The organism is Achromobacter spanius, assembly GCF_003994415.1.
GTDB classification, from domain to species: Bacteria; Pseudomonadota; Gammaproteobacteria; order Burkholderiales; family Burkholderiaceae_B; genus Achromobacter; species Achromobacter spanius_C.
Window position 1 is genome coordinate 5,504,849 of the sequence record NZ_CP034689.1, and the last position, 230,686, is coordinate 5,735,534.

The 230,686-nt window shown below is 63.3% G+C and carries 198 protein-coding genes, 1 tRNA gene and 3 pseudogenes (1 of these 202 only partly in view); 96 read left to right on the forward strand and 106 right to left on the reverse strand.

What is annotated here, in order from left to right:
* The 4 genes from ELS24_RS25255 to ELS24_RS25270 form a co-directional block, all read right to left on the reverse strand.
* On the reverse strand, window positions 1–1,332 hold the 5' portion of the coding sequence (locus ELS24_RS25255; RefSeq protein ID WP_127185668.1) for a TonB-dependent receptor. Its footprint begins 1,059 nt before the window's first position; the window shows 1,332 of its 2,391 coding nt (coding positions 1–1,332); it begins with the start codon at window positions 1,330–1,332; the stop codon falls past the left edge of the window.
* Between the two features lie 140 nt (window positions 1,333–1,472).
* Window positions 1,473–2,438, reverse strand: a complete 966-nt coding sequence (locus ELS24_RS25260) for a FecR domain-containing protein (protein WP_240669380.1) — start codon at window positions 2,436–2,438, stop codon at window positions 1,473–1,475.
* On the reverse strand, window positions 2,414–2,923 hold the full coding sequence (locus ELS24_RS25265) for a sigma-70 family RNA polymerase sigma factor (protein ID WP_127185670.1): 510 nt from the start codon (window positions 2,921–2,923) through the stop codon (window positions 2,414–2,416). Before ELS24_RS25265 ends, ELS24_RS25260 begins: the two co-directional genes overlap by 25 nt.
* Before the next feature lie 80 nt (window positions 2,924–3,003).
* Window positions 3,004–4,275 carry a PepSY-associated TM helix domain-containing protein gene (locus tag ELS24_RS25270; protein ID WP_127185671.1) on the reverse strand — a complete coding sequence of 424 codons (1,272 nt, stop codon included), beginning with the start codon at window positions 4,273–4,275 and terminating at the stop codon, window positions 3,004–3,006.
* A gap of 241 nt (window positions 4,276–4,516) precedes the next feature.
* Here ELS24_RS25270 and ELS24_RS25275 point away from each other — a divergent pair, with 241 nt between their 5' ends.
* Both ELS24_RS25275 and ELS24_RS25280 read left to right on the forward strand, forming a co-directional pair.
* A complete protein-coding gene (locus ELS24_RS25275; RefSeq protein WP_127185672.1) occupies window positions 4,517–5,512 on the forward strand; it encodes a Bug family tripartite tricarboxylate transporter substrate binding protein in 996 nt (331 codons plus the stop codon).
* Between the two features lie 51 nt (window positions 5,513–5,563).
* Entirely contained in the window at window positions 5,564–6,541 is a 978-nt protein-coding gene (locus tag ELS24_RS25280) for a Bug family tripartite tricarboxylate transporter substrate binding protein (protein ID WP_127185673.1), read from the forward strand.
* Between the two features lie 14 nt (window positions 6,542–6,555).
* On the opposite strand, the gene ELS24_RS25285 is transcribed toward ELS24_RS25280, so the two are convergent.
* A complete protein-coding gene (locus ELS24_RS25285; RefSeq protein ID WP_127185674.1) occupies window positions 6,556–7,479 on the reverse strand; it encodes a LysR substrate-binding domain-containing protein in 924 nt (307 codons plus the stop codon).
* A gap of 237 nt (window positions 7,480–7,716) precedes the next feature.
* Here ELS24_RS25285 and ELS24_RS25290 point away from each other — a divergent pair, with 237 nt between their 5' ends.
* Together ELS24_RS25290 and ELS24_RS25295 are read left to right on the forward strand one after the other, a co-directional pair.
* Window positions 7,717–9,603, forward strand: a complete 1,887-nt coding sequence (locus tag ELS24_RS25290) for a CocE/NonD family hydrolase (protein ID WP_127185675.1) — start codon at window positions 7,717–7,719, stop codon at window positions 9,601–9,603.
* Window positions 9,600–10,097, forward strand: coding sequence for a GAF domain-containing protein (locus ELS24_RS25295; protein WP_127185676.1), 498 nt, complete (start codon window positions 9,600–9,602; stop codon window positions 10,095–10,097). Before ELS24_RS25290 ends, ELS24_RS25295 begins: the two co-directional genes overlap by 4 nt.
* On the opposite strand, the gene ELS24_RS25300 is transcribed toward ELS24_RS25295, so the two are convergent.
* The 3 genes from ELS24_RS25300 to ELS24_RS25310 form a co-directional block, all read right to left on the reverse strand.
* Window positions 10,098–11,696: an aldehyde dehydrogenase (NADP(+)) gene (locus ELS24_RS25300; RefSeq protein ID WP_127185677.1), complete on the reverse strand. Its 1,599-nt coding sequence runs from the start codon at window positions 11,694–11,696 to the stop codon at window positions 10,098–10,100. It lies immediately after the preceding gene.
* Window positions 11,697–11,749: 53 nt separating this feature from the next.
* Window positions 11,750–13,090, reverse strand: a complete 1,341-nt coding sequence (locus tag ELS24_RS25305; protein WP_127185678.1) for an MFS transporter — start codon at window positions 13,088–13,090, stop codon at window positions 11,750–11,752.
* A gap of 131 nt (window positions 13,091–13,221) precedes the next feature.
* A complete protein-coding gene (locus ELS24_RS25310) occupies window positions 13,222–14,358 on the reverse strand; it encodes an iron-containing alcohol dehydrogenase (protein ID WP_127185679.1) in 1,137 nt (378 codons plus the stop codon).
* Between the two features lie 107 nt (window positions 14,359–14,465).
* Between ELS24_RS25310 and ELS24_RS25315 the strand changes: the two genes are divergently transcribed.
* On the forward strand, window positions 14,466–15,464 hold the full coding sequence (locus ELS24_RS25315) for a LysR family transcriptional regulator (RefSeq protein ID WP_127185680.1): 999 nt from the start codon (window positions 14,466–14,468) through the stop codon (window positions 15,462–15,464).
* 57 nt (window positions 15,465–15,521) lie between these two features.
* On the opposite strand, the gene ELS24_RS25320 is transcribed toward ELS24_RS25315, so the two are convergent.
* Window positions 15,522–16,268: an IclR family transcriptional regulator gene (locus ELS24_RS25320; protein WP_240669574.1), complete on the reverse strand. Its 747-nt coding sequence runs from the start codon at window positions 16,266–16,268 to the stop codon at window positions 15,522–15,524.
* 181 nt (window positions 16,269–16,449) lie between these two features.
* Here ELS24_RS25320 and ELS24_RS25325 point away from each other — a divergent pair, with 181 nt between their 5' ends.
* The 19 genes and pseudogenes from ELS24_RS25325 (at window position 16,450) to ELS24_RS25415 (ending at window position 36,400) form a co-directional block, all read left to right on the forward strand.
* Window positions 16,450–17,418 carry a Bug family tripartite tricarboxylate transporter substrate binding protein gene (locus ELS24_RS25325; protein WP_127185681.1) on the forward strand — a complete coding sequence of 323 codons (969 nt, stop codon included), beginning with the start codon at window positions 16,450–16,452 and terminating at the stop codon, window positions 17,416–17,418.
* A gap of 6 nt (window positions 17,419–17,424) precedes the next feature.
* Window positions 17,425–18,294 (forward strand): amidohydrolase family protein, encoded by an 870-nt coding sequence (locus ELS24_RS25330; RefSeq protein ID WP_127185682.1) that lies wholly within the window; start codon window positions 17,425–17,427, stop codon window positions 18,292–18,294.
* 22 nt (window positions 18,295–18,316) lie between these two features.
* Window positions 18,317–19,318, forward strand: a complete 1,002-nt coding sequence (locus ELS24_RS25335; protein ID WP_127185683.1) for a Bug family tripartite tricarboxylate transporter substrate binding protein — start codon at window positions 18,317–18,319, stop codon at window positions 19,316–19,318.
* 31 nt (window positions 19,319–19,349) lie between these two features.
* Window positions 19,350–20,033 (forward strand): RraA family protein, encoded by a 684-nt coding sequence (locus ELS24_RS25340; protein ID WP_127185684.1) that lies wholly within the window; start codon window positions 19,350–19,352, stop codon window positions 20,031–20,033.
* A pseudogene (locus ELS24_RS25345) lies at window positions 20,030–20,976 on the forward strand (NAD(P)-dependent oxidoreductase). Before ELS24_RS25340 ends, ELS24_RS25345 begins: the two are co-directional and overlap by 4 nt.
* Window positions 20,977–20,987: 11 nt before the next feature.
* A complete protein-coding gene (locus ELS24_RS25350; RefSeq protein WP_127185685.1) occupies window positions 20,988–22,058 on the forward strand; it encodes a cyclase family protein in 1,071 nt (356 codons plus the stop codon).
* Between the two features lie 71 nt (window positions 22,059–22,129).
* A complete protein-coding gene (locus ELS24_RS25355) occupies window positions 22,130–23,116 on the forward strand; it encodes a Bug family tripartite tricarboxylate transporter substrate binding protein (RefSeq protein ID WP_127185686.1) in 987 nt (328 codons plus the stop codon).
* Window positions 23,117–23,175: 59 nt separating this feature from the next.
* The gene (locus tag ELS24_RS25360) at window positions 23,176–24,174 is read left to right on the forward strand and encodes a tripartite tricarboxylate transporter substrate binding protein (protein ID WP_205736935.1); all 999 of its coding nucleotides are present in this window, start codon (window positions 23,176–23,178) and stop codon (window positions 24,172–24,174) included.
* A 17-nt stretch (window positions 24,175–24,191) separates the two neighbouring features.
* Window positions 24,192–25,109, forward strand: coding sequence for an SMP-30/gluconolactonase/LRE family protein (locus ELS24_RS25365; protein WP_127185687.1), 918 nt, complete (start codon window positions 24,192–24,194; stop codon window positions 25,107–25,109).
* Window positions 25,063–25,713, forward strand: a complete 651-nt coding sequence (locus tag ELS24_RS25370; RefSeq protein ID WP_240669381.1) for a TetR/AcrR family transcriptional regulator — start codon at window positions 25,063–25,065, stop codon at window positions 25,711–25,713. The genes ELS24_RS25365 and ELS24_RS25370 overlap by 47 nt, the downstream gene beginning before the upstream one ends.
* Window positions 25,710–26,873, forward strand: coding sequence for an MFS transporter (locus ELS24_RS25375; RefSeq protein ID WP_240669382.1), 1,164 nt, complete (start codon window positions 25,710–25,712; stop codon window positions 26,871–26,873). Before ELS24_RS25370 ends, ELS24_RS25375 begins: the two co-directional genes overlap by 4 nt.
* Window positions 26,874–27,129: 256 nt before the next feature.
* Window positions 27,130–28,011 (forward strand): LysR family transcriptional regulator, encoded by an 882-nt coding sequence (locus ELS24_RS25380; RefSeq protein ID WP_050445499.1) that lies wholly within the window; start codon window positions 27,130–27,132, stop codon window positions 28,009–28,011.
* Window positions 28,012–28,166: 155 nt separating this feature from the next.
* The gene (locus tag ELS24_RS25385; RefSeq protein WP_428839666.1) at window positions 28,167–29,090 is read left to right on the forward strand and encodes a hydroxyacid dehydrogenase; all 924 of its coding nucleotides are present in this window, start codon (window positions 28,167–28,169) and stop codon (window positions 29,088–29,090) included.
* Between the two features lie 83 nt (window positions 29,091–29,173).
* Window positions 29,174–30,181: a Bug family tripartite tricarboxylate transporter substrate binding protein gene (locus ELS24_RS25390; protein ID WP_127185689.1), complete on the forward strand. Its 1,008-nt coding sequence runs from the start codon at window positions 29,174–29,176 to the stop codon at window positions 30,179–30,181.
* A 344-nt stretch (window positions 30,182–30,525) separates the two neighbouring features.
* Window positions 30,526–31,575 (forward strand): hypothetical protein, encoded by a 1,050-nt coding sequence (locus tag ELS24_RS25395; RefSeq protein ID WP_050445501.1) that lies wholly within the window; start codon window positions 30,526–30,528, stop codon window positions 31,573–31,575.
* Window positions 31,576–31,578: 3 nt separating this feature from the next.
* Window positions 31,579–32,505 carry a LysR family transcriptional regulator gene (locus ELS24_RS25400; protein ID WP_050445502.1) on the forward strand — a complete coding sequence of 309 codons (927 nt, stop codon included), beginning with the start codon at window positions 31,579–31,581 and terminating at the stop codon, window positions 32,503–32,505.
* A gap of 107 nt (window positions 32,506–32,612) precedes the next feature.
* Window positions 32,613–33,584, forward strand: a complete 972-nt coding sequence (locus ELS24_RS25405; RefSeq protein ID WP_127185690.1) for a tripartite tricarboxylate transporter substrate-binding protein — start codon at window positions 32,613–32,615, stop codon at window positions 33,582–33,584.
* 39 nt (window positions 33,585–33,623) lie between these two features.
* On the forward strand, window positions 33,624–35,072 hold the full coding sequence (locus ELS24_RS25410; RefSeq protein ID WP_127185691.1) for a sulfatase-like hydrolase/transferase: 1,449 nt from the start codon (window positions 33,624–33,626) through the stop codon (window positions 35,070–35,072).
* Complete coding sequence (locus tag ELS24_RS25415) at window positions 35,069–36,400, forward strand: FAD-binding oxidoreductase (RefSeq protein ID WP_127185692.1); 1,332 nt, start codon at window positions 35,069–35,071, stop codon at window positions 36,398–36,400. The genes ELS24_RS25410 and ELS24_RS25415 overlap by 4 nt, the downstream gene beginning before the upstream one ends.
* A gap of 62 nt (window positions 36,401–36,462) precedes the next feature.
* On the opposite strand, the gene ELS24_RS25420 is transcribed toward ELS24_RS25415, so the two are convergent.
* From ELS24_RS25420 to ELS24_RS25430, 3 genes are all read right to left on the reverse strand, one after another.
* Window positions 36,463–37,287: an alpha/beta fold hydrolase gene (locus ELS24_RS25420; protein WP_164741302.1), complete on the reverse strand. Its 825-nt coding sequence runs from the start codon at window positions 37,285–37,287 to the stop codon at window positions 36,463–36,465.
* A gap of 68 nt (window positions 37,288–37,355) precedes the next feature.
* Window positions 37,356–40,052, reverse strand: coding sequence for a hybrid sensor histidine kinase/response regulator (locus ELS24_RS25425; RefSeq protein WP_240669383.1), 2,697 nt, complete (start codon window positions 40,050–40,052; stop codon window positions 37,356–37,358).
* A 34-nt stretch (window positions 40,053–40,086) separates the two neighbouring features.
* Window positions 40,087–40,932: a response regulator transcription factor gene (locus ELS24_RS25430; RefSeq protein WP_127185694.1), complete on the reverse strand. Its 846-nt coding sequence runs from the start codon at window positions 40,930–40,932 to the stop codon at window positions 40,087–40,089.
* A 497-nt stretch (window positions 40,933–41,429) separates the two neighbouring features.
* Here ELS24_RS25430 and ELS24_RS25435 point away from each other — a divergent pair, with 497 nt between their 5' ends.
* Genes ELS24_RS25435 through ELS24_RS25445 form a run of 3 tightly spaced genes read left to right on the forward strand, consistent with a single transcriptional unit; the run spans window position 41,430 to window position 58,496 of the window.
* Entirely contained in the window at window positions 41,430–43,043 is a 1,614-nt protein-coding gene (locus tag ELS24_RS25435; protein ID WP_230694182.1) for a ShlB/FhaC/HecB family hemolysin secretion/activation protein, read from the forward strand.
* Between the two features lie 24 nt (window positions 43,044–43,067).
* Window positions 43,068–57,728, forward strand: coding sequence for a filamentous hemagglutinin N-terminal domain-containing protein (locus tag ELS24_RS25440; RefSeq protein ID WP_127185696.1), 14,661 nt, complete (start codon window positions 43,068–43,070; stop codon window positions 57,726–57,728).
* Between the two features lie 9 nt (window positions 57,729–57,737).
* Window positions 57,738–58,496: a SapC family protein gene (locus ELS24_RS25445; RefSeq protein ID WP_127185697.1), complete on the forward strand. Its 759-nt coding sequence runs from the start codon at window positions 57,738–57,740 to the stop codon at window positions 58,494–58,496.
* 80 nt (window positions 58,497–58,576) lie between these two features.
* Here ELS24_RS25445 and ELS24_RS25450 read toward each other — a convergent pair whose 3' ends face one another.
* Window positions 58,577–59,335 carry an aldolase gene (locus tag ELS24_RS25450; protein ID WP_420042474.1) on the reverse strand — a complete coding sequence of 253 codons (759 nt, stop codon included), beginning with the start codon at window positions 59,333–59,335 and terminating at the stop codon, window positions 58,577–58,579.
* 199 nt (window positions 59,336–59,534) lie between these two features.
* Here ELS24_RS25450 and ELS24_RS25455 point away from each other — a divergent pair, with 199 nt between their 5' ends.
* The gene (locus ELS24_RS25455; protein ID WP_050445512.1) at window positions 59,535–60,548 is read left to right on the forward strand and encodes a helix-turn-helix domain-containing protein; all 1,014 of its coding nucleotides are present in this window, start codon (window positions 59,535–59,537) and stop codon (window positions 60,546–60,548) included.
* 18 nt (window positions 60,549–60,566) lie between these two features.
* On the opposite strand, the gene ELS24_RS25460 is transcribed toward ELS24_RS25455, so the two are convergent.
* The 3 genes from ELS24_RS25460 to ELS24_RS25470 all read right to left on the reverse strand — a co-directional run bounded on the left by ELS24_RS25460 (window position 60,567) and on the right by ELS24_RS25470 (window position 63,517).
* Window positions 60,567–61,877 (reverse strand): MFS transporter, encoded by a 1,311-nt coding sequence (locus ELS24_RS25460; protein ID WP_050445513.1) that lies wholly within the window; start codon window positions 61,875–61,877, stop codon window positions 60,567–60,569.
* A 47-nt stretch (window positions 61,878–61,924) separates the two neighbouring features.
* Complete coding sequence (locus ELS24_RS25465; RefSeq protein WP_127185698.1) at window positions 61,925–62,551, reverse strand: glutathione S-transferase family protein; 627 nt, start codon at window positions 62,549–62,551, stop codon at window positions 61,925–61,927.
* A gap of 186 nt (window positions 62,552–62,737) precedes the next feature.
* Window positions 62,738–63,517 (reverse strand): SDR family oxidoreductase, encoded by a 780-nt coding sequence (locus ELS24_RS25470; protein ID WP_127185699.1) that lies wholly within the window; start codon window positions 63,515–63,517, stop codon window positions 62,738–62,740.
* Window positions 63,518–63,696: 179 nt separating this feature from the next.
* On the opposite strand from ELS24_RS25470, the gene ELS24_RS25475 reads away from it, so the two are divergent.
* Both ELS24_RS25475 and ELS24_RS25480 read left to right on the forward strand, forming a co-directional pair.
* Window positions 63,697–64,062, forward strand: coding sequence for a winged helix-turn-helix transcriptional regulator (locus tag ELS24_RS25475; protein ID WP_127185700.1), 366 nt, complete (start codon window positions 63,697–63,699; stop codon window positions 64,060–64,062).
* Between the two features lie 293 nt (window positions 64,063–64,355).
* The gene (locus ELS24_RS25480; protein ID WP_127185701.1) at window positions 64,356–65,405 is read left to right on the forward strand and encodes an alpha/beta fold hydrolase; all 1,050 of its coding nucleotides are present in this window, start codon (window positions 64,356–64,358) and stop codon (window positions 65,403–65,405) included.
* 331 nt (window positions 65,406–65,736) lie between these two features.
* Here the strand turns inward: ELS24_RS25480 and ELS24_RS25490 are convergent, their stop codons facing one another.
* The 12 genes from ELS24_RS25490 to ELS24_RS25545 form a co-directional block, all read right to left on the reverse strand.
* Entirely contained in the window at window positions 65,737–66,537 is an 801-nt protein-coding gene (locus ELS24_RS25490; RefSeq protein WP_205736936.1) for an alpha/beta hydrolase, read from the reverse strand.
* Complete coding sequence (locus tag ELS24_RS25495) at window positions 66,534–67,691, reverse strand: glycosyltransferase family 4 protein (RefSeq protein WP_127185702.1); 1,158 nt, start codon at window positions 67,689–67,691, stop codon at window positions 66,534–66,536. Before ELS24_RS25495 ends, ELS24_RS25490 begins: the two co-directional genes overlap by 4 nt.
* Window positions 67,666–68,622: a glycosyltransferase family 9 protein gene (locus ELS24_RS25500; protein WP_127185703.1), complete on the reverse strand. Its 957-nt coding sequence runs from the start codon at window positions 68,620–68,622 to the stop codon at window positions 67,666–67,668. The genes ELS24_RS25495 and ELS24_RS25500 overlap by 26 nt, the downstream gene beginning before the upstream one ends.
* Window positions 68,623–68,800: 178 nt before the next feature.
* Entirely contained in the window at window positions 68,801–69,916 is a 1,116-nt protein-coding gene (locus tag ELS24_RS25505; protein WP_127185704.1) for a serine hydrolase domain-containing protein, read from the reverse strand.
* Between the two features lie 147 nt (window positions 69,917–70,063).
* Complete coding sequence (locus tag ELS24_RS25510) at window positions 70,064–71,371, reverse strand: ATP-binding protein (protein WP_127185705.1); 1,308 nt, start codon at window positions 71,369–71,371, stop codon at window positions 70,064–70,066.
* Entirely contained in the window at window positions 71,364–72,065 is a 702-nt protein-coding gene (locus ELS24_RS25515) for a response regulator (protein WP_127186467.1), read from the reverse strand. The genes ELS24_RS25510 and ELS24_RS25515 overlap by 8 nt, the downstream gene beginning before the upstream one ends.
* A gap of 170 nt (window positions 72,066–72,235) precedes the next feature.
* Entirely contained in the window at window positions 72,236–73,201 is a 966-nt protein-coding gene (locus ELS24_RS25520) for a Bug family tripartite tricarboxylate transporter substrate binding protein (RefSeq protein WP_127185706.1), read from the reverse strand.
* A gap of 32 nt (window positions 73,202–73,233) precedes the next feature.
* A complete protein-coding gene (locus ELS24_RS25525; RefSeq protein ID WP_127185707.1) occupies window positions 73,234–74,094 on the reverse strand; it encodes an alpha/beta hydrolase in 861 nt (286 codons plus the stop codon).
* A 32-nt stretch (window positions 74,095–74,126) separates the two neighbouring features.
* Complete coding sequence (locus tag ELS24_RS25530; protein ID WP_050445526.1) at window positions 74,127–74,552, reverse strand: RidA family protein; 426 nt, start codon at window positions 74,550–74,552, stop codon at window positions 74,127–74,129.
* A 7-nt stretch (window positions 74,553–74,559) separates the two neighbouring features.
* On the reverse strand, window positions 74,560–76,038 hold the full coding sequence (locus ELS24_RS25535; protein WP_127185708.1) for a 2-hydroxymuconic semialdehyde dehydrogenase: 1,479 nt from the start codon (window positions 76,036–76,038) through the stop codon (window positions 74,560–74,562).
* Window positions 76,039–76,089: 51 nt separating this feature from the next.
* Window positions 76,090–76,902 (reverse strand): tRNA U-34 5-methylaminomethyl-2-thiouridine biosynthesis protein, encoded by an 813-nt coding sequence (locus ELS24_RS25540; protein ID WP_127185709.1) that lies wholly within the window; start codon window positions 76,900–76,902, stop codon window positions 76,090–76,092.
* Window positions 76,903–76,942: 40 nt separating this feature from the next.
* Window positions 76,943–77,866: a tRNA U-34 5-methylaminomethyl-2-thiouridine biosynthesis protein gene (locus ELS24_RS25545; RefSeq protein ID WP_050445529.1), complete on the reverse strand. Its 924-nt coding sequence runs from the start codon at window positions 77,864–77,866 to the stop codon at window positions 76,943–76,945.
* 255 nt (window positions 77,867–78,121) lie between these two features.
* On the opposite strand from ELS24_RS25545, the gene ELS24_RS25550 reads away from it, so the two are divergent.
* On the forward strand, window positions 78,122–78,667 hold the full coding sequence (locus ELS24_RS25550; protein WP_127185710.1) for a MarR family winged helix-turn-helix transcriptional regulator: 546 nt from the start codon (window positions 78,122–78,124) through the stop codon (window positions 78,665–78,667).
* 207 nt (window positions 78,668–78,874) lie between these two features.
* On the forward strand, window positions 78,875–80,056 hold the full coding sequence (locus tag ELS24_RS25555) for an MFS transporter (protein WP_127185711.1): 1,182 nt from the start codon (window positions 78,875–78,877) through the stop codon (window positions 80,054–80,056).
* A gap of 63 nt (window positions 80,057–80,119) precedes the next feature.
* On the opposite strand, the gene ELS24_RS25560 is transcribed toward ELS24_RS25555, so the two are convergent.
* From ELS24_RS25560 to ELS24_RS25570, 3 genes are read right to left on the reverse strand one after another with little or no spacing between them, the layout of a single operon-like run.
* Window positions 80,120–81,145 carry a Bug family tripartite tricarboxylate transporter substrate binding protein gene (locus tag ELS24_RS25560; RefSeq protein ID WP_127185712.1) on the reverse strand — a complete coding sequence of 342 codons (1,026 nt, stop codon included), beginning with the start codon at window positions 81,143–81,145 and terminating at the stop codon, window positions 80,120–80,122.
* The gene (locus ELS24_RS25565) at window positions 81,094–82,158 is read right to left on the reverse strand and encodes an NADPH:quinone oxidoreductase family protein (RefSeq protein ID WP_127185713.1); all 1,065 of its coding nucleotides are present in this window, start codon (window positions 82,156–82,158) and stop codon (window positions 81,094–81,096) included. The genes ELS24_RS25560 and ELS24_RS25565 overlap by 52 nt, the downstream gene beginning before the upstream one ends.
* Window positions 82,158–83,393: a CaiB/BaiF CoA transferase family protein gene (locus tag ELS24_RS25570; protein WP_127185714.1), complete on the reverse strand. Its 1,236-nt coding sequence runs from the start codon at window positions 83,391–83,393 to the stop codon at window positions 82,158–82,160. The genes ELS24_RS25565 and ELS24_RS25570 overlap by 1 nt, the downstream gene beginning before the upstream one ends.
* 90 nt (window positions 83,394–83,483) lie before the next feature.
* Here ELS24_RS25570 and ELS24_RS25575 point away from each other — a divergent pair, with 90 nt between their 5' ends.
* The 4 genes from ELS24_RS25575 to ELS24_RS25590 all read left to right on the forward strand — a co-directional run bounded on the left by ELS24_RS25575 (window position 83,484) and on the right by ELS24_RS25590 (window position 88,384).
* Window positions 83,484–84,470, forward strand: coding sequence for a LysR family transcriptional regulator (locus ELS24_RS25575; RefSeq protein ID WP_127186468.1), 987 nt, complete (start codon window positions 83,484–83,486; stop codon window positions 84,468–84,470).
* A gap of 127 nt (window positions 84,471–84,597) precedes the next feature.
* Window positions 84,598–85,071, forward strand: coding sequence for a (2Fe-2S)-binding protein (locus tag ELS24_RS25580; protein ID WP_127185715.1), 474 nt, complete (start codon window positions 84,598–84,600; stop codon window positions 85,069–85,071).
* Complete coding sequence (locus tag ELS24_RS25585; protein WP_127185716.1) at window positions 85,068–87,443, forward strand: xanthine dehydrogenase family protein molybdopterin-binding subunit; 2,376 nt, start codon at window positions 85,068–85,070, stop codon at window positions 87,441–87,443. The genes ELS24_RS25580 and ELS24_RS25585 overlap by 4 nt, the downstream gene beginning before the upstream one ends.
* Entirely contained in the window at window positions 87,362–88,384 is a 1,023-nt protein-coding gene (locus ELS24_RS25590; protein WP_127185717.1) for an XdhC family protein, read from the forward strand. Before ELS24_RS25585 ends, ELS24_RS25590 begins: the two co-directional genes overlap by 82 nt.
* Window positions 88,385–88,628: 244 nt before the next feature.
* On the opposite strand, the gene ribA is transcribed toward ELS24_RS25590, so the two are convergent.
* A complete protein-coding gene (ribA, locus tag ELS24_RS25595) occupies window positions 88,629–89,303 on the reverse strand; it encodes a GTP cyclohydrolase II RibA (protein WP_127185718.1) in 675 nt (224 codons plus the stop codon).
* 411 nt (window positions 89,304–89,714) lie between these two features.
* On the opposite strand from ribA, the gene ELS24_RS25600 reads away from it, so the two are divergent.
* Together ELS24_RS25600 and ELS24_RS25605 are read left to right on the forward strand one after the other, a co-directional pair.
* On the forward strand, window positions 89,715–90,953 hold the full coding sequence (locus tag ELS24_RS25600) for a sulfite oxidase (RefSeq protein WP_127185719.1): 1,239 nt from the start codon (window positions 89,715–89,717) through the stop codon (window positions 90,951–90,953).
* 28 nt (window positions 90,954–90,981) lie between these two features.
* Window positions 90,982–91,341 carry a c-type cytochrome gene (locus ELS24_RS25605; RefSeq protein ID WP_370641216.1) on the forward strand — a complete coding sequence of 120 codons (360 nt, stop codon included), beginning with the start codon at window positions 90,982–90,984 and terminating at the stop codon, window positions 91,339–91,341.
* 51 nt (window positions 91,342–91,392) lie between these two features.
* Here the strand turns inward: ELS24_RS25605 and ELS24_RS25610 are convergent, their stop codons facing one another.
* Both ELS24_RS25610 and ELS24_RS25615 read right to left on the reverse strand, forming a co-directional pair.
* The gene (locus ELS24_RS25610; protein ID WP_127185721.1) at window positions 91,393–91,878 is read right to left on the reverse strand and encodes a DUF6644 family protein; all 486 of its coding nucleotides are present in this window, start codon (window positions 91,876–91,878) and stop codon (window positions 91,393–91,395) included.
* A gap of 18 nt (window positions 91,879–91,896) precedes the next feature.
* Entirely contained in the window at window positions 91,897–92,283 is a 387-nt protein-coding gene (locus ELS24_RS25615; protein WP_127185722.1) for a DUF6152 family protein, read from the reverse strand.
* 116 nt (window positions 92,284–92,399) lie between these two features.
* Here ELS24_RS25615 and ELS24_RS31555 point away from each other — a divergent pair, with 116 nt between their 5' ends.
* The 3 genes from ELS24_RS31555 to ELS24_RS25625 all read left to right on the forward strand — a co-directional run bounded on the left by ELS24_RS31555 (window position 92,400) and on the right by ELS24_RS25625 (window position 94,351).
* Window positions 92,400–92,522, forward strand: a complete 123-nt coding sequence (locus ELS24_RS31555; protein ID WP_255695988.1) for a hypothetical protein — start codon at window positions 92,400–92,402, stop codon at window positions 92,520–92,522.
* Between the two features lie 329 nt (window positions 92,523–92,851).
* On the forward strand, window positions 92,852–93,475 hold the full coding sequence (locus tag ELS24_RS25620) for a hypothetical protein (protein WP_127185723.1): 624 nt from the start codon (window positions 92,852–92,854) through the stop codon (window positions 93,473–93,475).
* A 609-nt stretch (window positions 93,476–94,084) separates the two neighbouring features.
* Complete coding sequence (locus ELS24_RS25625) at window positions 94,085–94,351, forward strand: DUF1778 domain-containing protein (RefSeq protein WP_127185724.1); 267 nt, start codon at window positions 94,085–94,087, stop codon at window positions 94,349–94,351.
* A 622-nt stretch (window positions 94,352–94,973) separates the two neighbouring features.
* Here the strand turns inward: ELS24_RS25625 and relB are convergent.
* The 9 genes and pseudogenes from relB to ELS24_RS25665 all read right to left on the reverse strand — a co-directional run bounded on the left by relB (window position 94,974) and on the right by ELS24_RS25665 (window position 102,014).
* Window positions 94,974–95,117 (reverse strand): type II toxin-antitoxin system RelB family antitoxin, encoded by a 144-nt coding sequence (gene relB / locus ELS24_RS31785; protein ID WP_127186469.1) that lies wholly within the window; start codon window positions 95,115–95,117, stop codon window positions 94,974–94,976.
* Window positions 95,118–95,202: 85 nt separating this feature from the next.
* On the reverse strand, window positions 95,203–95,463 hold the full coding sequence (gene vapB, locus ELS24_RS25635; RefSeq protein WP_164741303.1) for a type II toxin-antitoxin system VapB family antitoxin: 261 nt from the start codon (window positions 95,461–95,463) through the stop codon (window positions 95,203–95,205).
* Between the two features lie 476 nt (window positions 95,464–95,939).
* Window positions 95,940–96,953 carry a TniQ family protein gene (locus ELS24_RS31790; protein WP_127185726.1) on the reverse strand — a complete coding sequence of 338 codons (1,014 nt, stop codon included), beginning with the start codon at window positions 96,951–96,953 and terminating at the stop codon, window positions 95,940–95,942.
* On the reverse strand, window positions 96,892–97,212 hold the full coding sequence (locus ELS24_RS31415; protein WP_240669384.1) for a hypothetical protein: 321 nt from the start codon (window positions 97,210–97,212) through the stop codon (window positions 96,892–96,894). Before ELS24_RS31415 ends, ELS24_RS31790 begins: the two co-directional genes overlap by 62 nt.
* 330 nt (window positions 97,213–97,542) lie before the next feature.
* Window positions 97,543–97,812: pseudogene (locus tag ELS24_RS31795) on the reverse strand (TniQ family protein); the annotation flags it as partial.
* A gap of 76 nt (window positions 97,813–97,888) precedes the next feature.
* Window positions 97,889–98,779, reverse strand: coding sequence for a TniB family NTP-binding protein (locus tag ELS24_RS25650; protein WP_127185728.1), 891 nt, complete (start codon window positions 98,777–98,779; stop codon window positions 97,889–97,891).
* Window positions 98,776–100,791 carry a Mu transposase C-terminal domain-containing protein gene (locus ELS24_RS25655; RefSeq protein ID WP_164741306.1) on the reverse strand — a complete coding sequence of 672 codons (2,016 nt, stop codon included), beginning with the start codon at window positions 100,789–100,791 and terminating at the stop codon, window positions 98,776–98,778. Before ELS24_RS25655 ends, ELS24_RS25650 begins: the two co-directional genes overlap by 4 nt.
* Window positions 100,754–101,413, reverse strand: a complete 660-nt coding sequence (locus ELS24_RS25660) for a TnsA endonuclease N-terminal domain-containing protein (RefSeq protein WP_127185730.1) — start codon at window positions 101,411–101,413, stop codon at window positions 100,754–100,756. Before ELS24_RS25660 ends, ELS24_RS25655 begins: the two co-directional genes overlap by 38 nt.
* Window positions 101,414–101,597: 184 nt before the next feature.
* A complete protein-coding gene (locus tag ELS24_RS25665) occupies window positions 101,598–102,014 on the reverse strand; it encodes a helix-turn-helix domain-containing protein (RefSeq protein ID WP_127185731.1) in 417 nt (138 codons plus the stop codon).
* 394 nt (window positions 102,015–102,408) lie between these two features.
* Between ELS24_RS25665 and ELS24_RS25670 the strand changes: the two genes are divergently transcribed.
* A complete protein-coding gene (locus ELS24_RS25670) occupies window positions 102,409–106,218 on the forward strand; it encodes a hypothetical protein (RefSeq protein ID WP_127185732.1) in 3,810 nt (1,269 codons plus the stop codon).
* Between the two features lie 306 nt (window positions 106,219–106,524).
* Here ELS24_RS25670 and tnpC read toward each other — a convergent pair whose 3' ends face one another.
* From tnpC to tnpA, 3 genes are all read right to left on the reverse strand, one after another.
* Entirely contained in the window at window positions 106,525–108,096 is a 1,572-nt protein-coding gene (gene tnpC / locus ELS24_RS25675) for an IS66 family transposase (protein WP_127185733.1), read from the reverse strand.
* Between the two features lie 62 nt (window positions 108,097–108,158).
* A complete protein-coding gene (gene tnpB, locus ELS24_RS25680; RefSeq protein WP_127185734.1) occupies window positions 108,159–108,524 on the reverse strand; it encodes an IS66 family insertion sequence element accessory protein TnpB in 366 nt (121 codons plus the stop codon).
* Window positions 108,491–108,829 carry an IS66-like element accessory protein TnpA gene (gene tnpA, locus ELS24_RS25685; protein ID WP_240669385.1) on the reverse strand — a complete coding sequence of 113 codons (339 nt, stop codon included), beginning with the start codon at window positions 108,827–108,829 and terminating at the stop codon, window positions 108,491–108,493. The genes tnpB and tnpA overlap by 34 nt, the downstream gene beginning before the upstream one ends.
* A gap of 195 nt (window positions 108,830–109,024) precedes the next feature.
* On the opposite strand from tnpA, the gene ELS24_RS25690 reads away from it, so the two are divergent.
* A complete protein-coding gene (locus tag ELS24_RS25690) occupies window positions 109,025–109,825 on the forward strand; it encodes a hypothetical protein (RefSeq protein ID WP_127185735.1) in 801 nt (266 codons plus the stop codon).
* A 779-nt stretch (window positions 109,826–110,604) separates the two neighbouring features.
* Here the strand turns inward: ELS24_RS25690 and ELS24_RS25695 are convergent.
* From ELS24_RS25695 to ELS24_RS25710, 4 genes are read right to left on the reverse strand one after another with little or no spacing between them, the layout of a single operon-like run.
* Complete coding sequence (locus ELS24_RS25695) at window positions 110,605–111,534, reverse strand: Fe-Mn family superoxide dismutase (protein ID WP_076468624.1); 930 nt, start codon at window positions 111,532–111,534, stop codon at window positions 110,605–110,607.
* Window positions 111,535–111,567: 33 nt separating this feature from the next.
* A complete protein-coding gene (locus ELS24_RS25700; protein WP_127185736.1) occupies window positions 111,568–112,038 on the reverse strand; it encodes a chromate resistance protein ChrB domain-containing protein in 471 nt (156 codons plus the stop codon).
* Between the two features lie 9 nt (window positions 112,039–112,047).
* Window positions 112,048–113,427, reverse strand: a complete 1,380-nt coding sequence (gene chrA / locus ELS24_RS25705) for a chromate efflux transporter (protein ID WP_076468620.1) — start codon at window positions 113,425–113,427, stop codon at window positions 112,048–112,050.
* The gene (locus ELS24_RS25710; protein WP_076468666.1) at window positions 113,420–114,361 is read right to left on the reverse strand and encodes a chromate resistance protein ChrB domain-containing protein; all 942 of its coding nucleotides are present in this window, start codon (window positions 114,359–114,361) and stop codon (window positions 113,420–113,422) included. Before ELS24_RS25710 ends, chrA begins: the two co-directional genes overlap by 8 nt.
* Window positions 114,362–114,508: 147 nt before the next feature.
* Here ELS24_RS25710 and ELS24_RS25715 point away from each other — a divergent pair, with 147 nt between their 5' ends.
* From ELS24_RS25715 to ELS24_RS25770, 13 genes are all read left to right on the forward strand, one after another.
* Window positions 114,509–114,787 (forward strand): metal-sensing transcriptional repressor, encoded by a 279-nt coding sequence (locus ELS24_RS25715; protein WP_127185737.1) that lies wholly within the window; start codon window positions 114,509–114,511, stop codon window positions 114,785–114,787.
* An 11-nt stretch (window positions 114,788–114,798) separates the two neighbouring features.
* Window positions 114,799–115,950 (forward strand): nickel/cobalt efflux transporter, encoded by a 1,152-nt coding sequence (locus ELS24_RS25720; protein ID WP_127185738.1) that lies wholly within the window; start codon window positions 114,799–114,801, stop codon window positions 115,948–115,950.
* A gap of 24 nt (window positions 115,951–115,974) precedes the next feature.
* On the forward strand, window positions 115,975–117,297 hold the full coding sequence (locus ELS24_RS25725) for an MFS transporter (protein ID WP_127185739.1): 1,323 nt from the start codon (window positions 115,975–115,977) through the stop codon (window positions 117,295–117,297).
* A gap of 106 nt (window positions 117,298–117,403) precedes the next feature.
* Entirely contained in the window at window positions 117,404–117,529 is a 126-nt protein-coding gene (locus ELS24_RS25730) for a YHYH domain-containing protein (RefSeq protein ID WP_127185740.1), read from the forward strand.
* Between the two features lie 649 nt (window positions 117,530–118,178).
* Window positions 118,179–119,306, forward strand: a complete 1,128-nt coding sequence (locus tag ELS24_RS25735; protein ID WP_081397439.1) for an efflux RND transporter periplasmic adaptor subunit — start codon at window positions 118,179–118,181, stop codon at window positions 119,304–119,306.
* Window positions 119,306–122,389 carry an efflux RND transporter permease subunit gene (locus tag ELS24_RS25740; protein WP_127185741.1) on the forward strand — a complete coding sequence of 1,028 codons (3,084 nt, stop codon included), beginning with the start codon at window positions 119,306–119,308 and terminating at the stop codon, window positions 122,387–122,389. The genes ELS24_RS25735 and ELS24_RS25740 overlap by 1 nt, the downstream gene beginning before the upstream one ends.
* Window positions 122,382–122,684, forward strand: coding sequence for a DUF3240 family protein (locus ELS24_RS25745; RefSeq protein WP_076469030.1), 303 nt, complete (start codon window positions 122,382–122,384; stop codon window positions 122,682–122,684). Before ELS24_RS25740 ends, ELS24_RS25745 begins: the two co-directional genes overlap by 8 nt.
* Window positions 122,681–123,922 (forward strand): TolC family protein, encoded by a 1,242-nt coding sequence (locus ELS24_RS25750; protein ID WP_127185742.1) that lies wholly within the window; start codon window positions 122,681–122,683, stop codon window positions 123,920–123,922. The genes ELS24_RS25745 and ELS24_RS25750 overlap by 4 nt, the downstream gene beginning before the upstream one ends.
* A gap of 59 nt (window positions 123,923–123,981) precedes the next feature.
* Window positions 123,982–124,848, forward strand: coding sequence for a glycosyltransferase (locus ELS24_RS25755; RefSeq protein ID WP_240669386.1), 867 nt, complete (start codon window positions 123,982–123,984; stop codon window positions 124,846–124,848).
* Window positions 124,746–125,138 (forward strand): glycosyltransferase, encoded by a 393-nt coding sequence (locus tag ELS24_RS31420; protein WP_240669577.1) that lies wholly within the window; start codon window positions 124,746–124,748, stop codon window positions 125,136–125,138. The genes ELS24_RS25755 and ELS24_RS31420 overlap by 103 nt, the downstream gene beginning before the upstream one ends.
* A gap of 141 nt (window positions 125,139–125,279) precedes the next feature.
* Window positions 125,280–125,609, forward strand: coding sequence for a hypothetical protein (locus tag ELS24_RS25760; protein ID WP_076469031.1), 330 nt, complete (start codon window positions 125,280–125,282; stop codon window positions 125,607–125,609).
* A gap of 98 nt (window positions 125,610–125,707) precedes the next feature.
* Entirely contained in the window at window positions 125,708–126,400 is a 693-nt protein-coding gene (locus ELS24_RS25765; RefSeq protein WP_127185743.1) for a heavy metal response regulator transcription factor, read from the forward strand.
* A complete protein-coding gene (locus ELS24_RS25770) occupies window positions 126,394–127,764 on the forward strand; it encodes a heavy metal sensor histidine kinase (RefSeq protein ID WP_127185744.1) in 1,371 nt (456 codons plus the stop codon). Before ELS24_RS25765 ends, ELS24_RS25770 begins: the two co-directional genes overlap by 7 nt.
* A gap of 361 nt (window positions 127,765–128,125) precedes the next feature.
* Here the strand turns inward: ELS24_RS25770 and ELS24_RS25780 are convergent, their stop codons facing one another.
* From ELS24_RS25780 to ELS24_RS25800, 5 genes are all read right to left on the reverse strand, one after another.
* Complete coding sequence (locus tag ELS24_RS25780; protein ID WP_127185746.1) at window positions 128,126–128,413, reverse strand: metal-sensing transcriptional repressor; 288 nt, start codon at window positions 128,411–128,413, stop codon at window positions 128,126–128,128.
* A 91-nt stretch (window positions 128,414–128,504) separates the two neighbouring features.
* The gene (locus ELS24_RS31625; protein ID WP_076469037.1) at window positions 128,505–129,185 is read right to left on the reverse strand and encodes a class I SAM-dependent methyltransferase; all 681 of its coding nucleotides are present in this window, start codon (window positions 129,183–129,185) and stop codon (window positions 128,505–128,507) included.
* 167 nt (window positions 129,186–129,352) lie between these two features.
* Window positions 129,353–130,144, reverse strand: coding sequence for a hypothetical protein (locus ELS24_RS25790; protein WP_127185747.1), 792 nt, complete (start codon window positions 130,142–130,144; stop codon window positions 129,353–129,355).
* A 19-nt stretch (window positions 130,145–130,163) separates the two neighbouring features.
* The gene (locus ELS24_RS25795; protein ID WP_081397462.1) at window positions 130,164–130,901 is read right to left on the reverse strand and encodes a HupE/UreJ family protein; all 738 of its coding nucleotides are present in this window, start codon (window positions 130,899–130,901) and stop codon (window positions 130,164–130,166) included.
* A gap of 45 nt (window positions 130,902–130,946) precedes the next feature.
* A complete protein-coding gene (locus ELS24_RS25800) occupies window positions 130,947–131,447 on the reverse strand; it encodes a hypothetical protein (RefSeq protein ID WP_127185748.1) in 501 nt (166 codons plus the stop codon).
* Between the two features lie 222 nt (window positions 131,448–131,669).
* Here ELS24_RS25800 and ELS24_RS31800 point away from each other — a divergent pair, with 222 nt between their 5' ends.
* On the forward strand, window positions 131,670–131,996 hold the full coding sequence (locus ELS24_RS31800) for an ATP-binding cassette domain-containing protein (RefSeq protein WP_428839709.1): 327 nt from the start codon (window positions 131,670–131,672) through the stop codon (window positions 131,994–131,996).
* 1,150 nt (window positions 131,997–133,146) lie between these two features.
* Here ELS24_RS31800 and ELS24_RS25815 read toward each other — a convergent pair.
* On the reverse strand, window positions 133,147–133,548 hold the full coding sequence (locus tag ELS24_RS25815; RefSeq protein ID WP_127185750.1) for a type II toxin-antitoxin system MqsA family antitoxin: 402 nt from the start codon (window positions 133,546–133,548) through the stop codon (window positions 133,147–133,149).
* Window positions 133,549–133,550: 2 nt separating this feature from the next.
* A pseudogene (locus ELS24_RS25820) lies at window positions 133,551–133,839 on the reverse strand (type II toxin-antitoxin system MqsR family toxin).
* A gap of 514 nt (window positions 133,840–134,353) precedes the next feature.
* On the opposite strand from ELS24_RS25820, the gene groES reads away from it, so the two are divergent.
* From groES to ELS24_RS25880, 11 genes are all read left to right on the forward strand, one after another.
* A complete protein-coding gene (gene groES / locus ELS24_RS25825) occupies window positions 134,354–134,641 on the forward strand; it encodes a co-chaperone GroES (RefSeq protein WP_006221616.1) in 288 nt (95 codons plus the stop codon).
* A 37-nt stretch (window positions 134,642–134,678) separates the two neighbouring features.
* Window positions 134,679–136,319: a chaperonin GroEL gene (groL, locus tag ELS24_RS25830; protein WP_104142010.1), complete on the forward strand. Its 1,641-nt coding sequence runs from the start codon at window positions 134,679–134,681 to the stop codon at window positions 136,317–136,319.
* 261 nt (window positions 136,320–136,580) lie between these two features.
* The gene (locus ELS24_RS25835; protein ID WP_127185751.1) at window positions 136,581–137,504 is read left to right on the forward strand and encodes a YihY/virulence factor BrkB family protein; all 924 of its coding nucleotides are present in this window, start codon (window positions 136,581–136,583) and stop codon (window positions 137,502–137,504) included.
* Window positions 137,505–137,633: 129 nt separating this feature from the next.
* Window positions 137,634–138,590 carry a LysR substrate-binding domain-containing protein gene (locus ELS24_RS25845; RefSeq protein WP_050449581.1) on the forward strand — a complete coding sequence of 319 codons (957 nt, stop codon included), beginning with the start codon at window positions 137,634–137,636 and terminating at the stop codon, window positions 138,588–138,590.
* Between the two features lie 215 nt (window positions 138,591–138,805).
* Window positions 138,806–139,363, forward strand: coding sequence for a 3-hydroxyanthranilate 3,4-dioxygenase (locus ELS24_RS25850; RefSeq protein WP_127185752.1), 558 nt, complete (start codon window positions 138,806–138,808; stop codon window positions 139,361–139,363).
* 68 nt (window positions 139,364–139,431) lie between these two features.
* On the forward strand, window positions 139,432–140,433 hold the full coding sequence (locus tag ELS24_RS25855; RefSeq protein ID WP_127185753.1) for an amidohydrolase family protein: 1,002 nt from the start codon (window positions 139,432–139,434) through the stop codon (window positions 140,431–140,433).
* Window positions 140,434–140,506: 73 nt separating this feature from the next.
* Window positions 140,507–141,700 (forward strand): ABC transporter substrate-binding protein, encoded by a 1,194-nt coding sequence (locus ELS24_RS25860; RefSeq protein ID WP_127185754.1) that lies wholly within the window; start codon window positions 140,507–140,509, stop codon window positions 141,698–141,700.
* A 40-nt stretch (window positions 141,701–141,740) separates the two neighbouring features.
* Window positions 141,741–142,661, forward strand: coding sequence for a branched-chain amino acid ABC transporter permease (locus ELS24_RS25865; RefSeq protein ID WP_127185755.1), 921 nt, complete (start codon window positions 141,741–141,743; stop codon window positions 142,659–142,661).
* Window positions 142,662–142,672: 11 nt separating this feature from the next.
* On the forward strand, window positions 142,673–143,725 hold the full coding sequence (locus ELS24_RS25870) for a branched-chain amino acid ABC transporter permease (protein ID WP_240669387.1): 1,053 nt from the start codon (window positions 142,673–142,675) through the stop codon (window positions 143,723–143,725).
* The gene (locus ELS24_RS25875) at window positions 143,722–144,528 is read left to right on the forward strand and encodes an ABC transporter ATP-binding protein (protein ID WP_127185756.1); all 807 of its coding nucleotides are present in this window, start codon (window positions 143,722–143,724) and stop codon (window positions 144,526–144,528) included. The genes ELS24_RS25870 and ELS24_RS25875 overlap by 4 nt, the downstream gene beginning before the upstream one ends.
* A complete protein-coding gene (locus ELS24_RS25880; RefSeq protein WP_127185757.1) occupies window positions 144,525–145,235 on the forward strand; it encodes an ABC transporter ATP-binding protein in 711 nt (236 codons plus the stop codon). The genes ELS24_RS25875 and ELS24_RS25880 overlap by 4 nt, the downstream gene beginning before the upstream one ends.
* On the opposite strand, the gene ELS24_RS25885 is transcribed toward ELS24_RS25880, so the two are convergent.
* The 9 genes from ELS24_RS25885 to ELS24_RS25925 form a co-directional block, all read right to left on the reverse strand.
* On the reverse strand, window positions 145,232–146,284 hold the full coding sequence (locus ELS24_RS25885) for an Ldh family oxidoreductase (RefSeq protein WP_127185758.1): 1,053 nt from the start codon (window positions 146,282–146,284) through the stop codon (window positions 145,232–145,234). The genes ELS24_RS25880 and ELS24_RS25885 overlap by 4 nt on opposite strands.
* Before the next feature lie 72 nt (window positions 146,285–146,356).
* Window positions 146,357–147,877: a mannitol dehydrogenase family protein gene (locus tag ELS24_RS25890; protein ID WP_127185759.1), complete on the reverse strand. Its 1,521-nt coding sequence runs from the start codon at window positions 147,875–147,877 to the stop codon at window positions 146,357–146,359.
* 162 nt (window positions 147,878–148,039) lie between these two features.
* Window positions 148,040–149,575 carry a UxaA family hydrolase gene (locus tag ELS24_RS25895; RefSeq protein WP_127185760.1) on the reverse strand — a complete coding sequence of 512 codons (1,536 nt, stop codon included), beginning with the start codon at window positions 149,573–149,575 and terminating at the stop codon, window positions 148,040–148,042.
* 50 nt (window positions 149,576–149,625) lie between these two features.
* Window positions 149,626–150,492 (reverse strand): fumarylacetoacetate hydrolase family protein, encoded by an 867-nt coding sequence (locus ELS24_RS25900; RefSeq protein ID WP_050449570.1) that lies wholly within the window; start codon window positions 150,490–150,492, stop codon window positions 149,626–149,628.
* Window positions 150,493–150,523: 31 nt separating this feature from the next.
* On the reverse strand, window positions 150,524–151,270 hold the full coding sequence (locus ELS24_RS25905; RefSeq protein ID WP_127185761.1) for an SDR family oxidoreductase: 747 nt from the start codon (window positions 151,268–151,270) through the stop codon (window positions 150,524–150,526).
* Between the two features lie 13 nt (window positions 151,271–151,283).
* Window positions 151,284–152,693: a TRAP transporter large permease gene (locus tag ELS24_RS25910; RefSeq protein WP_127185762.1), complete on the reverse strand. Its 1,410-nt coding sequence runs from the start codon at window positions 152,691–152,693 to the stop codon at window positions 151,284–151,286.
* 58 nt (window positions 152,694–152,751) lie between these two features.
* The gene (locus ELS24_RS25915; protein WP_083447543.1) at window positions 152,752–153,402 is read right to left on the reverse strand and encodes a TRAP transporter small permease; all 651 of its coding nucleotides are present in this window, start codon (window positions 153,400–153,402) and stop codon (window positions 152,752–152,754) included.
* Between the two features lie 78 nt (window positions 153,403–153,480).
* Window positions 153,481–154,455, reverse strand: coding sequence for a sialic acid TRAP transporter substrate-binding protein SiaP (locus tag ELS24_RS25920; protein WP_050449567.1), 975 nt, complete (start codon window positions 154,453–154,455; stop codon window positions 153,481–153,483).
* 127 nt (window positions 154,456–154,582) lie between these two features.
* Window positions 154,583–155,317 carry a FadR/GntR family transcriptional regulator gene (locus ELS24_RS25925; protein ID WP_050449566.1) on the reverse strand — a complete coding sequence of 245 codons (735 nt, stop codon included), beginning with the start codon at window positions 155,315–155,317 and terminating at the stop codon, window positions 154,583–154,585.
* A 211-nt stretch (window positions 155,318–155,528) separates the two neighbouring features.
* On the opposite strand from ELS24_RS25925, the gene ELS24_RS25930 reads away from it, so the two are divergent.
* From ELS24_RS25930 to pyrF, 3 genes are read left to right on the forward strand one after another with little or no spacing between them, the layout of a single operon-like run.
* The gene (locus ELS24_RS25930; protein WP_050449565.1) at window positions 155,529–155,927 is read left to right on the forward strand and encodes a diacylglycerol kinase; all 399 of its coding nucleotides are present in this window, start codon (window positions 155,529–155,531) and stop codon (window positions 155,925–155,927) included.
* A gap of 48 nt (window positions 155,928–155,975) precedes the next feature.
* Window positions 155,976–157,295, forward strand: a complete 1,320-nt coding sequence (locus tag ELS24_RS25935; protein WP_050449564.1) for an NAD(P)/FAD-dependent oxidoreductase — start codon at window positions 155,976–155,978, stop codon at window positions 157,293–157,295.
* A gap of 8 nt (window positions 157,296–157,303) precedes the next feature.
* Entirely contained in the window at window positions 157,304–158,122 is an 819-nt protein-coding gene (pyrF, locus tag ELS24_RS25940) for an orotidine-5'-phosphate decarboxylase (RefSeq protein WP_050449563.1), read from the forward strand.
* A gap of 41 nt (window positions 158,123–158,163) precedes the next feature.
* Here the strand turns inward: pyrF and ELS24_RS25945 are convergent, their stop codons facing one another.
* The 6 genes from ELS24_RS25945 to ribBA form a co-directional block, all read right to left on the reverse strand.
* On the reverse strand, window positions 158,164–158,721 hold the full coding sequence (locus tag ELS24_RS25945) for a CinA family protein (RefSeq protein WP_050449562.1): 558 nt from the start codon (window positions 158,719–158,721) through the stop codon (window positions 158,164–158,166).
* Entirely contained in the window at window positions 158,718–159,254 is a 537-nt protein-coding gene (locus ELS24_RS25950; RefSeq protein WP_240669388.1) for a phosphatidylglycerophosphatase A family protein, read from the reverse strand. The genes ELS24_RS25945 and ELS24_RS25950 overlap by 4 nt, the downstream gene beginning before the upstream one ends.
* A 63-nt stretch (window positions 159,255–159,317) precedes the next feature.
* Entirely contained in the window at window positions 159,318–160,283 is a 966-nt protein-coding gene (gene thiL / locus ELS24_RS25955) for a thiamine-phosphate kinase (RefSeq protein ID WP_127185763.1), read from the reverse strand.
* A gap of 174 nt (window positions 160,284–160,457) precedes the next feature.
* Window positions 160,458–160,967 (reverse strand): transcription antitermination factor NusB, encoded by a 510-nt coding sequence (gene nusB, locus ELS24_RS25960; protein ID WP_006227614.1) that lies wholly within the window; start codon window positions 160,965–160,967, stop codon window positions 160,458–160,460.
* The gene (gene ribH / locus ELS24_RS25965; protein WP_050449558.1) at window positions 160,936–161,466 is read right to left on the reverse strand and encodes a 6,7-dimethyl-8-ribityllumazine synthase; all 531 of its coding nucleotides are present in this window, start codon (window positions 161,464–161,466) and stop codon (window positions 160,936–160,938) included. Before ribH ends, nusB begins: the two co-directional genes overlap by 32 nt.
* A complete protein-coding gene (gene ribBA / locus ELS24_RS25970) occupies window positions 161,463–162,653 on the reverse strand; it encodes a bifunctional 3,4-dihydroxy-2-butanone-4-phosphate synthase/GTP cyclohydrolase II (RefSeq protein ID WP_127185764.1) in 1,191 nt (396 codons plus the stop codon). Before ribBA ends, ribH begins: the two co-directional genes overlap by 4 nt.
* A 148-nt stretch (window positions 162,654–162,801) precedes the next feature.
* Here ribBA and ELS24_RS25975 point away from each other — a divergent pair, with 148 nt between their 5' ends.
* The 8 genes from ELS24_RS25975 to ELS24_RS26010 all read left to right on the forward strand — a co-directional run bounded on the left by ELS24_RS25975 (window position 162,802) and on the right by ELS24_RS26010 (window position 173,249).
* Window positions 162,802–163,638: an HAD-IIB family hydrolase gene (locus ELS24_RS25975; protein WP_127185765.1), complete on the forward strand. Its 837-nt coding sequence runs from the start codon at window positions 162,802–162,804 to the stop codon at window positions 163,636–163,638.
* A 13-nt stretch (window positions 163,639–163,651) separates the two neighbouring features.
* On the forward strand, window positions 163,652–164,467 hold the full coding sequence (locus ELS24_RS25980; protein ID WP_127185766.1) for an IclR family transcriptional regulator: 816 nt from the start codon (window positions 163,652–163,654) through the stop codon (window positions 164,465–164,467).
* A gap of 158 nt (window positions 164,468–164,625) precedes the next feature.
* On the forward strand, window positions 164,626–165,624 hold the full coding sequence (gene phnD, locus ELS24_RS25985) for a phosphate/phosphite/phosphonate ABC transporter substrate-binding protein (protein WP_050449554.1): 999 nt from the start codon (window positions 164,626–164,628) through the stop codon (window positions 165,622–165,624).
* A 6-nt stretch (window positions 165,625–165,630) separates the two neighbouring features.
* Window positions 165,631–166,401 (forward strand): phosphonate ABC transporter ATP-binding protein, encoded by a 771-nt coding sequence (gene phnC / locus ELS24_RS25990; RefSeq protein ID WP_127185767.1) that lies wholly within the window; start codon window positions 165,631–165,633, stop codon window positions 166,399–166,401.
* Window positions 166,398–167,282 (forward strand): phosphonate ABC transporter, permease protein PhnE, encoded by an 885-nt coding sequence (gene phnE / locus ELS24_RS25995; RefSeq protein ID WP_050449552.1) that lies wholly within the window; start codon window positions 166,398–166,400, stop codon window positions 167,280–167,282. The genes phnC and phnE (ELS24_RS25995) overlap by 4 nt, the downstream gene beginning before the upstream one ends.
* On the forward strand, window positions 167,279–168,103 hold the full coding sequence (gene phnE, locus ELS24_RS26000; protein WP_050449551.1) for a phosphonate ABC transporter, permease protein PhnE: 825 nt from the start codon (window positions 167,279–167,281) through the stop codon (window positions 168,101–168,103). The genes phnE (ELS24_RS25995) and phnE (ELS24_RS26000) overlap by 4 nt, the downstream gene beginning before the upstream one ends.
* 240 nt (window positions 168,104–168,343) lie before the next feature.
* On the forward strand, window positions 168,344–170,002 hold the full coding sequence (locus ELS24_RS26005) for a CYTH and CHAD domain-containing protein (protein WP_127185768.1): 1,659 nt from the start codon (window positions 168,344–168,346) through the stop codon (window positions 170,000–170,002).
* 1,048 nt (window positions 170,003–171,050) lie between these two features.
* Window positions 171,051–173,249 carry a phosphocholine-specific phospholipase C gene (locus ELS24_RS26010; RefSeq protein ID WP_127185769.1) on the forward strand — a complete coding sequence of 733 codons (2,199 nt, stop codon included), beginning with the start codon at window positions 171,051–171,053 and terminating at the stop codon, window positions 173,247–173,249.
* Between the two features lie 58 nt (window positions 173,250–173,307).
* Here the strand turns inward: ELS24_RS26010 and ftsY are convergent, their stop codons facing one another.
* A complete protein-coding gene (ftsY, locus tag ELS24_RS26015) occupies window positions 173,308–174,360 on the reverse strand; it encodes a signal recognition particle-docking protein FtsY (RefSeq protein ID WP_417222327.1) in 1,053 nt (350 codons plus the stop codon).
* 67 nt (window positions 174,361–174,427) lie between these two features.
* Between ftsY and ELS24_RS31115 the strand changes: the two genes are divergently transcribed.
* The 5 genes from ELS24_RS31115 to ELS24_RS26040 all read left to right on the forward strand — a co-directional run bounded on the left by ELS24_RS31115 (window position 174,428) and on the right by ELS24_RS26040 (window position 177,508).
* Window positions 174,428–174,763 carry a hypothetical protein gene (locus ELS24_RS31115; RefSeq protein WP_205736938.1) on the forward strand — a complete coding sequence of 112 codons (336 nt, stop codon included), beginning with the start codon at window positions 174,428–174,430 and terminating at the stop codon, window positions 174,761–174,763.
* A gap of 48 nt (window positions 174,764–174,811) precedes the next feature.
* Entirely contained in the window at window positions 174,812–175,378 is a 567-nt protein-coding gene (rsmD, locus tag ELS24_RS26025; RefSeq protein WP_050448038.1) for a 16S rRNA (guanine(966)-N(2))-methyltransferase RsmD, read from the forward strand.
* Window positions 175,379–175,436: 58 nt separating this feature from the next.
* Window positions 175,437–175,940, forward strand: a complete 504-nt coding sequence (gene coaD / locus ELS24_RS26030; protein WP_046807920.1) for a pantetheine-phosphate adenylyltransferase — start codon at window positions 175,437–175,439, stop codon at window positions 175,938–175,940.
* Window positions 175,941–176,045: 105 nt separating this feature from the next.
* A complete protein-coding gene (locus ELS24_RS26035) occupies window positions 176,046–176,297 on the forward strand; it encodes a YfhL family 4Fe-4S dicluster ferredoxin (protein WP_006221659.1) in 252 nt (83 codons plus the stop codon).
* Window positions 176,294–177,508 (forward strand): benzoate/H(+) symporter BenE family transporter, encoded by a 1,215-nt coding sequence (locus ELS24_RS26040; RefSeq protein ID WP_127185770.1) that lies wholly within the window; start codon window positions 176,294–176,296, stop codon window positions 177,506–177,508. Before ELS24_RS26035 ends, ELS24_RS26040 begins: the two co-directional genes overlap by 4 nt.
* A gap of 78 nt (window positions 177,509–177,586) precedes the next feature.
* Here ELS24_RS26040 and ELS24_RS26045 read toward each other — a convergent pair whose 3' ends face one another.
* Together ELS24_RS26045 and ELS24_RS26050 are read right to left on the reverse strand one after the other, a co-directional pair.
* Complete coding sequence (locus tag ELS24_RS26045; RefSeq protein WP_050448040.1) at window positions 177,587–177,973, reverse strand: MOSC N-terminal beta barrel domain-containing protein; 387 nt, start codon at window positions 177,971–177,973, stop codon at window positions 177,587–177,589.
* Complete coding sequence (locus ELS24_RS26050; RefSeq protein WP_050448041.1) at window positions 177,970–180,468, reverse strand: AsmA family protein; 2,499 nt, start codon at window positions 180,466–180,468, stop codon at window positions 177,970–177,972. The genes ELS24_RS26045 and ELS24_RS26050 overlap by 4 nt, the downstream gene beginning before the upstream one ends.
* A gap of 405 nt (window positions 180,469–180,873) precedes the next feature.
* On the opposite strand from ELS24_RS26050, the gene ELS24_RS26055 reads away from it, so the two are divergent.
* Window positions 180,874–182,472 (forward strand): MDR family MFS transporter, encoded by a 1,599-nt coding sequence (locus ELS24_RS26055; protein ID WP_050448042.1) that lies wholly within the window; start codon window positions 180,874–180,876, stop codon window positions 182,470–182,472.
* Window positions 182,473–182,475: 3 nt separating this feature from the next.
* On the forward strand, window positions 182,476–182,922 hold the full coding sequence (locus ELS24_RS26060; protein WP_050448043.1) for a MarR family winged helix-turn-helix transcriptional regulator: 447 nt from the start codon (window positions 182,476–182,478) through the stop codon (window positions 182,920–182,922).
* A gap of 20 nt (window positions 182,923–182,942) precedes the next feature.
* Here ELS24_RS26060 and ELS24_RS26065 read toward each other — a convergent pair whose 3' ends face one another.
* The 11 genes from ELS24_RS26065 to betI form a co-directional block, all read right to left on the reverse strand.
* A complete protein-coding gene (locus tag ELS24_RS26065; protein ID WP_127185771.1) occupies window positions 182,943–184,064 on the reverse strand; it encodes a Fic family protein in 1,122 nt (373 codons plus the stop codon).
* A gap of 68 nt (window positions 184,065–184,132) precedes the next feature.
* Window positions 184,133–185,224: a redox-regulated ATPase YchF gene (gene ychF, locus ELS24_RS26070; protein ID WP_050448045.1), complete on the reverse strand. Its 1,092-nt coding sequence runs from the start codon at window positions 185,222–185,224 to the stop codon at window positions 184,133–184,135.
* Window positions 185,225–185,320: 96 nt separating this feature from the next.
* Window positions 185,321–186,109 (reverse strand): CPBP family glutamic-type intramembrane protease, encoded by a 789-nt coding sequence (locus ELS24_RS26075; protein WP_127185772.1) that lies wholly within the window; start codon window positions 186,107–186,109, stop codon window positions 185,321–185,323.
* Window positions 186,106–186,705 carry an aminoacyl-tRNA hydrolase gene (pth, locus tag ELS24_RS26080; RefSeq protein ID WP_050448047.1) on the reverse strand — a complete coding sequence of 200 codons (600 nt, stop codon included), beginning with the start codon at window positions 186,703–186,705 and terminating at the stop codon, window positions 186,106–186,108. The genes ELS24_RS26075 and pth overlap by 4 nt, the downstream gene beginning before the upstream one ends.
* 98 nt (window positions 186,706–186,803) lie before the next feature.
* Window positions 186,804–187,418, reverse strand: coding sequence for a 50S ribosomal protein L25/general stress protein Ctc (locus ELS24_RS26085; protein ID WP_050448048.1), 615 nt, complete (start codon window positions 187,416–187,418; stop codon window positions 186,804–186,806).
* Window positions 187,419–187,566: 148 nt separating this feature from the next.
* Entirely contained in the window at window positions 187,567–188,517 is a 951-nt protein-coding gene (locus ELS24_RS26090) for a ribose-phosphate pyrophosphokinase (RefSeq protein WP_006227587.1), read from the reverse strand.
* Between the two features lie 140 nt (window positions 188,518–188,657).
* Window positions 188,658–188,734: transfer RNA gene (locus ELS24_RS26095), tRNA-Gln, on the reverse strand.
* A gap of 1 nt (window position 188,735) precedes the next feature.
* Entirely contained in the window at window positions 188,736–189,635 is a 900-nt protein-coding gene (gene ispE / locus ELS24_RS26100) for a 4-(cytidine 5'-diphospho)-2-C-methyl-D-erythritol kinase (protein WP_127185773.1), read from the reverse strand.
* 36 nt (window positions 189,636–189,671) lie between these two features.
* Window positions 189,672–191,345, reverse strand: coding sequence for a choline dehydrogenase (betA, locus tag ELS24_RS26105; protein ID WP_127185774.1), 1,674 nt, complete (start codon window positions 191,343–191,345; stop codon window positions 189,672–189,674).
* A 78-nt stretch (window positions 191,346–191,423) separates the two neighbouring features.
* Window positions 191,424–192,890 carry a betaine-aldehyde dehydrogenase gene (gene betB, locus ELS24_RS26110; RefSeq protein ID WP_050448050.1) on the reverse strand — a complete coding sequence of 489 codons (1,467 nt, stop codon included), beginning with the start codon at window positions 192,888–192,890 and terminating at the stop codon, window positions 191,424–191,426.
* 17 nt (window positions 192,891–192,907) lie between these two features.
* A complete protein-coding gene (betI, locus tag ELS24_RS26115; protein ID WP_127185775.1) occupies window positions 192,908–193,531 on the reverse strand; it encodes a transcriptional regulator BetI in 624 nt (207 codons plus the stop codon).
* Between the two features lie 202 nt (window positions 193,532–193,733).
* Between betI and ELS24_RS26120 the strand changes: the two genes are divergently transcribed.
* On the forward strand, window positions 193,734–195,320 hold the full coding sequence (locus ELS24_RS26120) for a BCCT family transporter (RefSeq protein WP_127185776.1): 1,587 nt from the start codon (window positions 193,734–193,736) through the stop codon (window positions 195,318–195,320).
* Between the two features lie 45 nt (window positions 195,321–195,365).
* Here ELS24_RS26120 and lolB read toward each other — a convergent pair whose 3' ends face one another.
* Both lolB and ELS24_RS26130 read right to left on the reverse strand, forming a co-directional pair.
* Complete coding sequence (lolB, locus tag ELS24_RS26125) at window positions 195,366–195,956, reverse strand: lipoprotein insertase outer membrane protein LolB (RefSeq protein WP_127185777.1); 591 nt, start codon at window positions 195,954–195,956, stop codon at window positions 195,366–195,368.
* An 11-nt stretch (window positions 195,957–195,967) separates the two neighbouring features.
* Window positions 195,968–197,854: a tetratricopeptide repeat protein gene (locus ELS24_RS26130; protein ID WP_127185778.1), complete on the reverse strand. Its 1,887-nt coding sequence runs from the start codon at window positions 197,852–197,854 to the stop codon at window positions 195,968–195,970.
* Between ELS24_RS26130 and mutM the strand changes: the two genes are divergently transcribed.
* From mutM to ELS24_RS26150, 4 genes are all read left to right on the forward strand, one after another.
* The gene (gene mutM, locus ELS24_RS26135) at window positions 197,853–198,680 is read left to right on the forward strand and encodes a bifunctional DNA-formamidopyrimidine glycosylase/DNA-(apurinic or apyrimidinic site) lyase (protein ID WP_127185779.1); all 828 of its coding nucleotides are present in this window, start codon (window positions 197,853–197,855) and stop codon (window positions 198,678–198,680) included. The two genes, ELS24_RS26130 and mutM, sit on opposite strands and share 2 nt — an antisense overlap.
* A 138-nt stretch (window positions 198,681–198,818) precedes the next feature.
* Entirely contained in the window at window positions 198,819–199,772 is a 954-nt protein-coding gene (locus ELS24_RS26140) for an MBL fold metallo-hydrolase (RefSeq protein WP_050448054.1), read from the forward strand.
* Between the two features lie 126 nt (window positions 199,773–199,898).
* Window positions 199,899–201,578, forward strand: coding sequence for an FAD-dependent oxidoreductase (locus ELS24_RS26145; protein ID WP_127185780.1), 1,680 nt, complete (start codon window positions 199,899–199,901; stop codon window positions 201,576–201,578).
* A gap of 19 nt (window positions 201,579–201,597) precedes the next feature.
* The gene (locus ELS24_RS26150; RefSeq protein ID WP_050448056.1) at window positions 201,598–201,795 is read left to right on the forward strand and encodes a DUF2783 domain-containing protein; all 198 of its coding nucleotides are present in this window, start codon (window positions 201,598–201,600) and stop codon (window positions 201,793–201,795) included.
* 181 nt (window positions 201,796–201,976) lie between these two features.
* On the opposite strand, the gene ELS24_RS26155 is transcribed toward ELS24_RS26150, so the two are convergent.
* Window positions 201,977–202,882 carry a LysR family transcriptional regulator gene (locus tag ELS24_RS26155; RefSeq protein ID WP_127185781.1) on the reverse strand — a complete coding sequence of 302 codons (906 nt, stop codon included), beginning with the start codon at window positions 202,880–202,882 and terminating at the stop codon, window positions 201,977–201,979.
* Between the two features lie 159 nt (window positions 202,883–203,041).
* Between ELS24_RS26155 and hmgA the strand changes: the two genes are divergently transcribed.
* The 3 genes from hmgA to ELS24_RS26170 all read left to right on the forward strand — a co-directional run bounded on the left by hmgA (window position 203,042) and on the right by ELS24_RS26170 (window position 207,256).
* Window positions 203,042–204,340 carry a homogentisate 1,2-dioxygenase gene (gene hmgA / locus ELS24_RS26160; protein WP_127185782.1) on the forward strand — a complete coding sequence of 433 codons (1,299 nt, stop codon included), beginning with the start codon at window positions 203,042–203,044 and terminating at the stop codon, window positions 204,338–204,340.
* Window positions 204,341–204,493: 153 nt separating this feature from the next.
* Window positions 204,494–205,813: a fumarylacetoacetase gene (gene fahA, locus ELS24_RS26165; RefSeq protein ID WP_127185783.1), complete on the forward strand. Its 1,320-nt coding sequence runs from the start codon at window positions 204,494–204,496 to the stop codon at window positions 205,811–205,813.
* Between the two features lie 309 nt (window positions 205,814–206,122).
* Window positions 206,123–207,256 (forward strand): IS481 family transposase, encoded by a 1,134-nt coding sequence (locus ELS24_RS26170; RefSeq protein ID WP_127183689.1) that lies wholly within the window; start codon window positions 206,123–206,125, stop codon window positions 207,254–207,256.
* 78 nt (window positions 207,257–207,334) lie between these two features.
* On the opposite strand, the gene ELS24_RS26175 is transcribed toward ELS24_RS26170, so the two are convergent.
* The 8 genes from ELS24_RS26175 to ELS24_RS26205 form a co-directional block, all read right to left on the reverse strand.
* Entirely contained in the window at window positions 207,335–209,230 is a 1,896-nt protein-coding gene (locus ELS24_RS26175) for an LTA synthase family protein (protein WP_050448060.1), read from the reverse strand.
* A gap of 217 nt (window positions 209,231–209,447) precedes the next feature.
* Window positions 209,448–210,176 carry a FadR/GntR family transcriptional regulator gene (locus ELS24_RS26180; protein ID WP_127185784.1) on the reverse strand — a complete coding sequence of 243 codons (729 nt, stop codon included), beginning with the start codon at window positions 210,174–210,176 and terminating at the stop codon, window positions 209,448–209,450.
* 154 nt (window positions 210,177–210,330) lie between these two features.
* Window positions 210,331–210,561 (reverse strand): hypothetical protein, encoded by a 231-nt coding sequence (locus tag ELS24_RS31430; protein ID WP_240669389.1) that lies wholly within the window; start codon window positions 210,559–210,561, stop codon window positions 210,331–210,333.
* On the reverse strand, window positions 210,555–211,061 hold the full coding sequence (locus ELS24_RS26185; RefSeq protein ID WP_240669390.1) for a hypothetical protein: 507 nt from the start codon (window positions 211,059–211,061) through the stop codon (window positions 210,555–210,557). Before ELS24_RS26185 ends, ELS24_RS31430 begins: the two co-directional genes overlap by 7 nt.
* A gap of 75 nt (window positions 211,062–211,136) precedes the next feature.
* Window positions 211,137–212,480, reverse strand: a complete 1,344-nt coding sequence (locus ELS24_RS26190; protein WP_127185785.1) for a sensor histidine kinase — start codon at window positions 212,478–212,480, stop codon at window positions 211,137–211,139.
* Window positions 212,477–213,190: a response regulator transcription factor gene (locus ELS24_RS26195; protein WP_127185786.1), complete on the reverse strand. Its 714-nt coding sequence runs from the start codon at window positions 213,188–213,190 to the stop codon at window positions 212,477–212,479. The genes ELS24_RS26190 and ELS24_RS26195 overlap by 4 nt, the downstream gene beginning before the upstream one ends.
* 47 nt (window positions 213,191–213,237) lie before the next feature.
* Window positions 213,238–214,653 carry an FAD-binding oxidoreductase gene (locus ELS24_RS26200; protein ID WP_127185787.1) on the reverse strand — a complete coding sequence of 472 codons (1,416 nt, stop codon included), beginning with the start codon at window positions 214,651–214,653 and terminating at the stop codon, window positions 213,238–213,240.
* A gap of 99 nt (window positions 214,654–214,752) precedes the next feature.
* Window positions 214,753–215,382, reverse strand: coding sequence for a BPTD_3102 family carboxylase-like protein (locus tag ELS24_RS26205; RefSeq protein ID WP_050448066.1), 630 nt, complete (start codon window positions 215,380–215,382; stop codon window positions 214,753–214,755).
* 319 nt (window positions 215,383–215,701) lie between these two features.
* On the opposite strand from ELS24_RS26205, the gene ELS24_RS26210 reads away from it, so the two are divergent.
* Window positions 215,702–217,096 (forward strand): phosphomannomutase/phosphoglucomutase, encoded by a 1,395-nt coding sequence (locus ELS24_RS26210; protein WP_127185788.1) that lies wholly within the window; start codon window positions 215,702–215,704, stop codon window positions 217,094–217,096.
* A gap of 7 nt (window positions 217,097–217,103) precedes the next feature.
* Window positions 217,104–218,657, forward strand: coding sequence for a glucose-6-phosphate isomerase (gene pgi, locus ELS24_RS26215; protein ID WP_127185789.1), 1,554 nt, complete (start codon window positions 217,104–217,106; stop codon window positions 218,655–218,657).
* A gap of 26 nt (window positions 218,658–218,683) precedes the next feature.
* Here the strand turns inward: pgi and ELS24_RS26220 are convergent, their stop codons facing one another.
* From ELS24_RS26220 to ELS24_RS26260, 9 genes are all read right to left on the reverse strand, one after another.
* A complete protein-coding gene (locus tag ELS24_RS26220) occupies window positions 218,684–219,811 on the reverse strand; it encodes a glycosyltransferase family 4 protein (protein ID WP_050448069.1) in 1,128 nt (375 codons plus the stop codon).
* On the reverse strand, window positions 219,808–220,965 hold the full coding sequence (locus ELS24_RS26225; RefSeq protein WP_164741307.1) for a glycosyltransferase family 4 protein: 1,158 nt from the start codon (window positions 220,963–220,965) through the stop codon (window positions 219,808–219,810). Before ELS24_RS26225 ends, ELS24_RS26220 begins: the two co-directional genes overlap by 4 nt.
* A complete protein-coding gene (locus ELS24_RS26230) occupies window positions 220,962–222,077 on the reverse strand; it encodes a glycosyltransferase family 4 protein (RefSeq protein ID WP_127185790.1) in 1,116 nt (371 codons plus the stop codon). The genes ELS24_RS26225 and ELS24_RS26230 overlap by 4 nt, the downstream gene beginning before the upstream one ends.
* Window positions 222,078–222,080: 3 nt before the next feature.
* Window positions 222,081–224,012, reverse strand: a complete 1,932-nt coding sequence (asnB, locus tag ELS24_RS26235) for an asparagine synthase (glutamine-hydrolyzing) (protein WP_127185791.1) — start codon at window positions 224,010–224,012, stop codon at window positions 222,081–222,083.
* A gap of 48 nt (window positions 224,013–224,060) precedes the next feature.
* The gene (locus tag ELS24_RS26240; RefSeq protein WP_127185792.1) at window positions 224,061–225,203 is read right to left on the reverse strand and encodes a glycosyltransferase family 4 protein; all 1,143 of its coding nucleotides are present in this window, start codon (window positions 225,201–225,203) and stop codon (window positions 224,061–224,063) included.
* On the reverse strand, window positions 225,204–226,553 hold the full coding sequence (murJ, locus tag ELS24_RS26245) for a murein biosynthesis integral membrane protein MurJ (RefSeq protein WP_050448074.1): 1,350 nt from the start codon (window positions 226,551–226,553) through the stop codon (window positions 225,204–225,206).
* A 1-nt stretch (window position 226,554) separates the two neighbouring features.
* Window positions 226,555–227,580 (reverse strand): SDR family oxidoreductase, encoded by a 1,026-nt coding sequence (locus tag ELS24_RS26250; RefSeq protein ID WP_127185793.1) that lies wholly within the window; start codon window positions 227,578–227,580, stop codon window positions 226,555–226,557.
* 10 nt (window positions 227,581–227,590) lie between these two features.
* The gene (gene tviB / locus ELS24_RS26255; protein WP_127185794.1) at window positions 227,591–228,868 is read right to left on the reverse strand and encodes a Vi polysaccharide biosynthesis UDP-N-acetylglucosamine C-6 dehydrogenase TviB; all 1,278 of its coding nucleotides are present in this window, start codon (window positions 228,866–228,868) and stop codon (window positions 227,591–227,593) included.
* Between the two features lie 99 nt (window positions 228,869–228,967).
* The gene (locus ELS24_RS26260) at window positions 228,968–230,074 is read right to left on the reverse strand and encodes an MraY family glycosyltransferase (protein ID WP_050448076.1); all 1,107 of its coding nucleotides are present in this window, start codon (window positions 230,072–230,074) and stop codon (window positions 228,968–228,970) included.
* Between the last annotated feature and the right edge of the window lie 612 nt (window positions 230,075–230,686).

The window sequence follows — 230,686 nt, forward strand, 5'->3', positions numbered from 1 at the left end:
GGTATGCACGCTTTCGTCGCGCAGGAAATACGTGGGGCTGGCCGAGAAATTGCCGGCCGCATCGCGCGTGGTGACGTTCATGCGCAGGAATTTGTAGTCGCCGTCGCGCGCGCCAAACGCGCCATAGACCATCGTGCGGTCGGTGATGTCGTGTTCGGCGCGCAAGGCGATGTAGGTGTCGCGGGAATTGGCGTAGGTCCAGTCGGGCGCGTAGCCACGGTCGACGCGCTTGGCGTCCGGCACGGGCACGCCCGCCGCCACGCCCACGCGCTCCTGTGGGGCGTCGACCTTGCGGTCTTGATGGCCGACGTCCGCCGACCAGCGCGTGCGTTCGCCCCGGTAGTCCAGGCCCAGCGTCATCAGGCCGCGCGTGGTGTGTTGCGAGCCCACGCCCGTGTCGCCACCCTTGTAGGCGCCGTTGACGCGAATGCCCAGTTCGCCCTTGTCGCCAAAGCGTTGGCCCAGGTCCACATGGCCGCCCGCCACGTTGTGCGTGCCGTAGCTGGCGGTGACTTGCCGGGTGGGCGTGTCTTCCGCCCGCTTGGGCACCACGTTGATCGCGCCGCCCACGCCGCCCGACGGCGCCATGCCGTTGAGCAAGGCGTTGGGGCCTTTCAACACTTCAACGCGTTCAAGGCTTTCCACGGCCAGCGCGTAGGTGGGCAAGACGCTGTAAAGGCCGTTAAAGGCAATGTCGCTGTTCAGGACCGGAAAGCCCCGAATGGAAAACTGGTCGAAGCGGCTGGTCCGGGGGTTGGTGTTCTGCACCGAGGCATCGTTGGACACCACGTCGGCCACGCTCTGCGCTTGTTGTTGCTGCATCAGGGTGCTGGTGTACGCCGTTACCGAAAAAGGCGTGTCCATGATGCTTCGTTCGCCCAGCATGCCGACGCTGGCGCCGCTGGCCACCTGGCCGCCGGCAAACGCGGGCATCAAGCCGCCGGTGTAGGCGCCCGTCACCGTTACCGCTTCCAACTGGGTCACCGCATTGGAGGGCACGGCGGACAAGGTGTATTCATTGGTTCCGGCCGGAACGGCGCGCAGGCCCGAACCCGACAACAGCGCGGCAAAGCCATCCGCCACCGAGTAGTTGCCGTTCAGCCCCGATGACTGCATGCCTTGCACCAGCGTGCCCGGGAAAGACAAGCGCACGTTGGCCTGGGTGGCGAATTGCGACAAGGCCAAGCCTAGCGGGCCGGCGCCAATGCGGTAGTCGCGGGTGACGGACTGGGTGGCGGGTGCCTGGGTTTGCGCCATCGCACCGACGGGCAGCAATACCGAAAAGCACAGCAGCACGGCCGCGCGGACCGGGGAAGAACGGAATTGGGACATGAAGAAAGCACCGCGGGTAGAGTTTCGGGAAACGGACAGGGGTCACGTCGCGGCCCGATCCCGCCAGGGTTTCAGGGCCTCTATCCTGTACACCGAACGACGCGGAAAAAGATGCCAACGAGAATGCGGGGGAATGGCGGCTATGCGTCGCGCGCCTGGATCTGCACCCAGTACCGAGTGCGCGAGGCCACGCGCACCGGCAGCGTGCGGGCCAGTAACGCCAGGCTGGCGTCCGTGTCCCGCAGGGAAAACGAGCCGTACACGCGCAAGTTCGCGACCTCGCTCGTGCAGTGCAAAAAGCCCGGGCGGTAGCGGGCCAGGGCGCGCGTCCAGTCGGCCAGGCGCATGTTGTCCGCCGTCAGAATGCCGCTGGTCCATGCGGGTGAGATTTCTGGCAGCGCCGTATCGGGCTGCGTCATGGCGGTATTGAACCTGGCCTGCCGACCCGCGCGCACGATCTGGCCGCCGCCCTCTTTGGGGCGTACGTCCACCGCGCCTTCGTAGACGTCAACCAGCGCGTCGTCTTGTTCCAGGCTGACCGTGAACTGCGTACCGATAGCCTGCACGATGCCCATCGGCGTCTGGACAAAAAACGGACGCGCGGGCACGTGGGCATCCCGCGCCGTCGCCACGAAGATCCGGCCCGCCCGAAGCGACAGCAAGCGTTGCGAGGCCGAGTAGCGGACGTCTACCCGCGTACCGGTATCCAGCGTCATGCGCGTGCCATCCGCCAACGTTGCCTGCCGGATCTGGCCAGTGCCGCTTTCCAGGTCCGCTTGCATGGCTCGCCACGCCGTGTAAGCCACCGGACCCGCGACCGCCAGCCCCAGCAGGCGAGCCGCCAGACGCCGGCGGTCCGGCTTGGCCAGCCCCTTCAGCGCATGCGCGCGCAGGGGGTGCGGCACTTGCCCAAAGGTACCCAGCACGCGTTCGGCCCGAGCCCATGCCTGCGCATGCGCGGGGCTGCGGGCAATCCAGCGGGACAGGGCCTGCAAGCTGGCGGGGTCATCCGGGGCATCGTGCAATCGGGCCATCCAGCCCGCCGCTTCGGCCAACAGCGCATCCGGAATGTGCGGCGCGTTCATGGATCGATGGCGGTCAGGCACGCCAGGTACGCCTGCTGCATATGGCGGTTGACCGTGCGCACCGACAGGCCCGTGGCGGCGGAAATCTGCGCATACGTCAGGCCGTCCAGTTGCGACATGAGGAACACGCCACGCACCCGCGCCGGCATGGCGTCCAGCATGCGGTCGATGCAGTACAGCGCTTCCAGAATCAAGGCCCGGCTTTCCGGAGACGGCGCGGTGTCGGCGGGCAATGCGGCCACCGATTCCGCGTAGGCCTGTTCCACGCTGCGATGCCGCCAGAAGTCAACGACCAGGCCTTTTGCAACGTGGGTCAGGAAGGCGCGCGGCTCGGGCATTTCCAGCGGGCGGTTGCTGGAATAGACGCGCAGGAACGTGTCGTGGGCCAGGTCCGCCGCATCCCAGGCGTTGCCCAGCCGCTTGCGCAGCCAACTGTAGAGCCATTGATGGTGGTCGGCGTAAAGGCCGCTAAGGGCCAGCCGACGAGGCGCGATGGATTGGGACATGGGAGCGGGAGGCGGCGCGGAATGTCGTATTGATAATGAGTAACGTTAATAATAACGGAAACCCATGCCGCTACCCCGGTTCATCCGAACAGATTGATCCAGCCCATGGCCTCGCCGATGAACAGCATCTGGGACATCAACAGCAACGCCACCCACCCCCAGCGCCACGGGCGCATGCCTGTCCAGGCTTCACGCGAGGGCGCGACCGGTGCACCGGCATGCCCGGCCTTTGCCCTGAGCGCGGCGCTGCCGCCCGCGATGCGCAGGCCGTAAAGATAGGCGCCAGTCAGGCACAGCGTGGTCAGCGCCGCGCCGAAGATGAACCACACCGCGCGCACGGGCCACGGCCCGAACGAGCCGAAATGCAGCGGGTCCGCCATTTCCGACAGGCGCTGATGCGGGCCGAGATCGGCCGCGCTGCGGCGGGCGACGGCCTCATCGGACAAGGGCAGCCGGATGGCGTTGGCCCGGTCGCGAACCAGCCACGCCTGCGTCTGCCCTTCCACCTGCCCGGCCCGGCCATCGGCATCCAGCCGCAAGACACGGATGTCCAGATCGGGCCAGGCTTGACGCACGCGCGCCACGGCCACGTCCAGCGTCTTGGCCGTAAACGGCGCGGCGGCGCGTGGCGCGTCCGGGGTGGTGATGGCGGGCAGCGGCGGCGCATGCCCGCCCAGCGATTCCACCAAATACCACAGCCCGGTCAACGCAATCAGGGTGCTGAACCACAGGCTCCACACCGCCAGCAGCCGATGCGTATCGCCCCAGGTCAAGCGACGTTTTCCCCGCCGTGGCCACGCCAGAAAACCCCGCCACCAACGCTTGTAGACAACCAGCCCCGTCGTGATCAGCACCAGCAGCGGTATCGACAAGGCCGACACCAAGGGCACGCCATAGCGCGTGGGCAGAAACAGATGTCGGTGCGTGTTGCGCAGCCAACGCTGCAGGCTGAACCAGGACGTATCGCCGGTGACAATGGCGCGGTACGGGTCGATCCATACCAAGCGTTGTTCCCCTTGTGACGTGCGCATCAAGGCCCGGGCGGCGAAGTGGGAAGCGTGGGCGGCAGTGACGGATTGCAGCGTCCAGCCCGGGCGCGCCGCTTGCGCGGCCTGGACCATGTCACCCCAACTTGCGCGCTGCGCGGCCGGATCAACCCGCATCGCGGGCTGCGCCAGCCAGTCCAGCTCGGTGGAAATGACGGCCAGCGTGCCGGTCAGGCAGATGAACGCCATGAAGAGGCTGAGCTTCAAGCCCGCCCAGCTATGCAGCGCGAACCACCATTTGCGGTGGGAGGGGCCGGTGGATAGCTGGCGTGAAGTCGGGCTGGGCGGAGTCGAAGGGGATTTCATGCGGGCACGAGTGACTGAGGGCACCGGCGAAAAGCGGGGGCTCATATCAAGGTCACCGTCCAACGGCGAAAAAGATGCCAACACGATCCCAACGTAATGGCGAACCCATCGCGCCAAAGGAAAAACCTATAGGCGCATAGGAAAGCAGTATTTGAATTGATCTGACCGCCTGCCTAGCATGGGTCCGCACGCATCACACACAAAAAAGTTCGCGCCAAGCGCGTCAATTCAGGGGAATTCGATGTTTGACCACAGTACAGCCCGTTCAGCCCGTTGCCTGCGCGCGGTCCTTGTCGGCGCACTGGCCTTTATCGGCCAGGCAGCCCATGCTCAGCCCGCCTATCCCGACCATCCCGTACGCTTGATCGTCCCGCAATCCGCGGGGTCCGGGGCGGACGTGGTCGCGCGCTTGTTGAGCGAAAAGATGGCAAGCGCCTTGGGCGCTTCTGTCGTCGTCGAAAACAAGCCTGGCGCGAACGGCATTGTGGCCACGTCTTATGTGGCCAAGGCGCCCGCCGACGGCTACACCCTGCTGTTGGCGGGTGTGTCCCAGATGAGCTTCAACCCCAAGCTGTACAAGAGCCTGCCCTACGACGCAAACAAGGATTTCACCTATATCGCGCCGGTGGTCGACACGCCCTTCGTCCTGGTCGCGGGAAAGAGCAGCCCCTACAAGAATCTGCCGCAACTGCTGGCCGCCGCCAAGGCCGCGCCGGACAGCATCACGTTCGCCAGCGCCGGGGCCGGCAATTCCACCCACTTGTCGACCGAGATGATCGCGGCAGGCGCCGGCATCAAGCTGCGCCACGTTCCCTACAAGGGCTCTGGCCCGGCGCTGAATGCCGTGATTGGCGGACAGGTCGACGTCATGACCAGCGTGCTGGGTTCCGCGTTGCCGCAGATCGAAGCGGGCAATGTGATTCCGTTGGCGATCCTGGCGGAGCAGCGCGCCAGCGACCTGCCCAATGTGCCCACCTTGAAGGAAGCAGGCATACAAGCCCCCGCCATGCCGGGCTGGTTCGCCTTGATGGGTCCGGCGGGAACCGACAGCGCCATCGTGAGCAAGCTGAACGGGGCGATACAGGCCGCCATTGCCGACCCGGCCGTCAACAAGCGACTCAAAGACCTGTACTTCGTTCCGATGCAAGGAAGCGCCGACGCCATGCGCGCCCGGGCAGAGGACGACGCCAAGGTATGGGGCGAGTTCATTGCCAGCACCGGCGTCCAGGTCGATTGACGCTGACGTACCGCGGCCCCGGCCCTTGCCCACGACACCTGGAGATTTCCAATGAAGACGCTACCTCTGCTCGCCGCCCTCGCCAGCGCCCTGACGATGCTCTCGCCGGCGCACGCGCAACAAGCCGCGGCTTGGCCAGACAAGCCCGTCCGGATCATCGTGCCGTTCGCGGCGGGCGGCTCGACCGACATCGTGGCACGCAAGGTGGCCCAACGATTGGGCCAACTGACGAACCAGCCGTTTGTCGTCGAAAACAAACCCGGCGCGGGAGGGACGCTGGGAGCCGCCTACGCGCGGGGGCAGCCGGCCGATGGCTATTCCCTGTTCCTGGGCACGGTCAGCACACAGTCCGTTGCGCCGTTCCTGTACAAGACCCTGCCCTATGACCCGCTGAAGGACTTTCGAGGGCTGGCGATGATCGCGTCCGTTCCCAACGTCGTCGTCGTCAACAAGGACCTGAAGCTGCACGATCTGAAAGGGCTGATCGCCACGGCCAGAAGCAAGCCGGGCGGCCTGACGTATGGGTCCAGTGGCCTGGGCTCGTCCAACCATTTGGCGACCGAGGCCTTGCGCGCCAGCCTGGACATTCCCGTGACCCATGTTCCCTATCGAGGCTCCGGCCCCGCCTTGACCGACACGATGGCGGGGCACGTTGACTTCATGCTGGACGTGGCAATGACGTCGTTGCCTTACATCAAGCGTGGCGACCTCAACGCTGTTGCCGTCACGTCCAGGCAACGCCTGGATGTCTTGCCCGACGTGCCTACCGTTGCCGAACAAGGTTTTCCGGACTTTGAAGCGCTGGGATGGTTCGGGCTGTTCGCCCCCGCGCAAACCCCCGAAGACGTTGCCGCCAAAATCGCGGGCTTAGTGCGTCAAGTCGTCACCGAGAAGGAAATGACCGCCTACTTCGAAGTGCAAGGCGCCACCGCCAGCGGCGTCACGCTGAAGGACTTCGATGACATCGTCGCCGCCGACCGCGCCCATTGGGGCAAGGTCGCGGAACTGGCGAAGATCAAGCCTGAATAGCAAGCGGCGCGTCGTCAGTTTTTCCAGCTTACGCCCGCCCATCGCCCCGTCTCCACCAGGTCGCGCGCGACGTCTATCAAGGTCTGGTGGATGTGCGTGCAGACCACGCTTTTTTCGGTAGACAAGGACATGCAGACCGACACCCTGCGGCTGAACGCCTTGTCTGCAATTGGCGTGGACACGATCCGGTCGGACTCGGCCTCCGGCCCCACCAGCGCGGACGAAGGCAGCACGGTCCAACCTTTGCCCGCGCGTACCAAGCCAAGCAACACCGACACCGCGCTGGTTTCCGCAACCAACGTCAAGGGCAAGGCGTCGTCCGCGAACGCGCGCGCGGCCAGCACACGGATCGAATTGGGAAAGCTGGGAAGCACCAGGGGCAACTCCGCCATGCGTTGCAGCGATATCGCATCCACGCCCAGCGCGGGTCCGACCAGATACAGGTTTTCGACCAGCAGCGGCGTCGTGGTCATGCGAGCCGGCTGCGGCTGGACGTCCATCGCCACCGCGATATCCATGCGGTGCAGGGAAACCGCCACGGCCAGGTCGGCGCTGCTTCCCTCGATCACTTCAAGCAACACCTCCGGATACCGCTGCGCCACCGCTTCAATCAGCGGCACCGCCAGCACGCGAGACGTACTGGTTGGCAGCCCGACCGTGACATGGCCCGCCGGTGTGTCACGCCCGTGCTTCAACGCGGATTTGGCCTCTTCCACTTGGCGCAACACCATCTTGGCGTGCCGGTACAAGAGCTTGCCCGCGTCGGTGGCGCGTACCCCGCCCGGGCCTCGGAGCAGCAAGGGGGTCTCAAACTCGCGTTCAAGGTTGGCCACGTGCTGGCTCAAGGACGGCTGTGCAATATGCAAGGTTTCGGCGGCGGCCGTAATGCTTTCCAGCTCGACGATGCGGGTGAAGTACTTGAGTTGTCGGAAATCCATCGGTAATTCCTATATCACGCTCGGATCATATTCAACGATGCGCTTGAATAGATGCCCCCTGCGCGTAATCCCTAGGAAATTTCAGCCTGGCACGCGCTGCGAGCCACATCGCTTTTTCCTATACCGATATCCACATTGCATATTGGTGCGGTCGATTGCACGTCAATAACATGGCTTGTGCAGTCGCTGCGGCCCCGTGTCCAGCGCATTTTTTTCACCAAGATTCCAAGGAAGTCCATGCCGTCGTACCCGAAAAACGAAGATGTGGCCTGGGTGGTCCCGCCGCAGGCCTACGCGGACACCCGACCCGGGATTTACGCGATCCCGACGCCGCGTTCCCGCTACCTGACGATGCGCGATGGCTGCCGCCTGGCAGTTGATATCTATGTTCCAGAAGGCACACCCGAACGCGGTGATGATCCGGCGCCCGCGCAGTTTCCCGCCATCGTGCTGTTCACGCCTTACTACCGCCGCTTCAAGCTGCACCCGGACGGAGTCGGCGAATGCGCGCCCAATACCGCGAAGTTCCGGGATTACTTCGTGCCGCGTGGATACGCCGTCGTCGTGATCGACGTGCGCGGCACGGGCGCAAGTTTCGGCACGCGCGACAGCTTCCGCTCGCCGCGCGAACGCGACGACAGCCGCGAAGTGGTGGAGTGGATCATCACGCAACCGTGGTCCAGCGGCGTTGTGGGCGCCACCGGCATCTCTTACCTTGGGGCCGCCTCTGATTTTCTGGCCAGCACCGGCCACCCGGCGGTGAAGGCCATCGCCCCATTGTTTTCGGTATGGGACACCTACACCGACAATTACTTTCCGGGCGGCATGCAGCTCAAGGCGCTGACGCAAAGCTACGACGACCTGATGGTCGCCCTGGACCATGACCGACGCGAGATGCTGCATCGGTTCGTCTACTACGCAAACCCGCACTTTGAAGGACCGCAGCCGGTAGACGAAGATCCGGAAGGCGAACTGCTGAAAACCGCCATCCAGGAACACCTGGCCAACTTCCGCCAGACGGAGTTCATGCCCGAGTTCCGCTTTCGCGAAGACCCCCTGCCCTACGATGCGCAGTTCAGCTCGGCAACGTTCAGCCCCTACAGCCTGGCCGAACAGATTCCCCCAGACGTGGCCGTGCTCTCGGTATCGGGCTGGATGGACGGTGGCGGCTACATGAACGGCGCTATTTCGCGCTATCTGACCTTGTCGAAAAACCCCAGCCACCTCTTGCTTGGCCCCTGGGACCATGGCGCGCGCATTGATGTGTCACCGTGGCGCACGACGCAGATGGCGGACTTTCCCTGGCTTGCCGAAATTCTGCGGTTCTTCGATCACTATCTGCTGGGCAAGCCAACGGGCCTGGATGCCGAGGCGCCGATCCACTACTACGCGCTGCACTCGGAACAATGGCGTAGCGCCGCGCAATGGCCGCCCTACGACCAGGGCAAAGACAGTTCTCTGTACCTGGCACCCGCCTTGGCGCTTGAGACCGCCCCGCCGCCCAGCCCATCGCATCAAGCCTATCAAGTGGACTTTGCCATCGGTACCGGCGCTGGCACCCGCTACGAGCGCATTGCCGCCATCAACAGCACCGAGTATTACCCTGACTGGCAAGGACGCGGCGACCGCATGTGCAGCTTTACGTCCGCGCCGCTGGAGGCGGCGGCGGAATTGGCGGGCCACGCCGTGGCGGACCTATGGGTCAGCAGCAGCGAGCCCGACGCTGCCCTGTTTGTCTACTTGACCGAAATCGAGGCCGACGGCACCGAACGCTATGTGACCGAAGGCCTGTTGCGCCTGCTGCATCGCAAGACTTCACCCTGCCCGCCGCAATACAAGACCACATGGCCCTTTCGCACATTCAGCCGGCAAGATGCGCGGCCGCTGACGCCGGGGAAATTCGAGCGTGTCGAGGTTCCCCTCTTGCCCACCGCCTGGCAATTCCAGCAGGGCAGCCGCATCCGGGTATCGATAGCCGGCGCGGACAAAGACCACTGCGGGCAGGTTCCTCACGGCCGCCCCCCGCTGTTGAAGATCGGCACGGGCGGCGATCATGCTTCACGCATCGACCTGCCGCTTGCGCCGGTTCCACCAGGCATGGCCAGCAATGAGGCGAAGCCATGACCGCGCCGTTCAGCTTGTCTCAATCGGAAATCGACATCCTTCGCGCCGCGCTCTCTCACACCAAATCCGCGGAAGAGCCCGACCCCTTGCTTGCCGCGTTGGACGGCATTGCGCAGCGCGCGGTCGGCCACCGTTTGTTCACCGCCTTGCGTTATGACCTGACGGCCGGCACCGCGCATCGCCTGTACAGCAGCGCCCCCGACCGTTATCCAGCCAGCGGCACCAAGTTGATAAGCGCGGCGCCGGCCATGCAGAACATGCTGGCCACGGGCAAGCCCTTGCTCACGCCCGACGCGAATGCGGTTCGCATCAACTTCCCCGACGCCGACGCCATCTTTGCCTTGAATTGCCAGAGCGTACTGAACATCCCGGTATACGGCCGAGGCCGCCTGCTTGGGCAGATCAATCTATTGCACGCGGCGAATCACTACACGCCCGCGCACACCGACTTCTGCGCCGGCTTGGCGGTCATCGCTGCTACGGCATTCCTCTGATCAACGGCCCCCGTCAGGCGGCACCGGCGCCCCATCCACCAAACGCCAGATGCCCAACGGGTTGTCTTGTTGCACGGCCTCCGGCCGCAACGCATCCGGCAGATCCTGATAGCACACCGGTCGCAAGAACCGGGCGATGGCCGTTGCCCCAACAGACGTGTGCATGGCATTCGACGTGGCCGGGTACGGGCCGCCGTGCACCATGGCGTGGCTGACTTCCACGCCCGTGGGAAAGCCATTGGCCAGGATGCGGCCGCACTTGCGTTCCAGCACGCTTAGCAAGGCGCGGGCGGGGGCATGGTCGGGCGCGTCCAGTTGCAGCGTGGCCGTCAACTGGCCTTCCAGGTGCTCGGCCACGTCCAGCACTTCTTGCCAGCCTTGCGCACGAACGATGACGGAGGCGGGGCCGAACATCTCGGCCTGCAAGGCCTCGTTGTTCAACAGATTGCGCGCGCTGGTCACGTAGAGCGCGGCCTGCGCCGCATTGGCTTGTTCGCGCGCGGCACTGCCGTTTGCCACGGCTTCAACGCCCGGCACGGCCTGGACCTGCTGGCGGCTGCGGTTGTACGCGGCGCAGATGCCGGGAGTAAGCATCACCTGCGCGGCCTTGGAGGCCAGCGCGTCGCTGGCGGCGGCAATGAATCGATCCAGCTCTGGCCCATCGATGGCGATGACCAGGCCGGGGTTGGTGCAGAACTGGCCCGCGCCCAGCGCGAGTGAATCCACGAAGCCTTGCGCGATGGCCTGCCCGCGCGCCGCCAGCGCGGCGGGCAGCACGAACACGGGGTTGATGCTGCTCATTTCCGCATACACGGGGATGGGTTCGCGCCGCTGGTTGGCAATGTTGACCAGCGCCAAGCCGCCTTGCCGGGAGCCCGTGAACCCCACGGCCTTGATGGCCGGATGCGCGACCAGCGCTTCGCCGATGGTTCGGCCCGCGCCGATCAGCAAGGAGAACACGCCTTCAGGCATGCCCGTGCGTTGCGCGGCTTTTTGCACGGCGCGGCCCACCAGTTCAGACGTACCCAGATGCGCGCTGTGCGCCTTGACGATGACCGGGGCGCCGGCCGCCAGAGCGGATGCCGTGTCGCCGCCCGCCACGGAAAACGCAAGCGGGAAGTTGCTGGCGCCGAACACGGCCACCGGCCCAAGCGGAACTTTTGCCTGGCGCAAATCCGCGCGCGGCAGCGGCTGACGCTCGGGTTGGGCAGTGTCAACAATGGCGCCCAGAAAGTGGCCGTCGCGCACCACTTGGGCAAACAGACGCAGTTGGCCGATGGTGCGGCCACGTTCACCCGTCAGCCGCGCCACGGGCAAGCCGCTTTCCTGGTGAGCGCGCTGAATCAGCGCGTCGCCCAGCGCCAGGATTTCATCGGCGATCGCCTCCAGGAATTCCGCGCGGCGAGCCAGCGGAAGATGGCGATACGGGTCGAAGGCGGCGGCGGCCAACGTGGCGGCGCGCTCCACGTCAGCATGCGTACCCAGGCCGAAGCTTGGTTCCGCGATGTCGGCATTCAAGGTGGGGTTGAAGGCGCATTGCGAACCGGCGGTGCCGCGCACGGCGGCGTGACCGATGAGCATTTCTCCAGTGATCTGCATGATTGAATTCCTTGGATAAAAGTCAGATGGGATGAGGGGTCGACACGCAGGGATCAATCATCCAGCGGCTGTCCGCTGCGATCACGCGCCACCGCCACCGCAATGATGGACACCGCCGCGCACGCCGCCAGGAACAGCACCACGGGCACATAGCTGCCGCTGTAGTAGGCGACGAGCGCCGTGGCGATCAGCGGCATGGGGCCGCCCACCAGCGCCGCGCCAATCTGATAACCCAGCGACATGCCGGTGTAGCGGATGGCGGGCGGAAAGGCTTCGGCCAACAAGGTGCCGATCATGGAGCCGTAGCTGGCCCAAATGACGCCGAAGCCCACGGCGATGGCCAGGCCCGCCGCCCACACCGACTTCTGATCCAGCAGCCAGAAGTACGGAAAGATCCACAACAGAAAGGCCACGCTGCCGCCGATGAACACCTTCTTGCGGCCGATGCGGTCAGACAGATGACCGAAGAACAGCATGCACGGAAACGCGATCAGGGCGCAGACCAGCACGATGTTCAGAATGGTCGAACGCGCGAAGCCGTGATCCATCATGTACGAGATGGTGAAGGTGGCGTACAGAAAAAAGGTGGACGTTTCCACGACCTTCGCGCCAATGGCGATCAGCACTTCGCGCCAGTGGTGCTGCAAGGTTTCCTTGAGCGGAATGCGGGCGCTGCTGCGCGTGGCCTGAATCTTCTTGAACGACGGCGTCTCGCCCACGGCGTTGCGAATCCACATGCCCACCATCACCAACACGATGGAACCCACGAACGGAATGCGCCAGCCCCAGGACTGGAATGCCTCTTCGCTCATGCTGGCGCTAAGCAGCGACGTGATGACGTTGCCCAGCGCCAGGCCCAACACCGCGCCAGTCTGCGGCACGGCGCCATAGAAGCCGCGCTTTTTGCGTGGCGAATATTCAACGGCCAGCAACACGCCGCCGCCCCATTCGCCGCCCAACGCCAGGCCCTGCATCAGGCGCAGCAGCGTCAGCAGAATAGGCGCAGCCAGGCCAATTTGCGCGTAGTTGGGCAACATGCCCATCAGCACGGTGGACAAGCCCATCATCGACAGCGTCATCGCCAGCGTCTTCTTGCGACCGATGCGGTCGCCGATGTGCGAGAAGATCACGCCCCCCAGCGGGCGCACCAGAAAGGCCAGCGCGAAAGTGGCCAGCGCCAGCATCTGACTGACCAGCGCGTTGTCACTAGGGAAAAACTGCTTGGCGAAAATAATGGACGACATGGTTCCGTACAGGAAATAGTCGTACCACTCGATGGTGCTGCCCACCGCGCTGCCCATGAGCGCGCGGCGACGCTCGGCATCAGGGACCAGGGGTTCTTTGTCGGCAGCGCTCAGGCTGGGGTTGGAACCACCAACGGACAGGGTGCTCATGTCTCCACCTATTTGGATTGTTTGGTTGTTTGTTTGTTTGAATGCATGTCGCCATCCCATGCGGATGCGGGATGGCGGTTAACGGCAACGCAGGGGTAGCCAAACGCGCATGCGCGCCAGGCGCGCACGTCTTACGTCGATGCGCGCAGCATCGCCACGTAGTCGTCGGCGCTGGCGTCACGCGGGTTGGTGCGGTGGCTGTGGTCGGCCAGGGCGCCCTTGACGATGCGTTCGTAAAGGTCTTCCGTGACACCCAGTTCGCCCAAGCCCGTCGGCAGATTCAACGCGCGGCTCTTGTTGGCCAGGGCCTCTTCCACCGACAGCGTTGCCGGCAAGCCCATGGCCTGCGCAAGCCGCGCGATCTTGTCTTCATGCGCCACGGTTTCCGCGCCACGGTTAAAGCGCACCACCGCCGGCAACAGAATGGCGTTGAGCGTGCCGTGATGCAGCTTGGGGTTGATGCCGCCCAGCGAATGGCTCAGGCTGTGCACGCAACCCAAGCCCTTCTGAAACGCCAGCGCCCCTTGCAAGGACGCGCTCATCATGTTGGCGCGCGCCTGCACATTGCCCGGCTCGTTGACCGCCACTTCAATGTGGCGCCACGCACGCCACAGGCCGTCCAGCGCAATGCCATCGGCCGGCGGGTTGAAGGCCGGCGCCAGAAAGGTTTCGATGCAGTGGGCAATGGCATCCATGCCGGTGGCGGCGGTCAGGCCCGCGGGCAAGCCCAGCGTCAATTCGGGGTCGCAGATGGCAACCTTGGGAATGACGTGGGGCGACAAGATGCCCACCTTGCGCCCATCGTCCAGGATGATGATCGCGCCCCGGCCCACTTCGCTGCCGGTGCCTGCCGTGGTGGGAATGGCGACGATGGGCGGCGTGGCCGCCGTGATGTTCTGCACCCCGCCTTCAATCAAGGCGAACTGGCGCAGCGGGCCTTCATGGCGCGCGGACACCGCCACGGCCTTGGCCAGGTCAATGGAAGAGCCACCGCCCACGGCGATGACGCCGTTGCAATCCGCCTGCTTCAAGCTGGCCACGCCCGCGCGCACCGCCGCTTCAGACGGGTTGGGCGGCGTGTCGTTGAACACGGCCAGGTTCGCATGGCCCAACGCCGACTTCACGCGGTCGACGATGCCAACCGCTTCCACGCCCCGATCGGTCACGATCAAAGGTTTGGTAATACCCAGGCGCTCACAGACCTCGCGCAGGTCCGCCAGGACGCCGGCGCCGAAGTGAATTTCGGTGACGTAATTGATCAGTGCCATGCTGCCTCTTTTCCTTGAAAACTTGGACCAGATAAGAAGGCTGAAGTCTAGGCATGGACGGCGGGTCGGTACACTGACGACTTTCTATACAGCTATAACTTTTATTCATGGCAAACGTTCCCCCCAGCCTGAATTCCGTCATGTCGCGGCTGCATGCCAAGCAGCTCCGGCTGCTGATCACCATTGAGGAATGCGGCTCGCTGCTGGCCGCCGCCGACAAGATCGGCTTGACGCAGCCCGGCGCCAGCAAGGCGCTGCGCGAGCTTGAGCAGACCTTGCAGGTGGAACTGTTCGCGCGCACCAACCGAGGGCTGATACCGACCGAGGCCGGCCTGTGCGCGCTGCGCTTCGCGCGCCTGATCCAGGCGGACATCAACAAGCTGCGCTTCGAACTGGACGCCATTGCCAGCGGCGCGGGCGGCCGCCTGGCCATCGGCACCATCATGGGCGCCGTGCCGCTGCTGACCGATGCCGTCACGCACCTGTTGCGCCAGCAGCCGCGCATGTCGGTGGAGATCGTGGAAGACACCAGCGAGACCTTGCTGGGCCTGATCGAACGCGGGCGACTGGACGCGGCCATCTGCCGGTCGTCCGTCGGGCGTAACCAGGAGCTGTACGAATCCACCGTCATCAAGCCCGAGTCGCTGGCCGTGATTGCCAACGTGCGCCATACCGCGATGGGCGCGGACGCCGTGGACCTGCGCGAATTGCAGGACAGCCGCTGGGTGGTCTATCGCGCGCACATGCCGATGCGCCGGCTGCTGGAACGTGAATTCCACGAAGCCGAATTGAATTTCCCCTTGCACCTGATCGAGACCACCTCGGCGCTGGCCACGCTGACGCTGCTAAGCCGCAACACGGATCTGGTCGCGCTGGTGTCCGAAGACGTCGCCAACTACTTCTGCCGCAACGGCTTGGTAGGCACATTGGCCTTGGCGCTGAAGTCACGCAGCGAGCCGTATGAACTGGTGTTCAGGAAAGGCGCGCCGAAAAGCCCGGCGTTGAGTCTGCTGGTAGAGGCGTTGATGCGGGATCCGCTTGAGGTACTGCGCGGGTCCGTGTTGCGGTTTGATGACCCGTTGTCGCCGGTCGGTGGCGGCGTGTGACGGCCAGCGCAATGGTCGTGCTCGATACCCCTCCAGCGGCAAGGTGATGACGCCCCGCTACACCCCCCCGCCCTGCCGCGCGCCCATCATCGAGCGCGACAGGCGGCTGGCCGTGGAAAGAATGGCCTCTTTATGGCCAAGCAGCACCGCTTCGTTCAAGCGCGAGATCGGGCCCGAGATGCAGATGGCGCCCAGCAAGGTCCAATTGATGCCATAGACCGGCGCGGAAATACTGGACACTTCGGCGTCGCGTTCGCCCAGCGAGATCATGTAGCCGGCGCGCCGCACGGCCTCGTACTCTTCGCCCGCTTCGCCCGAAAACGCCAGCAACACGCGGCCCGGACTGCCCAGGTTCAATGGCAACGCCGCGCCCACGCGCACGTGATGGCGGATGGACTTTGGCCCTTCCACACGCGCCATGCAGATGCGCTGATTGCCCTCGCGCACGTAGAACGTTGCGCTTTCCCCGGTTGCGCCCGACAGCTCTCGCAGTACGGGCTGCACCAGTTCCTGCACGTTGAAGGTGGCCTGATAGCAGGCGCCCAGCCAGCCGGCCGCCCGCGCCAGGCGCCATGTGCCATCCGCGCGCTGCGCCAGATAGTCGTCCATGGCCAAGGTGCGCGCCAGGCGCAACACCGTGGATCGGTGGCAGCCCGTGCGGCGGCTCAGTTCCGCCAGCGACAGGTGCGCATCGTCAATGCCGAAGGCTTCCAGGATGCGCATTGCCCGCCTGACCGCGACCACGCCTTCCTCGGGCGCACCGTCTTCGGGGGCAACGTCTTCGGTGATGCGCGCGTCCTCCATGGCGTCATCCATGGCGGCTTCCCGCTTGGTTTTATCCACTTTTCCGCCTTTCTTGCTGCCGCTTTTGCTGTCTCTGATATCGACCATGGTACGCAACACGTTTCGCTGCACGAACCTGGATTGTATTAGGCGGAACACGATCGCACAATGCGCGGATCAAAACAACGACTGGAGACAAACCATGAAAGTCATTGCGCGCGTGCTGTCTGGCTTGGCGCTTGTTTGCGTGGCGGGGTTGAGCGCCGCCCAGGGCTACCCCGACAAACCCATCCGCCTGATCGTCCCGTTTCCGCCCGGCGGCGGCACGGACGTGCTGGCCCGCGAAGCGGCGCTGAAGGTGGCAAAAAATACCGGCTGGAACATCGTCACGGAAAACCGCCCGGGTTCTGGCGGCAACATCGGCGTGGACGCCGTGGCCAAGTCGGCGGCCGACGGTTATTCGCTGGTGCTGGGCCAGACCAGCAACCTGGCCATCAACCCCACCCTGTACGCCAAGCTGCCCTACGACCCCGAGAAGGACCTGACCGCCATCGGCCTGGTCGCCGACGCGCCGCTGGTGTTGGTGGTGCCGGCCAATTCCCCGCTGAAATCATTCGACGACATGCTCGCGGCGGCGCGAGCCAAGCCGGAATTGCTGACCTACGCCAGCTCGGGCAACGGCACCGTGGCACACCTGGCCGCCGTGCAATTGCAGAATGCGGCGGGCATCAAGCTCACCCACATCCCGTACAAGGGCGCGGCCCAAGCTTCCAATGACTTGATCGGCGGGCAGATCGACATGTACCTGTCGTCGGTTCCCACGCTGATCGGCCACATCCGCAACGGCAAGATGCGCGCCCTGGCGGTGACCGCCGCGCAACGCGCGTCCGATCTGCCTGACGTGCCCACCATCGCCGAACGCGGCTATCCGGGTTTTGAAGCCGTGACCTGGTTCGGTCTGGCCGCGCCGGCCGGCGTGCCCAAGGAAATCGTGCAGCGCCTGAATGCGGAATTCAACAAGGCATTGCAAACCCCGGACCTGAGCCAGAAGTATCAGGAACAGGGCGCGCGCGTGCTGACAAGCACGCCTGAAGACTTCGCCAAGCTGATCCACAACGACCGCATCCGCTGGGCCAAGATCGTGAAGGATTCCGGCGCCCGCGTCGAGTAAGCCCCCATGTCCGTGCCCTATCCCTACTCTGCGGGCTTGGCGACTGCCGCCGTGGCGGTTCCCGACGGCGCTTGCGATTGCCACATCCACGCCTACGACGCGCGCTACCCCGCCGTGCCGGGCGCGCGGCTGTTGCCGCCGGACGCGACGATGCAGCAATACCGCGCCATCCAGGCCAGGCTGGGCACGCAGCGCGCCGTGTTGGTCACGCCGTCAACCTATGGCGCGGACAACCGAAGCATGCTGTCGGCCCTGGCCGAACTGGGCGAACAGGCGCGCGGCGTGGCCGTCATCGACGGCTTGGAAACCGACGCGCAACTGCAAGCGCTGCATGCGGCGGGGGTGCGCGGCATCCGGTTCAACCTGTCGCTGGGCGTGGTGAATGCCGTTGCTCAGATCGAACCATTGGCCGCGCGCGTGGCGCCGCTGGGTTGGCATGTCCAGCTACTGATGCCGCCAGACCAACTGGTGCAGATCAGCGACGTGCTGACGCGCCTGCCCACCCCGCTGGTCTTTGACCACATGGCGCGCCTTGCGCCGAAGCAGGCTGGCGCGCACCCGGCCCACGCCCTGATTCTGAAATGGCTGGGCGCGGGCCGTGCCTGGGTGAAGCTGTCGGGCGGCTACCTCGTCAGTGAACAGCGCTCGGTGCAAGACCCGGCGCTTGACGACCTGGCGCGCTCCTTCATCGACGCCAATCCCGATCGCGTGATCTGGGGCAGCGACTGGCCCCACGCCTCGGCATCGGCCGGGATGCAGCCCATGCCCGATGACGCGCACCTGCTTGAGCAGCTTGCTCATTGGACCCGAACGGACGCCACGCTGCACCGCGTTCTTGTGCATAACCCGGCGGCCCTCTACGGCTTTCCGGCATGAAAAAAATATTCAGGAGACAAGCATGACATTGACTGACACCCCCTCGTTTGCGCGCCGACGCTTCCTGGCGCTGGGCGCCACCGTGGCCGCCAGCGCCGCGTTCGGTGTGCGCGCCGCGCAAGACTGGCCCGCCGGCCAGACCATTACCTGGGTCGTGCCCTACCCGGCCGGCGGCAGCACCGACGTGCTGGGACGCGCGGTGGCCCAACAACTGGACGCGCTGCTTGCCACGCGCGTCATCGTCGACAACCGGCCCGGCGCCACCGGCACCATCGGTGCGGCCCGCGTCGCGCGCGCCGCGCCTGATGGCCTCACGCTGCTGGGCACCTCGATCGGGCCGCAGGCCATCGCCCCCCATGTGATGGGCAAGCTGACCTATGACCCGGTCGCCGACTTCGAACCCATCATCATGATCGGCACCATTACCCATCTGCTGGTGGTGGGCGCGGCCCAGCCCTACCGGACCGTGGCCGATCTGCTGGCCGCCGCCAAGGCCGCGCCGCAAAGCCTGGCCTACGCCTCGGGCGGCACCGGCACCATCCTGCACATGCAGGGCGAACTGCTGCAGCAGAAAACCGGTACGCGCTTTCTGCACGTGCCCTACAAGGGCGACACGCCCGCGCTGCAAGACACGCTTGCCGGCCAGGTGCAGTTTGCGTTCCTGCCGGCGGCCGCCGCGCTGCCGCATGTGCAATCGGGCGCGCTGCGCGCCCTGGCCGTCACGTCCGCGCAGCGCCTGCCCGTGCTGCCTGATGTTCCGACCATGCAAGAAGCCGGCATTCCCGATTTCGTGGCCGAGCAATGGCAGGCCGTCTTCGCGCCGGCCGGCACGCCCGCGCCCGTTATCCAGCGGCTTAACACCAGCATCGGCAAGGCGTTGCAAAGCCCGTCCTTGACGGAATTGGCGCAGAAGCTGGGCATCACGCTGGTCGGCGGATCGCCGCAGGTGCTGGACCAGACCCGCAAGGCCGACTTCCAGAAGTGGGGCAAGGTCATTCGCGATTCCGGCATCCAACCCACCTGACATTTCCCCCATTTTTTACACAGGAGCCGTTATGGCAAACCAGGACATCATCAAGGACTTTCCCCGCGTCGACGCCGATGTCGTGCGCCGCGCCGCGCAATTGCAACCCGCCATCCTTGCCGACGTGGCCGGCCGACGTGGCGCGCTGCATGGCCGGATCCGGCCGCTGGATCCGGCCATGAAACTGGCCGGGCCCGCGTTTACCGTTGAAGTCCGGCCGGGCGACAACCTGATGATTCACGCGGCGATCTCGCTGGCCAAGCCCGGCGACGTGCTGGTCATCGATGGCAAGGGTGACCTGAGCGCCGCGCTGATGGGCACCATCATGATGAACGCCTGCCGTCAGTTGGGGCTTGCCGGCGTGGTGATCGACGGCGCCGCGCGCGACACCACCGAGATCATCGAAATGGGCTACCCGGTGTTCGCCGCCGGCGCCAACCCCAATGGCCCAACCAAGAACGTGCCCGGCCGCATCGGCCACCCGGTATCCGTGGGCGGCGTCACCGTCCACGCCGGTGACTTCATCATCGGCGACGCCGACGGCTTGGTGGTCGTGGAACGAGAAAAAATCGAAGGCCTGCTGCCCGCCGCCGAAAAGAAGGTGCGCGACGAAGCCGCTCGTATCGCCGCCATCCAGGCCGGCGACACCGAAGCCAAATGGCTGACCGCCGCTTTGCGCAGCGCCGGCGTGTTGAAGGAAGGAGAGTCGCTGTGAATCCCCCCGCCGCCGCGAAGCCAGCGCTACTTGTCACCGCGGCTGACCTGGCCCCGAGGCCCTGGCGCTGTTGGAAGGGTTCAACATTGTCTATGCGGGCAAGACACCGACCGAAGACGACATCGTGGCGCTGTGCCGCCAGCATGATCCCGTGGCCATCATCGTGCGCTACAGCAAGGTCGGCGCCGCCGCGATGGACGCCGCGCCGTCCTTGCGCGTGATCTCCAAGCACGGCAGCGGCACCGACACCATCGACAAGGCCGCCGCCGCGCAGCGCGGCATCGACGTGGTGGCGGCGGCGGGCGCCAATGCCGCCGCCGTGGCCGAACAAGCGCTGGCGCTGCTGTTGGGTTGCGCCAAGTCCCTGGTGACGCTGGACGCGCGCATGCGCGGCGGCCATTGGGACAAGTCCACGCACAAGAGCATGGAGCTGGACGGCAAGACCATCGGCTTGATCGGGCTGGGCGCCATCGGCCGCCGCTTTGCAGCCATGGCGCACGGCATGAACATGCGAGTCGTCGGCCACGATCCCTATGCGCAAGACCTGCCTGCCTACATCGACACCGTGCCCTTGCATCAGCTCTGGCAGGAAGCCGACGCCATCTCGCTGCACTGCCCGCTAACGGATGAGAACCGTGGCCTGATCAACGCCGACACGCTGGCACAGTGCCGGCCCGGCGTGATCCTGGTGAACACCGCCCGAGGCGGTCTGGTGGACGAAGGCGCGCTGCTGGCCGCCGTGCGGTCCGGCAAGGTCGCCGCCGCCGGCCTGGACAGCTTCGCCGTCGAACCCATGACGGCCGGCCACCCCTTCCAGCATGAACCGCGCATCGTCCTCAGCCCGCACATCGGCGGCGTGACCCGCGCCGCCTACGTCAACATGGGCGTGACGGCGGCGCGCAATGTGCTGGCGGTGCTGGCCCGCAACACCAGCGCAGCCTAAGGAGCCACAACATGCCGCAACGTTGGAAGCACGCGCCCGCCAACAGCAACTGGGGTGAGTTCGGCCCGGATGACCAGCGTGGCCGCATGAACCTGGTTACGCGCGCCAAAGTTCTGCAAGGCATTGCCGAAGTTCAAGAGGGCAAGACCTTCTGCCTGTCGCTGCCGCTCGACTTGCCCGGCGGCACGGCGTTGAACCCCAAGCGGCTGCCGACGCAGCGATACGCCACCTTGCGCGACGGAAAAAGTGCAGGCGCGCAAGGCTACTGCTGGTCCTATGCATCTGAGGACCCGCTGCTTACCGATGTGGTCTGCGACGACGTACTGCTGATGAACACGCAGTACTCCACCCAGTGGGACAGCCTGGCGCATATGGGCAGCCGCTTCGATGCCGATGGCGACGGCGAGGCCGAAGCCGTGTTCTACAACGGTTTTCGGGCGGGCGTGGAGATCATGGCGGCGCGGCCCGACCCGCAAGCCAGCGCTGACTGGGCCCGCTATCCCGGCCCCAACGCCAGCGCGCTGGGTATAGAAAACCTGGCCGAGCACGGCGTGCAGGGCCGCGCGGTGCTGATCGATCTGGAAGCGCATGTCGGCCGCGAGCGTACCGCCATCGGGTATGAACGGCTCATGCGCATCATGCAGGCCGATGGCGTCGTGGTTGAAGCCGGCGACATGGTTTGCCTGCACACCGGCTTTGCCGACATGTTGATGGCCATGAACGGGCAACCGGATGTCGCGCGTCTGCATGCAAGCGGCAGCGGTCTGGACGGGAATGACCCCCGCCTGCTGCAATGGATCGTCGAGTCGCGCCTGGCCTGTTTGATCGCCGACAACCCGGCGGTGGAACTGGTGCAAGCCATCAACCTGAGCGGCGCGTCCACGCCCTTGCGCCGCCCCCGCCTACCGCTGCACGAGCACTGCCTGTTCAAGAACGGCATTCATCTAGGTGAACTGTGGTGGCTGACGCCGCTTGCGCGATGGTTGCGCGCCCACGGCCGCCATCGCTTCCTGCTTACCGCCCCCCCGCTGCGCCTGCCCGGCGCGGCAGGCTCCCCTGCAACCCCCATCGCCACCGTCTGATCCCGCGATTTTTTTAACAGGCACAGCAGCCGGCACAGGCCGCAAGCCAACCACGCACGAAGGAGACAAACGTGAAAACTTTTCGTACGCTTACCCGCCTACCTTCCCTTGCGCTGTCGGCGGCCGCGCTGACGCTATGCGCCAACGCAGCCCTTGCGCAGTACCCGGATCGCCCTGTTCGTATCGTCGTCGGCTTTTCCCCCGGCGGGCCGACCGACGTGGTCGCGCGCGCCTTCGCCGCCTATGCCGCGCAGGCACTCGGGCAGAGTTTCGTGGTGGAAAACAAGCCTGGCGCCAATACCATTCTTGCCGCCGAAGCCGTAGCCAAAGCCGCGCCTGACGGCTACACACTGCTGGTGGGCGCCACCAACCACGCCATGATCCCCGCGCTGTACAGCAGTCGCGTCAAATTCGACGCCTTGCGCTCGTTTACCCCCGTGTGCGCGGTAGCGGTCAGCCCGACAGTATTGGTGGTGGGTCCCGCCCTACCCGTGAAAACACTGGACGCATTTCTGGCAAAGGTGCGCGCGGAGCCCGGCCGCATTACCTATGCCACGCCGGGCACGGGCAGCTCGGGCCATTTCGCCACGGCGCAATTCCTGAACCTGACGAAGACGTCCATGAATCACATCCCCTACAAGGGCGCGTCGCAGGCCATTGCCGACCTGCTGGGAGGACAAGTCGATAGCTCGCTGGCCACGCTGGGTTCGGTACTGCCGCAAGTCGAACCCGGCAAACTGACCGCGCTGGCGGTGGCCGCGCCCCAACGCCTGCCGCAGCTACCGCAAGTGCCCACCTTTGACGAGGCGGGCGTCCACGGCTACACCGCCGACGCTTGGTATGGCGTGCTTGCGCCGGCAGGCCTGCCCCAAGACGTGCGCAACAAACTGGAGCAGGTGGCCCGGGATTTCGCCCGCGCGCCCGCCACCGCCAAGAGCCTGGACGCGCTGGGCATGCAGGCAAGCCAAACTTGCGGCAACGATTTCAACGCGCAACTGGCCAGCGAGATCGATGCGAACCGCAAGCTGGCCGAGAACCTGGGGCTAAAGGCCGATTGAGCCGGGCCCGGATATAAAAGCAAACAAAGAAAAAATACTCATCATCCAGAGGAAGACAAATGACGTTTCTTACCCACCCCTACGCGCGCCGCAAGACCGCCGCATTGATCCTGGCCTTCGCCGCCCCGCTGCTGGGCATGTCCGTCTCTCACGCAGCGGACATCTGGCCCGACCGTGCCGTGCGTATCGTCGTGCCCTACGGGCCGGGCGGCGCGGTCGACGTGGCCACGCGCAAGATGGCGCAAATGCTATCCAGCCAGACCGGACAGAGCTTCGTCGTGGAAAACAAACCCGGCGCCACCGGCACCATCGGCGTGAGCCAGGTGGCACGCGCAACGCCCGACGGCTACACGCTGGTGGCCAACGACACCACGTATTCCTTGCTGCCGTACATCTTCAAGAAGCTGCCCTTCGACCCCGCAGAGGACCTGCAACCCGTCTCGGCCTTCGTCTTCGCCCCCATGGCCTTGGCCGTGTCGGCCGACAGCAGCAGCCACACACTTGACGACCTGATCGCGCAAGCCCGCGCCAAACCCAACATGATTACGTACGGATCGGGCGGGCCAGGCACTACCCCGCATTTCGCGGCCGAAGCGTTGGGCCTGGCGACCGGCGTGAAGTTCATGCACGTGCCGTTCAAGGGCGCGGCCGAGGCCACTCAGGCCGTGTTGGGCAAGGTGATCGATTTTCAGTTTGCGTCCACCACCGGGGTCATGGGGCCGGTGCAAGGCGGCCAGTTGAAGCTGCTGGCCGTCAGCGGTGACAAGCGCCTGCCGGTGTTGCCCAACGTGCCCACCTTTGCCGAAGCGGGCGTGAAGGACTTTGGCGTGGTCAACTGGACCGGCCTGTGGGCGCCAAAGGGCACGCCCCCGGACGTCACCGATCGGCTGCAACGCGAGATCGCCACCGCCATGGCTTCGGAAGAGATGAAAACGTTCGCCACCAAGATGGGCGCGGAGCCACGCGCCGCCAACGCCACGGAGTTTCGCGGCATCCTGGCCGATAGTGGCCAGATGTGGGGCAAGGTGGTCCGCAGCATCGGCTTCGACGCGAAGTAAACAAAGGAGGATTCGCCATGTTCTGCTTGCACGCCCCCGAAGTCGTTGACTTTCAGGTCTGGTCGGCCATGCCCGATCACTTGCGCCGCCTCCGGCGCAGCGCCTGGGCGGACGCCAACCGGGGCGGCATGCCGGTTGACTCCTTTCTTGAAGGGCCGGTCTTTGATGCGTCCGGCAACCTGTACGTCACGGACATCCCCTGGGGCCGCGTGTTCCGGATCACGCCGGACCGCGAATGGTCATTGGTGGCCGAGTACGACGGCGAACCCAACGGCATGAAGTTTCTGGACGCCGGCCGCCTGCTCATCACTGATTACAAGAACGGGCTGATGACGCTGGATATCGCGACCGGCGCCGTCACACCGTATCTTGAACGCCGCAACAGCGAACGCTTCAAGGGCGTCAACGATCTGATCTTCGATACCCAAGGCAACCTGTACTTCACCGACCAGGGCCAAAGCGGACTGCACGATCCCAGCGGCCGCCTGTACCGACTGCGGCCCAACGGCCAGCTAGACCAGTTGCTGGGCAACGTGCCCAGCCCGAATGGCGTGGCCTTGTCGCCCGACGAGCGCGTGCTGTACCTGGCCGTCACGCGCGGCAACTGCGTGTGGCGCGTGCCCTTGCTGCCCGACGGCAGCGTCAGCAAGGTCAGCCAGTTCTTTACGTCCTACGGCCCCAGCGGCCCCGATGGCCTGGCCGTCGACACCGAGGGCAACTTGCTGGTCTGCAACCCCGGGCTGGGCTATGTGTGGCTGTTGAACCATCGCGCCGAACCCAGCATCGTCTGGCGCAGCGTCACGGGCGCGTCCACCACCAACCTTGCCTTCGGCGGCGAAGACAGGCGCACGCTGTTCTGCACGGAATCGACCAGCGGCTCGATCCTTTTTGCGTCCGCGCCGCACGCGGGCCTGCCTCTGGCGCGCAAAACCTGAATGCGCCAAGCAAGAAGCGCCGCGCGACCCTTTGCGATTTGACAGTGTAAAACGACCGTTTTACATTGGACGCATGGATACCAAGACACAGCTGATCTCCACGGCGGAACATCTTTTCAACCGACACGGTTTCACGGCCACCGGCATGGACCGCTTGACCCAGGGCGCCGGCATGTCAAGCCGAACGCTCTACAAGCACGTCGGCAGCAAAAACGCGCTGATCGCCGCCGTACTCACCGAGCGCGACAAACGTTTCTTTTCGCAAATTCAAGAAGCAAGCAGCGTCGACGCAATCTTCAAGGCGCTGGAACACTGGATGAAAACCGAGGACAACCTGGGTTGTCTGTTCTTGCGTGCCTACGCGGAAACCGGTGGCGACACACCGGAAATTGCCGATGCGGTGTCCGCGCACAAAGCCGCTTTCTGGCGAAAGATTCGGGAAGTCGTATCGGCGGAAACCGGCGGCCGCAACGACCCGGTGCTGGCCGAACAGATCTTGGTCTTGTTCGAAGGCGCAACGGCCGCCGCCATCTATCGCGGCGCAAAATCCGTGAAGGCGGCACGCTTGGCGGCCATTGCCCTGGTTGAACGGGCGCGGCCATGAGCCTTGCGCTGAGTCCCGCCGCAACCTTGGGCGCAACAGGCTTTGCGCTGATCGCCGTCTGCTACGGCTTTGCCCGTTTCGCCTTCGGCTTGTTCCTGCCGCGGATCGATGCTGACTTGTCCTTGTCTTCGACGCTAAGCGGCTTGATCTCGGGTGGGGCTTTCCTGGGCTATTGCATCGCCATCGCGCTGTCGGCCTGGTTGACCGAACGGATCGGCCCCCGCGCTGTCGCCATCGGCGCGGCCCTGGTTGCGGCGGTGGGCATGGCCGGCATCGCCGCCGCGCCTTCGGCGCCCTGGCTGGCGGGCGCGGTCATGCTGGCGGGATCCAGCACGGGACTGGCCTCGCCTCCCTTGGCCGCAGCCGTAACCGCAGCGGTCAAGCCGAACCGGCAGAACGCCACCAACACCCTCATCAACGCCGGCACCGGTGCGGGCGTGGTGTTGTCCGGCCCGGTGGCACTGATGATGGGAGATCAATGGCGCCTTGCGTACGCGGGCTTTGCGGTGGCGGCGGTCGGTCTGGCGTTTGCCGCGGCGCTCTCCCTGCCGCGAGGCTCCCAGGCAGCCACGAACAATACCCATGGCTTACCGTCCCTTAACGGCGAGCTGCGGCGCTTGATCGCCGCCGCCTTCCTGACCGGCGCGGCCAGCACCGCGATTTGGTCTTTCGGAGCGCAACTGGTCGCGCTGCGGCTCGACTGGGGCAGCACTGGCGCGGGCCTGCTGTGGATCGCCATCGGGGCGGCCGGCATTGCGGGCGCGGGCGCGGGGCATCTGATTGCGCGGTTTGGCATGGACCTGGTCCATCGCGTATTCCTGGCGGCAATAGCGGCAGGCATGCTTATGATCGGCATCACAGGCACCTCGGCTGCCCTGACCCTGGGCGGCGGCCTGCTCTTTGGCGTCGCCTACATCATGCTTACCGGCGTCTATTTGCTATGGGGCGTCTTGGCGCTACCCGACCGGCCCGCCACGGGCGTGATGATCGCCTTTCTTGCGCTTGCGATCGGTCAGACCGCCGGGGCCGCCATCTTCGGACTGTTGATGGAGCATCTGACCCCCGATTACGCGGTGGTTATTTTTGCGTGCCTTGCTATCACGGCGGGATTGGCGCGGGCTGAAGAGGCAAATCCACAACCGTGTGTGGCGGGTCGATAGCGTGCGGCGCGGGAGGGATTGCTTGCTGTTGCTTCGGGTTGCCAGTCCCGCAGGGCAGCGTCGCGCTCAGCGCTTTCAAGACGAAAGAATCTACAACATGACTTGCATGAGCCGATGCTTTTTTCATTGAATCCGCGCCTTTCAACATTTGCTGAAGGGCGCACTTTCACTGAAATTAATGTGCAGTATCCAATCAGCTCTTCACCTCGCAGCCCACGTGTTAACGTAGCCGCCACCCCACAGCCCCACCCTACTCATGCAAAGCCGCTCTCTGCGCGCTTTCCTGGCGCTACACCAATTCGGCACCGTGACCGCTGCCGCGCAGGCCGTGCATTTGTCGCCCGCGGCCGTCAGTGTTCAGCTTCGGAACCTGGAAGAGGAGCTAGGTGTCGAGCTATTCGTGCGCACCGGCCGTTCCATCCTGTTGAACGACCGCGCGCATCAGCTCCTGCCCCTTGCCCGGCGGGTCTTGGACCTGGAAAGCGAGATGGCGTCGTTGGGCAATTCCAGCCGTCTCAAGGGCAGGCTGGCGCTGGGCATCATCACCAGCACATTAAGCGGGGGGCTGCCGGATGTGCTCAAGCGTCTGGGGGCCGAACACCCTTCCCTGGAATTGCGCATTACCGCCAAGCGGTCGCCAGACCTTGCGTTGCAGGTGGAAGCGGGCTTGCTGGATGCGGCGGTGATTTCAATGCCGCCGCCGCATTTTTCCACGACGCTTTGCTTTCACGAGCTGTATACCGAGCCCCTGGCGCTGGTCATGAGCGCCAAGCGCAATTTCACCAACGTCAAAGCCGCGTTGGAGGAATATCCCTATATCGCCTTCGACAAAACCACCTGGATCGGCAAGCAGATCGACGCGTTCATTCAGGACAGCGGTGTGTCGGTGCGGCCCACGATGGAGCTGGACTCGCATGACGCCGTGCTGTCCATCGTGCGCCATGACATCGGCGTCACCGTCCTGCCCGTGCTGAAAGGCCCCGCGCGCAGCGACGGCGCGTTGAAGTTCATTGACCTGCCGGGCTTGTACCGCACCGTATGCCTGGCGGTGCGCCACGCCAATAACGACAGCCGGACCACGCAGGTGCTGGTGAACTGCTTCCGGGAATTCGGGGAATCTTCTCCGCTGGCGAAATAGCCGTCGTGCTTGTCATTCCACGAGCATCGTATTTGCCGATGCTCAGATGTAAAAAAATTAGCTTTTGATAAACCTCCTGCTTTCTTAGTATGGATCTTGGCATCGTGCATGGGCCGGATCACAGCAAGCGGCCAGTGCCGTCGGAAGGAGGAGTTTTGAACATCGTCGTGACTGAATTCATGGACGCGCCCGCGGTCGAGCGACTGCGGGAAAAAGCAGACGTCACCTACGACCCGAAGCTGGTCGACGACCTGCCACGCTTGTGTGAACTGGCAGCCACCTGCGACGCACTGATCGTGCGCAACCGCACGCAGGTGCGCGGCGAACTGCTGGCGTCGCTCAAGCGGTGCAAGGTGGTGGGACGGCTGGGAGTCGGCCTGGACAACATCGACCTGGCCGGCTGCGAACAACAAGGCATACAGGTGTTTCCCGCCACCGGCGCAAACGCCAATAGCGTTGCCGAATACGTGATCGCGACCGCGATGCTGCTGCTGCGCGGCTCATATGCATCCTCGGCGGCGGTCGCGGCGGGCGAATGGCCGCGCGATGCGCTGTCCAAAGGCCGCGAGATCTCGGGCAAGACCCTGGGCTTGCTGGGTTTTGGATCAATCGGGCAATTGACCGCACGCTTGGCCAAGGCGCTGGGCATGGCTGTCGTCGCGTTTGACCCGGCGTTGGCGCATGACGACCCGCTGTTCGCGAAGCTTGGTGTCGCGCCCGCCGCCTTGGACAGCGTGCTGGCGCAAGCAGACGTGCTCAGCTTGCACATGCCGCTGCTGGAGTCCACGCGCAATCTGCTCGATGCAACGCGCATACAAGCGATGCGGCCCGGCGCCGTCCTCATCAACACCGCGCGTGGCGGCATCGTTGACGAGGCAGCCGTGGCCAGCGCCCTGCGCAGCGGACAACTTGGCGGCGCCGCCCTGGACGTCTTCGACATCGAGCCGCTTGCCCCGGCGCCGCACTTCCAGGGCTGCCCGAACCTTATTCTTACGCCCCACACAGCAGGCTTGACCACCGAATCCAACCAACGGGTAAGCAGTCTGGTTGCCGAGAAGGTCTTGGCGGCGCTGGGCTGATTTTGCAACACCGCATTGGCAGCACCGACCTTGCAGCACCGACCTTTGCAACACCATAAAAAAATACACGGACAGGAGACAAAATGATTACCAGAAGAATGTTGCTGGCCTCGGCCCTTGCGCTTGCCGCCATCGCCCCCGCCGCCCAAACACAAGCCCAAGCACAAGCCCAAGCACAGGCACCAGCCGCCGACTACCCCGCCAAAGGCAGCGTGCTGAAATATGTCGTGCCGTTCCCGCCGGGCGGCTTGACGGACGTCATGGCGCGACTGGTGGGCCAACAACTCAGCGAGCGCCTGGGCGTTACCGTGGTGGTGGAAAACCGCCCGGGCGCGGGCGCCATGATCGGCGCCGAACAGGTGTCGCGCGCGGCGCCCGACGGCACTACGCTGCTGGCCATCACCATGACGCATTCGGTGAACGCCACCTTGCTGCGCGACAGAAGCCGGTTCGACATCACCAAAGACCTGAAGCCCGTTGCGCTGCTGGCCTCGACACCGATCCTGGTCGTGGTGCCGGCCAACAGCAAGATACGCACGCTGGACGACCTGGCCAAAGCCGCGAAGGGCAAGGAACTGAATGCCGGGTCCAGCGGCGTGGGCACGCCATCGCACCTGTCACTGGCCTTGTTCAACCAGATCAATGGCACCAACATCCTGCACATCCCCTATGCCGGCGGCGCGCCGTCATTGACGGACCTGATGGGCGGACAGCTTGATGTGATCTTCAGCAACTACGCCGAGTCCCTGCCCTACGTGCAGTCGGGCAAGCTGCGCGCCATTGCCATTGCAAGCAAGGCGCGCAATCCGCAAGTGCCGAACGTGCCGACGTCCGCCGAGGCAGGCATGCCCAAGCTGAACGTCGAACAATGGACCGCCGTCATGCTGCCCAGCGCCACCCCGGACGCGATCGTTCAACGCCTGGGCAAGGAGCTCGTCAGCATCATGGCGCGACCCGAGGTCGCGGAAAAAACGCGCTCGCTAGGCTTTAGCGTCGATGCACGCGGACCGGCGGATTTCGCGCCGTTCTGGAACAGCGAAGTGCAACGCTGGCGGGCACTGATCCAGTCGGCAGGGATCACCGCGCAATAACATCCCTGCGCGGGGGGCGATTGCGTGCTCCCCACATGCCCAGGGCAAGGGCGAAGCAAGGGTCAGGCCGAAACAATAGCAACAATAAATTTCCAAATCCGCCCTTTGGCTTGGCCCTCGTCCTGGCGGCTGCCCATGCCGCCGACATGGCCACAACCCTCGCCCTTTGTGGGGTTCCCACCCTGAACCTATCCTCAGGGGCAAGCTGCGCCCTCGCCCGGCTTCCCACCCGTCTGGCCGGCGCCATGTTTCAAGCAGCGATCCGGGTGTTGCGGCGCCCTCCCAAATCAGTAGCATGCGCGCTCACTCATCTGACTCAGCCCCCCCTAAAAAGGACCGCTCCCATGACGCTGCCGCGACCGCGCGTTACCCTTTCCGCCATGACGCTCGCCCTGGTCTTGTCAGGCTGCGTGAACGTGCCGACATACACCGGCGAAGGCACCATGGACGACCCGCGCTACGCGCAATTGGTGGACCTGATCGGCGAGGCCCTGAAGGCCGACATGGCCGTGGTGCTGGTCGCCGACGTGATGCCGCACGCGACCTTGAACGACGCGCAATCCATGACCAAATGGACCGGCAACACAATCTGGATGCACGAGCAGCAGCCGAAAATCACCTTCGGTCGCAAGTTCCAGAACAATTCGCTGCAACGAGACAAGAACACCACCTACCTGTTCAAAGCCTTCGAAGTGCATATCCTGCCCCCAGGAAAGTACCTGCTCACGGGCGGCGACGACTACAAGCTGAATGCCTTGCTGGACCAGGTGGGCGCGCGCAGCGGCCCAGTGGGATCGGGCCGTGGCGCCAACGGCACCGCCTATCTATCGCCGGAACTCTATCGCGAGTTCTACAAGGAAACCAACTGGCACGAAGGCACGACCGGCAGCCAGTTGAAGACGCGCACGGTCTGCACCGCGGTACACCGGGCCTCAGGCAACTGCGTCAGTTGGGGTGAAGAGCAATACACCGAAACTACGCAAGGCTCTCGCGCCGGCTACTACGAAGAGACGGCTACGCGCGATATCCCCGCCATCAAAGTGCAGTCGCGCGTGCCGCCCAAGCTGGCGCTGGCCAGTTTTACCCTGAAGGGCGGCCAACTGGTGCTGAGCCAGCGCATGCACATGAAAACGCCCAGCTACCAGTACAAGCAGTCGGGCTGCCGCGCAGTCGACCCCAAGATGATCGAATGCCCGCTTGAAGACTTCACCGTCTACACGCGCCCGGCGCCGATGGATTTCGCGCAGAAGCTCATCGCGCAGCGCCAAAACCTCAGCGATGCACAACGGCAGTTGTTAGCCACCCTGCAACCCATGCAGATCACGCCGCTGGGCAAGCAAGGCATGGAAGATCCGACCTGGGGCGTGCCGCTGTCGATGGGTAAGGCAAAATAACGCATGACCCCACGCCAGCTCCGCTATTTTCTGGAAATCGCCAACAGCGGCAGTTTGTCGCTGGCCTCGGCCACGCTGCGTATCGCGCAGCCCGCGCTTAGCCAGCACGTGGCGGCGCTGGAAGCGGAGTTGGGCGTGGCCTTGTTCGAACGGCATGCCAAGGGCGTCACGCCAACGGCCGAAGGCAAGCGTCTGCAGCAGCGCGCCATGTCGATTCTGGAACAGTTGGAATCGCTGAAGACCGACGTGCTGGCGCCCACGGGCAAGCCGCGCGGGCCGGTGCGGGTATGCCTGGCCCGGTCGTTGGCACAGGTGGTGGCTGCGCCACTCGTGCGGTACGTTGAACAGGCTTATCCCGACGTTCGACTGTTGTTGTCCTCGGCCTTGTCCAGCGAGGTGCGCTTGGCCCTGCAAACGCGGCAGTTGGACGTGGCGCTGATGCCCAACGCGTTCGAGTTGCCCGGGCTGTATTGCAAGCCGGTGTATGAAGAAGGCTTCTCGCTGTTCGGCCTGGAATCACTGTTCGACCGGCCAGGAAAGACGATGGCGTTCTCAGCGATCGGGTCGCGTCCGCTGGTGGCGCCCGACCGCGACCACGACCTGCGCCGCCTGATCGAACGCACAGCGCTGGAGCTGGATTGCCCGCTGAATGTGAAGTACGAGATCAACGATCCCGAATTGAATTTTGCCTTGGTGCGCGACGGCGTGGCGTTTGCGATCCTGCCCAACAGCGTCGGCCTGGAACTGGCGCGTGGCGATAAGGCCATGGGCGAACGGCGTCTGGTCCGGCCAGCCATTACGCGCATGCAATCCATTGTCCGCGTGGCCGAAGGCGCGCCGGACAGTACGATGCTGGCCATGGAACAGGCGCTGGAAACCGTGTTGCGCACGCTGGTCGCACGCAAGGTGCTGCGCGGAAAACTGGCATAAGAAAAAACTTATATAAAACGCAGATAAATAATATTTGTCTTCAGGTCTGACGCAGCCGTACGCTACTCCAAAAATGGCGCATCAAAAGCGCCGATACGGAGACAAGCATGCAAGTACGACGCAGACAGTTCCTTAGCGCCATGGGCGCCGCCGTGTGCTGTAGCGCGCTGCCGATCAGGCAGCTACAGGCCAGCCCCCCCTTACGCATGCTGGTGGGTTTTGCCCCGGGCGGCGCGGCCGATCTGGTGGCCCGCGCGCTGGCCGACGGCATGCGTGCATCGGGCTACACCCTCATCGTGGAGAACAAGGCCGGCGCAGGCGGCCGCATTGCGGTCGACTCGCTATTGGCGGCGGGCGGCAATGGCAATACCGTGCTGTTCACCCCCTCCACGAACCTGACGCTGTATCCGCATCTATACAAAGACCTGCGCTACACCCCCGCGGATTTCACGCCGCTGGGCACCGCCAGCCAGTTTGATTTTGGATTCGCGGTGGGCGCCCACAGCCCTGCAAAGACGTTGCAGGAATTCCTGGCTCTGGCGCAAAAGGACCCGCGCATGGCGGTCTACGGTACGCCCGGCGCGGGCACGGTCATGCACTTCCTGGGCGTCATGCTGGCGAACGCCAGCAAGGTCCCCTTGACGCCGATTCCATACAAAGGTGGTTCATTGGCGCTGACGGACACCGTGGGCGGCATTCTGCCCGCGCTGATCACAACGCTGCCAAACCTGATTCCCATGCACAAGGCCGGCAAGATCCGCATCCTGGCCATGACCGGTTCGGCGCCATCGTCCGCGCTGCCCGACGTGCCCACCTTTGCCACGGCGGGCTATCCGTCGCTGACGCTGGCCGAGTACTTCACGCTCATCGGCAACAAGACCTTGCCCGCCGACCAGGCGCAGGCATTGGCGCGGGCCGTGACCGACGCGGTGCGTTCGCCGGCGTTTGCAAAGATCATGCAGCAGCAATTCTTCGACCCCAAAGTCACCACACCCGACGCCTTGAAACAACAGATGGAACGCGAAGATGCGTTCTGGGGCCGGGTCGTCAAGGACAGCGGCTACACCCCCGAGGCCTGACGCGCCGCGCGCATGGCCTGGCCATATCCAGGAAGCACAATGAAAGGCAAAAACATCGTCGTCATCATGTCCGATGAACACAATCCCGCGTTCATGGGTTGTTCCGGACATCCGTTCATCAAGACACCAAACCTGGACGCGCTGGCCGCGCGCGGCGCACGCTTTCCGAACGCCTACACGCCCAGCCCGATCTGCGTGCCGGCGCGCGCGGCGTTCGCCACCGGGCATCGCGTGCACCAGACCCGCCATTGGGATAACGCCATGCCGTACGTAGGTGATCCACAAGGCTGGGGCCATGTGTTGCAGCAGCAGGGCATCAACGTTGAAAGCATCGGCAAGCTGCACTATCGCAATGAAGAAGACCCGGTCGGCTTCGATGCGGAACATATCCCCATGCACGTGGTGGGCGGGCACGGCATGGTGTGGGCGTCGATCCGGGACCCTTACTTGCCGGTGGAAGGGCGCAAGCGCATGCTGGGCGATCGCATCGGCATGGGCGAATCGCCTTATACGTCCTATGACAGATCGGTGACCGAACGCACGCTTGAGTGGCTGCGCGCGGCGGCCGATCGCGGTGAACCATTCGTGTTGTACGTGGGTCTGGTAGCGCCGCATTTTCCGTTGATCGCGCCTCGGGATTTCTTTGACCTGTACGACGCCCGGCAGATTCCCCACGCCAAGCTGCATCCGAAAGACGGCTACGCACGCCATCCCTGGGTGCAAGCCTACGCGGAATTCGAGCGCAGCGAAGACACCTTCCAAAACGAAGACGAGCGCGTCAATGCGTTCCTGGCGTACTACGGACTGTGCAGCTTCCTGGACAGCAACGTGGGCCGTATCGTGGACGCACTGGGCGCGCTCGGCCTGGCCGATTCCACGCATGTGGTCTATACGTCAGATCACGGCGACAACGTGGGTGCGCGCGGGCTCTGGGGAAAATCCACGCTCTACCAGGAAAGCGTGGGCATTCCCATGATCGTGGCCGGGCCCGACGTATCGCCTTCCGTCTGCGATACCGCGGTGGACCTGCTGGACCTGTATCCGACGATCTTGCAGGCGGTGGGTGTGGACCCGGCGCCGCACATGGGCACGCGGCCCGGGCAGTCGCTGTTCGATATTGCGCGGCAAGCTGTTGATGATGACCGCGCCATCCTCAGCGAATACCACGCGGCGGGCAGCAACACCGCGGGTTTCATGTTGCGCAAGGGGCCTTGGAAGTATCACCACTACGTGCGCTTTCAGCCTGAACTGTTCGACCTGGAGTCGGACCCCGGCGAACTGCATGATCTGGCGGGCGACCCCGCCTATGCCGCTGTGCTGGCGGGGATGAAGGCCGCGTTGTACGCGATCTGCAATCCGGAAGACGTGGACCGGCAGGCCAAGGCCGACCAGGCCGCGTTGATTGAACGCATGGGTGGGCCGGAGGCCGCCTCGACGATGGGTTCAAGCGGCGCAACGCCCGCCCCCAAGGTGGAGCAAGCGGCATGAATGGGGTTGAACAGCATGTGGATGAACGATACCTACAGGACTGGAGTGGCCTGACACGGGGCGTGCCCAGCGTCGTGCACCGGCCTGTCACCACCGACGAGGTGGCCGCCCTGGTCCGCGATGCGGATCGGCAGGGCCGCAAGATCACCATCCAGGGCGGCCTGACCGGGCTGGCGGGCGGCGCAGTGCCGGCCGATGGCGACGTGGTCATCAATATGGAGCGCATGAACCGCATCGAATCCATTGATGCGGTTGAAGGCGTCATGCAGGTGCAGGCGGGCGCAACCTTGCAACAGGTGCAGGAAGCCGCGCTTGAGGCCGGTTGGTTCTTTCCGGTGGACATGGGTGCGCGCGGCAGTTGCCAGGTTGGCGGCAACGCCGCCACGAATGCCGGCGGCACGCAGGTGGTGCGTTACGGCACCATGCGCGACTCGGTGCTGGGGCTGGAAGCGGTCATGCCCGATGGGTCTGTGGTGACGTCGTTGACCCGTCTGGTCAAGAACAGTGCTGGCCTGGACTTGCGGTTCCTGTTCATCGGGTCTGAAGGCACGCTGGGCGTGATCACCCGCTTGACCTTGCGCTTGCAGCCCGATCCCGGCGCGCCGGCCACCGCGCTGGTGCAGGTGCCGGACACGCAATCCATGGCCTTGTTGCTGCGCCATCTGAAGAAGACCTTGGGTCCGCAACTGAGCGCCTACGAATTCATGTCGGCGCCATACCTGCAACGCGCCAGCGACCTGGCGGGCGTGCCCCTGCCCTTACCGGGAGACGCCCCCTGGAGTGTGCTGATCCAGGCTAGCGGCCTGGCCGGCATGGATCCCCAGACGGCCCTGGAGAATGCGCTGGAAGGCGCGCTGGAAACGGGCTTGATCAGTGACTGCGCGGTGGCGTCCAGCCTGTCGGACGCCCAGAAGTTCTGGCGCCTGCGGGAGTGCATCCCCGAATTGCTGACTGCGTTGAAACCCACGGTGAACTTCGACTGTGGCCTGCCTTGGGCGGAGATGCCGGCTTTTGTCGCTGAAGTCGAGGCCGCGCTGAAGCAGAAATACCCCAACGCCGCGCATTTGTTCATGGGACATTTGGGCGACAACAACATCCACATCCTGACCGGTCCGCACGCGCAAGGCGAATGGCTGAGCGTGGAAGAGCTGGTCTACGGTGCGCTGCGCGGCCGGCAGGGCACGATCAGCGCCGAGCACGGCATCGGCTTTCTGAAGAAGCCCTTTTTGTCCTATACCCGCAGCGACGGCGAGATCGCGTTGCTGAAGCGGCTGAAGCGCGCGTTGGATCCCAACAATACGCTGAACCCGGGCCGCGTCATTGATTGACGCTCGCACGTCGCGACGTGGCGTAACGGCCAATTTTTCTGTGAAAGCATGACGATCGGTGCTCAAGCCCCCGCAATCTGCTTCAACACCGCCGCCACAATCGCCTCGGGCCGATCTTCCTGCACAAGATGGCCCGCGTGCGCGATCGGCATACACGGCGCGTCTGAGATCAGCGCCGCCAAGGCCTTGCCTTTCGCGTACGGAATCCAGTTGTCGTTCTCGCCCCACAGCACCTGCACCGGGCAGTCCATCCGGCGATACATACCCTGGACCTCGTCCGTGTACTGCTGATCCATCTGCGCAATCTGGCGGTAAAAGGCGGGTTGACCGACCTGGCCCAGCCACGGCTGGCTATACACGTCCAGCGCTTCGTCCGACAGCGGATGGTAGGCCGCCGTCTGTAGATAAGCGTGCAGCAGCGCGCGATGCATATAGTCGGGCATGCCGGCAAACGCGCCCTCGTGTTTGCGCACGTGCTGCACGAAAGGCGAGCCCCACGGGGCCAGGGCCACGGCGTCAAAGATCGTCAACGAGCCGTAGCGCAAGCCGTCCAGATAATAGGCCCGCAACGCGGTGGCCCCGCCAAAGTCATGCGCCAGGACATCTGGGCGGTCAAGTTCCCATTCCTTGAACAAGGCCGCCAGCACCTTGTTCTGCACGGCCAGCGACACGTCTTGCCCGTCGCGCATTTCAGATTGTCCATAGCCCACCAGGTCAAAGACATAAACCGTTCTGCGATCCGCAAACGCCGGCACGATGCGGCGCCATACCTGCGAGGAAAACGGCGTGCCGTGAATGGCCACCAGCGGCGGCCCTTCCCCGCACGTTCCCCACCTGACGGCGTTGCCCTCGATGATGGATGTGTTCGGCAAATGCAGCACAGTCATCTCCTTTTTCATATAGCCATTTAGCTGACGTGGCTGCAACGGCAATTGTCGGTGCCGGCGTCGTCGGGCTAAGAAAGCCCCCGCATGCCCTCGCACAGCTTGCGTATCGCCGCGATGTCACCCTGCCTGGCCATGCGCCGCAGTTGTTCGCTGAAGTCCTTCAACGTGGCATCACGCACCCGTAGCGCCAGCGCCCAGTCGATCAGGTCCGAGATGGCGCCGCTGTCCAGCAGCAGCCGCACTTGCGCCAGGTCGGCGTCGGACAGCCGCGGCGTCGGCTGCGTGACGGCTTCCACGTCGTTGCCGGCGTGTTTGATCGGCAGGTGCAGCAGCCGGCTCAACACATGGCGTAGCTCAACCAGGCTGATGGGCTTGAGCAAGCTGGCGTCATAGCCCGCGCCGCCCCAGGCCTGGGTGTCATGAGGCGTTGCCGACACCGCGATGACGGGCAGGTCTGGCCAGCGCGCGCGGGCCGCCGCCAGCACGGCCGGGCCGTCGACACCCTCCATGCGATGGTCCGTCAAGATCAGGTCGGGCCGCCGGGCGTCTTCGGCGCCGATGCGCGCCACCATGCCCTGGCCATCGGCCTCGCTGTCCACCTGAAAGCCCATGCTGGCCAGTTCCTCGACCAGGAATTCCCGAATCTCCGGCGTGTCCTCGGCCAACCACAGGCGCTTGCCGGATCCATCCAATGCCGGCAGGACGTGCGGCGCAGCGGCAATGTAGTGATGCGAGATGCGGGATTCGTCCATCTTCCTGACCGGTAGCGTGACGCTGACCCGCGTCCCCTGCCCCACCTCGCTCTCGATACGGATTGCGCCCTTCATGCGCTGCACCCATTGCTGGACGATGGGCAGGCCAAGCCCCACACCCGGCTGATTCTCGGCGGAAGCCAACCGCTGGAAAGGTTCGAAGATGCGCTGCCTGTCTTCCGGCGCGATACCGCATCCCGTGTCACGCACCGACAGCGCAAGCCGTCCCGATGCCCCGCTCGTGTCATCGGCGTCGGGCGCGGTGTAGTCGGCGGTCAAGGTCAGGACGCCGCCGCGCGTGAACTTGGCGGCGTTGTCGATCAGGTTGGACAGCACCTGCCGCACACGCTTGCCATCCATTTCCAACACGGCCGGCACCGAGTCCGCCACCCGAAACACGAACTGGTTGTTATGCCTGGCGGCGATCGGCGCGGACTCCTTGGCGACGGCATCCAGCAAGGCGTGCACGTATTCAGGAGACACGCGCAACGCCTGGCCGCCGGCGCCAGCGGCGTAATCGATCAGGTCGTTCACCATGCCCAGCATGTGGTCGGCGCTACGGCGAATGATTGCGCCGCGCGGCGCGTCGTCACGGCCGCCCGCCTGGATCAGGTCCGCGAAACCGATGATGGATGTCAGCGGCGTGCGCAGATCATGGCTGATGCGCGCCAGGAAATCCTGACGCACGCGGCCGGCTTCATCAGCATGGATGAGCGCCTCCTGCAACGCTTGCGTGCGCTCTCTGACGGCCAGGTCCAAGCGCTGGTGCTCGCGTTCGCGCGCCAGTGTCAATTCGCGCTCGACCGCCAGTTTTTCCTGTCGATGCTGGCGTGTGCGTCCATGCACCAGCACCGCCAGCATCAGCGACACCGACAACAGGTCCCAAGCCACCTCCGGCCCGCCTTCCCAGCGCCCGGGCAGCAGCCCGTTGATGAAAGCCAGCCGCAGGAAGAGCAAGGCGCAATACACCGCGAAGGACAAGAGGAAGATCCGCGCGTTGGCATGCCCGCGCCGCCAGCCGTCGGCCATCGAGACAGGCCAGACCAGCCCCCACAGCAAGACCAGTCCGACCACGGCCTGCGCGCTGGCGCGATACTCGCCCAGCGCCGCCCAGACCGAGCCCGCCAGGCCCAGGGCGATCAGCACGCCATACACCCAACGCCAGAGCCGCACCCGATGCAGGTCCGCGAACCGCATCACGGTAAAGCCGAACACCGTGGCCGCCAGCGTCCCCAACACACTGGGCGCGCGCAGCACCATTTCGCCGCCGCCCGTCAGCACATAGCGGTACAGCAAACCCTGAAACGACAGGCTGTAGAGAATCTCGATGATGATGGCCGCGGCCAGAAACACGAACACCTGATCGCGCTGGGCCACGCCCAGTACCCCGGTATAGAAGGCCACCATCAGCAGCGCGCCGATCAGCAGCGCCAGGACCACCGTGCCGCGCTGCGCCGCGTCCACGAATGCCGCCGGTGTCCACAAGGTGGGTTCCATGCTGATGGCCGAGCGGCTCTGCACCCGCACCAGCACCGTCACGCGTTCACCCGGAGTCAGCGGCAGCGTGGCCACCGACACGGAAGACGGCACTTCGCGCAGGGCGAGCGGCTCGCGGTTGCCTGCCAGCACGATTTTGAAGGGCTGCCGTTGACCGTCGTGATACAGGTAGAAGCGCACATCTTCCAACCTGGGTACGCCAAAGGATAGCCAACGTTCCAGGAAGCTGTCGGTGGGGTTGTGCACGTCCAGCTTCAGCCAGTACACCGTTGGCGAAAAGCCCCGGTTCAACCAGCCGGGCGTCACGGGTTGCCAGGGACCGTCCAGAACCTGGCTGACGTCCTGAGTCCCGTTTGGGTCTTCCTGCCCCACCAGTTCGTGGTTCAGCGGCAGTTTGCCGGTGACGGTGCTCAGGTCCACGGACGCCGGCGCGGCCTGTGCCAACGCAGGCAGCACAAGGCAAGCCAGGGCCAATGACAACGCGGACAACAAGGTCAATACGGGCAGCAACGACAACGGAGGCCGCCAACCTGGGCAGCCAAGACGGCGATCAAGCATAGGGATCAAATTCCTGGCGCAAGGCCGTGGGCGGCATGCCGAAGCGTTCACGAAAGGCGGTGGAAAAATTACCCCGGTTGCCATAGCCCACGGCTTGCGAAATGGCCTGGATGTCCAGGCTGGTCTCGCACAGCAGGCGGCGCGCCTCGCGCATGCGCTCTTCCCGCAGGAACTCGAAGACGGTGGTTCCCGCACAGCGTCGGAACGCCTGATTCAGCCGCCGCGCGTTGGTGTTCAGCGCCTGGGCCAGGGCCATCAGTTCGGGCGTGTGATCCAGCCGTTCGCGCAGCAGCTTGCGCGCCGCGCGAAACAGGACGCCATCCAGCGTGGCGCCCGCCGCGGCGGCGGATGTGCCGTCTTGCGCGCTCGCCTCGGCCACGGCCGGCGCGGATGCGGGCGCAGGCGCAGACGCGGACGTTGAAGCCACCCGCAGATGAATCAGCAGGCGCAGGCGCACTTCCTCGAAATCAAACGGTTTGGCCACGTAATCGACGGCGCCCGCCGACAGCCCCGCCACCCGTTCGCCGGGCAGGCAGGCCGCGGTCAGGAAGATGATCGGGATGCCGCGCGTGGCTTGGTCGGCCTTCAACAGGCGGCAGGCCGCGAGGCCGTCGCAGACCGGCATGCTTACGTCCATCAGGATGATGTCCGGCTGCACCAGTTGCGCCTTGCGATAGCCGTCGTTGCCATCCTCGGCCACATAGACCCGGCAGTCCTGGCTGGTCAGGAAATCCACAAGCAGCATGCGGTCTTCGGGACGGTCTTCGACGACCAGCACGCGCAAGCCGGCGAGCTGGCCTGGAGCCAGCGGGAAAAAGGCGTCGTTCATGCCACGCATTTTTTCATGCCAGCCGACGCTCGCGTTGGTAACAGGAGACAAAACCGAGGCCGTGGCCCGAATAATTTTCCTTGCGGCAAACCTACCTGGCATTCCAGCAAACCTCGGCAATGGAATATTTGCGTACTTACGCTAATGTTTGTTACAGCGCGAAACTGGTCAGGTTTGCCTTTTTCCCGGGCTTTTTGGCGTCGCCGCCACAGGCCTGCGAAACCTGAAATTCCCTGCATTTTCCGGTACCTGGCCAGTGACGGCGTCGCGAGCGAAGGCTTATTTCAGCGCTTGGCGGTTGCAAAAATGTTGTGTAGCCAAGCGTAAGTCATATGTCAAATAGCTTCCGTCAATTCTATATGTAACAACCCGCCGTCTGATCCTCCATGCGCCGCTTATCCCGCTTCTGCCGTCCCCTCGTCTTCTGTCTGACCCCCATTTCCTTGCATGTTGGCCTTGCCTGCACAGCCCTGGCGCTGGCCGCCGGACCGGTCCTGGCACAAAGCGTGCGTCCGCAATTGCCGTCGGCCGCCGAACCGGGCCGCGCCCTGCCGCAGCCGGCCATGCCGGAAAGCACCACCGCCTCGCCGCAGGTCACGGTGCAGCAGGGCAGCGCGTCCGAGGCGCCGGCAGGCGCCGACAAGCTGAGCTTCACGCTGACCAGCATGCGCGTGGACGGCGTCACCCACTATTCCCCCGAGACAATCAGCGCGTTCTACCAGGGGCTGGTGGGCAAGACGATCACGGTGGCCGATGCCTTCAAGGTGGCCAATGACATCGAGCTGCTCTACCGCAACGACGGCTACGTGACCACGCGCGTCATCGTGCCTGAGCAGACGGTCGACGGCGGCATGTTCCGCATCGTGGTGGTCGAAGGCTATGTGTCGGACGTGAAGTACGACGGCGATATCGGCCCCGCGCAAGCCGCGGTTGAAAAACTGGTGCAGCGCCTGCGCGGCGTGCGCCCGATCAACGTGGCCGAGGTCGAACGCCAACTGCTGTTGGCCAATGACCTGAGCGGCATGATCGTGCGCGCCTCGCTGGAAGCCTCGCCCAAGGAAGTGGGCGGCTCGGTGCTGGTGGTGCACAGCGAGCGTAAGCCCGTCGATGCGCGGCTGGGCTTTGACAACCGCGGCTCGCCCTACCTGGGCTGGAGCGAAATGACCGGCCAGGTCACGCTGAATTCGTTTGGCGCGCGCGCCGACACCTTCACGCTGAGCGGGCGCCTGGGCTTTCCGGCGTATCGCAGCCAGGCCGTGGCCGGCAATTACGACATGCTGGTTTCCGACAGCGGCATGACCTTCGGCCTGGCCGCCAGCTACGCCAAGAGCGAGCCGGGCCGCGACCTGGCCCCGCTGAACGTCGCCAGCGACGTGCAGGCCTACACCGCCACACTGACCTATCCGCTGATCCGCTCGCGCCTGGAAAACCTGCGCGCCTTCGGCATGTTCGATGTGCGCAACGTCGCCACCGACATCACCGACACCCCCTTCACGCGCGACCGTCTGCGCGTGCTGCGCGCGGGCCTGAGCTATGACCGCACCGACAGCTGGAACGGCATCACCGCCATTCGCGGCACCGTGCACCAGGGCCTGGACGTGATGGGCGCCACGCAGGAAGGCTCGGAGCTGGCTTCGCGCGCCAAGGGCCGTTCGGACTTCCTCAAGCTCACCGCCGAGCTGACCCGCCTGCAACAGCTCACCGAGCGCCTGTCGCTGGTGGCCACCTTTGCTGGCCAATACAGCGCCAGCCCGCTTTTGGCCAGCGAGGAATTCGCGCTGGGCGGCCCCAACTTCGGACGCGGTTACGACGACGGCGAAATGTCCGCCGACTCCGGCGTGGCCGGCTCGCTGGAACTGCGCTACGCGGTGTCCACCGACAACTTCCTGCCGCATGGCGCGCACGTCTATTCGTTCATCGACGGCGGCCGCATCTGGTCGCGCAGCGAAAGCGCCCCCTTGACGCGTGCCAACGTGTCCTCCTTCGGCGCGGGCATGCGCGCCAACCTCAGCAAGAACCTGTACGCCACGTTTGAAGTGGCCAAGCCCACCAGCACGGATGTCCTGACCCAGGGCAACAAGAATCCCCGTGTGTTCTTCAGCATTTCGGCGCAGTACTAAGCAGCGAACGACAAGAGACCGACCATGAATCGCAATTCCCGCAGCCTCGCCTCATCCGCTCGCCGTCCGCGCATGAAGAAAGACGCCGCCCTGCCCGCGCTCAGCACGCTGGCCGTGCTGATTGGCTCGCTGGCCTCAAGCGGCGCGCACGCCAACCCCACCGGCGGCAACGTGGTGGGGGGTGCAGCCACCATTGTGGACCGGGGCAACGGCACGCTGGACATCAACCAGTCCAGCGGCAAGGCGATCATCAACTGGAAAGACTTCAGCATCGGCGCCAACGAGACGGTCAACTTCCGTCAACCCGGCGGCAAGAGCGTCACGCTGAACCGCGTGGTCGGCAATGACCCTTCGGCGATCTTCGGTCGCTTGAACGCCAACGGCACGGTGATGCTGGTCAACCCGAACGGCGTGGTGTTCGGCAAGGGTGCGCGCATCGACGTGGGCGGCCTCGTTGCCACCACGGCAAACATCAGCGACAAGGACTTCCTGGCCGGCAACTACAAGTTCAACCAGGCCTCGTCCAAGGCCAATGCCATGATCGTGAACGAAGGCACGATCAGCATCAAGGACAGCGGCCTGGCCGCGCTGGTGGCGCCGTCGGTACGCAACTCGGGCGTCATTCAGGCCAAGCTGGGCCGCGTGGCCCTGGCGGGCGCCAAGACCGTTACGGTCGACTTCCAGGGCGACGGGCTGCTCAGCTTCGACGCCACCTCCACCGTCAATGAACTGCCGAAGGATGCCAACGGCAAGCCGGTGTCGGTGCTGGTCACCAACAGCGGCGTCATCCGCGCCGACGGCGGCACCGTGCTGCTGACGGCACGCGCCGTCAAGGGTGTGATCGACAACGTGGTCAACACCGACGGCATCATCAGCGCCCAGTCGGTGGGCATGCAGAACGGCAAGATTGTCTTGGCGGGCGGCGATGCCGGCACCGTCAAGATCGCGGGCCAGGTCGACGCCACGGGCGCCAGCGCCGGCCAGCAGGGAGGCAAGGTCGTCGTCACTGGCGAACACGTGGACGTGGCGCGTGGCGCAACCATCGACGTATCGGGCGCCGCGGGCGGCGGCGAGATTGCATTGGGCAGCCTGGGCGTGGCCCCGGACAATGGCTCGGCCGCGTTCAGCGGCAAATCGTCCACCGTCAAGGTAGCGGCGGGCGCCACGTTGAAGGCCGATGCGCTTGTCAAGGGCAACGGCGGCAACGTCACGATGTGGTCGAACGACGCCACCGCCTTTGCCGGCAACCTGTCGGCGCGTGGCGGAGAACAAGGCGGCGACGGCGGCTTTGCCGAAGTCTCCAGCAAGAAGAACATCGGCCTAACCGGTTCGGTGGACATGCGAGCGCCCAAGGGCAAAACGGGCCTGCTGCTGATTGACCCGACCGACCTGCGCATCGTCGATTCCGGTAACGGCTCTGGCGCGCTGGACGGCAGCGCGGGCGACGGCACCGTCAACGGCGGCGATGCCAACGCGGCCAACAACACCGTGTCGCGCGGCCTCTTGGAAAGCCTGGCCGGCACCACCAACATCAAGCTGGAAGCCACCGGCCAGATCACCATCGCGGACATGGCCGCGATCAATCTGCAAACCACCTCGGGCAACAGCTTCACGCTGCGTTCGACGCAAACGGGCGGCATCCGCTTCGAGAATTCCAATACCGAAATCAGCACCCAGGGCGGCGCCATCACGCTGGAAGCACTGGGCGTGGGCAGCACGCTGGACAACATCGGCAAGCTGAACAGCCGGGGCGGCGCGATCACGCTGAACGCCACCGGCGACATCAACCTGGCCAACGTTATTGACGCCGGCAGCGGCGCGGCGCTGGTCCGCACCAGCGCGGGCAGCATCCGCAATGTGGGTGGCGCCAACCAGGTGGTGGCGGGCAACACCGTCACGCTGGACGCCAGCGGCGGCAGCATCGGTGAAGCCGGCAACGCGGTCAACACCCAGACCACCCGGCTGGCGCTTGCCACCGGCGGCAACCTGGCCGTGGCCAACCGCTCGGTGCTGAGCACGCTGGACATCACCAGCCGCCATGCGCAATCGGGCGTCAACAACACGTACGCGCTGACATCCAGCGGACTGACTTTCTCGCTGACGGACAACGGCAGCTACCAACTGAACACGGTCGACCAGGCCGGCCTGAACTTCTCATTCACCGGCGACCGCACGATCAACGCGGGCAGCATCGCGCTGGGCACCGGCGCGCTGGCGCTGACGTCGACCGCGGGCGACATCCGGGCGCGCGACAGCCTCAGCAACATCACTGCCGGCAGCATCGCGCTGAAGGCCACGGGCAGCACCGGCAACAACGGCGCCATCGGCTCCTCGGGCCTGGCGCTGAACACGCAAACCGGCACGCTGACGGCCGCCAGCGGCAGCGGCGGTGTGTACGTGAACAACACCGGCAACCTGGCGCTGCGCGCCATCGACACCACCGGCGCGCTGTCCGTCTGGACGGGCGGCCAGTTGACGCTGGGCGCCATCAAGGCGGGTGCGTCGTCCTCGCTGACCTCGGGCGCCAGCAGCATCCTTGACGATGGCGATGACGCCACCTCGATCGCCACCAACGCGCTGACGTTGTCGGCACAGAACGGCGCCATCGGCGCCGCGTCGCGCGTCCTGAAGACCAACGCCAACAGCGTGTCCGCCACCTCGGGCGCGGGCGGCGTGTATCTGGACAGCACCAGCAACAGTCTGACCATCACCCAGGCGCAGGCCAACAACGCCGCGATCGTGATCAACGGCGCGGGCTCGGTGTCGGCCAACAACGTCAGTTCTTCGGGCGGCGCGGTCAACCTGACCGGCAACAGCATCTTCGCCGGCGAGATCAACGCCGGCTCTGGAAACGTCACCCTGACCGCGCGTGCGGGCAGCATCACGGGCTCGTCGGCGTCGCTGATCACCGGCAACCTCGTCACCCTGCTGGCCCCGGCTTCCAACAGCAACTACACCGTGGGCACGGCAGGCACCTACCTGCGCACGGCGGCCGGTGAACTGCGCGCCACGGGCGGCAGCATCTACCTCAACCAGGCCCAGGGCTCGGTGCTGCTGGATGACCTGAAAGCCAACAACGGCATTTCGGTCATCGGCGTGGCCGACCTGACCGCGAACAAGCTGGACGCCGGCACCGGCACCTTGTGGCTGAACGCCCAGGGCGGCAGCATCCTGCGCGCCAACGCCAACAGCGAACTGCTGGGCAACAGCATCAACCTGCAGGCTCAGCGCCACATCGGCACGGCCAGCGATCACATCAAGACCGCCACGACCAACCTGACCTTGGGTAGTGGCGGCGACATCTACATAGACAACCCCGGCAAGACGCTCACGTACCTGGCGGTCAGCAACTCCCACGCCGACCCCCTCCGAAAGAACATCCTGCTGGTGTCCGCGCCCTACCTGGCGTTTGACGTCAATGACGATCTGGGCAACGCCTACGAACTGAAGCAGGTCTACAGCTCGTTGCTGAACCAGTTCATCTTCAGCGGCGACCAGACCCTGAAACTGGGCAACATCCGCGCGGGCAGCAGCGTTGCGCTGACGTCCACGCAAGGCAGCATCCTGGACGATGGCATCGCGGATACGCGCGTTACCGCCAACTCCGTCACCCTTAGCGCCAACCAGGACATCGGCAGCGCCACCAATGCCGTCTCGGTCAACGCGCCCCACCTGTCGCTGAGCACGCGCGGCAACCTCTACGCCACCGACATCGCCGACCTTTACACACTGACGGTCACCGCACGCCACAAGGCCGAGGATGACCGCTACGTGCTGGACGTGCGCGCCCCGTCGCTGCTGTTCAACATCACCGATGACATCGGCGGCCATACGATTCACGAAGTGCGCGACAGCAACTGGGTGAACTTCAACTTCACCGGCGACCGCGACATCACGGTTGGCAGCATCGACACCGGCTACAACGGCAGCATCTCGCTGAACACAACGGGCGCCATTCTCGACGACGGCGACAAGAGCACCCAGTTGCTGGCCAACTCGGTGTACCTGTATGCCGGCCGCGCCATCGGCGCCACCGGCACGGGCTATCTGGACATCCTGACCAGCAACCTGTCCGGCACGGCCAACAATGGCGGCTTCTACGCCCAGTTGCCCAAGCCCACGGGCGCCAGCAACACCACCGGCGTCATCTCGCTGGGCAACATCACCGCGACCGACGCCGTGCAGATCGACGCGCGTCAGGGCGACCTGCTGCTGACGGGCACGGTGCGAAGCTGGAACGACGACGTCACGCTGAACGCGGCCAACGGTTCCATCCTGGGCAACGGCGCGGGCAGCGTTTATGCCGGCGGCAGCGACATCTTCCTGACGGCCACGGGCGCGATCGGTGGCCTGTATTCGGGCAACGTAAGCTATGTGGGCGTGGGCGGCGCGGGCCTGGTCAACGTGCAGGCCAACGCAGGCGGCGACCTCTACCTGAACGGCGGCAACAGCAACATCAAGCTGACGTCGCTGACGGCGGGCGGCCAGCTTGGCTACATGCAGTTCTCCGGCAACACGACGGTGGGTAGCGTGCAGGCCAACGGACCGGCCTCGCTTGCCAACAGTTCGGGTTCCATCCTGGACGACGGCGACGCCGCCACGAAGATCCAGGCCAGCAGCATCGCGCTGTCAGCCGGTGGCGTACTGGGTGCAGCCGGCGCCGCGCTGACCTTGCAAGCCCCCGACGTCAGCCTGACCAGCGGTGGCGACATCATCGCCAACAATCTGAGCGGTCTGACCCGTCTGGCCGTCACACGCAATGGTTCGGCCTACGGCTCGTACGCCATCACCGCACCCAACCTGTCGGCCTTCACGCTGACGGACGACGCCAACGGCATTCATCTGAAAGACATCGCCAGTTCGAGCGATCTGGACTTCGCATTCTCGGCCAACGGCAAGCACCTGCTGGTGGGCAACGTCGATGCCGGCGCGGCCGGCAAGGTCAGCCTGGTGTCGGCCGGCAACATCGCCAACGACGACCTGGACCACCCCGGCGCGATCCGCGCGGCCACGGTCTCGCTGACGGCGGGATCAAGCGGCTCGATCGGCTCGTCGGCCACTGGCGGCACGCTGGCCCTGAATGGCACGTCGGCGCTGAGCTTGAAGGGCAATGACTTCTATGTAGACAGCGATACCGTCCTGCAGAGCCTGGCCATCAACAGCTTGCGCGCAGCGGGCGGCGCCAGCACGATCGCCATCGGCGGCGGCGCGGGCCAGACCATCCGCATCACGGACGACGGCACCACGCAGTACCTGGAGCAGATCACCGGCGGGCTGACGGACTTCAGCTTTACCGGCCGCAAGAATATCCAGGTGGGCGCCATCACCGCCAGCGATTTTGTCAGCCTGACCACGGCCGGTGGCGGCGTCAATTCCAGCATTACCAGCGATGCCGGCACCGGCCGAATCACGGCGGGCACGGTCAAGCTGTCGGCCACCGGTAGCGACAACTACACCGCGCGCGATGCCAACACCGGCGCAATCGGCAGCAGCGGGCGCGCCCTGCGCACGGCGACCAGCACGCTGGCCATTGCGAACAACGGCGACATCTTCTTGAACAACGGTGGGCAGGCGCTTGACAGCCTGGACCTGAACCTGACGCGCCGCGACGCAGCCAGCACCACGGTTCCCGACACCAACGCTTATTCCTTCTCTGGGCTCGGAGCCCAATCGCTGTCGATCTCCGGTGGCACAACCCTGTCGATCGCGGCGAGCATGAGCAACGCCGCATTGGCCATCAGCGCCGATTCCGCCATCGCGACCAACACGATCAATATGGGCACGTCGGGTTCGGTGTCCCTGACCTCGCGCTACGCGAACAGCCTGCTCAGTCCGACCATCTCGCGCAGTTCCGGCACGATCACCGGCAACAGCGTCACCTTGAACGCGCTGGGCGCCAATGGCAGCGTGTCGGCGTCAACCAGCGCCAATCACCTGTCGATCGGGTCGGCGGGCAACGTCGCCGTCTCCAACAGCAAGCAGTTGTCGTCGCTGTCGCTCACGGCAAACCACAGCAACACCACCGGCGCGCAGACAAATTCGTACGCCATCTCGGCCACCGGTCTGACCTTCTCGATGAGCGATTCGACCGGCGTCAATGGGCTGACGATCAACTCCGTCTCAAGCGCGAACGATCTGGCGCTGTCGATTGCTTCCGATCGCACGCTGAGCGTCCACAATGTCGCAACCGGCGCGGGCGGCTCCGTCACCTTGAGCAGCAACAACATCTACGGCAACAGCAGCAGCGCCAGCAGCCCCAATATCACCACGGGCGAGCTGACGCTGAACGGCGGCTCGGTCACGGGCACCTACAACACCAACCAACCGCTGTATGTCAGCGTTGACAAGCTGTCTTCGAATCTTCGCGGCAGCCTGTGGCTATCGAATAACAAGACGCTGACGCTGGGCAACAACAGCGCCCTCGGTTGGGCACGCGTCGACGTCACCAACGGATCCATCCTGCAAGGCGCGGGCAGCAACTTCATCACCCCCTCGCTGACGCTGACCGCCACGCAGTCCATCGGCGCCGGTGGCAACGCGATTCAAACGGACACCCGCCAACTGACCACGCAGACCGGCCACGACCTGTATCTGAACAATGCCTCGAACCTGTTCAGCCTGAACGTCACCGCCAACCACGCGGACCAGGGCGTGAACAATATCGTCCAGGTAGCGGCCCAGGGCCTGACGTTCAACCTTACCGACACCGGCGCCTACAACCTGTTCGACCTGCGCGACACCACCGGCCTGAACTTCTCGTTCTCGGGTGACCGCACGCTGAACATCGGCAGCATCGACACCGGCCCCGCGCATACCGTCAGCCTGGCCGCCACTGGCGCCGGCAGCAACATCGTCAACCTGTCGCCCACGTCGCACGTCACGGGCGATTCGGTGAACTTGTTCGCCACGGGCCAGATCGGCACAGGCTCGACCGACAAGATCAGCACGACCACCAGCGACCTCTACCTGACGGCCGGCAGCCACGTCTTTGTGGGCAACGACCGCGACCTGTCCAGCTTGTCGCTGTACGCCACCGGCGTGTCGCCCGCCACCTATGACATCACGTCGGACCAACTGATATTCGACGTGGCACACAACGGCCGCCTGCAAGCCAACCTGGTCCGCGACAACACCGGACTGAACCTGACGTTGTCCAGCAACGTCGGCCAGGACATCGGTGTCCTTGATACGCAAACCACCGGCACCGTGCGCCTGTCCACCAACGGCAGCATCCTGGGCAGCGCCGACGACAGCCAGCGTATCACCGCCGCCCAGGTGTCGCTGACTGCCCAAGGCACGGGCGGCATCGGCGCCGAGGGCCGCGAAATCAACCTGTCCGCCCCGGTGCTGAACATCCAGAACACCGGCGACGTTTACATCGATTCCGACACGCACATTGATACGCTGTCGCTGTACTCGATGGGCAACGACGCGCGTTCCTACAGCATCAATTCACCGACCCGCGAAGGCGGCACCATCGCCTTCACCGCCACGGACGGCGGCAGTGGCAGCACGGCCGGCCTGGTGCTGGGCAACATCACGGATGCGGGCGGCCTGAACCTGAGCGTTACCAGCGACCGCAACATCACCGTCGGCACCATCAACGTCGGCTACGACAATGTTGCGCTGACCGCGCGCAACAGTTCACTGCTGGGCGATGGCGATGCCAACACCAAGATCGACGCCGCCGCGCTGACCCTGAACGCCAACACCGCGATCGGCGCCGACGGCGCCGGCAACGCCATCGACACCCGCGTCAGCACGCTGACCGGCCGCGCCGCTGGCGGCGGCGCGTACATCACGGTGGAAGGCAATACCAGCCTGCCCAGCCTGACGTCGGTGGGCGCCAGCGCGGTCAGCAATACCGTCGGCGACATCGAGCTGGGCTCGGTCAACACCAACGGCAACGACTTCACCGTCAACAACACCGGCGGCTCGATCCTCAGCGGCACAATCGCCAACGCCACCACGGTCAACTTGACGGCCAACGGCTCGATTGGCAACAAGAGCGCCATCCGCACCACGAATCTCAGCGGCGGCACGACGACCGTCAACCTCAGCGCCAAGCAGACGGCCACGGCGGACGGCAGCATCGCACTGACCGAAACCTACGGGCTGCGCGCCGCCTCGGTCAGCGGTGATGGCAACATCACGCTGACGGCCGATACCGCCAGCGCCGGCCGTGATCTGGTGGTGGGCACCATCAGCACCAGCGGTGGCGCGGTCGCGTTGACGACCAGCCGCGGCAACATCGTCGGCGCGGACAACAGCAACCGCATCACCGGCAAGAGCGTCACCCTGACGGCCGACTACGGCTCCGGACGCAGCATCGGCTCGAATGCGACCCGGCTCCATCTGGACACGCCGTCGCTGACGCTGAACACCCCGGGCAGCATCTATGTCGACAACCTGGCCGACCTGACCGACCTGAGCATCAACCGAAGCAACGCAACGGGCAGTCAGAATGGCAGCGCTGGCGTCCTGGCCATCAGCGCCCAGAACCTGACGTTCAACGGCGTCGACAGCGGCAACAACACCGCGCTGACCACCGTTCGCGACAGCACCGGCCTGAACTTCACGTACAAGGCGATCGGCTCGATCACGCTCGACGACATCAACGTAACGGCCAATGGCTCGGTCAACCTGTCGACCAATCCCTACTACTACACCGGCGGCTCCATCCAGGGCATGAGCGGCACGTCGAAGATCACGGCGGGCGACCTGGCGCTGTCCACCGCGTCGGGCGACACCAGCAACGCGATCGGCTCGTCCAGCCGCGCCCTGAACACCCAGGTCAACAACATCTCGGCGACCGCCTCGGGCGGCATCTGGCTGAAGCAGGCGGGTTCGATCAACCTGGGCAACCTGCGCGCGGGCGAAGACCTGTCTGTCACCACCACCACCGGCGACATCCTGGTTGGCACGGTCAGCTACGGCACCGACAAGACGCTGACCTTGAACGCCCAGAACGGCAGCATCCTGGACGGCGGCGGCGCGATCACGGGTTCGGGCAACGGCGCCATCACGCTGAGCGCGAAGAACGGCATCGGCACGAACGATGCGGCCATCAAGATCGCCGCGCCGAACAACCCCGTGTCCGCCACCGTGACCGGCGACGGTTCCTTGTACCTGGACAGCACCACCAACCTGCTGGGCGGCCTGACGACCTCGGTCGCCAACGGCGAAACGCGCGTCACCTCGTCGGGCAATCTTGTCCTGAACAGCATGACGTCCGCCACCGACGCCGCCGGCAACGGCATTTCGGTGAAGGCCTCGTCGGGCAACATCACCGTCAAGAACGTGCAGGCGGGCGCCACCCAAGGCCAGATCACGCTGGACGCCGAAAATGGCTACGTCTTGGCCGACGCGGCCGGCGCCACCATCAAGGCGTATGGCGTGGCGCTGAACGCGCGCTACGGCATTGGCGCCAACACCACAACTGGCCGCATCAACGCCACCGGCCAGCGCGTTGAAGCCACCACCACCGGCGCGATGTACCTGGCGGCGGACAACAACGCCGTCTACTCCTACCTGTCGGGCAATACCATCGACATCGCGGCGGCCGGCAACCTGCAGATCGCCAATGCCATTGCCAACAACGGCAGCGGCACGATCAGGATCGTGGGCAACGGCACGAACAGCCAACTGGTGGCCGGCAACATCGACGCGGGCACCGGCACGGTCAACATCGACTACAGCAAGGCCGGCAGCACCATCGTTGACGATCGCGAGGAATCCACGCGCATCATCGGCAATTCAGTCACGCTGAAGGCCGGTGCGGGCATCGGCGGCGCCGCAGGCTCAGCCGACAACGTGCAGACGACCGCCGCCATCATCACGGCGGAAGTCACCGGCAACGGCTCGATCTTCCTGGACGACGACCGCGCGGCCGGCACGACGCTGAATTCCATCATCACGCAGAACGGCGCCATCGGCATCACCACCGCTGGCCCCACGCTGGTGACCAGCGCCTACACCCGGACCAACTCGGCGGACAACGACATCGCCATCGCCACGTCCCAGGGCAACCTGTTGATCAACACGATCAACGCCATGGATTCGGGCGACGTCACGCTGACCGCCGCCGGATCCATCCTGGGCGCGCTGGCGGGCAACCTGGTCTACGGCAACAGCCTGACGGCCACCGCCGGCGGCAGCATCGGCGCGGCCACCAATCTGGCCAACGGCACGGGCGGCATCGCCCTGCGCACCAACCTGGCGTCGCTGGGCGACCTGACGACCGGCGCCGATGGCGCGGTGATCGTTCTGAACAACGTGGGCAGCCGTGCCCTGACGCTCAACGGCGACGTGACGCAGACGGGCGACAACAGCTCGGTGTACCTGCGTTCGTCCGGCGACCTGGACGCGCGTTCGGGCCTGTCCAATACGGCGGACAACCTGCTGCTGTCCTCGGCCGGCACGCTGACTGTTGCTGGCGCGGGCGTGCAGGCCAACAACACCATCACCCTGGCGGGCGGGCACGATGTGGTTGCCGCAAGCGCCACGCCGCGCGCCATCGTCGCCCGGGGCGATACGCTGAACTTCACGAGCGGCGCGGCAGGCGGCAATACGGTATTGACGACGGAAGTCGCCAACGCCAACGTCAGCCTCACCGGCACCACCGTGCCGGCCGACCTCACGTTGAACAACACCGGCGCGCTGACCGCCGCGCTGTCCACCGCCAACGGCAACATCACGGCCAACGCCACCGGCACGCTGGATGTGTCGGCCACGGCCAGCGGCGGCAACCGCACTATCGACCTGAGCTCGCAGCACGGCGACGTGGCCTTCGGCCTCATCGATGCGGGCGCCGCGAACGGCAGCGTCATCCTGGCCGCCGCCGAAGGGTCGCTGCTGGGGTCGGGTATCAACATCACGACCAACAGCCTGGATCTGACCAGCATGACCGGCATTGGCGACGCCGGCGCCGCCTTCAACACGTCGGCGCGCTACCTCACGGCCAACGTCCTGGGCACGGGCGACATCCTCGTGGACGGCACCGGCGCCTTGACGCTGGGCCGCATCGCCACCGCGGATGGCCACATCCAGATTGCGTCGGTCGATGACCTGATCAGCTCCGTCGGGCTCTCCGCCGGCAATCATGGCGACATCTTCCTGGGTTCGGTCTTGGGCAACGTCGGCGTCAACCACGCCATCGCCAGCAACGAGGCCAACAACCTTGCGGTGATCGGCGCGCAGATCGGCCTGACGGCCGTCAACACGGCTGGGTCCCAGAGCTACGACGGCGACGTCACGCTGAACGGCGACCTGACCGGCACGTCCATCGACATCACCGGCAACGCCACGCTGGCTGGCGGCACGCGCACGCTGACCGCCTCTGGCGCGGACGGCATCGTCGCCGTCGGGGGCCTGCTGCAAGGCGGCGGCCAGCAAGCCGTAATCGTCGCCAATGACGGCGACGTGATACTGGGCGGCAACGCCAGCAACCTGGCCAGCCTGAACATCGACGGCGCCCACATCGACCTGCAAGGCGTCAGCACCACCGGCGCCCAGCAGTACAACGGCGACACCACGCTGCGTGGTCAGTACACGACGGCCAACGGCGCCTTCGGCGTCGATGGCGCCACGGTGCTGGGCAGCGGCGTCAACGTGGCCACCGGCGACGGCGCGGTCACGTTCACGGGCGAGGTCTCGGGCGCCAACGCGCTGACCGTCACCACCACCGGCACCACCACCTACGGTGGCGCCATCAACACGGCGTCGCTGAACCAGGCTGGCACGGGCATCACCGCCCTGAATGGCGGCAGCGTCACCACGACCGGTGCGCAGCACTACGCCGGCCGCGTGGTGCTGGGCGACGATGCGGCGCTGAGCGGCAGCACCATCACCCTGGCCGACGGCGCGGATGGCGCCCACGCGCTGGAGATCGATGGCGCTGCATCGCTTGCGGGCGCCATCGGCGCCAACACCAAGCTGGCCAGCCTGACCGTGACCGGCCCCGCCACGCTGACCACCAGCAGCATCGCCACCACCGGCAATCAGCACTATCAGGACGCCGTCACGCTGGGCAGCGACCAGTCGCTGTCCACCACTACCGGCAGCGTCACGTTCGACGACGCGCTGATCGGCGCCCGCAACCTTGTCATTGACTCGACGGCAGGCGGCGACATCAGCTTTAACGCCGTGGGCAGCGCCGGGCAGCGCCTGGGCAACCTCACCGCCAACACCGCCGGCGCCACCACCTTCAATGGCGCGGTGTACGCCGCGTCGGCGCAGACGGATGCCCCGGGTACGGTAGCCATCAACGGCGGCCTGGTCGACACGACAGGCACGCAGACCTTCCGCGAACTGGTTACGCTGGGCGCGGACACCGTATTGAAGGGCAGCACCGTCAATCTCTTGGGCGGCGGCGACGGCGAACACGGCCTGACGATCGACGGCGAGACCGTGCTGAAGGGCGCGTTCGGTGCGCAAGACGCGCTGGCCAGCCTGACGATCAATGGCACGTCCAGCCTGGACGGCAGCATCGGCACCACGGGCGACCAGTCGTACCACGGCACGGTCACCCTGGACGGCGACGCCGCGCTTGCCACGCAGGGCGGCAACATCACGTTCAACGACAAGGTCGCCAGCAGCCACGGCGACGGCCACGACCTGTCGTTGGCCGCCAGCGCGGGCAACGTCACCTTCACGGACACCGTTGGCGACAACGCGGGTGGCCGCCTGGGCGACATCACCATCGCCAGCAACGGCGCCACCACGCTGACCGACGTGGTCTACGCGGCATCGATTGCGTCGGACGTCGGCGGCACGATCGCCATCAACGGCGGCCTGGTCGACACCACCGGCACGCAGTCCTACGGCGAACGGGCCATCTTCAGCGGCGACACCGTATTGAAGGGCAGCAGCGTCGGCCTCTTGGGCGGCGGTGATGGCGCACACGACCTGACGATTGACGGCGACGCCGTGTTGAAGGGCCCGCTCGGTGCGCAGAACGCGCTGGCCAGCCTGACGGTGAACGGCAAGTCCACGCTGGGCGCGGGCAGCATCGCCACCACGGGCGACCAGTCGTACAGCGGCGCGGTCACGCTGGGCGGCAAGGTCGCGGTGGCCAGCCGCGACGGCGACATCCGCTTCAATGACGCGCTTGACGGCGGCTACGACATGACCGTATCCGCGGGCAAGGGGAACGTCAACTTCACCGCCCCGATCGGGCAAGGTTCGCGTCTGGGCAACCTGACGGTGGCCGCCGCGGGCGACATCGTCCTGGACGGTCCGGTCCGCACCGCCTCGCTGCAAACCAGCGGCAATGGCGATGTGCTGATCAACGGCGGTTCGGTCAACACCACGGGCGCGCAGCAATATGGCCAGCACGTGATCCTTTCTGGCGTGGACACCACCCTGACCGGCACCAACGTGCAGCTCAAGGCTGGCGTGGACGGCACCGAGTCGGGCCAGCAAGGCCTGATCATCGCCGGCAACGCCAACATCCAGGGCGACGTCGGCGCCACCACGCCCCTGCGCGGCCTGGCCGTGCAAGGCAGCACCACGATGGGTCCGGGCAAGGTCGTCACCATCGGCGACCAGGTCTACACCGGCGCCGTCACGTTGACGGGCGACCGCGACCTGACCAGCAACACCGGTTCGGTCGTGCTGGGCAGCACGCTGGACGGCGGCAATGGCAACAACCTGGCCATCGATGCCGCCAAGAACGTGCAGGTGGCGGGCAACGCGACCGGCCTGGGGTCGCTGACCTTGCGCGCCGTGGACACCATCGTGTTCAACGGTGACGTCAGCGCCTACCGCGTGCAACAGTTGGAAGCCCAGTCCGCCAGCTACAACGGCAACGTGCGCGCCTCGGGGCCGGACGGCATCGACATCGCGGGCGGCACGGTGTCGTTCGGCAAGAACGTCACCGCCGACACGGGTTCGATCCATATCGCCAACACCGACCCGACCGGCACGACGACGTTCGGCGCCGGCTCGACGGTGAAGGCCGCCACCGGCTTCACCCAGACCGGTGGCGCCGGCCTGACGCTGCCCGCGCAACTGCTGGTGACCCAAGGCCCCATCAACCTGGGCGCACCCGCCAAGTTGCAAGGCGCGAACGCCACCATCAGCACCAACGGTGACATCACCGCTGTCGGCCTGGTTGGCCCGCAAACGGCGTTGACGCTGGCGGCCGGCCCGCTGGGCGCGCTGCGCATCGGCCTGAACGACGCCAACCCGAACCACAAGCTGAACGTGGCCTCGCTGACCGTTCCCACCGCAGGCTCGGCCGACGTCTGGGGCACGATCGGGGGCAGGTCGGACGCCGTTGCCGCCACTTCCATCAAGAGCTCGTTGGTGGGCGCACCGTACTACCTGAACGGCGTCACGTGGGGCCCGACGGGCATCATCGACCGCCTGTCCTCCATCACCTTGCCGCAGCCCATCATCCCGACCACGCCTACCGCCGATTCTTTGTTCCGTGGTACGGTCCCGTCTGATGGTTTCGGCCCGGATGCGCTGGGTGCGTACACCGATCCGCAGGTACTGAAGGTGGCCAACGCCAGCTTCAACTGGCAACTGCCGTCGGGCGACAACGCCGTGCTGACCACGCCGACCGGCAACAACTCGGCCCTGCAAATCCCGGGCGGCAACTCGCAACAACCCGTCGCCGAAGGCAATCAGCCTTCCGACGACGAGCGTCGCAACCGCGACGCGCAATCCCGCACTCTTTGATTCGACACCATGACTACGCAGACTTCGCTTCCCCTGTTCTACGAACAACCCCGCCCCCTGGCGGCCGGCGTGCACGCCAACCTGTCGCTGGCCGGCAACACGGGCTTTGCCTACGCCGCCAACACCAACGCGGTGCCGCTGGTGGCCACCGAGCTGCCCACCGCGTGCCGCCATTTCCCCATCGTCTTCACCGACGGTGAGCAGCCCACGCCCGTGGCGGTACTGGGTGTGCGCGGCCAGGAAAACCTGTTCGTCGACGCCGACGGCCAATGGCGCGCCGGCGTCTACATCCCGGCCTACATCCGCCGCTACCCCTTCATCTTCATGGAAAACGAAGACCGCAGCCAGTTCACGCTGTGCGTCGACGAGAAGGCCGCATCGGTGGTTGAAGGCCGCGACAACCCGTTCTTCGACGACGCTGGCGAACCCACCGACCTGGCCCGCAGCGCCCTGGATTTCTGCCGCGACTACCAAAACCAGCACGCCTACACGATGGAGTTCGCGCAGGCCCTGGCCGCCGCCGACCTGCTGATCGAGAACCGCGCCGACATCACCCTGCCCGACGGCCAGCGCCTGGCCATGTCCGGCTTCAAGGTGATCGACGAAGCCAAGTTCAACAAGCTGTCGGACGAAGAGTTCCTGCGCTGGCGCGCCAACGGCTGGCTGCCGCTGGTGTACTGCCACCTGCTGTCGATCAACACCTGGCCAGCCCTGATCAATCAGGTGCAGCCGGTGGCAGCGGCGGAAGAAGGCTCCGCCGAGGCGTAAGCCAAGCAGCCATACAGCAAGGCCGGCCCTTTGGGGGGCCGGCCTTTTTGTTTTTTGGCGAGGCAGCTGCGCAGTTATGTTTACGCTGAACCCTGCCGTTCAATCCGGCGCGCAAACATCGCAAAGCTCGCGCGCACGATGCTGGGCTTGAGCAAAAAATCATGCGACTCCGCCGCCAGCGCATCATCCACCGGCTTCACTTCGCCGTAAGCGGCCGCCGCCAGCAACTGATTACGCGCGGCGCGCTCGATCAGCACCGACAGATACAAGGTCTCTTCCACCGAGCTGGTCGCCGCCAGAAAACCATGGTTGGCCAACAGCACACATCGCTTGTTCCCCAAGGCAGCGGAAATGATTTCGCCTTCCTGATCGGCGATCGGCAAGCCCGGCCATTCCTTCAAATGCGCACAGTCGTTATGAAACGGCGTGGCGTCCATGTGCGACACCACCAGCGGGCGGCCGGTCATGGTCAGCGTCGACACATAAGGCGGATGCGTGTGCACGATGCAGCGCACGTCCGGCCGGTTGCGATAGACCCAGAAGTGAAAACGCACGGCGGGGTTGGGCGTGCCCGCTCCTTCCAGCACGTCCATGTTGTCGTTGATGCGAATGACCGTGTCGGGGCGGATCTCATCGAACGCCTGGGCCAGCGCCGTCGTGAAAAACGTGCCGTCGTCGTTCTTCACCGTGATCTGTCCGGCCAGGGTCTCGGAGTGCCCTTCCCGAGCCAGGATCCGGCAACTTAGCGCGATCTTCTCCTGCACGTTCCAGTTGCCGAAATCCAGCTTGTCAGCCGACCGTTTGAAGAACGCATCGGACTGCAGTTTCTTGTCATCCACACCCATCTCCTAATGCCTCGTGGCACAACACTGCCATTACATCTTGCGGCGGCTTTTACGCCATTGACCGCAACCGCACAGCGCTTGTCCAAGAGTGACACGGCCTAGGGTAAACGGCAGGTGCGTGCGCGATCCGCGTCGATACAATGATTTTGATTTTGCGGGCACTGGGCTCGCGCTGAAAGTCGGGTCCATCCATATGCACGTTGCCCAATCGCTTCCGCCTGCCGCCTCACAGCAGGAACCTGACCTGAACTTCGCCCCCCGTTTTCGTCCCTTCTACGAAGCCGAACTGTCCGGTTATCAGGCCCGCCTGGACAAGCTGGTGCTTCCTGGAGATTTCCTTCCGCTTACCCTGCAACCGCGCCTGCATTTGCAAGCGTGCCGGCTGCGCGCGGGCGGCTTGGCCGTGAACCTGGAGTCCACCCCCATGCGGGTCCAGCATCGCGCCGAACACGCGGCCGATGCGATGCGGGCGGAGTTCCTGGCCAGCTTCATCATTGAAGGGCACGGGGTCATCAGCCAGAACGGCGCAAGCCTGCCCGTGGAAACGGGCGACATCATTTTTCGTACGACGGCCCTGCCTTCTGAAGTGCGCATGCTGACGGATTCCCGGCTGGTCGTGATCAAAGGTTCGTTGCTGAATCTGCTGGGCATGCATTTGCAGGATATTTCGCAGTTCACCGCCCAACGCGCGGCGTCGACGCTGCCGATGGTGCGCACGGCGCACCACTGCCTGGGGCATGTGTTCTTTGAGCAAGCCGACACGGTCAGCCCCACGTCCAGCATGTTTGCCGAACAGGCGCTGATCTCCCTGCTTGCCGCCATCTACACCAGCCAGGCACTGGAGCAACTGCCCACCACCGAACGCGGCCCCATCGAAAGCTGGCAGGCAATCACCAGCTACGTGGACACGCATATCGTCGACAGCGACTTGTCCGTCGCGGCGGTGGCCCGCGCGTTGCGGGCGTCCAGCCGCTGGGTGCATCGCTTGTTCCAGATGCGCGGCATTCAATACGGCCAGTACGTGCGCGAACGCCGGTTGGAACTGGCCCGCACGGCGCTCGTTGATCCGTGCAAGGCCCATGTGGCGGTCAAGGACATTGCGCTGTCCTGTGGCTTTCAAGATGCCAGCCATTTCAGCCGCTGCTTCCAGCAACGCTTCGGCAGCCCGCCCAACAAATATCGCGCGTCGGTTCTGGCGCAGGATTAGCAGGCTGCCGGGCTCAGCTCAAGTAGCGCGCCGTGCCGGGGTGGGCTTCATCAAGAATGCCGACGTGCCTGCAATCACGCCCAGCACGGCCAGGTAGCCGCCCACGGGCACGATGCTGTCAAAGCGCGCCACCAGCATGGCCGACACCATGGGCGCCAAACCGCCGCCAATTGCCGCGGAGAACTGCACGCCGATCGACAAGCCCGAGTACCGCAGCTCTGGCGGAAACTGCGCGGCATACAGACTGGATTGCGGGGCAATCATCATCGCGTAGTTCAAGGCCATGGCCACAAACGCCGCCACGCTGTAAGCCAGCAGCGAGCCACTGCCCACGGCCATGAAGATAGGTATCGCCATCACGCCCAGCAGCAGCCCGCCCCAGCCGCACACGCGCCGGGCGCCATAGCGGTCGCCCAACATACCGAACACGGGAATGGTGAACGTCATCACGGCCGCGCCGTACAGCAGCGCTTGCAGCGCGTCAGACCGGTTGAAACCCAGCGTGGACACCGCGTACGACACGGAGAAGACCAGGAAGGTGTAGATCAGCGTCACTTCGGCCAGCTTGCAGCCCACGCACAGCAACAGCGCCTTGCCATGCTTGCCCAGCAATTCCGCCACCGGCAGCTTGACCTGGGTCTGCTCGGATTTGACGCGAGCAAAATCGGGCGATTCATCGATGCCTCGGCGTATCAATATCCCAACCACGATCAGCACCGCGCTGGCAAGAAATGGCAGGCGCCAGCCCCAGGACAGGAAGTCTTCTTCCGGCAGCCGCGTCACCAAGGCAAACGCGCCCACCGATAGCAAAATGCCCAGCGGCGCCCCCACCAAGGGCAGGCTGCCAAAGAAGCCCCGCCAGCGTGGCGGCGCGTGTTCCACCGCCATCAACATGGCGCCACCCAGCTCGCCGCCAAACGACAGGCCCTGCCCGATACGCAACGCCACCAGCAAGATCGGCGCCCACACGCCAATCTGCTCATAGGTGGGCAGCAGCCCGATCAGCACCGTGCAGATGCCCATCATCAGCAGGCTCAGCGTCAACATGGACTTGCGCCCAATGCGATCCCCAAAGTGCCCGAACAGGATCCCGCCCACGGGACGCGCCAGCATGCCGCTGGCGAACGCGGCAAACGCAGCCAAGGTGCCGGTCAAGGGGTCGAATTGCGGAAAGAACAGCTTGTTGAACACCAGCGCCGCGGCCGTGCCGTACGCAAGAAAATCAAACGCTTCGACGGCGGTTCCCACCACGGTCGCCACGGATATTCGAAGCAGATTCGGCTTTTTTCCAGCCCCCACATTCACGTCCGGTCGAGAGATTGCTTCCATGTTTTTTTTCCCCTGTGTGTTGTTCGTTGTGGCGTGGCGAATTTCGCTTACGTCACCTGTCCGGGCGCGACGTAGCCCGGCAGTGCTTCAATACGACGACGCCAAGCCGCTATCGCGGGATAGGCGTTCACATCAATCTCGGCCTCTTCGGCCAATGCCAGATAGCCATAGCAGGCGATATCCGCAACGCTGGGTGTGGTTGCCAGCCAAGGGCTTGCGGCAAGGCGCTTTTCAAGCAGGCTCAGCAAACGATCGGTCCGCTGTTGCAGCCCCTGCACATCAAGCATGGCCTCACTTACACCCAGGTGATGGGCGGCCTCGGCAAGACTCACCACCTTGGTCAGGCGCAGCGGCTGCAAGCTGTTGGCAATCTCGTTTGCCGACACCGAAATCCAGGAGAACATCTGCGCGCTATGAGGCTGCGACGCCAACCATTGCGGGGCGTGCTTCTGCGCCAGGTAAAGCAGAATCGCGTGGCTGTCCCAAACCGCCAGGCCGTCGTCGTCAATCGCCGGCACTTGCCGCCACGCGCTGATGCGTTCAAACGCGTCGGTCTGGTTCTTGCGCGCCAGCACATCGATGAATTCGCGCCGATAGGGCAAATTGATCAGCGACAGAAAAAGGCGCACCTTGTAGCAGTTGCCGGATCGGGGGTGGTCGTAGAGCGTGATCATGGGGAGCGGGGCGTGGCGCCTAATCAGTAACCTGCACGGGAAGAATGCGGGGAAGATGCAGGGAATGTTAGGGGCGCCCGCCCCGGCGGAATTGCCAGCACGCGCACGGGGATTGACCACAAGCGACAAAGTCTGCGGTCAGGCAAAGTGGAATCCGCGTTTGATCAGATGCCAGGGGGCCGGGCATCAAGCCGTGGGTATCGTTCCCCCGTCCACGACATACTCCGTACCCGTGATGGCGGCTGCACGGTTGGATGCCAGGAAGGCAATCAGGTCAGCGACCTCGGCGGGCTTGGCGGGCCGGCCCAAGGGGATGCCGCCCAGCGAATTCATGATGATCTGCTTGCCGCCTTCGTAATCGGTGCCCGCTTCGCTGGCCAGCCGCTGGGCCAGGGCGACGGCGGCTTCCGTCTCGATCCACCCGGGCGCCACGCGCACCACCCGCACGCCCTTGGGCGCAAGCTCCTTCGACAGGCTCTTGCTATAGGTGGAAAGCGCGGCCTTGGCGGCGGCGTATGCCGTGGTAGCTTCCGGCAGCGGCATCGCACGCTGGATCGACGTAACGTGGACCACCACGCCACCGCCCTGCGCCACCATGCCGGGCAGCAAGGCGCGATCCAGCCGCACGGCAGGAAGGAGATTGAGCGCCAGCTCGCGCTGCCACACGTCTTCGTCCAGCGCAGCGTAGCCGCCGCCGGGCGCGGACGACCCGCCCAACACATGGACGATGACGTCCACGCCGCCCAGCGTCGACGCGACGGCGCGCACTACCTCATCGCACCCTTCCACGGTTGAAAGATCCGCCAAGGCAAACAACGCGCCGCGTGCGTCCGCTGGCTCGTTCCGCGCGGTCGTCAACACCGTCGCACCCAGTTCGACAAACAACTCAACGACTGCTTTGCCCAGCCCTTGCGTGCCGGCCGTCACCAACACGCGCTTGCCCTTCAGTTGCAGGTCCATGGTCATCAGCCAAGCTCCCAAGCAAGTGGGGCGACATTGGTCCGGCCGCCTGCGTTGAAATGGGCGCCGATGGGACCAGGTAGGGGAATAGACATAGGTTCTCGCTAAGCGAAGTTGCGGTGCGATAATTGTCCGCACCCTGCGCCCCGCCGACAAGAACGCACGAAAAAGTTAGCGACTCCCCCATGAGAAAGCAATACACGCCCGAGACCGCCGCCCGAGACGTCGAGCAGGCCATACGCTTGCTCGAAGGCCGCTGGAAACTGCTTATTCTCTTTCATCTGTTCGATGGCAAGGTCCAACGCTATTCCGACCTTGAACGGCTGATTCCTGGCATCTCGCAAAAAATGCTGGCGCAACAGTTGCGGCAGATGGAAAGCGACGGGATGGTGTCGCGCATGGTCTATCCGGAAGTACCGCCCAAAGTGGAATACCGGTTGACGGAATGGGGGCAGGCGCTGTGTCCCGCATTGGATGCGATGCTGCTATGGACAGAGAAAAAGGCGGGGACGAGCACGAATGCAGAGGAAGTCCCTGCGCACACGAAGTAGGCCTTTGCACGCCTCTATGGGCGGGCCTTGGCTGGGGCACGCTTGCGTGCGCCGGTTTCCGTTGTTACCGGTCTGTCACCCGGCCTCGTGCCCGCCCACCCCGAATGACAGCGGGGCGCGGGCTTCCAAAGAGGCGCATAAATCGCTGACCTCGAACCACGTATTGCCCCTTTTTGCATCGCACTGTATCCACCCCTGGGCACCATACATTCCGACACCCAACGCCATCGCGCAGCCCCTATAAATCGTTCGCAGCAAGCCCAACCCCGCGAACTTTTCAAGGAGCATTCACGATGACGAACCCCATCGACCCGCAACGCCGCCGCCTGCTTGCCACGACATCGACGCTGGCGGCCGCCAGTCTGCTGAACCTTGCCGCCAGCGGCAGCGCTTTGGCCAAGGCAACACCCTCATCCTCGAACACGACAGGCGGTGGCGGCGCCACGCCGTTCAGTGATATCCGTCAGATCCGCGCCGGCACGCTCGACGTGGGCTATGTGGACGTGGGCCCGGCCAACGGCCCCGTCGCCGTCCTGCTGCACGGCTGGCCCTACGATATCCACGCCTTCGCCGACGTGGCGCCCCGGCTTACCGCCGCCGGTTACCGCGTGATCATTCCCCATCTGCGCGGTTACGGGTCCACCCGCTTCCTGTCGTCGGACACGCCCCGCAACGGCCAACAGGCGGCCATTGCAGTCGACATAATTGCGCTGATGGATGCATTGAAGATCGAACGCGCGGTCATCGCGGGGTTTGATTGGGGCGCGCGTACCGCCGACATCATGGCCGCGCTGTGGCCCGAACGCTGTGTAGCGCTGGTCTCGGTCAGCGGCTACCTGATCGGCAGCCAGGAGGGCAACCGCAAGCCGCTGCCCCCGCAGGCGGAATTCCAGTGGTGGTATCAGTTCTACTTCGCCACCGAGCGCGGCGCGACGGGCTACGCCGCCAACCGCGACGGCTTCAACAAGCTGATCTGGCAACTGGCATCACCCCAGTGGAAGTTCGACGACGCCACCTATCAGCGGTCGGCGCAGTCATTCGACAATCCGGATCACGTAGAGATCGTCATCCACAACTACCGCTGGCGCCTGGCGCTGGCCGAGGGCGAAGCGCAGTACGACGATCTGGAAAAGCGCCTGGCGACGATGCCGAAGATCAGCGTGCCGACGATCACGCTGGAAGGCGATGCCAACGGCGCCCCGCATCCGCCCCCCGCCGCCTACGCCAAGCAGTTCACCGGCAAGTACGAGCACCGCACCATCACGGGCGGCATCGGCCACAACCTGCCGCAAGAGGCGCCGCAGGCGTTCGCGGAGGCCGTGCTTCAGGTGGCGGGTCGCTGATGTGACGGCGCCGGGCCGCTTCTTGGCCCGGCATGGATTGCCCGCGCCGCTGTGGGCGCATTCGCTGGGGTCAGCAATTCATCCTGGCGCACCAGATCGGAAAGCGCCTTGCTGGTCCGTTCCCGTTCCATCAAGGCGGTACCGGCAACGGCATGTCGGTACCCAGACTTTTTGCCCACGCTTGTACCGCATGATGGTCTACCACGCGACCGGCCTCCACATCAGCCAGCGCTTCCTGGGTGGCACCTGTTCGGTCATCAGTACCTTGGTGGCTGGCGGGCATCTTCTTCCTCGTTGAAGTACGGTCATGCGGACATGGATCGATTTGACTTTAATCGTAGCGATTGGATTTGAATCGAATGGAGGGCGCCGTCGCTCTCGCAATGCCGTTGACGAACGCCGCCACCCGCGCGACAACTTCGCGGCGCTCGCGACCCATCGTGATCAGGTGGCGGCTGTCTGCGAGCAACTGCAAGGACACGTTCGTATTGCATGCCCGATGCACGATTTCAAAGGCGTTCGATACGGACGCGATGTCGTCGTGCCGGGCATGCATGACCAGGCAAGGCGCCCGTAATAGATTCATGCGACGCAACACCGAGGCCGTCAGCTTTCGCATCTGGGGAAGCGCCCACCAGGGAGTGCCCGGCTGCCCCATTGGGAGCGATCGTTCTGCAAACACACGGTGTTGGCCGATGCCCAGCGCCCGCAACACAGGCATCAGGAAGGCCAGCCGGGCATAGCGCGGCATGTCTCTGCCGTCATGTCGGAAAGCGGGTGACAAGGCCAGCACGCCGGCCACGTGCAGCGGGCGTTCCTGCGCCAGGGCCAGCGCCAACACGGCTCCCGTGGAGAATCCACCGACCACCAGGCGATCGACCCGGCCTGCCAGCAGATCCGCGCCGCGCCGCACGCTGGCCAACCAATCCAGCCAGCTTGTGTTCACCAGATGTTCCCGCGCGCCGCCATGGCCCGCCAGCGTCACCGTCAGCACGGTATAACCCTGAAGGTTCAGGCTGCGCGCAAGCAGGCGCATTTCCTTGGGCGTGCCGGCCAGGCTGTGAACCAGCAGGATGCCGGTGCGGCCACGCTCCCCGTTTCCGGCAAGCAAATAGTCGTTGGGCAAGTTCACGCCGACGTCCCCTCACCCTGGCAGGCTTCAGCGGGCAGGCTCGGATCCATCGCACGGCGGTACGCCTCAAGCGTGCGGAACATCTTTTCCCCCAAGCGGAAATGCGTGTCCGCAAACGCGCGCGCGTTGGCCACGATGGCTTGCGTGTGCCACGGTCGGTTTCGGATTTGCAGGATGCAATCGACATAGCCCGCGACGTCACCCGGCGCGGCCAGCCAGCCCGTATTGCCAGGCGTGACGATCTCGGGCAAGCCGCCCACATTGCTGGCCACGACAGGCCGGCCCGTGGCGTAGGCTTCGGGCACGATGCGCGACCAGGCTTCCGTTGCCGACGGCACCATCACCACGTCAGCGGCCCGGATCATGTCGGGCACATCGGTCCGGTGGCCGGCGAACACCACATGCTCCGCAATGCCCAGATCCACCGCCAGGCGGTACAGCTCGTACGCATACGCTTGGGTGGACGGGGTGGCCATGCCCACGACCAAGGCCACGGCGGGCACCCCTTGGACACGCAGGCGTTGCACCGCGCGCAGCAGGTCGGCCTGGCCTTTCTCCGGGCGCAGCATCGCGACGGTTGCGATAACGTAAGCCTCGTTGGCGGCAGGAATTTGCAGGTCGCGTCGGATGTGCAAGGACGCGTCCGGCTCGTCGGCCTGCCGGAAGAACTCTTCGCCGGCCCATTCGCCCACGACACTGATCCGATCTTCACGCACCAACCGCGCCGCCAGCAGTTCCTGCTTGCCGACGTTGCTGGTCGCGATGACGTGGTCGCAGCCAATGTGCCACTCCAGCCGGCGGCGCGGCGAGGTACGCATCGGCTTGGCGAAATGACGGGTACGAACGACCGCGCACAGGTCGCGGCAGAGTGCGGCGGTTTTGCCGTCGGCGCGGCTATGGCTGTCGATGACCTGGATGTGCAAGGCCTTGATGGCGCGGCGCAGCGCCAGGACGGTCAACGGCGAATACGCCGGCTTGAAGTCGATGTCCACGGTTGTCAGGTGGCGCTCGCGCGCCGCATGGCTGACGGCGCTGCCCGAGGGTGACGCGATGGCCACGTCGTAGCCATGGTCTTGCAGCCAGCTTGCCTGCTCCAGGGTGCGGAATTCCAATCCGCCCAGGCTGGGTTCAGCCAGCGTATGCAGTATGCGCATGATGCTCCAATACATTAAGGCAGGCGGCCAGCACGTCGTCAGGCGTGATGGCGTCGATTTTGTCGTGCGGATGACGCGGCACAACAGAGGCCGAGCCGGGCCGCTGCCAGAACCATTCCGGGTTCGGTTCGTTGAAAACGCCGACGTAGCGCACACAAGCACCTTGCGCAATATGCGAGGGGCCGCAGTCATTGGCCACCACCAGGCGGGCGCGCAGCATGATGGCGCTTAGCTCGGGAATGGACCGGCAATAGGCAATGGCGAAGTCGGGCCGCTGCATCGCTTGCAAGGTGTCGCGTTCCGCGTTCTCTTGCTGGCCCAGCACGAACAGGAAGCGGGTGTCATTGCCCAACTGCCGCTTGAGCTTGTCGGCCAACAGCAGGTAGTTCGCCAGGCTCCAACGCTTGAACGCGCCAGAACCGCCACCAGGGATCATCACCACGTCGGCGCTGTGGACGTTGCCCAGGTGCGGGCGCGCCAGCGTATGGAAGCACGTGCGCGTTGCGCGTCCAAGGTCAAACGGACGGTACGCGGCCAGCAGGCGCAGATTAGCCTGGCCGATATATTCGGTGATGTCCTTGCGGTGGCAATGCGTCCAGGCCAGGTCGCTGATTCGTGCATTGCGGAAGCCCAGGCGGATAGGCGGCCGACGCAGCAGGTTGACCACGCCGAAACGTTCGCTGCTGTGATGCAGGCTGACGCATATACGCGTGTTTTTTTTCAGGCTACGCAGGTAATCGCCGAATGTGGACGCACGCACAAACTCATCCACCCAGGGCAGCGCGCGGTAGAAGCCGCCCACATTGTCCCGGGCAACCACCTTGATGCCCAGCGACGGCCACCACGTCTTCAGCTGATACAACGTCGGCATGGCGACGATCTGGTCGCCGAGCTGCGGCTGGCTTCTGACATATACAACGATTTCCGACACCTTCGGCCTCCCTGCCCGTGACGCGGCCGGTTGACCGCTGGCGGGCAATGTATCGGGAGGCGTCCGGCAAATTTCCGGGTTCCCTTTAACGATTGTGAAAAAGCGTGCAGGGGCGCTTCATACAACTACACAATTTTCTGGTTGCTGCGCCCGATCGTCGCCAAACGTCTCAAAACGGCTACCTGCCGTACTTGGCCTGACGCATCATGCGCATTGTCATCGTCGATACCGAGGCAACCAGCGATTCGCCGGAATCCGCGTTGCTCATGACCAGCACGGCCAGCTTTTCCCGTGGGGCAAGCACCCATCGGGCATGGAAAGCTTCCGTCGCCCCGCTGTGTTCCCGTACTGACGCGGCGCTTACCAGGTCGTCGCCGCAAGGCGCGGCCAGCCACGACACGGCAAAGCGGCAATCCAGATCCAGGCCGCCACCCGCCACGGTTTCCAGGCCGAGCAGCATCCGCGCGGACCTTTCGGTCAGCACCCGCTTGCCGTTGTATCTGTCGCCGTCCTTGTCGCCGTATTTGCCACCCGCAAACAACATGCTGGAAAAGCGCGCCATCTCGGATGCGCTCATCCACAGCCCGTCCGCCGCCTGGTTGGGCTGCGCCGCTTCCTTCCAGGGCTGACCACGCCGATAGCCGGACGCGCGCTGTTCCAGCATGCGCGCGTGTGGCTGAAACCCCGCGCGCGGCATATTCAAGGGTTGAAGAATCGTGCGGCGCACGTAGGTATCGAAGGGTTCGTGCGCCACATGCGCCACCATGTCGCCCAGCAGCGCGTACGCCATATCGGCGCGGGCGCGGCCCATCGTGTCTTCCAGCGTGGCCGGATGCAGGCTCAGCAGATTACGGGCGGTATAGGGTTCCGAGCCCATCCACTGCATGGCGTTACGGCGGGGTTCCACGTGCCAGTCCGGCAAGGCGTCTCCGGCAGGCGCGTCCAGCAATAGCCGGCCATCGTCGGCGGCGCGCAGCACGGCGGCCGCCGTGACAAGCTTGCTGATGGCGCCCACGCGATACAGCGTGTCGCGGGTGGCGAGTCGATGCCGCGACGCATCCGCATAGCCAAAGCCCGTGCTCCAGACGATGCGCTGATCATCCACGATGGCGATCGACACGCCGGGCACCTTGGCCGCGTCCATGTCGTGGGGGATACGCAGGGCCAGGTATGCCAACACCGTCGCGTAATCGTCCTTGGCGATGGTTGCCGGCGCGGCGGGGGGCAGACTCTGGCAACCGCCCGCGGCTAGCAACAACGATCCGATGGCAACCAAGCGACTTAACGAGAACATGGCGGTCGGCAAACCCTGTCAATGAGGAATGCCGTGATGCTATCGATGCCTCCGCGCGGGATCTTTCCCGCTTTGTAGGGAGTTTGTGAAGATCTTTACACGGGTGTCGCCATGCCTGGCAGTGCGCGGACTGTTGCTGCCGAGCGGTCAGGCCGCGTTCCAGCTGATCACGAAGCGGGCGCCGCCCAGCGGGCTGTCGGCCACCAGCGCCGTGCCGTTGTGCCACCGCGCCACGCGGCTGACGATAGCCAGCCCCAGGCCGGTGCCGCCCGTGTCGCGCGCCCGGCTTTCATCCAGGCGGATAAAGGGCTCGAAGATGCGTTCACGATCGGCGGGCGGCACGCCTGGCCCGTCGTCGTCCACCGTCAGCACGTACTGCCGTGGCGCCGGGCGGGTTAACCCAACCTGAACCTGCCCGCCCGCGTGCCGGATTGCGTTCTGCAGCAGGTTGAGCAAGGCGCGCGTCATGTAGCGCGAGTGCAAGCGAACCTCGTCCACATCGCATTGCGTCACCGTGCACTGCACGCCCAGCAGCCCGGCCTCGAACGCCGCGTGCTGGACGACGGCATCAACCCAGCCACGCGCATCCAGCGCCTGAAGCGCAACGTTGTCGCTCTTGTGTTCCAGGCGCGCGTACATCAGCAATTCCGACGCCATGCTGTCCAGTTCGGCCACATCGCTTTTCATTTCCTCAACCAGGCGGCTGCGCGCCTCGGGGTCGGGTTCGCGGTCGATCATGTCCAGCTCGAACGACAGCCGGGAAATGGGCGTGCGCAGTTCGTGCGACACCGCATTGGTCAGGTCGCGCTGATTGCTGATCAGCGCGCTGATGCGATCGGACATCTGGTTGAACGTGTCGCCCAGCCCACGGATGCTGGAAAAACGCGACAGCCGCACGCGCGCTTGCAAGTCGCCCTGCCCCATGTGCTGCGCGGCGGTCTTCAGCGCTTCCAGGTCGCGCCAGATCGGCAGCGCCCACAGCAGCATGAAGCCGCACAACAGCAAGCCCAACGCGACGTAGATGCCAACGATTACCCAGGTGCCGACCAGCGGCTCCGGAGGCATCTTGACCAGCAACCATTGCGCGCCCGGCCCCGGAATGGCGGCAACGAAGCTCATCAGATTGTCACGCAGGAAGAAGCCGCCCGAGTCGATCGTGCGCCGCTCCTCGTCGGTCAGCGCGAAGTCCGCCGCGCGGTAGTCAGCGGGGTCCAGCACCTGCAAGACCAAGCCGTAATGCGGCGCCAGCGTGTTGCGCACATAATCGCGGCGCGCCTCGGGCGGCACGTTGGCCAATTCCTGCTTCAGGCTGTGTAACTGGCCGCGCACCGCCTCGCGCGTGTAGTTCGCGGTCTCGGGCTCGAAGAAGTAATTCGCGGCCCGATCCACCGCTTCGTTTGACAACACAAACCCAATCGCCAGGACCACGAAGATCCGCAGGACGAACTTAAGCATCGCCCAGCTCGTGCGCCTTGGGCGTGAACAAATAGCCCTTGCCCCAGATGGTCTTGATGCGGGTGGGGTCGCGTGGATCATCCTCCAGCTTGCGGCGCAGCTTGCTGACGCACACGTCCACGCTGCGATCCAGGCCGTTGAACTCAATGCCGCGCACCGCGTTAAGCAAATCGTCGCGCGTCAACACCTGGCCGGCCTGGCTGGCCAACGCCCACAACATCTCAAATTCCATGGTGGTCAGGTCCACTTCGACGCCCGCGAGTCTTACCGCGCGCGTCTGGCGGTCGATGGACAGCGGCCCGAATTCCAGGTGATCCAGCTGCGCCTCGGCCTGGTTGTGCCGGCGCATCAGCGCGCGAATCCGCGCGAGCAGCACGCGCGGCTCCACGGGCTTGATGACATAATCGTCCGCACCGGATTCCAGCCCCAGGATCTGGTCCAGATCGTCTTCGCGGGCGGTCAGCATCAGGATGGGCGCACTTGAAAAGGCGCGCAGGTCGCGGCAAACCTGCAAGCCGTCGCGGCCCGGCAGCATCAAGTCCAGAATGGTGATGGCCGGCTCGTGGCGACGAAATGCCTCCACCGCATGATCGCCGCGATAGGCCTGGGCGACAGTGAAACCGTGTTGTTCCAGAAACTGCGCAATCAAGCGCGAAAGCTTCGCATCGTCTTCGACTAACAAGGCCTTGGTCATGGTGTCCGGACTAAAGTTCACGCACCGCTACGGTGCATTTCGCGGCAAGCATACACCGAACGACCCAAGTCCAAGACAAGGTGGATGAATCGATACCCTGCATCAACCAGGGCATCTGCAACGGCGGGCGGGCGCGAACCCGTGTCGCTTGTCGGCCCGCTTGGCGTTCCCTATTCCGCCCGGGCGCCGGAAACCTTGACCGTCTCTGCCCACCGTTTGGTTTCCGAGGCAATGAATGCCGCGAATGCTTCAGGGCTTGAGGCGATCGGATTGAGCGACATCGTGGCGTTCGCCCGTTCGACTTCCGGGGTCTTGAGGGCAAGCCCGATCGCTTCGTTCATGCGCTTGATGATCGCATCCGGCGTACCCTTGGGCGCCACGATCCCGCCCCAAGCCACCGCTTCAAAGTTGGGGAAACCGGATTCGGCCATCGTGGGAACATCCGGCATGGTCGCCAGGCGCTTGGGACTGGTGACCGCAAACGCTTTCAGCGTGCCGTCGTTGATGAACTGCTGCACGCCGTTGACGTTATCGAACATCACGTCGACCCGGCCGCTGACGACATCCGATAGCGCCATGGAGCCGCTGCGATACGGCACATGGGTGATATCCAGCGCGCCAACCGCCTTCATCATTTCGCCCGTCAAATGGCTACCCGAACCTACCCCGGTTCCCGACGCGAAGTTCACCTTGCCGGGGTTCTGCTTGATATGCGCCGTCAATTCCGAGATCGAATTCGGCTTGAAGTTCTTGCCCGCGACAAGAATGTAAGGGTTGTCGAACAGCAAGCCGACGGGCCCAAAATCCTTGACCGGGTCGTAGGGCAGGCTGCTATAGAAGCTTGCGTTGACCGCCAGGGTGATGTTGTTGCCAAAGCCGAAGGTGTAGCCATCCGGCGCCGCCTTGGCAACCGTGCGGGTGCCCACGATTCCACCGGCGCTAGACAGGTTTTCCACGATGACGGGCTGTTTGAGGATCCTTCCAATCTGTTCGGCAACGGGCCGCGTCGCCACGTCTGGCCCAGACCCCGCCGCATAGGGAATGATGAGTTTTATGGGTTTGCTCGGCCAGGATTGCGCATGCACGGCCGTAGAAAGTGTGATCGCCAAGAGCGCGATCCATCGGGAAATTTTCATGGGATTCTCCAACATACCTTTTTGGCTGCACGTCATCCGCGCAAAATTTGAATCAGGCGATTCGTCCAGGGATATTCCGCGTCCCCCGCCGCAAGCGCCGGCGAAAAATGATCTCCCGGCAGCACCATGGTTTCGCAGGGCCGTTGCAACCGGCGCAGCTCGGCCTGCATGGTTTGGTTGCCCTTGATGATGCGTGGCAAGTCTTCCTTGGCATAGGCCAGCAACATCAAGGGCGCGTCTTCATTCAACAGACAAACCGGACTTGCCAACGCCGCTTCCGACGCGTCGTGTAGAAGAATTTGATGCGTACGTTCTTCCCCACTATCGGCAAGCCGATCGGGATACCGAATATCAAGCGGCGCACACAGCGGAAAGCACGCGACTATCGACGATGCCGGGATGCCGTGGCGCGTCAGACCGTCGGCGCTTAACGCGGCAAGCGTCATCAAGTGGCCGCCCGCCGAATGCCCGCCAAGCGCAATGCGGCTGGGGTCGCCGCCGTACTCGTGAATGTTCCGATACACCCACGAGATTGCTGACAGGCAATCATCCAGAAGCGCCTGCCATTTGTAGCCAGGCGCAAGCCGATACGAGACCGAGACAAACGTAATGCCGGCGGCGACCAATGCCGGGGCCATCAACGCCACCCACTCCTTGTAGCCATTCGTCCACGCGCCGCCATGCGCGAAGACCAGCACTGGGCCGGGTTGTCCGTGCGCGTTTCTGCTGGGGTACACGTCGAGTCGGTGCGCGTCCGTATCGCCGTATTGAATGTCGGCGACACGTTCACAGCGCAGGACGGCGGCAGCTGACAGCGCCAGGGCCGACCGCGCGTAGTCTTCGGCCTCTGGGGGATACAAGGGAGGTTGGGGAGATAGATCGGTGAAGCTCATGTCTGGACCGCGCTGAAGTGATTTCGCTTGCTCTACAGTGGCTTGTAGGCCACTGCCTTGATTTCGATGCGCAGCATCGGATGCGGCAGTTGGTGCACCGCCACGGTGGTTCGGGCGGGGCCGTCGTAGTCGAAATACTCGGCATAGACCTCGTTGTAGCCCTTGAAGTCGCCCATATCGACCAGATACGTGGAAAGCTCGACCAGGTCTTTCAGGCCGGCGCCCGCGCTTTCAAGAATCGCCTTGATGTTCTCGATGACCGCCCGCGTCTGCGCGCGGATATCGGCATCCAGCACGCCCATGGCGTCGGTTTCGGCGCCCACGAAGCTGTTGTCGGCGCGCCGGGAGCTGGTGCCCGAAATGAACAGAAAATCACCCGCACGCTTGACGTGGGGGAACTTGCCGCGCGGCTGCGCTCGTCCTTCGACGACGGCCGATGACACATTGCTTTTTTCCATGATTTTCTCAGTCAGTGACGGCGTCCGGCGCATCCACGTGGATGCAAACGTTGGTGAGTTCGGAGTAGAAGTTCAGCGAGTGCAGCCCGCCCTCGCGGCCGATACCAGACAGGCCGCTACCGCCAAACGGCGTGCGCAGATCGCGTAGAAACCAGGCGTTGACCCAGGCAATGCCAACGTTCATGGACTGCGCAACACGGTGCGCCTTGTTCACGTTGCTGGTCCAGATCGTCGCCGCCAGGCCATACGGCGTGGCATTGGCGCGGCGGATGACTTCCGCTTCAGAGTCAAAGGGCGTGATGTGGCCGATGGGGCCGAATATTTCTTCCGACACGCAGCGCGCGTCATCGGCCAAGCCGGCGATCAAGGTGGGTTCAACCCAAAAGCCGCCATCCAGCGCATTGCCAAAGCTGGGCGTGCCGCCGCCCACGATGAACTGCGCCCCCTCTTCTCGCGCCAGCGCGTAGTAGCTAAGCACCTTGTCGCGATGCGCCGCCGAAATCACGGGCCCCATGTCTGTAGCCGCATCGGTGGGATCGCCTAGCTTGATGCGCTTTGCGCGTTCAGCCAGCGCGGCCACGAAGCGGTCGTAGATGGGGCGCTCAACAAAAATGCGTTCCGAGCACAAGCACACCTGGCCGCTGTTCAGGAACGCCGCGCGCGTCATTCCTTCCACGGTTTTCTCGAAATCGCAGTCGGCAAAGATGATGGCCGCGTTCTTTCCGCCCAGCTCGAACGACACCGGCTTCACGCCGTCGGCGGCGGCGTGCATGATGGCCGTGCCCGTCTTTGATTCGCCGGTAAAGGTGATGGCGCTGATGTCCGGATGCTTGGTAATGAATTCCCCAGCCGAATTCGGGCCAAAGCCGTGCACCAGATTGAACACGCCGTCCGGCAACCCCACGGACTGCATCACCTCGGCAAGCAGCGTGGCGGTGCCTGGCGTTTCTTCCGATGGTTTGGCCACCACCGCGTTGCCGCACGCAAGCGCGGGCGCGACTTTCCAACTGAACAGAAGCAGCGGCAGGTTCCATGGCGAAATGATGCCGACCACGCCCAAGGGCTTTCTGACGGCGTAGTTGATGGCGTGGGCGCCGTCAGCCAGCTCGGTGCGAAACGTTTCCAGCGGGGCCGTCTTCAGAATGTCCGCAAAGATGCGAAAGTTTGCCGCGCCGCGCGGGATATCCAGCTTGGACGCCAGGGATACCGGTTTGCCCGTATCGCTGACCTCTGCTTCCAGGAAGTCATCCGCACGCCGATCGATTTCGTCGGCGATGCGGTAGAGCATGTCGGCCCGGTCGGCAACCGACGTGGCGCCCCAGCCGCGCACCGCTCGGTGGCCCGCGGTGATCGCCGCGTCGACCATTTCCTTGCTGGCCTCGTGCACGTCGGCAAAGCGAACGCCCGTTGCCGGGTTGATGCCGGCAAACCGCTTTTCGCTGTCGACGAACCGACCATTGATGAAATTTCTGTACTGCTTGAACACGACTGCTCCTTGGCAAGGTCGGGCCCGTCAGGCAGGCCCTTTTGATAGGCGCTACTGGAGCTTGAACTCCACGACAGCACCGCCGCTGCCGTACAGCGGTGCATACTCATGCACGATTGCCTGCTTGAAATTCCCACCCATCGCGCCAAGCAGCCAATGGAATTGCTTCAGCCCCATGTCCGGATGCGCTTGCCTGGCATAGTCGGGCAGGCTTGCGCGCAACGCTTCGACATCGCCGCTTTCCATCAGGGCCAGCAAGCGCCGGTTCCACGTGTCGTCGGCTTCCGAAAGAATGTGATCTTCCTGAAGATCAATGTTGTCGCGGAACATGCTGTTGGACAGGCCGCCGATTCCGACCACCGCAACGCGCTTGTCTTGCAAGGCGGATGCGGCGATGGCGCCCAACTGCTCGGTCTGCTCGGCGCTGTGATAAAGATTGTTTGCCGCGATGACGACCGGCAGCGACGCGGAGCCGAAGTTCATCAAGGTGGTCGCCGTAATCGTGCCCGTGTCGATCGGGAACTGGTCGTAATCGACGCCTCGCGTCTTGATGCCCGCTTCGTTGCAAGCTTGAACGCAGCGATGCGCCAGGGCCGAATCCGAATAAATGTCGAATGGCTGCTCGCCAAACTCATGCCAGTTTTCATCCACATGCAGTCCGGTGCTGCGCGCCCGCGTGATCCACAACTGGTCCAGCACGGCGAACCATTGCGTGGAATAGACCAGCACGCAATCAGGCTTGGACTCGGCCAGCGATTTGCCGGCATGCGCCAAGGCGTCTCGCAGGCGGCCCCACGGCGCCACGTCGGGACGCAACTGCGGCAGCGGGCTGCCGGGAACAAGAAACGCGGACACGATGCTCATGGTTTTTCCCCTTTTCCTTTTTGCTTTCCAGGCCGCGCGATCAGGCTGGCTGGGTTGCCGGCTTCAGGCTTGAAAGCCCCGCTTCCTGAAGGTTCCATTCGATCACCGCGTTGCCGGTGCCGATGACGGTGCCGTAGCCATGCAAGCGGCCGGCAAGTTCGGGATAGCCCATCGCGGCGTGCATCCAGGTGAAGGCGCCGGACTTCACTTCGGCGAAGGCTTCATCAATGAACTGGGGCAGAAGCTGGAAGGTTTCTTGCATGCGGCCTTGCCGCATCAGGTTGATCATGCGCACGTCCCACTTGTAGCCGTCGTAACGCTCGGGATGCTCCTTGGTCATGTCCTCGGGCAGCTCAGGTTCTTCATGAAAATGCCAGTGGGACAAGGTGTTGCTGGCCAGCAGCACGGCGCGGCGTCCGGTCTTGCGGATGGCTTCCCGCGTGGCGCGGCCCAGGAGATCCATCTCGCCCTGGCCTTCCTTGGTGTTAAGGAAGTACGGCGTGTTGTTGGCGGAGATGCCCACCACAGGAATGTCCCATTGCGGCCGAATCATGTGCAGCGTGGTGATCGTTCCGTAGTCTGGCCGGAACTTCGGATTGCGCATCATCTTGCTGACCAGGCCAAGGTTGGCGGCCTCTGCGCAGCAGGCCTCGGCCAGCTCAACATCCACGTCCATGCCGAAGTCATAGCGGAATATGTTGGGGAAGATGGGGTCGACCGATCGCCCGGCAAGCCGTGGCACGCCCAGAAAGTGGTGGCCCACCTGCGTAATCCAATGCGGGGAATGCACCAGCAGCACGTCAGGCTTCATGCGTTCAATGCTCTCGCGTGCCTGCTCATACGCCCAGCGCAGCGGTTCCCAGCCGCCTTCCGACCGAGGTTCGTTCTGAGGCGGGTTTTCGCCGTAGACCAGGTGCGGGGGATGCGGCGCCAGGAAGCCGGAAAGAATCATTCCTTCGCTCATGGTGAAGCTCCTTCATTGACAGTTGAAACGCAATCCCCACCGCAGTACCCAGCGGAACGGGCTCTATGGGACGTATGCGTACTATATTAGGGCGGAGCAACAAGCCAAGAAACGAGTAATTACCCTATCAAATATCCGTTCAACGTGGTAAATGCGCTTTATGAGGAACTTCTTATCTTGTACGTATACATGCTATTGTAACTACGCAGGGTCCCATCTTAATATCTCCATCTACCGTAGAACCCTCTAATCACAATGGCCCGTTCACCGTCCTCCAAGCCCACCCCATCCAAGTCCGCCCCCTCCCCGGTTTCGTCCTCACCCGCCGCGGCGGAAGTCGACGCCCTGCTGCGGAATTTCCGGCTTGAAGATGTGCCGTCGCATCTCTTGCGGCGCGCGCACTTCAAGGCCGAGGAGATCTTCGCCACCACCTTTTCGGGCGAAGGGGTAACGCCCAGGCAGAAAGCCGCCTTGGTCCTGCTTTATCAAGAGCCGGGGCTTAGCCAGAACTCCTTGTCGGAACGCCTGGCGATGGACCGCAACACGGTCGCCGAGATGGTAAGACGCATGCATGGCGGCGGGCTGATAGAACGCCGACCGTCTCCAACGGATGCCCGCGCCTACCAGCTTTACGTGGCGCCGGCCGGGCTGGACCTGCTATGCAGAGTGATGCCGCGTGATGTGGTGGTGGAAGACCAGCTGCTGGCTCGCCTGCCCGAGGAATACCGAGGCCTGTTCGTCAAATGCCTGCGCCTGATCGCCGAGTACGACAATGAGGCGGACGCGCCCAAACCTGATTGACGGTTGAACACCGGGCGTGCGCCCGCCCACATCGCATGACGCGGCGCACTTAAGAGCGGGCAATGGACGCTTTGCTTTCAGCCGGCCGACAGCCGGGCGCGGGGCGGTCCCGCTACACTCTCGGGATCCCGCGCCGATGGCCGCCGGACCGGCCTCGCGCGCATGGGCGTGGCGGTCGGCAGGCGGCCTTGCTCTCATCGCTCCGTCATGTCGCAACCTAATTCGTTCAATCTCAGGCAGATCGCCGTGCCGGCGTTCGGCCCGTCGCTGCTCTATGGCATCAGCAACGGCGCCATCCTCCCCGTCATCGCGCTCACCGCGCGTGACCAAGGCGCCTCGGTAGCCGCCGCCGGACTGATCGCCGCCCTGATCGGGATCGGGTCGCTGCTCTGCAATATTCCGTCCGCGCTGATCACCGAGCGCTTTGGCGAAAAACGCGCCATGGCCGGCGCCGCCCTGTTAAGCGTGGTCGGCCTGGCTCTCGTCATCACCGTCCCCACGCTCTGGGTGCTGGCGCTGGCCATGCTGATGCAGGGCTGCGCGCAGTCGGTCTTCCAACTGGCGCGCCAAAGCTACATGATCGAGGTCGTGCCGCTGGCGTACCGGGCGCGCGCCCTGTCCACGCTGGGCGGCACCACGCGCATCGGCACCTTCATCGGCCCCTTCGCGGGTGCGGCGCTCATCCATTTCGTGGGGCTTGAAGGCGCTTACTGGATTGCCATCTGCGCCATGTTCGGCGCGGGGTTCATCGCCATCAAGGCGCCCGACATCGAACCCGTGGGTAACACAGGCCCGGGTGCCCCACGCGCCCGCATAGGCGAAGTCGCGCGCGACCATCGCGGCGTGTACGCCACGCTGGGCGTGGGCGTGATGCTGATCAGCGCGCTGCGCGCATCACGCCAGGTGGTGATTCCGCTGTGGGCGGACCATCTAGGCCTGGACGCCGCCACCACGTCACTCGTCTACGGGCTCGTCGCCGCGGTCGATATGTCGGTGTTCTATCCGGCGGGCAAGGTCATGGACCAGCGCGGCCGCCTGTGGGTGGCGCTGCCGTGCACGCTGCTGATGGGGCTGAGCCTGATGGCCATCCCGCTGACCAGCGGCGTAACGAGCTTCATCCTGGTGTCGGCGCTGCTGGGCTTTGGCAACGGCATCGGCTCCGGCATCGTGATGACGCTGGGCGCCGACGCCGCGCCCCCAGGCGCACGCACGCAGTTCCTGGGCATCTGGCGCTTCATGGCCGACCTGGGCACAAGCGGCGGGCCGGTGGCGCTATCGGTACTGACCGCCCTGGTGTCGCTAGGCGGCGCATCGTTTGGGGTTGGTACCTTGGGCCTGGTCGCGGCGGGCGTGTTCTGGCGCTGGCTGCCTCGGCGCGGGCGGGCTTGAGGGCGCCGGCTCGCGCCGACGTCGCCCCTCAAGCCATCCCTCTTGATGCCTTGAGGGGGCCAACTATTGCGGTGTTATCTGCGCCGCCTTCACGATATCGCCCCACTTCTGTCCCTCGGACACATTGAAGCGCGCGAACGTGGCCGGGTCCGAACCCACCGGCTTGGCGCCCAGCGCCGTGTACTGCGTCACGACGTTGGGCTGCTTGAGTGCTCGCGCGGCATGGTCGGCCAGCTTGGCCACGATCTCGGGTGGCGTGCCCTTGGGTGCCCACAGGCCATACCAGGTGCTGATATCGAATCCCGGAAAGCCGGATTCCGCCATGGTCGGCACGTCGGGAAGTTCATCCACCCGCCGCGCGGTCGTGACCGCCACCGCGCGCAGCTTTCCCGACTTGATGAACGGCATGGCCGAAGGCATGGAGTCGAACATCAGCTGGATCTGTCCGCCCACCAGATCCGTCAATGCCGGCGCGCTGCCCTTGTAGGGCACATGCTGCATCTGCAATCCGGAGCGCACCTTGAAGGACTCTCCCGCAAGCTGCTGCGCCGATGCGGACCCGGCCGATCCGAAATTGAGCGGCTGCTTCTTGCCCTGCGCAATCAGCTCCTGAACGGTACGAGCCTTGCCGGTTTGTGGCACCACCAGCACCAAGGGCACGTCCGCCAACTGGGTGATGGGCGCGAAATCCTTGAAGGCGTCGTAGCGCATCGACTTGTAGATATACGGATTGATCACGTGCAGGGATGCGTTGGCCAGGAAGGTGTAGCCATCCGGCGCGGCGCGCGCCACGAGATCAGCGCCGATCATGCCGCTTGCGCCCGGCTTGTTGTCAACGACGATGTTCTGGCCAATGGTCTTGGACATTTCCGCCGCCACCAAGCGCGCCACGATATCCGTCGGGCCGCCCGGCGGATAGGGGACGACCATGGTGATGGGTTTGGAGGGAAACGCAGCGTCGTCGGCCAGCGCGGTCAATGGACCGGTGGCAAGGCCCAAGGCCAGTGCGGCGGCGGCCAGTTGCCTGGCGCGTGGGGCTATGCGGGAGCAGTTCGCCCCAAGGGCGAGTCGGGCGGTGATGGCATGCATGGGTTTGTCTCCGTCGTTATTGTGATCGCCACCTTGCCGACGACTTGTCGGCTTTCCAGGGCGGCGAGTGCTGCGGCAAGACCGGTGATCGGATAGACCGCCGTTACAGCTGGCCGGATCCGCTTGCTGCGGGCCCAGTCAAACAAAGTGGACATCGTCCGCTGCATGGCGGGCGCGTGGACGATGCGTTCGTCAGCAGGCGTCCAGCCGATGTAGCGGCCAAAGAAAAACCCATGCAGGGCAATGTTCTTCACCAGCAACAGGTTCAGTGGCACATCGGGAACGCGGCCGCTGGCGAAGCCCACCGAGACCATCCGCGCATTGGCCGCCGCCGCGCGCACGCTGCGCTCAAACGCGTCGCCGCCCACGGCATCCAGCACCACGTCGGCGCCGCGCCCGCCACTTGCCGCCTTGACCGCCTGCACCATGTTTTCGTCAGCGGCGAACGCATGCGCGGCGCCCGCGGCCAGCGCGGCCTGGCGCTTGGCATCCGTGCTGGCGCAGGCCAGCACCGTGGCGCCCAGCGACGAGGCAATCTCCACCGCCGCCAAGCCGACGCCAGACCCGGCCCCCAACACCAGCACGGTGTCGCCAGGCTGCATGGCGGCGCGCCACAGCAAGGCGCACCAGGCAGTTCCATAGGAAATGGGTATGGGCAGGGCAGACAGCAGCGGCAAGTCGTCGGGCACGGGATAGACCGTGTACTCGGGCAAGGTCAGGCGTTCGGCGTAGCAGCCCCAGCGCGACAGCGCCACCACCTTGTCGCCCGGCTTCAGGCGCGTGACTTCCGCCCCGCAAGCAATGACGCGCCCGGCCGCTTCGGTGCCAGGCGCGAATGGCAGAGGTGGCCGGCTTTGATAGCGCCCTTCGATCAGCAGCTTGGTCGCGTGGCTGACGCTTGCGAATTCCACGGCAACCGTGACTTCGTGGGGGCCAGGGGCCGGAGCGTCCGGCATGTCGCCCGGCAAGACGTCCTCAACCGGACCATGTCGTTGGCAGATCAGCGCGCGCATCAGTGCCCCCCTTGAGCAGACGGCGCTTGGCGCAGTACACCCATGTCCAGCATGGACTGAATGTCTGCAGGCGCTACCCCCCACTCCGTCAGCACGGCAACCGTATGCTGACCGATCTCGGGCGCGGCTTGCAACGGCCGGCGCGCAGCCGCGCCCGGCACGCGCGCGAATGGCAAGGGTTCGCCGCCGGGCTGCGACAGCGGCTCCAGCAGACCGATATGCGCGGCCTGCGGGTGAGCGGCCAAGCTGTCGTAGTCTCTGACCCTTGCATGCAACACGTCTTCGCGCGTGAAGCGCTCCACCCAGTGCGCGGCAGGCTGCGTCGCAAGTTGAGCGGCCAATTCGCGATGAAGTCGTTCGCGTTGCGCCATGCGCCCCTCGTTGCTGGATAGCGCCGGGTCGGCCAGCCAGTCGGTGCGTTCCAGCGCACGGCAAAGCCGCGCGAACTGGTCGTTGTTCAGCGCCAGGACCGACAGGCTTGCGTCTGCCGTCCCGAACACGCCGTTGGGCGCGCTCACCGCGCCCGCGGCGCGTGCGCCCGCCATGCCGAACGCCAGGATGTCGTTGACCTGCAATGCGGCGCAGGCCTGGAACAGGCTCAACTGCACATGCTGGCCGCGGCCCTCGCGCGCCTGCTGATACAGCGCGGCGCTGGTGGCCTGCGCGGCATACAGCGCCGTGGCGATGTCGGCCATCAGCAGACCGATTCGGCGCGGCTCGCCCTCGGGCGTCTGGTTCGCGAACATCAACCCGCTGTCGGCCTGCATCACCGAGTCCGACGCGGGTGCGTTCGAGCTGGGGCCATCCGGCCCGTAGCCGCTGATGGACACGTACACAAGGCCCGGGCAGCGCTGGGCCAGACTGTCGTAGCCCACGCCCATGCGTTCGGCCACGCCGGGGCGGAAATTCTGGATCAGGACGTCGGCCTGTTGTGCCATCTGCGCCAGCAGGGCCTTGCCCCGTGGCTGGCGGGCATCCACGCATACACCGCGCTTGCCCACGTTGTAGGCGATCGACAGCGCGCTCTGCCCTTCCCGCACGACGCCGACATGGCGGCCCCAATCGCCGTCCGGGGGCTCCACCTTCACAACGTCCGCGCCTTGCTGCCAGAGTATCTGGGCGCAATAGGGGCCCGCGATTCCCTGGCTGAGGTCCAGCACGCGCAGGCCTGCGTAGGGGGATGAACGCGGGGCTGAATGCGGGCCGGAAGAAGGGTCGATCGGCGTGGTCGGCATAGGTGCAAGAAAGGCAAGGACAATGCGGTCGATGCTAGACTCGCCGGCATCATTGGACAATCCATCAACTTGTTCCTTGAATGGTGAATGATGATTGACAATATGCCGGACCTGAACCTGGTCAGACTCTTCGTGGCAATGGTGGAATCACGCAATCTGAGCGCCGCCGCCGTGCGCTGCGGCATGACGCGATCAAACATGTCGCATCGGCTCAAGCGGCTTGAGCTGGACCTGGGCGCGCAGCTTTTCCGGCGCACCACCCGGCACGTCGAGCTGACACAGGCCGGCCAGTTGCTCTATCAGCACGGCATCCGTCTGTTGGACGAGATGCGCGCCGTGCAAGCCGCCATCGACAGCCTGGACGGAACCGTCAGGGGCGACGTGCGCATCCGGCTGCCGACGGGCCTGGGTCATCTGTACCTGGCGCCCGTGCTGCTTGAATTCGCGCGCGCGCATCCCGATATTTCGCTGCGCGTGCATATCAACGATGGCATCGGAGACCTGATCTCCGCCGAAGTCGACATGGCGCTGAAGATCACCTCATCGCCGCCCGAGGACCATGTGGCGCGCCGCGTATGCGGCATCCAATGGTGCCTGTGCGCCTCGCCGGCATTCCTGGCGCAAACCGAGCCGGTGCAGAAGGTAGAGCACTTGGGGCGATGCGATCTGATTGCCCCGCAGTCCCTGGGCCGCCGCTTTGACCTGCGCTTGAAACAGGAGCACGGCGACCCGCTGATCCTGCGCGTGACGCCCAGGCTGCAATCGGGCGACTATCCGTTCCTGCGGGACGCGGTCCTGGCGGGGCTGGGCGTGGCCTTGCTGCCCCGCTACGCGGTATGGAAACAGTTGCGCGACCAGGAACTGCTTGAAGTGCTGCCCGAGTTCGAGCCCGAAGGCGTTGGCAACGCCATCTACCTGCTCACCGCGCCCAACCGCTTTCCGTCGATGGCGACGCGCGTGCTTGCCGACTTCATTCGCGAGCATATTGAGCGGCATGTGCAGGACTGGGCCGTCACGAGTCCCGCCGCCCGACCGTCGCGTGCGTCCATGCCCGACTCTCCGGGCAAGCGCACATGAATAGGTCTATAAGCGCAGCTAATGAATTTTCTTAGAATTTTTTTAGGCAAAATTCGAAGCGTAGAGATTGTGCCTCCCGCTTAAGGCAAGGCATCATGTGCCACGCTTGTCTTCCAAGGATTCCGCTATGACCCCCATTCAAATCAACGGCCAGGCGAAGGACATCGACGCGCCAAGCGAAACGCCCTTGCTCTGGGCCCTGCGGGACGAGCTTGGCATGACGGGCACCAAGTTCGGATGTGGCATGGCATTGTGCGGGGCCTGTACCGTGCACATGGACGGAGCACCTATCCGTTCCTGCGTTACGCCCCTTTCGGCCACGGCGGGCCACAGCATCACCACGATCGAAGGGATAGAGGCAGACGCGGTGGGTCAAGCCGTGCAACAAGCCTGGATAGAACAGAACGTTGCTCAATGCGGCTACTGCCAGGCAGGCCAGATCATGACGGCGGTAAGCCTGCTGAAATCCACCCCCCGGCCCACCGATCAAGATATCGAAGACGCGATGAGCGGCAACATCTGTCGTTGCGGCACCTACCCCCGCATCCGCGCCGCCATCCAGCTGGCTGCCGAGCGCCTGGCCCATGGGAGCAAACAATGACACGTAGCGCTCAATTTTCCCGGCGCAGCTTTTTGCAAGGCAGCCTGGGCGCCCTCACCTTGGCCGTTACCTCCAAGGGATTGATCACCACAGCCTGGGCGGAAGACACCAATGCGAAGCAGTATGGCGCTGACAGCATGCCCGGAGGCACCGTCGACGACCCGCTGGTTTTCGTCAGCATCGCCGCCGACGGCACCGTCACCATCGTCGCGCACCGCGCCGAAATGGGCACGGGAGTGCGCACCAGCCTGCCCATGGTGGTGGCCGACGAGATGGAAGCGCGCTGGGACCGCGTAAAGGTCGTGCAGGCGGAAGCCAACGAAGCCCGCTACGGAAACCAGAACGTGGACGGCTCACGTAGCGTCCGCCACTTCCTGATGCCCATGCGGCGCGTGGGTGCAGCCGCCCGCCAGATGCTCGAGGCCGCCGCGGCCGCGCGGTGGTCCGTGCCCGTCTCTCAGGTCAAAGCCGTACAGCATGAGGTGCTGCATCAGCCTACCGGACGCCGTTTGACCTACGGCGACTTGGCGGCCGACGCCGCCAAGCAGCCCGTGCCCATGGGCGATGCGCTCAAACTCAAGGTCCGGGCCGAGTTCCGGTACATCGGAAAAGACCAGGTCCGCCTAGTTGACCTGGAGGCTATCGGAAAAGGCCAGGCGACCTACGGCATGGATATGCGTCTGCCCGGCATGGTCTATGCCGTGGTGGCGCGCCCGCCTGTCGTCGGCGGCAAACTGCGCCGCTTCAACAGCGCCAAGGCGCTAAGCGTGCCTGGCGTGCTGAAGCTTGTCGAAATTCCCGCGATGAAGGGCGCACCGGCCTTCCAGCCACTGGGTGGTGTCGCGGTCGTTGCGCGCAACACCTGGGCCGCCCACCAGGGCCGCGATGCGTTGGAGATCGAATGGGACGACGGTCCCAATGGCAACTACGATTCGACGAGCTACCGCCAAACTTTAGAGGCGGCGGCGCGCCAGCCCGGCAAGCCGATACGTAACGAAGGCGACGCCGCGCAAGCCTGGGCTCAAGCGCCCGAAGACGCGCGTCTGGCTGCCGAATACTACGTACCGCATCTGGCCCATGCCTCGATGGAACCGCCGGTGGCAACGGTGCGGATCAACGGCAAGACAGCCGAAGTCTGGACTTCGATCCAGAACCCGGTTGCCGCACGCGATGCCGTGGCCGCCCGCCTGCGCCTTGAGCCCGCCAACGTCAAAGTGAACGTTTTGCTATTGGGCGGAGGGTTCGGCCGCAAGTCCAAGCCCGACTTCGTGGATGAAGCCGCCATCGTCGCCCAAGCCATGCCCGAAGGCACACCCGTCAAACTGGTGTGGACGCGCGAGGACGACATCCATCACGACTACCTGCATACCGTCTCCATCGAACGGCTGGAGGCCGTCCTGGACAAGACAGGGCAGGTCCAGTCCTGGTTGCACCGCAGCGCCGCCCCCACCATTGCGTCGCTCTTCTCAGAAGGCGCCAAAGGCCAGCAGATGTTCGAGTCCGCCATGTCTGCGATCAACATGCCGTACCGCATTTCGAACGTAAGGGTAGAGACGGCCGAAGTGGAAGCGCATGCCCGCATCGGATGGTTTCGCTCGGTCGCCAACATCCCGCATGCCTTTGCGGCCCAGTGCTTCATTGCCGAACTCGCCCAGCGCGCGGGCAGGGACCACAAGGAATTCGCGCTTGACCTTATCGGCCCGGCCCGCCAGCTCGACCCTGGAACAATGGCCGACACGTGGAATTATTCCGAATCGCCCGAGCGCTATCCCTACGACACGGGCCGCCTTCGCGGTGTCATTGAAGCGGCATGCGCGGGTGCCGGGTGGGGCAGAACACTGCCCAAGGGACACGGCCTTGGCCTGGCATTCTGCTACAGCTTCATGAGCTACACGGCCACCGTGGTCGAGGTTGCCGTAGACGACAAAGGCCAAGTGCGCATCGTTGCCGTGGACATGGCGATGGACTGCGGCCCACAGGTCAACCCTGAACGCATCCGCGCACAAATGGAAGGTGGCGCCATCATGGGCTTGAGCCTGGCGCTAACCAGCGAGATCACCTTCGAGAATGGCCGCGTGAAGCAAAGCAACTTCCACGACTACGAAGTGCTGCGCCACAATGCGTCACCGCGCGTGATCCGGACGCATCTGGTCAATGACGACCACGCCTTGCCGCCCGGCGGCGTGGGCGAACCGCCGGTACCTCCCGTGGCGCCCGCGCTGTGCAACGCCATATCCGCCGCAACCGGCAAGCGGATTCGCAGCCTGCCCGTGCGCACCGTGGTTGATAAATGGAAACCGTTGACGTCCGGGTCCTTCGAGAAGCCTGCTCTTGGCACGCAGAAGGACACCATCTGCTGCTGGCGACAGTAGTGAAAACCTGGGGTTCGTCTCCGCGTCCGGTTGGCTCCATGATGGCGCTGCGTGCAGACGGGCGATGTGTCGGTTCCGTTTCTGGCGGCTGCATTGAAGATGACTTGATACACCGATACACCCGTGCCTACAAAGCCCGCTCGATACCGCAAGGCGCTCCTGAACTGGTGCGCTACGGCGTTACCGCTGACGAAGCACACCGTTTCGGACTGCCTTGTGGCGGCACGCTGGAGCTGCTACTGGAATTTCAACCGGACTTCGAAGCGCTCGACACCTTGGTTCAACAGTTGGAAAGGGGGCAACTCGTCCAACGCACCGTGCATGTGGCCACTGGTGCGGTGACATTGACCCCAACCTCAGCGCCCGAAGCCCTGCGCTTCGACGGCGCCACCCTCTCCTGCACATTAGGGCCGCAGTACCGAATGCTGCTCATCGGCGCCGGGATGCTGGCGGAATACTTGGCGACCATGGCCTTGTTCAACGATTTTTCGGTGACGGTCTGCGATCCGCGAGTCGAGCACCTGCACTCCTGGTCGGTACCCGGCGTATCTATCACCCGCGAAATGCCGGATGACGCTGTGCATGCCCTGCGTCCCGACCCACGCACATGCATTGTGGCCCTGAGCCACGATCCCAAGCTTGATGATCTTGCTCTGTTGGAGGCGATTCACAGCCCCGCCTTCTATGTCGGCGCCATTGGTTCGCGCCGTAACACGCGAAGCCGCAGGCAAAGGTTCATTGAACATTTTGGCGAAACCACAGAGTCCCTAGCCCATTTGCATGCACCCGTGGGCATTTATATCGGCAGCAAGACGCCCGCCGAAATCGCCGTGAGCATCATGGCAGAAATTCTTGCGGTAAAAAACGGCGTTGCCTTGCCTGCGAGGCTGTCTGTCGAAAACGTAAAGCACCCGCTAGCCCCTATCGTGAGCGCCGTGTAGCCGGAAGGTGAGCAAGGCCGCGAACAGCAACGCGGTGGCGCTCGCCATGAAAGTGCTTGAGTAGCCCATCGAATCGAACAGCAGTCCGCCGACGGTCGGGCCCACGGCGATAGCCAGCAGGATCAACGACAGCGTGGATACGCCTGCGTTGTCCGGCCCTTGGCAACGATGAACTCGAATGCCTCAGCCGGAAAGATTGGCGGCCACGACATCGGCGATGCGATGCTCTTGAGCTGCAACGCTCCTAGCACTCACATGAATTCGGGTGATTGATGAACGGAAGGCCCATCGGCAGGGCGTGGTTCGTCTGATCCACTTTGGCCTGAAGATATGCAAGGTTGTGAGGATTGGCGTACACGCCGGTTCGCCGGCATTCCACTTGAATGCCATGCCGTCCGAGCTGCAACGATTTGTCCGGATTATTGCTCAGTAGCTCGATGCGCGTGATTCCCATGGCGTGTAGCATCTGAGCCGCCGACGTGTAATCGCGACTGTCAATGCTGTAGTGACCAAGCTCTCGATCCGCGGCAAAGGTGTCGCGCCCATTCTCTTGCAAACGGTACGCGTCGAGCTTGGAATACAGCCCGATGCCTCGCCCCTCTTGCCGCAGGTAGAGCAAGTACCCGCCTTCACTATGCAAAAGCCCTAAAGCCTCTTGAAGTTGCGGGCCACAATCACAGCGCAACGACCCAAAGACGTCGCCTGTTAGACATTCTGAATGCAGCCTCACCAGCGGCCTGGCGCCGGGCTTGCCAAACTTCAGCGCAATATGTTCTTTCCCGTCTGCAAGACCATAAAAGGTGAACAGAACGGCGACAGCTTCATTGCCATCATTCAGCCGAACTGGCAAACGTACCTCCGCTCGCACAGTCGCTCCTGAGTGCGGCGCAGCCTTCTCAGGATGTGATGCATTGCTCATAACTGGAACTCGCCTGCTCTGATTTGGAAAATTTCCCAGCGCGCGCTCCCGCGCCAGGCATCAACAAGGCCTGGATCTTTCCGCAAAAATTCAGTCCGCGTCGCGACAATTTTCATGCTTAAGACGGCGTGATTGTATACCTGGCCGCACGCACGCTATCCATGCGGTACGGCGCAATCTCCCACACTCACCGATGTGCCCCTGGACGCTGATCTGTTCAATGAAGAGCCATTCGGTCCGATCGTCGGCATCCGCGGTTTATCCAAAAAAGTACGAAATCCATAGTCCTTTAGAACCCCTTGACATGAAAAAACGCAGTGTCGATGATGCAGAAGGCCCCGCTTCGCCGGGCCGCGATAGGTAGAACACAGCGCCGGGTTCTCAAAGGCGCGGCAACCAGAGAGGCATGCCATGGAGACACTTCCCCCGAACCTTGCCCGGCGGCGCCTGCTGGCCGGCAGCGCCGGCGCCCTTGCCGCCGTTGGCCTGGGCGCCACAGGTGCCGTCTGTGCGGCAGACGCAATCGCTAACCCCACCGCGACCAAAGCCGCCCCCGCAGCCAAGCCCTTGCCCCCCTACGCGGCATGGAAAGACGCCGACAGCGTCATCGTTCATAGTGCCAACACGATCGAAACCAAGCGCAGTGCCTTTGGTGACGGGATCATCACGCCATCACGCCAACTTTACGTACGCAACAACCTTCCGCCGCCCGCCGAGTCCATCCTGGATGACCGCGATGCATGGACCGTCGAGATTGCCGGCGTGGAGCAACCGCGCACCCTGACCGTGGGGGAACTCAAGGCATTGGGCGTGGAAACGCTGGCCATGGTGCTGCAATGCTCCGGCAACGGCCGCGGTTTTTTTCCGCACAAGCCCAGCGGCACGCCTTGGAAGGTAGGCGCGGCCGGCTGCGTCATGTGGTCAGGCATTCCGGTGCGCACCTTGGTCGAACACCTGGGTGGCCTGAAGGGCAAGCCCACTTACATGACAGGCACAGGCGGTGAAGTTTTGCCTGAAGGCCTCGACCCCATGACCTTGCTTGTTGAGCGTTCGGTGCCGCGGGAAGCCATGCAAGATGCCATGCTGGCCTGGGAAATGAACAACGAGCCTCTGTCGCTGGCCCACGGCGGCCCACTGCGGCTGATCGTTCCTGGCTATACCGGCGTCAACAACGTCAAGTACATCAAGCGCCTTGCCTTTACCGACGAACAGAGTCGCGCGAAGATCCAGCAAACCGGCTATCGGCTGACTCCGATGGGCGCCAAATCTGGCCCTGACCAGCCCTCCGTTTGGGCCATGGAGCCCAAATCCTGGATCACCGCGCCTGGTACGGATGGGCAGGCCCTGAAGGCGGGACGCACCGTCGTGCGCGGCGTGGCATTTGGGGGCATGCATGCGGTCAAGCGGGTGGAGGTCTCGATAGACGGCGGCAAGACCTGGAAAGAGGCTTCGCTTATCGGGCCGGACCTTGGCAAATACGCGTGGCGACAGTTCGCGCTACCCATCGATCTTCCCGCAGGACAGCACATGCTGGTCAGCCGCGTCGAAGACACAGCGGGCAACGTGCAGATGGAAAAGCGATTTGAAAATGTACGGGGGTATATCAACAGTAGCTGGCAGGATCACGGCTTGGCTGTCGATGTGTCATGAACATGGCGGATTGATGCCGAGCAGGGTTGTGTCCCCCCCTACACCGCGCCACCTTCCCGGGTGGCGGGTATTCCCCGTGTTGGCGGCGGCTCTGTTGTGCGTACCGGGCAGTTTGACCGTCGCCGCGGAGCCGACCAATGCCGACGCTGGCCGCGCGCTGTTCCTGAAGGGTTCAACGCCGGCCTGCGCCGTTTGCCACACAATGGCCGACGCGGGCGCCAAGGGGACCATCGGACCCAATCTGGACGAGCTCAAGCCAGACGCGCAGCGAGTCATGCAGGCCGTACGCAACGGCATCGGCGTCATGCCGGCTTTTGACGCGCTAAGCGATGGGGATGTAGAGGCGCTTGCGAACTATGTGGCCAAGGCAACCGGTGCGGCACAGTAGCGCTGGGGCGCCACCGGCCGCCTGACCGGGTCAATGCAAGCGAACGGCGGCCTACAGAAATCCGATCCATCTGCCCGCTACCAGGCAGCCCGTCCACAGCAGCAGCGAGGCGGCGGCCTGGCAACGCAGCGCGCCGGACGGGCGATCTCCCTGCAATACCTGCCCCCACGCCCCGCCCCGGCGCACGAGCCACGCGTTGATCGCACCCGCGCCAAGCAAGCCCATCTTCACCACGAATGCCGGGTTCTCAAGATATTCCTGCGGACGCACGGTAAACAGCGTGGCGCCGGTCAGTACGGCCAGCGCAAGCCCAACCGCGGCCGTGCGCGCCAACACAGGCGCCAGCAGCGCCAGGGAAGTGGGTTTGAGGACGCCGAGCAGGCGCAGGTCCAGCGGAACGATTGAACCGATCAACAGGCCGATGGCGCCGATATGGGCGGCGTTGACCAGAAGGTACAGCGTTCCGGACCGTCGCAGCCACAGCGCTGGCGGCAGGGTCGTAAGCTGTTCCAGCGCCAGCCGAAGCAGTTCAGGCATGGCTGAAGGCCGTGCGGCTCAGGGCTTCTTGATGCGGCTGGGATAGATGTCGTAGGTCTTGCCGCCCACCATAATCTGGACGGCCTTCATGCGCTTGTTGCCGGCGTCTTGGTCGCGGTTGCCAATGGCGGTGATGGCGTCGCCCGGCTTGGCGGACCCTTCGACGAATCCCGCTTCCTTCGTCTGGGTAGGATTGCCGAGTTCCACAAGCCAGACACCGTCGTCGGCTCGCACCCTCAAATTGGGATGGGGCGGCGCGACCTGCACCTGCTCGACCGTGCCTTGCAAGGTCATCTGTTCGGATTCCGCCCAAGACCAACCGTGATGCGCCATGGCCGAGGGAGCCACTGACGCCAGCGCGGATAACGCCAGCCCTGCCAATAACACGCGTTTGGATAGCTTCATGTCGATGCTCCTGAGTTGCGGTTGGGCTGCCGCCATGGCCCGGCGCTGCGGCGTGGCGACCAGTGAGGCAAAGCATAGCAGCGGGACTGCGGTTTCAACCACGGCGGATAGCGGATATGCTGACGTCGACCGAGACGCAAGACGCCATCACCTTGGCGCTAATCCACCAGTTTATCGGCGGCCTGCTGCAGGCCATTGGGGATGTTCGCCACACGGGTGCCCGCTCCTCGCTCGCGTGAAATCCCTGTTGGTTTCTAAACGCAAAAGAAAAGAAGATGAGCTCGTGAATAGACAACAATTTCAAGCAGCGTCTCATGCATTTGTCGCATGGGCAGGTAAGCTTCACTGCAATGAGGATGGTCACTTGGCGCCAGTAGGTCCCGGTTCCCTGGCAACCACCTCCATCGATTTGGCTATCTCGAAGTCGTCGAAGGTGCCCGTTGCAGTCCGCCAGAAGGTCCCATTCTTTCGGCTAACTCAGGTGTATAGCTGGCGAGCCACTGGCATGACGAGCGGGAGCTTCGCTGAGACTCGAGCGAAGCTGGAGAACCTGTCCAATGGCATCATCATGGCACGCAACGACGCGGAAGCTCTTGCGGCATGCGAGGACATCGTTCGATGGGGAGGTGACCGGAATTCAAACGTGGGCGCGCTGCCGTTCCTGCGGTCCCAAGCAAGCCTGCTTCGCTATCTGAATGCGGTTAAGTCTGATCTGGCGTTGCAAACGGCGGTCGCTCAGCCAGCAGGCGAGCTGCCAGCGATCCTGGCGATGAATTCGATGCTGACGAAAGTTCACGCGCTCAACTCAGGCGACGGGCTTCCCATTTACGACTCTCGCGTCGCCGGGGCCATCGCGACGCTCGTTGAGACTTGGCGCTGTGAGGACGGCCAAACTGCGGAACCGCTCTCGGCGGCCTTGGTCTTCCCAGCGGTCGGTGGCGGCGGCCAAAGACGCAGCGTGCATGCGCGATATCCCGGAAGTATCAAGCCACCGACTCTGCACTATTCCTCGGAAAAACAATCGAAGGAGCGCGCCATCCGTACAGCGAAGGAATGGGCCTCTGCCAAGGTTCGACTTGGATGGCTTCTGTCCGAGTTGCTGACCAACCCGTCCCCTTCAGGCATTCGCAGCCTTGAGGCTTGCCTCTTCATGGCTGGGTACGACTGCGCTGGAATCAACAGGCAGCCGTAGGCCTTCAACATGTAGGAAGCGGCCCGTCGCCAACGGCGGCTCCGGTCGAGAGGCACCGTCGTTTGCCAGCCATATCCTGCCTGCATGACCAATACCGAACCAGGTGGACGTCGTGTACCGGGCAGCCGCCTCGATTCGCCAGTAGTGGGCACAGGCTTCATTCGGCGAAGGAAGCCGAGTCACTCTGAACTTGACACTCGAAATCGGACCTCCAGAGGAAGAATCCGACTGGGGGCCACGCCAGTGCTTGCATATCGAAAATTCTCGATTTCCAAACTGGATGACGTAAATCCCAAGTTAGATGAATTTCGACATGAACTTCGACAACAATTGTCGAATAGCACTGAGTTTGGAATCGTACTTGCTTAAAAATCAATGACTTACAAAAACTCTATCATCGAGATTGGAATCGATCTGTCATTGAGTTTGGAATTTTGCGGAAAAAATGTCGTTGAGTTTGGAATTGTTCAGGGAAGGCATTGAATGCTTCGAGGAGTCCGCTGAAGACCTGCCACGTTAGCTCTGAAAGAAAGCGATAGCGGACGTACGCGTTGGATAGCCAACCGATAGAATCATGCGGTAAGTCTGGTCCCCCAGTCGGAGGCACCCATGCCAAAACGTCATCAACTCCAAGTCGAAATTTCGCCGGAGCTTCACACCCTCATGGAGCTAGCGGCCGAACTGAAGGGTCAAACGTTAGAAGAATTTGTCATCGAGTCGCTAAGACTAGCCTCGGAAGCCGAGGTGGTGCCGGAAGATGTGATTTATCTATCAAAGGCGGCTCAAGAGGCATTCGCTGAGGCAATGCTGACCCCCCCCTCTCCCAACGCAGCGATGAGGCGAGCCATCTCACGCCACAAGAAGCTTTTTGGATAGCTAGCCGGGCCTGCCCCCGTACTAAGTAGGGTCTGGACATAGAGCCCAAGGTTGTGAACCGTTGTGGCTGCTGGGCCTTAGTTCATCAAACACTTGACTCGCCATGGGATTGCTACGACCCGAACTTCAAGCGCTCGGATGATATTGATGATTCCCGAGTGACGGCCTGATATCCGCTAACGGGGCGTCGAAGTGCGTGAAGGCCTCTTCCAATCCCTGGTCGCATTACACGGACTCGCCGCCTAAGCGCCCACGGCCTCCAATTCGTAGGAAACGGGCCATGGGGAAAATTGCCTCGTGATCGAAGCGCTTCGTACATTCCGGTCGGACGCCGTTTCCGTATGGAGGGAACTTAACGCTCCAAGTCTCCATTTTCGATAAGTCGCTCCATAACGTTGACGTATCCGATCAACAGAGCAAGTACCGCTTGCACGACGACAACAACGATGAATGCGATGCTCATTAATACCTCCCAAACGTACACGCGGTTACCCTTCGATGGGCCGTGGTGGCCAAGATTAGCGGCAGTGCCCGTGCAATATTAGATAAGCGGTGCGAGACCCTATTGCCCAACTGCAGCTTCAGTCTCAATTTTGGTCCACTTCGCGGCCAACTTCTCTCGTTATTGTGCCATCGCCTCATCATGAGGAATGCTAGCGCGGGAGTCACGTCGACTTGCCTCCACTTTCGCCCGAAACCACCGGTACCTGGCGACGTGGTCGTTAGATTGGAACTCCGCAGAGATGGAAGGTAGGGGCGAACGTATCGTTAATGGTCCTCGGTTTTTGGGTCAAGTCAACTGCCACCCCTAACCGCAATACAGAGTTTGGTATGGAACATGAACTTAAGCATCAACGCACCTCGCGCTTCAGGACAACTGGCTGCTCACGCTGCGTCATATAGTCGGACGTAACATCGTTGTTATCGAACCAGCTATCCCACGATTGACCATCGGGCGTGATGATCCGTGTACGGCCGAGAGCGACAACGTCGACACGCTTTACGTCATCAGGAAGCTCGACCGCCTTAGGAAGGCCTATTGCCTGAGTGCGATTGCTTCGAAAAACGGCACCTTTAACCACGCGAACCCTCCTGAGAGATGGCAAACGCATGCCCCAAGGTTACACAAAAGAATTGCAAGCTGGGAAGACGCGTCAACCCTAGCCTAGAGATCATGCTGCAGCCAGAGTCTCCAGGTTGGAAGGTCACCGACGGCGATCATTGCAGCGGTGGTTACGAGGCGATGGGTGAGGCCAGATCATCGAAACGGCTTTCCCAACTTTCCGCTCTTGGTGAGCACTCCGGATCGCCGCAATGCAAGCAACGTTTCTTCTACTCCAATGTCATAAGGATTCCCAATCGGAACCTGAACCTCTAGAACTTTAATCCGGGCAGGCAGTGCAGGTTTGCCCTCCGACGAGGCATGCTGCCGAATGCGGGAATAGCGCACCAAAGTCCTCGTAAGCGGTTTCGCAGCAGCGTTTTTTTCCATGATTCCAGCCCGATAGTCGCTTGATTAGTACCGCTCTAATAGTACTTAACACGGAGCACGTGATCCATTTGTTCAAGAACGTGTGTTCGCGAATGCTCACACATCGTCCCATGCTTCCAGATCGGCATATCCCGCACGATAGCTTGACACTGAAAACTCCGAGAAGTGACGCTCCTGGCTCGCATCGTTGTTCAACAACGCCAACGGCCAGAGGAATCGCTGTTTGAGCGCGATCTCGCATATCTTGCCGATATCTCCCTTCCAGACCCTGCGGCCCCGAGTGTTCCCGCGGCACGCTGCGACGTCGAAGCCGGTAGATGTCGTACGTCGGTCCAACATGTGCTGAATGTTCCATCGGATATCGTCGAAGAGCCGCGGATCCACCCGTCCCATTTCCTTGAGTCGCCAAGGATCTCCGATCGCACCCGCTGCCAACAGACTAGGGAGAAGAGCGAGGGGCAGTCTCTCTGGCATCTGTCCAACCGAAAATGAACCTCGGATTATTGCTGCAGTCACGGCCCGCTGCAGATCAAGAACTGCTTGAGTGCTTTCGAGCGGCAACTCGTTTGGGGGAGCTTCGCGTAAGTCCGCTCCGCAGATGGAGCACGAAAGAAAGGGAGCCTCTGATCTCCATGGGGCAACAGTGGTCAAAGGATAAGTCGTCAAACATGCCCAGCAATGATTCAGCATTGGACAGCTGTGAGAAGGACAGATTACCCAGTACCGCATTCGCCATTCGAAGCGAAGATAAGGAATATCGTCCCCAGCGATGCACCTAGCACAATATGAGCTGTGAGCGGTTCCCGTCTCGCTTCGCAGGAGGAGGCGTCGCAGCCATCTTTCGCGACGAAACGCGTCGAACCTGGAAACAAACTCGCGCAAGGCATGTGGCGAGACATTCGTTCCATATGCAATTCGCGACGCATAGTGGCGCCCTACTCGAACATCCAAATCGCCGACCGCTCCGAGCCCGACGGCACCCAGAATCTGCGCAACGGAGGCGCCATGCAAGCACGACAGTCTGGCCAGCCAAGATGAACAAGACTCATCATCTAGCGGCGTTGGCACTTGGCATAGTGTTGGTCGAGAATCGTCCATCGACATCCTCATCTAGTAGCTCAAGCTGCTGCCAACGCTGGTGCGCGAACCACCGAACCGCACTGGGATCAGAGCATCCCAGCAAAGACCAGAGAATTCGAAGATCACCCTGCGTCGCGCCGCCGAGTAGCTCTTCAATGTTCCAGGAGGGGTTCCACACCGTATCGCCTTCAGGGCTCGCCGCTACCAAGCCCATAATTTTTTTCATCGCCCGCAACGCTACGTGGTACGCCTCTTCACTTGAGAGAAGTCTGGTCAGCTTTCCAGGCACGAGATCTTTCCCGTCCGGCGATGCGCAAATTCCTAGTGTTCTCACCAATCGCAAAAGTGTGTCGAGACTAAGTTCGCTGATCGCTCCGAACCGTCGATCCGGGACAGTTCGTGTGGGGCCGAACAAGTCATCAGCAATTAAAGTCGACAACTCAATGACGTGCTCGTCAGCGACGCATATCGGCAAGGCCCGAAGATCGGCGCCACACGAACACTGATAGAGGCTCGGTCGTCTCCAAAGGATGGGCCGTCCACAATTGCAGTGGTCAATCAAACGGCAACGATGCTTCGGGCAAGCACAATACAGGACGACTTCCCAAGCCGCTTTCGCGCGCCTTCCTTGTTCCGCAAGACATTGGACACAGACCTGCGGCCGCGTGTGCCGTAGCTGATAGCACCGGCTGAAATCGTTCCCCATGAATGCGGCACGTGTCCTTCCTTTCCGCGAGTACGTCTTTGGAATCGCTCGTTGGAGGCGGCTCAGTGAGGCCCCAAACGCATACGACAAGTAAGGCACTGCCGAAGCCGGCATGTAGGTATGGCCAATGGATGCGGCAGCCCTCGCCAAATCTGCAAACTGCAAACCATTCGCGCACAGCATTCGCAGCGCGTATCCGTTTCCCGACTCGTCATCACCTATCTCGTCCTGAAACGGTAAAGGCCGGCCCAGCTTATGGTCAAAGAGAAGCAAAAGGATTCTCCTCGTCGGAGCAAGCCCCTGTTTGGAGCGAATACGCTTGCCGCAAGAGCGCCGCAGACAGGCTCGGCACCTCTTTCTCAACCGCGAGGAGAACCGTTTGTACCAGAAGTGCCTTCAGGAGGCGCGGAGAGCCGGACGTAGCGCGGAAAATCGCGCCAGCCCATTCCTTATTCTTGTATGAGGGAGTGAGGTCCGTTGCCTTGCACGTGTCTGCCAACCCCTTCAGAAATCCCAACCACTCAGGTCCGAGTCGGAAGTGAGCCAACTTCACCGCAACGGGGACCCTCGAGGTCAACTGAGGGTCAATCGCGCCCAAGCTGTCCATCATCTCGGTGCCTAAGAGGACGACCGGCACGCCGGTTGCATTGATGAGGCGCTTCAACCAATCAATGACGGGAGTAGCGACTTTCGTTCCCGAGGAATAGTAAACGTGCTGAAACTCGTCGAGCACGATCACCTTCACGCCCTGATGCTTAATTGCGCTGACCAGAATCTGGTTCACGTCATTGTTGTTCGCCCTTCCGCGACTTCGCTGTATGGAACTAGCCATCGCGTAGGAAAATTTCGCAAGCAAGTCGCCTTGGATCTGAGAAACAGAAGGATCTTCTTTCAGGCTGGCGCTTATTAATGGCACGCTGCCTGTGTCACTCAGCCCGCGGCGCAATATGTCTCCTAGATATGACATCAACAGTGTTTTTCCGCCTCCGGCAGGCGCCGTGACCCTTACCCCAGTGAAGATACCGGCTTGGTTACCCACTTGGATCGCATTGAGCACATACTGTAAGACCGCTTCGAATGCTGGGTGAGGGACGATCACATCTGCAAGTGCGCTACCCGCGCTGATCGCTGCTGCGCCATAGTTAGTCATACGGCAGCTCCAAGGTTGAAATCGTCGGAAACGAACCCTTTAAATTCGGGAATCTCGTCCGGCAAAACCTTGATTTCACTGTCCGTGAAAACTTGTAGAGGCACCTCCTTTGCTAAACGTGCGTTAACTCGCGACACATCGTTAGCCAAGGGCTTCACTGACGAAAGACCATGAAGCAAGGCGTACTTCCGCATATCCCGAATCAACCGCTTGCCGCGCCTAACTGAGTTATCCACCATATCCTCGAACTCAGCCTGCACCCTCCGCCACTCGATGTACGCGCCTTCTCCCCTAAGCTTCTCCTTGGTGAACTGTCGGATCAACCGATGCTGACTGAGGGTGAGTCCATTCGCGTAATCAGGAATCATGCTTGGAACCCTAATCCAGGTGCCCGCAGAAGGATTTTTCACCCAGACACTACCCAAGTCATTTGGGTCAAACTTGATCTCTGTTCTGAACTTTGGCGTCGATTGGGATTGCGCCAAATCACGGAGTTCCGGACTACGGTAGCTAATGTGGAACATTTCCACCCCATGCTGGGCGACGGTCAGATGCCGAGAGAGACCTGTGAGAAGGTCTAGTTGCTCCAGTCCCCCGACGAATTGCGGCGGTGGCATAGTCTGCATCGATTCGAAGAGTGTGTCGTACGGTCTAAGCAGCGATCGCTCCGGTATTGACACCGGATAGACATCGACTGCCCATCGAACTAAACACTGGCACAGGTCAGAGAACATGACGCAGGCAGTAATTTTGGGGTCTGTCCTTTTTGCGAGGCCACGGATTTTCTCTGGCATACCTTCGATGGGCAACGTGTTCATCATCGTCCCCAACGCACGTTCGACGTTCGGCTTGAACCATGGCTTTCTGACAGCTGCGAACTCGAGGTCGCACCGCAATGCCCAAGCAATTTGCCGAAACTGTGGGGAATGAAACGCGAGAGCATTGTCGACCAAGATAGTTTCCGGCAGGCCAGGAGTGAGCCACTCACGCTCAGCCCCTACCGCGCTAACAAGATCATCTTTTGGCCTCAAAGCTAGTTTCAAGCTTTGGCACACCCGCCCGAGAGACTCCCCCTCGAAGCTGATGAACACCGACAAGATGTATTTCGAGAACGCATCGATGATCAGCGTCAAAGTCGGCCGACCTAACGGGATGCCCCGCCTATCATCAATCACGTACAGATCAAGCAGAGTGTGGTCCATCTCCACACGCTCAAGTGGGCGAGTGGCATAGATCCCCCCAATCGCATGACGCCACTTGTTGTTTGCCGCGGTAGCGCCCAGCCGCACTCTATCTGCCTCGTATCGGGGTATCGATTGAACAAGTCGATGAAAGGACGACAAACTCATTGGCTCGATCAGTGAGCCGCCCCGTCGTTTCTCAACTTGCAAGAGTCGCGCCATATATCGCGTATACGCAGCCATCACCCCCTTTCCGCGAAAGATGAAATAGCTATGGCGCAGCACCTCCCACGCGATCTCCCTCGTAACCTCGCTTAGCCGACTCGCCTTAGCTTTGCGGGCGTTGCCGGACAAAAGGCTCAGCACATTCCCCCCGGAACGGTTAAAGCATCTCAACCAACGGATCACTGTCGAGACAGAGGGAGCTTTTTCGTCGTGAAAGCGCTGTGCCACGGAGACAACTACGCGGGAGATCTCCGACCGCGCCGCAGGCTTGCTGCCACTTTTGATGACTGCTCGGATGTACCGCTCACGGCGTTCTATCTCTTTGCATTGCTTGCCCGTTAACCTACCGATAAGCGAAGCGAGCGCGTCATCTGGTCCCGATGACGCACTTGGTGACGTCAAGGCCGTACCGAATGGGACAGGACTCAATACCTCATACTTGCCGTCGAGGATGTCCCGTACCAGGCCTGCCGCGTGGAACGTAGTCACGGCCCGGGTATGAATGTCCTCGAACTGGACCGAGTTTTCCTTGAGGTCTCGGACAAACGTCCAGCACCGGTCACCCTTCTTAATTGTTAAGCCAACTTGCAGGGCAAAAATCGCCATTGCGAAGCTCCTTAAAATCGGAAGGGACATAGACCTGTTCATCCAGTGCCGGGCCCACCGCCAGTTGCCGGATCCCAATCAGATGCAAGACAAGTTCTCGAGGGCAATCAACAATTCGTGCCGCCGCGTCAACTGAGCATGGTGTGAGCTGAGCGTTCAGTTTGACCATCGCCTCGCTCACCACGTCCGGGGCGTAGTGGGACCTGGCGTATCTGATGTAGACAGATGCTTTCGCGTCGCGACCGTCCTTGTATATTTGCTCTTCGGTCGCTATCTGGAAATTGAACCCGTGGCTTCGCAGAGAATCAGCCGCAGCGTCCAATTTTTGTTTGTGCTGATGAACGAACTTCGACGGCTTCACCTCAACAATGATTGTGAGTTTGTTGGCGAAGTTCAGGCGAAAGTCGGGCGTGTACGTCGTGCCGCCCGGTAGCCTAAGTGAGAAGGGCTGGGATCGAATCGACTCCAAGTCGGGGCACAGGAGCGCAATGCGCGCAAAATTCAACTCAAGCAAGCTTTCATACCCCACCTGCTCTTCCTGGAGCCATGGGCATGAGATGTAACCCACCCTGCGATGCGGTGATCGGCTGACCACCTCCCTACCGCGTTCGTCTAGCAGCATGATTTGTCTTCCTTCAGGCAGCAGGCTTCCCCGACGAGCTGGCGCTCATCGAAAAATCACTTGACTGGGTTGCGCTGCGGAAGGAAACTGGGGGTGTCCAAGCCTTTGGTTTCCGAACCGAAGCACAACGCCGGTCACTGTCACAGTCGATCGGCGTTGTTTTTTCTACATGATGACTCTCCTCTCAACTCGCTTCGGCTAAAGCTACTAGCCGTGCATCAGCGATAGCGGCGTCCTTTTTCAAGAACAGGGAGCACATCTCCCGTAACACCCGGTATTCAGCCTCGGGCCGCAATCCATCATCGGTCTCCAGGATTTCAACGGCAAGCGCTGCCGCCTCTGTCTGAACTCCTGGCTTGTCAATCGCCCTGAGAATTCTTTCCCTTGTGAGCACACGTTTCAATTCCAACAGTTCACCTGCGTCCAAAGCCATCGCCCGCGCCAAACGCGCGAACAGATCCTCCGGCGGCTCTCGATTGCCCTTTTGTATCTGCGTGAGATACGACGGCGTCACGCCTACAAGCAGCGCCAACCGCTTTGTGGTCATCCCTCGCGCAACTCTCAGCCGGCGCAGCCGCGATCCGAAGATCTCATGAGTCATGGTGAAAAGAATCCAAGTTTTGGATACCCGAACTCTACTCCGCCCGACCACGCCGCGCAATAGTTCTTAGTTTTCAATAACTTGCGTTAATCTATCGCATATCTGCATTTGATCATTTTCGCCTCTATCGCGCACAAAACTGGGGCTAACGGATACGCTTTCCTGCGTTGCCTCTCAATCCAGCTTCGAATACGTGAAGTCCATTGGTTGTCCGGCGGAGCATTGGCGGAGCCATAAACCAAATCGCCCAATCTCGGCGACGTTAGGCGCGTTGCGACGCCTGGTCGTTCAGGGAGGACACTCAGGGATAATAGGATTTTTTCTCCATCGAGGGGCGAGGATGGCACTACCAACTGACGTAGTCGGACCGTTTGACGTCAGGACCGACGACCTGATGCAAATTGATGCTGGTCAAGCGGTTGAGCTCTTCCGCCAGTTGCTGGTGGTCGAGGCGGCAAAGATCGGTCTTCCGACCGCGGGGATAGATGTACCAGCCTCTATCAACGTTGCGGACGGCGGCATCGATGCAGACGTCACCGGCGTAGTGGGTAAGTCTCTGCCAGCTGGCCTGATCGAAGAAGGGACGACCTGCTATCAGATCAAGACAGGGGATTTCTCTGCCTCGACGCCATCGAGCATACGGTCGTTGCTGTTGCAGCCCAAGTTCGTCGCCGGAGAGCAGCCGCGTACTAAAGAGCAGCTCCAGCCTCGGGTGCTGAGCTGCTTTGAGAAGGGCGGCTCGTTCGTCGTCGTGCTCTTCGGCACGGACCTTGTGGGTAAAACTGATGATCACGGCGAGAAGCAGATCTCCGACCTCATGGCGAGCATTGATCCCGAGTTCGCCGCTGTGAAAGTGCGGATCATCCGAGCCAACCAGCTGTGCACTGCGATCAAGACGCTGGCCCCCGGAATCGCGAGACGCCTCTGTCGGGTTCAGGGATACGACAAGAGCATCTTCTATGATCTTTCGTTCATGGCGGAAGCGTGCGAGCTTGAGATCGACTCCTACCAATTGACGGACGAACTGAAGACGTTCGCCAAAGAAGTTACGCGGACCGCCGACACGACTGACGGCTTCAAGCATGTGCGTATCCTGGGAGACGCAGGGGCGGGCAAAACGCACCTGACGTACAGGGCGCTCGCGGCGTCCCAGCTCGCCGGGTGTGTTCTGTATTGCCCGGACCCTGAACGGGCGATGGACAGCGGCCCAATGGAAGCCCTGAGACAGATGGCGGCGAGCACAACCATCATCCTCGTGGCCGACGACTGCGACCTCGAGACGGCTCGCGAGCTGGGCGTGCTTTTCCGAAAGCGGGCGACAAAGATGCTGCTTGTCACCGCCAACAACCTGGCGGAGCCTTCCAGTTCACATGTCGATATCCACGTGATCGAAGTGCCTCGGCTTCAGCAGGAGATGCTGGCCGAGATTTTTAAGGGCTACGGTATTGCCTCCGATGAGGCGACTTGGTTCGCTAGCCTGTGCGAAGGATCGCCCAGGGCGGCGCACAGACTAGGCCAGTACATCAAAGCCAATCCGACCCAACACTCCGCTGAACATTTCGCACATCTGGATGACCTGTGGAATGGCATCGTGTGCGCACCGCACGGCATCGATTCCGTCGACGGGCAGGACCGACTGGCGGTGATCCGCACACTGGCCTTATTCCGTCAGATCGCATGGGAGACCACAGAAGGTCCTACAGTCCAAATGGCAGTCCTGAATGCGATGAAACTCCTCGATCCCCAATTCTCGCAGTTGCGTTTGGACCGCACGGTTCAAGCACTCCGGAACCGCCGTGTGCTGCAGGGCCCGAGGACACTAATCATCTCGCCGAAGCTTCTCCACGTCGCCATGTGGAAAAGCTGGTTCGATCGCTACTCCATAACCATTGACGTTCTGATGCTACGTGAAGGTTTGGGGGAGCGCATGCAGCAGCACTTTGATTCCATGCTGATGTTCGTCAAGGAGTCCAAAGCAGCCACGGCCTGGGCTGATCGGCTTCTCGGTGAGGGCGGCTTGTTCGAGTCCCTTGCCGGCTTTGCCAAAGGCTCAGACGCTAGCCTTTTTTTCGCGATAGCGCAGGCTAAACCTAAGGCAGCCCTGCGCCGTTTCTCCGCCGCCTTAGGACACGCAGATGTCGAAGCGCGCCGCGAGTTCTCCGGCGACGCGCGTCGCACTGCCATTCACCGGCTCGAACAGCTCGCCGTGCCCGCCGAGACCTTCTTCGAGGCCGCCAACTGCCTGTTGCTGTTGGCCGAGGCCGAGAACGAGAACTGGTCGAACAATGCCAGTAGCACCTTCGTCTCGTTGTTTAGCCTCGGTCATGGGGATCTCGCCGCGTCTGAGCTGGCGCCGCTCGACAAGCTCGACTATCTGCGCGAACTGTTACGTAGCCCTGTGACGTTCTATCGGAAGATTGCCGTGGAGGCGCTAAGCGAGAGCCTCAACCCGTTCATGAGTAGGACCGCGATCGAAGAAGTCATTGGGCTGAAACGGCTACCTGGCCGTTGGAGGCCTGAAACCTGGGAGGATGTGTACGATGCATACGCGGCACATGTATCGCTGCTCGAAAAGGCGGTTGATCACCTTCCTCATGCCGAGAGCCTCGAAGCGGCAACAGGGATCTTGGAGCACTTCCGAAGTCTGGTTCTGATTGTACCAATCGCCGAGTCGGTCCTAGCGTTCATGCGGCGGGCAGCCCGGATATCTGAGCTGCGTGACAAGTGCATCGAAACCATCGTAGCCTCGTTGTACTACGAGGGGAAGGAGTTGTCTGCGGATGTCTCATCACAGCTTGAAGCCCTGCGTGCAGAACTGACCGAATCTTCGTTCTCGACGAAGCTGCGTCGTTACGCTGGCATGAAATTGGTTGAGGACCACTTCACAGCCGACGGCGAATTCTTAGATGGCGCGAAACCCGAGTTGATCGAGCTTGCCAGGACGGCTTCCAATGATCCGGCATTGCTGCTGCCAGAGCTCTCGTGGCTTGTCACGGATGATGCCAAGAACGGCTTTGAGTTTGGCGTGTGGCTTGGTCGCGCGGATGACATGAAGCTCTGGAGCCCGATTTTGTCCGCCTGGACCCAGGCGACCGAGAAGCGATCCGACTTTTTCATGGGTGGATACCTGTCCGCCGTTCATGATAAGAACCAGCAGCTCTGGGAGGAGCTGGTGGCAACCATGCTGTCGAACGACGACATCGGCCGATTGGCGCTAAGCGTCGTCTGGCGGTCTGGGTTTAGCGATCGCATCGCCCAGCTCCTGCTAGACCTCGCCAAGCAGGGTAAGCTCGATGCGAGTGGATTCGGGCTATTCATCTATGGCGGTGTGGTCAATCATTGGCCGCTCACAGTTTTCGAAGGCGTCATCGACCTTTTGCTCGAAGGCGATGATGCGGTTGCGCTCGATACCGCACTGGACCTGCTCGATGCCAGACTACGCGGCCATCCAGACGAGGGGGTCGTGCTTTCGTACCGGATTGAGCGGACCCTTGGCGCTCCGACCTTCGTCGAGGGTCGGGAACGTCAGAATTACAACAACATGCTGCTTTATCGCTGGAACGAGGTCGCAAACCGCCTGCTCGAACTGGATGCCGACGCTGCAGCAAACCTGGCCGTGCGCTTGATCGAAAAATTTGCGAGCCACAACAGTATCACTGCGGGGTACCACCAGGACCCGCTCAAGTTTCTGTCCAACGTCGCACGGGCAAAGCCTGATGTCGTGTGGCCAGCCGTTGCACGCCGTCTGGAGTCGCCGAAGGACCCGGGCACTTGGCGCCTGTTAAGTTGGCTTCGTGGGGGCCAATCAGTCCGGGGCGCTGAGCTGGCAGGTCTCAATGCCCTGCCACCATCCATGGTGTTCGAGTGGGTAGATGCGGCGCCCCAAGACCGTGCCTGGATCCTTGCAGAGCGCTGCCCACCCATTATCAGCAAGTTCGGGGAGACTCCTAGCTTCGCCCGGCAAATACTCGAGCGGTATGGGTATATCGAGCAGGTTCGCCGCAGCCTTCATGCTAATAGCTTTTCTGAAGGATGGAGCGGCCCCGCGAGTGAGCACTATCGTGGAAAACTCGAAGGGATCGAAGAGTTGCTCGCGAGCGAGACCAATACCAATGTGCGCATGTGGTTAAAGGAACGCCGGGAACGACTCCAAGCCGCTATTGAGCACGAACTTGAACAAGAATTGCGTGAACGAGAGCTCTGAAGCGTCGATGGCGACAGTCACATTGTTCTAATCGCGGCTGGTGGCGCTGATGTCTACTCAACTGCAGCTTCTGGCTTGACTGGCCCTCGCCCAACTGAACGCTGTCGGCCACAAGCGGACAACTAGAGCTTCTACAGGAACGGCTGTGCGCCTGGGATTGGTGGCGCAAGTGGCACCAAAGTCCGCTGCCGCGGTCATCAGTCAGTTGCGCCCGCGATCGCTGTGCTGCCAAAACCCATAGCCATAACGGAAAGTCTCTGCAAGTGAAACGTAAGCGCCTGCCGAACACACCCTTGACGGTTCTGCTTATGCAGCAGGTTGCCACCGATGCGGCAGCAGCTCAGCGATCTGGCTGTTTTTCTGCGTCGGCAGCCGCGTGAGCACGTCATTCATATAGGCATACGGGTCGTGCCCATTGAGCCGTGCCGACTGGATCAGGCTCATGATGGCGGCCGCGCGCTGGCCCCCGCGCAGCGAGCCCGCGAACAGCCAGTTGGAACGCCCGATCGCCCAGGCGCGGATCTGGTTCTCCACCCAATTGTTGTCGATCGGCGCATCGCCGTCGTCAAGGTAGCGTGTCAGCGCCTCCCAGCGCTTGAGGCTGTAGTCGATGGCGCGCGCGGTGCCGGAGCCTTCCGGCACACGCTGGCGTTGCGCGATCAGCCACCGATGCAACGTTTCTGTGATCGGCTTGGCCCGCTCCAGCCGTATCTGGCGGCGCTCTTCGGCAGGCAACTCGGCTACGTCCCGCTCTACGCTGTATAGCGCGCCGAACAACTCCAACGCCTCTGCGGCGATCTGGCTCTGGTTGTTGGCATGCAAGTCATGGAACTTGCGCCGGGCGTGCGCCATGCAGCCCAGTTCCGTGATGCCAGCCGCGAACCCGGCCTTGTAGCCCGCATAATCGTCGGTCACCAGCTTGCCGCGCCAATCTTCCAGGAACGTGCGGCAGTGCTCGCCGGCCCGGCTGGGCGCGAAGTCGTAGAGCACTGCACGCAGGCTGGCGTAAGAGGTCGGTGTGTACGCCCACAAGTAGGCCCGATGCGTCTTGCCCGCGCCCGGCTTGAGCATCTGCACCGGCGTCTCGTCGGCATGCAGCACGGATTTGCCCAGCACTTCGGCCTTGAGCGCATCGACCAGCGGCTGCAATCGCAGCCCGCACACGCCGACCCACTCGCCCAGCGTCGAGCGCGGCAGCGCCAGGCCGGCGCGCGCAAAGATGCCTTCCTGGCGGTATAGCGGCAAGTGATCAGCGAACTTGGCCACCAGCACCTGCGCCAGAAGGCCCGCCGTCGGGATGCCCTTGTCGATGACCTGCGCGGGGACCGGCCCCTGCGTGAGCGTCTCGCAGTGCTCGCACACCCACTTGCCACGGATGTGACGTTCGACCGTAAAGACGCCCGGCAGATAGTCCAGCTTCTCACTGACGTCCTCGCCGATGCGTTTCAAGCCGCAGCCGCAGCGGCACGTCGTGGACGCCGGTTCGTGGTGGATGTCGGTGCGCGGCAACTCGGCCGGCAGCCGCATGCGACGCGGCGCTTGCGACGGCGCAGGCTTGGTGGCGATCGCTTCGCGCAGCGCGTTCACTTCCGCTTCGATAGCCGCCATGTCGGCATCCATCGTCTCTTCCAGAAGGCTTGCCTGCGCCGGGTTCAGTTGCTCGCTGCGCTTGCCGTAGCGCCAGCGCTTGTATAGCGCCAGCTCCTGCATGAGCTGGTCGATGTGCGTCTGTTTGAAGTGCAGTACGCGATCCCGCTCGGCAACCACCGCATCGTGCGCCGCTATCTGGGCGTCACGCGCGGCCACCTCGCCCATCAGGCGTTCGGCCAAGGCGCGCAGTTGCTGCGCGTCGAGGTGGTCCAGGGATGCGTTACTCATGGCCGCCAGTATGCCGCAGGGCTCCCCGCGGCGGTATTGGCGTCTTGCCGGATTGTCCGGCGCTACAACACCGAGATCGCGCCTGCCGCGCCCACATGCTGCCAGGGCAGGCCCAGCACCAGCGCCTGCCACTGCTCACTGTCGACCGCGACGTGGGGGCCACGCAGCGCATCGGCCCACACGAACTTGCCGCGGTTCAGCCGGCGCGCGGCCAGCCACACGCCGATTCCGTCATGCACCAGCACCTTCATGCGGTTGGCGCGCCGGTTTGCGAAGCAATAGGCGTGGTGCGGACGGGCTGAACCGAACACGGCTACCACCCGGGACAACGCCATCTCGGTGCCGGCGCGCATGTCCAGCGGCTCGGTGGCCAGCCAGATCGCATCGACACGGATCACCGCAGCCACTCGCGTAACCAAGCCACGCATGCGCCCGCTTCACTCACGGGCCATTGCACCGTCGCTTGCGCGGGACCACGCGACAAGCGGATCTCGATGTGACGGCCTGACGAGGGCACCGCGGGCAACGCGACCGGCACGAACGCCGGCGCTACTGGGTTCTGTCGTTCGGCCTGGCGAATCCACTTATGCACCAGGTTCGCGTTCACGCCGTGTGACAGCGCCACGCCAGCAATAGATGTTCCGGGCTGGCGGCACTGGGCCACGATCTGGGCCTTCAGCGCCTTCGGATAAGACCGGCGCTTCGGCACCGGTGCTAATTCTGTCTTCGACATGGTGTCCACCTAAAAGTGGTGGACACTATCGGGGACAATGGCTGCGCTCAATATGGGTTTGCCGGGCGCTTACAGTGAAACGTACCATCGCGAGCGCACTTTGACATCAAAAACCAACGGACAGCACGCTCTCCATTTGACTCCTCGGAGTACCGTGAAAGAGAAGCTTGGAGAAGGAAGGTTACCGACAAAGATTTGAACACTATCCCCTGCGTCTCCGCCTGGTTCGATATTTGCGGTTACGGTAGCTTGCTACAGAGATGTAGCTGGGACCTGCGAACATTGCGGGATAACGGTTTCTTCGAGGCATTGTTAGTCGCCTACGAACGAATGGGGAACCCTTTCATTGCCGACGTGCCGCCACGCCCAACGGAAAGAGTACTAGTCATCAACGATGGAGTCGCCAGAACGATCGACCTCGCAAGTCCGGTCGATGTAGACCCGGTGCGCCTACTGTTCTATGTGCGTGCTCTGTTCCTGGCCCATTTTCACTTGATGGGGAGCTTGGCTAGATTGGGTTTGGGACTCAGAACAGTCCTGTCAGGAGGCGAAAGATGCCAATACAGCCCTCAAGCGATCTCCGGCGAGTCCATTCCGTATCACTCCGGCAATCCGTCGGCGTTCGGTCGCGCTCTTCTCGGTCAGCAGTTCGTCTATTACCCCGCTGAGTTCCAAATGAACACTGCATTCGCTTCAGCCTACACGATCGAGGCGCTCGGATCAAAAACTGGGATTTGCCCCAACCGTCTATCTATAGCGCAAACGTGGGTCGACACAATCAGTGGCGTATTCCCCAGTCCAATCACCGTCACTGACAGCACTATCGAGATGCCTCACAGTGGCGGGGTAGGCCTGAGCCTTCACTTCGATCAGAAACTTCAGGTGAACGCCAAAGGGCTCGAAACGGACGTCTTCAAGATTGCAAAGATCTCAGTTCATGCCAATTTCGAGGGAGAGGAAACCGTGGTTTCGATGAAGGAAGACGACCGTTGGTGACGCGCGCTGGTCGACCAATTGCTTCTATGCCACCGGTCGACACCTGCCGAATTCTCGTCCCAGCGACCGAAGGATAGGAAATGCTGCACACCAGCCAATGAACCTAAAACGGCTGCAGTGGGGTCGCAAGCCGCCAGACGAAGTCGCCGTCATCCCGCGGTTGCCGTGTGGAAGCCTTCCATCGCCGGCCCTCCCCAGGATAGCGCAGCCGTGCTCACTCGACGGTGTGCCCACACTTCCTGGTCACGGTCACAGCCCCCCGCAGGAACCAGCAACCGTCTGGCCAAATTTGGCCTCTCCGGCGTCAAAGCTGCGCGACCTGTGACTACCGTGCTCCATATCTGAACCCTTTCGGCAGAGGCGAAGTACCACCTGTGAATGCGAAGCCTCCACACCCAAATGCACAGTTGTGTCGGCTCTTGAGACATACTGTCGAAGCTCATTCAAGGCAAAACCTCGGCGTCATTTAAATCAAGGACTTAGCGTATTTTGGTTCATTCACTTTGGTGTTCATGGTTCAATGAACTTGTTATTTTTTCCCAGAAAGTTCATCGAACTTAGGTGCCGCTTTGTTTCGTCACATCCAAAGCGAACCTCCCTCCCTGCTCACAGACCATTCGGACAGCAAAAGGCCAAGCGACTGCCCACCGACTGCTATCGGCCACAATCGGACATTCGCCTCAGCACTAGAGTCCAGGCTTCCTACCGGGGTTTCGGGCCCCATGCGCGTTGTTTCCGGGACTAGGCTCGACCAACTCCCGGCATTCGAGATCTTGCGGTCAGTCCGCCGGATGCTTCTTTTCAGTCGTCATAGCCAGTCCAGCCTTTCGCCATGCTTCTATCCCTCCCACGAGATACCGCGCAGGGATACCCCTTGCGTTGAGCGCCAACGCGATGCTTCGGCTGACTTCGTGGCCATGTACGCAATAGACCACGACAGGCCCGGACTTGTCGAAATTGCGCATCCATTCCGTAGGCTGCGCAGGGTCTTGCCACTCAGAGCCCGCAACCCTCTCGCAAGAAAGGGAAAATACCGCGCGCCGTCGCACGTCCAGAATTGCGATTGCGCCGACCGCCGCTGCTTCGGGTGCTTGGATTTCCATCCCTAAGCTCGCTTCGTCTATCGCCCGGGCATACCGTGAAGCGACGACACGCCATTGGATTTCGGCCATAAACGAGTCGACGTAGGCAGCTGCCTTCGCACCAAAGTCGATGTGATAGGCGTGCTCGTACATGTCTAGTGCGAGCAATGTCGAAGCACCAGCCAATAGCTGGGTGTGATCTCCGGCCCAGTGATTGACCAACTTGGCGTCACGCGAGGACCACGCGAGGATCGCCCAACCGGATCCCCCACTCATCGCTCTTGCTAGAGAGGTGAATTCAGCGCTCCACTGATCGACAGACCCAAAATCGCGCTCCAATGCGACGGAAAGCCCTCCTGCGGGGAGTACCCCATCACCTCCTAGAACTTCAAAGTAGGCCTCGTGCAGAAACACGGAGTTAGCTGCGAGCAACTCCTCTCGCTTGGCGCCCACGAGCGAAAAGGCCGGCGTTGATTCCCAACGCGACTCCTCCATTTTTTTCCTAATAGCGTTCAATCGTGCCAGCGCGCCCAGGTAGTTGTTGTCATAGTGGCTGCGCACAAGCTTTCCACTCAGCCCAGAGATCCGTTCTGAATCCACGAGGAGCGGCTTTGCCATCAGTTCCATGATGACTCTCCTTTTGCTATTGCGCCTAACACGTTAGGCCGCTCTACCACTCTCGGACGCATAGTTCCAAGTGTGTGTTTCGCCGCGCGCGTGGCGGCACCAAGCGTACAATGCGTCGTAGACCACCATGCCGTGTTCGAGCATCTGATGGTCGTCAGGGAAATTCCGAGACAGCCCGAGCGATACGGCCAGAAGACCGGCGCATTGGGGCGCAAGATCCAATCTGTCGGTATCCGCCCCGCGTACGATCACCGCCAAGTCCTTAAGACTTGCGTCGTGCAGTTCGTATTTATCCAGGAATGTGTCAAAGCTGCATCGCTCCCCGACGTGCGTCAGGGTCACTCCTGGGATGTCGTACGGCACAGCTCCCGTTGCTTCGGCCTCGCTCAGCACGCGGTCGGCCGAGACATACAGGAACTCGGGTTCTTTATCGATGTACCGGCTAATCAGCCAAGGACAGGCTATACGGTCAATCTTCGGATGCTCCCGCGTAATCCATTTCATGGCACCACCTCATAGGGTGAGTTTCAGGATAAGGCCAATGACGGCGCAAGCCGCAATGACCTCGATCACACCGCGTTTGAACTTAAACAGCGCGATGGCGGCGCCCAGCGCGATCAACGCCGAGCCCAGTTCAAAGCGTCCTGCCAAGCCCTCCGGCCACAGGACGTGATAGCCAAAAAACACCGCCAGATTGAGAATGACGCCGACAACCGCCGCGGTGATCGCAGTAAGTGGCGCGGTGAACTTCAGGTCTTCTTTTGTCGCCTCAACCAGAGGGCCGCCGGTCAGAATGAATAGGAACGACGGTAAGAAGGTGAACCAGGTGACGATCGTCGCAGCCAGCGCGCCAGCCAGGAATAGCGTCTCCGGGCCCAATAGCGCTTTGGCGTACCCGCCGACGAATCCAACAAAAGCAACCACCATGATGAGCGGGCCAGGTGTGGTCTCTCCCAGCGCCAGGCCGTCGATCATCTGGATCGGCGTGAGCCACGCATAGGTGTCCACAGCACCTTGATAGATGTACGGCAGCACTGCGTAAGCGCCGCCGAAAGTAAGGAAAGCAGCTTTCGTGAAGAACCAGCCCATCTGCGTATATGCACCATGCCAACCGTAGACAGCGGTCAGTACACCCATGGGCGCGCCCCACATCAATGCACCTATTCCTACGATGGCCGCCAACCGCGGCCAACGAAACTTGGCATGGCTGGGCGTGGGGGTGTCATCATCAATCAACGCGGGGCCGAAACCTGAGGCGCCTGAGCCATGCCGCGCGCCGGTACGAAAGTACTCGGGCCATTTCTTGCCGCCTACGAAGCCGACCAATGCCGCCACTGCGACGATCAGCGGGAATGGCACGTTCGCAGCGAAGATGGCCACGAAAGCCGCCGCAGCGATGCTCCAAAGAACGGGATTTTTCAGTGCGCGCGAGCCGATCCGGTGCGCCGCGTGCAGGACGATGGCCGTGACGGCTGGCTTGATTCCATAGAACAGTCCAGCGATGACGGGAACGTCGCCCCAAGCCACATATACCCATGACAATCCGATCAGAATGAATAGCGAGGGAAGCACGAAAAGGCCCCCTGCAACTACTCCACCCCAGGTCCGGTGCAGCAGCCATCCGATATAGGTGGCCAACTGCTGGGCTTCTGGACCGGGCAACAACATGCAGTAGTTCAGCGCGTGCAGAAACCGGCGCTCGCTGATCCAACGACGCCGCTCCACCAGTTCGGTGTGCATGATGGCGATTTGCCCAGCGGGCCCGCCAAAGCTGATGAAGCCTAATTTCAACCAGAACCAAAGGGCCTGACGAAAGCTCACGGGCTGTGGCGCTTCCAGGGGAACCGAGCTTTCCAAAGGTGGCGTCCCTGCCTCTTGCAATCGGCTACTCATTTCCTGCCCCCTTTGCAAAGCTGGCCGCCAAGCCGTCAAAAATGCCACTGGCTAAGGCAAACAACTGGTCGTCATCAGTGATCGTCTCGCGCAAGCCAGCCAAGACCTGCTCCACGCCTGCAGCTTCCGCGGGTTGCACGCCACCAACGTCCAGGTAATGAATGATCGATCCCAACCGGTCCAGCGCCGGACTTTGCAAGCCAAACGCAGCCAAGAGCGTCTCGAACGTCACCTTGACGCCGACATGGGAAAAGGTCGCGCCATCAAAGTCGAAGCTCAGTGCGTCGTCCGGACAATCCGCCGGCGATTGAAGCCATAGAAAACGGGCGTCCGGGTCGATGAACCTCCGAATCAGCCAGGCGCTAGCCAACCGATCCACCCACGGGCGCGCCCGCGTGGCCCAGTGGCGGCCCCGGTATTCAGCGGCCGACAAGCGAGGAATTGCCCCGTCCGCCGGATGGGGCTCGTCGGGCGACAGCGCACGATTCGCGCCCTCTTCCAACTCTTTCAGCGCGGCATCCGCCTGCCGCTGGGCTTCCGCAGGGAAAAAGTCGATGGCCGCAATCTGAACGAACCGTTTGCGCAGCTTGCGGGTTTGCTTGAGCGTGTCCATAGCGCTGTCGGGCGTCAACAAGCCATGCACTTGCGCGGCCTCCTTCATCAGCTCGGCATAGTCCGCCGAGCGGTCGAAAAGCGCCTGATACTCGCTTTCCTCATCAACATCCATCGTTGTTTGAAGCAGATGGGCCGTGCCCCCGTTGTCTCGCACTTCGCGCCCTATGGTGGCCAAGGTGTCGTCGCCGTCCTGCCCAGGCAGAAGGTAGACACCGTCGCGCAAAACAGCGGCGCCACATGCCTTCAAGGCGCGCCAGGCGCGCATGCGCGCCGTAGCGTTTTCGGTAGGCAAGGAGAGGACGAGAGTTAGCCAGTTCATGAGCAAAGCGTACAACTAAGAAGTTATAAACGCTACATAAATGTAGAAACATCAACACAAAAAATATTCGTGCGCCGATGCAACAGTTCCCTCGTATTAGTCATGGTTTTTGCCTTCATATCCTCCCTAGGGGGATACTATCGGTGCATGACGACATCGACTCCTCACCACCACCATGACGCCATCGCGAAGCGACTCAAGCGCGCCGATGGCCACTTGCGGAGCATCTTGCAGATGATGGAAGAGCATCGTCCCTGCCTGGACCTTGCCCAGCAGTTGCACGCGGTCGAAAAGGCGATATCCCAGGCCAAGAAAATTCTCATTCAAGACCACATTGACCATTGCCTGGAAGATGCGGTGGGCGAACTCAACGACGAACGTCGGCGCACCATCGACGAGTTCAAAAAAATCACGAAATACCTCTAGCGGAAGCAACCATGCTGTCATTCTCCGACCTCCTCGCGCAGGGCGCCTCTCACGCGTGGCTGTTCATTCCGAGCGCCATACTGCTTGGTGCGTTGCACGGCCTTGAGCCCGGGCATTCCAAAACGATGATGGCGGCGTTCATCGTCGCAATACGAGGAACGGTTGACCAAGCCGTGTTGCTTGGGGTCACAGCAACCATCTCGCACACCTTGATCGTGTGGGGAATCGGGCTTGGCGGGATGTACTTGTGGCAGGGTGTAGACGCCGAAGGCCTGGAACCCTACTTCCAGCTGGCATCGGGGTTGATCATCGTGCTGATTGCCGCCTGGATGTTCTGGCGCACTTGGCGCGAACAACACGCGAACGATCCGCACGACCACGATCATCGTCATTCGCACGAGGCGCATGCTCACGGCGAAGCGCATCGGGAAATCGACACGGGCCATGGCCGGGTAGTTTTAGAGGTCTTCGAAAACCGAGTCCCACCGCGTTGGCGTTTGCGGACACTCAATGGGCAAGCGTGGCGCGCCGCCGACGTCAACGTCTCCATAGAACGTCCGGATGGCTCGGTACAGAGTTTTGCTTTTGTCGATCGTGGCGGATACCTGGAGTCCGTCGACGAGATTCCGGAACCCCATCAGTTCATGGCGCGGTTGACCTTGAGCCACGGACATCATGCGCACAGCTATGACGTTGCCTTTGTCGAAAACGATGCCCATCAGCACGACCACATTCACGAGGAGCTCCGTGGGTTGGACGTGTCAGGAGAAGGCTTTCAAGACGCTCACCAATTGGCGCATGCGAACGACATCCGGCGTCGCTTTGCGGACAAGAACGTCACCAACTGGCAGATCGCGCTGTTCGGACTGACGGGCGGGCTCATTCCCTGTCCTGCCGCAATCACCGTGCTGTTGCTGTGCCTGCAACTCAAGGAATTCACGTTGGGCGCAGTTCTCGTGCTGTGTTTTTCCATCGGTTTGGCGATCACGCTGGTCACGGTCGGCGCCGTTGCGGCCTTGAGCGTACGGCATGCGACAAAACGGTACAGCTGGTTCTCCACAGTGGCGCGTCGTGCCCCGTATCTCTCCAGCCTATTGATCATCGCCGTCGGCATCTATGTGGGGTTGAACGGTTGGATCGGCATGCGCGCCTTGCATGCGTAGGATTAACTGAATCAAGGAACAAGAATGCTAAGTATCCTTGCCAACAGAACGTATCGCCACTTGTTCACCGCGCAAGTGGTTGCATTGGTAGGCACCGGCCTCGCCACGGTCGCTCTCGGTCTACTGGCCTACGATCTTGCGGGCGCCAGCGCTGGCGAGGTGCTGGGCACCGCACTGGCAATCAAGATGCTGGCCTACATCGGCGTCGCGCCTATCGCGGCTGCCTTCGCTGAGCGCCTGCCCAGACGAGCCATGTTGGTCGCCTTGGATCTTGTACGCGCACTCGTCGCGCTGACGCTTCCCTTTGTCACGCAAACGTGGCAGATCTATATCCTCATATTTCTGCTCCAATCCGCGTCTGCGGCATTCACGCCGACTTTCCAAGCCACCATCCCGGACGTGTTGCCAAAAGAGGCAGACTACACACGGGCGCTTTCGCTTTCCCGGCTAGCGTATGACCTGGAGAGTGTCGCCAGCCCAATGTTGGCGGCACTCCTGCTGACTGTCGTGAGCTTTCACAGCCTGTTTTGGGGCACCATGGTGGGTTTCCTGGCCTCGGCCGCACTTGTGGTTTCGGTCGTGCTGCCAAAAGCGAAAACCCCTCCTCCCCGCGGCATATACGAACGGACAACGCGCGGCTTGCGCATTTATCTGGCCACCCCGCGTCTTCGCGGCCTTCTGGCACTGAACGTGGCCGTCGCTGCCGCCAGCTCAATGGTGATCGTCAACACTGTGGTGCTCGTGCAAGGGCGCTATGGACTCACGCAACACGCAACTGCGTGGGCGCTCGCGGCGTTTGGCGCCGGCTCCATGGTGGCGGCTTTAACGCTTCCAGGCATTCTGGAGCGCGTCCCCGACAGGCGTGCCATGTTGGCGGGTGCCGCCGTCCTGGCAGTTGGCTTATTGGGCGGCATGGCCGTGACGTCATATGGGGGGCTGTTGCCCTTGTGGGTAGCGTTGGGGCTAGGCTACTCCCTGGCTCAGACGCCGTCCGGCCGGTTGCTACGGCGTTCAGCCCATCAAGAGGATCGCCCTGCGCTTTTTGCAGCACAGTTCGCGTTGTCGCACGCCTGCTGGCTTGTCACATATCCGCTTGCGGGTTGGCTAAGTGCCAACGCCAGCGCTCGCACAACATTCCTCATCATGGGCGGTGTTGCGTGCGCAGCCGTTGCCGTGGCGGCGGCAATCTGGCCATCGCACGATCCGGACCGGGTCAAACACCAGCATCCAGACCTCGATCCAGGTCATCCGCACCTTACGGTCGACGAACATGGAGCGACCGAAGATCATTCGCATGAATACATCGTGGACGATGATCACCGCCGGTGGCCTGACCGACCCAAGTAGCGATAGCGACTTTGCCGCCGATTTCGGTTTTCGTATCTTTTCTATACAAACATGATTAAATGTTAATCGCCGTCCATAAGGGACTGGTCTAGAGAGGAGATCGATTATGAAGAAGCTCGCTTTGGCTGTTATCGCTATGCTGGTCTCGGTATCCGCGTTGGCACATAGCGGCGGCACCGATAAGAATGGTTGCCACCGAGACAACAAAAATGGCGGCTCGCACTGCCATTGAAACCTTGAAAGGCCCGGGGACGGCGACCATGCTGCCCCCGGGGAGGGGCGGGATAGGCCCCCGTTTCGGGACCCAATCCTTACGAAATTGTAAGTTGACCCCATCCCCCCCGCTAGGATACGATCTGTACCAGATCTAACCCGATTTTCGGCCTACAGCGTTAGACGAATCTCGGAGTACCGCTTCCCGTTCTATGCCCCTTCCCATCAAAAAGGCCGTTTCATTACTGCTGTTTGCCGCAATGCTGGCGAGCACGGTACTGCTCGGCTGGGGAACAGGTTGGGTCGCTCATAGCGACAGTCATGGAGAGACTCTTGTGGTCTCGGACGCCGAGCGTCATGCCGGCGACGAGGCGGCGCCGGGTCAGCTTACCGACACGCAGCATCAGCTTCTACATGAAGCGTCTCACCATCCCTTTGGCCTTGTGCCAGCAGTTGCACAAACGCTTCTTCTACCCCACCTAACGGCGCACCCTTCTCTGGCACGACCCCAGGTGCCAAGCTTGGCCATTGCGCCGCCGCTGCGTCCTCCTCGCAGCGCACTCCCCCTCTGATTTTCATGCCCGCAAAGGGCTGATTGTTCAATTCGCTCGCGGCGACAAGAAGCCGCGCGAGCGTTGCTGCGCCTGTCTGGCGCCTTAGAGAGTCTCATGAAAAACCTATCGGCCACGGCGCGCTGCCGCGCTCGCTTGTGCCTTGTCGGCTGCCTGTTCGTGTATTCGGCCGCATTCGCGGCAGATCGACCGGCCGCTTTTGTTGTCGCGGACGACCAGATTGCCGCACTCGGGATCACGTTATTGCCGTTGTCCTCGGCTTCACCGCAGGTTAAGACGGCTTATCCCGCTAAAGTCGTGATGCCGCCGAATGCCGACCGGGTCATCAGTTCGCCAGTTTCAGGTCTGCTTACACAGATCCTCGCCCTGCCCGGCCAAGCGGTAGACGAAGGAACGCCGCTCCTCACCGTCGCGAGCAGCGAATACGGCCAACTGCAGCTCGACATGATCCAGAACCAGGCCAAGACGTCGCTCGCGCGCCAGAATTTCCAGCGCGAACGTAGCCTGTATGCCGAGGGCATCATTCCGCAACGACGGGTGCAGGAAGCTAACGCCGCCCTTCGTGAGGCAGAGGCGGCTCTGCTTCAAGCTCAGGCTGCATTGCGCTTGACTGGCATGACAGTGTCCGAGATACAAAGCCTTGAGAAATCGGCCGCGCCCCAATCCACGTTGACGGTCCGCGCCGGCCACAAGGGCGTAGTCAACGCGATCACCGCGCGTCCGGGCCAACGGATCGACACGACATCGCCCCTTGCAGAAATCTCCAGCACCGAAACCCTTTGGCTGCAGATTCAAGTACCAGCGACGGAGCTCGTGTCGTGGACGGAAGGTTCACAAGTGACCGTCCAAGGGCGTGAAGTAACGGCCCGCCTTATCAGCAGCGCAGCAATCGTAGACGCCGGGTCGCAGACCGTTACCGTGCGCGCTGAAGTGGAAAAATCGGCCACGCCCCTACGCCCTGGCGAGATCCTGAGCGCGGAGCTTGCATCGAGCGAAGGACCGAAAGGATGGAGTATTCCACTTGCTGGCATCGCGCATGACGGAAAGAACGCCTATGTCTTTGTTCGAAGCAAGGACGGCTTTGAAGCTCGCCCAGTCCAATTGCTGGCCAGCGCGGGGAACGTTACGCGAGTGTCCGGTGCCCTGAAGGATGGCGATCAGATAGCGACAGCAGGCGTCGTCGCCTTGAAGGGCGCTTGGTTGAAGAACGGGGAGAAGGAGTGATGCTCCAACGCCTAGTTCAGTTTTCGCTCTCGCAGCGGCTCTTTATCCTGATCTTGGTCGCGATCCTCTCCGGAGCCGGTTGGTATGCGTACCGAGGGCTGCCTATCGACGCCTTTCCTGACGTATCGAGTACTCAGGTAAAGGTGATCATGAAAGCCGCGGGCATGACACCAGAGGAGGTCGAAAACCGCATCGCAGTACCCATTGAAGTGGAGATGCTTGGCATACCAAACACGCGCATCCTGCGGTCGGTGACCAAGTACGGGTTGGTTGACGTGACGATCGATTTCGAGGACGGCACCGATATTTATTGGGCGCGGCAGCAGGTCAGTGAGCGGCTTGGAGGGATTCTAGAGAATCTTCCGCCGGGCATCGAAGGTGGCATGGCCCCAATCACAACCCCCTTAGGTGAAATGTTCATGTTCACCGTCGAGGGCGACTCCCTAACGCTCGCAGAGCGACGGAGCTTATTGGATTGGGTGATCCGTCCTGCACTTCGCTCAGTGCCTGGTGTAGCGGACATCAACGCACTCGGTGGCGTAGTACGCGCTTTCGAAATCGTGCCGGACGCCCTGCGCATGGCCGCGGCTGGTGTCACAACTGAGCAGTTACGCGACGCCGTCTCCGCCAACAACCGCAACGACGGCGCCGGACGCCTGGGCGAAGGCGGCGAGGTACTGCTAGTTCGAAGCGAAGGAAATGTTCGAGATTTAGACGACCTCCGTGCAATTGTCGTGCCTTCGGAAAACGGCAAATCCTTGCGTCTGGGAGATCTCGCCGAAGTCAAAGTGGGAACCGTCACACGATACGGCGTGGTCACGCAAGACGGAAAGGGTGAGGCCGTGCAGGGTCTGGTTTTAGGACTTGCCGGCGCCAATGCGCAACGTGTAGTCGAAGGCGTCCAGGCAAAACTGGCAGAGCTTCAGCCGACCCTCCCTGCTGGAGTGACGATCAAGCCATTCTATGACCGCGCACTGCTAGTCGATCGAGCGGTGGGAGCCGTCTCGAAAGCGTTGCTCGAAGCCACCGCGCTGGTGATCGTGCTGCTTGGCGCGTTTCTTGGGAACCTGCGCGCCGCGCTTACCGTCGCCTTGGTATTGCCGCTGGCAGCATTAAGCACCTTCATCCTCATGCGTTTTTTCGGCATGTCCGCCAACTTAATGAGCTTGGGGGGCCTGGCGATCGCCATCGGCATGTTGGTAGATGCCGCAGTCGTGGTAGTTGAGAACATCGTCCAACGCATCGCCAGTGACCCCACTGCAGGAAAGGTCCCGCGACTCCATACGATCTATCGAGCGGTGAGAGAGGTTTCCGTTCCGGTGACCGCCGGCATTCTCATCATCATCACGGTGTTTCTCCCGTTACTGACGCTACAAGGCCTCGAAGGAAAGTTCTTCGTACCTGTCGCGATCTCCATCGTATTTGCACTCGCAGGATCGCTGGTTCTGTCGCTCACCGTAATTCCCGTTCTGTCCTCCTACCTGTTGAAAGAGGTCAGCCATCACGAGCCTTGGCTACCCCGCAAACTGCTTAGCTTGTATGAGCCCACTCTTGAGTGGGTAATGAAGCGACAGAAACTCGTTGCCGGTTGCGCAATCGCAATGTTGCTCGGCGCCGCAGTCATCTACACCCAGGTCGGCAAGACGTTTATGCCGACGATGGATGAAGGTGACCTGATTGTCGGTATCGAGAAGCTTCCCTCCATCAGCCTTGAAGAAAGCGCCCAGCTGGATATGCGCATTCATCAAGCCCTGATGGGCTCGATACCTGAAATCAGGGGCATCGTGGCTCGTGCGGGGTCCGACGAGATTGGGCTTGATCCCATGGGTTTGAACCAGACCGACACGTACCTTCTTCTCAAGCCGCGGGAGGAGTGGCGTATGGGCAGCAAGGAAGCGCTCATGGATGAAATTCGCAAGGTCTTGGACCCCATGCCCGGCATCGAATACAGCTTCACGCAGCCGATCGAAATGCGCGTATCCGAAATGATCATCGGCGTTCGCGGAGACCTCGCCGTCAAGATCTATGGGCCCGACCTGGATGAGCTCAACCGCTACGCTCAAGAAGTCGAGTCGGTACTGAAAACGGTTCCCGGGAACCAAGACGTTTACACGGTTCAAAACGACGGCGTGCAGTATCTGCAGGTGAAGGTAGATCGGGTGCAAGCCGGTCAGTTTGGACTATCGGTCGAGGCGATTCAGGACGCGCTTCGCGCTCAGATAGAAGGCCAACGTGCGGGCGAAGCGATCGAAGGCAACCGTCGAACTCCAATCGTCGTCCGCGGTCCAGAAAGCACCCGAATGTCCCCCGCCGAGTTTGCGGCCATGCGCCTAACCACGCCAGATGGCAGAACGGTGCCTTTGTCGACGCTCGCCAAATTGGAACGCGAAGCCGGGCCAGTCAAGATTGATCGCGAAATGGGTAGCCGATATAGCGTCGTGATCGCCAACGTCGGCGGCCGCGACCTGGTCGGATTCGTTGAAGAGGCCAAGGCGCTGGTGGCCAGCAAAGTTGCGTTGCCGACCGGCTATCGGATTTCCTGGGGCGGGCAGTTTGAAAATCAGCAGCGCGCGGCGGCTCGACTCACGGTTGTTGTTCCCGTAGCCCTGGGCATGATCTTCATTCTGCTGTTCTCAACGTTCAGGTCCGTGCGGCAGTCATTGCTCATCTTGAGCAACATACCGTTCGCTCTCGTAGGCGGCATCGTAGCGCTCTGGCTTACCGGCGAATACCTGTCGGTGCCCGCGTCTGTGGGTTTCATTGCGCTTCTTGGGATCACCGTACTCAACGGCGTCGTTCTCGTCAGCTACTTCAACCAGTTGAGGCTGGAAGGTCTTTCTTTGCGGGAAGTGGTAGTACAGGGAGCCAAACGACGTCTGCGGCCAGTTCTGATGACGGCCTCGATCACCGCCTTCGGGCTCATTCCCCTGTTGTTTGCGACTGGCCCTGGATCTGAGATTCAGCGCCCTCTGGCCATCGTCGTCATCGGCGGCTTGATTACCGCCACAGCGCTCACCCTCTTACTCCTTCCGATTCTCTACCTGCGCTTCGCATTCAGCAAGCGAGGAGACGCCAATGTTTGAAACTTGCCTCACCATTCTCTGCACGCCTTCAGTCGAAGAAGGCATACAGGATCTTCTTCTCGTGATGGAGCCGTCGCCCGTATTCATCCGCCAAACAGCGGCCGCGCATGGAGTCGCTTTTGGCGCGCTGAGCCAGGCGGAACAGGTCTTGGGACGCGCGGCGGCCGTAGAGATCCGGGTGTTGTGCGACCACCAGCAGGCGGACGAGATTGAAGAACGGCTTAGCGCCACATTCGGAAAATCGGGATTGCTCATGTGGCGCACCGCGGTTGCTCAGTCCGGAGGGCAGAAATGATAAAGCCTTATATTTTTGCCGCTGTACTCGTCGCAACGATGCCTGCGCAAGCGAAATCGCCAGCGCAACCAGACGTCAAAATGCCGGACACTATGCAGGTCCGCGAGCTGCTTAACAAGGATCCGGCAGTAGCCGCGGCGATCGCGAATTTACGTGTTGCCCGCAGCGCGGCCGGAATTCTTGAGGATTCTCCCTATGAGTGGACACCATCCGTTAGCGCGCAGCGCCGCAATGTGAACACCGGAGAACACTACAACGAATGGAACATCGGTGTGGACAGAGGGATTCGTCTTCCCGGGAAAGCGAACGCGGATCGGGAGCTCGCCGGCGGCGTGCTCAGCGAGGCTCGAGCCAAGTACCGAGCACAAATACACAACTCCGCCACTGAGCTGATGAGGCTCTGGGTCGACTGGCTGCACGCTGAAGCGGCAAATCGCCTTGCCCAGACCAACTATGAGACCGTGCAAAAAAGTGTGCAGGCTGTCGAAAGGCGTGTGAAGGCCGGCGACGCCTCTCGACTGGACTTGGGATTGGCGCAAGCCGAGCTGGCAGATCAAAACCGACAACGTAGCCAGGCCGCCATGCTTGGCGATATTGCGTGGTCCCGCCTGTCCATGCGCTTTCCAGGCATTGAGCGCAAACCGACCGAACTGCCCCTACCTGAAAAATTGCCGCAAGATGATGTCGAGCTTCGGACTCGAATCATCGACGCAAGCGAGGATCTTCAGATTGTCCAGACTCAATTGGCCCAATCCCAAGCGGCTGCGGCCCGAGCGCGAGCCGAACGCGTTCCCGATCCAACCGTAGGTCTATATACCGCCTCCGAACGCGGCGGCGCCGAACGTTATTGGGGTGTGCGCGTCAGCATACCTATCCCCGGAGGCGCGCGGATAAAGCGTGCCGATCAAGCGGCGGCCAGCGCGGATGTTTCGTATCAAGGACTTGAACTCAAGCGTCGCCAACTCGACGTCGAAGCATCAAGCGACATCGCTGCGGCCCGCGGGACTTTGTTGACCGCCGAAGTCGCTCGCCAGAACGCGGAAATGCTATTGAAGAATGCCGCGTTGATGCAGCGCGCATACAGCCTCGGCGAGGTCGACCTGCAGAGCCTGCTGATCGCGAAACGTCAGGACACCGGAGCGACTGCCAGCGCATTGGCGGCCCAAGCCGAGGCGTTGAAAGCGGCCTACAAGCTGAAGATAGATGCGCATCTGATCTGGGATCTCGACAAAGACTGAGCCTCCAAGCGCCGTCGCTTCCTAGAGGAGCGCGGCGAAGGACTCATTCCAGGAAAATCATGATGAAGATTCTCTATACAAACTTTCATGTCGGGCCCCACGTCAGCGGTCACGCCATTTACATCTCTCGCCTGGCGCAAAACCTGGTCGGGCACCACTCTATCAGTGTGGCCGCGCCACCAGGGTGCGCACTTTTACGACTTGCGGCGGATATTCCGGATGTCAGAACTTACCCCATAGATTTTTCATCTCGTCTATACCGGATGCCCGCTCCGGCAAGAAAATTGCGTGCCTTGCTCGAACGCGAGAATTTCGATGTGGTGCACGTTAACGGATCCGCTGATCACAAGCTTGTTATCTTGGCGTCTCTCTTTTTGAAGCAACGACCAAAGATAGTTTTTACGAAGCACAACGATCAGCCCATATCTGCGCTGAGCGCGCGCATCCGCACATGGTTAGGCACCGATCACGTGATTGCAGTATGCGATCACGTCCGCAGGAAGCTCGCAAAGACGGCATACGCGAACGCCGGCATATCCACGGTATTCAACGGCGTCGATACGACAACCTTTCGCCCCTCTAGCGCGGAGGAGAAAAGCGGCATGAGAGCGCGCTACTTCGGCAAAGAGCTAGCCGGCCGCATCGTGCTGGGAAGTAATGCAGGGACGGGCGAGTACAAGAGCTGGATGGACATGGTCCGCGCTGTTGCCCGCCTGCCTCTGGCAGTGCGAGAGGGCTTCCATGTAGCGGTCGCAGGGGCCCTATATCCAGCGCTGACCTCGCGGAAATACGAGGGCTGGGCATGGAAGGTCGTTTCAGCTATGTGGGGATACTGGACGACGTCAGGCCGTTCATTTCGGCGATCGATGTGGGCTTTGTTCTATCGCACCGGGTGGAGACTATCTCTTTCGCATGTCGTGAAATGATGGCCTGCGGAAAGCCCGTCATCGTCACTGAGTACGCCGGCCTACCAGAGAACATTACCCGCGGCATCGACGGCTGGGTGGTCCCACCACGGTCCCCGGATTCAATCGCAACCTTGCTTGCCCAGATCGCAGACCGGGCATTCAACCTCTTTGACATGGGCGTCGCAGCGCGAAGAAAGGCTGAAGCCAAATTCGATCAGGTGGACTTTATCCACGGCACCCAACGTGTCTATGTGGAACTGGTTTTTCCCGCCCCAAGAAGGCACGAACTGAGCGGCGCGGGTGGATAGTGAAATTCGACTATGGACAGCGATGCTTGCGCAAATGTAATGTCGCCGCCAGCAAATTGCCGGGGTCAACTTCTTAAAGTAGTCATAGCCCGAAAGCACCCGAGGGCGACCATACGCAACCCTGACCTAGAAGGACACCCCATGAAAATCCGCCACGTCGCAGCGCTATTGATCCTTGGTGCCACCACCACATTTGTTCAGGCGGCTCCCTGGCACATAGAGAATACGGAAATTGGCTATGTCACTCACACTGGCGAGTCGGCGCCAGGAAAGTCGGCAGATGAGGTACATCAAGAACTGCTGGCGGCGAAATCCGACAAGCGAGAGTGGTACTTTAAGAATCTGAACATCGCGAAACCCGCATGGACGCAAAAGTCAACGAAGACCCGCGCACAAGTTATTCAGGAAATGGAAGACATGTCACCGGAAGAAAAGGCCTGGCTCAAAGAGGTCTACACCCCCGGATCGTGATGTAGCTGGGCATTGTGGGCCCGCCGAGATCCCGGTCTAAGCGCCACATGCCTTAGTGTGCGGGCAACTGCGAGCCTACCCGCATAGGAGCGCTGAATATGAAGATACTAGTCGTCGAGAACGAGACAAAACTGGCTGACTACTTGCGCCGTGCATTGCAGGAAAACGGCCACGTAGTCGAATGTTCGTACGATGGCATCAATGGGCTCCACCTGGCCTTGGAATTGGAGTTCGATGTCATCCTTCTCGACTGGATGCTTCCAGGCATCGACGGCATTGAGCTACTGCGCTGCCTGAGGCAGCGCAAGCAAACGCCGGTATTGATTCTAACGGCGCGCGCTGACGTCGAAGACAGGGTGGCGGGACTGCACGAAGGCGCGGATGACTATCTTTCCAAGCCGTTTTCGCTATCCGAGCTTTTAGCCCGAGTGTTTGCGCTTGGTCGCCGGGCTTCCGGACAAGCTTCCCCCGCCCCACTTTCCAGCCGACTGGAGGTTGCAGATTTGAATCTCGACCTTCTTTCAAGAAAAGCCATGCGGGCCGGACGCCGTCTTGATCTCACCTCAAAAGAGTTCGCCTTACTGGCGCTATTGATGCGACGCCAGGGGGAGGTACTTTCAAGAATGACGTTAGCCGAGCAAGTTTGGGACATCAATTTCAAAAGCAACACGAATGTAGTAGAGGTCGCTATGCGACGCTTGCGCGCCAAGGTTGACGACCCTTTTCCAGAAAAGTTGCTGCACACAATGCGGGGTATGGGCTACATCTGCGAACACAGGAAAGGATGGTGAGCGCCGCGCCCAGCGCACCGCGCTCTTTAAGCGGACAGTTGTCTACGTGGCTGGCCTTGCAAACGTTCGTGGTCCTCAGCGTTGTCGGCATCGCGGTTTACACCATAGCAAACTGGAATTTGGCTTCGCGACAAGACGCGTTGCTGGAGCAAAAAGGTCAAGTTGTTCATCATCTTGTTAGCGAGCACGAAGCGAGCGGGAAAGACTATCAGGATTTGCAGCACAGCTTGACGGACCTTTTTTCTAAAAGCTCCGACTTCTTCCTCACGTTGAAGGTGGGAGATACCAAACTAAATTTCGGCAATCCCGTAGTAGCCCGTGAAAGCAATGCTCGCCAAGAAAGGACGTTGGACTTTCAGCTCCCAACTCTTCAGGGTTCCGGCGACGGCATTTCAGCGAGCCTTTCCATGGACGTGTCGTCTGACGCCAAGCTACGGACCGCCTTGGCATGGGCATTGTTGGTCTGTGCCCTCGGCGGAGCAGCAGTTGTTTCGGCTTGCACCGCGTTTGCCATCAACCGCAGCTTGGTTCCGCTAGAGGCGCTTGGGAGACAAGCGGAGGACATGGATGCCGATTCGTTGGGACAGCGCTTGAGCGGTGAAGGCCAGGCATTGGAGCTGCAGCCACTGATCGAACAATTCAATTCGCTGCTGCAACGGCTTGAAATTGCATACCTACAGCTAGAGTCGTTCAATATGGACGTCGCGCACGAACTGCGCACTCCCCTGGCAACGCTGGTGGGCAATCTGGAACTTTCGCTGACCCAGCAGTTGGACGTACTCGCCTTCCGGGAGGTGGTCGCATCCAGTTTAGAAGATGCGCAGCATATGGCGGAGGTCGTGAACGACATGCTCTTTCTCTCACGCGCAGACCGGGGCGTCCAAGCCCGGCGTTCGCAGGTGGAGAGCGTCGCACGCGCTCTGGAAGAAGTGGTGGCATATCACGAGGCGGAGGCCGCCGAAAGCGAAGTAATAGTACAGGTGACAGGCGAAGCACAAGCAGCGGTCGACAGGAAGCTTCTGCAGAGAGCGGTCTCTAATTTGCTCTCGAATGCACTGCGTTATGCGAATCGCGGCTCGACAGTCGAAGTGAATATCTGCGATAGCCCCTGCCTCACCGTGCGGGTCGTGAACGAAGGAGAGTCGATTCCGGCCGCAGATCTCCCTATGCTATTTCACCGTTTCTACCGCGCCGATAGTTCTCGCAGAGATCAACAACAACACCACGGTCTGGGGCTTGCAATCGTCGCTGCGATTGCCCGAATGCACGGCGGGCGTAGTTTCGCCAGCTGCCAAGGAAACTTGGTCTCCATCGGATTCGCGCTTCCGGGCGATTCAACCATAAGCATCCGAAATGCCATATAGGGCCCTCCTTCCTCGAGAACCAAAATTGCCAATGGACTTGAAAATATGACGCGAACTCTCTTCTTGTGCGCGTGCGCAGCGGTCTTGTCCGCGTGCACGAGCGCCCAAACTGGAACGTCGGGCCTAAGCCGAATAGAGGTGCGGGCTGATGTAGCGATGTGGCAGCGCTCAGGCATGGACCGCTTCTACCGCGGCCGGGGGCCAATCGATGTCTTCAGCCCGGCGTATCGCCGTAGCTATGCGGAGTACCAGCGCCTGAAAAGTGGCCCGGAGTATCAGGCTGAAGTAGAAAGACTACGGGCGGAAGCCGCCTCGAAAGTCACAGACTAAGTCACGGAAGCGGCGACATGGGGCTGTAGGCCTACAGGTACTTCGTGATTTCCTTGAATTCGTCGATCGTACGCTGACTCTCCGCACTGACCGTCCCAATCGCACTCTCAAGACAGTGATCGATGTGATCCTGTATCAGCACCTTTTTTGCCTGAGAAATCGCCTTCTCCACAGCATGCAGCTGCTGGGCCAGTTCTAAACAGGACCTACCATCTTCCATCATCTGCAAAATGCTGCGCAGATGGCCGTCGGCTCGCTTTAACCGCTTGGAGACCGCATCTTGATGATGGTGTGGCTGTAGGGGGCTTGCTTTGCTCATGATGGAAGCATCATACACAGAAACATGCTGGAGCATTTGGTGCCAGCGCTCCCTCCCCAGATAAGCGCGACACGCCTGGACTCTCACTCTTTTACAGACGAGCGCCTTCGGGACAGCCGGCAGCGAGGCCGCCTCGTGTCACATAGGTTCGCTTGGCTATTCGGTAAACGGACGCTGGGGGGAGATTACGAGCCACAAAGCTGACCAGACTGAAAGATAGTTCGAATTTGTCGAGAACCGATTGCGAGACGGGGCAACGAAATCCATAGGTGAACAAATACAAAGCACCCTGAGGCACCATGACATCAAAGACCGTCCGAAGAACTCGCTCGTGCTCTAGACCGCTCATGTTCAGCAATGGCAAGCCGCAGACCGTGGTCGAAACTTCTTTGAGCTCGGGATACTGGACCGGACATAAATCCTGAGCAAGCACTTGAAGTACGGTAGCGGCAGGGAACTGGACCTTCAGCCCTTGGCTCAAGGTAGCGTCCCGCTCTACCAAGATGAGCCTTGCCGGCGAGACACCTTTCCGCAGGATCTCTCGGGTGAACACGCCTGTGCCGCATCCAAGCTCCAGGACTCTCCCGGGCCCCGGCTGCACCGACGCTGTTATCGCAGCGGCAAGCGCAGCGCTTGAAGGCAGTACGGCGCCCATTGATAGAGGATTAGAGACCAATGCGGAGAGGAATTCCTTCGTTTCTGTCAACCAGGTAGCTAATGGGTTCCTAGACTGCGCGGAGATTGGGCGCGCCTGAGAGCGGCGAGAGTTCATGAATGGGATTTCCGATTGATTGTGGCCCCTGCCACAACCGGAGAACAAAATGGTGCGGCGCTTTCGGGCAGATATACGGCCACGGCCGGCCTAGGCGGGCAGAGGCGAATGGCGGCGAAGTGGCGGACGGGAAACGGCAAATTTCCCGCCCGCCGGTAGACTGCCAGTTAAAGAACGCGTCGAATTTCCGCGTAGTCCCCATTGGTCTTTAGAGTGACGGTCAATGTGGCGCCGTTCCGATTGCGCCAGAACCAGCCATGGTTTCCGTCGAAAGCAGCTTCCAGTACACCGTCATCAGCGTCCACGCCCCGCCCCTTTTCGTAGCTGATGGACTTTCCTTTGGTGTCTCCGTGCGTATCGAAGTTGACCGATCCGCCTTTCGATGCCCAGCTGAATTTGGCCTGTGCGCCTTCCTTCATGACGAGCTTGATTTCCGCGCCCTGTCCGGGCGCGAGCTGGAAGGACACTTCGTCAGATCGTCCCGCCATTTTTTTGGAGGCAGCGGCTCCCGATGATGCGGTTACAGCTGGCGGCGTAGTCGATACGGGCTGCGTGTTCGCCGGCACAGTTGGGGCAGGCTTCACAGGCGTTGCTGGCGCGTCTGAAGCCCCCGGAGCAGCAAGACCTGCTGCCGTTGCATTCGGGATGGCACCACGAACGAGCAGAGTCTCTATGCGCTCGAGCCGATTCAAAACAGCCTTTTGATCGGCTCCGCCGGAAGCGCTTGCGCCATCGCTGGCCGCGTCAGCGGCGGCTTCCGCAGCCAACTGAGTCTTGATCTGGCCCATTTCTGTCAGACCCAACAGGCGCCCGATGCGAGTGGGATCTATACCGTATTCAGACGGAAGCACGATGGTGACCAACAGGAATGCGGCGCTGACGGCAGCAATAAACGTGGACCGTTTTAGTTGCGCGGACGTTGGCAGTTCTTCGCGCGTGGGCTTATCGGTGTTGTACATGTCAGGGAATCCTTGAATTTCAGGCCACAAACAGGCCGGTAAGTTGGTAGCCAATCAGGACGAATCCAGCACACATCATCACGACGTTGGCAGAGTACGCGTGGCGGAAGAAGCTGTCGGTCCGACGCCAGTAGCCCATGACGATGAGAATCGCGGACAGGGCGAGCAATTGGCCGATTTCGACACCGACGTTAAACGCAAGCAGGTTTGGCACCAGCCCGTCTGGCGAGATGTTGTATTCGATGATCTTTGACGACAGCCCGAAGCCATGGAAGAAGCCAAATATCAATGTGGCTGCCTTCGTATTGGGCTGGAAGCCCAACCATCGTTGAAAGGCTCCCATGTTGTCGAGCGCCTTGTACACGACGGATAGCCCAATGATCGCGTCAATGACGTAGCTGTTGATGCCCACGTTGAAGTACACGCCCAACAACATCGTCGTGGAGTGTCCAAGGGCAAACAGACTGACGTAAAGGCCAATGTGCTTGAGCCGATACAGGAAGAAGATGACGCCAAGCAGGAAGAGGATATGGTCATAGCCCGTGACCATGTGCTTGGCACCCAGGTAGATGAACGACATCAGGTGAACGCCTGAAATCTCCTGGATGTACCCCTTATCTCCTTCTGCCACGGCGTGGCCAAACGCGGCTCCGCTTAGAAGGGAAAGGGCGAAAAAAAGCAGTAGGGATGAGACGAGCAGGTGGCCGCGTGTTGCGCGCGCAAGCGTCTGCCCGTATCGATGAGCGATAGCGGTCATGCGAGTATCCATTAGTCGATGAGTTTGGCCGCTGATGCGGCACGATTACAGGGCGACTACGGGTCTCGGTGGACGGTCTAGCAAAAATGGGGTGTGCGAAAGCGGCAAGCCAACCCGGCGGGTCTGCCATGATCGCTGGCGATAGGTGAGCGGCGCTGATGAAGAAGCAACCAAACCCGTTGCGTCGTGCGAATGATCGGCCTGGTTGTGGCCGTGCGAGTGCTTTGCATCCGGGTTTCCCGCTTGTGAAGCGGTCAATGTCGGGTCGTCATGTTCGTGCACGTGACCATGCAGTCCGCCTTCGACGCCCCAGCCCGACTGGCCAGCAACCGCAGCGAATAGTTGATCCGGTGCGCTGGTGGTCGGGAGTACGAACACAATCATCGCGATGAACGCGATGACGTGTCGGATAAGGCGTAGATGAAACGGCAAAAGTGTCAATGACGCGATGGTCGAGCTGTAGTGGTCCAGACTAGGCGCGCCCGCGCGGGGCGTTGCACCAACCGCCGAATTATATCCTCCCCCACAGGATTTGACGAACTGCAAGGGATGTCTGCTCCGCGGCGCGAAAGGGATCACATATGCGAACATAAAACATGTTATATCATTGCAAATATTTGGTGCCTGTCACCTAGCTATGACCACAGAACCGGCGAACATTTGATGGCCCGCATCTGCCTTGATTTCCTTGACCTGACACTAGGTTATAGCGGCAAGCCTGTCGTCGATCACGTCAATGGAACCTTACAAACCGGGTCTCTGACTGCGATGGTTGGCCCAAACGGGGCAGGAAAGTCGACCCTCCTGAAAGGTATCGCAGGCATTCTCCGCCCCATCTACGGCAAATGCACAACCCGCGAAGCCACCCGGATCACATACTTACCGCAAGAAGCCGAGCTTGATCGCTCATTCCCAGCACGTGTAATCGTTCCGGTGTCGCTCGGCCTATGGCCGCGCTGCGGTTTTGTAGGTGGTACGTTGTACTCAGGCACCCTCACCGACGCCTCAGGCCCCGCAGCCAGCTACATCGACATGATGCGACACAACGTTGCCACTATCCAGGCAGCGGCCCTCGGGACGAACGCGCGCCCATGACTAGCGCACGCGGTAGCCGCGCAAGCGGGCAGCCCCTCCAGGACATTAATGAGGTCTAGACCCTGCGGTTCGGTGCGACCGGCATCTTTGGGATACCGGTCGGTACATGTGGCCTGCCTATCTGGATAGGACAGGGTGGGAGCTGCGCTCCTTACGGAACTAAACGTTCTTCGGCTGATCTATTCAGCCTTCAGTAAGAACTGATCGACCAACATTAGGATGCATCGCCATGTTAGGAATCGGAATTGCTTTGGCAATATTGGTCGGCGTATGCTTTTACGCTGCGCTTAGCTCGCGCAGAGCCGGATGTGACCGTCGCGACTCGTTGGTAATGGCGGGAATTGGGGGGCCTCTCCGCTGGAGGGAGCCTCCATTTCCTCATATGAGGTCGTTCTCCGGTAGCCGTTAAAAGCCCACACTTAGGTTCGGAAGAACTTTACGTTTTCTGAACCTCACTAATTCACAGCGCACAAAAGCGGATCCCGCGAATGGTGCCTACCACCGCAGCGTCGATCTCATGCCCGATGATCGCAGAGCGCGGATGTGGCTGCGGACCAGCTCCCCGTCTGAGGTGCTAACTCCTTCGCATGCTAGGGGCCCGCCCGCCCTGCGAATACGACATGTCCGGCTAGTGGCCGCTTCGGGTCGTCATCGGCCGGTCAACAAGGACGGCTCTCGGCCAATAGCGGGCGCTATTCGACCTGAAGCTGCCGTTGATACGTCGCTCAATATCAATCCAAAGCAGCCAGATTTTGTGTCGAGCAGTATAGATTTCAGCCAGCTATTGAGGTTTCTCGCGGTGAGCAGTGCTGGCGAGACATTGTTCGATGAACTCGAGCTTCTGGCCGAGCTCTATAGCGCGCTGTTCCAGTGCAATCAACGCTGCTTGATGCTTGATTTGCACGTCTGCTGGAGCCTTGGCGAGCGCAACCGCCTTTCTCGGGCTTCTCTCAATTTTTTCTTTCCTCGGCAAAGTGCCGCAGCCCGGATTCCTTTTTCCTTGCAGGAAAGGGTTGACCCCTCCAGGCTTCCACGCCCCAATGCAGCTGTGTTGGCTCTTGAGGCAAAAAAGCGAAGCGCCGATGTAGGCGGGCGGTTCTCGAAAACTTCTCTTGCTTGGCGAAGCGCAGAAAGGCGAATTTCGAGAAGGTCAGGCCGTCTTGACCTCATTGAGCAGCTCGGGGTGACGATCCAGCAGCTTAAACAGCTTGACCAAGGCCAGCGGCGGCTTGGTCTTGCCGTTTTCGTAGCGCGAGAACGCATTGATGCCGCCGCCGAAGATTTCGGCTGCCTCGCGTTGCCCGAGACCGAGCTTCTTTCGCACGCTAACGATGAAGCCAGGATCAACAATGGCCGCGTTCACATGCTTGTTGAACGCCTGCATTCCGCGCATGACGCGCTCAGTTTCGGCCATATCAGTGATGGATTCATCACACGCGGGGCAAAAGTCAGCCGTCACAGCAGGGATCACAGTAGTTTCGCCCTTGTAGGTGTAGGGCAGGTCGCGGGTGTCATGGATCAGTTCCGCCGTGCCGCAAACAGGACATTTCATGTTCAAAGCTTTTTGAAGGACACGATCAGCACGTCATCAATAACCGTCAGTTTCAGGTACACGTCGTCGCCTGCGTGCTGTGGCGGTACACGTCCTGTCATATCGTGTGATCAACGTGGGTGGTCATGCTCTTGTAGAAGTCGGCCGCGCGAGTGCCATCGCCACGGCCAGCATGTCGGAAAGTTCCAAGCCCAACGCAGTAGCGCCCTCTTTGGCCGAATGGGTTGCACGGACTTTGCCTGCCGGCACGAAGGCTTGACCACGGTCAGCCTGCTGCGGGGGGCCCTCCATATGCTCACCATAACCAACTTGGTTAGACTTGGCAACTAGGTTAGCGGCGGATTTCGGTAGGCCCGGCTTAGCACGCGTTCGGTTGCGCAAATCCGTTCCTTTCCCTTGAGGGAATGAGTTCTACCTGCCGGCGAGCGGTCGCTCGCCGGCCATCCGCCGTTTAGCAAGATTTAACCTCTCCCGCCTCAGAGTCGTTTGGTCTGCCAAGACCCTGCCCCTATCCATTCCCGTTTCGGGGGCGTGGTGTGCCACCCATGAATACGAGGCTTCCGCGCAAATGCGCCGCGGTGTTGGTTCTTAAGGCACAAAGAGTTCCAAACTCAATGACAGAAATTCCAAACTCAATGAAATTCGACAACAATCGGGCCACCCCTCAAATATGTAACAGCCGCCCTTCCCCCCCTTGAACCCTGGAACATCATCCCTATAATTAGCACTCGACACCGGTGAGTGCTAACAGCCCTCCCGGGGCTAACCGATCATTCACTTTCATTCAAGTAAACAGGAGTTCCTCATGGCCTTGCGTCCCCTGGGCGATCGCGTGATCGTCAAACGCCTCGAAAACGAGCGCAAGACTGCCTCGGGCATCGTCATCCCCGACAGCGCCGCTGAAAAGCCTGATCAAGGCGAAGTCGTGGCCGTCGGCCCCGGCAAGAAGACCGAAGACGGCAAGATCCTGCCGGTCGACCTGAAGGCTGGCGACAAGGTTCTGTTCGGCAAGTATGCCGGCCAGTCCGTGAAGGTTGATGGCGAAGAATTGCTCGTCATCCGCGAGGACGAAATCCTCGCCGTGGTTCAGTAAACCCCGCCTCAAACGAATTTTCGAAGGAAGCTAAGAAATGGCTGCCAAGCAAGTATTGTTCGGTGACGACGCCCGTGTGCGTATCGTCCGCGGCGTGAATGTTCTCGCCAACGCTGTTAAGACCACCCTGGGCCCCAAGGGCCGTAACGTCGTGCTGGAGCGCTCATTCGGCGCCCCGACCGTTACCAAGGACGGCGTGTCCGTCGCCAAGGAAATCGAACTGAAGGACAAGTTCGAGAACATCGGCGCACAACTGGTCAAGGACGTTGCCTCCAAGACCTCCGACAACGCCGGTGACGGCACCACGACCGCCACCGTGCTGGCTCAAGCCATCGTCATGGAAGGCCTGAAGTACGTTGCCGCCGGTTTCAACCCGATCGACCTGAAGCGCGGCATCGACAAGGCTGTCGCCGCCGCCGTGGCTGAACTGAAGAAGCAATCCAAGCCGGTCACGACCAGCAAGGAAATCGCTCAAGTCGGTTCCATCTCGGCCAACAGCGATGCCTCCATCGGCCAGATCATCGCTGACGCGATGGACAAGGTTGGCAAGGAAGGCGTCATCACCGTCGAAGACGGCAAGTCGCTGGAAAACGAGCTGGACGTCGTCGAAGGCATGCAATTCGACCGCGGCTACCTGTCGCCCTACTTCATCAACAGCCCGGAAAAGCAAGTTGCCGTGCTGGAAGATCCGTATGTCCTGATTTTCGACAAGAAGATCAGCAACATCCGTGACCTGCTGCCCGTGCTGGAGCAAGTTGCCAAGTCGAGCCGTCCGCTGCTGATCATCGCCGAAGACGTCGAAGGCGAAGCGCTGGCCACCCTGGTTGTGAACAACATCCGTGGCATCCTGAAGACCACCGCCGTCAAGGCGCCGGGCTTCGGCGACCGCCGCAAGGCCATGCTGGAAGACATCGCCATCCTGACGGGCGGCACGGTGATCTCCGAAGAAACCGGCATGTCGCTGGAAAAGGCCGGCCTGGCTGAACTGGGCCAAGCCAAGCGCATCGAAGTGGGCAAGGAAAACACCACGATCATCGACGGCGCTGGCGACAGCAAGTCGATCGAGGCTCGCGTCAAGCAAGTCCGTATCCAGATCGAAGAAGCCACGTCCGACTACGACCGTGAAAAGCTGCAAGAACGCGTGGCCAAGCTGGCCGGCGGCGTTGCCGTGATTCGCGTTGGCGCTGCCACCGAAGTCGAAATGAAGGAAAAGAAGGCTCGCGTCGAAGACGCCCTGCACGCTACCCGCGCCGCAGTGGAAGAAGGCGTTGTGGCTGGCGGCGGTGTTGCACTGCTGCGCGCCAAGCAAGCCATTGCTGAACTGAAGGGCGACACGCCTGACCAGAACGCCGGTATCAAGCTGATCCTGCGTGCTGTGGAAGAGCCGCTGCGCACCATCGTCACGAACGCCGGCGAAGAAGCCAGCGTCGTGGTCAGCAACGTGCTGAACGGCAAGGGCAACTACGGCTACAACGCCGCAACTGGCGAGTACACCGACCTGGTTGAGCAAGGCGTTCTGGATCCCACCAAGGTGACCCGTACCGCCCTGCAAAACGCTGCCTCGGTTGCCAGCCTGCTGCTGACGGCTGAAGCCGCCGTGGTCGAACTGGCCGAAGACAAGCCCGCTGCTCCGGCCATGCCGGGTGGCATGGGCGGCATGGGCGGCATGGACTTCTAAGTCCCGCTTTCCTTGCACGGCCTCCCCGGCGTCAAAGCCGGGGAATGCAGTATCTGAAAAACCCTCGGACCTTCGCCCCGGGGGTTTTTCTTTTTTGTCGGCCGCCAACGTGCACAGCGTGGCGGCCGCAGTGTTTTGCCTGTTGTGACCAGGGAGCGTCTACCCGCCCCCGCGCGCACACGTTTGCGCACAAACTCACGGTTTCCCCAGGGCACATGCGTCCCTACAATGAAGGCTTCTTCGCCTCACGCCGCCCAGCCCATGCGCCTTCCCCAAAGCCTGCGAGCCCTGCGTCCGTCCGAGATCGGCGGGCTGTTAATGGATTCCGCCAACCAGTGGTCGGCCCATCGCGCGTCCAGCAAGGGCGCCGCGCTGGCGCTTTACATGGTGTTTTCACTGGCGCCGATGCTGATCCTGGTGATCGCGGTGGCGGGCGCGTTCTATGGCGAAGACGCGGTGCGTTCCGAACTGTTCCTGCAAATGCGCGACTTGACCGGAGAGCGCGGCGCGGAAGTGATTCAGACGGTATTGGCCAGCGCCCATGAATCGGGCGGCGGGTGGATTGCCGCGCTGATTTCGATTTTTGTGTTGATCTTCAGCGCCACCACGGCGTTTGCCGAACTGAAAGCCAGCCTGGACGATTTGTGGGACGTCTCCGCCAACCAGAAAGGCGGCATCCATGGCATGGTGCGCAGCCGCATGCTGTCGTTTGGTCTGGTGCTGGTGCTGGCGCTGTTCCTGCTGGTGTCGCTGACCGTGAATGCGGTGCTGGGCGCCGCAAGAAAATTGTATGGCGACCTGTGGATGGCCTCCACCTTCGCGACAGTGCTGGACTGGGTGTCGACGCTGTTTTCTTTTTCGGTGGTGGTGGCGCTGTTTGCCGTGATCTTCAAGCTGCTGCCCAGCGCCAAGATTTCCTGGCCGGACGTGATACCCGGCGCCATCGTGACGGCCGCGCTGTTCCTGGTGGGCAAGTGGGGCATCGGCCTGTATTTGAGCCGGGGCGCGGCGGTATCGGCCTATGGCGCGGCGGGCTCGCTGATTGCCCTGCTGCTGTGGATCTACTATTCCGCGCAGATCTTTTTCTTTGGCGCGGTGTTCACGCGGCAGTTCGCGCTGCGATTCGGCGATGCCGCAAAGCCTGGCGAGTCGGACCCGGCCCCAGCAGCACCCCCACAAGCCTAGGCCGCTCTAGATACAATCGCGTCTACCGCGAGTTCTTCGACGCTGATGGCCCCGCCCGCGCACCCGCAGCGGTGCATCCGTTGCCGCACCCGCACTTGCTGATTCGAACCAAGGCGGGCGCCACCAAGCATGTCGAACTTCCGCATCACGCCCAACGCGCTCAGCCACAAGCTGAAGCTGCATCAATTGCAGATTTTTGAACGCGTGCTGGCGCGCCGGTCGCTGTCGCGCGCGGCCAGTGAACTGCACCTGACCCAACCCACCGTTACCAAGGCCATCCATGACCTGGAGGCCTTCTTCGGCGCGACCTTGTTCGAACGGTCGAACCGAGGCGTCACGCCCACCGAGCTAGCTTTAGTGTTGGGGCACCGCGTTCACGCCATGTTGGCCGAAGTGCGCTACATGGCGGATGACATCGACGCGGTGCTGGGCGGCGCCAGCGGTCATGTGGTGGTGGGCACGCTGATTGCCGCATCGGCCAAGCTGCTGCCCGAAGCCATTGCAGGTTTGATGACCGACCACCCCGGCATCCAGGTCACCGTGCGCGAAGGGCCGTCCGCGCAACTATTGCCGGCACTGGCCACGGGCGACGTGGACATCGTGGTGGGCCGCCTGCCCGGCGCCGACATGGCGTCGATTTCCGGCGTGGCGGTGGACCACCACAAGCTCTACCGCGAAGCGCTGTGCCTGGTGGTGGGTGCGCAGCATCCGCTGGCCGGCGCGCAAGACATCGCCTTGGCGGATCTGGCCGATCACATCTGGATCCTGCCCGCGCCCACCTCGCCGTTGCGCGCGTCCGTGGAGCGCACCTTCTTTGACGCGGGCTTGCGCTTGCCCGCCCGCCACGTGGAATCGCTGTCGCTGCTGACCAATATCGGCATCCTGATGCACAGCGAGGCGCTGGCGCTGATTCCCTATGACGCAGCGGCGCAGTTTTTGTCCATGGGTTTGTTGGCGCGGCTGCCCACTAGCGTGTTCGGGGATTTTGGCGACGTGGGCTATTCCATCCGCGCCGATCGCCCGATGACGCCCGCCTGCCAACGGCTGGTGGAATATCTGAAAGCCATCGCGGCGCAGCGCGACTGAACCCACGCGCGCCGCGCGACGATGCTGAAAGCGCGTAGCGCAATGATGCTGAAAGCGCGCCGTGCATCGATGCTGAAACCGTGCCTCGGCCTGCCGCGCGCCCTCTACGGGAAACCCCGCGATAGATAAGCCGCATACCCAAGCGCGCAATTTCTATTATTCCCCCGGCGCACTCGCCGCCTAGACTGCATCAAACTCGCCTTCCGGAGATCTTCATGCCCGCCTACGGCCCGCCGTTGAATTTCCAGCGCTGGATCGACGACCACGCCCACCTGCTCAAGCCGCCGGTCGGCAATCAGCAGATCTGGCAAGACGCCGACTTCATCGTCACGGTGGTCGGTGGCCCGAACCACCGCACCGACTATCACGACGACCCGCTGGAAGAATTCTTCTACCAGTTTCGCGGCAACGCCTGGTTGTCCTTGTGGGTGGACGGCAAGGCCGAACGTGTCGACCTTAAGGAAGGCGACATCTTTCTCTTGCCGCCGCACGTGCGCCATTCGCCGCAACGCCCCGAAGCGGACAGCGCCTGTCTGGTCATCGAACGCCAGCGCCCGGTGGGCTTGGTCGATGGATTCGAATGGTATTGCCCGCACTGCGGCCACTTGGTGCATCGCGTGGAAGTGCAATTGAAAAGCATCGTGACCGACCTGCCGCCGCTGTTCCAGGCGTTCTACGACAGCCCGGACAAGCGCACCTGCCCCGGCTGCGGCCAGATGCATCCCGGCAAAGGCCACGCGCCGACACAGCAGACGACGCAGCAGGCCACATAGCCAGCCGCGCAGCAAGCCAAATAGCAGGCCAAACCCGCCTCTAGCATCCTCTCTATTGCAAAGCCCCCATGATTCAAAAAATCGACATGCACGCCCACTTCTTTCCGCCGATCACGCGGCAGGAAGCGGCGGCGCTGGACCCGGTCAACGCGCCCTGGCTGCGTCCGGATGCCGACGGCGCCACCGGCCAGATCATGGCGGGCGACCGCGAGTTCCGCCCGGTGGACGCCACCTTGTGGGACCCGGCGCTGCGCATTGCGCAGATGGACCGCCACGGCGTGGACGTGCAGATCCTGTGCGCCACGCCCATCATGTTCGGCTACACCTACCCCGCCCAGGCCGCGGCCGATTGGGCCGCCCGCATGAACGACCTGGCCCTGGAGCATTGCGCCCACGCACCGTCGCGCTTGAAGGCGTTGGCCCAGGTGCCGCTGCAAGACCTGGACCTGGCCTGCAAGGAAGCGTCGCGAGCACGAGCCGCCGGCCATCTGGGCGTGCAGATCGGCAACCACGTCGGCCCCCGCGATCTGGACGACGAATTGCTGGTGCAGTTTCTGATTCACTGCGCCAATAACGACATCCCCGTGCTGGTGCACCCCTGGGACATGATGACCGACGGCCGCATGAAGAAATGGATGCTGCCGTGGCTGGTGGCCATGCCTGCTGAAACGCAGCTTGGGATTCTGTCGCTGATCCTGTCGGGCGCGTTTGAACGCATTCCGCGCAGCCTGAAGCTGTGCTTCGCGCATGGCGGCGGCAGCTTTGCCTACCTGCTGGGGCGCGTGGACAACGCCTGGCGCCATCGCGACATCATCCAGGAAGACTGCCCGCAATTGCCTTCGTCGTACACCGACCGCTTTTACACGGACAGCGCCGTGTTCGACGCGCGCTCGCTGCGACTGTTGATCGACGTCATGGGTGAAGACCGCGTGTTGCTGGGCTCCGACTACCCCTACCCCCTGGGCGAGCAGGAGGTGGGCCGCCTGGTGGCGCACGCCGAGCTGGTGCCGGACGTGCAGCAAAAGATTCTGTTCCGCAACACGATGACGTTCTTTGGCCTGACGCCGTAGTTCATCAGCCGCACTTCGCCAGCTATAGCAAAACACCACGACCGTGACACACGGCAACTCAAGGGAAAACACCATGAAACGCACCATCACGCTGACCGCCACCGCGGTCCTGGGACTGGGCCTTAGCCTGGGCCTGACCCTCCCCGCCGCCGCCATGGCCGACGTGAAGATCGGCCTGCTGACCACCTTGACCGGCCCGGGCTCCGTCCTGGGGCAAGACCAACTGGACGGCTTCATGCTGGCCGTGGAGCAAGGCGGCGGCAAGCTGGGCGGAGTGCCGGTGCAGGTCATCAAGGAAGACGATCAGTTCAAGCCCGAGGTGGGCGTGCAGGCCGCGCGCAAGCTGGTGCAAAGCGACAAGGTGCCGATCATTACCGGCGTGGTGTATTCCAACGTGATGCTGGCCGTGGTGCGGCCGGTGACCACCGCCGGCGTGTTCCTGGTGGGGTCCAACGCGGGGCCGACCAACCTGGCCGGCAAGGACTGTTCGCCGTATTTCTTTTCCACGTCCTGGAACAATACCCAGCGCCACGAGGGCAGCGGCGAAATGGCCAACCAGATGGGCTTCAAGAAGGTCTACCTGCTTGCCCCCAACTACCAGGCCGGGAAAGACGCCATGGCCGGCTTCAAGCGCTTCTACAAGGGCGAGATCGCCAACGAAGTGTTCACGCAGGTCAACCAGCCCGACTACTCGGTGGAACTGGCGGCGCTGGCGGATGCCAAACCCGACGCCGCCTACGTGTTCTTTCCCGGCGGCATGGGCGTGAACTTCATCAAGCAGTACCGCCAGGCGGGGCTGTTCGGCAAGATTCCGCTGTTGTCGGTGGACACCATCGACGGCGCCACGCTGCCCGCCTTGCAGCAAGACGCGCTGGGCGCGGTGACCAACGTGCCGTATTCGCCCGACCTGGACAACGCCGCCAACAAGGCGTTTGCCGCCGCGTTTCGGCAGAAGTACGGCCGCGAACCGTCCAGCTACGCCGCGCAATCGTTTGACGCGGCCCAATTGATTGGCTCGGCCTTGAAGAAAACGGGCGGCAAGGTTGACGACAAGGACGCGCTGCGCAAAGCGCTGGAAGCCGCCGACTTTGCCTCCGTGCGCGGTGAATTCCGCTACCAGCCCAACCACTTCCCGGTGGCCGGATTCTTCCGCGCGGACGTCCAGGCGAGCGCGAACGGCAAGGTGGCGTTTGTGAACAAAGGCCCTATCTTTCCGGACCTGTCCAAAGTGTCCGACCAGTACGCCGACCAATGCGTCATGAAGTAAAGCAGGTGGCCGTTCTGGCCGCTTGCGCAAGGGGATTCCCATGTCCATGACACTGCTGCTGGTGCAGGCCTTGAACGGCTTGCAGCTAGGCATACTGCTGTTCCTCTTGGCTGCCGGGCTGACGCTGGTGTTCGGCATCATGAACTTCATCAACCTGGCGCACGGGTCGCTGTACATGATGGGCGCGTTCATCGCGGCCACCGTGTTCCGCCACACGGGTTCGTTCCTGCTGGCGGGCGCCGCGGTCATCGCGGGCATGGCGGCCTTGGGCCTGCTGCTGGACCGCATTGCGCTGGCGCGCCTATACCCGCGCGACCACCTGGACCAGGTGCTGGCCACCTTTGGCTTCATTCTGTTCTTCAACGAACTGACGCGCATCATCTGGGGGCCCGCGCCGATCAGCATGGGGCTGCCGTCGTGGCTGTCAGGCACCATCGACATCCTGGGCGTGACGTATCCGCTGTACCGCTTTCTGATCATCGTGGTGGGCCTGCTGGTGGCGGCCGGCTGCTATGTGCTGATCCACCGCACGCGGCTGGGCATGCTGATACGGGCGGGGTCCAGCGACCGCATGATGGTGGGCGCGCTGGGCGTGAACATCGCGCGGCTGAACACCTTGCTGTTCGTGCTGGGCGCGGTGCTGGCGGGCCTGGCGGGGCTGATGGCCGGCCCCATCCTGTCGGCGCAGACCGGCATGGGCGAACCCATCCTGATCCTGACGCTGGTGGTGATCGTCATCGGCGGTATCGGCTCGGTGCGCGGGGCGTTTCTGGCCGCGCTGATGGTCGGGCTGATCGACACGCTGGGCCGCGCGCTGCTGCCCACGCTGCTGCGCGCGGCCTTGCCGCCCGCCGCCGCCAACGCGGCCGGCCCGGCGATTGCTTCCATGTTGATCTACATCGTGATGGCGCTGGTGCTGGCGATGCGGCCGCAGGGCCTGTTTCACGTCAAGCACGGATGAGGGGGAACCACATGCACATGTCTCCGCGCTTTCTGGTGGCCGCCGCCCTGCTGCTGTTGCTGGCCTTGGTGCCGGTGTACGCCCACTGGCAAGGCGAACCTTTTCTGTTGGCGCTGTTTGGCCGCGTGCTGGTTTACGGCGTGGCCGCGCTGGCCTTGAATCTGCTGCTGGGCTTTGGTGGCATGGTCAGTTTTGGCCATGCGCTGTACCTGGGGCTGGGCGCGTATGCCGTGGGCGTGATGTCGCACTACGGCATCGAAAGCGGCTGGCTGCATCTGGCCGGGGCACTGGCTGCCTGCGCCGTGGTGGGCCTGGTCAGCGGCTACGTGGTGATGCGCACGTCCGGCATCGCCTTCATCATGATCACGCTGGCGTTTGCGCAGATGTTCTATTTTCTGGCGACTGGGCTGGACGGTTTTGGCGGCGACGATGGCATGTCGCTGTTTGCCGGCAGCGACTTCGGCGCGTTCCGGCTGGATACGCCGCTGGCGCTCTACTACACGGCCTTCGGCGTGTTGCTAGCGGTGCTGGGCCTGATGCATCGGCTGATCCATGCGCCCTTTGGCATGGCGTTGCGTGGCTGCCAGGCGAACGAACGCCGCATGCGCGCGCTGGGTTTTCCCACCTTGCGCTACCGGCTTGCGGCCTATGTGATATCGGCCATGATTTGCGGCGTGGCCGGCGTGCTGCTGGCGAACCTGACCATGTATGTGTCGCCGTCCTACCTGGCCTGGACCACATCGGGCGAACTGATCGTGATGGTGGTGTTCGGCGGCATCGGCACATTGTTCGGCCCCGTGGCCGGCGCGCTGGCGTTCTTGTTGCTGGAAGAAGGGTTGAAGCTGCTGACCGGGCACTGGATGCTGATCATGGGCTTGCTGATCGTGGGCGTGGTGCTGGTGTCGCGGCGCGGGGTGTACGGCAGCTTGCGCGACACGCCCTGGCGCGGGCACAAAGCGGCGCCGCGCCAAGCATCCGACAAGGCGCAGGAAAAGGTGATGGAAAGCGCTGAAAAAAAGGCGCGGGAAAAAGCGCTGGGAAACACGCTAGGAGAAGCGCCATGACCGCGCTGCGTGTTGAGAACCTGGTGAAACGCTATGGCGGCCTGACAGTTACCGATGACTTGTCGCTGGACGTGCACGCGGGCGAACTGCACGCCGTGATCGGGCCGAACGGGGCGGGCAAGACCACGCTGATCGGCCAGCTTAGCGGCGAACTGCGGCCCGACAGCGGACGCGTGCTGCTGAATGGCCGCGACATTACCCGCATGCCCGTGAACACGCGCGTGCGCCACGGGCTGGCGCGCTCGTACCAAATCACCTCTGTCTTCAAACCCTTCACCGCCCTGGAAAACGTGGTGATGGCGGTGCAGGCGCGGCGCGGCCACAGCTTCCGGTTCTGGACGCCCGTACTGTCGACCGCCGCCCTGACCGACCCGGCCCAAGACGCGCTGGCGTTGACCGGCTTGTCCGCCCGCGCCGATACGCCCGCGGGCGAACTCGCGCACGGCGAACTACGGCAGTTGGAACTGGCCATGGTGCTGGCTTGCCAGCCGTCGCTGCTGTTGCTGGACGAGCCCATGGCGGGCATGAGCCAGCATGAATCCGAGGCCATGACGCGCCTGCTCTTGCAACTGCGGGGTCGCTACACGATCTTGCTGGTGGAACACGACATGCAGGCCGTGTTTGCGCTGTCCGACCGCATTACGGTGCTGGTGTATGGCAGCGCGCTGGCCTGCGGCACGGCGGACCAGATCCGCAACAACCCACAGGTGCGCGAATGCTACCTGGGCAGCGAACGCGCCAGCGCGCGCGGCAAGCAGGGGCAAGTTGACCAGGCCGAAGCAAAACAAGGGGAAGCCGCATGAGCGCGCTGCTATCGCTGCGTGGCGTGACCGCGCACTATGGCGCCAGCCAGGCGTTGTTCGGCATCGACCTGGATATCGGGCCGGGCCAATTCGTGACCTTGCTGGGCCGCAACGGCATGGGCAAGTCCACCACCGTCAAGACAGTGATGGGGCTGGCGCGCGCCACGCAAGGCAGCATCGTCTTCGATGGTCGGGACATCAGCCGGCTGCCGTCGTACAAGGTGGCGCAATGCGGCATCGGGCTGGTGCCGGAAGGCCGGCACATATTCCCCAACCTGTCGGTCCGTGAAAACCTGGTGGCCACCGCGCACAACCGCCAGGGTTTGTCGGAACCATGGACGCTGGACCGCGTGTATGCGCTGTTTCCGCGCCTGTCCGAACGCGCGCGGCATCTGGGCAGCCATCTGTCGGGCGGTGAACAGCAGATGCTGGCGATCGGGCGGGCGCTGCTGACCAACCCGCGCCTGCTGATTCTGGATGAAGCCACCGAAGGCCTGGCGCCAGTGGTGCGTGAAGAAATCTGGGCGGCGCTGGACAGCCTGAAGGCAACCGGGCTGGCCGTGCTGTGCATCGACAAGAACCTGGAACCCCTGCTTGCCACGGCCGACCATCACGCCATTGTCGAGAAGGGGCGCGTGGCGTGGACGGGCTCGTCGCAAGCCTTCCTGGACGACGAGCCGCGCCTGTTGCAGTACCTGGGCGTTTAAGCGCGGCGCGCGGGCAGCGCCACGCCCAGGCGCTGGCTCCAGGCCTGCATCTCGTTCCACAGGGCGGGGGGCACGGGAATGCCGTCGTGCAGGCGCTCGGCCTGGGCCTCGGCTTCGGGGTCGCCGGGCATGCGCGGCGTACCAGGCGCTTGCGACAGTTCCACCGTCATCGCCGCCACCACGCCCGCCAGCGCGGCGCCGCCCGCAAAGCGTTGCGGGTCAATCACGATAAAGAACGCGCCCAATTCCCGTGGGCGCTCAAGCGCGTCGTACATCGGTGAAATGTGCGGCCCGAAGGGGTTGCCGTTCAAGGGGCCGCACAGCAGTTCAATCATCATGGCCAGCCCGTAGCCCTTGTAGCCATACGTTTCGCCGCCCAAGGGCCGCAAGGCGCGCGCCTGTTCGGCGTCCGTGCAATCACGGCCCTGGGCGTCCAACGCCACACCCGACGGCAAGGCGACACCGTCGCGGCGGGCGTTCATCACGCGGTTCCACGGGATGGCGGTGGTGGCCATGTCCAGGCACAGCGGCTCGCCGTCCGCGCGCGGAAACGCTATCGAAATGGGGTTGGTGCCGAAGAAGGCATGCTGGCCGCCATGGGGCGCGGCGATGGCATCCGAATGCGTGAAGGCAATGCCGATCAAGCCTTGCCGGGCGGCCGCGCGGCTATACAGGCCCACCGCGCCGCAGTGCGACGAATCGCTGACACCGACGGCCGCAATGCCGGCTTCGCGCGCCAGGTCCATCGCCAGCGCGTTGGCGCGGTGCGCCACCACAATGCCCTGCCCCTGCCCGCCGTGCAATTGCGCCGTGCCCGGCCCGGTACGTTCCATGCGGATGACCGGACGCGCCAGGATGGAGCCATGCGCCACGCGGTTCAAGTAGTGCGGCAGCCGCGCAATGCCGTGCGAATCGATGCCCCACAAACTGGTTTGGGCCAGGCTGGCCGCAAGGCTGCGCGCATCGTCCTGATTGAAGTCTTGCGCGCGCAGGCAGGCAATGGCCCAGCGCTCCCATTCAACGGCGTCCACTCGGCTATCCGCAGGCATGCCATGCCCTCCCTGGTTCTGGGTTCGCGACCCTTGCGTTGCAGCCTTGATCTGCTGCCTGGATTTGCTGCCCTAAGTTGCCGCCTTCACTGCGGCCATGACACCGTGCTCGCGCAGGTTTTCCAGATGCGTCGCCAACGCGGTGACGAAGTCGGGCTTTTTGCCCAGGTCGCCAAACACGGGTTTGAAGCCTGCCAGCACCATGGCGCGGCGGTGCGCTGCTTGCGACGGGGCCGACGCCCGCGCGGCCACCTCGGCACGCGACAGCAGCTTGGCCAGCCGCGCCGCCATCGGGTCTTCGATGGCGTAGCGCGCGCCCTGCTCGTCTTCGCCGCGCAGATAGTGCAGCCACGCCGCCACGGCCAGCGCCAAACGGTTGAAGTCGTCCCCCGTGCGCAGGCGGTCGCGTATGGTCTCAAGCAGGCGTTGCGGCACTTTCTGCGAGCCATCCATGGCCACTTGCGCGGACGGATGCGGCAAAGCCGGGTTGGCGATGCGGGCCAGGAAGCGGTGGCGATATTCCTCCAGCCCGCTGGCCGGGATGCCCTTCAAGGTGGGCGCGATTTCCAGCCGCATCATGGCGTCGACAAAATCCCGCAAGGCCGGCGTCTGCACCGACTCGCTGATGGTCCGGTGCCCCAGCAGCGTGCCCAGATAGGCAAGGGTGGCGTGCGGCCCGTTCACCATGCGCAGTTTCAGGCGTTCATAGGGTTCGGCATTGCGCACGAAGGTGGCGCCGCCATGCGTCTCCCATGCGGGGCGGCCGGCGGCGAATTTATCTTCGATCACCCAGTTCAGATAGGGTTCGCCCACCACGGGCCAGGCATCTTGCACGCCCAGTCGCGTGGCGATGCGCGCGCGGTCGCCGTCGTCAGTGCCGGGCACGATGCGGTCCACCATGGAATTGGGAAAGGTGCAGTGCGTATCAATCCACGCGGTCAACGCCACGTCCACGCGCAGGGCAAAGGCCAGCACCAGGCTGCGCAGCATGTCACCGTTGCCCAGCAGGTTGTCGCAAGACAACAGCGTGACGGGCGGCAAACCGCGCTCGCGGCGCAGCGCCAACCCGTAGACCAGGATGCCGATGGTGCTGCGCGGGCGCTGCGGGCTTTCAATGTCATGAAGAATGTCCGGGTCATCCCAGCGCAAATAGCCCGTGGCCGGCTCGTGGCTGTAACCCTTTTCGGTCACCGTCAGGCTGACGATGCGGGTCTGCGGATACGCAATGCGCTCAAGTACCGCGTTGGGATCTTCCTCGGCCACCATCACGCGCAGAACGGATCCCACAACGCGAAGCTGTTCGTGGGTTTGCCCATCGGTTCTGCCCTCGCGCAAGGCCAGCGTGTACAGGCCGTCTTGTGGCGTCAGCGCGTCACGCGTGGCGCGGCTGCGCAGCGACACGCCCAGAATGCCCCAACTAAGGTCGCCGCTGGCCTCGATGGCCAGGTCCGTCATCACCGCCTGATGCGCGCGGTGAAATGCGCCCAGGCCCAGATGCACGATGCCGGGCGTGAGACGGCTGCGGTCATAGGCGGGCTTTTCCACGTCTGCGGGCAGGCGCGGCAACGACTCCGAATTCAAACGTTCAAGCATGGTTGACCCAGGGCGGAAGGCGCCATGCACCTGTCGGATGACCGGCCAGTCGGCGCGCGGATGAGGATATCTGTAGCGGCTGAATTCTTCGACACCAAGACGGTGACTAAATGCAACGCCAGCGTCCACCAGCACCCAAAACCCCTCCATCACTGATGGCCCCTACATCACCGCGCCCAGTTGCCACGGCACGAATTCGTTCTGCCCATACCCATGCTCTTCGCTGCGCGTGCGGCGGCCCGATGCCGTTTGCAGCATCAACTGAAAAATGCGTTCGCCCATCTGCGCCACGCTTTGCGCGCCGTCCACCACTTCACCGCAATTGATGTCGATGTCGTCGGACTGGCGCTGCCACAAGGCGGTGTTGGTCGACAGCTTCAAGGACGGCGCGGGTGCGCAGCCATAGGCGGACCCCCGGCCCGTGGTGAAGCAGATCAGGTTGGCGCCGCCCGCCACCTGGCCGGTGGCGGACACGGGGTCGTAGCCCGGCGTGTCCATGAACACCAGACCGCGCGTGCGCACGGGTTCGGCGTACTCGAACACGTCGGTCAGGTTGGTGGTGCCGCTCTTGGCGATGGCGCCCAGCGATTTTTCAAGAATGGTGGTCAGGCCGCCCGCCTTGTTGCCGGCCGATGGGTTGTTGTCCATCTCGGCGTCGTTGCGGGCGCAGTAGTCTTCCCACCAGCGCACGCGCGCCAATAGTTTTTCAGCCACGTCGGGCGTTTGAGCGCGGCGCGTCAGCAGGTGTTCGCCGCCATAGATCTCGGGCGTTTCCGACAGGATCGCGGTACCGCCATGACGCACCAGCAGATCCACCGCCGCGCCCAGCGCCGGGTTGGCGCTGATGCCCGAATAGCCGTCGGAACCGCCGCATTGCAGGCCCACCGTCAAATGGCTGGCCGGCACCGGCTGGCGCCGCACCTGACTGGCCTGGTCCAGCATGCGCTCGACCAGTTCAATGCCACGCGCCACGGTTTTGCGCGTACCGCCCGTGTCCTGGATGTTGAAGGTATGCAAGAGCCCGCTTTCACGCAGCCCTTCTTGTTCCATCAAGCCGCCGATCTGATTGGTTTCGCAACCCAGCCCCACCACCATCAGGCCACCGAAGTTGGCGTGGCGCGCATAGCCGCCCAGCGTGCGGCGCAGCACTTTCAGCGGCTCACCTTCGCTGCCGGTGGCACAGCCCGCGCCGTGCGTAAGCGCCACCACGCCGTCCACGTTCGGACAGGCGGCCAGCGCCTCGGGATGGATGTCTCGGCGGAAGTGGTCGGCGATGGCGCGCGCGACGGTAGCCGAACAGTTCACGCTGGTCAGGATGCCGATGTAGTTGCGCGTGGCGATTCGGCCATCGGGGCGCACGATGCCATCGAAGGTGGCAGGCTGCGCCACGTAATCGGTCGCGTGCGCGCCCTGCCCTACCGCGTAGTCGCGCTCGAATTCCGAGAACTCCAGGTTGTGCGTGTGCACGTGCTGCCCGGCCGCGATGGCCTGCCGCGCCACGCCGATGATCTGGTTGTAGCGGCGCACCGGCTCACCCGCCGCAATGGCGCGCACGGCCACTTTGTGGCCGGGCGGCACCAGCCCCTGCACCGTCACGCCTTCGCCTTCCAGCCGCGTGCCGCTGACCAGTTGGCGCCGGGCGATCACCACGTTGTCCGCCGGGTGGATGCGGATGAACGCCAATTCGTTCTGGGACATGAGGACTCCGGAAAGTAAGGGGTACGGGCGGGCTGCCGGCGGGGTTGAGATCAGCCGTCGATCAACGCCGGGTCCCAGGCGTGCACGCGCTGGCGCTGTTCGCCCAGGCCCGCGATGCCCAGCTTGATTTCGTCGCCCGCCTTCAAGTAAATGGGCGCGGGCTTTTGCCCCATGCCCACGCCGGGCGGCGTGCCGGTACTGATCAGGTCGCCCGGATACAGCGTCATGAAGCGGCTGACATACGCCACCAACTGCGCCACGCCGAACACCATGGTGCGCGTGCTGCCGTTCTGGTAGCGCTTGCCGTTCACTTCCAGCCACATCTCCAGGTCTTGCGGGTTGGGAATTTCATCGGCGGTGGCCAGCCACGGGCCGATGGGGCCGAAGGTGTCGCAGCCCTTGCCCTTGTCCCAGGTGCCGCCGCGCTCGATCTGGTATTCGCGTTCGGACACGTCGTTCACTACGCAATAGCCGGCCACGTGTTTCATGGCGTCGGCCTCGCTGACGTAGCGCGCCTTTTCGCCGATGACCACGCCCAGTTCCACTTCCCAATCGGTCTTGATGGAATCCTGCGGCAGCACGACGGGGTCGTTGGGGCCAACGACAGCTGACGTCGGCTTCATGAAGATGACGGGTTCGGCCGGCACGGGCAGGCCCGATTCGGCGGCGTGGTCGGCGTAGTTCAGGCCGATGCAGATGAACTTGCCCATGCCGCTCCACGGCGGCGCCACGCGGCCCGGGTTCGCCACCAGCGGCAGCGTGGACGCATCCAGCGCACGCAGTTCAGCCAGGCGCGCAGCGCTGAGCGTTTGTGCGGTGATGTCGGGCAGCACGGAAGACAGGTCACGCACCTTGCCCTGCGCGTCGATCAGGCCGGGCTTCTCGGCACCTTTAGCGCCATAGCGCATCAATTTCATAACGGTTCCTTGTTGCGAAAAGAGGAAAGCTTCAGTTGGACCAACCGCCGTCGATCACCTGGGCGGTGCCGGTGGTGAAGGCGGATTCATCGCTGGCAAGATACACCGCCAGCGCGGCGATTTCATTTGTGCGGCCAATGCGGCCCATGGGTTGGCGGGCGGTGAAGGCGGCTTCGACCGCGGCTATCGTCTGCCCGCTGGCCGCGGCCTGCGCTTCGATGCGCTGACGCAATGACGGTGATTCAACCGTCCCCGGGCAGATGGCGTTGCAGCGGATGCCTTGCGCCACGAAGTCCGCCGCCACCGACTTGGTCAGCCCGATCACGGCGGCCTTGGTGGCGCCATAGGCGCAGCGGTTGGGCGCGCCCTTGATGCTACCCGCGACCGACGCCATGTTGACGATGGCCCCGCCGCCGCGCGCCAGCATGCCGGGCAGGCACGCGCGGATCAACCGGTACATCGACCGCACGTTCAGGTTGAAGGAAAAGTCCCAGGCGTCTTCGTCGCAGTCCAGGATGGTGCCGGCGTGGACGAAGCCCGCGCCGTTGAACAGCACATTCACCGGCCCCGCGCCTTCCACCAGCGCGGTGATGGCGCGGCCATCGGTCACGTCCAGCACCTGTGTGCGGCAACCGGACAGCGTACCCAGCGCCTCGGCATTGATGTCCACGGCCAGCACGTCCGCGCCTTCGCGCATAAATGCCTCGGCCACGGCGCGGCCGATACCTTGGCCGGCGGCGGTCACGATGGCGGTCTTGCCTTGCAGTCTTTGCGACATGAATGCGTGCTCCTTATTTGCCGGCCATGCCCATGGCGGTGGGCAGCCACAGCGTGATCTGCGGGATGTAGGTAATGGCGATCAGCGCCGCGAACAACGGCAGCAGCCACGGCAGGATGGCCATGGTGGTGCGCTCGACCGACAAGCGCGACACCCTCGCCAACACGAACAGCACCATGCCCATGGGTGGATGCAGCAGGCCGATCATCAGGTTCAAGACCATGATCAAACCGAAATGGATGGGGTCGATGCCCAGCTTGAGCACGATGGGCAGCAGGATGGGAACCAGGATCGTGATGGCCGCAATGGTGTCGATGAAGCAACCCACAATCAGGATCAGCACGTTGGCCATCAGCAGGAACACCCACTTGTTCTGCGTCACGCTCAGGATGGCGTCGGTCAGCGCCTGCGCGGCCTGCGTGGTGGTCAGCAGCCAGGCAAAGACCGATGCCGCCGTCACGATGAACAGCACGGATGCCGTGGTTTCGATGGTGTCGAATGACGCCTTGGCCAGCGTGCGCAACGTCATCGAGCGGTAGCGCACCAGGCCCAGGAACAGCGCCCAGATCACGGCGGCCACGGCGGCCTCGGTGGGGGTGAACCAGCCCAGCGTCATGCCGCCAATCAGGATCACCGGCGCCATCAATGCCATCACGGCCGAAAAGTTGAAGCGCCAGTCCATCAACAGCAGCGCCGCGAACGCAATGCCGGTGGCCAGGTTGGGCGACACGCCGGCCAGCGTCATCAACCAGATCGACAGCGGAAACGCCAGCACGATCAGCACTTCCAGACCCGCCCCGCCCAGGCGCTTCCAGTTGAACGCAACGTCGCCGCCCCAGTTGTTGCGGCGCGCGTAGTACGCCACGGTCAGCATCATCAACAAGGTCAGCACGACGCCAGGAATAAGGCCCGCCAGGAACAACGACCCGATCGACACGTTGGCCATCATGCCGTAGATGACGAAAGGCAAGGACGGCGGAATGATGGGACCCAGCGTGGCGGACGCGGCGGTGACCCCGACCGCGAACTCGGTGTTGTAGCCATGGTCTTTCATGGCCTTGATTTCAATGGTGCCCAGGCCCGCCGCATCGGCAATCGCGGTGCCCGACATGCCGGCGAACACCACCGAGCCAACGATGTTCACCTGCCCCAGGCCGCCGCGCATCCAGCCCACCAGCGCTACCGCGAAGTTGTAGATGCGGCCGGTGATGCCGGCAATGTTCATCAGGTTGCCCGCGAGGATGAAGAATGGCACGGCCAGGAGCGGAAACGACTCAATGCCCGCGATCATGCGCTGCGCCACCACCACGTCGGGCACGCTGCCGGAAACCAGAATGAACAGCAGCGATGCACCCACCATGGACACCGCCACCGGCAGGCCCAGGATCATCAACAACAGAAACGTTCCAATCAAAATGCCCATGTCTTGCTCCTGGATAGGCAATGCGGGGTCATCAGGAATTGCGCCACGGCGAACACGATCAATCCTGCGCGTCGTAAGCCGCGGGGTTTTCCAGGATGGAATAGCCTTGCCGCCAGTTGCGCGCCGACACTTGCAGCGACCGCAGGAACATCATGGCAAAGCCCGCCAGCGCCATCCAATACACATAGGCCTTGTTCCAGAACAGCGTGGTCATGGGTTCGTCGCCCACCAGCACGATGTAGCGGTAGGTCAGCCACACCGCGTAGCCGAAGAACGCGGTGCGCAAGATATCGATCGCGGTGGCCAGCACGCGGCCCACCGGCTTGGGCAGGTAGCGGTACAGGAAGTCCACCTGAATGTGGCGGCAGGTTCGCACGCACATGGCGGCGCCCAGGAACACCACGCCAATCAGGCAATACACGGCCAGTTCCTCGGTCCAGGCAAAGGAGTCATTCAGCACGTAGCGCGAGAAAAACTGCAAAAAAACCAGCAAGGACATCACCCAGAATATGCCCAGGCAAATCCAGTCTTCAGGCTGGTAGCCGCTAAGGTCTACCTTGTGCTGGTCGGCCTCTTCGAAACTGTGGACGATCTCGTCGACGCTGGTCTGGTGTGGGCCAGGTGACGGGTTGGTGTGGCCGGGTGCCGACGCCGGGCCGGGCCGATGGCTCACGGCCGCCATCGGCGCCGCTTTCGCGTTGGAATGCATGACGTTCCCCTGATCGGATATCGGTGGGTCGGCGGACCGCATGGGCCCGCCGGTTCCGTGGTCGTTAACCGCAGGCGGCTATTTCACCGCCTGGATCTTTTCCCAATCCGACTTCTGGTAGCCGTACTGTTCGAACGGCACCTTTGCCAGCACGGTCTTGCGGAAGTCTTCAACATTGACTTCGGCCACGTTCAGCCCGCGCTGCTTGAACACATCCACCATTTTCTTTTCGCTCGCGGCGACTTCGGCCGAGGCCTTCTCCGCCGCCTGCTGCGCGACTTCAGCGAAGACCTTCTTGTCGGCGTCGGACAGGCTCTTCCAGAGCTTGCCCGAGATGACCGTGTTCAGGTGGTCGACGATGTGACCCGTCAGGATGATGTTCTTCTGCACCTCGTAGAACTTCTTCGCTTCGATGGTGGTCAGCGGGTTCTCTTGCGCTTCAACCGTGCCGTTCTGCAAGGCCAGGTAAACCTCGGCGAACGCAATTGGCGCGGTGTTGGCGCCACAGGCGCGCGGCATGGCCAGATAGGCGGCCACGTCCGGCACCCGGATCTTCAAGCCCTTCATTTCAGCGCACTGGGTGAAGGCGCGGTTGGACGTGGTCTGGCGCGTGCCGTAGTACGTGGTCGCGACGATGTGGTTGCCGCTTTTCTGGTCGTAGCCTTGCGTCAGCTCTTTGTAGATGTCGCTCTTGGTGTAGGCGATCAGGTGCTCGGGGCTGCGGAAGGTGTAGGGGTAGTAGGTGACGCCGATGCGCGGGAAGCTCTTGGCGGCGAAGCTGGATCCGGAAATGATCATGTCCACCGTGCCCAGGGTCAGCCCCTGGTTGATGTCGTTTTCCTTGCCCAACTGAGAGGCGGGATAGACATCGATGTGATAGCGGCCGTTGGTGCGTTTTTCGATTTCCTGCGCCGCCCACACCGACGAGGTATGGAAGGGTTCGGAAGTCTCGTACACATGCGCCCATTTCAACTTGGTTTGCGCCAGCGCGCTGCCACTGACGGCCAGCGCGACGGCGGCAAACAGCACTTTGATAGCGTTGCCTTTATTCATGTTGTCTCCTCTCTTTGAGGTGGCGGGCGCGGCGAATGTTGTTATGAGCCGGCCCGCTTTATGTTTCACATCGGGATTTCACCTACAGGTTGCAACTTCGTACTGCGACTACGGATCCCCGGTGGCGTCAGGACGCCGCCGGCTCTTTGCTATCGATACGCATCGTTTCGGCCGCGCCCGGCCAACTGGCGGTCAAGCGGTCGAACGAGCAGGAAAGATGGTGATGCATGGCGGCGCGCGCAGCGGCTTCGTCGCCCGCGGCAATGGCGCTGATGACGCGGCGGTGCTCGGTGATGGCGGCGGCCCAGCTATCGGGGTTTTCGAAGTAGTCGCCCAGCTTTACGGACAGCGGGTTGTGGCGTTCGTCGAACAGTTCGCCCACCACGCGCACCAGCACGGCGTTGCTGGCCATTTCGGCCACGCGCAAATGGAACAGCCGGTCGCCGCGGATGGGCACGCTGGCCGCGCGGGCTTCGTCTTCCATGGCGCCCACCGCTTCCAGCAGGCCATCGACCAGCGCGGGCGCCGGGTTGCGGGCCGCCTGCGCGGCAAGTTCGCCTTCGATGGTCCAGCGCGCGCGGATGGTTTCCAGCGGGCTTTCCGCCGTCAGGCTGGCGCGCGGCGCGCCCGACAGGCTTTGTACATACACGCCCGAGCCCATGCGCACTTCCACCCAGCCTTCCACTTCCAGCGCAATCAGCGCTTCACGCACCGACGGGCGCGACACGCCCAGCTTCAGCGCCAGGTCACGTTCCGGGGGTAAACGGGCGCCCACGGGAAATTCGCCGGCTTCGATCAGCAAACGCAGTTGGTCAGCGATCTGGCGGTACAAGCGGCGCGGCTCGATGGTCTGGATCGGCATGGTGGCGGTTGGGTCTACGGGGCCTGGGCGGTGTCCGGGCGGTGTCCGGGCGGTGCAATATCAGAAAGGTAAAGTGGCCTTACCAATTGACCAGAATCCTGCGCTTGACCGCGATGCGTCACAATTAGGGTTTGCCCATAGCCAGACATCACGACATGCGGGCAACCCAACTCTGTTAAAAAGCGGCCACCTTCCGCCTTTCTACGCGCTCATGACCTACGACCCGCAACACTCGCCCTTCAAAAGCTCCGGCGGCTTGCGCCGCATCCTGAATGCGCTGCGCTATTCGTGGCAAGGCCTGAAAGCGGCCGTCAAATATGAAGCCGCGTTCCGCCAGGAACTGGCGCTGGCCGTGCTGATGATTCCGGCGGCATTTTTCCTGGGGCGCACCACGGTCGAGGTGTTTTTCCTGGTGGGCACGGTGGTGATGGTGTTGGCGGCCGAGCTGCTGAATTCCGCCATCGAAGCGCTGGCCGACGCCCTGTCGGTGGAACGCCACCCGCTGCTTGGGCGCGCCAAGGATCTGGGCAGCGCGGCCGTGATGCTGCTGCTGATCTTCGCCGGCGTCGTGTGGGTGGGCGTGGCCATCAGCCGATTCGTCATGCATTGACACGGGCTGCATCCCACGAGGGATGCGACCGTATTTATACTGGGAGCCATGATGCCTAATTCGACGTCAGCACGCTCTGAACGCATCGTCATCGTTGGCGGTGGCGCGGGTGGCCTGGAACTGGCCGCCAAACTGGGCCGCATTCACGGCCGCCAGCACATCACGCTGGTCGACAGCCGACCCTTCCACATCTGGAAACCGTCGCTGCACGAAGCGGCGGCAGGCACGCTGGACATCCACCAGGAAGGCTTGTCCTACCTGATGCTGGCCCACATGAACGGCTTTTCTTTCGCGCAAGGCAGCCTGGTCAGCGTAGACCGCGAACGCCGCCAGATCGTGGTGGACGCCGTCAACGATGCGCAGAATCAGGAAGTGCTGCCGCGCCGTGAATTCAGCTACGACACGCTGGTGCTGGCCCTGGGCAGCACGTCCAACTTTTTCAACACGCCCGGCGCGGCCGAACACGCCGTCACGCTGGACACCACCGAAAACGCCGAACAATTCCGCCTGACCATGCTGAAAGCCATGGCGCTGGTGGACCTGGCCAAGGTGCGCAATCCGTCGGCCCGGCTGGACCTGGTGATTGTGGGCGGCGGCGCCACCGGCGTGGAACTGGCTGTGGAACTGACTGAAGCCAGCCACGTGGTCAGCGCCTACGGCTTGCCGAACTTTCGCGCTGAGCGCGACCTGGCCATCACGCTGGTGGAAGGCGCGCCGCGCATCCTGTCGGCGCTTCCTGAAAAAATATCGGAAGCAGCCACCAACCGACTGACCGAGCTGGGCATTGGTGTGGAAACGTCGTGCCGGGTGTCGGAAGTGACGGGTGATAGCGTCAAGACCGCCGACGGCCGGGAATTCCCGGCCCAGTTGTGCATGTGGGCGGCCGGCATCAAGGGCCCCACCCTGCTGGCCGATCTGGACTTGCCGCTGAACAAGCTGGGCCAGTTGGAAGTGAACGAACGGCTGGAATCCCCCGACCCGCACATCCTGGCCCTGGGCGATTGCTGCGCGGTGCCCTGGCGCGACGGGCGCACCGTGCCCGCCCGCGCCCAGGCCGCGCACCAGCAGGCCGACTACCTGGCCAAGAAGCTGACGGCGCGCCTGCGTCGCACCGCCGAGCCGACCGCGCCCTACGTCTACCAGGACCATGGCTCGCTGGTGTCGCTGGGCCAGGACGCTGGCGTGGGCAGCCTGATGGGCAAGCTGGCCGGACGGGGACTGTTCGTAAGCGGTACACTGGCGCGCTTGATGTACATGAGCCTGCACCTGATGCACCACAAAGCGGTGCTGGGCATCTCGCGCACGGCCTCCCTTGCCCTGGCCCGCCTGCTGATGCGGCGCACGCGCCCCCGGGTCAAACTGCACTGAACTCCCCCATGAATTTCCTGCAAAAACTCGAACACGCCTGGACCACCAGCAACTCACTTCTGCAAGTGGGCCTGGACCCCGACCCCCAACGCTTTCCGCGCGAATTGCAGGACAAGCCGGACGCCATCTTCCAGTTCTGCCGCGACATCGTCGACGCCACCGCGCCCTACGCTTGCAGCTTCAAGCCGCAGATTGCGTATTTCGCCGCGCACCGCGCCGAAGACCAACTGGAAGCGCTGTGCCAGCACATCCGCGACAAACATCCGGACCTGCCCATCGTGCTGGACGCCAAGCGCGGCGACATCGGCTCCACCGCCGAGAACTACGCGCGTGAAGCGTACGAGCGCTACCAGGCGCACGCACTGACGGTCAGCCCCTACATGGGCCTGGATTCGGTTGAGCCTTATCTGGCATGGCGTGACCGCGGCGTGATCGTGCTGTGCCGCACGTCCAACCCGGGCGGTTCGGACCTGCAATTTTTGAAGATGGATAACGGCGAACCGCTGTACCTGCACGTGGCAGGGCTGGTGGCCGACAAGTGGAACGCCAACGGCCAGTGCGGCCTGGTGGTGGGCGCCACGTTCCCGAACGAACTGGCGGCGGTGCGCCAACGCATCGGCGATGCCCTGCCCCTGCTGGTACCGGGCATCGGCGCGCAAGGCGGCGACATTACCGCCACCGTGAACGCGGGCGCCAATGCCGCGCGCAGCGGCATGATGATCAACTCGTCGCGCGCCATCATCTACGCCAGCGGCGGCGACGACTGGCGCGAAGCCGCCGGCCAGGCCGCGATGGGCCTGCGGGATGCGATCAACGCGGTGCGTTGATTTTCTGAGTCAACGCTCTGCGTTGATTCAGGCCCGCTGACTCAGGCTGGCTCGCCCAGGAATTCCAGCAAGCCGCGCATCGCGAATTCCACGGCGGCGTGACGCACCTGCGTGCGGTCGCCATTGAACACATGAGTGACGGCGCGGCTGCTGATGCCGTCGTCCACCCGCATCGCAAAACCAAAACACACCATGCCCACAGGCTTGCCCGGCGTGGCCCCGCCCGGCCCGGCGATGCCGGTGGTGGATACCGACATGTGCGCGCTGGGCGATGCCAGCAACACGCCATTGGCCATCTCCAGCGCCACGGGTTCGCTGACCGCGCCGAAGTGGTGCAGCGCGTCGGGCGACACATCCAGTTCGGTCACCTTGGCGTCGTTGCTGTAGGTGACGAAGCCGCGTTCGAACCAGTCGCTGGAACCGGCCACCGACGTCATCGCCCCGGCCAAAAGGCCGCCCGTGCACGATTCCGCGGTGCCCAACATCCAGCCTTTGCGCCGCATTGCATCGCCCAGCCGTTCAGCCAGGCCGACCAGCGTGGCTTCCGACAACTGCGCCGCCGATAGATTCGAACGGGTGACTGCTTGCTGTTCGTTCATCCCAAGACTCCTGTACGCACTACCAAGGCCATGACCAGCAAGGCGTAGCCGGCCGCGACGATATCGTCCCACATGACGCCAAAACCACCTTTGACGTGGGCGTCGAAGAACTTGATGGGTGGCGGCTTGACGATGTCGAACGTGCGAAACAGCGCGAACGCCAGCAACTGCGACACCCAGCCAGCCGGCGTCAGCCAAAGCACTAGCCAGAACGCCACCATCTCGTCCCAGACCATTCCGACATGATCGGATTGCCCAAGTTCACGGCCCACCCGATGGCAGGCCCAGCAACCGTACACAAAGGCCAGCGCCAGGAACACGCCGATGGCCAGGTTCGATGCGGCGGGCGCGGCGGCCACCCAGATCCCCCAAGCAAGTAGCGTGCCCCAGGTGCCCGATGCCGGCCGGATCAAGCCGCTACCCAGGCCAAAGGCGATCAGGCGGCCGGGGTCGCGGCACACCCATGAAAGCGTGGGATACACGGCGCGCGAACGTTCGCGGATGGAGCGAGATGGCTTGGAGGAAGAGGACATGGATCCTGGGCCGATGGGGAAAAGGGAATGGGGAAAGGAGAATGGCGAAGCGCGAACAGCCGCTCAGGCGCCAGGGAAATGATCGAAGCCGCCCGGCAAGTCGGTCAGCGGCCGGCCCCGTCCGTCCAGCACCTGCAACCCCGCTTGCGCCTGCATCTGCCCCACGCGAGTGACCTGAACGCCGACCGCGCGAGCGGCGGCTTGAACGGCATCGCGCTGCGCGGCCGAGGCGGTGAAACACAGTTGGTAGACGTCGCCACCGCCCAGCACCGCGCGACGGCGAGGCGCGTCTTCCAGCGCCGCCACGGCGGCGGCCACCGGCATGCTGTCGACTTCCAGGCGCGCGCCCAGCCGGCTGGCGGTCAGGATGTGGCCCAGGTCTTGCAACAGGCCGTCGGACAAATCGACGGCGGCATGCGCAATACCGCGCAATGCCATGCCCAGCGCCACCTGCGGCTGCGGCCATTCCAGCGCGGCGCGCGTGGCGGCCAGCAAGGCGTCGTTGGCGGGGTACTGGCCGTCCAGCAGGCGGTAGGCGACATCGGCCGCGCCCAGCTCGCCGGATACCCAGATGTCGTCGCCCGCTTGTGCGGCGTCGCGCCGCAGCGCCTGGCCGGCAGGTACGGCGCCAAAGACCGTGACGCTGATCGCCAGGTCATGCGCGCTGCGGGTGGTGTCGCCGCCGATCAGCGGGCAGCCATGGGCAGCCGCCAGCGCATGGAAGCCATCGGCGAAGGCGGCCAGCCAGGGTTCGTCAAGGCGCGGCAACGCCAGGCCCAGCACGCAGCCGATGGGGCGCGCGCCCATGGCCGCCAGGTCGGACAGGTTCACGGCCAGCGATTTGTGGCCCAAGGCGCGCGGGTCCACGTCGGAAAAGAAATGGCGGCCTTCCAGCAGCAGGTCGGTGCTGATGGCGACCTGCTCGCCCGCGGGCACGGGAAACAGCGCGCAGTCATCGCCCACGCCCAGCAAGCCGGCGGGCGCGGCCCGGGTGAAATAGCGCGCGATCAATTCAAATTCGGACGCCACGGCAACTCCGAGAGGCCAGCACGCGGGCCGGCGGGGAAAACAAACATCGGATACACGAAGGGGTCAGGTGCAGACCACGCCTGGCGCACTGGAAAAGTGCGCGCAGGGCGGCATGCGCCTGACCCCTACACAGACCATTGGCCCGGGCCCCTGGCCCGAACCAATAGCCCGGATTCAGCGTCGCTGCTGCGCCGCGGCCTGGACCTCGTTCGCGCGCACATCGGCGGCCAGCTTGTCGAGCACGCCGTTGACGAACTTGAAGCCGTCGGTGCCGCCAAACGACTTGGCGAGTTCAACGGCTTCGTTGATGGCAACCTTGTACGGCACTTCAACATGATGAATCAGTTCGAAGCTGCCGATCAGCAGGATGCCATGCTCAACGGGCGACAACTCGGCCAGCGGGCGGTCGACGTAAGGCGTGAAACGCTCGCGCAGCGCGGGCGCTTCGCGCAGGACACCATGCAGCAAGGTCTTGAACCATTGCGCGTCGGCCTCGGAAAAATCCTCGGTGTCGCGCAGATGGGCGTCGATCTCGCCGGCGTCCTGCGTGCCTTCGCCCCCGCGCAGCAGCCACGCATAAACGCCCTGCAGCGCGAATTCGCGTGCACGGCGGCGTGCGCTGCGCGCGTTGGCGCGGGCTTGCGCCGCGCTATCAGCGCTGGTCGTCGTCTTCTTCGTCGTCAAAATCTTCGTCCTCGTCGTCTTCGTCTTCGTCTTCTTCCTCGGGTTCCAGCGCCGCCACCAGGTTGGCCATTTCAACGGCCACCTGGGCGCAATCGCGGCCCTTGCCGGCGGCGCGGGCTTGCGCCTGCTCGTCGGTGTCGACGGTCAACACGCCGTTTGCGATGGGGATGCCGGTTTCCAGGGAGATACGGGTGATTGCAGTGGCCGTTTCATTGCTGACCACTTCAAAGTGATAGGTCTCGCCACGAATGACGGCGCCAAGCGCGATCAATGCGTCGAATTCAAACGTTTCGGCCATGTGGGACAGGGCCACGCCCAGTTCCAGGGCGCCCGGGACGGTGGTGACCATCACGTCGCGTTCGTCCACGCCCAGCTCGGCCAGTTCCTTCAGACACGCTTCGAGTTCGGCCTGGCCGATTTCTTCGTTGAAACGGGCGCGTACGATGCCGATGTGCAGCCCTTCGCCGTTCAGGTCGGGGGTAAGGATGTAAGGGTTCATGTGTCGGCCTTAAGTGTTGCGGGAGTATTCTGCGGGTCGCAATCGTAACCCGTAATGGTGAGGGAAAAGCCCGCCATGCTGGGCATCTTGCGCGGTCGGGCCAGGAGCCTCATCTGGCCCACATTCAGGTCGCGCAGAATCTGTGCGCCGATGCCATAAGTGCGCAAGCCGAAACGGTCGGTGCTGGCGGCGGCGTTGGCCTGCGCCTTCGGGTCGTTCCAGCCGGCAATCTGGCCAAACAGGTGTTCGGTGGACGACTGGCAATTCATCAAGACAAGCACGCCAGCGGGTGCGGCGGCAATGGCCTCCAGGGCCTTCGCCACGCCCCAGCTATGCGGGCTGGCGCCGGTGTCCAGCACGTCCAGCACGGAGGCCGGTTCATGCACGCGCACCAGCGTTTCAACGTCGGGAGAAACGTTACCATGCACCAGCGCCAAGTGGGCGGAGCCGGTGGCGGCGTCTTCGTAGGCCACGGCCTCGAAAGTGCCCCAGGCCGTCTGCATGGGCCGCTTGCCCACGCGCTTGACGATGGATTCGTGTTCGCTGCGGTATTGAATCAGGTCGGCAATGGTGCCGATCTTCAGGTTGTGCTGGCGGGCGAATTCCACCAGGTCCGGCAAGCGGGCCATGGTGCCGTCGGGCTTGAGGATTTCGCAGATGACGGCGGCGGGCGTCAGGCCGGCCATGGCGGTCAGGTCGCAGCCGGCTTCGGTGTGGCCGGCGCGCACCAGCACGCCACCAGGCACCGCGCGCACCGGGAAGATGTGGCCGGGCTGGACCAGATCGGCCGGCTTGGCGTCGCGCGCCACCGCCACCTGAATGGTGCGGGCGCGGTCGGCGGCCGAAATACCGGTTTCGACGCCTTCGGCGGCTTCGATCGACTGCGTGAAGTTGGTGCCGTAGCGCGTGCCGTTGCGGGCCGCCATCATGGGCAGCTCCAACTGGCGGCAGCGTTCTTCGGTCAGGGTCAGGCACACCAGGCCGCGGCCGTGGGTCACCATGAAGTTGATGGCCTCGGGCGTGACGAATTCGGCGGCCATGACAAGGTCGCCCTCGTTTTCACGGTCTTCTTCGTCAACCAGGATGACGATACGGCCGGCGCGCAGCTCGGCGATGATCTCGGCTACCGAAGCGATACCGAAGGATTCCGGCTGGGAGCCGGGCAAAGAGGACAACTGGACGGACATGGCGGGCACGCAAACCAGGCGGGAAAGCCCGGATTTTAGCGCCCCTCGGGCCAGAACCCCTATTGGTCTGCAAGAAGCCCGTCCGGCGGGGGGCGTACGGTTAAACTTTCGCCCGGAGATCCCCCTTAAAACTCGAAGGAAAAACCTCATGCAAGCCCTTGCGGCCATGCCTTTGACCGTGGCGGCGGCGGTTCGCGTCGTCCTGACCGACATCGACGACACGCTGACCACCGAAGGCCGTTTGCCGGCCGACGCCTACGCCGCGCTGGAGCGCCTGGAGGCTGCCGGCATCCAGGTGGTGCCCATCACCGGCCGCCCGGCCGGCTGGTGCGACCATATCGCCCGCATGTGGCCGGTGCGCGCCGTGGTGGGGGAAAACGGCGCGTTCTACTACGCCTACGACCGCCAGGCCCGCCGCATGACCACCCATTACTGGACGGATGCCGCCTCGCGCCAGGCCAGCCGCCAGCGCCTGGACGCCATCCGCGACCGCGTGCTGGCCGAAGTGCCCGGATGCGCCGTCGCCAGCGACCAGGACTACCGCGTGGCCGATCTGGCCATCGACTTCTGCGAAGACGTGCCCGCCCTGCCGGACGAAGCGGTCACGAAGATCGTCCAAATCTTCCAGGACGCCGGCGCGCAGGCAAAAGTCAGCTCCATTCATGTGAACGGCTGGTTTGGCGACTACGACAAGCTGACCATGACGCGCACGATGTTCCAGCGCGAATTCGGCCAGGACGTGGCCGATGCGCTGGACAGCACGCTCTTCATCGGCGATTCGCCCAACGACGAGCCGATGTTCGCGTACTTTCCGATTTCGGTCGGCGTGGCGAACATTCAGGCGCAATTGCACCGCCTGACGGACCGCCCTGCTTTCGTGGCGGCCTTTCACGGCGGCGCGGGCTTTGTTGAAATGGCCAACCGGCTGCTGGCGGCGCGCCAAGCGCCGCAGCCGTCGCAGCCAACCCCGGCCCAACCGGCGTAAGGGCAGACACACCGTGGCCACCTCCAAGACCCCCGCTGTCTCCGCCAATGACGGCCGCCGCAGCATCCAATCCATCGAAGTAGGCGTGCCGCTGCTGGCCGCGCTGGTCGACGCCGGCAAGCCCCTGACCCTGCGCGACCTGGCGGCGGGCGCGGGCATGACCTCAGCCAAGGCGCACCCCTACCTGGTCAGCTTCGTGCGGGTTGGCCTGGTGCAGCAGGACGCCATCACCGGCCAGTACGAACTGGGCCCCTTTGCCTTGCAGATGGGGCTGGTCAGCCTGCAGCGGCTGGACCCCGTGCGCATCGCCATGCCCGAGATCGCCAAGCTGCAATCCGATATTGGCCATACCTTGGGCATCGCCGTGCTGGGCTCGCACGGCCCCACGATGATCCACATGACCGAAGCCAGCTATCCGGTCCACGTGAACATGCGCAAGGGCACGGTGATGTCCATGCTGCACACCGCCACCGGGCTGGTGTTCGCGGCGTGGCTGCCGCCCAAGGTCAGCGAACACTACATAGCCCGCGAAGAGGGCGACACCGCCGTCATCGCCAGCGTGCCCCCGCCGCGCAAGGCGTCGCGCGCCAATATCGACGCGCAGTTGGCCGACATCCGCGTGCATGGCATGGCGCGCGCGCTGGGCAACCCGCTGCCGGGCGTGGACGCGCTGTCGGTGCCCGTGTTCGACAACACCGGCAACATCGTGCTGGCGCTAACCAGCCTGGGGCCGACGGGCTTGTTCGACGTGTCGTGGGACGGCACGATCGCCCGGCCGCTACTGGCCTGCGCGCAAGAGATTTCGCGCAAGCTTGGGTATCGAGGGTAACGGTCCGTGCTTTGAACGTTCGAAAATAAACGAACATAAAACGAACAATTCGAACAATTCTCGAAAAAAAAGGCAGGGACTTTCCCAGGTGCGCGTTTTCCCTCTTGTGTGTTTGAATTCAGGAAATATTCAAATTCATTCCCCTGAGGAGACAAACCATGCACGCGATGCGTCTATTGCAAGCGGCCGCCCTGGCCGCATTCGCCGTTGGCGGCTCTGCCGCCAACGCCGCCGACACCTGCTCCAACCGCGGCGATCTGGACCAGATGTACTGCGACGCCAACAAGGATCTGGTGGCGGACACCCCCACTGACGCATCCAAGCTGAAGACCCCGTCCACCCTGGTGTTCACCTACACCCCCGTGGAAGACCCGGCGGTCTATGAAGACATCTTCAAGCCCTTCACCAAGCACCTGTCCCAATGCACGGGCAAGCGCGTGGTGTTCTACCAAGTGCAAAGCAACGCCGCCGAAATCGAAGCCATGCGCTCGGGCCGCCTGCACGTGGGCGGCTTTTCCACCGGCCCCACCGCGTTCGCCGTGAACATTGCCGGCGCCGTGCCCTTTGCCGTGAAGGGCTATGCCGACAGCTTCCAGGGCTACAACCTGATCGTCATCGTCAAGAAAGACAGCCCGTACCAGAAGCTGTCCGACCTGAAGGGCAAGAAGCTCGCGCACACCGCGCCGTCGTCGAACTCGGGCCACATGGCGCCCGTGGCCCTGTTCCCCAAGGAAGGCCTGACGCCGGACAAGGACTACAAGGTGATCTTCTCGGGCAAGCACGACCAGTCCGTCATGGGCGTGAACTCCGGCGACTACGACGCCGCCGCCGTGGCGTCCGACGTGTTCAAGCGCATGGTTGAACGCGGCCAGGTCAAGGAAGCCGATTTCCGCATCATCTACACCAGCGAAAAATTCCCGACCTCGTCGTTCGCCTACGCGCATGACCTGGAACCGAAGTTCCGCGACCAGATGTTGAAGTGCTTCTACGACTACCGCTTCCCCGCGGAAATGTCGAAGGCCTTCGACGGCGCCGACCGTTTCTATCCGGTGACCTACCAGAAAGACTGGGCCATCGTCCGCCAAGTGGCTGAATCGGGCGGCGAAAGCTTCAACCGCGCCGCCTACGACCGCGAATCCGCCAAGAGCAAGAAGTAATCCAGCATGACGACGTCGCTACGCATTTCCGGCCTGGTCAAGGAATACCGGGCCGGCCGGCCGGTTCTCAATGGCATCAACCTTGAAATCGCCGGCCAAGGCCTGACCGCCATCATCGGCCCTTCCGGCACCGGCAAAAGCACGCTTCTGCGTTGCGTCAACCGGCTGATCGAACCCACCCAGGGCGAGATCGTGCTGCAGTCCCAGGAAGGCAGCGTGGACCTGGCCCGCGTGCGTGGCGCGTCGCTGCGCCGCGCGCGCCGGCGCATCGGCATGGTGTTCCAGGAATACAACCTGGTTGAACGCCTGACCGTGATGGAAAACCTGCTGACGGGCCGGCTGGGGTATACCTCGGCCATGAAGGCTTGGATGCGCCGCTTTGAGCCCGAAGATATCGAGCACGCCTACAAGCTGCTGGATACCGTCGGGCTGGCGGGCTTTGCGGACCAGCGCGCGGATGCGCTGTCGGGCGGCCAGCGCCAGCGCGTGGGCATTGCCCGCGCCCTGATGCAGCGCCCTCAACTACTGCTGGCCGACGAGCCCACCTCGTCGCTGGACCCCAAGACCTCGGTGGAAATCATGGAGCTGCTGTCCGCGCAGGGCAGCGCCACCGGCATTCCCGTCATCGTCAACATCCACGACGTGGATCTGGCCCGCCGCTACGCCACGCGCATCGTCGGCATGTCTGGCGGAGCCGTCGTCTATGACGGCGACGGCCAGGGCCTGGACGCCACCATGCTCAAGACCATCTACGGAGGCGAGTCTTGGCTGGAATGACACCCCTTCAGGGCAAGCGCCCCTTTGCCATGTCCGGGCGCGCCAAGGCGGGCCTGGTGTTGCTGCTGATCTACACCGTCTACGCGGCCGCGCAACTGGATTTCAGTTGGGCGCGCTTTGAAAGCGGCATGGGGCACGCCTCGACCTTTCTGGCGCGCATGTTTCCGCCCAATTTCGAAAAGCCCGACACCTTGTGGAAGGGCATCGCCGAAAGCCTGGAAATTGCCGTGCTGGCCTCGGTGCTGGGCATTTTGTTCGCGCTGCCCGTGGGGCTTCTGGGCGCGCGCAACATGATGCCCGCCTGGGTGTCGTGGCCCGCCCGTTCGCTGGTGGCCTTGTGCCGCGCACTGCACCCGGTCATTGTCGCCATCCTGTTCGTCAAGGCCGTGGGCTTTGGCGCGCTGGCGGGCATTCTGGCACTGACGGTGGCGTCCATCGGCTTCATCGGCAAGCTGTTCACCGAGGCCATCGAAGAGATCTCGTTGAAGCAAGTGGAGGCGGTGCGCGCCAGCGGCGCGTCGTTCGCCAACGTGATCATCTTCGGCGTGCTGCCGCAGGTGTTCGCGCGCTTCATCGGCTTTGCCACCTACCAGTTCGACTCCAACCTGCGCAACTCCACCATGGTGGGGATCGTGGGCGCGGGCGGGGTGGGCGGCACGTTGTTCTCGGCGTTCCAGCGCTTTGACTACGACTTCGTCAGCGCCATCTTGCTGACCCTGATCGCCATCATCATGCTGGGCGAAATCATCGCGGGCTTCGTGCGCGCCGTATTCCTGGACAACCTGGGCTTTGACCGCATCCTGCAAGGCCGCTTTGCCGGCGCGCGCGGCATCGGTTCCGGCAAGCCGCCGGTGGCCCGCAAGGCGGAGGTGGAAGAATGAACGCTCACGCCTCTACCCTGAACCCGGCGGGTACGCCGCGCGTCTGGCAGCGCTACAGCATGGGGCAGCGGCTGCTGCGCTTTGCGCTGTACCTGCTGGTGGTCGCGGCCATTGTCCAAGCCATCCGCGGCGTGGAGGTCATACCGGAATTCCTGTATGACGCCCCCGAGCAGATGGCCGACCTGTTCCGCCGCATGTGGCCGATCGACTGGGCCTACTACCCGGATGGCGTGCACGCGGCGCTGATCGAAACGCTGCACATCGCCACGCTGGGCACCATTCTGTCCGTCTTCATGGCGGTGCCGGTGGGCTTGCTGGCGGCCAACAACCTGACGCCCAGCAAAACCATCAACATGTTGGCGCGCTTGATCCTGGTGTCCAGCCGCTCGGTCAATTCGCTGGTGTGGGCGCTGCTGTTCATCGCCATCTTCGGGCCCGGAGCGTTGGCCGGCACGCTGGCGATTGCGTTTCGCTCGATCGGTTTCGTCGGCAAGCTGGTGGGCGAAGCCATCGAGGAAGCGCAACGCGGGCCGATCGAAGCGGTGACCGCCACGGGCGCCAGCAAGGGCGCGGTGCTGTGGTATGCCTACTGGCCGCAGATCCGCCCGGCGTTCTGGTCCATCGTGCTGCTGCGCTGGGACATCAACGTGCGCGAATCCGCCGTGCTGGGCCTGGTGGGCGCGGGCGGCATCGGCATGGCGCTGGATACGGCGTTGAATCTGTTCCAGTGGGACCGCGTGGCCTTGGTGTTGGCCGCCATCTTCGTGGTGGTTGTGTTGGCCGAAATCATCATCACCCAGGCGCGCAAACGGATTCTGTAGTGATGGACCGGTAGTTGCAGACCGTAGTTGAGTTCTATTTACGCTTGTCGGTTTCCCCTGACCAGCGCTCCTTGGCGCCGCCCTTGAAAAAGGGTGGCGCTTTTTTCTTTTGCTGCGGTGCCGACTTGTTTCGCGCAACAAATGGCGTCTATGCTCGATATGACCAAAATATGAACGGTCATCAAATCCCGCCCCTTGCTTGATTAACATCTCGGCTTTTGCCGTCGGACACCCACCGCCATGTCGGAACAGGAATTGAAACTGCACGTGCCCGCCGCGACGCGTCAGGCCGTGCTGAAGGAAGTCAAACAACGCGAAGCCACGCGCATCCGTTTGCATGCCATGTATTTCGATACGCCCGAGCGCGAACTGGCGCGGGCGCGCATCGCCATCCGCCTGCGCCAGGAAGGCCCCGATTGGGTGCAAACGCTGAAGATGCCCGGCATCAACGCCATCACCCGCATCGAACTGAACCACCCCCGCCCCGGCCCCGTGCTGGACCTGTCGGTATATGCCGGCACTGAAGTCGAAGCGGCGCTGAGCGCGATCAAGGGCGAACTGGGCCTGCGCTATGAAACCGATGTGCTGCGCCAACTGCGCAAAGTCCGCACGCGATACGGCACGGTTGAACTGGCCTACGACACCGGCATCCTGCGCGCGGGCGCGCTGGAACTGCCCATTTCAGAATTGGAATTTGAACTGGTGTCGGGCCGCCCCGCCGCCATCTTTGCTGTTGCGCGCGGCTGGCAGCAGCGGCACAGCCTGGTGCTGGATCCCCGCAGCAAGTCCGAACGTGGCGATGCGCTGGCGCAGTTGGCCGAACGGCTTGCCGAGGAAGACGCCAAGGAGGGCGATGATCTGGAGGCGCGCCGCGCCCGGGCCATTGCCCAGTTCTGGGCGCCGCGCGGCGCATCCGGGGTCAAGTTGCGCGACGACATGACGGCGCCGCAGGCGCTGGGCCGCATCGCCGCGGAATGCCTGGACCAGATCGCGCGCAACGCCGCGGTGCTGGCTGAAGTGGATACCGAAGGCGTTTACCGTGCCGGCAATTCTGAACACGTGCACCAGTTGCGCGTGGGCGTGCGGCGGCTGCGGTCGGCGTGGAAGCTGTTCGAAGGCTGGGTAGCGCCGGTGCCCGACGCCATCCTGCAAGGCGCGCGCACCCACTTCGCCGCCTTCGGCGCCAACCGCGACCAGGACGTGCTGAACGAAACCGTGGCGCCCGCGCTGATCCGCGCCGGCATGCCCGTCATCCCGATGGAAGCCGCGCCGCCCGAGCAGGACGCGCAGACAATCGCCGGCGGCAAGGCGTTTCAGGCTTGGTTGCTGGAACTGCTGGAATGGAGCCTGGACGTGCCCCCGGCGTTGCCGTCGGACGGCACGCAAACCATCGCCAACGGCACGCCCAGCGACACCGCGCCCGAGCCCACCATCCGGCTGGAAGGCGGCTTGTCTGTATCAAGCGTCAAGCCCACCATCATTCCCATGCTGGCGCCCGAGCCTGAACGGCCTCATTTGCAGAAGCAACTGGCGCGCCGCCTGCATCGCTGGCATAGCAAAGTGGCCGACCAGGGCACGCAGTTCGCCACGCTGGACATCCCTACCCGCCATGAATTGCGCAAGCGCGGGAAAAGGCTGCGCTACAGCCTGGCATTTGCCGAATCGCTGCTGCCCACCACCAAGCTGCGCGGCTATCGCAAGCTCTTGTCCAAGGTGCAGGACGTGCTGGGTGAGATCAACGACCTGGCCGTCGCAAAGGACTATTACGAGTCGTGTACCGCCACCCATCCGCAAGCCTGGTTCGCGCTCGGCTGGATCAGCGCGCGCCTGGAGGAATTGGCGTTAGAAGCGCAAAAGGCGTTCGACGCGCTGGCGCAAAGCAAACCGTTCTGGCGGTGAACGTGATTGCCCCATTTTCACGACGAACCATGATCTCGTAGGATGGGTGCAGCGCGCGCGGACGGCGGCTAGGTCGCTGACGCCTCTTCGCGCGTAACCCATCTTGCGGCGATCCGGTATATCTCCACCGGCGGCTGATGGGTTGCGCGCGTTCGTCTATTGCGCTTTTCTGAAGGGCTTCTCGCGCTTCACCCATCCTACGAACTCGGCGACCACATCGTAGGATGGGTGCAGCGCGCGCGGACGGCGGCTAGGTCGCTGACGCCTCTTCGCGCGTAACCCATCTTGCGGCGATCCGGTATATCTCCACCGGTGGCTGATGGGTTGCGCGCGTTCGTCTGTTGGGCTTTTCTGAAGGCCTTCTCGCGCTTCACCCATCCTACGAACTCGGCGACCACATCGTAGGATGGGTGCAGCGCGCGCGGACGGCGACTAGGTCGCTGACGCCTCTTCGCGCGTAACCCATCTTGCGGCGATCCGGTATATCTCCACCGGCGGCTGATGGGTTGCGCGCGTTCGTCTATTGCGCTTTTCTGAAGGGCTTCTCGCGCTCCACCCATCCTACGGTCCCCTGGTACTCCATTTGCGCGACACGCCGCGTTGCGGGTTGCTCCTGGAAACGCATCTCGCATGGCGTTTCAAAAAAAGGGCCATAGTCAGCGACGGGTCAGCTCTCGGTCAATCGTTCGACATCCTTGGCGCCAATACTGGGTTGTTGCCGCCCCGCCATCAGGCGTTGGGCGCAATCGTTGCCCGCTGCATTCGCCCGACATTCGTCCTGTGTGACGGCATGACGGCCCCTGGCGGGCCGTCAGCCACCCACAATGACCGAATCATGGAAAACCCATCCTGCTTATCCGCCTATGCAAGACGAGGCCTTGCGGCCTTTTGCGCCTTGTCGCTGGTCTTCGTGTTGTCCGCCTGCGGCGACGACGACAACGGCACTGACGAACCGACTCCCGCCCCGCCCACCACGACGCCCGCCGCATGTGCCGTGCATTGCGCCCCTTGAGCACACTTCCCATCGATCACCAGGACAGGCAAGCCAATGACGTTCGACGCATCCAAAAGAAAGTTCTTCAAGACCACCGTGGGCGCTACCGCCGCGGTCAGCGCGCTGTCGATGTTCCCACCCAGCATCCGCCGGGCTCTGGCCATTGAAGCCAGCAACGCCACCGGCACCATCCAGGACGTCAAGCACGTCGTGCTGTTGATGCTGGAAAACCGTTCCTTCGACGGCTACTTCGGCACCTTCCCCGGCGTACGCGGGTTTGGCGACCGCTTTCCCATTCCGCTGGCCAACGGCAAATCGGTCTTTCACCAGACACGCAGCGATGGCACCGAAGAACTGCCCTATCACCTGGACACCACGCTGGGCAACGCGCAGCGCGCGGGCAGCACGCCGCACTCCTGGCCCAACTGCCAGGCCGCGTGGGACCACGGCCGCATGAACAAGTGGCCCAGCGCCAAGCAGCCGCTGTCCATGGGCTACTACGAAACCGCCGAAGTGCCGTTTCACCGCGCGCTGGCCGACGCCTTCACGCTGTGCGACAACTATCACTGTTCGATGCACGCGGGCACCATCCCGAACCGCCTGTTCTTCTGGACCGGCACCAACGGCCCATCGGGCGACAACGTGTCGGTAGTGATGAACGAATGGAACGACGGCGCCGACGTGGGCCCCTCCACCGAAGGCTGGACGTGGACCACCTACGCCGACCGGCTGCAAGCGGCCGGCGTCAGTTGGAAGGTCTACCAGAACATTCCCGACAACTTCGGCTGCAACGAAATGATGAGCTTTCGGCACTGGCGCGCCGAGATCGAAAAAATGCCTGCCGACCGCCAGGTCACCAACCAGGGCGGCCCCGCGTACAACCCCGCCATCGACGACCTGTACAGCCCGCTGGCCAAGGGCTTTGGCAACACCATGCCCGACGGCGGCTTTCTGCAAAGCCTGCGCGATGACGTCATGAACGGCACGCTGCCGGAAGTGTCGTGGATCATTCCGCCGGCCGCTTACAGCGAACACCCCGGCCCGTCCAGCCCCGCCAAGGGCGCGTGGTACATCCAGGCCGCGCTGGATGCGCTGACGCAGTCGCCCGAGGTCTGGAGCAAGACGGTATTCCTGGTGACCTATGACGAGAATGACGGCTTCTTCGACCACATGCCCACGCCGTCGGCGCCGTCGCGCAACGATGACGGCACGCTGGCCGGCAAGTCCACGCTGAGCGATGCGCAGATGGCCTTTGAATACTTCACCTACCCGCCCGCCACGCCCAAGCAACTGACGGCCGATGGCAAGCCGTACGGCCCCGGCATGCGCGTGCCGATGTGGGTGATTTCACCTTGGAGCCGTGGCGGTTGGGTCAATTCGCAAGTGTTTGACCACACGTCCGCGCTGCGCTTTCTGGAGCAGCGCTTTGGCGTGGTCGAACCCAACATCAGCGCCTTTCGCCGTGCCGTGTGTGGCGACCTGACGTCCACCTTGAATTTCGTATCGCCCAACAGCGCCACCCTGCCGACCCTGTCGGGCCGCACGACCAAGACGGATGCCGACGGGTTGACGACGTGGCAAGAAGCGCAGCCTGCCATCGCCATCCCTGCGCAGCAAACGCTGGCCAAGCAGGCTGCGGGCACGCGCCCGTCGCGCGCGCTGCCGTATGAGCTGCACACCAGCGCGCGCGAGCAAGCCCGCGAGAACCGCGTGCAGCTATTGTTTGCCAACGCCAGCAGTGCGCAAACGGCAGCGGTCTTTCACGTGTACGACAAGCTGCACCTGGACCGCATTCCACGCCGCTATGTGGTCGAAGCGGGCAAATCGCTGGATGATGTCTGGGACGTGTCGGGCGACAGCGGCCAGTACGACTTGTGGGTGTTGGGTCCCAACGGCTACCACCGCTCGTTCGCGGGCGACTTGATGCGCGCGGCTGGCGCACAGCCCGAAATTCAGGTCTGCTACGTGCCGTGCGACAACGCCCAAATACAAGTGAAACTGCACAACCACGGCACGCAAGACTGCGTCTTCACGGTGCAGGCCATGGCCTATCGCAGCGATGGCCCATGGACGGCAACGGTGGCGGCGGGGCAGGTCGGCGAACTGAGCTGGCCGGTCAGTGCCAGCGGCCAGTGGTACGACTTCGCGGTAGCCTGCGACGGCTACCCGGCGTTCAAGCGGCGCTTGGCGGGCCGCATGGAAACGGGCAAGGACGGCATCAGCGACCCGGCGATGGGTCAGTTGGACAGTTGAAAACAAAACGGGACGGCGCCTGGGCGTCGTCCCGTTCTGCAGTCCGGCAATCGTCGGATCAGTCCGCCAGCAACGCGCCAGCAAACTCGTCCGCCACAAAGGGTTGCAGGTCTTCCAGGCTTTCGCCCACGCCGATCCAATACACCGGAATCGGCCGCACGCCCTGGCTGCCCGCAGCCACGGCGGCCAGCGTGCCGCCCTTGGCGGTGCCGTCCAGCTTGGTCACGACCAGGCCCGTCAGGTTGATGGCGGCATCAAAGGCGCGAATCTGCGCCAGCGCGTTCTGGCCGGTATTGCCGTCCACCACCAACAGCACTTCGTGCGGCGCCGATGCATCCGCCTTGCCGATGACGCGGCGGATCTTTTTCAGCTCTTCCATCAGGTGCAACTGCGTGGGCAGGCGGCCAGCGGTGTCCACCATGACCACGCCCATGCCCCGCGCGCGACCAGCGTTGACGGCATCGAACGCCACGGCGGCGGGGTCGCCGCCGTCCTGCGAAATCACGCTGACGTTGTTGCGGCTGCCCCATTCCACCAGCTGTTCGCGAGCGGCAGCCCGGAAGGTGTCGCCTGCCGCCAGCAGCACGCTTGCGCCCTGGCGCTGGAACGTGTGCGCCAGCTTGCCGATGGACGTGGTCTTGCCCGCGCCGTTGACGCCGGCAATCATCACCACCAGCGGCTTTGCGCTATTCAGGTTGAAGCCGCGCTCCAGCGGGCGCAGGTGGTCGGCCAGCAACTGGCGCAGCGCCGTCTTCACCTTGGCGGGATCTTCGATGCGTTCTTTCTTGACCCGCGCACGCAGCGCGGTCAGCAGCTTCTCGGTGGCCTCCAGGCCCGCATCGGCCATAATGAGCGCCGATTCGAGTTCCTCGAACAGGCTTTCGTCGACCTTGACGCCAACGAAAATGCCGCCAATGCTCTGCCCGGTGCGCGACAAGCCCTGCTTCAGGCGCGACAGCCAGGAAGATTTCTTGGGCGCTTCGGCGGGTGCGGGTGTAGGCGCAGGCGTTGGCGTAGTAGTTACCGGCGTTACGATCGGTGCTGGCGCGGCAGTCGGCGCTACCGAAACCGTGGGCGCAGCCGTCGGTTCAGGGGCTCGGACCGGCTCGATGGCCGGCGCGGTTGACGCGGCGGGCGCCGGTGAAACCACCGGCGCAGGCGCCGCAACAGGCGTCGAATTGGTCGGTACAGCGGTCCGCGTCAAAGTCGGTGGGGTGGTCCGCGTCAGCGTCGGTGCGGCAACCGGCGCTGAAACACTCGGTGCGGCGACCGGTGCAGCAGTCGGCGCGACGGCAGGCGCAGCCGGTGTCACGGTAGGCGCAGCCGGAGAAACCGGCGGTGCAATTGCAGGCGAAACCGGTGCGGCGACAGGGTCCACGGCGGACGCGGGAGCAGGTGCAGACACCGGCTCGGCAAGCTCGGGACGCGGCGCGGGCGGCGGTATTACCGGCGCGGCGGCGGGCTCCGTGGGCGCCACGGCGGCGTCCACGACCTCCGGCGGCGGCACGGGCTGAGCCGGTGCGGCGGGCGGAGGGGATTTTTTCTTGAAGAAGCGGCTAAACATGGGTAACAAGTATATTCGTATCGTCGGGGGCCAATACAGGCGCACCCCCATCGCCGTTCCCGACGTGGAGACGCTGCGCCCCACGCCCGACCGGGTTCGCGAAACGCTGTTCAACTGGTTGAATCATCTTTGGGCCGGCGAGTTCGCCGACAAGCAGGTGCTGGACCTGTTTGCCGGCAGTGGCGCGCTGGGCTTTGAAGCGGCCTCTCGCGGTGTGGCGCATGTGCAGATGGTCGAGCGGGACAAGACCGCCGCGTCCGCGCTGCGGACACTGCGCGACAAGCTCAAAGCCGACATGATACGCATCCATGTGGGCGACGCCATGCAGGTTGCCGAGCGCATGGATGCGTCCCGCTTTGACCTCATCCTATTGGACCCTCCCTTTGGACAGGGTTGGCTGGCGCGCCTCTGGCCCATTCTGCCCGGCATTCTGAACGAGCACGGCCTCGTCTACGTCGAGGCGGAAGCCCCCATCGAAGCCCCGGAAGGATTCCAGATCTTGCGGCAGGACAAGGCAGGTGCGGTCCACTACCACCTGTTGGAATTTGCTGCATTGCGGAAATAGATCAATAATCCGAGCTTCGGAGGATGGTGTACACCACTAATAACGGTACGGAGCTCGCATGATCATCGCTGTATATCCCGGCACTTTCGACCCGCTGACCCGGGGCCACGAAGACCTGGTCCGCCGTGCGGCCACGCTTTTCGACAAGGTCGTGGTGGGCATCGCCCACAGCCGCAACAAGAAGCCTTTTTTCAGCATCGACGAGCGCGTTGAGATCGCCCGCGAAGTGCTGGGCCACTATCCCAACGTGGAAGTGCAAAGCTTTGGCGGCCTGCTGAAGGACTTTGTCCGCGACCAGAACGGGCGCGTCATCGTGCGCGGCCTGCGCGCCGTGTCCGACTTCGAATACGAATTCCAGATGGCCGGCATGAATCGCCATCTGCTGCCCGACGTTGAAACGCTATTCATGACGCCGTCGGACCAATACCAGTTCATTTCGGGCACCATCGTGCGCGAAATCGCCCAACTGGGCGGTGACGTCAGCAAGTTCGTGTTCCCGTCCGTGGAACGCTGGTTGCAGGAAAAAGCCAAGGAGCGCCGCGAGCAATCCTGGCCGGGCTGATCGGCCAGCACGCACCATCCCGAAGGGCGCATCTTGCGCCCTTCTTGCGCTTTGCGGGCCGGCGGTACAATGGCAGCCGCCCCCGGCTTTACACCGCTGCCCACCATGGCCTTGCTCATCACCGAAGAATGCATCAATTGCGACGTTTGCGAGCCCCAGTGCCCGAACGACGCGATCTCCATGGGTGATGACTATTACGTCATCGACCCCGACAAATGCACCGAGTGCGTCGGCCATCACGACGAACCCCAGTGCAAGGTGGTGTGCCCCGTGGAGTGCATTGAACTGCACCCCCAGTGGAACGAAGGCCAGGAACAGCTCATGGCCAAGTACCGCCGCCTGACCGGTGCCGCATGAGCGACGCCACGCAAGGCGGTATCCCCCTTCCCTCGAATTCCCACCACGCGCGCCGCGATGTGTCCGCATCGGCCATCGCCGCAGGCGTGGTGGCCGTGCTGGTCAGCTTTGGCGGCACGGCCGTGCTGATGGTGCAGGCCGGCCACGCGGCAGGGCTGGACGCGGCCCGCATCGGCTCGTGGATCGGCTCGCTTAGCCTGGCTTTTGGGTTTGGCGGCGCGTTCTACAGCTTGCGCACCGGGTTGCCGATCGTCATGGCGTGGTCCACGCCCGGCGCCGCGCTGCTGGTCACGGCACTGGTAGGCGTCCCGTTCAACGAGGCCATCGGCGCCTACATGCTGGCTGCCGGCCTGACGCTGGCCTGTGGCCTGTTTGGCTGGATCGACCCCATCCTGCGCCGCATCCCCGGCGAAATCGCCGCCGCCATGCTGGCCGGCGTGCTGCTCAATTTCGGCATGGGTATCTTCAGCAACGTCGCCCTGCAGCCCGGCCTGGTGCTGGCCATGTGCGCCACTTATCTGTTGTGCCGGCGCTGGGCGCCGCGCTATGCGGTGCTGCTGGTGATGGTGGTGGCCATTGCCCTGGCGTTCGCGCTGGACATGATCCGGCTGGATTTGCTGGACTGGCGCTTGACGGAATTCGTCTGGACCACGCCCACGTTCAGCATGCAGGCGGTGGTCAGCCTGGGCATTCCGCTCTTCGTGGTGGCCATGGCGTCGCAAAACCTGCCCGGCCTGGCGATCCTGCAAGCGGCCGGCTATCGCCCCCCCGCGTCCCGCATCGTGGCCGCCACGGGCTTGTTGGGACTGTTGGCCGCGCCCTTCGGCGCGCACAGCGTCACCATGGGCGCCATCAGCGCCGCCATCTGCACCGGCCCCGAAGCCCATCCCGACCCTGGCAAGCGCTATATCGCCGCCGCCACTTATGGCTTGGGCTACGTGGCCCTGAGCCTGGTGGCGGGCGCCGTGGCCGTCTTCTTCCAGGCCTTGCCCGCCGCCCTGCTGGCCGCGCTGGCGGGCCTGGCATTGTTGGGCACGATCATGGGCGGCATGTCCGCCGCCATGGTCAACCCGCAACGGCGCGAAGCCGCGCTCATCACCTTGTTGGCAACGGCGTCCGGCTTCAGTTTCTGGGGTATCGGGTCAGCCTTCTGGGGCCTGGTGGCGGGCCTGCTGGCCCACGCGGCATTCGAGTTCAAGCGCCGCGTCTAGCCCTATAGCGCTCGGGCTCGGGCTCCGGCGCTAGCGCGAGCCCTGCCCGCGCGGCGGCTAGTCAGGCCGGTCAGTAGGTCAGGCCGGCCAGTTTGTGACCGGCGTGTCGGGGTGCACCTTCATGATGCGGCAGGGCACCTGCACGAAGTTCGAAATCCAGGCCGCGGCCAGTTCGCCTTCGTCGATGACATCTATGGTCTGGTCGCCCACGTTCATGCTGTAGCGCACGCTGTCGTCGTCTTCGATGACGTCCAGCGGAATGTCCATGCGCAGCATGCCGGGCGCTTTCAGCACCAGATAGCCCAGCCGCAATTCCACCGACACATCGGCCAGCTTGGGACACAGCTCGCGATTCAGCCATTGGCCGGAATCATTCGCAATGAGCCATTGACGGTGATAAGCCGCCGCATTGGGCTGGGTAGTGGTGCCGCATTGTGCGATGGGCTGGAACGTATCGGTGCTCATTTCCCTAGCAATCCCTTTAAAGCCTTGTCCACGGCCTCGCCGCCCTTGCCCTTGCCCGTGACGGCCTCGCGCAGCTTGTTTTCCAGGCTGCGCGTGAGGATGCCGCCGATGGCGTCTTTCCACAGCAAGGTGTACGTCGGCTTTTCGAACGGACCCTGTACGTGCACGGGAATGGTCACGTTTTTCAGGTCGATCAATTCCTGGCCTTCGGGGGCAGCCGCCGGGTTGACGACGCGCGCGCGCACCACCACGTCCAGCTCGCTTTTCACGAAGTCGATATTCGCCGGCGAGCCCTGAGTCACGCGCAACAACGGCGACACGATGTTCAAGCGCTTCACCGCCGCCACGCCCTTGGTAAAGGCCAGGTCCGCGTCCATTTCCGAGAATTCAGTCTGCTTGCTGGAGTCGGCCGGCACGGTCTCGTCTTGCGATTCCGGCTTGAACGCCGCCTTCAGCTCGCGCAGCGTCTGCGTCAGGTTGATGCCCTTGACGGCGCCATCACGCAAACGCACTTGCAGACTGCCACCCAGGGCGTTCTTCATGGCGTAGGCATTGGCGCCGGCGGTCTTCAAGTCCAGCGCCAGGCTGCCCGTGCCGCTAAGCATGTTGCGCTTGACCAGGTCCATCAGCAACGGCTCGATGGAGATACCGGCCAGCGACATCTTGGTGGCCAGTTGATTGCCTTGCGCGGCGTCCACCGACATGGCGCCCGCCAGCTTGCCGCCATACAGGCCGGCCGTGAGGCTGGAGATTTCAAGCTTGCCCTTGTCCAGCTTGACCACGGCCGACACCTCATCGGCCTTCAAACCACGCACCACCAGCTTGCCGACCTTCAAGGTGCCATTGACGCTGGGCCCCACCAGGGCAGACAGGTCGATGGTGTCGTCCACGGGCGCGGCCGGGGCCGCCGGCGTGGCGGGCTTGGATTCGTCTTTCTTGCCGTCGGCGGGCGGCTTGGCCGGGGCCGGCACGACGGGCGGCGCCAGCTTGTCCAGGTCCAGCGTATCCACCGCCAGCGCAAACTTCACCACCGGCATTTCGGACAGCTTGGTGATGTCGGCGCTCAGATCGAATTTGCCGCCTTCCAGCACGGCATTGATCTTGCTGGTGGCCTGGTCTTTAAGCAGGTCGACGTTCACGCTGCCGATCACCGGAATCTGCAGGTTGCCCTTGGGCAGGCCGGGGTCGGTAATGTTGACGTCGCCCCGCAGCGCGGACAGGCTGCCGGTGCGCTGCCACAGGTTCAAGCTCAGCGGCGACGCAAAGTTCAGCTTCACGACGCGTTCGCCGTTCTTGGACGTGCTGTCGACTTTGGCTTCCTTGATGTCCAGCTCGGCGGCGTTGCCGCTGATGCCGTTCAAGCCAAAGCTGGCGTCCAGGCCGCTGAGGCGCACGCGTCCGGTCAGGGCTTCGCCCGTCGCCGACGTGGGCGAAATGTTCAGCGCGGGCGCGTCCACCGCAAATTCAAAGGGGCCATCAGCGGATCCGCCCTTGGCGCGCACGGCCAGCTTTTCAATCTGCAGTTGGCTCTTGTGGGGGTCGATGGCCAGCTTGGGCATGGCCACGCTGGCTTCCACATTGGTGGCGCGCGCGGCAGGGTCCGTGATGTCGCCCTGGAACACCACTTCAAGGCCCGCGATATCCAGCGACGACTTCTGTCCGTTGAAAGCCAGGTTGCCGCGCATGGCCAGGCTCTTGGCCTCGGCGCCGGGCAGCTTGCCGTCCATGCGCAAGTCAAGCTTCTGGGCCGCGTAGCGCTTGGCCGACGGGTCCAGCGTCAACAGCGCCTGCCCCGTCAGGTTGGCGTCCACGCGCGGGTTGCCGCCTTCCACGCGGGCCGTCAGGCGCACGTCAAAAGGTTGGTTGAATGTGACGCGTCCGGTGTTGGCGTTGATCTTCGTCACCGCCACGGCCATGCCCGAGATGGCGTCCTGCAACAGCACTTCGCCGTCCTTCAAGTCCAGGCCGGCGATGTCGATCTGCATGTTGTTGCGCGTGGCCGGCAAGGTGCCGCTGGTGATCGCCTGGGCCGCGGTCTGGGCTGCCCCCACCAGCGCTTCTGCCGGATTGGACGGCTCGGTGGTAATGGCCGGTGTGCCGCCCACCAGATTGCTGAAGTTGAACTGGCCGTCCTTGCCGCGCACCACGCGCGCCTTCAGCCCGCTGATGGCCACATGGTCCACCACGAAGCTGTTGGACAGCAAGGGCCACACGGCAACTGCAAGGCGCGTGCTTTCGATGGAGGCGAAGATGTCCGAGCTATTGGGCTCGGACAGCGACACGCCCTGCACAGACAGGCCGATACGCGGAAAAAGCGATAGCTCGATCTCGCCGTCGATCGTCAGGGTACGGTGATAGCGTTCCTGTACAAGCTCTTCCAGCTTGTACTTGTACGCGTTGGGGTCGAATGTCAGCAAGAAGATGGCCAGGCCAACGACGGCCACGACAACCAACACTACCAGGCCTATCAAAATGCGCTTGAACCACGTTTTCATTGCTGCCCCGTCGGTACCTCGACTGGAAATTCTTGGATGCCGCCCACCGCGCGACGCGCGTGGATGGTGCTGTGGCGGCGGAAAAAACCGCGCGCCGGATGGAACTGTCTGCCTTCAGGGCGAGTCCCCGCTCCTGCCGAAAGCTTGCGGCTGCGGCTCAGGAAGGAAGGGTCTACCAAGGAAGGACTGCTGAAGACGCCAGCATGACCAGCGTGCAGATTTCGCTATCGTAACAAATCAGACCGGCTTCGCGAGGCCTTGTCAGACCATGACACCAAAAACGCACTTGCTTGCCAGCCCGAAGCGCCGCGAGGCCGTCCATTCAAGCCCGCGAATCTGACGACTTTCTGTTTGCGGATTGTAGGACTAGAATGATTGATCCATCAATCGTTGATGCATCCAACAATGTCCGCCCCCACCCCAAGTACCCCACATTCGCCCGGCCAGGTGCTGCCGTTCCGGCAAACGCTGCTGGCCATGCTGGGCATGTGCTTCGTCATGATGATGGTCGCCATCGACCAGACGGTCGTGGGCACCGCGCTGCCCACCATCGTGGCCGAGCTCAAGGGCTTTGAACTGTACGCCTGGGTGGCCACGTCCTACCTGCTGACCTCGGTCATCACCGTGCCGATCTTCGGCCGCCTGGGCGACTACTACGGGCGCAAGCCCTTCGTGGTGGCCGCCATCATCCTGTTCACGCTGGCCTCGGCCCTGTGCGGCGCGGCCGACAGCATGCTGTCGCTGGTGCTGGCGCGGGCCTTGCAAGGCATCGGCGGCGGCATGCTGGTGGGCACCGCATTCGCCTCCATCCCCGACCTGTTTCCCGACCCGCACGTGCGCTTGCGCTGGCAGGTGATGCTGAGTTCGGCCTTTGGCATTGCCAACGCCGTCGGCCCCACGCTGGGCGGCGCGCTGACCGAACACTACGGCTGGCGGTCCGTGTTCTATGTGAACCTGCCCATCGGCATCCTGGGCCTGTGGTTCGTGGCGCGTTACCTGCCGCACCTGCGCAACCACACGTCCGGCAAGGTTCGCCTGGACTGGCAAGGCGCCCTGCTGGTCGCGCTGGCGCTGGGCAGCCTGCAACTGCTGGTGGAACTGCTGCCCAAGGAAGGAATAAGCGGCCCCATCGTGCTGCTGGGCCTGGGCAGCATCGCCTCGTTCGTGCTGCTGGTGTGGTGGGAAAAGCGCTGCCCGCACCCCCTCTTGCCGCTGGACATGTTCCGCAACCGCGGCCTGGCCACGCTGTTCACGCTGGCGCTGCTGGTGGGCGTGACGATGTATTCGCTGCTGTTCTACGCGCCCCTGCTGCTGCAAGGCGGCTTTGGCCTGTCGCCGCAAGACGCCGGCATGCTGATCACGCCGATGGTCGTGTTCATTACCGTGGGCAGCATCATCAACGGCCGCATCATCACTCGCATCCGCAACCCCAACCGCATGCTCTACGCGGGCTTTCTGCTGATGGCGCTGGCGTGCCTGGGCATCGTCACCACCCACAGCTACACGTCGCATGTGCTGATTGCCGCCTACATGATGATGGCCGGCCTGGGCATGGGCTTCATCATGCCCAATCTGACGGTGTTCGCGCAGCAGACCGCGGGCCGCACGCACCTGGGCATCGCCACGGCGCTGTTGCAATCGCTGCGCATGATCGGCGGCATGCTGGGCACGGCGGTCGTCGGCACCATGGTCAGCCACAGCTATTTCAGCGGTGTCGAGTCCACGCTGCACGGCGCGTCAGCGCAATGGCTGCCGGAACTGAACGACCCGCAGATGCTGGTCAACCCGGCGGCGCAGACGCAGTTCCTGGCACAATTGGCGCATCAAGGCCAGGACGGTACGTCGTTGATCGAGATTGCGCGAGTCGCGCTGGTGGGCGCCATCCATGAAGGCCAGCTCATCGCGCTGGCCGTCGCCATCTTCGCACTCTGGTGCGTGCGGCGCGTGCCACTGGTGCAATTGGCCCGCCCAAGCAAGGCGGAGCCCGCTGGCGTCGGAGAATAGCTTTTGCCCAGACAACAACAAGGCCTGCAAGTCATCCAGCACATGGGGCAGACATACCGCGTCATGCAAAGCGCATTCAGCAGCAAGGTAGGCCACGCCCTGCCCCGCTGGCGCATCCTGCTGGCGCTGCATGAAAACGGACAGTGTTCGCAGAAGCATCTGGCTGAGCGCTGCCGGCTGGATCCCGCGTCATTGACCCGGCAATTGCAGGCGATGGAAAAAATGGGCTGGATCGCGCGCGCGGTGGATGATCAGGACAACCGACTGACGAATGCCACGCTGACGGCTGCCGGGCAGGCGGTGGTGAATGAAGCGCTGCCTAAACGGGCGGCGTTTTTTGAAGAGGCGTTGAAAGGGTTGTCAGCGGCGGATGTGGATACGCTGAACCGGGTGCTGAGCGTGCTGGAGGCGAATTTTTTACGGGCGGCGGGGGATAAGGCGGGGGGGTGATAAGGCGCGCGGAACCCGGGTCAGTCAGGCTTCAATTCGTAGCTGGTGCTGCGGCCACCAGCCCCCGAGCGTTGCAACACACCAAGATCAACCAGTTCGGAAATGTCGCGCAGCGCGGTATCGCTAGAACACTTCGCAAGAGCCGCCCACTTGCTGCTGGTCAGCTTGCCTTCAAAGCCGTCGAGCAAACGGTTCAACACCTTCACTTGCCGCTCGTTTAATGCGGCGCCGGACACACGGTTCCAGAACCGTGCTTTGCCCAGCACCGTATCCAGCGTGTGATGTGCCTGTCGCACCGCCTCATCCAGCATCTGCACAAACCACAATAGCCACGCCGTCACGTCCAGCGTGCCCTTCTGCGTGCGCTCAAGGATGTCGTAATAGGCATTGCGCTGACGCTGAATCTGCGCGGATAGGCTGTAGAAACGCCGCGGACTGCCATCGGCGCGGGCCAAGAGCAAGTCGCCGATCGCTCGGGCGATACGGCCATTGCCATCATCAAAGGGGTGCAAGGTCACAAACCACAGATGCCCCAGTCCGGCGCGGATCAAAGCGGGCTCCGACGCCCGTGGCGCATTCACCCAGTCCAGAAAGCGCATCATTTCCGCCGGCAGGCCATCTGCGGCGGGAGCTTCGAAATGAACCTTATGGCGCCCGACGTGACCCGACACCACCTGCATCGGCCCTTGGGCGTCATCCCGCCATCCGCCAGTGATGATCTTGCCGAGGCCCGAGTAGCCAGTGGGAAACAGCGCGGCATGCCAACCGAACAAGCGCTCAGCCGTCAGCGGCTGGCTGCTGTTGCCGCTGGCATCAAGCACCATGTCCACCACGCCTTCCACATTGCGGTCGACTGGCGCCAAGGCACCGATATCAACACCAAGACGGCGAGCAATGGACGAGCGGACCGAGGCTGCGTTGAGGAGCTCACCCTCGATCTCGCTAGTCTTGAGCACGTCATCCGTCAGCGCGGCCAGGCTGGCTTGCCCTTGTAAGCCAAGGCCGACGTCGGCAAGCCGCCCCAGCAACATGCCCTGCGCGCGGCTGACTTGCGCCAAGGGCTCGGCGAGAACAGCCAAGTCGTAGCGCCAGTTCGGCCAGTCGGGGGCCTGCCAGATATAAAGATAATCGCCGCAGTTCATGCGGCGATTATCGGGGCTATTCGCCGCAGCGGCAAGAGGTTCGCTGCGGGGGGAAATGAGCAAGGACGTCAGACGTTAAACAAGAAATTCATCACATCCCCATCCTGCACGATGTATTCCTTGCCTTCGGCGCGCATCTTGCCGGCTTCCTTGGCGCCTTGCTCGCCCTTGTACGTGATGAAGTCTTCGTAGGCGATTGTTTGCGCGCGGATGAAGCCGCGTTCGAAGTCGGTGTGGATCACGCCGGCCGCTTGCGGGGCGGTGGCGCCGATGGGCACCGTCCAGGCGCGCACTTCCTTCACGCCTGCCGTGAAGTAGGTTTGCAGGCCCAGCAGCTTGAAGGCGGCGCGGATCAGGCGGTTCAGGCCCGGTTCTTCCATGCCCATGTCGGACAGGAACGCCTGGCGGTCGGCGTCATCGAGGTCGACGATTTCGGATTCGATGGCGGCGCAGATGGCGACGACCGGCGCGTTGCGCGCGGCGGCGAATTCGGTCAGGCGGTCAAGCAGCGGGTTGTTGGTGAAACCGTCGTCGGCCACGTTGCCCACGTACATCGCGCGCTTGGCGGTGATGAAGCACAGTTGGGCGATGTCGGCGTGTTCTTCCGGGCTGAGGTCCAGCGCGCGGATGGGCTTGGCTTCGTTCAGTTGGGCCACGCACTTTTCCAGCACGGCCACGATGCGCTGCGATTCCTTGTCGCCGGAACGCGCGGTCTTCTGATGACGCTGCAGCGCTTTTTCAGCGGTTTGCATGTCGGCCAGCGCCAGTTCGGTTTCGATGACTTCGATGTCGGCGATGGGGTCGATCTTGCCGGCCACGTGGATCACGTTGGGGTCTTCGAAGCAGCGCACCACGTTGACGATGGCGTCGGTTTCGCGGATGTGCGACAGGAACTGGTTGCCCAGGCCTTCGCCCTTGCTTGCACCAGCCACCAGGCCCGCGATGTCCACGAATTCGACGGTGGCGGACAGGATGCGCTCGGGCTTGACGATTTCAGCCAGCTTTTGCAGACGCGGATCCGGCACTTCGACCACACCGACGTTGGGCTCGATGGTGCAGAACGGATAGTTCTCGGCGGCGATGCCGGCGCGGGTCAGAGCGTTGAAAAGAGTCGATTTGCCAACGTTGGGCAGGCCGACGATGCCGCATTGCAGAGCCATGGGAATCCTGTGTAAGTACGGTAGTGATCGTTAACGTTCTAGTTTACCCCGGGCGCGCCCTGGGGCACCTTCATCAAGGCCGGCGATACGGCCCCGCTATTTGACGACGGACGGCGCCCAGCGCATGACGGCCCAGATCATCAAAATGGGGCCGGCGTTGAACGTGGCGTGCAGCAGGATGGCCGCGCCGATGCCGCGTCGCACGCGCATCCAGCCCAGCACCAGCCCCGTCAGCCATTGCGGCAGCACCAGCAGCGGCATCAGCCAGTACGGCGTCTTGCTATAGACGAAGTTGGTCAGGTGGACCGCGGCAAACGTCAGCGCGACCAGATGGAACACCAGGCCGAAGTGCTTCAGGTAGTAGCGCCGCCATGTCGTGTCCCAGCCTGACAGCATCGTCGCGCGGGGACGCACGCCCCAACAGGCCAGCAGCATAAAAGCGGCCAGCAGCAGTCCCGTCCACAGTTGCGGGCCATACAGGACCACGGGCATCAATGCGGGCACCAACCAAAGCGCCTGCAAGGGCCGGCGCAAACCGTAGCGAAACAGCATTTCTTCAACGAGCGGCGCCCAGATAACCGCCGTCAGCCACGGCAGGTTGGCCGGATCGATGCGGTGGGTGGCGCCGCCCAAGCCAGCAGCCATCACAGCCACGGGGCCCAGCGCAAAAAGATTCAACGCCCACAGCAGCCCGGCCCAGGCCAACAGGCGTCCGGGGCGAATGCCCGGCCACCAATCAGCCAGAAACCCATTACCCACACGCCCCGCCGCACGCCCCGACACGCGCGACACTGGACGCGGGTGACGGATATAGCGCCAGAAGTCCGCGACTTCTGATCGAAAGCGGGTTTTGCCGACGGGGGTGGACTGCGCGGGGTTGTTCATCCGGCAACGTTGCCACTATGCAATTGGCGCGTGGCCAGCGGAAAATCGCCCGCCAGCATCGCCGGCACCACGGCGCGGCAGCGGTCGATGACGGCATCGATTTCTTTCTGCTCATCGCGACGCGGCGGATGCAGCACAAAGTCCGCCACCTGCTGGGCCAGGCCCAGCGTGCGCGGGTGGCCGATACCGATGCGCAAGCGCCAGAAGTTCGGGCTGCCCAGCACCGCCTGAATGTCCTTCAAGCCGTTATGCCCCGCATGGCCACCGCCCTGCTTGAGCTTGACCTGTCCGGGCAGCAGATCCAGTTCGTCATGCAAGACCAGCACCTGTTCGGGCGCCAGCTTGTAGAAGCGCGCCAAGGCGCCGACGGCCTGGCCGGATTTATTCATATAGGTGATGGGCTTGAGCAACAGCACGTTGTCCGCACCCAGGCGCGACTTGGCGACCATGCCGAAAAAAGATTTCTCAAGCGCAAAAGAAGTGCGCAGATCGTCCGCCAGATGGTCGGCCAGCCAGAAGCCGGCGTTGTGCCGTGTGGTTTCGTAGTCGGGACCGGGGTTACCCAATCCCACAATGAGGCGTATGGGAATAGACATGATGGAGGGTGTTTAAACCAAAAAACCCTGCGCATGCAAATGCACACGCAGGGTTTCGGGCACAAGCCGCGGAAAGCCCGAAGGCTTTCCAAGAAGGCTTAGGCAGCCGGAGCAGCTTCTTCGGCGTCGTCGGCAGCGGCGGCACCGCCGCCCTTGACGATGGCGGCAGCCAGCAGCGGGTTGTCTTCACCGCCGTGGGGCACGTAGGTGACGCCCATGGGCAGCTTGATGTCGGCCAGGTGGATCGAAGCGCCAGCCAGGGTGTTGGACAGGTCGATTTCGATGAACTGGGGCAGAGCCTTCGGCAGGCAGGTGATTTCCAGTTCGGTCGTCACGTGGCTGATGATGGCGCCGGCCAGCTTCACAGCGGGCGAGATTTCGGCGTTGACAAAGTGCAGCGGCACCTTGGTACGCAGAGCCTGGTTGGCGTCCACGCGCTGGAAGTCCACGTGCAGGACTTGCGGCTTGTAGGCGTGCCATTGAACCGAACGCAACAACACTTGCTCATCCTTCGAGCCTTCGAGCTGCATTTGCAGGATCGATGCGTGGAATTCTTCCTTACGCAGGGCGTGATAGATCTCGTTGTGGTCGAGTTCGATGTTCAGGGGGGCAGCCGTACCACCATAGACAATGGCGGGAACGCGGCCCGCGCGGCGCAGGCGGCGGCTCGCACTCGAACCCTGGACGCTACGCGCAGTGGCGATGAATTTCATGGAAAACTCCAAAAACAAAATAAGGTGAAGAGGCTTCACCAGTTAACGGCACGGCGCGCAACATGCGCGCCGTGTTGATTGCGCCTTGCCGCGACCAGCAAGGTGCAAAAACTAAAAGTAGGCTGTGGCCTGACCGACGCGAAGCGCGTCAGTCGACGAACAGCGAGCTGACCGATTCCGCGTTCGAGATACGCAGGATGGTCTCGCCCAGCAGCGCGGCGCACGACAGCTGGCGGATCTTGCCGCTGGCCTGGCCTTGCTCGGAGAGCGGGATGGTGTCGGTGACGACCAGTTCGTCCAGTTCCGACGCTTCAATGCGATCAATGGCGCCGCCCGACAGCACGGGGTGCGTGCAATAGGCGTAAACGGCGCCGGCGCCGCGGTCTTTCAGGGCCTGGGCCGCCTTGCACAGCGTGCCGGCGGTGTCGACCATGTCGTCCATGATGATGCAGGTGCGGCCGTCGACTTCACCGATGATGTTCATCACTTCCGACACGTTGGCGCGCGGACGGCGCTTGTCGATGATGGCCAGGTCGGCTTCCAGTTGCTTGGCCAGGGCTCGGGCACGAACCACGCCGCCGATGTCCGGGGACACCACGACCAGGTTCGAGAAATTGCGGCGCCAGATGTCGCCCAGCAAGATCGGACCGGCGTAGATGTTGTCCACGGGGATGTCGAAGAAACCCTGGATCTGGTCAGCGTGCAGGTCCATCGTCAGGACGCGGTCAACGCCAGCCACTTGCAGCATGTTGGCCACAACCTTGGCCGAGATGGCGACGCGCGCCGAGCGCGGGCGGCGGTCTTGGCGGGCGTAGCCGAAGTACGGAATCGCGGCGGTGATGCGGCCGGCCGACGCGCGGCGCAGGGCATCAACCATGACCATGATTTCCATCAGGTTGTCATTGGTGGGCGCACAGGTGGGCTGCAGAACGAAGACGTCCTTGCCACGCACGTTCTCGTTGATTTCGACCATCACCTCGCCGTCTGAGAAGCGACCGACGGTCATCTTGCCCAGGGACATATCGAGGTGGTTGACTACGTCCACGGCCAGCCGAGTGTTGGCCGTGCCCGTGAAGATCATGAAGCTATCGTTTGCCATGATGGATGATGCGATGGTCGTTGTAAGACACTAACGAGTGATGCGGGGTGAAAACACCAGCGGATCCGGAAAATAAAAAAGCTGCTGAACCCGGGCCAGTGTCTTACAGGCGTGTTCAACAGCTTTTTTATGTATTCGGTTGGCTGGGGAGGAAGGATTCGAACCTTCGCATGCCGGAATCAAAATCCGGTGCCTTAACCAGCTTGGCGACTCCCCAACTATCTTGCAATCCAATTCCGCAACGGGTGTTCAGTTAAACCAGTACAAGCCTGCACTAACCGAAACCGTGGATGCGTTGTGCTGTTTGTTTTAACAGCGCCGCGCATTATAGCGGATATTTCTGCTTTCGCCAAAACGGCTTCGGAAAGTTCTGAGAATTCGGCGAATAAACACGCGCCTGATCCCGACATGCGTACAGGGTAACCCTGTTCTGCAAGCCACCGCGATGCCCTGAAAACTTCAGGATAAAGACGGTGAACCACCGGCTCCAAGTCGTTTTTCCCGAAGGAAAAAGTTGGCGAAGCAAGAAAGTCCGCTATTGTGATGTAAGAAGAATCCCTTGTCAAATCGGGCGCTGAAAATATTCCAACAGTCGGTACGCTGGTGTCCGGCTGCGCCACCAGGTAAGCGCGTTCGGGCAGCGTCACGGCGGTGAGCGCTTCGCCCACGCCCTCCGCGAAGGCCGATTGCCCGAACACGAATACCGGCACGTCGGCGCCCAAAGGCAAAGCCAGGTCCATGAGTTCGCGCCGCGTCAGCCCCGTGTTCCACAGTTTGTTCAACGCGATCAGCACAGTAGCCGCATCGCTGGAACCGCCACCCAACCCGCCGCCCTGCGGGATGCGCTTTTCAAGACCGATCTGCACGCCCTGGCGCGTGCCGGTGGCTTGCTGCAAGGCACGCGCGGCGCGCAAGGTCAGGTCATCGGCTTCGGACACGCCGGCAAGCTCGGTGGCCCGGCTGATGACGCCATCGTCGCGCGCATCGAAATGCAGCGTATCGCACAGGTCAATGAAGCGGAAGACCGTTTGCAGCAAGTGGTAGCCGTCGGCGCGGCGGCCCACCACATGCAGGAACAGATTCAGCTTGGCGGGAGCGGGTACGTCGTACAGAGTCACAGAGGGCAGCCGATGCGTGCGGGACAAGCCCACATTCTAGCCACGCGCCGGACCTTGCGCCGTGTAGTAAGGCACCTCGGCGCGCGCAAGCGGCGTGCGGCCGCGAAGGTGGTCGGCGATTTTCTCAGCCATCATGATGACCGGGGCGTTCAGGTTGCCCGTGACGATGTCCGGCATGATCGATGCGTCGATCACGCGCAAGGCCTCCAGCCCATGCACGCGGCCGTAGCCATCCACCACCGCCATCGGGTCGGACGCCACGCCCATCTTGTTCGAGCATGATGGGTGATACGCGGTTTCCGCTTGCGCGCGCACGAAGGCATCCAGTTCTGCGTCGGTCTTATATGCGGCGCCGGGCGAGATCTCGCGGCCGGCGTATTGCGCCAGGGCGGGCTGCGCGAACAGCTCGCGCGTGATGCGCAGCGCCGCGCGGAACTCACGCCAGTCCTGCGCATCGGACATGTAGTTGAAGAGGATGCTGGGATGATCGCGCGGCGAACGCGAACGAATGCGTACGCGCCCCCGGCTGGGCGATCGCATGGAACCCACATGCATCTGAAAGCCATGCACCTTGATGGGGTTGGACCCGTTGTAGTTGATGGCAATCGGCAGAAAGTGATATTGCAGATTCGGCCATTTGAAATCGTCATGGCTGCGGATGAAGCCACCCGCTTCAAACTGATTGCTGGCGCCGATTCCCGTGCCCATGAACAACCACTGCGCGCCAATCGCGGCTTGATTGTGCAGTTTCAGCGACGGAGCCAACGACACGGGTTGCTTGCATTCGTATTGCACGTATAGCTCCAGGTGATCTTGCAGGTTCTCGCCCACGCCGGGCAGCTCGTGCTGCACGTCGATACTCAGGCCGCGCAGCACTGAACCCGCACCCACACCGGAACGCTGCAAGATCTGCGGTGATGCGATGGCGCCCGCGCACAACAGCACTTCGCGCAGCGCGTAGCTGCGGTGATGCTGACCGTGCTGTTCCCACGCCACCCCTTCTGCGCGCTTGCCAGAAAACAGAATCACATCAGTCCAGGCCCGCGTGACGATCGTCAGGTTGGCGCGTGCGCGCGCCTGGTCCAGATAGCCGCGCGCCGTGCTGGCGCGCCGACCGCGAGGCGTCACCGTGCGGTCCATCGGCCCGAAGCCTTCCTGGCGATAGCCGTTCATATCTGGCGTTTGCGCATATCCCGCCTGCTCGCCCGCCGCCACCATGGCGGCAAACAGCGGGTTGTTGCCGGCCTTGGGGGTAGTGACGCTGACCGGCCCCGAGCCACCGTGATAGTCACACGCGCCCACGTCGCGGCTTTCGGCCTTCTTGAAGTACGGCAGGCAAGACAGGTAATCCCAATGCGCCAGGCCATCGATGCGCGCCCAATGGTCGTAGTCCAGGGCATTGCCGCGCACGTAGCACATGCCGTTGATCAGCGACGACCCGCCCAGCCCCTTGCCGCGCCCACAATCCAGGCGACGGCCATTCAGATGCGGCTCCGGATCTGTCTTGTAGCCCCAGTTGTAGCGCCTGCCCTGCAAGGGCATGGCCAGCGCGGCCGGCATCTGCGTGCGGAAGTCCAGCCGGTGATCTTGCCCACCCGCTTCCAGCAGCAGCACGGTCGTGCCTGCGTCCTCGGTCAGCCGCGCGGCCAGCGTGTTGCCCGCCGATCCCGCGCCGATGATGATGTAGTCGTACTCGCGCTTGATGGACATCGTCTTCCCCCCGAACACGTACAGAAATCGGGCTGCCCGCCAGCGCGGCGGGCGCCCGTCGCCGAATCGTCAGTACGATCAGAACACCGACGCGAAAGGGCCGAGTTCGACCTGCACGGATTTTGTCTGCGTGTATTGGGCCAGCGCATCCATGCCGTTTTCGCGTCCAAGGCCAGATTGCTTGTAGCCGCCCACCGGCATCTGCGCGGGCGATTCACCCCAGGTGTTGACCCAACAAATGCCCGCCTGCAAGCGATGCGCAACGCGATGCGCGGCGGCCAGGTCGCGGCTGACCACGCCCGCGGCCAGGCCGTAGCGGCTGTCATTGGCGCGCTGCACCGCTTCGTCTTCGGTATCGAACGCCAGGATGCTCATGACGGGGCCGAAGATCTCTTCCTGCACGATCTCCATGCGGTCTTCGCAATCTGAAAACACCGTGGGCGCCACATAAGAGCCCTTGCCCAACGCACCGTCTGTCAGCCGCACGCCGCCCGCCAGCAAGGTGGCTCCCTCGCGCTTGCCGATTTCTATCCAGCTCAACACGTGGTCCATGTGCGCCGCGCTGACCAGCGGCCCGAAGTTCGTGCGCGGATCGAAGGGGTCGCCAATGCGGATGCGCGCCACCCGTTCCAGCACGGCAGCCTCAAACGCCGCCTTGTGCGATCGGTGCACGAACACGCGCGTGCCATTGGTGCATACCTGGCCCGAGCTGAAGAAGTTGGCCATAACGGCGATGTCTGCCGCGCGTTCAAGGCAGGCATCGGGCAGCACGATCAACGCCGATTTTCCGCCGAGTTCCAGCGTGACGCTTTTGAGCGTTGCCGCCGCCACGCCCATCACTTGTTTGCCGGTTTCCACGCCCCCAGTGAACGACACCTTCGCCACGCCGGGGTGGCCGGTCAGCCAATCGCCGATTTCACGGCCGCTGCCCAGCACCACGTTGAATACGCCGTTGGGCACGCCTGCCTGGGTGTAGATCTCGGCCAGCCGCAACGCCGTCAAGGGGGTGATCTCGGCGGGCTTGAACACCATGGCGTTGCCGGTGGCCAAGGCCGCGGCCGATTTCCACATGGCAATCTGGACGGGATAGTTCCACGCGCCGATGCCCGCAATCACGCCCAGCGGTTCGCGGCGCGTGTAGAAGAAGCTGGATTCGCGCAGCGGCACTTGCACGCCCTCCACGGCCGCGGCCAGCCCCGCGTAATACTCGATGACGTCCACGCCGGTGGCGATGTCGACGGTACGGGTTTCGGACAGCGGCTTGCCGGTATCCAGCGTTTCAAGTTCGGCCAATTCGTCGTTACGTTCGCGCAGCATCTGCGCCGCCTTCAGCAGCACGCGCCCGCGCTCGGCGGGGGTGCGCGCCGCCCATACCTTCTGCCCTTCCTGCGCGCTGGCCACGGCGCGGTCGATGTCCTGCCGAGCGGCCACCTGCACTTCGGCCAGCACCGCGCCGTTGGCGGGGTTTACCGTGGTGATGGTCTTGCTGCTGATGGCGTTGGTGCGCCGGCCATGGATGTAGAGTTGCTGGATAGGCAAAGGCATGGGAGTCCGTCCTATTGTCAAAGTGAGGGCGGGCCCAAGGCCGGTTCGCCCTTGAATTGGCTGCGGTCAAGCAGCAGGTCCACATAGTCGTAGGCAATGTCACGCGCCTTGTCGCCGGCAAAATCCGCGCCCTGCAGGCTGCCCCGCAGCCACAGGCCGTCGATCAGGGCGGCAAGGCCACGCGCGGCGTCTCGCGCTTGCGCCTGCGGCATCACGCGCCGGAACTGGCAGCACAGGTTGGAATGCAGACGGCGGTCGTTGGCGCGTTGCAACCGGCGCAGGCGCGGCTGGTGCATGCTGGCCGCCCAGAACGTCAGCCACGCGCGCATGGCGCTGCCCGACACCTGGGTGGGCACGAAGTTGCCGTTGATGATGGCGCGCAACTGGGCGCGCGCTGCGGCCGGCGCATCAAGACGCGCGCGCGAGACGGAATCTCGCAGGTTGCGCAGCAATTCCCGCATGGTGGCTTCCAGCAGACCGTCCTTGTCGCCAAAGTAATGGCTGATGATGCCGGTGGACAATTTGGCCGCGCGGGCGATATGGGCGATGGAGCTTTCCGCCAACCCGACCTGATCGATGGATTCAAGCGTGGCTTGGATGAGTTGATTGCAGCGGATGGGCTGCATTCCGACTTTTGGCATGATGAATGCGGTTCCTGGGCGAGCAAGCGCTGGCAAGGGCGGGGCAGGAAAAGGGGGGCTGCCCAACCGGGTGCGGTCGAGTCTAATTTATATTGATTGATCATTCAATATAAAAACAGTAAGGTCCGGCAGACACGATCGGACAAAGATCGGAAGCAGCAGGGGAAGCACCACGGCAGTATCACCACACGGGGAGACAGCGGTGCAGCATGATCGGAAGAACTCGGCGCGGGATCTCGGGGCCGCGCCGCCCAGGCGCGGCTGGCTTGCGCATACCAACCCCATCGTTTTCCTTTGTGCGTCCGGCGCCGTGCTGCTTATCGGCGCCCTGCTCATCGTGCAGCCGGGCGAATCGCAAGCCTGGCTCGAGGCCACCCAATTGCTGGTGGCCGCGCACTTCGGCTGGTATTACATGCTGGCCATGGCGGTCAGCGTGGGCTTTGCGTTGTGGCTGGCGCTATCGCGACACGGTGCGCTGCGCCTGGGTGAAGACGACGAATCGCCAGAATTCAGCTACCTGTCCTGGGTATCGATGCTGTTCTCATCCGGCATCGGCATTGCGCTGGTGTATTGCGGCGTCTACGAGCCGCTGGACCATTTCCTGATGCCGCCCACCGGCGCGGGCGGCACCCAGGAAGCGGCGCGCAATGCGCTGACCCTGACCTTCCTGCATTGGGGCATCCATGGCTGGACGCTCTACGCCTTGACCGCCACGGCGCTGGCCTACTTCGCGTATCGCCACAAGCAGCCCCTGGCGCTGCGTTCTCCCTTGCAAGGGCTGTCCGGCAAGCCGCTGCCCAAGGGCGTGGGCCACGCGGTCGATGGCTTTGGCGTGCTGGCCACCATCGTGTCCATGGTGACCAACCTGGGGCTGGGCGCCTTGCTGCTGCATGCCGGGCTGACATACCTGTGGGGCGTGCCGAACACGGCCGCCGTCCAGGTGCCCATCGTGATCATCATGATGGTGGTGGCCACGGGCGCGGCGGCGCTGGGCATCAAGCGCGGCATCGCCATCCTGTCGAACGTCAATACCGCGCTGATGTGCCTATTGTTGCTGTTCGTATTCCTGGCCGGCCCCACGCGCCTGCTGCTGGACGGCCTGGTGCAGAACCTGGGCGACTATCTGAACGCATTTCTGGGCAAAAGCTTCGACATGTACCTGTATGACCGCAAGGCCGTGCGCTGGACCAGTTCGTGGACCATCTTCTACTGGGCGTGGTGGATAGGCTGGGCGCCGTTTGTCGGCATGTTCATCGCCCGCATTTCACGCGGGCGCCGAATTCGGGAATTGATCTTCGGCGTCATGCTGGTGCCGCTGGGTTTCACGCTGGCCTGGCTGTCCATCTTTGGCAATACCGCCATCAATCTGGTGCTGAACGATGGCGCGGCCAGCCTGGGCCAGATGGCCATGGCCGACCCGCCGATGGCGTTCTACACGCTGATGGAATACCTGCCAATGACATCGCTTGTGGCCGGCGTCGGCGTGGTCATGTCATTCATGCTGTTCCTGACACCGGTCGATTCGGGCACGCTGATGATCGCCAACCTATCGGCCCGCAACGCCGACGCCGGCCACGACGCGCCCATCTGGTTGCGTGTTTTCTGGGCGGCGCTGACGACGATGCTGGGGGTAGGCCTGCTGCTGGCGGGCAACTTCAATGCGATGCAGACCGCCGTGGTGCTGTGCGGCCTGCCCTTTTCGGTGATCTTGCTGTGCTACATGGTCAGCCTGTACAAGGCGCTGGTCCGAGACAACCCCGAAGCCAGCCACCTGCCCGCCACGCGCTAAGAGCCGGGGTTCAGCGTTCAGAACTCAGAACCCTGAACTCAGAACTCAGGGCTGGTTGACCACCAGCCGCACCATGATGCGGCGGCCCGGCTCCTGGCGTTGCAGCACCAGCATCTGCGGACCCAGCGTGTCGTAGCGCGACAGGTTGGCACGCCAGCCGCCTTGCTCGAACGTTGTGGGCCGACCGAGCTCGTCGCGGGCCACATCCGACGCTTCCGGCTCGGCCGGCAGCTTGCCGCGCAGCCAATCGCGCAGGCCGGACACGGGCATGCTGCTGCCCAGGGCTTCTTCGGCCAAGGCATCGGGGTTATCGGCCAGCAGGCGGGTGCCGTCGGCCTTGGTCAAGCTGGCTGCGCCGGGGCGCCCTTCCACGCGGGCTTCGGTTGAGCCTAGCGGGTTGGTCAGGTCCAGCACGTAGCGCTGGCCATCGTCCGACCATGAAAAACCGCCTTGCACGGCATTCTGCTTGCCGCCTTCTTCGTTGACCGTGATGGCAAAGCGGCCGATGCGTGAAAAGGCGTCGGCGCTGGCGCCTTCAATGGGTTCGGGTGTGGTGGTGCAGGCGGCAAGCGCCATGGCCAGCATCGTCACCAGCGCCAGCCGCAGCCAGCCGGAAAGGCCGGCCAAGCTTCGCATCGCCAACACGCTCACAGGTTGACCCCCAGACGCTTGACCACATCTTGCACGGTCCTGTTCTTGGGATCTTTCATCAGCGCGGCGCGCAGCAGTTCCATCGCCTGATCGCGTTTTCCTTGGCTCCACAGCACTTCGGCCAGGTGGGCGGCGATGTCGGCTTCCGGGCGCACGCTGTAGGCGCGGCGCAGGTATTCCGCCGCGGACTCGGATTCACCCATGCGGTACTTGACCCAGCCCATGCTGTCCAGAATGAAGGGGTCATTGGGCGACAGTTCAAGCGCCTGAGTGATCAGGTCCAGTGCTTCGGGCAGGCGCTTGTTGTGATCCGCCAGCGTGTAGCCCAGCGCGTTATAGGCGTGTGCGTGGTCCGGATCCAGCGCGATGACCTGGCGCAGCATGCGTTCCAGATCGTCAAGACGGTTCTGGCGTTCATACAGCATCGCCAGTTCGTACTTGATTTCAACGGTGTCGGGCAGCGCCTCGTCAGCGGCTTCCAGGGTGCGGATCGCCTGGGGCACGCGGTCGGCGTCGCGCAGGATCTGTGCCTTGGTCAAGACGCCCAGCGTGCGTTCTTCTTCGTCTTGCGGGCCGGCCGCGTCAATCATGGTCAGCGCATTGTCGACGCGGCCACTCTTGGCGCGCAGCGCCGCCTGCCGCATGCGCACGGAATACCGCAGCGTCGGGTCGTCGATGCGGCCCAGTTCATTGATGGCTTCGTCGTAATTGCCCTGGTCTTCGGCAATGCGCGACAGCAGCACATGCGCATCGGCGGCGGCCGCGCCAGCGTCGGTCGCGCCCGGCACCGTGGCACGCTGGCGCTGCTGCTGCACGTCCAGGTACTGCTGAAGCAGGGTCTTGGCTTGCGGCAGTTGGCCGGCCTTGTAGGCCAGTTGCGCCTGCATGAAAAGCAGGTCGAAGTCTTCCGGCGAGCGGCGCGACATGGCTTGCAGTTCGGCCAGCGCGCCGTTGTAGTCGCCGCTGTCGGCCAACTGACCCGCCAGCATCAGCCGAACCTTGCGGGCGCCGGGATTGCGGTTGATATAGGCGCGGGCATCGGCCTGGGCACGCTGCGGATCCACCCTGAAACCGTATTCCAGCACGCGCTGGGCGGCCGGTTCGGATTTGGGATCGGCGGCCAGCGCGGCGCGGGATTCCTGTGCGGCGCGCGGGTAGTCGCCGGCGGCGGATGCCACGTCGGCCAGGGCCAGATGGGCGGCGGGCAGCTTGCGCACGCTGTCGCTCAGGGATTCGTCAAGAATGCGCAGCGCCAGGCGGCGGTCGTTCAGGCGGCTGAGCACGGCCAGCGCCTGGCCGATGGCGGCCGGCTTGTCGCGCGATGCGTCGATGCGGTTGCGCAGCGCCTGGGCCAGACCCTTGGTCTGGCCATTGGCGGCGGCAAGCGCCAGTTCGGTGGAACTGGCTTCGACATCGTTGGGAGACAGGCGCGCCCAGACCCGGGCTGCTTCCAGCGCGCCGGGCAGGTTGCCGCCCGCCAACTGGAATTCCAACCCGCGTCGCGCCAGGCGGGGGTCGCCTGTGTCGCGGGCCAAGCCCACCATGGTGGTGGCCGCCGTGCCGTACATGCCGCGCTGGGCGGCAATTTCTGACGCGAGGACGCGGTAGAAGATGTCGCCGGTCAGCGAAACATAGGGCAGTTGGCCCGGCCGCAGACGGATCACTTCGGTTTCAGGCTGACGGTTCTGCGGGGCCATGCGTGGCCCGGTTGCATCTCGCGTCCGGCTGTCGGCCGCCTGGGCCGGCAGCGCAAAACCTGTTGCAAGCGCAAGCGCCAACGCGGCGATCCCGATATTCATTTGTTTAAAAGACGACTTCACGCGGCCCGTCCGGTTGATGGCACAATCTTCGTACACGCAATTGATGATCTTACACTGGCTCATGCCGGAACTGCCTGAAGTCGAAACTACGCGCCGAGGAATCGACGCCGTCATCACCGGCCGGACGCTCAGGCGCCTGGTCATCCACGAACCCCGCATGCGCTGGCCGATTCCCGCGGAATTGCCGGCGCTGATCGGTGGCCGCGCCGTATTGGAATGCGCGCGCCGGGGCAAATATCTGCTGCTGCGGTTCGAGCACGGCACGCAGATTGTGCATCTGGGCATGTCGGGCTCATTGCGCAGCGTGGCGCCGGGTGAATTCCTGCGCAAGCACGATCATGTCGAATGGATTTTCGACGACGCCGTGTTGCGCCTGCATGACCCCAGGCGTTTCGGGGCGGTGCTGTGGCATGCCGATACCGACGGCCCCATCGACGCCCATCCCTTGCTGGCCAAGCTGGGCATCGAACCCTTCGACCCGCGCTTTGACGGCGCCTGGCTGCATCGCCACTTCAAGAACCACGGCGCCGCCATCAAGCAGGTACTGCTGGCGGGCATGGCGGTGGTGGGCGTGGGCAATATCTACGCATCTGAAAGCCTGTTCCGCGCGCGCATCAACCCCAAGACGCCCGCCAACAAGCTGTCGCTGGCGCGTTGCGAACGGCTGGCCGACATGGTGCGCGCCACCTTGGCGGACGCGCTGACTTCCGGCGGCAGCACGCTGCGGGACTACGTGGGCGCCACGGGCGAACCCGGGGCGTACTTCGAGATTCATGCCGCCGTCTATGAACGCGAAGGCCTGCCGTGCCGAGTCTGCGAAACGCCCATCCGGCGCTTTGTCCAAGGACAGCGCGCCACCTATTACTGCCCCAAATGCCAAAGGAACTAAGCCCCAAGGCCCTGAAATTATTGGGGAAACCCCTGTAAAGCCTCGATCATTTGTTTATAGCGAACGTATTGCACAAACACTAACGCCAAGCTATATTCCTTCCACACACCTATTCCTATAACAGTGGAAGGAGCCTCCATGAGCAAGCAATTCGCCTCGCACGCCGATATGGACGACAAGGTCGTCTCGTTCGAAAAACTGTCCGACAACGCCTATGCCTACACGGCCGAGGGCGATCCCAACACGGGCGTGATCATCGGCGACGAGGCCGTCATGGTGATCGACACCCAAGCCACGCCGGTCATGGCGCAAGACGTCATCCGCCGCATCCGCGAAGTGACAGACAAGCCCATCAAGTACATCCTGCTGTCGCACTACCATGCCGTGCGCGTGTTTGGCGCATCCGCCTACAACGCCCAGGAAATCCTGGCCAGCCGCGACACCTATGACCTGATCGTCGAGCGCGGCGAGCAGGACAAGGCCAGCGAAATTGGCCGCTTCCCCCGCCTGTTCCGCAATGCCGAATCGATTCCGCCGGGCCTGGTCTGGCCGACGATGACGTTCAAGGGCGAAATGACCGTCAACCTGGGCAACCTGGAAGTCAAGCTGCTGCAAGTGGGCCGTGGCCACACCAAGGGCGACACCATCGCCTGGCTGCCCGAGCAGAAGATCCTGTTCGCGGGCGACCTGGTCGAATACCAGTCCACGCCGTACTGCGGTGACGCCTACTTCCGCGACTGGCCCAGCACGCTGGACGCGCTGTCGGGCTTTGAAGCCGAAAAGATGGTGCCCGGACGTGGCCCGGCATTGAAAGACGCCACCGAAGTGCGCCAAGGCCTGGCCGGCACCCGCGCTTTCCTGACGGACCTGTACGGCGCGGTGAACCGTGGCGTGGCCGAAGGCAAGGACCTGAAGACGATCTACCGCGAGGTCTACGACTTCATGAAGCCGCGCTACAGCGACTGGGTGATCTTCGACCACTGCATGCCGTTTGACGTGTCGCGCGCCTATGACGAGGCCTCGGGCCACACGCATCCGCGCATCTGGACCGACAAGCGCGATCTGGAAATGTGGGCGCAGTTGGAAGGCTGAGCCTGCCGGGCCGACGGGCTGGTGCCCTTCGGCCCTGTGAATGAAACTGCAAGAACAGAACCGCGCGTCGCAAGACGGCGCGCGGCTTCGCACATAAAAACAAAATGACCCACACAGGAGACAACCGTGGGAGACATCGACTTTCAGGCGATGGAGTTCGCCTATGAGAAGCACGCCGACCAAAGCGCCGGCGCCGCGGCGCGGCATCCGGTCATCGTGGTGGGCGCGGGCCCAGTCGGCCTGACCACCGCCCTGGATCTGGCGCGCCAAGGCGTGCGCGTGGTGGTGCTGGACGACGATTACCGCTTGTCCACCGGATCCCGCGCCATCTGTTTTTCCAAGCGCACACTGGAAATCTGGGACCGCCTGGGTGTCGGCCAGCGCATGATCGACAAAGGTGTGTCTTGGAACGTGGGCAAGGTGTTCTTCCGTGAACAGGAAGTGTGGCGCTTTGACCTGCTGCCCGAACCCGATCACCGCCGCCCCGCCTTCATCAACCTGCAGCAGTATTACGCCGAAGGCTATCTGTACGAGCAGGCGCGCCAGGAACCGAATATCGACCTGCGCTGGAAAAACAAGGTTGCGGGCGTGTTGCAGACCGATGCTGGCGTTGAACTCAGCATCGACACGCCCGAAGGCCCTTACACGCTGCATGCCGACTGGTTGATTGCCTGCGACGGCGCACGCTCGCCCGTGCGCAAGCTGATCGGCCAGGAAAGCCATGGCCGCATCTTCCGAGATCGCTTCCTGATTGCCGACGTGAAGATGAAAGCCGACTTTCCGACCGAGCGCTGGTTCTGGTTCGACCCGCCCTTTCATCCCAATCAGTCCGTGCTGCTGCACCGGCAGCCGGACAACGTCTGGCGCATCGACTTCCAGCTTGGCTGGAACGCCGACCCCGTCGAAGCCGTCAAGCCTGAAAACGTGCTGCCGCGCATTCGCGCGCTGCTCGGCCCCGACGCGCAATTCGACCTGGAATGGGTCAGCGTCTACACCTTTGCATGCGAACGCATGGACAAATTCCGCCATGGCCGCGTCGTGTTCGCGGGTGACTCCGCGCACCGCGTTTCGCCGTTTGGCGCGCGTGGCGCCAACAGCGGCGTGCAAGACGCTGAAAACCTGGCCTGGAAACTGAAGCTGGTGCTGGCGGGCCTGGCGCCCGACGCGCTGATCGACAGCTACGCCGCCGAACGCGAGTACGCGGCCGACGAGAACATTTTGAATTCGTCGCGGGCCACGGACTTCATCACGCCCAAAAGCGATGTCAGCCGCAGCTTCCGCAACGCCGTGTTGAACCTGGCCAAGACGCATGCGTTTGCGCGGTCACTGGTCAACAGCGGTCGCTTGTCGCTGCCGGCTACGTATGTCGGGTCGCCGTTGAATACGCCGGACGCCGACGCCTTCAGCGGCCGCATGACGCCCGGCGCCGTCGCGCTGGACGCGCCGGTGTCGGTGAATGGCGCAGATGACTGGTGGATGGCGCAACTGGACGGCAGCTTCGTGCTGGCCGTGTTCTGCGGCAGCACCCTGCCCAACCGTGACACACAATCGGCCTTGCAAGCGCTGCGCATGGCCCCGGTGCCGGTCAAGGCGGTTCTGGTGGTTGACGCGCAGTGCGATGTGTCGGGCTTGTCGGCGGACTTGCCAGTGGTGGCCGACCGCCAAGGATGCCTGGCCAAGCGCTATGACGCGCAGCCCGGCACCACCTACCTGATCCGCCCCGACCAGCACATCGCCGCCCGCTGGCGCGCCTTCCATGCCGACGCGGTTACCGCCGCCGTCAAGCGGGCCACGGGCCACGCCTGATTCCTGAGGTCACAAACTCATGCTGATAACCGATACCAACCTGAGCGCGCCCGACGATTTTTACGAAGCGCTGATCGAAACACATCGCGACCTGACGAACGAGCAAAGCCAGGAACTGAACGCCGCGCTGATCCTGCTGCTGGCCAACCACCTGGGCGACATGGCACTCTTGCGCGAAGCATTGCAGCAAGCCAGGGAGTCAGTAGTGGGATCGTAGGATGGGTGAAGCGCGAGAAAAAAACAAAGAAGAACGAAAACGCCGAACGCGCGCAACCCATCAAGCAACGGTGAATTCCGGAAGGATTCAGCCATAACGCAGCCGCTGCATGATGGGTTACGCGCGTTCCACATCGGTTTTCTTTTTGCCGATTCTTCGCGCTTCACCCATCCTACGAGCATCAAGCGTCCCCAAACGTATTCACAATCAGCCCGCGCAACCATTGGTTGCCACTATCCCGGTCAACCCGGCGTTGCCAATACATGTTCGTCTGCAGCGCAGGCACCTTTACCGGCGGCGTCATGAAGCGCAGGCCAAACGGCGCCGCGGCGCTGGCGGCGAGCTTTTCCGGTACGGTGGCCAGCAGATCCGTTGCGCTCACGATATATGGCACGGCCGAAAAGTGCGGCACGCTGAAGTGTTCGGCCAGCACCACCCCCGCGCGCTCCATCGACTGGTTCACCTGCCCGTAGGGCGCGGCGCGCGATACGATCAGATGGCGTTCCGCGCGAAACGCCTTGATGCCCATCCCCGCATGCGCCGTGGGATGTGCCTGCCGGAACAAGGTTGCATAACCCTGGCGAAACAGCATGCGCTGCAGCGTGCCCGCCCCCATTTCGTCAAAGGCGCCGATCGCAAGATCCACCCGGCCGGACTCCATCTCGCGCGGCAAGTCCGGCCCCTGCACCCGCACCGAATCAATCCGCACCTGCGGCGCCATTTGCACGCAGACCTCCATCAAGCGCGGCATGAAGTGGATTTCACCCACATCCGTCATGGCCACCCGAAAGCGCCGGTTGCTGGTCGCGGCGTCGAACACGTCCTGATCCTGCAGCGCCTGCGTCAGCACGGTCAGCGCCTCGCTGACGGGGCCGGCCAACCGCTGCGCGCGCGGCGTGGGCAGCATGCCCTGCCCGGTACGCACGAAGAGCTCGTCGCCAAAAGCCTCGCGCAGACGGCGCAACGCATTGCTGACGGCGGGCTGCGTCAAGTCCATGCGACGTGCCACCGCCGACAGGTTTCGGTCTTCCATCAAGTGCTGGAACAGGACCAGCAGGTTCAGATCGACGTTGCGCAGTTCGGCCATGCCGCCCCCTACTATTCACACAATTTATAGTCTGTATTTTTACATTCCCGTAGCCGTATTGGCAGTTTTTTCCGACAATGACGCATCGCCGCTGCGTTCGTCAGACGGCCCCATACCGACCGCGCGGCCACGCACCGCGCCGCCACCCAGGAGGATTCCATGGAACTGCAATATCTGACCGGCTTTGGCAACGACTGCGCCACCGAAGCCTTGCCCGGCGCGCTGCCCGTGGGCCGCAATTCGCCGCAGCAATGTCCGTATGGCCTGTATGCCGAGCAGCTTTCCGGCACAGCCTTCACCGCCCCTCGCAACGAAAACCGCCGTTCCTGGCTGTACCGCATCCGTCCGGGCGCGCAACACAAGCCGTTTGAAGCGTTTGGCGGCGCCGCCAGCTGGGAAAGCACGTTTGGCCATGGCCCGGTCACGCCCAACCAACTGCGCTGGAGTCCGCTGCCGATTCCCGCCGCCCCCACCGACTTCCTGGAAGGCGTGAAGACCTGGGGCGGCAACGGCGGCCCCGACGAACAGGGCGGCGTGGCCATCCATCTGTATGCCGCCAACCGCTCGATGCAGGGCCGTTACTTCTACAACGCCGACGGTGAACTGCTGCTGGTGCCGCAGCAGGGCCGGCTGCGCCTGGCCACCGAACTGGGCCTGATTGATTTGGAGCCCCTGGAAATTGCCGTAATCCCGCGCGGCGTACGGTTTCGCGTCGAACTGCTGGACGGCGAGGCGCGCGGCTACATGCTGGAGAACTTTGGCGCGGCGCTGCGCCTGCCAGAACTGGGTCCCATCGGTTCAAACTGCCTGGCCAACGCCCGTGACTTCAAAACGCCCGTGGCCTGGTACGAAGACGTGGAAGGCGACTTTGAATTGATCGCGAAATTCACCGGTGGCTTCTGGCGCGCGTCCATCGACCATTCGCCGCTGGACGTCGTGGCCTGGCACGGCACGCACGCGCCCTACAAGTACGACCTGCGCCACTTCAACACCATCGGCTCGATCAGTTTCGACCATCCGGACCCGTCGATCTTCACCGTGCTGACCGCGCCGTCGGACACCCCGGGCACGGCCAACATGGACTTCGCGATTTTCCCGCCGCGCATCCTGGCCATGGAAGACACCTTCCGTCCGCCCTGGTTCCACCGCAACGTCGCCAGCGAATTCATGGGCCTGATACAAGGCGTGTACGACGCCAAGGCCGATGGCTTCGCGCCCGGCGGCGCCAGCCTGCACAATTGCATGAGCGGCCACGGCCCCGACGCCGAGACCTTTGAAAAAGCCTCACGCGCCGACACGCACAGCGCCCACTACATCCGCGATACGATGGCGTTCATGTTTGAAACGCGCCGAGTGATTCGCCCGACCGCGCAGGCGCTGGCTTCCGACGCTCTGCAAGACGATTACCACCGGTGCTGGCAGGGTATCGTGAAGCACTTCGATCCCACCAAGGCGTGACGGCGCCCCCTCGCTGACCCACGCTCACGGCGATGCGCGAAAGCGCATCGCCGTTTGGCGTTCACCATCTGGCGTTCATCCTTTGTTATCCGCCGTTCAGCATTCGTACGGCTTGCCGGCCCTTCAACACACACATTAACGAGACACGCAGCCATGACCACCACCATCAACGAAACCCACGATCCGTCCTTGAAGAGCTGGGTTGCCAGCGCCAACACCGGCACGTCCGACTTTCCGGTGCAGAACCTGCCCTATGGCGCCTTCCGCCGCAAGGGCACGAACGAGTCGTTCCGCCCCGGCGTGGCCATCGGCGACCAGATCCTGGACCTGGCTGCGCTGGCAGCGGCAAAGCCGTTTGAAGGCCAGGCCGCCGAGGCGCTGGCCGTTTGCGCCAGCGACAGCCTGAATGCGTTGATGGCCTTGGGCAAGACACATTGGAGTGCCCTGCGCCTGGCCCTGTCGCGTGCGCTGCGCGAAGGCGCCGCGTTGCGCAACGTGGTCGAGCCGCTGTTGGTGGCGCAAGCCGATGCAGAACACACCACGCCCGCGCGCATTGGCGACTACACCGACTTCTACATCTCGGTGCACCACGCCACCGCCATCGGCAAACAATTCCGCCCCGACAACCCTTTGCTGCCGAACTACAAGTGGGTGCCCATCGGCTACCACGGTCGTGCGTCCAGCATCGGCGTAGACCAGAAATTCCCCCGGCCCGTTGGCCAGACTCGCCCGGCCAACGAAGGCGAAGCGCCGCAGTTCGGCCCGTGCGCCCGCTTGGATTACGAACTGGAACTGGGTATCTTCGTGGGCACCGGCAACGTCCAGGGCGAGCGCATCAACCTGGCTGACGCCGACGGCCACGTGTTTGGCCTGTGCATTCTGAACGACTGGTCGGCACGCGACATCCAGGCTTGGGAATACCAGCCGCTGGGGCCTTTCCTTTCCAAGAACTTCGCCTCGACGATCTCGCCGTGGATCGTGACCATGGAAGCGCTGGAGCCGTTCCGCACGCAGTACAACCGCGGGCCGTCCGAACCGCAACCGATGCCGTACCTGGCATCCGATGCGAACCGCGCCAAGGGTGCCTACGACGTGCAACTTGAAGTGCTGATGACCACCGCCCAGTCGCGCGATGCCAAGCAGCCGCCGGTGACGCTGTCGCGCAGCAATTTCCGCGACGCGTACTGGAACGTGGCGCAACTGATTGCGCACCACACAGTGAACGGCTGCAATCTGCAACCGGGCGACATGCTGGGCACGGGCACGCTGTCCGGCCCGAAACCGTCGGAAGCGGGGTCCTTGCTGGAATTGAGCAACGGCGGCAAGACGCCGATTGACTTGCCCTGGGGCGAAAAGCGCACCTTCCTGCAAGACGGTGACCAGATCATCATGCGCGCCGCCTGCGAGAAAGCGGGCTACCCGAAAATCGGCTTCGGCGAATCTTCCGGCGTGGTGCTACCCGCCAAACAGTAGGATGGGTGAAGCGCGGCAAGCCGGGTAGAAGAACCCCGGCATTCGCCGCGCGCAACCCATCACGACTGCGTTCAGGAAGGATTTCTCGCTTGCCGGGCGTGATGGGTTACGTGCGATGGGAGGTGGGGTTCTTGGGTGAAGATTTCTCGCACTTCACCCATCCTACGTGCCACGACTTCATCACGGCTGACGCGAGAAACCCTGCTCGGCAGCCGATACTTTGTATGGACCGGGGACATGGGTAACGGGTGTTCGGGGACATAGGTAACACTTCTAGCATCACGGTATGGTCGTTTTTAGGAGCGAGCGATGCCGTGGAAGGAGTCAAGCCTTATGTCCTGCCGAATGGAGTTCGTTCAGCTTGCCCTGCAACCGGGCAGCAATGTGCGGGAGCTTTGCCGGCGTTTCGATATCAGCGCCAAGACCGCCTACAAGTGGTTGGGCCGCTACGAGCGGAACGGCCAGGCTGGGTTGCAAGATCTGTCTCGCAGGCCTGGCAATAGTCCTGGGCGCACGTGTGAGCAAATCGAAGCGCAGGTGATCGACCTGCACAAGCGTTACCCGTACTGGGGGCCTCGCAAGTTGCGGGCGCTGCTTGGGCCGACTACGGCGCCCGCGCCCAGTACCATCTCGGCAATTTTGCGACGACATGGCTATCGGGTCCAAGGCGAGGACTCGAACGTCGGGCTGGCGAACCAGCGCTTTGAGCATGAAGCGCCAAACCTGTTGTGGCAGATGGACTTCAAGGGGCACTTTGCCCTGACCGACGCGCGTCAGGGACGGTGCCATCCGCTGACGCTATTGGACGATCACTCACGCTACGCCCTGTGCATCCAGGCTTGTGGCGATGAGCGCAGCAAAACCGTGCAGCAGCACCTGAAGGCCGTATTTCGCCGTTACGGATTGCCCGAACGGATCACCGCGGATAACGGCCCATCCTGGGCATCGGTGCGCGGCCTGGGGCTGACAGGCCTGGAGGTTTGGCTCATGCGGCTGGGTGTGCGTATCAGCCACAGTCGTCCTCGCCACCCGCAAACCCAGGGCAAGCTAGAACGCCTGCATCGAACGCTCAAGCGCGAGTTGATCCAGGCCCGGGGGTTTAGCAGTCTGCTGGACTGCCAGCAAGCCATGGATCAGTGGCGTGAACAGTACAACCACGTCCGGCCCCACCAGGCGTTGGGGCAGATGCCGCCCCTGTCGAGATATAGACCTAGCCCTCGTCGCTATCCTGCCTCGTTGCCTCCGATCGAATACGAGCCGGGCGATCGAGTGCTCAAGGTCAGGACCAAGGGGCAGATCATTGTGAACGGACGCGTCGTCTTCGTCGGAGAGGGAATGGCGGGTCTGCCGGTCGCGGTCAGACCCTCCTCGCAAGACGGCGTGCTCGATGTCGTCTTCCTGTACAAAATTGTCCAACAGATCGACCTCAGAGCACGCCAATAGGATAAAAACCTATGTGTTACCCATGTCCCCGAACATGTGTCACCCATGTCCCCGGTCCATACAATACTTTGCAACCCATCACGGCAACCGATACTTTTCTTCCCGATACGCCCAGCTTGCCCACAGGGCATGCGCCAGCGCCTCATCGGTCAACGTCGGGTCGGCGGGCTGCACGGGCGCATACGTTTCATTTTGGCCTACCGGCGCCGCTTCGTAGCGGAATTCGCGTGGCGGCTTCGCGGGTTCCAGCACCAGCAGCTTGTCGCCCTGCAAATACCCGAAGTTGTCCGCGTACTGCATCATCGCGCGGTTCGGGTCGCGCTGCGTCAGGTCGGCGCCCAGCATCGGGTTCACGTTGTCCAGGCCAATCAGAGACAACAGCGTCGGCGCCATATCGATCTGGCTCACCAGGCGTTCGTCCTGGCGCGGCGTGATGCCGGCGCCGAGGAACAGCGCGGGTATCTGGAAATGGCGCACCGGCACGGGTATCGATCCATACACGCGCGAATCGTGGTCCGCGATCACCAGGAACACGGTGTTGTCCCAGTACGGCGCCTGCTTCGCCTTTTCAAAAAACTGCCCTAACGCCCAATCGGCGTAACGCACCGTATTGTCCACCGTGGCCGGGTCGCCCACCGGCTTGATGCGGCCTTCCGGGTATTCCCAAGGTGAATGGTTCGACACGGAAAACGCCAGCGTGAAGACGGGCTTGTCGCCGTCAGCACGCAACAGGCGGTCGACCTGGTTGAACATGTCTTCGTCGGACGCGCCCCATGAGCCTTCATACACCGGATTCACGAACTTCGGCCGGTCCACCACTTCGTCGAAGCCGTTGCCCAGGAAGAACGCCCGCATATTGTCAAAGTGCGACTCGCCGCCATACACGAAGCGTGAACGGTAGCCGTGCTTGCCCAGCACCTGCGCCAAGGTGAAGAAGCCGGTTTGCGAACGCGGCAGCTTGACTACCGCGTCGGCCACGCTGGGCAGAAAGCCCGCCGTCACCGCTTCAATGCCGCGTACCGAGCGCGTGCCGGTGGCATAGGCGCGATGAAACATCCAGCCTTCCTTGGACAGGCGGTCAATATTCGGCGTCAGGTCGCGTCCGCCCAAGCTGCCCACGTACTGCGCGCCCAGGCTTTCCTGCAAGATGATCACCACGTTCAGCGGCTTGTCGCGCCGCACCGTGGCCTTTTGTTCATGCAAGCTGGGGTAGCGCGCATCCAGTGGCGCGCCGGTCAGGCCGGCCTTATCGCGAACAATGGCGTTCATCTGGTCCACCGGCATCTTCGGATACATCGCGGCCGACGAGCGCTCGTCCTGCATGCGATAGGCCGCGTCGAACACGCTGTACAGCGAATTCAGCGCCAAGGCATTCACCATGGAATCCGAGCTGAACGCCACCTTGGCCGGATTGATAGGGCGATGCTCCAGCGTGCCGCGCGCGCCCAGCACCGCCAGCGCCAGGATCACGAAGGACGCAATCGGTCGCTTCCACCACGCCATGAACCCGTCTTGCGAACGCGTCGGAAACAGTTTGAACGCCAACCAGGCCGCCACCACCAGCACCACGAACGCAGCCAGCAACACGCCCTTGTAGCCTTGCCACAGCATCGACCCCACTTCCTTGGGATTGAGCAGGTAGATGAAGTACAGCCGGTTGGGCCGCGTGTCGTATTCCGTGATGAATTGCGGCGTGGACACCTCCAGCAGCACATACAGCATCCACCACACGCGGAACCACCACGCAGTGATGCGAGCCGCCAGCGGCCGATGCCCGAACCACGGCGAGAACACAGCAGGCAACGCTATCACCATGGACAGCAGGCAGACGTCGATACGCAACCCGCCCAGCAGCACCGGCCACAAGCCGCCAGCCGCTTGTACGCGGTCCCACATCCAGAACGACAGCCCAAGCCGCGACAACGTCAGCAGCACCAGGACGGCGAGAATGAATCGAAGTGTCAGGCGACGCATGCGGCAGCCCCTCGCAAGCGGCGAATCGCGTTTGCCGCTACTGATAAAAGAATGCCGTTATCCATGCCGAGCAAAACCATGCCGCCTCGTTGTCCGAAATTGAAACCGGGCAAAGATTAACGCGGTTTTGCCAGATCAGCGGTGATATCGAATCGGCGGGCCGCGTTGCACGACATCGCCGGCGCAACAGAGCGCTTGCGCGGCCCAGCAGCTTGCCCTATTGAACGCGTCGCAGCCGTTCTCGGCTGTTGCTCAGGTGCGTGCGCATGGCGGCGCGTGCCGCCTCCGCGTCCTGGCGCAGGATCGCGCTGTAGATGTCTTCGTGTTCCAGGTTCACGCGGGCCAGATAGGCCGCCCGATCTTCCTGCGCAAACTTGGCGGAATTGATGCGGGTACGCGGGATGATCGCCGAACCCAGATGCGACATCAGATCCGCGAAATATCGGTTGTCGGTGGACTGCGCCACCAGGAGGTGGAACTGGAAGTCGGGGGTGATCGTGTCGCCGCCGCTTTCCAAGGCGCTCTTGAAAAGGTCCAGCGCGCGCCGCATGTCCTGCAACTGTGCGTCGCTGCGGCGCGTGGCGGCCAGGCCCGCCGCCTCGCTTTCCAGGCAGATGCGCAGTTCAAGCAGCACCAGCACGTCGCGCACCGTGGCGATGTCCGCGGGGTCAATGCGAAAGTCGGCGCTGCCGCTGGGTTCCAGCGCATACGTGCCAACGCCGTGATGGGTTTCCACCAGACCTGAGGCCTGCAGGCGGGAAAGCGCTTCGCGCACAACGGTTCGGCTCACGCCGAACTGACTCATGATCGCGGACTCGGTGGGCAGCTTTTCGCCAGGACGGATCGCTCCGCTACGGATTCGCTCGGAGATGCTTTCGACCAAGCCTTGAGCCAAGTTCCGGGGACGACGCTGCGGCAAAACGGGGGTATCGACAGGCGCGTTCATCTGGGTTGATCCGACAATGATTACAAGGGCTTGGTGCGTGAATTTGGGGCTGATTGTACTTTGCACAAGTTGTACGACAACATACCAGATACGCCCGCCTACGCGCCATCGGCGGGCGGGCTGCGTGCGCGGTCATGGGCACGAATTCACCATTTCAGGGGGATGGGTCGTGCCCACCGGCGCGTGCCACGATGATCGGAAGGAAAAAGAGCGCCGCCAGAAACCACAGCAAGGTGGCGGACCACAGCGTCTGGCTCAGGAAATGCGCACCTTGCAATATGCGCACCAGCGAAAACAAGATCCCGGCCGACACCCCCACCGCCAGCCCGCCCCAGCGCCACGCCGGCCGCTTCAGCGCCCAGCCGACAAAGTACAGCGTCAGCATCGAATAGCCCGCGCCCGCGTGGCCGCTTGGCAAGGCCCCCCGGCCCGTGCGCGCACCCAGGTCCACCAGTGCAGCGGGTATGGCGTATAGCCGCCCAGTGTGTCCAGGTCGTACGGGCGCGGCAACGTCGTGTAGTGCTTGAGCTGGTTCACCAGCACTTGCCCGACCAGGCAAGTGGCCGCCAACGCCAACGCCGGCGCGCGCCACCGACGCCAGGACGGCACACGGAAACTGGCGGCCGCCACGCTTGCGGCCCCCAGGGCCACGCCGATGGGCAGCACCAGTACCAGGCGGTGCCCCAGCACTTCCAGCAAACGGTTCGCGCGCAAGGGAAAGTCGTCCAGCGCCGGGCTGAACAACGCATGTGCGATGCGCAGGTCCAGCCCCGACGTATTGGCCCACCACGCCGCCGCCGCCCACGCCAAGGTCATGCCGATGAGTTGGCTGCATGCATACCAGGCAAGCGTGGGTGCACGCGCGGGCAGCAGGGAGGAAGGCATGAAGAAAAGTCGACGAAGATCGGTTCGGAAGCAAGCGCAGAGCTTAGTCGCCCGAAGGTCGAAAATTCGTCAAATTCACGCGGGGGCTTGTGGAGCGGCAGCGCTGGCATGGGCGTCCAGGCGCAGCAGGAACTGGGTCCCCCGCGACGCCGGTTCGCGGGAAGACGCGACGGTCAGTTGCCAACCCTGCATGTCGCAGACGCGCTTGGCGATTGCCAGCCCCAAGCCGCGCGCCGTGTCGTGCTGGCCCGCGGCCGCCGAATCCCGCATGCGGCCGCTGTAATAACGGCGGAACAGGAAGGGCAGGTCGTCGGCCGCAATGCCTTTGCCGTCGTCGCTCAATTCCAACAAAGCACCCGCGTGAAACCTGGCGGTAAGCGTGGCCGGCGCGGCGTGCTCGACGGCGTTGCGCACCAGATTGCGCAGCACGATCAGCAGCGCATAGCGGTCCAGGGTCAACACGTGGCCCGCTTCGATCTGATTGTCGAAGCGCAAATCCGCCTGTCCGGCCTGGGCTTCATAGCCGCGCCAGGCATCATCCATGCAGACGCCGATATCCACCGGCGCGGGCGGCAGCAACTGATCGCGCGCCATCGCGCGGGCGCTTTCCAGGCACACGATCACATCGTCCACGTTGTCCACCACGCGCGTCAGACGCTGATGCTGGTCGGGCGTCAAGGACTGAGTCAGCAGCATCAATTCGCTGTCTGACCGAATGGCGGCCAGCGGCGTGCGGATTTCGTGGCTCAGGTTGCCCGCAAACTCGCGTTCGCGCGCGATGGATCGGTCCACCTGATTCTGCACGCGGTTGAAGGCTTCGATCAGGCGGCCGGCTTCGTCGTCGCGGGTAACGGCCATGTCGGGCGCGCCGGGGGCCCAGGTGGCCAGCCGGTCGGTCAGGTCCAGCAAGGGCCCCACCGCCACCGCCGCCACGCGCCGCGACAAGGCGTACGCGCCCAGCACGCAGATGGCGCCCACGCCCAGCACGATCAAGCCGAAGTCGTGGACCCGTTCTTCATTGTCGGTGGCGTCGTACAGCAAATACACCTTGCCGCGGCCGGTATCCGCCACCATGACGTGCCAGGTATAGGCGTCGGGCTCGATCAGGTGCAGGCCATTGTCCAGCCCCAACACCTCATCGGGAATGCCGGCGGGACGCTGTCCGTCCACACTCATCCAGGCTCGCATCGAGCCGCCCAGTTCACGCGCGCCCTGGCGCGGCACGAACTCGTCGCTGGCGCGCGCGTGTTGCACCAGTCGGTCCATTTCGGTGTTGAGGATGTCGTTGACCAGGTCGTCTTCCATCTGGTCGAACGTCAGATAGGCCAGCAGCGCCAGCGCAGTCACGAACAGCGCCACCGTTCCCGTCAGCGCCCACACGACCCGCTGGGTCAGTGTGCCGCCCGCCGCGCGCGTCATGCGGCGGCTCCGTTCAGCGTCAGGCGCCAGCCTGTGCCGTGCAGGGTTTCGATGCCGTCGAACCCAGCATCGGCCAAGGCGCGGCGCAGCAGGTGCACCTGGCTGCGCAGCGCGTCCGAGGACGGCGGTTCGTTGCCCCACAGCAGGGATTCGAGTTCCTCGCGCGCCACCACGCGGCCAGGATCGCGCATCAGCGCGTCCATGATCAGGCTGGCCTTGCGCGTCAGGTGCACGGGCTGCCCGTTGAATGACACGCTACGGCTGCGCGTGTCGTATTGCAGCGGGCCGAACACGCGCACTACATCCACCGTTGCGCCCTTGGCGCGCTGAATCAAGGCCAGCAGCCGGGCCTCGACTTCAAGCAGCGCGAAGGGCTTGGTCAGGTAGTCGTCGGCGCCATGCGAGAAGCCCGTGAGCTTGTCTTCCAGGCTGTCGCGCGCGGTCAGCATCAGCACCGGCACATCCGCGCGCATGTCGTTGCGCAACGCATGCAGCACCGCATTGCCGTCCATGCCCGGCAAGCCGATGTCCAGGATCAAGGCATCGAAGCGCTGCGCCTTGACGCACGCCAACGCGGCGTGGCCGGTATAGGCGACGTCAGGCAGAAACCCGCGAACTTCCAGAAAGGAATACAGGTTGCCGGCAATGATGTGATCGTCTTCGACGATCAGCACCCGATAATTCGCACCCGCCGCGGGGCTGACTGCCATGGTTGGCGCTCCGTATGGATTGACCGCGAGTCCGTCGCAGGCACGTGCTACGCCTGCAACACCTTGCCCGGATTCATGAGCCCCTGGGGATCCAGCGCGCGCTTGATCCGGCGCATCAGTGCCAGTTCAACCGGGCTTTTGTAGCGCGGCAGCTCGTCCCGCTTGAGCTGCCCCACCCCATGCTCGGCGCTGATGGAACCCTGGTGGGCATGCACGCTGTCATGCACCACACCATAGATCTCGCTTTGCAGCGCCAGCAGTTCGGCTTCGGTCTGCCCCGGCGCGTTGGCCACGTTGTAGTGCAGGTTGCCGTCGCCCAGATGGCCGAAGATGACGTGGCGCACGCCCGGAAAGCGTGCCTGCAACAGGGCATTGGTCTTGTGCACGAAGCCGGCGATGGACGAAATGGGAATGGACACGTCATGCTTGACCGACTTGCCCAACTCGGCTTCGGCCAGCGGAATGCTTTCGCGCAAATGCCACAGCGCCTTGCTCTGCGCCACATTGGCGGCAATGGCGGCGTCGTTGATCAGGCCGGCGTCGATGGCCTCGCCCAACACGGCTTCGAAGCGCTCGCGCGCGTGCGCCTCGCTTTCGCTATCGGACAACTCAAGCAGCGCAAACCAGGGGGATTCGGCGGAAGCGCCTTCGAAAGGCAGGCGCTGTTGCGGGAACAGGCGCACCACCCCTTGCAGGCAGGCGTTGCTCATGAGTTCGAAGCCCGTCAGCGCCGCGCCGAAGCCGGCGCGCGCGCGTGACAGCACTTCCACGGCCTGATCGATGGTGTCCAGCGTCAGCAGCGCGGTGCAGGACGCCACCGGGCGGGGAAACAGTTTCAGCGTGGCCGCGGTGATGATGCCCAGCGTGCCTTCGCTGCCGATGTACAGGTCGCGCAGATCGTAGCCGGTGTTGTCCTTGCGCAGGCCGCGCAGCCCGTCCCAGATTTCGCCCTCGGCCGTCACCACTTCCAGGCCCAGCGTCAGGTCGCGCGTGTTGCCGTAGCGCAGCACCTGCGTGCCCCCGGCATTGGTGGCCAGATTGCCGCCAATGGTGCAACTGCCTTCGGCGGCCAGGCTCAGGGGAAATAAGCGGTTCGCCCCCGCGGCGGCTTCTTGCACCGCTTGCAGAATGCAGCCCGCTTCCACTGTGATGGTGTCGTTGTCGGTGTCCAGGTTGCGAACCGCGGTCAGGCGGGCCGTGGACAGCACCACGGCGCGGCCGGTGTCGTCAGGCGTGGCGCCACCACACAGGCCCGTATTGCCGCCCTGCGGCACCACCGGCACGCCATGGTGCAGGCACAGCTTCACGGCGTCGGCCACTTCCTGCGTGGAACCCGGCCGTATCACCGCCAGTGCCGCGCCCCGATAGCGGCGGCGCCAGTCAAGCACATAAGAGGCGGCGTCCTCGCCGGTCAGCACATGGGTAAAGCCCAGGAGGGACTGTAGATCGCTCAGCAATGTCATAGGCGCCGCACAAGAAAGGCCTGGAGCGCGCCCCAGGCTGGGGTGTAGGGATGTGCGGGCTATTGTAGGGGCGGAATCGCGCGGGCCGAAAGCGCCGCGCTAGCCCACGGCCTGGTCGAGCCGGGTGCCGGTCAGGCCCGAGCAGTACGCGCGCGAGGCGATGCGGTTCATCAGGAAAGCGCGGTCGATACCGGCCGGGCCGGGCATTTCAGACAACGCGCGGTAGGCACGGCGCAATGCTTCGCCGCGCGTGGCGCCGTACACCAGCAGCCGGGTGCAGGGCAGGCGGCGGTCAACGCAGCCGTCGATACGCATTTCCAAGGCGTGGGCGCCGATGGCGTCGGGGCTGGCCGCGATGGCGCCGGCATGCGGCTGCACGTTGGCGCTGATCACGCGGAATACGCCGCTGCGGTCGTCCAGGGAAAAGGCCACGGCCCCGGTACCCTTCCAGCCACGGTCGCGTGCGACCTCGGTGGCGACGCCACGCAAGGCTGCCTCGATGGAAGGCGGCAGATGCGGGGCGGGGCATTCGGCGATCAGCACGCGGGCCTCGCGCCAGACGCAGCGTTCCCAGGCACGGCCCGCGACCATTTCGCCCGCCTCGGACACGAATACATGGATATCAAGCCGGCGTTCCTGGCCAGCGCCCGGCCCGGCGTAGTCCGTGGGAGGACCGCGCCGGCTGGTGGCGCGCCCCGATGACATCACAGTGGAAACTTTGGCACCCATGGCCCCTCCTGTCTTTCTGCTTGCAGCGCAAGCGTATCACCTTCGGATGACGAGCAAATTGTGTGCCATGCGCGCGGCCCCCGGAACGGCCCCGTCCCCTCTTCTCTCGCGCACCGGATCAAGGCGGCACGCCACGTGCTACGCACCAATGCAGGGCGGGCGCCACCCCTAAGACGTCCTACTGCTCCCGTCGGATGAGAGCCATGCGCCAATGGGGGATAATTCACTTTTGATGCTTAACCCAGCCGGGTTCTGATATACGGGTTTACCACTAACCCCGTCAGCGCTGGCGCTGCAACTCCCTACTCAAGGAATCGTCGTGGGTAACAACAACACGCAATTTCCCGCTTCTGTCTTCAAGGCTTATGACATTCGCGGCACGGTGCCGGACCTGATCGACGCGACGTTCGCGCGCGCCTTGGGCGTGGCATTGGCCGCGCGCGCGCGCGACGAAGGCGTGCAGACCCTGGTTGTGGGCCGCGACGGCCGCCTGAGCAGTGAAATGCTGTCCGACGCCTTGCAGGAAGGCATGCAGGAAGGCGGCGTAGACACGCTGGACGTCGGCATGGTGCCCACGCCCCTGGTGTACTTCGCCGCGAACATCATGCAGACCGGCTCCGGCGTGGCCATCACCGGCAGCCACAACCCACCCAAGTACAACGGCTTCAAGATGATGATGGGCGGCCGCGCCCTGTATGGCGAAGAGGTACAGGCTTTGGGCACCGCCATGAACGGCGCGAGCCCGGCCCCGGCCGAACGCCCCGGTGTGCGCCGCCAACTGGACCTGATCGCCGCCTATATCGCGCGCGTGGCCTCCGGCGTGAAGCTGGCCCGCCCCATGAAAATCGCGATCGACTGCGGCAACGGCGTGGCCGGCGCGGTGGCCCCGCAGCTGTTCCGCGCACTGGGCTGCGAAGTGACCGAACTGTTCTGCGAAGTGGACGGCACCTTCCCCAACCATCACCCGGATCCCGCCGAACCCAAGAACCTGCAAGACCTGATCAAGTGCGTGGCCGAGACCGACTGCGAACTGGGCCTGGCCTTCGACGGCGACGGCGACCGCCTGGGCGTGGTCACGAAATCGGGCCAGATCATCTGGCCCGACCGCCAACTGGTGCTGTTCGCCCGCGATGTGCTGGACCGCAACCCCGGCGCCACCATCATCTACGACGTCAAGTGCAGCCGCCACGTGGGCCTGTCCGTGCAAGCTGCTGGCGGCGTGCCGCTGATGTGGAAAACCGGCCATTCGCTGGTCAAGGCCAAGCTGGCCGAAACCGGCGCGCCGCTGGCCGGCGAAATGAGCGGCCACATTTTCTTCAAGGAACGCTGGTACGGCTTTGACGATGGCCTGTACACCGGCGCGCGCCTGCTGGAAATCGTGTCGCGCGAAGCCGACGCCTGCGCGCCCCTGGAGGCCCTGCCGCAAGACGTTTCCACGCCGGAACTGAAGCTGGAAATGGAAGAAGGCCAGCCGTTCACGCTGGTGAAGGCCTTGCAGGACCAAGGACAGTTCGCCGACGCCAAACGCGTCATCACCATCGACGGCGTGCGCGCCGAATACGCCGACGGCTTCGGCCTGGCCCGCCCGTCGAACACCACACCCGTCGTGGTGCTGCGCTTTGAGGCCGAGAACGCCGAGGCACTGCAACGCATCCAGGCCGACTTCCGCCGCGAATTGGGCAAGCTTGCGCCAGAAGCCAAATTGCCGTTCTGATCCTCTCATGTCGCTACCGAACAGCCCAGCCTGGCAACAATTCACCGCGGCGGCCAAAGCCGCTCCCTTGCGCGGCGAGCAACTCAGGGTGATCAATGCGCCGGGCCTACGCCTGGATCTAAGCACCCAGGCGCACTCGCCCGCCTTGCACGCAGCGTCTGAAGCGCTGCTGGCTCAGCAGCAGTTTGACGCCGCCCGCGCCACGCTGTTTGACGGCGGCCACGCCAACTGGACCGAAGGACGCGCCGCCTGGCACACCGCCTTGCGCGCGGCCGAGCCCCCCGCCCCGGTTGCCAGCGCCGTGCAGGCCGAACGGGATCGCTTGCGCGAATTCGTGCGCGAGGCCGACCGCAGCGACCGCTACGGCTACGTGCTGCACCTGGGCATCGGCGGCAGCGATTGGGGGCCGCGCCTGGTGACACGTGCGCTGCGCCATGGCGGCGCGCGACGCGAAGTGCGGTTTGCATCGAACGTGGATTCGCACTCCGTCGCCGACGCCATGAGCCGGCTGGATCCGCACGACACGCTGGTCATCGTCGCGTCCAAATCGTTCACCACGACCGAACCGCTGGCCAATGCGGAAGTGGCCATGAACTGGCTGCGCGACGCCGGCGTGGCCGACCCCATCAAGCAGGTGGTGGCAATTACCGCCAACGTGGAAGCCGCGCTCAACCTGGGCATCCTGCCCGACCACATCTTCCAGATCTGGGACTGGGTCGGCGGCCGGTATTCGCTATGGTCCGCCATCGGCCTGCCCATCGCGCTGGCCTTGGGCAACGACGCATTTGATCAACTGCTGGCCGGCGCCGCGGCCATGGACGACCATTTCCGCACCGCGCCCAACGCGGAAAACGCGCCGCTGCAAATGGCGCTGGCCGGCGTGGTCAACCGCAGCGTGCTGGGTTATGACTCGCTGGTGATTGCCCCCTACGACTCCCGGCTGGTTCACCTTGTGCCGTGGGCCCAGCAGTTGGAAATGGAATCGCTGGGCAAGATTGCCACGGCGGACGGCAGCCCCGTCGGCTTGCCGACCGGCCCCGCCGTCTGGGGCATGTCCGGCACCGACTGCCAGCACACCTTCTTTCAATGGCTGCATCAGGACGTCATGGGCGCGCCCGTGGATTTCATTCTTTGCGAGCAGCCCAACCACGCCTATGCGCGCCACCATGAACTGCTGATCGCCAACTGCCTGGCGCAGCGTTCGGCGCTGCTGCGCGGCAAATCCTTTGACGACGCACTGGCCGAAACCTCGGCCACGGAAAGCGATCCGGCGCGCGCGCGGATGCTTGCAAAGCACCGGGTTCACCCGGGCGGCCGTCCGTCATCGCTGATCGTGCTGCCGCGCCTGGAAGCCTATACCCTGGGTGCGCTGCTGGCCATGTACGAACACAAAGTATTCGCGCAAGGCGTGATCTGGGGCATCAACCCGTTTGACCAATGGGGCGTGGAATTCGGCAAGGCGCTGGCCAAGCACATCATGCGCGAACTGGATTCGCCGCAGACCAGCCAGCAAGATCCCTCCACCCGCTTCTGGATCGACGCGATCGCGCGCGGGCGCTAGGCGGGATCAAACCGGAATCAAGCGACTCAGCCGCTCAGCGCGTCGTAGAGTTCGACATGGATGCGGGCAACCCGCCCGATGTCGAATTCGCGCTCAGCCAGCGCACGGCCCGCCGCGCCCAGGGCCTGGCGCAAGGCGGCATCTTCGACCAGCCGCGCGATGGCGTCCGCCAGCGCCTGAGCGTCACGCACCGGCACCAGCAGCCCGGTTTGGCCCGGTTCGATGGCGTCGCGGCAGCCCGGCACGTCGGTCGTCACCACCGCCCGCCCGCATGCCGCCGCCTCGATCAACGATTTCGGCAAACCCTCGCGGTAGGAAGGCAATACGGCGACATGGCTGGCCGCATACAGCTCGGCAATGTCCGACCGTTCACCCAGCGCCTGGACGGCGCCGTCACGTTGCCAGGCATCCACCTCTTGCTGCGTGGCCGACGCGGGGTTGCCCGCGTCCAGCCCACCCACCAATTGCATGACCACCGGCACACCACGCGCGCGCAGGATAGTGGCTGCCTCGACGAATTCGCGCACGCCCTTATCGCGCAACAGGCGCGCCACCATGGTGACCACGACGGGCGGTGAAGGCGGCTCGGGCGACGCGCGGTAGGCATCCAGGTCCACCCCCGCGCCGCGAATCATGACGACCTGCTCGTCGCGCACCGCACCCAGTGACTTGAGCAGGTCGCGGTCATTGGCGTTCTGGAAAATCACGCGGCTGTTGGGGTGACCCAGCGCCAAGCGATACAGGCGCGCCACCACGGCGCGCACCAATCGCATCTTCAGGGAATTCGACAGGAACACGAAGCCCAGGCCGGAAATCGCCGCCACCATGCCGGGCACGCGGGCCAGGCGCGCGGCAATGCCGCCATACAGCACGGGCTTGATCGTGACCAGATGGACCACATCGGGACGCACGCGACGAAACAGGCGCAGCAACGCCAGCAATGTGCCCAGTTCCTGCAAAGGATGTTTGCCACTGCGCGTCATGGGAATGGCGTGATGCGTCATGCCCAGCGCCTGGATGTCGGCCACGGCGGGACCATCCATCGTGGCCACATGCACGTCGTAACCCGCCTGTTGCGCGGCCAGCGCCACCGGCACGCGATGCGACATGAAGAAGGCCGGGTTGTTGACCACGAACATCAGGCGGCGGCTCATGCCTGGCCTCCCGCAATATCGCGCCATACGGCGATGTAGCGCTGCACCATGCGCGCCAGATCAAAGTTTTCAAACACGCGCGCGCGCCCTGCCTCGCCCGCGCGCCCGTGGCCGCGCGCAGCCACGTCGCACAAGGCAGTCTCGATGCCGCGCGCCAGCGCCTCGGCTTGCTCGGGCGGCACGATGAGGCCGGTATCGCCAACGATATAGGCGGCGTCGCCCACGTTCGTCACCACGCAGTAAACGCCGCAGGCCATGGCCTCGGCCACCACGTTGGGAAAGCCCTCGGCGCAGCTGGACAGCACATGCACGTCCAAGCCGTTCATCACCGCCGGCACGTCGTCGCTGGGGCCGGCAAGAATCAGGCGGTCGCGCAGGTTCAGCTTGTTGATCAAGGCGGCAAGCTCGGCGTTGTCGGCCGTCATGCCGCGCCCGACCAGCACGCAGCGCAAGCCGCCGTCGCGGCCATCGCGCACCAGCGCGGCCACGGCGCGCAGCAGGTTGGCGTGGTCTTTCAGCGGGTCCCACCGGGCCACGCTGCCGATCACGGGCGCGTCTTCCGACAAGCCCCATTGCGCGCGCACGCGCGTGCGCGCTTGCGCATCGGGCGCATAGCGCGACAGATCGTAGCCGTTAGGAATCACCACCATGCGGTCGCGCCGGTAGCCTCTGTCGGCATGCCGTTCGGCCGCGTTCTGGGCGGCGCAAACGATGGCACGCGGCACGCGGCCGGACAGCCATGCGCAAGCCCGCAAAACCAGGCGCGCCGACCGGCTGCTGCGTTCAAGGTGCGCACCGGAATTGCGGATACCCCAGGCGATGGCACGCACGCCGGCCAGCCGCGCGGCCAGGCCGCCGATCAGGTCCGCGTGATACATCCACGTCTGCACCACGTCGGGGCGCTGGGTGGCGATCAGCCGGCGCAGCGTCAAAAAGCCGCTTGGGCTGACACGCCCGCGCTTCATGCCCAAGGCATGCACCGCCACGCCCGCCGCGCGCAGGCGCTCGCCGTAGATGCCTTCATCGGTCAGCGACACCACGGTGTGCGACACGCCGGCCTCCGGGTAGGTGGCCAAGCGCAGCAACACGGATTCCGCGCCACCCTGCCCCAGGCCGGTAATAACGTGCAGGACGCGCAATGCCGGGACGTTCATCGCTCCTCCCGCACCGCTTCGAACAGCTCGTCCCATTCCGACAGCACAGTGGCCAGGGCGTAGCGCTGGCGCACAGCGGTGGCGGCGCGCACGCCCAACTGCCGACGCAGCAGCAGGTCGCTCATCACGCGCTGCAAGGCCTCTTGCAAGGCGTTGCGGTCGCCCGCGGGCACCAGCAGCGCATCCTGGCCGTCGCGCGTCATTTCGCGTGGGCCGCTGGGGCAGTCGAAAGCCACGCAAGGCAGGCCCAACGACATGGCTTCCAACAAGACATTCGGAAAGCCTTCCACCAGCGAGCTCAGCACGAACGCCTGGCCGCGCGCCAGTTCTTCCCAGGGCGCTTCGGTGCGGCCCGGCAGGCTGATGCGTGCTTGCAGGCCCAGTTTTTCCACCTGCGCTTCCAGAGCCGCGCGCTCGGGGCCTTCGCCCCAGATACGTAGGTTCCAGTCGGGGTGCGACGGCGCCAATTGCGCGAACACGTCGATCAACAGATCAAACTGCTTGTCAGGCACCAGCCGGCCCATCGCCAACAATTCACGCGGGCCATCGTCTTCACGCTGAGCCACGCGCGGCGCGTCGAGCAAGGGCGCGGGCAAGGGGTTGGGAATGACGGCCAGGCGCTTGATGCCCGGCACCTGGCGCGAAAAGGGACCAGCGGTGTCTTCGGCCTGCACGGTAACCATATCGGCGCGCGGATACAGCAGGCGGCGCAGCCTGCGCCACACCGTGCCGGTGGTGGTTTCGGCCACGGGGTTGGTGCGTTCGCAAACGATAAGCGGCACGCCCAGGCCCCGCGTGGCGAGGATGGCGGCCACGTTGACGTTGGTCAGGAACGACACGACCACATCGGGCTTGGTGTCGCGGATATGCTTGCGCAAGGCCATCAGGCGCTTGAACGCGGCCATGCCGCCCGACGCCCGCGTGCCGGCGATATCGGCCAGCCAGGCGAGTGTGACCTTGTCCGACACGGGATAGAAGCAGGTGCCCTTGGACGAATAGGTAGGCGTCAACGTGACGGTGTCGCCGCGTTCGGCCCATGCGTTGACCAGCGTCGCGGCCACCCGTTCGGCGCCGCCCGCGTGCATGGAACTGACCAGCATCAAAATTTTCATGCGTCAACGACTCCCAATAGTTCCCCCTTGATCCGGCGCGGCGCGATAGCGGTCCAACCAGGCTTGCATCATCAAGACGCCCCACAGGTGGCTGTCCCAATTTCGATGGCCCGAGGTGTGTTCGCGCCATTTGCGCAGAATGGGTTCGGGTTCGAACCAACCTTCCTGGCGCAGCCGCGCGGGGTCCAGCAACGCATCGGCCCATTCGCGCAGCGGCCCGCGCAGCCACGCGGCCAGCGGCACGGCGAAGCCGCGCTTGGGGCGGTCCACCAGCGCCTGCGGCACATGCCGATGCAGCACCTGGCGCAGCAGCCATTTACCGGTATTGCCGCGCACCTTGTACTGATGCGGCAGGCTCCAGGCGAATTCATAGACACGATGGTCGATCAGCGGCACGCGCGTCTCCAGACTCACCGCCATCGCGGCGCGGTCCACCTTGACCAGGATGTCGTCGGGCAGATAGGTAATCGTGTCCAGCTTCATCATGGCTTCGAAGGTCGAGCCCTGCATGGCGCGCGCGAATTCCGACACCGGTTCCACGCCGCCCTTGACGACTTGCGTGGGGTCGGCCCAGTACGACACGAAGTGGCGGTAGAAGTCGCCACGCGTATCCGTGCGCAACAGCTCGCCCAGCTTGCCGACCTTGCCGCGCCACGCGCCACGTCCGGGAAGATGGGTGGTCGCGGAAAGCAGCGCGCCAGCCGGCTTGCGCAGCATGGCGGGCACGCGCTCGCATTGCTGCCACCAGTTGTTCACGCGGAAATAACGCGAATAGCCGCCGAAGAGTTCATCGCCGCCGTCGCCCGACAAGGCCACGGTGACGTGCTGGCGCGCCATCTTGGTGACGAGCGACGTGGGAATCTGCGACGAATCGGCAAACGGTTCGTCGTACATATCGGCCAGCGACGGCACCACCGCCAACGCGTCGTCCGCGGTGACGTAGAGTTCGGTGTGATCCGTGCCCAGATGCGTGGCGACGGCCTTGGCGTGTTGCGCCTCGTCGTAGCCTTTCTCGTGGAAACCGATGGCGAAGGTGCGCACCGGCTTGGCGCTTTGCGCCTGCATCAGCGCCACGATGGTGGACGAATCAATGCCGCCTGACAGGAAGGCGCCCAGGCTGACGTCGGACAGCATCTGGCCACCCACTGCCTTGGACAGCACGCTTTCCAGCGCCTGGGCAGCCTCGTCGTCGGAGCCGAAGGTCAACGGCGACCGGGCCGCGCTATCAGCGGCTTCGCGGGCGGACCAATACACGCGCGGTTCCGGCATGCGGCGGCTGCGGGCGTCGTCGGCGGTGAATTCAATCCAGGTGCCCGGCGGCAACTTGTTGATGCCCTGATAGATGGATTGCGGCGCCGGAATGTAGTTGTGGCGCATGAAAGACGCCAGCGCATTGCGGTTCAGCTCGCGGCCAAATCCCGGGATGGGCATCAGCCCCTTCAACTCGGATGCAAACACCAGCTCGGCGCCCGAAAAGCCGTAGTACAGCGGCTTTTCGCCCATGCGGTCGCGCGCCAGCGTCAGCTTGCGCGACGCGCGATCCCACAGCGCAATGGCGAACATGCCGACCGCGGCCTGCAAGGTGGCTTCGATGCCCAGGGCAGTGAAACCGGCCAGCAGCGTTTCGGTATCGGAATGACCCCGCCAGGACGGCGCCAGCCCTGATTTTTCAAGCTGCTGGCGGATGTCCAGGTGGTTGTAGATCTCGCCGTTGAACACCATCACATAGCGGCCGCAAGCGGACGTCATGGGCTGGTGGCCGGCTTCGGTCAGGTCCAGGATGGCCAGGCGCACGTGGCCCAGCGCCACGTCGGCTTCCGGGTCTTCCCAGAAGCCGTTGCTGTCTGGTCCGCGATGGCGGATGCGGCGGCAGCTTTCGGCCAGCACGCGCTCCTTGTTCCCGATGGGGCCCCAAATTCCGACTATTCCACACATGATGAAGTTCTCGTGGTCACCGTAGCAACGGCGCGCGCCGCGCGGACCCTAGCGGCCCGGCTTGCGCGCGTCGTCAAAAAGTTCTTGCCATTGCTGCAACACGCGCGCGGCGGAAAAACGGTCGCGCACATCGGTTGCCGCTTGCGCCATCCGCTGGCGCCTTGCGTCGTTTTCCATCACATCGGACAGCGCCTTGCACAAGGCCGGTACATCGCCATTGGGCCGCACCAGCACGCCGTCGATGCCATCGCGCACGATCTCGCGCGGTCCGGTATCGCAATCGAACGAGACGGCGGCCAGACCGCTGGCCATGGATTCAAGCAAGGTATTGGACAGCCCTTCAAAGCGCGAGGTCAGCACATACAGGTCTGCGCTGTCGTACCAGTCGCCCACGTTGCCGGCGCGGCCGGGCATCGAGATGCGCGAGGCCAGGCCGGCCTGGTCGACTTGCGCTTGCAGCGCGCCGCGTTCATGGCCTTCGCCCAGAATAACCAGATCCCAATCCGGATGCGATGGGGCCAGCGCGGCAAACGCCTGGATCAGCAGATCAAACCCCTTGTCCGCGTGCAACCGGCCAACCGCCAGCAGGCGCTTGCGGCCGTCGGTCGTGGTGGGAACCAACAGGGGCTCGGCGCGCGGCAAGGGCCAATGCACCGGGTTGGGGATGACGGCCAGGCGCGAGCCCGGCACGTGCTGTTCGATCCAGTCGGCCGTGCCACGGGTCAGCGCAACGACTCGCGCCGCGCGCGGGTAGGTGATGCGGCGCAGGCGCTGCCACAGGCCGGACAGCGTCTGCGACGGCGGATGCGTGTGCTCCGTGGCGATCACCCGGCAAGGAATGCCCGTGCACGCCAGCACCGACAGCACCGACGCCGTGGTCATCATGCCCAGCACGATGTCGGGGCGGAATTCCTTGACCACGCGACGCAGCGCCCGCACGCGCTGCACGTTGCTCCAGAGGCCGCGCAAGCCGCCGCCCTCGCCCGCCGTATGCAGGACTTCGCGGCGCACCTTGGGATGCAGCGCGTAGACGTCGCCGTCCGCGCTGGCCTGCGTCACCACCATGACCTCGCGGCCCATGTCGGCCCAGTGCGCGCTCAGGTCGGCGGCAACGCGCTCAGCGCCACCGCCATGCAGTGAATGGATGAACAGCAGCACGCGCAATGCGCGGCCGGAGTCGGCGTCGGACATTCAATCGGCCTCCTTGGGTTCAGCCTTGCGCATCGCCACGACGAGGTAGCACGCGAAGGACAGCACATACATGAGGCTGGTTGCCAGCATGATGCCGGCCGCGCCCATCTTGGGCGCCAGCACGGTGTTCAACACGGCCTTCAGCGCAAAGTTGGCCACGGCGATGGCGGCCATGATGCGGTAGCGGTTCTGGCTCGCCAGCAATTGCACCAGGATCAGCACGCCAAAATAGAAAGGCAGTTGCAACAGGCCCCAGCGCAGCACGTGCGCAACGACTTCGGTGTTTTCTGCCGTGAAGGCGCCGCGTTCGAACAGCACGGCCACGCCCCACGGGGCCAGCACCCAGCCGATGGCGACGACCACGGCGCCCGCGCCCACCATCAGCACGGACCACTTCAACGCCATGCTGCGCGCGCGGGCGGTGTCGCCACGCGCCTGCACATCGGCCAGCACCGGCAGCGCGGCGCGCCCGACCGACACCGCGCCTATGCCCAGCAGCAAAGACAACAGCCGGCTGGCGTAACCCAGCGTGGCGTTGGCGTTGGCGCCCAGGTTGGCGGCGGCGTACTGGTCCAGCGGGCCGACAAAGCTCATGGCCACCTGGCCGATCAGCATGACCCCAGCCGCGCCCATCAGTTCGGGCCAGTGCGGCGAACGCAGCGTCAACCGTGGCGCGCCCCAGAATCCGCCATCGGCACGCGCGGCCAGCCAGGCAAGCCACACGGTCTGGATGGCATAGCCCACCAGCGTGCCCCACAGCAGCGGGCCCACGCCGTCGGCGCTGACGGCCAGCATGACCCACGCCAGTGTCGCCACGGCAGGCACGCTGTCCAGCAAGGTATTGACATGGCGTTCGTGCGCGCGCAAGCGCGCGGCGCTGATGCCGGCGATGAGCAGCAGCGCCGACACCGGAGCGAAGGCGATGAGCAGGTCGCCCGTCATGCCGCGCACGCGCTCGGGCAAGCCCTTGCCCAAAGCGTCCACGACGTAGGGCCAGGCGAACCAGGTTGCGATGGCCAGCGCGATACCGGCCGCGGCCACCCAGCCTTGCAGTTCTTTGATGAATTGGTCGCGTTCAGTGTCGTCCGCGCGGCGCAGGCGGACCAGCACGGGAATCAAAACCACCGACAGCACGCCCACGATGGTGACCGGTAGCCAGGTGGCCATGGTCATCGTGAACTGATAGGCGTCCACGGCGTCGCTGACGCCGTAGCGGTACGCCACCGCCATCTCTTTGATGGCGCCGGCGGCCTTGCCCAGCAGCAGGAACACCGCCACCCGGAACGCGCCCTTGAAGATGCGCTGGTGGTCCGGGTGGATGTTGCCGAGTTTGCGGACGAGTGCTTTCAAATCAACGCAGGAATTGCGTGTACCAGGGCATGGCCACTTCCAGGCCTTGCAGCACGGTGTGCGACGGCGCGTAGCCCAGCAGTCGACCCGCCTTGCTGACATCGGCCTGCGAATGGCGCACGTCGCCGGCGCGGAAATCCGCGTAGACGGCTTGCTTGTCGTAGTTCACGTTCTGGTTGCCCAGGGCCTTGACCAAAAAGCCGAACAGGTCGTTCAAAGTGCTGCGACCGCTGACGGCCACGTTGTAGACCTGGTTGCGAGCTTCGGGCGGCGCCATGGCGGCCAGCAGGTTGGCCTGTACCGCGTTATCCACAAAGCAGAAGTCGCGGCTGGTTTCGCCGTCGCCGTTGATGGTGACGTCTTCGCCCTTGATCATGGCGGCGGTCCACTTCGGGATCACGGCGGCGTAGGCGCCGTCCGGGTCCTGACGCTTGCCGAACACGTTGAAGTAGCGCAGGCCTACGGTTTCGAAGCCGTAGGAACGCGCGAACACGTCGGCGTACAGCTCGTTCACGTACTTGGTGACGGCGTAGGGCGACAGCGGCTTGCCGATGTGTTCTTCCACCTTGGGCAAGGCCGGGTGGTCGCCGTAGGTCGAGCTGGACGCGGCGTAGACAAAGGACTTCACGCCGGCGTCGCGCGCGGCGACCAGCATGTTCAGAAAGCCGCCGATGTTCACTTCATTGGTGGTGATCGGGTCTTTCAGCGAACGCGGCACGGAACCCAGGGCGGCCTGGTGCAGGACGTAGTCCACGCCTTCGGTCGCGCGTTGGCAAGCGGCCAGGTCACGAATATCGCCTTCGACGAAGGTGAAGCGCGCCCATTGCTCGGCCGTGACCGAGGTGCGCACTTCATCCAGATTGCGCTGGTGGCCGGTGGCGAAGTTGTCCAGGCCGGTCACGGTCTGGTTCAACTTCAGCAGCGTTTCCAACAGGTTCGAGCCGATGAAGCCGGCGCACCCGGTCACTAGCCACTTGCGCGGCTGGGCGGTGAGTTCTTGCTTGATGGTTTCATATCGCGTGGTCATGGCGAGATCCTTACAGGCGCAGGTCGGATTCGGCGGGCGACAGCACGTACTTCAGGTCATACAGCACGTGTTGCGACTTGCCCAGCTTGCGGATGCCTTCGGCGCCCATGGCCTTGAATTGGTTGTGCGCCACCGCCAGGATCACGGCGTCATACTTGCCCTCTTCGAGCTTGGCAACCGGGGTCAGGCCGTATTCGTGCACCGCTTCGTCCGGATCGACCCACGGGTCGTAGACGTCCACATCGACGTTGTAGTCGCGCAGCTCGCTGACGATGTCAACGATGCGGGTGTTGCGCAGGTCGGGGCAGTTTTCCTTGAAGGCCAGGCCCATGACCAGCACGCGCGCGCCTTGCACATGGATACGCTGCTTGGTCATGCACTTGACCAACTGCGACACCACGTAGCCGCCCATCGAATCGTTCAGGCGGCGGCCCGCCAGGATGATTTCGGGGTGGTAGCCGATGGACTGCGCCTTGTGCGTCAGGTAGTACGGGTCCACGCCGATGCAGTGGCCGCCCACCAGGCCCGGGCGGAACGGCAGGAAGTTCCACTTGGTGCCCGCGGCTTGCAGCACGGCTTCGGTGTCGATGCCCATCTTGTTGAAGATCAGGGCCAGTTCGTTGATCAGCGCGATGTTCACGTCACGCTGCGTGTTCTCGATCACCTTGGCGGCTTCGGCCACGCGGATGCTGGACGCCTTGTGCGTGCCGGCAGTGATGATTTCCTGGTACAGCTGGTCGACCAGCTCGGCGACTTCGGGCGTGGAGCCAGAGGTGACCTTCTTGATGGTGCTGACGCGGTGTTCCTTGTCGCCCGGGTTGATACGCTCGGGGCTGTAGCCCGCGTAGAAGTCCACGTTGAACTTCAGGCCGGACACACGTTCCAGCACCGGCACGCAATCTTCTTCGGTGGCGCCGGGATAAACGGTGGATTCATAGATGACGATGTCGCCGCGCTTGAGCACCGCGCCGATCGTTTCGCTGGCTTTGACCAGCGGGGTCAGGTCGGGCTGCTTGTATTCGTCGATGGGCGTGGGAACGGTCACGATGAACACGTTCGCCTGGCCGAGTTCGGCGCGGTCGGCTGTGTAGCTCAGTTGAGCGGCTTCGGCCAGCTCTTCGTCGCTGACTTCCAGCGTGTGGTCGTGGCCAGCCTTCAAGGCGTCAATACGGCGCGTATTGATATCAAACCCGATGACCGAGCGCTTCTTGCCGAACTCCACCGCCAGGGGCAGACCGACGTAGCCCAGGCCCACGACAGCGAGTTTCACATCCTGAATTCGCAACATAACTCTCCCTTCACCGTAAGACGTTTACGGCATTCTAAATATGGTCGGGTGATTGATGATTAACGAGCCCCCGACGGCAATCGCCGGGGCACTCAAACCTTAATCCGAGGTCTTCAGCACGGACGGCAACAGCAGCCACCCCGGGCGACGCCAGGACACCAGGCGGGCGTACAGCCAGACGTAGACGCTGGCGAACACCACCAGGCTGGCGCCCAGGGCCCACGCGTTGTCCCACCAGATGGTGGCCGGCACCAGGCCGATCAGCGCCAGCACCCACATGTAGGGCGACGCCATCGCGTTGCACAGCGCCGGCACCGCATGGCGGCGGCCACGGCTGAAGGTCACGCGAACCAGGCGGCGGAACACCAGTTGGTGCAGGTGCAGCGCGTCGGGCTGGTCAACCGGCACGCCGCGCTTGAAGCGGCGGCGCCAGATCGAAAAGCCGGTTTCGAAAACGGGGTAGAACAGCACGGCCAGCGCATAGAAGGGCGACACCGACGGGTTGCGCACCACCAGCAACACGGCCAGCTCGGCCAGCATGAAGCCCAGGAAGTACGCCCCACCATCGCCCAGGAAAACGCGGCCGAACGGGAAGTTCCAGACCAAAAAACCCAGGGTGGCGGACGCCAGGGCGGCCGCGATCATGAAGATGGGCACGTCGCCCACTTGCAGGGCCACCAGGCTGATCGACACCGCCATCAGCGTGGCGACCATGCCGGCCAGGCCGTTCATGCCGTCCACGATATTCAGCGCATGGGTACAGCCGCCCACGGCAAACATGGTGAACAACAGCGATACGGGCCAGTACGACAGCACGTAATCCACCGGGGCCATGCCGACACGGCTGACCCCGCCCAGCAGCCACCAGGCAATAGCCGCCGACAGGAACGCCGCCAGCAAGCGCTTGCTGGCGCCGATATCTTTCGTAATGTCTTCAAGCAGGCCGGCCACGAAGACCGGCAGGGCGGCAACGAACAATGCCGGCCAAAGCCAGGTCAGCGTCATGTTGGCGGGGCCCAGCACCAGCAGGCCCAGCAGGGTGCCGGCCAGTACGGCCAGGCCGCCAACGCGGGGCGTGGCTCGGGAATGGTTCGCTTGCGGTTTGTTGAGGTCGCTGTCGCCGGTGAAGCGGCCATGCCAGCGCTCCGACCACACGATGAGTCCCCCCACCATGAACGCGACCACGCAGATATACAGCCAGGTCACTTGATCACCTTTCTTGGTCTATGGAGACAGGCCCGCCATTATCGGGGGCAGGTGTAACGCCCATATATGGGAGGAATAAGGAAGTGCAATTCACGGGCACGAAACGTAACTCCCGGGTCAGGGGCGTTCTTTCGCACGGAAGTCCAGGATTCATGCAGGCGATTGTAGATCTTTCCGCCTTGGCGCATGCGAAATATCCCAGGGAAAACGCGGATGCCTCCATAGGGAGGAGGCACCGTCATTCCAAGGCCTACGATGAACCTGCACTTACAAATAGGGACACATCGAAGGCGCGCAAAAAAAAGCCCGAGATCGTGAGATCTCGGGCTAAATCCACCAAAGGAGGAGGGTGGAGGAGACAACCGTGGCATGTTGGGAGCTGACCTTCTGCTCGCTTTGCTGTCGGGGTTTTGCACCGCGCCGACTGCGTTTCAACATCCGATGTGTGAATATTAACGAGGTTTTTTGTGCGATGCAAGAATTTTTTTGATCTCTGTAGAAGGTCAAATTCCGCGTTGCGTTTTTGCTGCAAATTTACGGCTACCCCCTTGGAAACCCGCAGCCACAAATGACTTGGCCGAAAAAAGGGTTTTTGCCGAACGGGTAAACCCC

What these genes read in the sequence shown, in the direction of transcription:
- ELS24_RS25790 (WP_127185747.1), bottom strand. Translation starts at nt 130,144, where the DNA reads ATGTACAACACCGATAAGCCCACGCGCGAAGAACTGCCAACGTCCGCG.
- ELS24_RS26045 (WP_050448040.1), bottom strand. Translation starts at nt 177,973, where the DNA reads ATGAGCACCGATACGTTCCAGCCCATCGCACAATGCGGCACCACTACC.
- ELS24_RS26140 (WP_050448054.1), top strand. Translation starts at nt 198,819, where the DNA reads ATGAGCAAGCAATTCGCCTCGCACGCCGATATGGACGACAAGGTCGTC.
- ELS24_RS26085 (WP_050448048.1), bottom strand. Translation starts at nt 187,418, where the DNA reads ATGAAATTCATCGCCACTGCGCGTAGCGTCCAGGGTTCGAGTGCGAGC.
- ELS24_RS25415 (WP_127185692.1), top strand. Translation starts at nt 35,069, where the DNA reads ATGAATGGGGTTGAACAGCATGTGGATGAACGATACCTACAGGACTGG.
- mutM (WP_127185779.1), top strand. Translation starts at nt 197,853, where the DNA reads ATGCCGGAACTGCCTGAAGTCGAAACTACGCGCCGAGGAATCGACGCC.
- ELS24_RS26175 (WP_050448060.1), bottom strand. Translation starts at nt 209,230, where the DNA reads ATGCGTCGCCTGACACTTCGATTCATTCTCGCCGTCCTGGTGCTGCTG.
- ELS24_RS25730 (WP_127185740.1), top strand. Translation starts at nt 117,404, where the DNA reads ATGAAGAAGCTCGCTTTGGCTGTTATCGCTATGCTGGTCTCGGTATCC.
- vapB (WP_164741303.1), bottom strand. Translation starts at nt 95,463, where the DNA reads ATGCGTTTGCCATCTCTCAGGAGGGTTCGCGTGGTTAAAGGTGCCGTT.
- ELS24_RS25710 (WP_076468666.1), bottom strand. Translation starts at nt 114,361, where the DNA reads ATGAACTGGCTAACTCTCGTCCTCTCCTTGCCTACCGAAAACGCTACG.
- ELS24_RS25565 (WP_127185713.1), bottom strand. Translation starts at nt 82,158, where the DNA reads ATGCGCGCGCTGATCTGCCAACGACATGGTCCGGTTGAGGACGTCTTG.
- ELS24_RS25445 (WP_127185697.1), top strand. Translation starts at nt 57,738, where the DNA reads ATGACTACGCAGACTTCGCTTCCCCTGTTCTACGAACAACCCCGCCCC.
- ELS24_RS25895 (WP_127185760.1), bottom strand. Translation starts at nt 149,575, where the DNA reads ATGTCCCAGAACGAATTGGCGTTCATCCGCATCCACCCGGCGGACAAC.
- ELS24_RS25430 (WP_127185694.1), bottom strand. Translation starts at nt 40,932, where the DNA reads ATGCGTGGCATGAACGACGCCTTTTTCCCGCTGGCTCCAGGCCAGCTC.
- ELS24_RS25325 (WP_127185681.1), top strand. Translation starts at nt 16,450, where the DNA reads ATGAAAGTCATTGCGCGCGTGCTGTCTGGCTTGGCGCTTGTTTGCGTG.
- ELS24_RS25670 (WP_127185732.1), top strand. Translation starts at nt 102,409, where the DNA reads ATGCAAATTGATGCTGGTCAAGCGGTTGAGCTCTTCCGCCAGTTGCTG.
- ELS24_RS25850 (WP_127185752.1), top strand. Translation starts at nt 138,806, where the DNA reads ATGCCCGCCTACGGCCCGCCGTTGAATTTCCAGCGCTGGATCGACGAC.
- phnD (WP_050449554.1), top strand. Translation starts at nt 164,626, where the DNA reads ATGCACGCGATGCGTCTATTGCAAGCGGCCGCCCTGGCCGCATTCGCC.
- ELS24_RS25360 (WP_205736935.1), top strand. Translation starts at nt 23,176, where the DNA reads ATGACGTTTCTTACCCACCCCTACGCGCGCCGCAAGACCGCCGCATTG.
- ELS24_RS25465 (WP_127185698.1), bottom strand. Translation starts at nt 62,551, where the DNA reads ATGATCACGCTCTACGACCACCCCCGATCCGGCAACTGCTACAAGGTG.
- tnpC (WP_127185733.1), bottom strand. Translation starts at nt 108,096, where the DNA reads ATGAGTAACGCATCCCTGGACCACCTCGACGCGCAGCAACTGCGCGCC.
- ELS24_RS25475 (WP_127185700.1), top strand. Translation starts at nt 63,697, where the DNA reads ATGAGAAAGCAATACACGCCCGAGACCGCCGCCCGAGACGTCGAGCAG.
- ELS24_RS25875 (WP_127185756.1), top strand. Translation starts at nt 143,722, where the DNA reads ATGACCGCGCTGCGTGTTGAGAACCTGGTGAAACGCTATGGCGGCCTG.
- fahA (WP_127185783.1), top strand. Translation starts at nt 204,494, where the DNA reads ATGACCACCACCATCAACGAAACCCACGATCCGTCCTTGAAGAGCTGG.
- ELS24_RS25295 (WP_127185676.1), top strand. Translation starts at nt 9,600, where the DNA reads ATGACCGCGCCGTTCAGCTTGTCTCAATCGGAAATCGACATCCTTCGC.
- ELS24_RS25795 (WP_081397462.1), bottom strand. Translation starts at nt 130,901, where the DNA reads ATGACCGCTATCGCTCATCGATACGGGCAGACGCTTGCGCGCGCAACA.
- ELS24_RS25525 (WP_127185707.1), bottom strand. Translation starts at nt 74,094, where the DNA reads ATGAGCTTCACCGATCTATCTCCCCAACCTCCCTTGTATCCCCCAGAG.
- ELS24_RS26005 (WP_127185768.1), top strand. Translation starts at nt 168,344, where the DNA reads ATGTCGGAACAGGAATTGAAACTGCACGTGCCCGCCGCGACGCGTCAG.
- ELS24_RS25310 (WP_127185679.1), bottom strand. Translation starts at nt 14,358, where the DNA reads ATGGCACTGATCAATTACGTCACCGAAATTCACTTCGGCGCCGGCGTC.
- phnC (WP_127185767.1), top strand. Translation starts at nt 165,631, where the DNA reads ATGACGACGTCGCTACGCATTTCCGGCCTGGTCAAGGAATACCGGGCC.
- ELS24_RS25275 (WP_127185672.1), top strand. Translation starts at nt 4,517, where the DNA reads ATGTTTGACCACAGTACAGCCCGTTCAGCCCGTTGCCTGCGCGCGGTC.
- ELS24_RS25855 (WP_127185753.1), top strand. Translation starts at nt 139,432, where the DNA reads ATGATTCAAAAAATCGACATGCACGCCCACTTCTTTCCGCCGATCACG.
- ELS24_RS26040 (WP_127185770.1), top strand. Translation starts at nt 176,294, where the DNA reads ATGAGCGACGCCACGCAAGGCGGTATCCCCCTTCCCTCGAATTCCCAC.
- ELS24_RS26230 (WP_127185790.1), bottom strand. Translation starts at nt 222,077, where the DNA reads ATGAAAATTTTGATGCTGGTCAGTTCCATGCACGCGGGCGGCGCCGAA.
- ELS24_RS31790 (WP_127185726.1), bottom strand. Translation starts at nt 96,953, where the DNA reads ATGAGGATGTCGATGGACGATTCTCGACCAACACTATGCCAAGTGCCA.
- ychF (WP_050448045.1), bottom strand. Translation starts at nt 185,224, where the DNA reads ATGGCTCTGCAATGCGGCATCGTCGGCCTGCCCAACGTTGGCAAATCG.
- ELS24_RS25570 (WP_127185714.1), bottom strand. Translation starts at nt 83,393, where the DNA reads ATGCCGACCACGCCGATCGACCCTTCTTCCGGCCCGCATTCAGCCCCG.
- tviB (WP_127185794.1), bottom strand. Translation starts at nt 228,868, where the DNA reads ATGTTGCGAATTCAGGATGTGAAACTCGCTGTCGTGGGCCTGGGCTAC.
- ELS24_RS25865 (WP_127185755.1), top strand. Translation starts at nt 141,741, where the DNA reads ATGTCCATGACACTGCTGCTGGTGCAGGCCTTGAACGGCTTGCAGCTA.
- ELS24_RS25510 (WP_127185705.1), bottom strand. Translation starts at nt 71,371, where the DNA reads ATGCTTAAGTTCGTCCTGCGGATCTTCGTGGTCCTGGCGATTGGGTTT.
- ELS24_RS25900 (WP_050449570.1), bottom strand. Translation starts at nt 150,492, where the DNA reads ATGAAATTGATGCGCTATGGCGCTAAAGGTGCCGAGAAGCCCGGCCTG.
- ELS24_RS25515 (WP_127186467.1), bottom strand. Translation starts at nt 72,065, where the DNA reads ATGACCAAGGCCTTGTTAGTCGAAGACGATGCGAAGCTTTCGCGCTTG.
- ELS24_RS25340 (WP_127185684.1), top strand. Translation starts at nt 19,350, where the DNA reads ATGGCAAACCAGGACATCATCAAGGACTTTCCCCGCGTCGACGCCGAT.
- ELS24_RS25650 (WP_127185728.1), bottom strand. Translation starts at nt 98,779, where the DNA reads ATGACTAACTATGGCGCAGCAGCGATCAGCGCGGGTAGCGCACTTGCA.
- ELS24_RS25945 (WP_050449562.1), bottom strand. Translation starts at nt 158,721, where the DNA reads ATGAACGAACAGCAAGCAGTCACCCGTTCGAATCTATCGGCGGCGCAG.
- ELS24_RS25410 (WP_127185691.1), top strand. Translation starts at nt 33,624, where the DNA reads ATGAAAGGCAAAAACATCGTCGTCATCATGTCCGATGAACACAATCCC.
- ELS24_RS26195 (WP_127185786.1), bottom strand. Translation starts at nt 213,190, where the DNA reads ATGGCAGTCAGCCCCGCGGCGGGTGCGAATTATCGGGTGCTGATCGTC.
- ELS24_RS31625 (WP_076469037.1), bottom strand. Translation starts at nt 129,185, where the DNA reads ATGAACTCTCGCCGCTCTCAGGCGCGCCCAATCTCCGCGCAGTCTAGG.
- ELS24_RS25305 (WP_127185678.1), bottom strand. Translation starts at nt 13,090, where the DNA reads ATGAGCACCCTGTCCGTTGGTGGTTCCAACCCCAGCCTGAGCGCTGCC.
- phnE (WP_050449552.1), top strand. Translation starts at nt 166,398, where the DNA reads ATGACACCCCTTCAGGGCAAGCGCCCCTTTGCCATGTCCGGGCGCGCC.
- ELS24_RS25720 (WP_127185738.1), top strand. Translation starts at nt 114,799, where the DNA reads ATGCTGTCATTCTCCGACCTCCTCGCGCAGGGCGCCTCTCACGCGTGG.
- ELS24_RS25400 (WP_050445502.1), top strand. Translation starts at nt 31,579, where the DNA reads ATGACCCCACGCCAGCTCCGCTATTTTCTGGAAATCGCCAACAGCGGC.
- ELS24_RS25380 (WP_050445499.1), top strand. Translation starts at nt 27,130, where the DNA reads ATGCAAAGCCGCTCTCTGCGCGCTTTCCTGGCGCTACACCAATTCGGC.
- coaD (WP_046807920.1), top strand. Translation starts at nt 175,437, where the DNA reads ATGATCATCGCTGTATATCCCGGCACTTTCGACCCGCTGACCCGGGGC.
- groL (WP_104142010.1), top strand. Translation starts at nt 134,679, where the DNA reads ATGGCTGCCAAGCAAGTATTGTTCGGTGACGACGCCCGTGTGCGTATC.
- ELS24_RS25405 (WP_127185690.1), top strand. Translation starts at nt 32,613, where the DNA reads ATGCAAGTACGACGCAGACAGTTCCTTAGCGCCATGGGCGCCGCCGTG.
- ELS24_RS25755 (WP_240669386.1), top strand. Translation starts at nt 123,982, where the DNA reads ATGATGAAGATTCTCTATACAAACTTTCATGTCGGGCCCCACGTCAGC.
- ELS24_RS25780 (WP_127185746.1), bottom strand. Translation starts at nt 128,413, where the DNA reads ATGAGCAAAGCAAGCCCCCTACAGCCACACCATCATCAAGATGCGGTC.
- ELS24_RS31800 (WP_428839709.1), top strand. Translation starts at nt 131,670, where the DNA reads ATGGTTGGCCCAAACGGGGCAGGAAAGTCGACCCTCCTGAAAGGTATC.
- ELS24_RS25300 (WP_127185677.1), bottom strand. Translation starts at nt 11,696, where the DNA reads ATGCAGATCACTGGAGAAATGCTCATCGGTCACGCCGCCGTGCGCGGC.
- ELS24_RS26010 (WP_127185769.1), top strand. Translation starts at nt 171,051, where the DNA reads ATGACGTTCGACGCATCCAAAAGAAAGTTCTTCAAGACCACCGTGGGC.
- ELS24_RS25505 (WP_127185704.1), bottom strand. Translation starts at nt 69,916, where the DNA reads ATGTTCTCGTTAAGTCGCTTGGTTGCCATCGGATCGTTGTTGCTAGCC.
- ELS24_RS25975 (WP_127185765.1), top strand. Translation starts at nt 162,802, where the DNA reads ATGCAAGCCCTTGCGGCCATGCCTTTGACCGTGGCGGCGGCGGTTCGC.
- ELS24_RS25665 (WP_127185731.1), bottom strand. Translation starts at nt 102,014, where the DNA reads ATGACTCATGAGATCTTCGGATCGCGGCTGCGCCGGCTGAGAGTTGCG.
- ELS24_RS26225 (WP_164741307.1), bottom strand. Translation starts at nt 220,965, where the DNA reads ATGAACGTCCCGGCATTGCGCGTCCTGCACGTTATTACCGGCCTGGGG.
- pgi (WP_127185789.1), top strand. Translation starts at nt 217,104, where the DNA reads ATGTCGCTACCGAACAGCCCAGCCTGGCAACAATTCACCGCGGCGGCC.
- groES (WP_006221616.1), top strand. Translation starts at nt 134,354, where the DNA reads ATGGCCTTGCGTCCCCTGGGCGATCGCGTGATCGTCAAACGCCTCGAA.
- ELS24_RS25750 (WP_127185742.1), top strand. Translation starts at nt 122,681, where the DNA reads ATGATAAAGCCTTATATTTTTGCCGCTGTACTCGTCGCAACGATGCCT.
- betB (WP_050448050.1), bottom strand. Translation starts at nt 192,890, where the DNA reads ATGCCTTTGCCTATCCAGCAACTCTACATCCATGGCCGGCGCACCAAC.
- ELS24_RS25590 (WP_127185717.1), top strand. Translation starts at nt 87,362, where the DNA reads ATGGAAACCGTTGACGTCCGGGTCCTTCGAGAAGCCTGCTCTTGGCAC.
- ELS24_RS25715 (WP_127185737.1), top strand. Translation starts at nt 114,509, where the DNA reads ATGACGACATCGACTCCTCACCACCACCATGACGCCATCGCGAAGCGA.
- ELS24_RS25625 (WP_127185724.1), top strand. Translation starts at nt 94,085, where the DNA reads ATGCCAAAACGTCATCAACTCCAAGTCGAAATTTCGCCGGAGCTTCAC.
- ELS24_RS26090 (WP_006227587.1), bottom strand. Translation starts at nt 188,517, where the DNA reads ATGGCAAACGATAGCTTCATGATCTTCACGGGCACGGCCAACACTCGG.
- lolB (WP_127185777.1), bottom strand. Translation starts at nt 195,956, where the DNA reads ATGCGAAGCTTGGCCGGCCTTTCCGGCTGGCTGCGGCTGGCGCTGGTG.
- ELS24_RS25915 (WP_083447543.1), bottom strand. Translation starts at nt 153,402, where the DNA reads ATGCATTCCAACGCGAAAGCGGCGCCGATGGCGGCCGTGAGCCATCGG.
- ELS24_RS26220 (WP_050448069.1), bottom strand. Translation starts at nt 219,811, where the DNA reads ATGAGCCGCCGCCTGATGTTCGTGGTCAACAACCCGGCCTTCTTCATG.
- ELS24_RS25580 (WP_127185715.1), top strand. Translation starts at nt 84,598, where the DNA reads ATGACCCCCATTCAAATCAACGGCCAGGCGAAGGACATCGACGCGCCA.
- ELS24_RS25440 (WP_127185696.1), top strand. Translation starts at nt 43,068, where the DNA reads ATGAATCGCAATTCCCGCAGCCTCGCCTCATCCGCTCGCCGTCCGCGC.
- ELS24_RS25660 (WP_127185730.1), bottom strand. Translation starts at nt 101,413, where the DNA reads ATGCTGCTAGACGAACGCGGTAGGGAGGTGGTCAGCCGATCACCGCAT.
- ELS24_RS26200 (WP_127185787.1), bottom strand. Translation starts at nt 214,653, where the DNA reads ATGACATTGCTGAGCGATCTACAGTCCCTCCTGGGCTTTACCCATGTG.
- ELS24_RS25520 (WP_127185706.1), bottom strand. Translation starts at nt 73,201, where the DNA reads ATGAAAATTTCCCGATGGATCGCGCTCTTGGCGATCACACTTTCTACG.
- ELS24_RS25315 (WP_127185680.1), top strand. Translation starts at nt 14,466, where the DNA reads ATGGCAAACGTTCCCCCCAGCCTGAATTCCGTCATGTCGCGGCTGCAT.
- ELS24_RS25395 (WP_050445501.1), top strand. Translation starts at nt 30,526, where the DNA reads ATGACGCTGCCGCGACCGCGCGTTACCCTTTCCGCCATGACGCTCGCC.
- ELS24_RS25460 (WP_050445513.1), bottom strand. Translation starts at nt 61,877, where the DNA reads ATGGAAGCAATCTCTCGACCGGACGTGAATGTGGGGGCTGGAAAAAAG.
- ELS24_RS25925 (WP_050449566.1), bottom strand. Translation starts at nt 155,317, where the DNA reads ATGCCGATCCAGACCATCGAGCCGCGCCGCTTGTACCGCCAGATCGCT.
- ELS24_RS25555 (WP_127185711.1), top strand. Translation starts at nt 78,875, where the DNA reads ATGTCGCAACCTAATTCGTTCAATCTCAGGCAGATCGCCGTGCCGGCG.
- ELS24_RS25765 (WP_127185743.1), top strand. Translation starts at nt 125,708, where the DNA reads ATGAAGATACTAGTCGTCGAGAACGAGACAAAACTGGCTGACTACTTG.
- ELS24_RS25620 (WP_127185723.1), top strand. Translation starts at nt 92,852, where the DNA reads ATGGCACGCAACGACGCGGAAGCTCTTGCGGCATGCGAGGACATCGTT.
- ELS24_RS25375 (WP_240669382.1), top strand. Translation starts at nt 25,710, where the DNA reads ATGAGCCTTGCGCTGAGTCCCGCCGCAACCTTGGGCGCAACAGGCTTT.
- ELS24_RS25695 (WP_076468624.1), bottom strand. Translation starts at nt 111,534, where the DNA reads ATGGAACTGATGGCAAAGCCGCTCCTCGTGGATTCAGAACGGATCTCT.
- ELS24_RS25905 (WP_127185761.1), bottom strand. Translation starts at nt 151,270, where the DNA reads ATGTCGCAAAGACTGCAAGGCAAGACCGCCATCGTGACCGCCGCCGGC.
- ELS24_RS25760 (WP_076469031.1), top strand. Translation starts at nt 125,280, where the DNA reads ATGAAAATCCGCCACGTCGCAGCGCTATTGATCCTTGGTGCCACCACC.
- ELS24_RS25770 (WP_127185744.1), top strand. Translation starts at nt 126,394, where the DNA reads ATGGTGAGCGCCGCGCCCAGCGCACCGCGCTCTTTAAGCGGACAGTTG.
- ELS24_RS25335 (WP_127185683.1), top strand. Translation starts at nt 18,317, where the DNA reads ATGACATTGACTGACACCCCCTCGTTTGCGCGCCGACGCTTCCTGGCG.
- ELS24_RS25290 (WP_127185675.1), top strand. Translation starts at nt 7,717, where the DNA reads ATGCCGTCGTACCCGAAAAACGAAGATGTGGCCTGGGTGGTCCCGCCG.
- ribA (WP_127185718.1), bottom strand. Translation starts at nt 89,303, where the DNA reads ATGAGCAATGCATCACATCCTGAGAAGGCTGCGCCGCACTCAGGAGCG.
- ELS24_RS25890 (WP_127185759.1), bottom strand. Translation starts at nt 147,877, where the DNA reads ATGCTTGAACGTTTGAATTCGGAGTCGTTGCCGCGCCTGCCCGCAGAC.
- ELS24_RS25420 (WP_164741302.1), bottom strand. Translation starts at nt 37,287, where the DNA reads ATGACTGTGCTGCATTTGCCGAACACATCCATCATCGAGGGCAACGCC.
- ELS24_RS26150 (WP_050448056.1), top strand. Translation starts at nt 201,598, where the DNA reads ATGCTGATAACCGATACCAACCTGAGCGCGCCCGACGATTTTTACGAA.
- ELS24_RS25860 (WP_127185754.1), top strand. Translation starts at nt 140,507, where the DNA reads ATGAAACGCACCATCACGCTGACCGCCACCGCGGTCCTGGGACTGGGC.
- ELS24_RS26170 (WP_127183689.1), top strand. Translation starts at nt 206,123, where the DNA reads ATGCCGTGGAAGGAGTCAAGCCTTATGTCCTGCCGAATGGAGTTCGTT.
- ELS24_RS25265 (WP_127185670.1), bottom strand. Translation starts at nt 2,923, where the DNA reads ATGTCCCAATCCATCGCGCCTCGTCGGCTGGCCCTTAGCGGCCTTTAC.
- betI (WP_127185775.1), bottom strand. Translation starts at nt 193,531, where the DNA reads ATGCCAAAAGTCGGAATGCAGCCCATCCGCTGCAATCAACTCATCCAA.
- ELS24_RS25930 (WP_050449565.1), top strand. Translation starts at nt 155,529, where the DNA reads ATGACCTACGACCCGCAACACTCGCCCTTCAAAAGCTCCGGCGGCTTG.
- ELS24_RS25550 (WP_127185710.1), top strand. Translation starts at nt 78,122, where the DNA reads ATGGCCCGTTCACCGTCCTCCAAGCCCACCCCATCCAAGTCCGCCCCC.
- ELS24_RS25545 (WP_050445529.1), bottom strand. Translation starts at nt 77,866, where the DNA reads ATGAGCGAAGGAATGATTCTTTCCGGCTTCCTGGCGCCGCATCCCCCG.
- ELS24_RS25270 (WP_127185671.1), bottom strand. Translation starts at nt 4,275, where the DNA reads ATGAAATCCCCTTCGACTCCGCCCAGCCCGACTTCACGCCAGCTATCC.
- ELS24_RS25495 (WP_127185702.1), bottom strand. Translation starts at nt 67,691, where the DNA reads ATGCGCATACTGCATACGCTGGCTGAACCCAGCCTGGGCGGATTGGAA.
- ELS24_RS25655 (WP_164741306.1), bottom strand. Translation starts at nt 100,791, where the DNA reads ATGGCGATTTTTGCCCTGCAAGTTGGCTTAACAATTAAGAAGGGTGAC.
- ELS24_RS25390 (WP_127185689.1), top strand. Translation starts at nt 29,174, where the DNA reads ATGATTACCAGAAGAATGTTGCTGGCCTCGGCCCTTGCGCTTGCCGCC.
- ELS24_RS26205 (WP_050448066.1), bottom strand. Translation starts at nt 215,382, where the DNA reads ATGGGTGCCAAAGTTTCCACTGTGATGTCATCGGGGCGCGCCACCAGC.
- ELS24_RS25470 (WP_127185699.1), bottom strand. Translation starts at nt 63,517, where the DNA reads ATGACCATGGACCTGCAACTGAAGGGCAAGCGCGTGTTGGTGACGGCC.
- ELS24_RS26185 (WP_240669390.1), bottom strand. Translation starts at nt 211,061, where the DNA reads ATGCCTTCCTCCCTGCTGCCCGCGCGTGCACCCACGCTTGCCTGGTAT.
- ELS24_RS26055 (WP_050448042.1), top strand. Translation starts at nt 180,874, where the DNA reads ATGTCCGCCCCCACCCCAAGTACCCCACATTCGCCCGGCCAGGTGCTG.
- ELS24_RS25735 (WP_081397439.1), top strand. Translation starts at nt 118,179, where the DNA reads ATGAAAAACCTATCGGCCACGGCGCGCTGCCGCGCTCGCTTGTGCCTT.
- ELS24_RS25725 (WP_127185739.1), top strand. Translation starts at nt 115,975, where the DNA reads ATGCTAAGTATCCTTGCCAACAGAACGTATCGCCACTTGTTCACCGCG.
- ribH (WP_050449558.1), bottom strand. Translation starts at nt 161,466, where the DNA reads ATGAACCCTTACATCCTTACCCCCGACCTGAACGGCGAAGGGCTGCAC.
- asnB (WP_127185791.1), bottom strand. Translation starts at nt 224,012, where the DNA reads ATGTGTGGAATAGTCGGAATTTGGGGCCCCATCGGGAACAAGGAGCGC.
- ELS24_RS25320 (WP_240669574.1), bottom strand. Translation starts at nt 16,268, where the DNA reads ATGGAGGACGCGCGCATCACCGAAGACGTTGCCCCCGAAGACGGTGCG.
- ELS24_RS25740 (WP_127185741.1), top strand. Translation starts at nt 119,306, where the DNA reads ATGCTCCAACGCCTAGTTCAGTTTTCGCTCTCGCAGCGGCTCTTTATC.
- ELS24_RS25330 (WP_127185682.1), top strand. Translation starts at nt 17,425, where the DNA reads ATGTCCGTGCCCTATCCCTACTCTGCGGGCTTGGCGACTGCCGCCGTG.
- pth (WP_050448047.1), bottom strand. Translation starts at nt 186,705, where the DNA reads ATGTCTATTCCCATACGCCTCATTGTGGGATTGGGTAACCCCGGTCCC.
- ELS24_RS25560 (WP_127185712.1), bottom strand. Translation starts at nt 81,145, where the DNA reads ATGCATGCCATCACCGCCCGACTCGCCCTTGGGGCGAACTGCTCCCGC.
- tnpB (WP_127185734.1), bottom strand. Translation starts at nt 108,524, where the DNA reads ATGCGTGGCTTGGTTACGCGAGTGGCTGCGGTGATCCGTGTCGATGCG.
- ELS24_RS25835 (WP_127185751.1), top strand. Translation starts at nt 136,581, where the DNA reads ATGCGCCTTCCCCAAAGCCTGCGAGCCCTGCGTCCGTCCGAGATCGGC.
- ELS24_RS25280 (WP_127185673.1), top strand. Translation starts at nt 5,564, where the DNA reads ATGAAGACGCTACCTCTGCTCGCCGCCCTCGCCAGCGCCCTGACGATG.
- ELS24_RS25845 (WP_050449581.1), top strand. Translation starts at nt 137,634, where the DNA reads ATGTCGAACTTCCGCATCACGCCCAACGCGCTCAGCCACAAGCTGAAG.
- ELS24_RS26075 (WP_127185772.1), bottom strand. Translation starts at nt 186,109, where the DNA reads ATGAACAACCCCGCGCAGTCCACCCCCGTCGGCAAAACCCGCTTTCGA.
- ELS24_RS25910 (WP_127185762.1), bottom strand. Translation starts at nt 152,693, where the DNA reads ATGGGCATTTTGATTGGAACGTTTCTGTTGTTGATGATCCTGGGCCTG.
- ELS24_RS25350 (WP_127185685.1), top strand. Translation starts at nt 20,988, where the DNA reads ATGCCGCAACGTTGGAAGCACGCGCCCGCCAACAGCAACTGGGGTGAG.
- betA (WP_127185774.1), bottom strand. Translation starts at nt 191,345, where the DNA reads ATGTCCATCAAGCGCGAGTACGACTACATCATCATCGGCGCGGGATCG.
- ELS24_RS25880 (WP_127185757.1), top strand. Translation starts at nt 144,525, where the DNA reads ATGAGCGCGCTGCTATCGCTGCGTGGCGTGACCGCGCACTATGGCGCC.
- ELS24_RS26065 (WP_127185771.1), bottom strand. Translation starts at nt 184,064, where the DNA reads ATGAACTGCGGCGATTATCTTTATATCTGGCAGGCCCCCGACTGGCCG.
- ELS24_RS25745 (WP_076469030.1), top strand. Translation starts at nt 122,382, where the DNA reads ATGTTTGAAACTTGCCTCACCATTCTCTGCACGCCTTCAGTCGAAGAA.
- ELS24_RS25455 (WP_050445512.1), top strand. Translation starts at nt 59,535, where the DNA reads ATGCACGTTGCCCAATCGCTTCCGCCTGCCGCCTCACAGCAGGAACCT.
- ELS24_RS26050 (WP_050448041.1), bottom strand. Translation starts at nt 180,468, where the DNA reads ATGAAAACGTGGTTCAAGCGCATTTTGATAGGCCTGGTAGTGTTGGTT.
- ELS24_RS31555 (WP_255695988.1), top strand. Translation starts at nt 92,400, where the DNA reads ATGCTGACGTCGACCGAGACGCAAGACGCCATCACCTTGGCGCTAATC.
- ELS24_RS25920 (WP_050449567.1), bottom strand. Translation starts at nt 154,455, where the DNA reads ATGAATAAAGGCAACGCTATCAAAGTGCTGTTTGCCGCCGTCGCGCTG.
- pyrF (WP_050449563.1), top strand. Translation starts at nt 157,304, where the DNA reads ATGAATTTCCTGCAAAAACTCGAACACGCCTGGACCACCAGCAACTCA.
- ELS24_RS26190 (WP_127185785.1), bottom strand. Translation starts at nt 212,480, where the DNA reads ATGACGCGCGCGGCGGGCGGCACACTGACCCAGCGGGTCGTGTGGGCG.
- ELS24_RS25700 (WP_127185736.1), bottom strand. Translation starts at nt 112,038, where the DNA reads ATGAAATGGATTACGCGGGAGCATCCGAAGATTGACCGTATAGCCTGT.
- ELS24_RS26180 (WP_127185784.1), bottom strand. Translation starts at nt 210,176, where the DNA reads ATGAACGCGCCTGTCGATACCCCCGTTTTGCCGCAGCGTCGTCCCCGG.
- ELS24_RS25530 (WP_050445526.1), bottom strand. Translation starts at nt 74,552, where the DNA reads ATGGAAAAAAGCAATGTGTCATCGGCCGTCGTCGAAGGACGAGCGCAG.
- ribBA (WP_127185764.1), bottom strand. Translation starts at nt 162,653, where the DNA reads ATGTCCGTCCAGTTGTCCTCTTTGCCCGGCTCCCAGCCGGAATCCTTC.
- ELS24_RS25600 (WP_127185719.1), top strand. Translation starts at nt 89,715, where the DNA reads ATGGAGACACTTCCCCCGAACCTTGCCCGGCGGCGCCTGCTGGCCGGC.
- ELS24_RS25935 (WP_050449564.1), top strand. Translation starts at nt 155,976, where the DNA reads ATGATGCCTAATTCGACGTCAGCACGCTCTGAACGCATCGTCATCGTT.
- ELS24_RS25285 (WP_127185674.1), bottom strand. Translation starts at nt 7,479, where the DNA reads ATGGATTTCCGACAACTCAAGTACTTCACCCGCATCGTCGAGCTGGAA.
- ELS24_RS25815 (WP_127185750.1), bottom strand. Translation starts at nt 133,548, where the DNA reads ATGAAATGTCCTGTTTGCGGCACGGCGGAACTGATCCATGACACCCGC.
- ELS24_RS26250 (WP_127185793.1), bottom strand. Translation starts at nt 227,580, where the DNA reads ATGACCACGCGATATGAAACCATCAAGCAAGAACTCACCGCCCAGCCG.
- ELS24_RS25950 (WP_240669388.1), bottom strand. Translation starts at nt 159,254, where the DNA reads ATGTCCTCTTCCTCCAAGCCATCTCGCTCCATCCGCGAACGTTCGCGC.
- ELS24_RS25365 (WP_127185687.1), top strand. Translation starts at nt 24,192, where the DNA reads ATGTTCTGCTTGCACGCCCCCGAAGTCGTTGACTTTCAGGTCTGGTCG.
- ELS24_RS25540 (WP_127185709.1), bottom strand. Translation starts at nt 76,902, where the DNA reads ATGAGCATCGTGTCCGCGTTTCTTGTTCCCGGCAGCCCGCTGCCGCAG.
- ELS24_RS26130 (WP_127185778.1), bottom strand. Translation starts at nt 197,854, where the DNA reads ATGAGCCAGTGTAAGATCATCAATTGCGTGTACGAAGATTGTGCCATC.
- ELS24_RS25870 (WP_240669387.1), top strand. Translation starts at nt 142,673, where the DNA reads ATGCACATGTCTCCGCGCTTTCTGGTGGCCGCCGCCCTGCTGCTGTTG.
- ELS24_RS25615 (WP_127185722.1), bottom strand. Translation starts at nt 92,283, where the DNA reads ATGAAGCTATCCAAACGCGTGTTATTGGCAGGGCTGGCGTTATCCGCG.
- ELS24_RS25585 (WP_127185716.1), top strand. Translation starts at nt 85,068, where the DNA reads ATGACACGTAGCGCTCAATTTTCCCGGCGCAGCTTTTTGCAAGGCAGC.
- tnpA (WP_240669385.1), bottom strand. Translation starts at nt 108,829, where the DNA reads ATGTCGAAGACAGAATTAGCACCGGTGCCGAAGCGCCGGTCTTATCCG.
- rsmD (WP_050448038.1), top strand. Translation starts at nt 174,812, where the DNA reads ATGGGTAACAAGTATATTCGTATCGTCGGGGGCCAATACAGGCGCACC.
- ELS24_RS25575 (WP_127186468.1), top strand. Translation starts at nt 83,484, where the DNA reads ATGATTGACAATATGCCGGACCTGAACCTGGTCAGACTCTTCGTGGCA.
- ELS24_RS25885 (WP_127185758.1), bottom strand. Translation starts at nt 146,284, where the DNA reads ATGCCTGCGGATAGCCGAGTGGACGCCGTTGAATGGGAGCGCTGGGCC.
- ELS24_RS25480 (WP_127185701.1), top strand. Translation starts at nt 64,356, where the DNA reads ATGACGAACCCCATCGACCCGCAACGCCGCCGCCTGCTTGCCACGACA.
- ELS24_RS25610 (WP_127185721.1), bottom strand. Translation starts at nt 91,878, where the DNA reads ATGCCTGAACTGCTTCGGCTGGCGCTGGAACAGCTTACGACCCTGCCG.
- hmgA (WP_127185782.1), top strand. Translation starts at nt 203,042, where the DNA reads ATGGAACTGCAATATCTGACCGGCTTTGGCAACGACTGCGCCACCGAA.
- ELS24_RS26240 (WP_127185792.1), bottom strand. Translation starts at nt 225,203, where the DNA reads ATGTCCGACGCCGACTCCGGCCGCGCATTGCGCGTGCTGCTGTTCATC.
- ELS24_RS26035 (WP_006221659.1), top strand. Translation starts at nt 176,046, where the DNA reads ATGGCCTTGCTCATCACCGAAGAATGCATCAATTGCGACGTTTGCGAG.
- ELS24_RS31430 (WP_240669389.1), bottom strand. Translation starts at nt 210,561, where the DNA reads ATGCTGACGCTGTACTTTGTCGGCTGGGCGCTGAAGCGGCCGGCGTGG.
- ELS24_RS26155 (WP_127185781.1), bottom strand. Translation starts at nt 202,882, where the DNA reads ATGGCCGAACTGCGCAACGTCGATCTGAACCTGCTGGTCCTGTTCCAG.
- phnE (WP_050449551.1), top strand. Translation starts at nt 167,279, where the DNA reads ATGAACGCTCACGCCTCTACCCTGAACCCGGCGGGTACGCCGCGCGTC.
- chrA (WP_076468620.1), bottom strand. Translation starts at nt 113,427, where the DNA reads ATGAGTAGCCGATTGCAAGAGGCAGGGACGCCACCTTTGGAAAGCTCG.